The organism is Leucobacter komagatae (assembly GCF_006716085.1).
In the GTDB taxonomy this organism is placed as follows: domain Bacteria; phylum Actinomycetota; class Actinomycetes; order Actinomycetales; family Microbacteriaceae; genus Leucobacter; species Leucobacter komagatae.
Genome location: NZ_VFON01000001.1, coordinates 1,839,578 through 2,070,263, shown reverse-complemented (window position 1 = coordinate 2,070,263; position 230,686 = coordinate 1,839,578). Strand labels below are relative to the sequence as shown.

Sequence of the window (230,686 nt, the reverse complement as noted above, 5' to 3'; positions counted from 1 at the left end):
TGAATCCGGCCCCGTGTTCGTTGCGGCGCACCGAGGTCACGGTCACGCCAGTGCGAATGGGGGCGCAAAACGTCGCGGCGTAGGTTTCGAGGTAGTCTGCCACGCTGTCTTTGGGGGCGAACTCATCAGCCTCTACGCCGTCGAACGCCATGCTTGGGAACCGGTCGTGCCAGGCCGGGCCATTCGCAACGAGCGAGTCCCATCGAGCGGTGCGCCAGTTCTCGGCGACACGGTTCCGCTCAACAACGATGTGAGCGATTCCGCGCTGGGTGAGGTGCTCGCTCATGGCCACGCCGGCTTGGCCGCCGCCGACAACGAGGACCTCGGTGACCTCGGGTTCAGGGCTTGACATAGTTTCTCTCCGCTCGGGTAGATGTGTGGGGTGCGGAGCGCCCGGATCGGGGCGTAATCCCGTTCGGCTGCTCTCTGCCGGGTCGCGCGGACGGCGACCTTCGACGCACCTAGCAAATCGCAGGGATCCCGAGCGAAGCCAATACACATTCACGGAGCATTGAATCAAGAAAACAGATTCAACTACGTCCCATCATCGAAAAAACGCATGATTGGGCCGCTGTTTGGCAACATCACTGGATGGTTGCGCCCGCATCTTCGGCGAGCAAATCTGTGAGCGCTTGCTTCACGGCCTTTGCTCGCGCGGTCTGTTCGATCTGTGCGAGCGTCGCGATCGTGACGTCGAGGCCGCGCACGTCGCCACTGAGCTCGACGGTAGCAATGCGGTTGCCAGCGTAGGTCGCGTCAGTGCGAGGGCGCTGGTTGAGGATTGAGAACCCGAGCCCCATAGCGACGAACGACCGCACAGCCTCGTAGTTCTTCGTGCGGTAGCGGATCTCGGGGGCGACGCCCGCCGCTGCAAGCAGGCTGAGGAAATACTCGTTGCTGTCGGGCAGGTCGAGCAGCACAAACGGCTCGGCGCTGAGTTCTGCGAGTGAAACGGATGCGCGGCCGGCAAGCGGGTGCTCCGTGTGCAGAACCGCGTGCGGGGCCGCGTGCCCGACAACCTCCTGCGCCACGCCGTCGGCGCTGCTCAGCGCGTAGGTGATGGCAACCTCTGCCCGGCCACCTCGAAGGTCCGCGAGGTTTTGCTCGTAGTCACCCTCTCTGACGGAGACCGCGAGGCTCGGGTGGCGCTCCCTCAGGCGGTGTAGGAGGGGTGGGATCAGGAACGGGGTGAGCGTGTGGAAGCTCGCGATGGTGATTTCACCCGTGATGTCGTCACGATCTGCCTGGATCGTGTCGATCGTCTCCGACAGCATCCCGAAGAGACGTTGGGTATCGCGCAAGAGTGACTCCCCCGCAGGTGTGAGAATCAACCCTTTCGAGTGCTGCCGGATGAAGAGTGTTGCGCCCAGCGAGCGTTCGAGCTGGGCAACGGCCGTGGAGACGGCGGATTGGGCCACGTGGAGCTCCTGGCTCGCTGCCGTCATGTTCAGAGACTTCGCGCACGCCGCGAAATAGCTGAGCTGAGTGAGGGTGAGGGGAAAACGCTGCGCCATTGCGGGTCTCCTTGCTGCGTCGACGGGCTCGATCTGTTTTGCAGATACCCTATCTTTGTTTTGAGTATTTTACAGATACTCGGATTCTCTCGACAATTGGCTGGAGAACGAAGCACACCCCTACTCAACGAGGAGATCCTGTGACGGAACCCACGCACAAGCGCCTGCGGATGTTTAACACCAAAGAGACCTATCCGGAGCAGAATCTCGACAACGACCTCTGCCAAGCTGTGGTCGCAAACGGTGTGGTGTACCTCAGGGGGCAGATCGGGCAGGATCTCGAGACTCGAGAGTCCGTCGGCGTTGGCGACGTCGTCGCCCAGACTGAGCAGGCCATGTCGAACATAGACATGCTGCTTCGCGAGGCGGGCAGCAGTCTCGCTGACATCGTCAAGGTGACCGTCTACATCATCGACCCGCGCTACCGCGAAGACGTGTACCGCACCATGGGGAAGTGGCTCAAGGGCGTCTACCCGGTCTCGACAGGCATCGTCGTGCAGGCCCTCGCGCGCCCCGAGTGGCTCGTCGAGATCGACGCGACCGCCGTACTCTCTGAGGCGGACGCGGCGTGACGCTCTCACTGATCCTTCGCGACGCTGAGACTGGTGAGTTCGGCTCAGTCATCGCTTCGTCGTCTCCCGCGGTCGCAGCGCGCTGCGTCAACCTCGCCGACGGCGTGGGCGGCGCCCACTCGCAGAACGTGACCGACCCACGTCTCGGCCCGGCGCTGCTCGCTGAACTCCGCGCTGGCGCCAGTTCGCAGCAGGCACTCGACGCCGTCGTCTCGGCAGCAGACCCAGCAACCATCGACTTCCGGCAACTGCTCGTGCTCGACAGCGCGGGCCGGCCCGCAGTCTTTTCAGGGGGAAGGGCACTCGGTATTTTCGGCGCCGCCACCCGTGACAACGCGGTCGCCGGTGGCAACATGCTTGCCTCGCTGGAGGTGCTCGACGCGCTCGTCGACACTGCAGTGACGGCACAGGGACGGATCGAGGAGCGCCTGTTCGCCGCGCTTCAAGCCGCGCTCGCGGCTGGCGGCGAGGCGGGCCCGATTCATTCGGCAGGTCTCTCGGTCGTGAGTGATGCTGGATGGCGGGTGACCGACCTGCGCGTCGACTGGGACGACGCCCCGGTTGAGACGCTCGGCCGCATCTTGGCCGAGTGGCTGCCGCAGCGCGATGACTACACTCACCGCGGGCTCAACCCGGCCGTTGCGCCTTCGTACGGGGTGCCCGGTGATGAGTAACGCGCTGAAGGCAAAGATCGCCGCGGCTGTCGGAACCGTTGATAGAGAACTCATCGCGCTATCGAACCAGTTGCACGATGATCCCGAGCTCGGCTGGCAGGAGCACCGCTCGGCTGCAGCCGTCTCTGGCGTTCTCGAGGCCCACGGGTTTGAACTTGATCGTCGGTACCTTGGCCTTGAGACCGCGTTTCGTGCCGTGCGATTGCCGGAAAGCTCGGTGCGCTTTACCGTGGGCTTTCTCGCCGAGTACGACGCCCTTCCCGGGCTCGGGCACGCCTGTGGTCACAACCTCATCTCGGCGATGTCGGTTGGCGGGGCTATCGCGCTCGCCGCAGTGGCCGACGAACTCGGCATTGCGGTTGAGGTGATCGGCACTCCCGCGGAAGAGGGTGGGGGCGGCAAGATTGAGTTGCTGGAGCGCGGTGCATTCACCAACCTCAACCTTGCTCTGATGGCGCACCCAGCTCCGGTGGATGTTGCCGAGGCCGAGCCGTTCGCCGTGACACACTGGCACGTGCAGTACGACGGTCAGGCTGCACACGCGGCGGCCTACCCAGAGCGCGGCACGAACGCGAACGACGCCTTTCTTGTCGCGCAGCTCGCGATCGCATTGCTCAGACAGCAGCTCCCATCGAGCGTCCGGGTACACGGTGTGCAGACGTGTGGAGGGGAGGCCCCGAACGCGATCCCCGAGCGCACGGAGGGGCGGTGGTACGTACGTGCGGACACCACGGCCGAGCTCATCGCGCTTGAGGATCGCGTGCTGAAATGTTTTGAGGCTGGAGCGCTCGCGACAGGCGCGAAGCTCACCGTGACGCCCGAGAGCAAGCGTTACGCCGAGATGCGCACCGACGCCGAGGCGCTCGACTGGTACAGGAGAAATGCGCTCGCGCTCGGAAGAAGCTTTGACGCGAACCCCGCCGACGTCACCATGAATCGAGCATCGACCGACATGGGCAACGTCTCCCAAGTGGTGAATGCGATCCATCCATACATCGGGGTCGGCGGCACCGCGAGCAACCACCAGGCGGCCTTCGCCGACGCCTGCGTCGGCCAGGCAGCGGAGCGCACACTTCGGGATGGGGCGACAGCTCTTGCGTGGACCGCACTCGACGCGGCGCTATCCCGCACCCACACCAACTGACACCTTACGAAGAACAGGGAACCACTCATGACTCGCAGCTTTGCGGACTGGAAGACAGCCGCCGCGGCACTCACGTTCGACGGCCGCCCCTTCATCGACGGGACCCGCGTCGACGCACAATCGGGAGAAACGATCGTGAAACGTAACCCGGCGACGGGCGAGGTACTCTCACACGTGCACGCCTCTAACACGGACGATGTTGACCGTGCAGTCGCTTCTGCCCGCGCATCGTACGAAGCAGGGGTGTGGTCGCGCGCAGGCGCCGGGTTCAGGCGCGAACGCCTGCTCGAACTCGCACGCCTCATGGAGGAACGAGCGGACGACTTCGCGCTCTTCGACTCGCTAGAGATGGGGAAGCCGGTGCGAGAAGCCCGTGCCATCGATGCCCCCGGCTCAGCTGCGCTGTATCGCTTCTACGGGGAAGCGATCGAGAAGCTTGAGGATCTCGTGCCTGTCACCCCGCCCGGCTCAACGGCGCTCGTGACGCGAGAAGCACTCGGAGTCGTAGCGGTCATTGTGGCCTGGAACTACCCCCTCGAGATCGCAACGTGGAAGCTCGCACCCGCGCTCGCCGCAGGGAACTCGGTCGTCGTGAAGCCACCGGTCGAGGCCTCACACTCGACGCTGTTGCTCGCCGAGCTCGCGATCGAAGCAGGTATCCCCGCAGGCGTGCTCAACGTCGTTCCTGGCAGGGGATCGGTTGTCGGCACTGCCCTCGCGCTGCACGGCGACGTCGACATGCTCGCATTCACTGGGTCGACCGAGGTAGCCAAGCAGCTTCAGCAGTATGCCGGTCAGTCGAACATGAAACGCCTCGCGCTTGAAGCCGGTGGTAAGAGCTCGAACCTCGTGTTCGCTGACTGCGACGACCTCGAGCTCGCAGCTGAGAAGGCAGCGTTCGGCAGCTTCTATAACCAGGGTGAGGTGTGCTCCGCAAACTCACGCATCTTCGTCGAGCGGTCGGTCTACGACGCTTTCCTGGCGCTCTACGTCAAGGCGGCGAAGGCCTACGCGCCGGGCGACCCACTTGATCCAGAGTGCGGCACCGGGGCGCTGGTCTCAGAGTCCCATGCAGACAGCGTCTGGGCGACGATCGAGAACGCACGCCGCGATGGCAACATCGCCGCGGGCGGAGAACGCCCTGAGATCAACGGGTCCCGGGCGTTCATTACGCCGACAATTGTCACCGACGTCCCGGCTGACCACGAGGTGCATACCCGAGAGATCTTCGGCCCGGTCGCGGTTGTCACGCCGTTTGACTCCGAGGAAGAAGCAATCGCGCTCGCGAATGACACAGAGTACGGCCTTGCCGCCTCGCTCTGGACGGGCAGCCTGGCTCGGGCTCATCGGGTGTCGCAGCGTCTGGTTGCGGGGACAGTGTCGGTGAACACCGTCGACGCGCTCGGATTCACAACACCGTTCGGCGGTTTCAAGCAGTCGGGCTTCGGCCGCGACCTGTCGGTCCACGCCCTTGAGAACTACACAGACTACAAGACCACCTGGATGCAGTGGGGCTGAGGCGCCCCGTGATTCACACGCACCTTCCACCCTTCAAGGAGACACCCCATGAGTGACAAAACCCCAGAGTTGCGGTTTGTCGAGTTCATTCCCCACAAGGAACGACACGGCCATCCGGCAAGCCAGTTCCCGCTGTGGTTCAGCGTGAACATGATGCTGCTCACGACGCTCACCGGAGGCATCGGCGTGCTTGCCGGCCTCAACATGTTCTGGAGCGTCGTTGCTATCGTGATCGGCAACCTCGTCGGCGCGATGTTCGTGGCGGCGCACGCTGTGCAGGGCCCACGGCTTGGGATTCCGCAGATGATCCAGAGTCGCGCGCAGTTTGGCGTCTACGGTGCTGTGCTGCCGCTGATCGCCGTGTTCATCATGTACATCGGTTATTTCGCGAGCAACTCGGTGATCGCCGGTGACGCGATCGCGGCCGGTACACCGATCAACAAGACCTGGGGCATCGTCATCTCTGGCCTCATCATCCTCGTGATCACGTTCTACGGGCATGACCTCATCCACAAGATTGAGCGGTGGTTCGCGATTCTCCTCGCGATTGGCTTCATCGCCCTGACGATCGTGACGATGCAGCTCGGCTTGCCCGAGGGCGTGTGGAACGTTGGTGACTTCAACGGCAATGCGTTCCTGCTGCTCATCGGTGCGACCGCGACGTGGCAGCTGACGTTCGCCCCGTATGTTGCCGACTACTCGAGGTACCTGCCTGCGAACACGAAGGCGCGCCCGGTGTTTCTCTTCACCTACGGCGGGCTCGCCGTCAGCACGATTTGGCTCATGACCCTCGGCGCAGCGCTGACCACCATTTTCCCGACCTACGGTGATGCCCCGAGCGAGACGATTGCGAGCCTTTTCCCTGACGGGATGGCGCCGCTCATCTACCTCTTCATTGTGCTCGGCGTGATTGCGACGAACGTGTTCAACCTCTACGGGGCCTTTATGTCGCTCACGACGATTGTCGACACGTTCTCACGGGTCAAGGCGAAGCTCTCGGTTCGCGCGATCCTGCTGCTCGCGGTGTTTGTTATTGCGACAATCGTCGCGGTCGCAGCAAGCGACGACTTCATGACCTACTTCTCCAACCTGCTGCTCGTACTCGCCTACCTGCTCTTCCCGTGGACGACGATCAACCTTGTCGACTTCTACTTCGTGCGCAAGGGGCGCTACGTGGTGAAGGACATCTTCAACCCCGATGGGCAGTACGGGCGGTTCAACGCCCCAGCAATCGTGTCGTACGTCATCGCCATCATTGTGCAGGTCCCGTTCATGAGCACGGCGTTCTTCACGGGGCCGCTGTTCGAGGCACTCGGCGGAGTCGACATTGCGTGGATCATCGCGCTCACGCTCCCCGGAGTGATCTACTTCTTCCTGATGCGGCAGACTCGCCTCCGGGCCCACGAACTCGAGACCGACACGATCGACATCGAGGAAGCCATGGCAGCGCGTGAGTAACGTGCGTGCCATCTCAACAATTCATCGCAAACTAGCAACAAGAGAGAAATAGGTGCATCATGCAGGGCCTGAATGAAAAGGTTTACATCGTTACCGGCGGCGGGTCGGGGCTCGGCCGCGCTGCGTGCATTCGACTTGCCGCTGAGGGGTCGAAGCTTGGCGTGCTCGACCTCCGCCTGTCTGCAGCTGAAGCGGTCGCAGAAGAGATCAACGCGCAGTACCCCGGCGCTGCGCTGGCCATCGAGGGCGACGTCACGAATGCCGCTGCCGTCGAAGCTGCGGTTGCGTCGGCCGTCTCGCAATTCGGCGCACTGCACGGCATCGTGAACTGCGCTGGCATCGCGCTCGGCGAGGGCGGCGTTGTCGAGTGCAGCGAAGGCGCATGGGACAAGATGATGGATGTCAACGTGAAGAGCATCTTCCTCACCGGCAAGTACGGAATTCCCGAGATCCTGAAGGCTGGCGGTGGCTCGATCGTGAACATCGCTTCGGTGTTCGGCTTCGTCGTCAACAAGGACGAGTGCGCGTACGCTGCGTCGAAGGGTGCGGTCGTCAACCTCACCCGCCAGATGGCGTTGCAGCACGCAACCGACGGAATTCGCGTGAATGCGATCTGCCCCGCGGACGCTGACACCCCGCTCATCAGCGCGCTGCTCGGCAAGGAGGGCGACGAGCTCGTCGCCGCGAAGGCTGAGCTGGCCGAGCCGATTCCGATGGGCCACCTGACTCGCCCGGAGGACGTGGCGTCTGCGATCGCCTACCTGCTGTCGAGCGACTCGTCGTTCATCACCGGAGTCTCGCTTCCGGTCGACGGCGGTTTCCTCGTTCGTTAGAGCACGAAGCGAAGGCCGGGTCGTTGCCGTTGAGCGCCGACCCGGCCTTCGTGCGTTCACTCCGCTGCCGCAGCTCCTAAGCCCCGAACGACTCGCTCCACGCTCGCACCCTGGCGGCGCTCTCCTCGTCTGACAGGTCTTCGACCCGGGTCATGACCGACCAGCGAACCCCGAACGGGTCGCGGATACTCGCGAAGCGATCGCCCGACACGAAGTTCGTGAGCGGCTCGCGAAGCGTGGCCCCGGCGGCGAGGGCTCGCTCGACCACGGCGTCCGCGTCGCTGACGTACAGGCCAAGCGAGTAGCAGTCGTCATCGCCGGTTGGTGGGGCGACGAGCCGGTACTCGGGGGAGGGCTCGCCGAGCTGCAGGCGCCCGGCCTCGAAAGCGAGTTCGGCGTGCACGATGGCGCCGCCCATCTCGGTGACGTCGATCACCCGCGCGCCGAAGACGTCACGGTAGAACTCAATTGCCTCGCGGGCCCCCGGGATCGCGATGAACGGGGTCAGGCTGGTTGCGCCGTTGGGGCGGCCGTCAGTGGTGTGCTCGCCGTTCGCGGCGGGGAACTCGTTGGTGCTCATGCAGCAAGCGTAGGATCGCCGAGCCCTCGCCGGCTTGTACATTTGTGACAGGTGCCGTGCGAAAGGGGAGGGGCTGGTGGACATCGAGAACCGTAGGGGAGTGCTCTACCCCGAACGTCTCCCCGAGTTCCATCGGGTGCCAGCACCAGTCGAGGTGAGCGAGTGGGTCACCTGGTTCTGGGTTCCCGAGTGGCGGCTGCCAGACGGGGTAACCATCGCCCAGGAGATCCTGCCCTTTCCCGCATGCAACGTCGTCGTAGAGCCTGCCGCGGTGAGTCTCGTCGGGCCGCCGACGCGGCGTTCGAGCAGGGTGCTCGAAGGGGCTGGGTGGGCGGTGGGGGCGCTGCTCAGGCCGGCTGCGGTACCGGCGCTCGCGCCCGATCCTGCTCGGCTGCGTGACAGCGCGCTCGATCTCGCCGAGCCGGCACTGCTGAATGCCGTGACGGCCGCCATGACGGCGCCTGAGCAGCCGGGCGACGCGCGCCGGGGCGCGGCGGTCGCGGCGATGACGGAATGGCTTCGCGACACACTCCCGGAACCCGACGCCGACGGGCTGCTCGCGAACCGGCTCGCCGAGCTCCTCGCGAACCCCGCGATCACGCGCGTCGACGAGCTCGCGGCTGAGCTTCACACGTCGACGCGCACGCTGCAGCGGATTGCCGCGCGGTCGTTCGGGCTCTCATTGCACTCGATGATTCAGCGACGGCGACTCCAAGAAGCGGCAGAACAGCTGCGTGCGCACACGATAACCGAGACGGCTGAGGGCGTGGCCGCGGCGAACATCGCTGAGATCGCCGCGGCAACCGGCTACGCCGATCACGCGCACTTCACGCGCGACTTCAAAGCCGTGTTGGGGATGACCCCTCGGGAGTACCGATCCCGTGCGCGGGGAGCCTGAACTCCGCGGGCGGGAGCGCGGCCCCGGTCGCTGAGTCAGCGAGGATCCGGCCGACCGCGGGAGCGAACTTGTAGCCGTGGCCCGAAAAGCCGGCGGCGACGGTGAGCGGACCAACCGTGTCGAGCACGAATCGGCCTGACGCGGTCGAGGTGTAGGTGCAGCTCATCTCAACCCCGGTGTCGGGGTCGAGCCCCGGGAACCACTCGGAGACGTGCTCGCGCACCGCCGCCCGCACCTCGGGAGTGGGGGCGAAGGTGCGCTGGTCGGGGTCGACGACGTGGCCCACAGCGTGCAGGCCGACCTTGACGCCCTCGCCCGGGCTCGGCATGCCGTACACATTGCCGCCGCGCTCATCGAGCTGATCGGGCGTGAACATGTGGTTGAACGACGGCCAGACGTGCGCCGGGTCGCGCGGCGCAAAGTGCGCGGGGTGCTCCTCTGTGACGGTGAGCTCTGGCAGGTCGATGACGCCTTCGAGCAGCGGCTTCGACCAGGCGCCGGCGGCGACGATCGCGCTGCCCGCCTCGACGGTGCGCAGGGCGCCGTCGGCCCCCTCAACCTCGACGCGCACCCGCTCTGCCGACGCGTCGATGCCGCGCACGCGCGCCCGCCGCTCAATCGTCGCACCCGCGCTCACCGCGGCGGCCTCGAGCGCGTCGAGCGCGCGAGCGGCGTACCCGATGCCGGCCTGCCTGCCGAGCAGCACGGGGCCCGCGAACCGCATGCCTGCCCAGCGCGCCGTGGCCTCCGCCGGTGTGAGCAGCGCGACGTCGGCGCCGCGGGCGACAAGCGCCTCGTGCGCCGCGAGCACGACGGCCTCGTCGCCCTGGGTCACGAGCCCGTGCAGGCCGAGGAGCGGCTCGGGAGCCCCAGCTTCAAGCTCGCGCCAGAGCGCGAAGGCCTCGTCGAAGAGGTCGAGATAGAACCCCTCGTGGTACGCATTGTTGATGTTGCGCGTCGAGCCGTGCGAGGCGCCGCGCGAGTGGTGCGGGTCGAACTGCTCGATGAGATGGACGCGCTCGCCGCGCTTGGCGAGCTGCCAGGCCGCGGAGAGCCCCATGATGCCGCCGCCGACGATGATGTGGTCAGTCTGTGTGCCCATGCTCCGAGCGTATCTCGCCTTCGGGCTGGCCGTCTGACAGCTGCTCGGCTGACGCCAGCCCGTCTGAGGGCGAGTGCACGTGCACGCGCTCGCCCGCCGCGTTAAAGATGCTGATGACCTCGGCCGGGCCGGGCCCCGCCGCGCGCATGCGGTGCGGCACGATCGTGTCGAACTCCGCCGCCTCGCCGGGTAGTAGCGTGAGCTGCTGCTCGCCGAGCTCGAGGCTGAGTCGCCCCGAGAGCACGTAGAGCCACTCGTGGCCGTCGTGCACCTGTGGTTCGCGCACCGGGGCATCGGGCCTGTACGTGATCTTGAATGCGCGAACGGCTGACTCGGTCTTCGTGAGCGGGGCGATCGTCATGCCGCCCCTGGTGACCGGGGTACGGTGCACGCGCGGGTCTCGGTGTCGAGGGGCGAGGAGGTCGTCGACCCTGATCCCGAGCTGCCTCGTGAGCGGCAGCAGCAGTTCGAGGCTCGCCTGGCGCTTCCCCGACTCCAGGCGTGACAGCGTCGACACCGACATACCCGCCCGGCCCGCGAGGTCTTCCAGGGTCCAGTCGCGTGCCTGACGCGCGGCGCGAAGACGCGGGCCGAGTTGTTCGAGTTCTTCCACGGTTACCTCCCCGTCGTGAGGTGAAGCGGCTTGCTAATTTTGCAAGTCTGATTGCCATTATCGCACGTGATGCTGAACCATGGACGCATGGAAACCACACACTTCGACGCAATCGTCATCGGCGGAGGCGCCGCAGGCCTGAGCGCCGCACAGGCCCTCGGGCGCTCGCTCCGCCGCACCCTCGTCATCGACGCGGGTGAGCCGCGCAACCGCTTCGCGGGGCACATGCACAACGTCCTCGGCCTCGACGGCACGCCCCCGCTCGAATTGCTCGAGCGGGGGCGTGAGGAGGCACGCGCCTACGGCGTCGAGTTTCTGAGCGCGAGCGTCCGCGCCGTGCGCGAAAGCGGGAACGGGCTTGCGGTCGAGGCGACGCCTCATGGCGCCGGCGGCCCAACCACCCGCACCACCCTCACCGCCCGCGCCCTCATCGTGGCGACGGGCGTGACAGACCGACTGCCTGAGATCGCCGGCGTTGCCGAGCGCTGGGGCAGCTCGATCCTGCACTGCCCCTACTGCCACGGGTGGGAGGTGCGTGGCGGCCGACTCGGCGTGCTCGCGACCTCGCCAGCCTCGCTGCACCAGGTGAAGCTCATCAGGCAGTGGAGCGACGACGTCACCGTATTCTCGGCAGGGCTCGGGGAGCTCGACCCCGAGACCGAACGTGCACTCGTGGCCCGCGGCATGCGCGTCGAACGCGACCCGGTTGCCGCCGTAGGCACCGCCGCCACGGGCGAAATGCTCGTCACGACCGAGGGCGGCGCGTCACACAGCATCGACGCGATCTTCACCGCGAGCAGCCTGCAACCGCACGACGGCTTTCTGTCTGAGCTGGGCCTCGCGCGCACCGACTCGCCCGTCGGGAGCTTCATTGCCGTCGACATGATGGGCCGCACGAGCCACCCGCGCGTCTGGGCGGCAGGCAATGTCGTTGCGCCAATGGCTACCGTGCCGATGGCGATGGGCGCGGGGGCCGGGGCGGGCGGAGCCGCGAACTGGGCCCTCGTCGAAGAAGATTTCGCGCTCGCTATCGAAGCTTCGGAATCGGGGAACGCATGAGCGGGCACGAGCAGGATCCCGTCACCTTTTGGGAGGAACGCTACGGCGGGGAAGACCGCGTCTGGTCGGGGAAGGTCAACGCCTCGCTCGCCGCGGTCGTAGCCGAGCACGTCGGAGCGGCAACATCAGGATCGGCGGGGCCGGGACGTTCCCTCGACCTCGGCTGCGGCGAGGGCGGTGACGTGCTCTGGCTTGCCGAGCGCGGATGGGACGCGGCGGGAATCGACATCTCTTCGACGGCCGTTGCGCGCGCCCAGGAGGAGGCACAGGCCCGTGGGCTTCAAGCCCGGTTCGCCGCCGAAGATCTCGCCGAGTGGGCCGTGCGCGTGCTGGCTGCCGGTGGCGGCGCCGCTGCTGACCAGTTCGACCTCGTCACCGCGAGCTTTCTCCAGTCTCCCGTGCATCTGCCTCGCACCAACGTGCTGCGCGCCGCCGCGCTGAGCGTCGCGCCCGGCGGCCACCTCGTCGTGATCTCGCACGGGGCGCCGCCCGTTCGAGATGGGCAGGGGCCCGTCGTGCAACACGGACCGGGGCCTGACCACGAGGGGCACGCCCCGCACTCGTTCCCGACTCCAGAGAGCGAGCTCGATGATCTCGGCCTTGGTGCACCCAGCTGGGAAGTCGTGGTTGCGGAGACCCGAATCCGTGATGCGCTGACCGGCCGAGGCGAACGTGTGCTGAACAGCGACACGGTTATTGTCGCGAGACGTCTGACCTGAGCGATCCAAGGCTGACCCTATTGGAATTCAATTGATTGACGTAGCATGTGCCCAATCCATCATGGGGATGGCTGATTGATTGATACAAGGGAGTATTGCTCATGGTTGCTGTACACAATGAAGATTCTGTCCAATCACGACGCGGCTGGACGAAAGCACGCGCACTGCTCGCAGGCGGCCTTGTGCTCGGGGTCGGCGCGGCTGTCACGCTCGCCGCGTGGACCGACAACGAGTGGGTACGTGGCGTCTTTGGCACCGGAACGTTTGGCATCGAAGGCTCGACGGACGGGTCGGCGTTCAGCGACAACCCGACCTCTGGTGACCCCGCACAGCTGAGCTTTGCGGTCGGGGCAGACAACCTCGCGCCGGGGTCGGAGGTGTACGCCGGCTACGCGGTACGCCTCTCTCCGGGCTCGACCTACCAGGCTGACGTGACCGTCGCGCAGGACGTGAGCGACGCGATACCCGGCACCACCGCGAGCTACGTGTACACGACGAGCACGACCTGCGACGCTAGCGTCTTCGGGGCGGGCACCAACGCAAACGGGGCCACGTTCGAGCTCACGTCGCTCGCCGCACCGGCGTTCCTGTGCTTCCGGGTGGTCGCGGACGACACGCTTGCGCAGGGCGCAGACGGCTCGATCACCTGGACGTTCAGCGCTGAGTCTGGCGCGACACTCTAGCGATCATGGCTCTGCGAGACGGCCGGCGGTCGCATCGGAGAGGTCGAGACACGACCGGCACATTCACCAAGGTGCGTGCGCTCCTTGCGGGCGCCCTCGTCCTGGGGGTGGGTGGGAGCATGACGCTCGCGGCCTGGACCGACACCGAGACCGCCCAGGGCACCTTTGCCGCAAGCAAATTCGGGATCCAGGGGTCTACGGATGCGGCTGCGTTCGCCGACCATCCGGCATCCGCCCCCGCGGCGCTTTCCTTCGCGATGTCGCCGACTGCGATGTCGCCGGGCACGACAACGTACGCCCGGTTCGTCGTGCGAACGACCGCCGACACGACCGTGCCCGGCAGCGTCGCCCTCAGCGGCGCGACGGTCACCGGAACCGGGCTCGGTGCGTACCTAAAGTACGGGGTGCGCACCGTTCCCGCCGGGAGCCAGTGCACGTCGGCCACGTACGCAGCCGGGACGGTCGTCGTGGCAGCTGACAGCGCGCTCTCGACAGCAGCTGGCAACGCGCAGGCGCTCGCGGCGGCCGCGGGCGCACCAGTGACCTACTGCTTCGCGGTGACCCTGCCCGACGGCACCCCCAACGCGGCCCAGGGATTGACCGCGACCGCAACCTGGACATTCACGGGAACCTCGTCGAGCTAGCCGACGAGGCGGGTCGCGGAGTGCGAGCGCCGGCAGGCGGAAAGGAGGGCACACGGCATGACGAGAAACGGGCGACGCGTTCGTGGCGTCGCAGCGAACGCGCTGCTGAACATTGCGGCGCTCGGCGGGGCGCTCTGCATTATGCTCGTGCTCCTCGGGGCGCTCATGAACGTCTCTATCATCATGTTCAAGACCGGGTCGATGTCGCCCACGATCCCGGCCGGCTCCGCCGCGCTCGTCCGTGAGATCCCGGCGAGCGATGTTCGCGTGGGCGACGTGCTCACCGTCGACCGTCCGGGCCAGCTCCCGGTGACGCACCGCGTGACCAGCATCGAGGGGGCTGGCGAGACCCGGACGATCACCATGCGAGGCGACGCGAATGCGGCGGATGATCCGGCGCCGTACACGATCCACTCCGCGCGCCTCGTCGTGTTCTCGGTCCCGCACCTCGCGCGGCTGATCGTCTGGTTCTCGAACCCCGCGGTCCTCGGAGCCCTGACTGTCACAACCGCGACACTCGTCACGTGGGCCTTCTGGCCGAAGCCGCGGGCTGGGCGAAGGAGTGGCGCCCCGCCCGTCGGGCCCGATGCCGAGCGGTCGCGCCCGAGGCACGCAGCCCCCATGGCGAGTGTCGCCATCGTCACTGCAGCGCTTGCCCTCGGAGGTGCGGCTGGGCCACTCGGCGCTGATCCTGCCCTCGCCGTGGGCCTCGAACCTGACCCCGGCGAGAGCACGGTCCGGGCCGTTTCGGCGGGGAAAAACATTACGCTGACGTCGATTGGCGACCCCGTCGCAATGCGAACGATGCGGCCGGCGGTGCCGGTGCTGTGGCAGGTGGGGGTGCGGGTGCACTCGCCAGATCCCGGTGAGGTGTCGGTCACTCTCGAAGCTGCCGGGGCTGCCTCGCTCGGGCTCAGTCTCGACGTCCGCGAGTGCGACGCCGAGTGGGTGGCGGGCGCGTGCCCGGGAACAGAGACGGAGGTGTCGGGGGACGGCTTGATCGACCCCGTTGTCACCCCGCGCCTCGTGACTGTGCTCCCGAACGACAGCGAGCGCTGGTTCCTTATCGCGGCGACGGTTCCGCGCGTCGCCGCGGGGACAGTCACGCTCACCCTTCGGGCGGCGGGCGGTAGCGAGGTCGTGACCGCGGAACCCGGGCCGATGACGGCGCTGCCGGAGACCGGCGGGAGACCGCCCGCCTGGCTGCTTTCGGGCGGTGCGGTCGCGCTCGGCCTCGCCGCCGCTGCGACAGCCTCAGGCGTGACAGGGATTCGGCGACGGAGGGCCGCATTATGAGCTCGCGGCCCCGGTCGGTTCTGCGCCGAGCGCTTGCCGCGACTCTGCCACTCGCGCTGCTGCTTGGGCTGGCCCCGGGCGCGGACGAAACCGAGGCCGCGTGGGCGGATGCTGAGGCGGCACAGGGTTCATTCACCGCGCTGAAGGTGCCCACGCCGGTCAGCACGGCGGCGTGCGTCACGACCCCCGGACCTCTGGGGCTCTCGCCCACGGTCACCGTGAACTGGCGGGCGCCGGCAACCGCGACCGGGTATACGCTCACCCAGGCCGAGTTCGGCTACTCGACAGGCGGGCTCCTCTTGCCGCTCACCGCCGCGCTGCTCGGCAATGTGTCGACCTCAGGGACCCCGGCCGCCTACTCGACGGTCGCGAGCGGCGGACTCCTTGGGGGTCTGCTCGGCGGCACCTCCACTGTCGCCGTCCGCTTCATCGGTCCGGGCGGATGGCGATCCTCGTGGCTCGTCGCCACCGCGACGATGGGCCTCGCCGGCTTAAACCCGACCTGCACACTGAGTGAGGCCCCCAGCGCCTAGCGCATGGGGGCCTCACTCAGGTGTTGTTCCGTGTTCCTTGCTACGGGAGCAGGCGGTTCGGGCCGCGGAACAGGTACGTCGTCTCGCGGATCGAGGGCTGCTCAAGCATGAGCATGAGCACGCGGTTCAGGCCCATGCCGAACCCACCGTGCGACGGCATGCCGTAGCGGAAGAAGTCGAGGTAGAAGCCGAGCTCTGCCGGGTCCATCCCCTTGTCGCGGGCCTGCGCCTCAAGCACCTCAATGCGGTGCTCGCGCTGCGCGCCCGTCGAGATCTCGGTGCCGCGGTAGATGAGGTCGTAGCTCTTGGTGAGCTCGGGGTTCTCTTCGCTGCGCATGTGGTAGAACGGGCGGATCGAGACGTCGTAGTCCGTGATGAACACGAAGTCCGTGCCGAACGCTTCCTTGACGTGGGCAGCGATCTGGCGCTCGCCCTCAGGGTCCATGTCTGCGTCGGCGCGGGGAATCTCGTAGCCGCGCGCCTTCACGATCTCCTTCGCCTCAGCGAGGGGGATGCGCGGGAACGGGCGGGAGGGAACCTGCAGGTCGACGTTGAAGAGCTTCTGAATCTCTTCGCCGTGCTTCTCCTTCACCGCGGTGAGGCCCGCGACGATGAGCTCTTCGTGGATCTCCATGACGTCCTCGTGGGAGTCGATCCAGCTGAGCTCGGTGTCGATCGAGGTGAACTCGGTCGCGTGGCGCGAGGTGAACGAGTGGTCGGCGCGGAACGCTGGGCCGACCTCGAAGATGCCGCCGAAGCCGGCAGCCTGCGCCATCTGCTTGAAGAACTGGGGGCTCTGCGCGAGGAACGCCTTGCCCTCGAAGTACTCGACCTCGAAGAGCTCTGCGCGGGACTCCGACGCCGACGCCATGAGCTTCGGGGTCTGAATCTCGATGAAGCCGCGGTCGACCCAGACGTTACGCAGCGCGTGCAGGAAGGTCGTCTGCACCCGGAACACGAGGTTCTGCTCGGGGCGGCGGAGGTCAAGGAAGCGCCAGTCGAGACGAACATCGATGTTCGAGTCGTCGGCGACCGGGTTGTCGGGCAGCGCCTTCGTGACAACCTCGATGGTCTCGATCTGAATCTCGACGCCGCCGAGCTTCACGCGCTCGTTGTGCTGCAGCTCACCTTCAACGGTCACGAAGGTGCCGTGGGTGAGCTCGGAGATCGTGGTCGTGCGGGGCACGAGGATGTCGGAGCGCGGGTTCTCGGGGTCGGGCTCGCGAAGCACGCCGCCGTTGACGAGCTGCACTGCGCCCGACTCGTCGCGGAGCACGACAAACTGCACGTACCGCTGGTCGCGTACCTTCTCAACCCAGCCGGATACGCGTACGGGGCCGTCAACGCGTGCGGCCAGGTCCTTAATCAATACACGCTCAGTCACCCGGACAGTCTACTCCGTCGCGCCGGCGCCTCGGAGCGGCGTGCAACGGGCCGTTTCTGGCGGGCCGGCCGCGCCTCACCCGCCTCGCCCACTTCGAGCCGCCGTGCAGCGACCGATTCACCCGGGTTGCACCGATTCACCCGGGTTGCAGGCCGAAAAAGCGGGTGAAACGGTCACAAGCGGGTGCATCGGCCGCTGGAGGGCCGCGGCGGGGCAGGGCGGGCTAGGGGCAGAGTGGGCTGGGCCGGACCAGGGGGCGGCAGAGGGGGCGGCAGAGGGGGCGGCGGAGCGGGCGCCGCGGTGGGCCTAGAGGAGGTGGCCGCCGCCCGAGACCTTCATGCGCTCAACGAGCTTTTTCACGTCTTGCGCCCGATCCTTCGTCGTGACGAGCAGCACGTCGGCGGTGTCGACAACCACGACGTCCTCCATACCGACGAGCGCGACGAGGCGGTCGCTCTCGGAGACGACGATGCCGCTCGACGCGTCCGACAGCACCTGGGCGCCGTCGCCGAGCACGGCGAGGTCAGACGGGCGGCCCCGGGTGAGCAGGTTCGCGACGGAGGCGAAGTCTCCGACGTCGTCCCACTCGAAGTGTGCCGCGACGCACACCATCTTGCCGGCCGCGGCAGCGGGCTCTGCGACGGAGTAGTCGATCGCAATCTTCGGCAGCGTTGGCCACAGCCGCTCACGCACCTCAGCGCCCCGCTTCTTACCCCAGGAAGCCGCGATCTCGCGCAGCGCGTCGACGAGCTCGGGCTCAGACAGCGCCATCTGCTCAAGCAGCACCGAGGCCTTGGCGATGAACATGCCGGCGTTCCAGAGGTAGCCGCCCGCCTTGAGGTAGCCCTCGGCGGTCGCCGCGTCGGGCTTCTCGACGAACTCGGTGACGTCGTAGAGGTCGAACGGCGCGAGGTCGGTGCGGGCCTCGCCACACGAAATGTATCCGAAGCCGGTGGCGGCATGGGTCGGGTGGATCCCGATCGTCGCGATGTATCCCTGGTCGGCCGCGCGCACCGCCGTTGCGACCGCGCGACGGAACAGCACGTCACCGCGGATCACGTGGTCGGCGGCGAACGACCCAAGGATCGCGTCGGGGTCGCGCAGCTCAAGGATCGCGGCGGCGAGGCCGATCGCAGCCGACGAGTCCTTGGGCTCGCTCTCGGTCACGAGATTCTCCGGGAGGATGTCGGGAAGCTGCGCGAGCACGGACTCCCGGTGCGCATTTCCGGTGACGACCATCATCCGCTCGGGCGGAGCGAGCGGGGTGAGCCGCGTCCACGTCGCGGACAGCAGCGAATCGCCCGCGCCCGTGAGGTCGAGGAGAAACTTCGGCGCGTTCGCGCGGGAGAGCGGCCAGAGGCGCGACCCGACGCCGCCCGCGGGGATAACGCAGGTGAGGCGGTCGAGTGCGGGATTCGGAGAGGTCATGATGCCACCCTAATGAACGCAGATGGGCGGATGTGTAATGCCGACGCGCGACTATGTGTTCGAGACACCCCGAGAGAGTGCCATAATGGAAGTCGCAGAGAATTCTCAGCAATGTGGCGTGCCCGCATATCGGGTGCCTCCTCACAAGAATGTTGACTTTGCAGCGTGACGACCAAGGAGGAAGCTCGTGTCAGCCCTACCAGCTGAAGCCGCTCCAGCGGCGAAGAAGAAAGTCCAACGCGGCGGTACGCTTTACCGCGGCAACGAGGGCATGTGGTCCTGGGTGCTGCACCGCATCACCGGTGTTGCCATCTTCTTCTTCTTGCTTGTGCATGTGCTCGATACGGCGCTGATCCGTGTCAGCCCCGAGGCATACAACGCCGTCATGAGCGCCTACAAGACGCCGATCATGGGTCTCGGTGAGTCCGTGCTCGTTGCGGCGATCGTGTTCCACGCGTTCAACGGCCTGCGCATTATCCTCGTCGACTACTGGAGCAAGGGCGCCAAGTATCACAAGGTGATGTTCTGGGTCGTTATCGCCATGTGGGCTGTGACGATGGCGGGCTTCCTGCCGCGTCACCTGATGAACGTGTTCAGCCACTAAGCGAGGGCGGAGAATAATCATGGCTATGACAATTGACGCGCCCCGCGCGAAGAGCCCGGCGAAGAAGAACACCAACTGGGAGAAGTGGGGCTGGATCTACATGCGCGTGTCGGGCGTTCTGCTCGTCGTGCTCGTGTTCGGACACCTCTTCTCGAACCTGATGCTCGGCGACGGCATCAGCGCGATCGACTTCGGCTTTGTCGGCGGCAAGCTTGCGAACCCGTTCTGGAAGGTCTGGGACCTGCTGCTCCTGTGGCTGGCCCTCATTCACGGCGCCAACGGCATGCGGACGATTGTGAACGACTACGTCGTGCGCCCCGGCCTGAACAAGGTTCTGCGCACTCTCGTGTGGCTCTCCGCCGCACTCCTCATCCTCCTCGGAACGCTCGTGATCTTTACGTTTGATCCGTGCCCGGCCGGAGCCGACCCCGCGCTCGTAGCCTCCTTCTGCACGGTCAAGTAACTGCCGAGCACCACGAGACGTAAAGCATTCGGAAAGTAAGGAATCCAGTGACCACGAACACTCATGAGGGCGAAGACGTCACCGTGAAGGATGGCGTGACCTATCACCAGTTCGACGTTGTAATCGTCGGTGCTGGCGGTGCGGGCATGCGCGCGGCAATCGAGGCTGGCCCCAAGGCCAAGACCGCGGTTATCTCGAAGCTATACCCGACCCGTTCGCACACCGGTGCTGCCCAGGGTGGCATGGCGGCAGCACTCGCCAACGTTGAGGAAGACAACTGGGAGTGGCACACCTTTGACACTGTCAAGGGCGGCGACTACCTCGTTGACCAGGACGCGGCTGAGATTCTCGCGAAGGAAGCCATCGACGCGGTCATCGACCTCGAGAACATGGGCCTTCCGTTCAACCGTACGGCTGACGGTAAGATCGACCAGCGCCGCTTCGGTGGCCACACCCGCGACCACGGTAAGGCAGCGGTTCGCCGTGCCTGCTACGCCGCTGACCGCACGGGGCACATGATCCTTCAGACGCTGTTCCAGAACTGCGTGAAGCTCGGCATCAACTTCCACAACGAGTTCTACGTGCTCGACCTCGTGATGACGGGCGAGGGCAAGGATCGCAAGCCCGCGGGCGTCGTCGCCTACGAGCTCTCGACCGGCCAGCTCCACGTCTTCCAGGCGAAGTCGGTCGTGTTCGCGACCGGTGGCTTCGGCAAGATCTTCAAGACCACCTCGAACGCGCACACGCTCACGGGTGACGGCGTCGGCATCATCTGGCGCAAGGGCCTGCCGCTCGAGGACATGGAGTTCTACCAGTTCCACCCGACGGGACTTGCCGGCCTCGGCATCCTCCTCACCGAGGGTGCCCGCGGTGAGGGCGCGATTCTGCGTAACGCGAGCGGCGAGCGCTTCATGGAGCGCTACGCGCCCACGATTAAGGATCTCGCGCCCCGCGACATCGTCGCCCGATCGATGGTGCAGGAAGTGCTTGACGGCCGCGGCGCCGGCCCGAACAAGGACTACGTCTACCTCGATTGCACCCACCTGGGTGCCGAGGTGCTCGAGACGAAGCTCCCGGACATCACCGAGTTCGCGCGCACCTACCTCGGCGTCGACCCCGTCGTCGAGCCGGTTCCGGTCTTCCCGACGGCGCACTACGCGATGGGCGGCATCCCGACCAACGTTGACGCAGAGGTGCTCATGGACAACGACACCGTCGTTCCCGGGCTCTACGCCGCTGGCGAGTGCGCGTGCGTCTCGGTGCACGGCTCGAACCGTCTCGGCACGAACTCGCTGCTCGACATCAACGTGTTCGGCAAGCGCTCGGGTAACGCGGCGGCCGACTACGCGCAGACCGCGTCGTTTGTCGACCTCCCCGCTGACCCCGCGAAGGAGATTCGCGAGCTCGTTGAGGGCTTCCGCACCGGCACCGGCACCGAGCGCGTATCGGACATCCGCCGGGAGCTGCAGGAGGCCATGGACCGTGGCGCCCAGGTGTTCCGCACCGAAGAGTCGCTCACCGAGGTGCTCGGCGTGATCCACGACCTGCGCCTGCGCTACAAGAACGTCGGCGTGCAGGATCGCGGAATGCGGTACAACACCGACCTGCTTGAGGCGATTGAGCTCGGCTTCCTCCTCGACCTTGCGGAGGTGCTCACCTACACGGCGCGCAACCGCAAGGAGAGCCGTGGTGGCCACATGCGTGACGACTACCCGGATCGCGATGACGAGAACTACATGAAGCACACGATGGCCTACCTCACGGGCGACCCGCACTCGGCGAACCCTGAGGACCACATCCGCCTGGATTGGAAGCCGGTCACCGTGCTGAAGGACGAGCAGGGCGAGTTGCGCTACCCGCCACTGGAGAGGAAGTACTAACTATGAGTGCTGTCACCACTGAGGCACCCGGCTCGAACGCCGTTGAAGAGATCAAGCCGTTCAATGTCACCCTGCTGATTCGCCGCTTCGACCCCGAGTCGGGCCGCGACGCGTACTGGGAAGACTTTGACGTCGAGATGTACCCGACCGACCGCATCCTCGATGCGCTGCACAAGATCAAGTGGGACATGGACGGCACGCTGTCGTTCCGCCGCTCGTGCGCGCACGGCATCTGTGGTTCTGACGCGATGCGTATCAACGGCCGCAACCGCCTGGCCTGCAAGACGCTCGTGAAGGACCTCGACGTCACGAAGCCGATCTACGTTGAGGCGATCAAGGGCCTGCCCCTCGAGAAGGACCTCATCGTCGACATGGAGCCGTTCTTCGCATCGTTCCGCGAGGTGCAGCCGTTCCTCGTCGCGAACACTCCGGCCGAGCCCGGCAAGGAGCGCATCCAGGACATCGCTTCGCGCGAGCGCTTCGACGACACCACGAAGTGCATCCTCTGCGCCGCGTGCACCACGTCGTGCCCCGTCTTCTGGACCGACGGCCAGTACTTCGGCCCCGCGGCGATCGTGAACGCGCACCGCTTCATCTTCGACTCGCGTGACGACAACGCGCAGGTTCGCCTCGACATCCTGAACGACAAGGAAGGCGTGTGGCGCTGCCGCACCACCTTCAACTGCTCGGAGGCATGCCCCCGCGGCATCCAGGTCACCAAGGCTATTGCCGAGGTCAAGGCCGCGATCCGCACCGGCGTCACCGCCTAGCCAGACGCTGCAACGAAGAAGCCCCGCTGAGCACTGCTCAGCGGGGCTTTTCCTGTGACGGCAGCTGCTAAAGCACGGCAGCCGCTAGAGCGCTAGGCGCACGCCGCGCCCGCCGGGACCTCCCGCCACGGTGAGAAGTCGCCTGAGGGCACGACGAGCCGAATTTCCAAGAAGACATCTTCCAGGGTGAGACCGTGGAGGTCCTTCTCCCAAGCCGGAAGCTGAGTTGGGTCCGGCCCCTTCCACCAGTTTCCGAGGTGAGCAGACTCAGTGCGGGCGTAATACCCCTCTTTCGGGGCGCCGGCTGCCGGCGCAAGGGCTGGCTCCTCGGACGGCGTACCGTCCAGCGGCACCTCGGCTACGAGGAGCACGGGCTCACCGCCCGCCGCCGTAGCCCGTAGCTGCACAAACCCCTCACGGTTTGCCCACCCGCGCATCTTCGAGCTGAAGCACGCTTCGAGGGGCGTCACGGTGATTGACGGGTCTTCCTTGCCCAGCGGGGGCTTGACCGGGGGAGTGACTGGCGGTTTCACCGGTGGTGTCACAGGCGGAGTCACCGGTGGTGTGACAGGCGGCACCGCCTCGGTCGTCGCTGGCTCTTCGGGCAGCGGCGCGGGAGGCTGGGGTGTCGGCGCAACACTGTCGTCCAGGCCCGCACCATCTTCGACGCTGTCGTCATCGTTCTGGTTGGCCTGCCCGCGCTGCGCGGGTGGCGCCGGCGGCGACCCCTCATTCTCTCCTGCGGCCACTGACTGCTCAGAGGGAATGGGCTGATCGGAGACCGGGGGCGCCGCAGGCCCTCCAAGGGTGAGGGCGAGGGCTGTTGCGCCCGCGGCCGCTACGGCGAGCACGCTCGTGCCACCGATGACCAGCGCTGGGGCGCCTACGCTGGCGATGCCGCCGCCGACCCCGGCGCCAGCCCCGGCTCCACCGGTGCTCGCAATGCTGGCGCTCGCGCCGAGCGCACCTGCCCCGCCCGCGAGCCCGAGCTGCGAGACGAGCGCGCCCGCGCCAACACCGCCCAAGCTCACCCAAGCCAGCACGAGGCCGAGCTGGCGGTTGAGCGTCGTGTGTTCGGCCGCCGCAAGGGCGCACGATTCGCAGTCGTCGAGGTGCGCCTCGACCTCCCGGGTGAGCCGCGCGGTGAGCTTGCCACGCTGGTAGCGCTGCAGGTGCTCAAGCGTGAACCGGTGAGCCCCGTCGGCGAGCTCGCGGTTCACGTGCGCCTCGACCCACGCCGACTTCAGCGCGTCCTTCGCCCGCACGGCGAGCGCGGAGGTGCTGTTTGCCGAGAGCCCGAGGTGCTTCGCCGCCTCGCGCGGTGGGAGCCCCTCGACCTCCGTGTACCAAAGCACCGCCTGCCACCTCGGGGTCAGCGTCGCAAAGGCCTCGGTGACGGCGTTCAGATCGAACGCGTTGTCTTCCCACGGAGCCGTCTCGTGCAGGTCTGGGATGTCGGGGAGCTCGACGCCGCTCAGCTCGCCCGCGCGGAACCTGTCGGCTGCCGCTGACCGAACGACCTGGTACAGGTACGGGCGGAATGCCCCCTGCGGGCCGCGCCCGTCAAGCACGAGCTCAAAGACTCGCAGGTAGGCGTCTGAGACGACGTCTTCTGGGTCGAGCGAGGGCGCGATGTTGCGCGCCGCGGTGAGCCCGGCCTTCCGATGCCGTTCCCAGAGCGCGGCGAACGCCTCGGTGTCGCCTGCTCTGCTCACACCGAGTAGATCCTCGTCCGACATCGTGTCGTGCTGCCGGAATGCTTTTCTGCGCAAGAATTCCCCCTTAGACGCACCCAGTGCGCGCGTCGGCACATGAGTGCTGGCGCACACGATTCCCCAGAATCGGGCGCGCCCGTTAATCCCCCGCCAAACAGTATTCATGAACTTCCTGTGAATCTGCGAATCTCGTTACCCAAAAAAGATTTCTCAAACCGAGCGTCACGATTTGGCGCTTTGCCCGTGTTACTAGATGCCCGGCTCCTGTCAGGAATCCCCCCAAGGAGCATCCGAGTGCCAGGAGCCGGGTCATATCGCGTGCGGGGGCACGCGATCGCAAAGGGGAGAATCGCATGATTTTGGGGAAGATTGGTGTGCGCCGTGCCGGGAAACAGGCGCGGCGCACGCTGGGGAAACTGGTCGCTGGCGGGCTGGCCGCCGTGCTGCTTGGCACGGCGGCTGTCGCGAGTAGCGGAGTCGTTCCGGCGATGGCAAGCGAGGGTGCTTCCATCATGCTCGCGAAGAAGATCAAGCAGGGCGACGGCGAGTACGCCGATGCCGTGCGCGACCTGCGGCCGGGAGACTCCGTGACCTACTGGGTCGAGTTCCGTGTGAACGACGCCGACGCCGACGCTCCGGTGCGTGTCACGGACGAACTACCCGCCGAGTTCGCTGGCTGGCAGATCAGCGGGCTCACCGCGGTCGTTGGCGGCAGCGCGACGGGCGTCACGCTGTCACTCCCCGGCATCACCGAGGGCCAGTCGCCGGAGGGGCCAGTCGGGGGGACCGTTGGTGAGACCGCGGCGGATCGCACGATCACCGTCGGCGTTGAGCGCCCCGTGCAGGCGGGCGCTTCGAACCCCGCGGGTCTCGGCATGTCCACGCGCGACACCGGTGTGCTCGAGTACACGCTCACGGTGCCCGAGGGCCTCGCCGCTGACGACCCGATGCTCAGGCGCGACCTGAAGAACACCGCGACCTTTACGGCGCGCGCGGGGGATCAGGAGCTTGGGGCAATGGACAGCGCGGTCATCGCGATCGACAACCCCATCAAGATCGACGTGGCGCCCGCGAAGACCTGGGCGCCCGAGGCGCAGGGATACCAGCCGGGCGCGCAGTCGACGCTGCGCATCAGCGGCACCCAGGCATCGAACGTGAACGCGAGCGAGCTCCGGCTGCAGGACCCCGCGAGCGCCGAGCTGGCGCCGGAGGGCGCAACCGAACTCCCCGCAGGGAACCCCTTCAACAGCGTTGACTTTAACGGCTTCACCGCCCCGACTGACCCGACGACAAACCTCCCGGCCGGCGTCACCTCGGCGACCGCTGAGGTCTACCGGTTTGCTGACGGAGCGTGGAACTGGGTGGCGTGGGACGCGTCGATCCCGAACAGCGACATCGCGGGCGTGCGCCTCGCCTACGCGGGTGATATCCCGCCCGGCACCGTCGCCGGTCAGTCATTCGCTGTGACGCAGCGCGCGACGCATCGCGCAAGCGGAGCGGAGCTTTCGGGTGGCTACAAGGTCACGAACGACGTGCGCGCGACCGTGGTCGCCCCGGGACAGGATCCTGTGTCGAAGGACGCCGAGGCGCCCTTCACCGTCTCTCCCCAGGTCATCGGTGTCGACGCGCAGAAGCGCTTCCACTCTCTACCCGACGGGGCGGAGACCGGGCAGCTGACCGGCGTGACGGCGGGCGACAGCGTTGGTGTCGTGCTTCGCGCGATCAACCGCGACCTGCCCGCGAGCACGGTGCTCGACTCGCTCACGATCGCCGAGCCCGCAGCCGGCTCCGACGATGTGTTCTTCGGCGAGGACCTGCGCTTTGATGGCTTCACCGCCGCCGATTCGGCCGCCGTGTGGCCCGCGGGCGCAACCGGTGCGACACTCACCTGGACCTACGCCGACGGCACGACCCAGCAGGTAACTTTGGGCGCCGGCGAGCAGCTACCAGCCCCGGCCTCGGGGAAGACCGTAGCGGGCTTCGAACTCACATTCACGGGCGCGATCGCGCCGGGCGCCTCAAGCGAAGTGCGGTACCAGCTCGGCTCGAGCTCGGCCGAGACCTTCGTGGCACCAGGCAAGCAGACGGCGAACCTGAAGAACGTCATCGAGGTTACGGGGGAGCGCGAGTCGCTCGAACCGCAGACGGCGACCTCGAGCGCGACCGTTGGCTACGTCGCGCCGCGCATCGACACGAAGATCACGAAGCGCGTCGGCCCGGGCGTCGTCGCGGTTGGCCAGGACGTTGTCGTGCAGCTCGACACCGAGGTGAAGACTGAGGGCGGGCGCACCAAGCCGACGGAGATCGTTGTCGAAGACTCGCTCACGGGCGACGGCACGTTCTGGGATGCGTTCGACGCGAAGCAGGTGCTCCCTCCGATCACGCGCCCCGCGAACAGCGGGGACCCGATCACGCAGGCAGACCTCACAATCCGCTACCAAGACGCTGACGGCGCATGGAAGACCCTCGCGAAGAACCCCGACGAGGCGACCCCGATCGACATCCCGGCTGGGGCGACCGGGATCCGGTTCGTGTACACGAACGCCGAGGGCTTCTCGCAGACGACCCTCGTGAAGCCGAACGTCTCTTTCACGGCGCGGCAGACACTGCGCAGCGATGAGAAGACGCCGACTGCGACCGACTTCGAGCACGCGGTGAAGTACGAGAACGTCGCGACCGTCACCGCGGAGGGGAAGCTCGACGACCGCGTCGTGACCGGAACAGATTCGAGCAAGGTGAACGTCAGCGTGCGACCGCGCCCCGGAACGGGGCCAGGCGTCGACGGCGCCCTGTGGGCGAACAAGGCGTGGGGCCACGGCTCGCTCACCTCGCAGTCAGGCGCGAAGACGTTCACGACCCAGTCGTGGGCGCTCACCGAGGGCAGCTACCCGACCGTGCTGCTGCAGGACCCAGCGGCTCCGACAGCGTCGGGCGCCGGCACGGTCTTCGAAGCGTTTGACCTGACCCGCATCCGGCCGATTCACTTCGCCGGGAACGACGGCGGCGCCGCACACGACCCCATGCTGCGCTGGGACACGGTCACCGCGGTCGAGCTCTGGAACGGGAGCGAGTGGGTTCCCGTCACCGCTCCCGACGGCGGCTGGATGAACGCGAAGGGCTTCGTCGGCTACACGCTCACCGCCGACGAGCGGGCGACGACGCTCGGCGTCCGCCTCGCGCTCGGAGAGAACCGCGAGGCGCGCGAGGCCGCGCACGCGGCCGAGGATCCTGATCTCACGGCGCCCGCGCCCGGAACCGGCGTAAGCATCTCTGGTGAGATCCGCGAATACGTGCTTGATTGGCAGCTGCGCGACCGCGCACGCACCGCCGACGGCTCCGTGAAGTGGGTGAAGGAGGCAGGCACCGCGTTCAACTGCGAGGGCGGTGGCGACGGGTGCGTCGACAACGTCTTCAGCGTCACGGCCGTCCCCGAGACCGGTCAGCCGGTGTCGGAGCGCGCGAATGACACGATCCAGATCCTTGACGGAGCGACGAACGTGACACTCACGAAGCGTGTGCAGCTGCTGCCCGAGGGCGACGCGTCGAAGAACGTCAAGATGGTGGCGCCGAACCCCGGCGAGGTCGCCCAGGCTGACTACCCGCGCGCGCGGTTCACGCTCACCGCGCGGAACTCGTCGACGGCTCCCGCCGAATCGCACGGCGGTATGCGGCTCGGGAAGATTCGCGTCACCGACACGGCGAACCCCGTGAGCGCCGACGACCTCGACATCGACGCGAGCCCGTTTGCGGGCCGCGACTTTGACGCGGAGGTCGCATCACAGGCGGGTAACCACTTCAACGAGTTCACGCTCACCGGAGTGAGCTTCGGAAAGCTTCCCGCTGCGATTAATACCGCCGAGAGCACGGTCGAACTGTGGAGCTACGACGGCACGCCAGCAGGAAAGACATCAGTGTGGACGCTGCAGCAGGTGCTTGACGCCGACGCCGCGTTCCTCGCCGAGCTCCCGAACGCGATCGGGATCGCGGCGACCTATTCGGGCACCGACCCCGCCAAAAACGGCAACCGCATCGAGGTCGGAGACGACCTGGTGATGCGCCTCGATGTGCAGCTCAGGGAGACCGAGCGGCTCTCGGGCAAGGCGGTGCGCGGTGGCGAGCTCGGCAGCGTCGTTGACGTGCCGAACGAGGCCGTCGTGCGCGGCTGGGACGCGGTCGTGGCCCCCGAAGCGCAGCCGACTAAGCGCGACGACGCGAACGTTGCGCTCGTGCAGGCGGCGGTTGCCGTCGGCCTGAAGAAGTCGGTCTCGGTCGTACACCCCGACCAGACGAACGACACCGTGTACGAGAGCGACCCCGGCGCCACCGTGCGGGTGGAGCTCACGGCCGACCCGCGCGGGTCGACGGCGCCCATCAACACGCTGAACATCCAGGATGCGACGCCCGCGTTCTGGGAGCGCTTCCAGCTCGTCTCGTTCGACACCCCTGCCCTGCCGACCGGCGCTGACCGCGTGCGGCTGCAGGTGCGGGTAGGCGACAAGTGGCTCAACTACGCCGACTTCTCGGGTGACGTGAGTGAGGTGCGTGGCGCCGCCGTCGTGTTCGACCGTGCCGACGGCACTGTCTTCCCGGCCGGCTCGCAGTCGTGGAACGCCTCGTGGGGCAGCACCAAGCTGTCGTTCTCAGTGAAGCTGCGGCCCGGGGCCGAGGTGAACTGGAAGTCAGACACTGTGAAGAACCGCGCAACCGTGACCGCGACGAACAACACGTACGGCGAAGCCGACGCGAACGACATCGACGATGTCAAGTTCTCGCCCGGTGAGAACGGCCTGCGCGTCGAGAAGCGCGCGCCGAACGACACGTCGACCCACCAGGTCGAGGCTCTCGCGAGCGCCCCGTGGAAGCTCGTGTTCACGAACATCGGCTCGAGCCTCCTGCCCATCACGCAGGTGACCGATGCGCTGCCCGAATCGCTCACGTGGGATGGCACCCAGCCGACCGTGACGAGCACTCCGGGCGCGAACGGTGCGAGCGGCCTGAGCGCTGCACCCACCGTGACCCTCTCTGATGACGGGCGCAACCTCGTCTTCGACTGGGGGAAGAACGCGCGCATGCAGCCTGGCGAAAAGGTCGAGATTTCCCTCGGCCTCATCATGGAGCCGCTCGCCGTTGGCGACCGCGCCGTGAACCGGGTGACCGTCGAGACGGGCGTTCCGCTCGCGGTGTGCGAGCAGCCGACTCAGCACGGCCAGGCGCCGACCGCGAGCGACGCACCAAACACCTGCTCGAACACGAACTACGTGCAGCCGCGCGTGGGAACCGTTGTCGGTGCGCGGAAGACGGTTAGCGGAGAGTCCGTTCCGACGCTCGGTGAGCAGCTCGTGACGGGCGCCCTCGACACGTCGACGGGCGAGGCGTGCGCGCCGGGGAACTACCTGCCCGTTGGGTCGGACTACACGCGCAGCCCCTGCGCGTCGTACACCGCGGTCGGCGCGACCGATTCGTGGAAGCTCGAGAACATCAACTCGGGAACGAGCCCGCTGTCGCGCATGACGATTGTCGATATGCTCCCGGCCCCGGGAGACGCGATGCTCGCAGGCGGCGGAACGCGCGGGAGCACGTTCGCGCCCGCACTCGCTGACCTCCAAGGCGTCAGGGTGACCGGGCTGCCGAAGGGCGCAAGCTACACGGCAGAGGTCACCACGAACGCTGCGGCCTGCGTCGGCAGCACACCCGGCAAGTCACTGTGGGGCGCCGACCCCGAGTGCGCCGACGCGACCGCGAACCCCGCGAACGTGTGGTCGCCGCTCGAGAGTTTCTCGGGTGACGCCGCCGACGTCACGGGCCTGCGGTTCAGGGTCGACATGACCGCGACGCCGCTGCAGCCAGGAGAGAAGGTGCTCGTCGAGTTCGAGACCGTGAACCGGGTGGTGGGCGGCTCCGCAGGCGCGCTGCGCCCGACGCTTGAGCAGTTCACCGACCCGCAGTTCGCGTGGAACCAGCACGGCGTCGTCGGCTGGGGAACGAACGGTGTGCGGGTGAACCTCCCAGCCGCCCCGCAGCGCGCGGGAGTGACCGTGAAGACCGGATCGCTCGAGGTCTCAAAGGTTGTGACGGGACTCGGCGCTGATCGCGCGCCCGAGAGCTTCACGATCGACCTCTCCTGCACCGTTCCGAGCGGTGCGGCGGGTGGGCCCGAGCGCGTGGCCCTCGACCTTGGCGAGCAGGCGAAGCTCACGGTGCCGCGCGACGGCTCGGTCACCGTATCCGGAATCCCGGTTGGCGCGAACTGCTCGGTGAGCGAGGCAGGCACGCTCGGCAGCTTCGGCGAGAACGTTCGCGCGATCGACCTCGGCGAAGGGGTCTTCCCGACCGCCGACGGCTTGAGCGCGGAGGTGCTCGTGCGCGAGCGCGCCGAGGCCGCGCCCGCGCAGGTGCGCTTCGTGAACGGCTACAAGCCGGTGAAGCCGGAGCCGCCCGTGAAGCCGAAGCCCCCGGTCGACCCGAAGACCCCCGTGAACCCGACGCCGCTTCCCGAGACCGGCGGAGCCGGCCTCGGCCTCTTCGGCATCGCGGCGGCGCTCGCGCTCGTGATCGGTGCGGGAGTTGCGGTCGCGGGCACCGTGCGCGGGAGGCGCCAGGCCGCCGGCGGATCCCGCTAGTTCCGTGGGCGCGCGGGCGGGGAAACGAATGCGTTCCCCGCCCGCGCTACACTCGCACACATGAACGCAACCCCGCAGCCCGGTGTCATCGCCCGCGGGATGAACCTCTGGCAGCGCATCCAGCGCACGCGGCCGTACCGGACTTTCTCGCACTTCACCGACGTCGGCGGCAGCGTGCTCTCCGGTGGCATGAGCTACCAGGCGCTCTTTGCGGTGTTCGCAGGCCTGGTCGTCGGGTTCAGCGTGTTCAGCATCGTGCTTCGGAACCAGCCGGAGCTGCTGACGACGATCATCGAGCAGATCAACGTCTTCGTGCCCGGGCTGCTTGGCGAGAGCAGTAAGGACGCGGCGGTGCCGGTCCAGTCACTCCTGGAAACCCGCGCGCTCGACTGGACAACGCTCGTCGCGGGCCTCTCGCTCGTGTGGGTCGCGATCAACTGGTTCACGGGTACCAGGCGCTCGATACGCATTATCTTCGGCCTCGAGGTCAAGGAATACCGCAACGCGGTGCTGCTCAAGGTGCGCGACTTCGCCCTCGCCGTCGGCTTCTTCCTCGCGATCATCATCTCGGCCGCGCTCGTCGTCGTGAGCTCGAACCTCACCGACATGCTGCTCGCCTGGCTCGGCGTGAGCGCCGACAACTGGTTCTTTGGCGGCCTCGGCACGGTCGTGCGCTACGGCGCGATGTACGTGTTCGACGTGTTCGTACTCATCGCGATCCACCGCTACCTCGCCGAAGTGCGCATCGGCTGGTGGAACCTCGTCACCGGCAGCATGGTCGGAGCCGCGGCCCTGTTCGTGCTCAAGCTGCTCGGCACGGCGCTGCTCGGCGGGGCGACGAGTAACCCCCTCCTCGCGCCGTTCGCGATCTTTGTCGGCCTGCTCCTGTGGTTCAACTTCATCTGCCGCGCGCTGCTGCTCACCTCGGCGTGGATCGCGACGGGGCTCGACCCGAAGCTCGGCACCCCGGAGGCGGGCCAACCGAGTGATGCCTTCCGGCTCCTCGAATAGGGGTGGCTCCGCGCCCAGCGATGATGCGGCAGAATAGAGGGGTGAGCGAGAACCAGGAACCTGCTGCGAAAACCTCTGTGCGCGTCGGCGTGATCGGGGGCGGCCAGCTCGCCCGAATGATGGTGCCGCCGGCGATCCACCTCGGGCTTGAGATTTCGGTTCTCGCGGAGACCGAGGGGATGAGCGCCGAGCGTGCCGCCGACATGGTCGGCGACTACCGCGACCCCGAGACCGTGTACGCGTTCGCGGAGACCGTCGACGTGGTGACCTTCGACCACGAGCACGTGCCCCACGACATCCTGAACGAGCTCGAGCGCCGTGGCAAAGCGGTTCACCCGCGGCCGCACGCGCTGCAGTACGCGCAAGACAAGATCCTGATGCGCGAGAAGCTCGCCGAGCTTGGCGTGCCGATCCCGGCCTGGGCCGCCGTCGCCGATGAGGCCGCGCTGCAAGCCTTCATCGATGAGAACGGCGGCCGCGCGGTCGTGAAGACCGCGCGCGGTGGCTACGACGGCAAGGGCGTGCGCGTCGTGTCGCAGGCCGACGAGGTGCGTGACTGGTTCGCCGCGCTCGCCGAGGACGCCCGCGGCGGCTTCCTGCTCGTCGAAGAGCTCGTCGACTTCACGCGCGAGCTCGCCCAGCTCATCGCGCGCCGCCCCTCGGGGGAGACCCGCGCATGGCCGCTCGTCGAGACGATTCAGCGTGACGGCGTGTGCGACGTCGTGCTCGCCCCCGCCCCGGTCTCTGACCCCGCGACGGCCGCCGAGGCCGCGCGGATCGGCGCTATCGTCGCCGAGGGCGTCGACGCGACGGGCGTGCTCGCCGTCGAGATGTTCGAGACGCGCGACGGCCGCGTGCTCGTGAACGAGCTCGCGATGCGCCCGCACAACTCGGGCCACTTCTCGATCGAGGGGTCGATCACGAGCCAGTTCGAGCAGCACCTGCGGGCCGTGACCGACCTGCCGCTCGGCGACCCCTCGATGGCCGCCCCGTTTGCCGTGATGGTGAACGTGCTCGGGGGGCCCGCGGAGGGCCCGATGCCCGTGCGCTACCCGACCGTGCTTGCGGCGCACCCGGCAGCGAAGATCCATAGCTACGGCAAGCTGCCGCGACCGGGCCGGAAGGTCGGCCACGTCACCGTCGTCGGCGACTCGCTTGAGGTCGCACGCGCCGAGGCGCGGGCCGCTGCCGACGGCTTCGCCTAGGAGGGGCTCGCTGGGCGGGGCTCCGGTCGCCTAGGCGTGGTTCGCCGCCCGGTACGATGGAAGCATGAGCGAATCTTCACCCCTCGTCGGCGTCATCATGGGATCCGATTCCGACTTCAACGTGATGGAAGACGCGGTGCTCATGCTCCGCGAGTTCGGCATCTCGCACGAGGTCGAGGTCGTGAGCGCGCACCGCACGCCAGACAAAATGGTGAGTTACGCCCGAGAAGCAGCAGACCGCGGCATCCGCGTCATCATCGCGGGCGCCGGGGGAGCCGCACACCTTCCGGGCATGGTTGCCTCGATGACCTCGCTCCCGGTCATTGGCGTGCCCGTACCGCTCGCCCGCCTCGACGGGATGGACTCGCTGCTGTCGATCGTGCAGATGCCCGGCGGCATCCCGGTTGCGACCGTCTCGATCGGCGGGGCGAAGAACGCGGGCATTCTCGCTGCTCGCATCCTCGCGACGAGTGACGACGCCCTCCGCGCCAAGCTCGACGAGTACGCCCAGGGCCTGACCGACATGGTGGCGGAGAAGAACGCGGCGCTGAAAGCCAGGGTCGCGGGGGAGTAGCCAGGGCGACGGCGTGGCCGGGGGCACGCGGCCTAGATGAGGGCGTGCGTCTCCCAGAGCTGCCAGGCGACCTGGTTCCACGAGTACGAGCGGCCACGGTCGGCCGCGTGAACGGTGAGGCGCTCGAGCTCGCTCGAACCGTCACCCGAGCTCGGGATGAAGAGGCGCGAGAGCGTCGTGATGAACCCGGCCGACTCGGCCTCAGAGAGCCCTGCGTCGAGTACGTGCTCGGCGTACGCCGCCTGGTCAGCGTGCAGCACGGGAACCCCCGCCATCAGAGCGGCGACAACCGTGTACCCTGTCGTCGCGAACGACTGCGGCTGCGCGAGGAGCGCCGCGCCAGACAGGATCGCTCCGACGTCGGCGAGGTCCTCAGCCGGAACAACCGTCACTCGGTCGCGAACCGCTGCCGAGAGGTTGCCGACGATGTCCGCCGCCTGCGGGTTGCCCTTCACGTGCTGCACGGGGTCGAGCCCGGAGATCACGACGAGGTGGGGCAGCGACGGGTCGGACTCGTAGGCGTCGAGCACCCACTGCAGCCGACCGAAGTCGTCAAGGTTCGCGGTCGTGGCAACGTAGCGCTCGGGCAGACCGAGCCGCTCGCGGCGCGCCTGCGCATCAGGGCCCGCGAGGAACGCTGACGGCGCGACCGGCGGAACAACCTGAACCGGAAGATCGTGCCCGTAGTGCTCCTGCAGCAGCGACGCGGTCGCGTGCGACGTCGTGATGAGGATGTCGGCGTGGCGAGCGGCGCGCTTCACAAACGAGCGGGTGAGCCGACCCTGTGCGGTCGTCAACAGATCGGGGTGCTCCCACGCGAGGCCGTTCGGAACCGAGACCGTCGTCTGCGTGCCGTCGTCCTCTGCGCGCGAGCGGAGCGGGATCATCGGGGTGATGGAGTGCGTCATCTCGCCGTCGAGCGGGCGCGCGGTCGTGCTTGACTGCCAGAGGATCGGCAGAGCGTTCGCGCCCATCGGAAGGTGCTCCGCGCTAATGCGCGGGGAGGCGAACACCGGGGGCGTTGAGCCGCGGGCAGACAGGAACCGGGCGCTGCAGCTGCGCGGCGCGGTCTCGGCTAGCGCGTTCGCGAGATCTTCAGCCGCGGCGAAGTGCACGCGGGCTTCCCAATCGGGAAAGGGCTCGGCGATGAGGCTGAGTGTTGCCATGCCGCCTCCGAACCGTTTGTGCCAATAACTCTGGACCCATAGCCATTCTAGGGGGCTGTGAATGTGCATTCTGCACGGCGCGCCCTGTGAGTTCTCGGAGTGCCTGATGGTTCTCCAAAGAGAGGTGAAGTAGCCTCTTTGCTATGCGTGTTCTGCTCACCGGCGGCGCCGGCTACATCGGCTCCCACACTGCCCTCGTGCTCCTTGAGCGCGGCCACGACGTCGTCGTGCTCGATGACTTTTCGAACAGCAGCCGCGAGGCGGTGCGCCGCGTCGAAGAACTCACGGGCCGCTCGATCCCGGTGATCGAAGCCGACCTGGCTGATCGAGCAGCGGCCGAGGCAGCGTTCGACGGGCTCGAGGTCGACGCGGTCGTGCACTTCGCAGGCCTCAAGGCCGTCGGGGAGTCGGTCGCGCAGCCGACTCGCTACTACCGCGTGAACATCGACTCGACGCTCAACCTGCTCGACCTCATGCGCGAGCGCGGCATCACCCGCCTCGTCTTCAGCTCGAGCGCGACGGTGTACGGCGACCCGCAGTACGTGCCGCAGGATGAGGAGCACCCGGCGGGCGTCGGACTCACGAACCCCTACGGCTGGTCGAAGGCCATGATCGAGCAGATCATCCGCGACACGCAGGTGTCGTGGCCAGAGCTTGAGGGCGTGCTGCTCCGTTACTTCAACCCAGTCGGCGCGCACCCCTCGGGGCGGATCGGCGAGGACCCCTCAGGGATCCCGAACAATCTCATGCCGTTCATCGCGCAGGTCGCGGTCGGCAAGCGCGAGCAGCTCAGCGTCTTCGGCGACAGTTACCCCACGCCCGACGGCACCGGGGTGCGCGACTACATCCACGTGATGGACCTCGCCGAGGGGCACGCGGCGGCGCTCGAGCGGATGAGCCCCGGCGTGACGACCTACAACCTCGGCTCCGGCAACGGTTCGAGCGTGCTCGACGTTGTGCGGGCGTTCGGAGAGGCCGCCGGCCGCGAGATCCCGTACGTTGTCGTCCCCGCGCGCGACGGCGACGTTGCTGAGACGGTTGCGAACCCGGCGAAGGCGAACCGCGAACTCGAGTGGCAGACGAGCCGCTCGCTCGCTGACGCCTGCAAGGACTCGTGGGCCTGGCAGTCTGCGAATCCCGACGGGTACGGTGCATGAGCGGAAGCCTCGATTACGACCTAGAACGGCCGATACGCACCCCTGACCTGTCGTCGCCGCCGCTCATGACGAAGCGTGCGAGGTGGCTCGTGGTGCTTGGCTTTCTGCTGCCGGGCAGCGCGCAGCTGCTCGCCGGCAACCGGAAACTCGGCAGGTTCGGGATCGGGGTGACGATCGGCGCGATCGTGCTCGCGGTCATCGCCCTCCTGGGGCTCACGTTCGCGCGCGCGGCGACGCTGTCCGTGCTCACGAACGGGCTGTTCCTGTTCGTGCTCCAGTGGCTCGTCGTCGGCGTTGGAATCATGTGGCTCGTGCTCGGCATCGACACGCTCAGGCTCACGAAGCTCGTGAAGGTCAAGCCGAAGTGGCGCGTGCCGGTCGCGATCCTCTCCGTGCTGCTCACGGTGCTCCCGGTCGCGGGCGCGGCCTGGGCCGCGACGCTCATCAACTCGGGTCGCGGTGCAATCGGCAGCATCTTCATCGGCGCACCGGCGGTCGCCCCGATCGACGGGCGCTACAACATCCTGCTGCTCGGAACCGACGCCGGCTCAGACCGTGAGGGGATGCGGCCCGACTCGATCTCGCTCGTGAGCGTCGACGCGAAGACGGGGCAGTCGGTGATCATCGGCCTGCCGCGCGAGCTCATCAACATGCCCTTCCCGGAAGAATCGCCGATGAGCTCGATCCACCCGAACGGCTTCGGCGTCGCGCCGAACTCGTTCGGCGACTGGGGCGGCTGCTACACGACCTGCTACCTCAACGCCGTGTACACCGAGGTCGAGGATTTCCCCGACATGTACGAGGGGCTCTACCCTGACGCAGCATCGAAGGGCTCCGAGCCCGGCATTGAGGCGACGAAGGACGCGGTGCAGGGTGCGACAGGCCTCGACCCCCAGTTCTACGTGCTGCTGAACATGGACGCGTTCTCGAACATCATCGACGCGCTCGGCGGGGTCACCGTCAACGTGCCAGAGCCGCTGCCGATCGGCGGCGGGATCGACGAGTACACGGGTGAGCTCGTGAACGTCGATGAGTGGATCGACCCGGGCGAGCAGCACCTCAACGGCTACTACGCCCAGTGGTTCGCTCGCTCGCGCTACGGCTCGGCGAACGGCGACTACGACCGGATGCAGCGCCAGCGCGACCTGCAGGCGGCCATCCTTGCCCAGATGAACCCGACGAACGTGTTGCTGCGCTTCCAAGAGATCGCCGCGGCCGGAACGCAGCTCGTGAAGACCGACATCCCAGACTCGATGCTCGGCCGCTTCGTAGACCTCGCGGGGAAGGCGCGCGGGCACGAGATCGTGAACGTCGAACTCGTGCCGCCCACAGTCGACCCTGAAGACCCCAACTACTCGGTGATTCGCGACCTCGTCGCGCAGGGCGTGGCTGCCGCCAGCCCGCAGCCCGAGGGCGACGCTCAGTGAGCGATCCCCTAGACTAGGTCGGGTTTCACGTGCAACGAAAGGGTGGTCATGCGGGTCACGGCAGTACTGGTCGCCTTCAACCGACGCGAATTGCTGGGTGAGGCGCTCGACGCGCTCGCCGCGCAGTCGCGCCCGGTCGACCGACTCGTCGTCGTTGACAACGCGTCGACAGACGGCTCCGCTGAGGTCGCCGAAGAGCGGCTCGCCGCGTGGGGCGAATGCGCGAGACTCATCAAGCTCGACAAGAACACCGGGGGCGCAGGAGGCTTCGCCGTCGGGATCGCCGCGGCCGTCGTTGACGAAGAGACCGACTGGGTCTGGGTCATGGACGACGACACCGTTCCGGGCCCCGACGCGCTCGCTGGCGCGCTCGAAACCCACGAGCGCTACCGCGCTTCCGGCCCCGACGACCTCGCGGTGATGGGGTCGCGCGTCGTCTGGACCGACGGCGAAGACCACCCCATGAACACGCCGAAGGCGAAGATCAAGGCTGACCGGGCTGAGCGCGACCGCGCGGCGGCGGCGGGCGGCATGGAGATCCGCTCCATCTCGTTCGTGTCAGCGTTTCTGCGGGCCGCGCGCGTACGCGAACTCGGGCTTCCGCTCGCCGACTACTTCCTGTGGAACGACGACTTCGAGTACTCGGCGCGGCTGCTCCGCGGTGCCCGCGGCATCTACACGCCGGCCTCCGTCGTCACGCACAAGACCGCGAAACGCGGCTCGAGCGACCAAGACCCCGGCCCCCGCTTCTTCTTCGAGGTGCGCAACAAGCTTTGGGTCTTCCGCAGATCTGATGCGCTCTACGGCTGGGAGAAGTTCCTGTACTTCGGCGCGAGCGTCAGGCGCTGGCTTCGCACGTTCAAGGCCTCGAGCGACCGCGCCCAGCTGCGAGACTGCCTGAAGCGCGGCTGGCGCGAGGGCACCCGCACGAACCCGCGGTCGACGCGCGATGTGCTGCGCGACACGGGCGTGCCCGTTGACGTGATGATCGAGATCGAGCGCCTCGAAAAGGTCGAGCGCCGCGCGTAGGGTGCGGCGGCTAGCGCCGCTGTTCGCGTGTCAAGAAGCCCCACATCCACTCAGCGGCGACCTCCGGTGACGGGAGGGGATCCTGCGCTAACCACGCCTCGATCACGCCGAGGAGCGCGCCGGAGGTGCCCGCGGCCTCGATATCGACCGGGAGGTCGGTGAGGCGGCGATTCTCGGGCGAGAGGAGGATCCCGGCGCGCACGAGCGCGAGGATCCGGGCGCGCACGCGCGCAACGACGAGCGCAGACCCGCTGGGCCCGAAGACGCCACGGTAGAGGTCTGCGTGCTCGGCGAAGTGGTGCATGAAGCGCACGAGCTCCGACGGCGGGCGAGTCAGGTCGGTGATGACGACGGGCTCGTCGGCGCGCGCCATGTCAGTCTCGAGCTGCTCGAGCGCGGAAGCAAGTAGCTCCTCGCGGCTCTCGTAGTGCTGGTAGAAGCTTGAACGGTTCACGCCCGCGCGCTCGATGATGTCTTTCACCGTGATGTCGGTGATGGGGCGGGCGGCGGCGAGGCTAACGATCGCTGCGCGGAGGAGCTCCTGGGTGTGTGCTGCGCGGGGATCCATGTCTTCGATTGTCGCAGGAATTACGCCCGGGATTGCGCTCGGGGTTCGCCGGGAACGAAACCCCTAGGTCTCCGACACGTGTTGGAGTAGTCTGAGGGTGCTCGTCCTTGCGCAGGGCAGGGACACCCAGCGAGGGAGGCCCCATGTCTACACTCACCGCACATAGCAGCATCGGCGACTGGCTCGATCACCCCGAGGGTGGCGCCGCGATCCGCGCCATGCTCGCCCAGTCAGGCGGCGGCGCCGACTCACTCACGCCCGTGCGCGCGCTGCCGCTGCAGCAGCTCGTCGCGCTCAGCCAGGGCCAGATGCCCCAGTCGGTCGTCGACGACCTCGTGCGCTCCGTGAACGGCGGCGAGATCCCGGAAGACGCCGAGGGTGGCGCGTGGCGCGAGAGGGTCACTGGCGGCCGCTTCGACGGCAAGACAGTCATCGTCACGGGCGCCGCGAGCGGCATCGGCCGCGCAACCGCGTCGCGCATCGTGCGCGAGGGCGGCCGAGTCGTCGCCGTCGATATCTCCGCCGAGAAGCTCGCGGAACTCGCCTCGGAGCTTGCCTCGGTTGCGCCGGAGGGGAGCGTCGTGCCGGTCGCGGGCGACGTGACCAAGCAGAGCGACATCGACAGGATTGTCGCGGCGGCGGGGGAGCGCATCGACGGGCTCGCGAACATCGCCGGCGTGAACGACGATTCCTCGCCGATTCACGAGACGAGCGACGAGATCTGGGATCGCGTCATCGGTATCAACCTCACCGGCGTCTTCAAGCTCACCCGCGCGGTCGTGCCGATGATGCGCGCGGCCGGGGCGGGATCGATCGTGAACATCTCGTCTGAGGCGGGCATCCGTGGCAACGCGTCGGGCAACGCCTACACCGCTTCGAAGCACGGCGTCATCGGGCTCACGAAGAGCGCGGCATTTATGTACGCGACAGAGGGGCTGCGCGTGAACGCCGTCGCGCCGGGCGGCGTGGCCACAGGGATCCCGTTCCCTGCGAACGTCTCAGCGTTCGGCAGCGGGCGGCTGAAGCCCTTCCAAGACGCGATCCCGTCGGTCGCGACGGCGGAGCAGCTCGCGGCGTCGATCACGTTCCTCTTGAGCGACGACGGCGTGAACATCAACGGCGCCATCCTCACCTCTGACGGCGGCTGGTCGGTGCAGTAGGGCGGCGCTGGGCGCGCGGTCGCTGACCTCTGCCGGGGCTGTGCCCCTAGCCCTCGTCGTCGGCCTGGAAGTGGAGGCCCTCGTCGAGGGTAAAGACCGCGCGCCCGTTCGTGAACTCCATGACGCGGGGCTCGAACTCGTCGAGGTTGCCAACGGGGCCGCTCTGCATGAAGCCCCACGGGCCCGTCGGGCCGCCGCTGCGCACGTAGGCCGCGAGGAAGTTGCCCCCGCTCAGGCCATACGTGACCGGGTCGACGCGGCCGCGTGGGATGTGGCTCGTGATGAGGCCGCGCTCGAACTCTTGGAAGACCCCGCGGACGCGGTCGCCGGTCTCGCGCTGGGGGCCGATGGGGGCACCGAACTTCTCGGGGTCGGCCGAGTAGAAGTCGTAAATCGACCCGGTCACCGGGAAGACCGTCTCGACGAGGTCTGGGTTCGACTGCAGCCGCACGAGGGCCTCGTTGATCGGGCCGTCGAACACCGTGCGCCCGCGCTCGAGCACGATGCCGCGAGAGCAGAGCTTGCGAACCTGGTTCGCGCTGTGGCTGACGATGAACATCGTCTTGCCCTGCTCTTGCAGCTCGAGCATGCGCCGCTCGCACTTCTTTCGGAACTCGGCGTCGCCGACGGAGAGCACCTCGTCGACGAGGAGCGTGTCGAGCTCGGTGTGCACAGCGACCGAGAAGCCGAGGCGCGCGTACATGCCCGACGAGTACCGCTTCACCTCGGTGTCAATGAAGTCACCGATCTCGGAGAACGCGAGGATGTCGTCGAATCGCTCGTCAGTCTCCTCGCGGCTCATCCCGAGGATCGCGGCGTTGAGGTAGACGTTCTCGCGCCCCGTCAGGTCGGGGTGGAAGCCGGCGCCAACCTCGAGCAGGCCGGCGACGCGGCCGCGAACGCGAACCCAGCCGCTGTCGGGGTCCATGACGCCAGACAGCAGCTTCAGCGTCGTCGACTTGCCCGAGCCGTTTCGGCCCATGAGCGCGACGGACTGGCCCTCGGGCACCTCGAAGCTCAAACCGTCGACCGCGTTGAAATGCGTCGAGAGTTCTTTGCGCTGGATCGCGGAGATGAAGGCCTGCTTGAACGAGTGCGCGTGCTTGATCTTGAAGCTCTTGCTCACGTTCTCGAAGGCGATGACCGGCCGGTTGTCTGGCTCAGAGGTTCTGGGCAAAGGACCCCTCCAACTTCCTAAAGGTGAACTGCCCGATGATGAGCGTGCCGAGCGCGATGACCGCGGCGATAGCGGTGTGGAGCAGAATGTCTGTGGGGCGGGCATCCGTGGGGGCGATGGGCACCCAGAATGCGGTGTGGAAGAGCTCGACGGCCGCCGTGACCGGATTCACCATGTAGAGGTTGTAGAGCCAGGCCGGGGCGTGCTTGTAGACGAGCTCCCAGGAGTACAGCACCGGCGATGCCCAGGTCGCGAACATCAGGATCAGGTCGACGAAGTTCTTCGCGTCGCGATACGCGACGTTGATCGCGCCGAAGAAGAACCCGAGGCCAAGGCCGAAGGTCAGGATGAGCAGGATGCCCGCGAGGAACGCTCCAACGGCGAGCCAGCCGAACGTCCAGCCGAAGATCAGCGTGACGACGAGCAGCAGAATCGCCTGCGGGAGGAAGTGGACGAGACCGACCCCCACCGCGGCGAGCGGGAAGAGCGCGCGCGGCAGGTAGATCTTCTTCACGAGCGACTTGTTATCGGTGATGGCACTCGTCGTATTGCGGAGCACCTCGCTGAACAGGTTGACCGCGACGATGCCTGAGAACAGGTAGATCGGGAAGAGCGTGATGTCTTTCCGGCCACCGAGCAGCACGCCAAGCACGAGGTAGTACATGAGGAACTGCGCGGCCGGCCGGATGTACGACCAGACCCAGCCGAGGGCGGAGCCGTGGTACCTCGTCGAGATGCCCTTCTTGAGCAGTAGCGAGAGGAGGTGGCGGTGCCGGAGCACCCCGAGTAGCCCCCGGTCGGCCCCCGGCTTGCGGAAGTCGGGATCGTTCAGAATCGCGTTTGCGCTCACACGGGAAGTCTACTGGCCCGGGCTGTGGCTTACCGAGATGTGGCGTGGAGCCTGCCAGGGGCGACGGCCCCGGTGAGAGGACGGGTCGGCGCTCTTGGAAGAGTTCATCGCGAGTAGGCTTGGAACCCTATGGAAACCGTGCCGGAGTTCTCGCTGCTGTTGCCCGTCTACGCGGGCGACGATCCCTCGTTTCTGCGCCTCGCGTTCTCAAGCAGCGTCAACGATCAGACCCTCCGCCCGAGCGAGGTCGTCATCGTGCAAGACGGCCCGGTTCCTGCGCCGCTCGCCGAGGAACTCGCCCGCATCGAGGCAGAGAGCCCGGTGCCGGTCCGTGTCGTGCGCCTCGCTGCGAACGGGGGGCTGACCGTTGCGTTGAACGCCGGGCTTGAAGCTGTTTCGTACCCGGTTGTGGCCAGGATGGACGCTGACGACGTCTCCGCGCCTGAGCGGTTCTCGAAGCAGTGGGCCCTGCTGAGCCGCGGGTATGACCTGGTCGGGACGGGCATGGTCGAGTTCGAGTCCGATCCTGATTCGCCGAGCGCGCAGCGCATTCCGCCCGTCGGCGCGGAGCGGATTCGGGAGCACGCGCGAACCCACAACCCCTTCAACCACCCGACGATGATGTACCGCGTCGCGGCCCTCGACAAGGTCGGGCGGTACCAGCCGTTCGGCAAGATGGAGGACTACTGGCTCGGGATCAGGCTCATCGATGCCGGCGCCCGGGTCGAGAACATCGCGGAGCCGCTCGTGAAGTACCGAGTGGGTGCCGGTGCTTTCGCCCGCCGCGGGGGCTGGCAGGAGGCAAAGACCGAGTGGGCCCTTCAGCGCGAGATGCTGCGGATGGGGTTCGTGACCCAGGGGCAGTACCTGCGCAACGTCGTCATCAAGGGCGTCTACCGGCTCATGCCGGCTTCGCTCAAGCGGGTGCTGTTCCGGCGGTTTGTCGGCTCGGGGTTGCCTGGGGACCAGCAGTAGGGGCCGCTTACTCCCAGGACATCGCCCGATGGGCGGCCTCGAGCAAGCGCGGCTCAAGCGCGGGCGCCATCGTCGCCGCGTAGGTACTCGTCAGGTGGTTGTCGTCAAGGTACACGAACACGTTGCCGATGATGGCTGGGCAGCTGTCAGCATTGCACAGCAGATCCGTCATATCAACCGTGGCGATGCCTGGTTGTGCCAGCACATCGGCTGGATTCTCTTGCGCAAGAGCCTTGCCGCGCGATACACCGCAGTCTTGGTTCGCGCCGACTGTCGTAGCAATCGTACGGTCGCCGTCGGCGAGGGCGTCAGCGCATTCGTATGCATTGAATGAGAAACGCGGGTTATCTCTGATGAGGACTACCGGGGTGCCGTTCTGTTGCATGGTCTCAAGTGCGGTCTCCATCCCGTCTGGCACATGCTCGGTTTCGCCGTAGTCTGTTGCTTCGCCCTCGTTTGCGACTGGGGACCGCGTGCCGACCGAAATGATGAGGTCTGGTTCGAGGGTTTCGATTTCGGAGAGAACATCGCTCAGCCATGCATTGCAGGACGCCGAGTGCCCGGGGTCACTCGACGACTCGGCGTCGATGAGCGCCAGCGCGCAGCCCCCTCGCAAGAACGAATAGGTCAGCCAGTTGTGAGCCAACGCGATCTCCTCGATTGGGGCGAGCCACTGCTCTGCGTGAGAGTCGCCGATCACAGCAACGGTCAGGTTCGGTTCTTCCACCGGAAGGTACGAACATGCGGTGCCGTGTTCCTCAAAAGACATCGCGAATTGGTCTTCACAGCGCTCGGGGAGAGCACCCCACTCCCCATCGAGTTCTCCCGCGAAGGGGATGGGAGGGACCCGGTCGGGAACGATTGCATTGGCTTCGGCGTCGAGAGCAGCGGCCCCTGGATGGGTGGCGGCAGGGTCCATCGAAGCTAGCTCCGCCCTCAGTGACCGCTCGTGTTGCTGCAGTGACCAATGCAGTGTCGCGGTTGGGCCTGCGACAAGCAACAGTGAAGCGGTGATGACCACTACGCCGCGCCAGATGTTCTTGTTCGTCCATGCTGCATAACGCAAGCGATCATCCACCAGCCAAGTGAGGCCCCGTGCAAGGAGCATGGAGAGCAGAATCACCGCGAGCCCTTCGAACACGGTGAGCGCCACACCGCGCTTCAACTGAAGCGAGAAGATGAGAATGGGCCAGTGCACGAGATAGAGGGCATACGCGTCTCGCCCGATCGAGATCACTGGCTTCGTAGCGAGTGCCCTGGTGACAAACGGTGGCTTCTCTCCGCCGGTGCCTGCCACGATGATCGCAGCGACGCTCAGAACAGGCCAGAGCGCAAGATACCCGGGAAAGCCGCCCTGGACATCGAGGAGCATGCCACAGGTCACCAGGGCGGTGATGCCGACCCAGCCCAGGGCCCCGCGTGCCCAACGCGGCACGCGGATCATTGGGATTGCCACGGCGAGCAGCGCCCCCGCTGCAAACTCCCACAAGCGTGCCCCTGTATCGAAGTACGCGAACTCTTGACGAGTCTGTGTCGTGATGACTGAGTAAGCGAACGAAGCAAGGAACACAGTGCCAAAAGCCGCTGTTGCCGAGCCGCGGATGCTCATCCGTGTGCGACTTGAGACGAAGCCAATAAGGAGAAACAGCAAAGGCCAGAGCAAGAACACTTGCCCTTGAACGGAGAGCGACCAGAAATGCTGGACGGGGCTCGCCGAGGCCTTGTCAGCGTAGTAGTCGGTCGAGTTGAACGCCAACAACCAGTTTTCTGAATAGAACAGCGAAGCGCCAATTTCTTTGAACAGGTCGGGAAGTCTGCTGCCAGGGAACAGGAAGAAACCCGTGATGAGTGTTGCAAGCAAGACAACCGCAGCAGGGGGCAGCAGGCGTTTGAACGTTCGCACCCATTGCCGCGCGATACCGAGTGGTTTGCCACGCTCGAGTCGGCGGACGAAGGATCCGGTGAGGAAAAACGCCGAAATCATTAAGAAAGCATCGACCCCACCGGACACCCGACCGACCCAGACATGGTAGGTAACGACCAGGAGAATGGCGACAGCGCGTAACCCGTCGATGTCGTGGCGGTACGGCTCTGCCGGAGCGGGCGGCGCGGGGAACTGCTGAATCTTCTTGACTGCAAACATAGACCCGGCAAGTCTAGTTGCACGAGATCAATGAGCCGTCGCGAAGAAGCGTGCTGACAAAGAGTTGGGAAGGGAGCGGCTTTGCCGCCCCAACGCCCTACTTCACTCGGTCAATCTGAGGGTTGAACCGGATACCCTCCCACAGCTTCCCGCGCATCTGTCGGCGAAGCTTCTTGTCAACGCCCCCACGTCGCATCCCGAGCACGACCTGTGCAGCAAACATCAAGAAGTGTGGCTTTGAGCGGTGATGCCACTGGTAGGAAGCCTGATTTCGGGCACCGTACCCGAACTTCCATGCGTTCTTCTCGTCGACCATGCCCCAGTTGACGCCCCTGTTCTCGCCCATGTCGTGCACGGTGATGCTGTCGAGGACCTGGATGCCTGGGGTGTCGCGAGAGATACGGATGGTGTACTCGGCGTCATCAAACCAGATGAAGTACTCCTTGTACGGCAGGCCGTGCTCTTCGAGTACCCATCGCGGGACGAGCACCGAGACAAACGAGCACTGGCTTACCATGACCGACTGTTGCCCCTTGACGAGGAGACGTCCCCAGTCCCACGTTGGGACGGGATTGTTCATCTCGCAGATGTTGCCGTCGGTGAAAACAACGACAGAGCACGCAAACGGGACCTTGGGCCCGAGCTCGCCTACGGCGTCGTCCAACCCGCTGACAAGCTTTTCGAGTGCCGACGCCTCGGGGTAGCCGTCGTCGTCCATGATCCAGACGAAGTCGTCTCCGAGCTCGTACCCCCGGCGCATACCGGAAGAGAATCCGCCTGCTCCGCCCGTGTTGGTATCGAGAGACACGATTTCGAGGGGCAGAGTCGACGTGAGCTGCGCGAGGAACTCGCCTGTTCCGTCTGTCGAGGCATTGTCCACGATCACGAGGTGGGACGGCGCCAACGACTGCGACTCGACCGCAGCAATGACCTTCTTGAGTTTCTCGAGACGGTTGAACGTCACGATAACTGCGGCTACACCTGCCATGATTTGAAGAGCTCCTTCATCCAGTGATGCGCTGACGGGAGCGCTGAGAATTCCTTGACGCGTGCGAGCTGCGAATTCCAGGCGGCTTCGCGTGCCGCGTCCGAAGCATCATATTGCGCAATGAGCTCGGTCGCTTGCTTGATAAACGGTCTTGCCTGGCGAGGCAACAGCTCGCGCCCGGCCACGATCGTTCGCTGTGACCCGACATCCGTCGAGATTACGGGAATCCCTGCGGCGATTGCCTCGAACGTTGTCAGTGTGATGCCCTCGTTGATCGAGGTGACGACAAGCACGTCGCTCTCCGCCAGCGTTGTTGCTACGGGAGTATCCTCAAAGCGCTGTTCAATCACACCGGAAAGCCCGAACTGTGAGATAAGGCCATCGACAATGCTCCGCATCTCGCCGTCACCGTGCAGAATCGCACGGAACGGAGTGCCGTTCTTACGCAGTTTGCGCACGAGCCCGAGAAACACGTCGGGTCGTTTTTGCCGAGACAGACGGCCGACGAACGCGATAGTGATGGGTTTCGATCGGTCCCGTGGGGCGAAGGTCCCCGTGGAATCGACAGTCAACGCAGTGAGCGGAGCGAGGGCAATCTTGCTCTCGTCGACTCCCTGAACCACGCTGAGCCACTCGACGAGCTGCGGGGAGATTACATGGTGGGTATCGATGTACTTGTCGAAATGCACTGATATACCGGGATAGCCGCCCGCAAGGTACTCAACGATGTGTAGTGAATCCATCACTCGAATGTCGGGCCTGTGCTGAGTAATCCAGGGCAGCATCTGGTAAAGATACTGCGAGTGGTGCAGTACGATGCCCTGGACGTTGAAGTTCTCGAGAAGTGCGTGAGCGAACGCCACGTCTATCTGGTGCTCGTGGTGGTTGAAGCTCAAGGTGATAACGACGCAGCCGTCAAGCTCCGGCCGATCAAGCCAGGGGTGAACCGAGTTCTGATCGGTGATGACGATCGGCAAGAAGCCAGCGTCTTTCGCGATCTGTACGGACTCAACCGCCCAGCGCTCAGCACCACCGGTCTGCAGCCAGTGCATTCCGATAAGTACTGCGGGGGCCGCGTCAGACGGCGACGCGGCCGGGTTCTTACCCCAGTCCTCGAACGCGCGAGTGAGAACTGACTGTTCCGGGTCACTCGAGTAGCGCACGATCGGCTCTGCCGATCGATGCTCGCGGCGCTTCATAAGGAACTCGCGGACATCGTCAAGCAGTACGGGGCCGCGTTTCTCGAGCTCGCGATACACGCGGCGTGGAATTGAGAACTGCTCGGGTGGGCGAGTGGTGGCCGGAGATGCATCTGGGTGCGCCAGTCGAACGGTGCGCACGACTTCTTCCGTACCGGCTGGGCTGCCAGTTGCCGTGCTCAACACTGACAGCTCCGCGAGCACTGCCGTTCCCTTGGCGTTACCTCCAGGGAGCGTCGATGCATCAGTCAGAGCCGGGATCTGCGTAATCTCGCCGACCGTGACGCTGACACGGAGACGTGCCCCGGGGTGCAGCAGGGCGTGGTAGCTCAGCGCCGCGTCGAGCTGGCGCCGCTGAGCGGTGTTGAGACCAGCGACTAGCGACTGAAATTCAGCTGGGCTTTGCGGTTCAAACGGCAACTGTGGAGCTGCGGTCATGCTATGCCTCGTTCCAGCTGGGTGACGCCGGGTTGCGGTTCTCGCGCTCCCGCCACTGTGTGATCTCGTCAGCCAGCGCAGCTGGCATCCCCGAAAGATCGAGGGTCTCTAGCAGAAGGTCTCCCGAAGCATACGCTGACACGATGGCGTCGATGACCATGGCTTCAGTGCCCCTTCGCTCAAGCCCGATTGTGTTCACGCCATGGATCCTGAGCGGGGAGCCGTAGGCCTTGACGTGCGGGGGGAGATCTCGAGAAACGGGTGTTCCCATCCCCACCATGCAACCTGAACCGATAAACACACGCTGGTGCACGGAAGCATTCATGCCGATGTTGGCTCGTGACCCGATCACACAGTGGCCCCCGATCGACACACCGGCAGACACAGTTGCGCCCTCCCCGATGAGCACGTCGTGTGCAAGGTAGGCCCTGTTGAGTATCCAGGCCCCCGCGCCGACGGACGTCTCGCGGTAACTTCCCTGGTGAATCACGGCGCCTTCGCGGATCACCGCGCCCGAACCTATACGCACGCCGGCATGAGCGATATCACCTGCCCAAGCCGCATTCTGTTCCTGGTCCGTCATCTCGGGCGGCGCGCCAATCTGAGCACCGGCGCCGATCCAGGCATTGTCTTCAACCACACAGGGGCCAAGGATCACGGCGCCTGGGCCAATAGTGACGTCTGCGCCAAGTTCAACACCGGGGCCAACGAAGGCGAGCGGGCTGATGCGTTCATCCACGGGCTAGGCCTTGGTTGAGACGAGAACGGTGGTCTCCGTCGAAGCAGCTTCAAGGGCCGCCTCGCAGACGCGCAACACTTGCAGTCCCTCTCGCAGCGTCACCGCTTCGGAGGGCTTACCAAGGATGCGGTCGCGGAACGCCTCGTGCTCGACCTTCAGCGGTTCGCGCTTCTCGAGCTGGAATCTGGTGACAGTGCCCTCGCTCACACCGCGGAACGATGTGACTGCCTCCCACTCCGTGGCCACAGTACCGTTCTCATAGAACGTGAGGTCACCAGTCAGAGTGTCTGCAACGAACGCGCCACGCTCACCTGTCACGATGGTGAGTCGCTCTTTGAATGGGGTAAGCCAATTCACCAGGTGGTTCGTCATCACGCCGTTGCTCAGCTTTGCCGAGATGCTGACCATGTCTTCATGCTCGCGCCCACTGCGGAACGTCGTCTGCGCAGATACGTGCTTGAAATCTGCGCGGGCAAGCCACGCTGTCAGGTCGACGTCGTGGCTGCCGAGATCCTTCATCACCCCAACGTCGGCGATACGGGCGGGGAAGGGCCCCTGGCGTCGGGTGTGGACCTGGTAGACCTCGCCGAGGTCACCACTGTCAAGCCGCTTGCGCAGGCTCATGAGCGCAGGGTTGAAGCGCTCGATGTGTCCGACGGCGCCGGTGAGCCCGCGTGACTCGAACGCTTCGACGAGACGCTCGCCAGCCTCGAGGGAGTGCGCAACTGGCTTCTCAATCAGCGCGTGAATCCCTGCTGCGGCCAGCTGTCCGCCGACCTCTTCGTGAAGATGCGTCGGAACGGCAACAACCGCCGCATCGATACCGTGCGCGATGAGATCCGCTACCGAAGAATAGAGCGGGAGTGGGCCCGCGACGCCGTGCGGGTCCCCGAGAGCGTCAGCAACCGCTACGAGTTCGAATCCCCGGACCTCCCGAGCGACGCGTGCGTGGTGGCGCCCCATCATCCCGAGGCCGATGACTCCGATCCTGATGCTCATGGATCTCCTTCGCAGGTGCGTTAGTGCGGAATGTACGGATCAATCGTATCTTGCGCCAACCGGGAGTTTGGTAGACTCGTCCGCCGTACCCATGTGCGCCGTAGGTTTGCTGCGCACTATTGACTGCGGAGAGGACTCAATGTCGCTCGTGAACCCGGATCTGCAGGGACTGGATCTCTCGGACTACGCCGTGCCAGGGCGCGGGAAGGGGCTTCTTGAAGTCTTCCGATGGCGGTATCTTTTGCGCCTGCTCGTGCGCAAAGAGACAGCGACTCGCTACCGCAACTCAGCGCTAGGTTGGCTGTGGTCGTACGTCCGCCCCGCGGCTCAGTTCGCTATCTTTTACGTCGTGCTTGGCATGTTCCTGCAGATGAACAAGGGCATCGATAACTTTGCCCTGTACCTATTCTCGGGCATTATCGTCGTCAATTTCTTTAGCGAAGGGTTTGCAAACGGGACCCGCACGCTAGTCGATAATGCGCACCTTGTGCGCAAGATCTTCCTGCCTCGGGAATTGTTCCCCGTCGCTGCGGTCATCGTTTCGTTTGTGCACTTCCTGCCGCAGATGGGCGTCCTACTTGTAGTGTGCGCATTCTTCGGGTGGGTGCCAAGCGTAATGTCGCTCCTAGCAATTCTGCTCGGCCTGCTTACGTTGCTCGTTTTCACCCTCGGCCTGGGGATGCTGTTCGGCTCGGTCAATGTTCCCTTCCGGGATGCCCAGAACTTTGTCGAACTCATCTTGCTTTTCGCGACCTGGGCTTCCCCGGTGCTCTACTCCTGGAAGATGGTTGCGCGTGTCGCACCCGAGTGGCTCCTGAACATCTACATGGTCAACCCGCTCACGAGCGTCGTGCAGTTGTTTCACTATGGCTTCTGGGCGCCCGTGACTGACGGTGCGTTTGAGTCAGAATTCCCAGCGGGCCTGTGGAGCTACGCAGGTATTGCGCTGCTTATCTCGGTCGTCGTCTTGGTTGTCGGGCAGAGCGTGTTCCGCGCTCTCGAGCCGAAGTTTGCGCAGGCCCTCTAAGTGAGTACGGATATGAAGAGCATTGATCACCGGCCTGCCGTAATCGTTGACGCGGTCACAAAGCGGTTCAGCTTGAAGCACACCCACTCGATGAAGGAAACGTTCATTGCGTGGACCAAGCGGAAGCAGCTGACCTCAGACTTTACGGCGCTCTCCGACATGAGCTTCGTCGTCCCTGAGGGTGAGTCCGTTGCCATCATGGGGTACAACGGCTCCGGCAAGTCGACGCTGCTTAAGCTGATGTCTGGCGTGCTCCGCCCCGACACAGGCAAAGTGCTCACGCGTGGGCACGTGGCTGGCCTTATCGAAGTGGGAGCGGGCTTCCACCCCGACCTGACCGGGCGTGAGAACGTGTACCTCAACGCCGCAATCCTCGGTATGCAGAAGGCTGAGATCGACGCAATCTTTGAGCAGATCGTTGACTTTGCCGAGATCCGTGAGTTTCTTGACCAAGAGGTCAAACACTATTCGTCGGGTATGTTCATGAGGCTCGCCTTCTCCGTGGCGATTCACGTGCGTCTCGATATCTTGCTGGTCGACGAGATTCTGTCAGTTGGCGACGCACCGTTCCGCGAGAAGTGCAAGCTCAAGTTCGAAGAGATGATCGCAGAACGCAAGACAATGGTTGTTGTGAGTCACGACATGGAGATGGTGCGTCAGCTGTGCTCGCGCGGCATAGTCATCAAGCGCGGCAAACTCCGGTTTGATGGGCCGATCGAAGAGGCCGTCGCCTATCTGGAGTCAGAGGCGTACCAGCTCGACGACTAGACGCTGCTGCAACTGAGGCCTGCCGCCCAGATTCCCTCCGGGCTGCAGACCTTTCTTCTAGTCGCAGTCGACGCGGTAGAGAGCTGCGTCTCCTTCGCGATCAATCTCCGTGACCACGGGTGACTGCGCGATATCGCTGAGGCCAGAGTACTTCTTATAGAGCTCGTCTTCACCGATGCTGTATCGCTCATCGCCGAAGTCCAGCATGTAACTTACTCCGAGCTCCCGAACGAGCGGGCACGCAGCCTCACCAAGCATCGAGAACTCCGCCGCCAACTCACCCGAGGAGATACTGTAGTTCCCGTTCAGATGAGCAAACAGCACTTCGCGCTGGGCGATCGCGAGCGCGAGGCCAGTCCCAGTCCAAGGATCCCCAGCAATGAGGGCGTCCGCTGGCACTTCGTCCGGCAGCCGTTCAAGAAGTGTGCGTTCATCCTCTGAAAGAAGCATCCCAGCCGGGTTATGGAGATCTTGTATCCAGCGCGTTTGAAGAGCCAAGCCTTGTCCACGAGCCCCGGTGAGGATCAGTGCAAATACTACTACGGCCCCGACAGCGGGGAGGTATTTGCGAGCTCGCTCCGAGACCCTCTCTGGATCGACGTTCTTCAGCCCAGCTGTGACGTAGTCAAGCAACTTCGCGCACGCGACCGCTGCAAGCGGAATCGCTCCGATGGGCAGCAGTGCGGCGAGCCTGTGCGCGTCGTTGTACCAGGCGCCTGTAATGGCGTCTCGAACGGAGCCGCTTAGGCCGCTAGCGACGACAAAAAGCCCAAGGGCAACGCCGTAGGAAAGAATCAACCACCGGTGTCGACGTGTGACTAGCAGTACTGCGACCCCACCTGCGACGAGCACTGTTAAGAACCAGGCGCGCGTATCGAGCATCTGAGCGTTCGAGATGCCGTTCACGAACGCTTGACCGACACTGTTGCCGAACTCTCGCTTGTTGTCCCCGGTCCGTACCCGCGACCAGATGATCACGTACAAGGTAATGACGGCGATAATTGTTCCGAGCCGAAGACTCTTTTGTAAGCGGCTCAGGCTGAGCTTCCGTACATCGTTTGCGGTCACAAGCAGCATTGGTACGGTGAACGCAGCGATACCAAAGAGTGCATTTGGATGAGCCAGCGTGGCAGCGCCAACCGCGCCAACCGCTGCGATCCAAAGGGAGACGAGCGGGGCTTGCGAGTGCGTTTGGCGGTGCCGCAAAGCGGGATAGATGAATCCAAGCGCAAACGGGATGAGCGCAGTAGACAGGAGATTCGGGTAGAGAACTCCCCACGCAAGGAGGAGGTAAGGAAACGCGGTGAAGTTCGCTGCCAGCACGGCTCCAAGAATGAGGTGGGCCGGCCGTTTGACAAAGAAGGGGCGACTGAAAAAGAGAATACCAACGGGCCAGATCCAGGAAGACGTAACGAGCGCGACGGCGTTTGTTGCAACAGGCACGCTCGCACCAACGATCTGCGCAACAAGCGCCACCGCGGAATGCCACAACGTGGGGTAGAAGGCTCCGTTTGTCCCCGGGGAGGAGAGATCCATGTGGAAGGGTGAGGGGTCGCCCGTAAGGAGAATCTCGGCTACCGCGTTGACATGGAAGACTCCGTCATACGTCTGAGAGATGTTCTCGGGCGAGCCGATAGCCTGAACGATTTCCACCCCGATGAGCAGCCCCGCAAGGATCACTGCCACGGCGACCCAGAGCGATGAGCGCAGGGTAAGCAGAGTGGAGGGAGGCTTCACGTGGCTGGTAATGAAGTAAAACGGAAGGCCAGCCAGTGCCAAGGCCACGGCTACGGCAGCAATAGGCAGAATCCCCCATGAAACCCCAAGCGCCGGGGCTCCTATCGAAGCAAGAGCGATGCTGGCGATCGAAGCTGCTACGGATCCGGCGACGAGTGTTAGACCGCGAAGCCGGAGTAGCCATGCGACCGGAAGGCCCGGAAGCGTCACCAGCGCGAGTGCGGCTACAACCGCTGGAAAAGCCTGAAACCAGTCAGACACTAGCCGTCCTTCGAATCGTCACGTTCGGTGAGGCGTGCTTCCATAAGGGCGACGGCACGCGCCAAATCTGTGACACGGGCATCGCTCCGAGCCTTCGCCCGGACAGTCATCACTGCAAAGACGAGCGCGGCAACGACCGAAAGGTACAGCAGAAGGTCTGCGCCCCGACCGATGCCAAAAAAATTCGCAATCATCGAGAGGAGTTGCGGGAAGAGAATTGCAGCGACAGCGGCAACAACGAAGAGAATGGCGACAATGCGTTTGATAGCAAGTGACTTCTCGCCCGGGAGCGAGCGCACCGCAAACGCAACGCTCGTAACGACGAGTGCGATGAGGAGAATCTGAAAGAGCATGCGCACCTACCTGATGATGAGGTCGACGAGAATGTTGACGGAGTTCAACAGTGACTGACCCTTCGCCTTCGAATAGTCTGTGTACAGGACTTCAACGGGCTGTTCTGCAAACGGGAGTTTTGTCTTACCGAGCTGAACGACGATCTCGGTCCCGTGTGCCATCCTGTCCTGACGAAGTTTGACTTGTCTGAGAGCGTCATCACGAATGACACGAAGCCCGTTGTGTGCGTCAGTGAGTTTTGTTCGGGTAGTGATGTTTGTCACCCAGACGGCGGTCTTCAGCACAATCTTCTTGAGCAATCCAGGCTTAGTGCGATCATCGAGGAATCGTGATCCGAACACGATAGCGAGATTGTCTGCTCGGGCGCGATCCACCATAGCGAGAGCATCTTCCACTCGGTGCTGGCCGTCGGCGTCGAAGGTGACGACGTAACGAGCCCCTTGTTCGAGTGCAAATTCAAATCCCGTCTGGAGGGCGGCGCCCTGGCCTAAGTTGATCGGGTGCCTGAGCAATCGTGCACCAGCGTAGCTCGCAATGCTGCCGGATCCGTCAGTTGAGCCGTCATCAATGCATACAACATGGGGAAACTCGGTCAACAGGCCCCGAATCACGCCTCCGATGACCTCCGCCTCGTTGTAGAGCGGGATGACGACCCATACGTCAGAGTTCCGATGCGCGCTTGGCGCGCTGTTTGCGGGGCCAGCGTTCATAGAGTCCATTGTGGCAGACGTAGCGTGGATACGCCCGCAGCTGAGGATCACTCTAACCTGTCACTCGTGCAATATGGAAGTTATGCTTGAGAGTTAGAGTCTGTCCGAGGGGAGCCCAATGAGAGCCGCGCGCATGAACCTGTTGCTTTGCGCTATTGCAACGATGGCCGCCTTTGGCGTCCTGCTCGGCGTAGTGAGCCCTATACCAGCCGCAGCAGCTGGCCCGTCAGACGGATTCGACGCGTCCAACATCATCGATGATGAGTTGTTCTATGACGGCAACGCGATGACGGCTTCTGAAGTTCAGACGTTTCTAAACCAGCGACTGCCGCAGTGCTGGCTTGGGCGGCCCGGATATGAAGTCGGCAAAGCGGTTACTTGGGGTGGAGTTCGCACGACCCTGGCTTCGAAGTGCACCAAAGATCTTGTTTCCCCAACTCAGAGCCGAGCCTCAAATGCGTATTGCTCGGCCTATATAGGGGGCGGTAACGAGACGGCGGCGCAGATCATTCAAAAGGTTGGGAAAGCCTGCGGCATCAGTCAGCGGGTCCTCTTGATCACGCTTGAAAAAGAGCAGAGTTTGATTAGCGACCCCTGGCCAAACAATGAGCAGTACTTTCGCGCCATGGGGTACGCGTGCCCTGACAGCGGGCCAGGCGGCACGGCAAATTGTGATCCAAAGCTCGGCGGTTTCTTCCAACAGGTGTATCGAGCTGCCTGGCAGCTCAAGGTATACCGAGCGTTCCCAAACAGTTACAGCTACAAGCCGTTTCAAAATAACTACATTCAGTGGCACCCTAACGCCAGTTGCGGTGGTTCAACTGTCAATATTCAGAACTGGGCCACGGCAGCCCTATACATCTACACGCCATACCGCCCCAACCAGGCTGCCCTGAATGCTGGCTGGGGAACAGGCGACGCCTGTTCAAGTTACGGAAATCGGAACTTCTACAACTTCTACACGTCGTGGTTTGGTTCCACGCGAGGATTCCGTGTGTCTGGCGATATCGCTACGTACTGGCGGGCGAATGGTGAGTCAAGTGGTGTTTACGGTGGTCCAACTGGACATTCCACTTACTACACGACGCGCTATCCGGCGGGGGTTTGGCTGCAGTACTTCTCAGGCGGCATCATCTCAACCGAGTTGAACACGGGCAAAACAGTCGGCATCCCATTTGGCCACGTCTTTAACTACTACAATTCTGAAGCCGGTGGCATTAGAGGTGAGCTCGGAGCTCCTGTATCGGAAGCGACTGCGTACGCGCCAAACGGTGGTGCCACGTTGCAGTTTTTTCAAGGCGGTCTTGTTATTGTCGCCAAGCGCGAAGACACCGTCAGTAGTGTGAACTACGGACCAGTTTACGATCTTTATAACAACTCAGCGGGCGGAATCTATGGGGAGCTTGGGTACCCGCTGGGAGCCTTGAAAAGCTACAGGGGCGGCAAACTGCAGCAATTCCAGGGTGGCGTCATCACCCAGGTTTCAGGCGCACCGTCACCGGTCTTCGTTGCCGGACCGTTCTATTCGCACTACAACTCCAAATCGGGCGGAATTTACGGGCGACTGGGGTTTCCCGTAGGCAGTGAGCGTACGCTTGGCGATGGTTCCTTTATCCAGGAATTCGAACGGGGATATCTCTACCGCAAGGGGTCAGGTGCAGTCGTGGAGGTTAGCGGAGAAGCATGGATCGCAGAGACGGTCGCCAATACGCAGGGGACGCCTCTGGGAAAGCCCACAGGTGCATCGGTCGTGCTTGTGGCGGACGGTGGAGCTACGCTAACGCAGTTTGAGCGTGGTGTCATCGTCGCCGAGCATCGGACCTCGAAAACTTCGTCTGTCTCGGGCGGCATATACGCGTATTACAACTCACAGGCCGCAGGTGGAGTCTACGGCGGGTACGGATACCCGGTCGCGAACCCGATTGTCTATTCCGCGAACGGCGGGGGGACTCTGCAGGTCTTCCGCAACGGCATTCTCTTTTCTGGGGCGAGTGCCGACACCGCGACAGGTATGCGGACGAATGGCGTAATCTTCCAACGTTATAACTCGAACGAAGGCGGAATCTATGGTTGGCTCGGGTGGCCAATTGGAGATGAGGTCGTCGGCGCTGGGGGTACCCGTTCTCAGAGCTTTCAGAACGGCAGGATTACAGCCGACGCCCGGGGAGTAACTCTAGCGCTCCCATACGCCACGAGCGACAACTACAGGGAGAACGCTACCAGCCTCGGCGCGCCGGCGGGCGGGACCCGAAAGTATGAAGTTGCTGGCGGCGCTTGGCTCAGCTTCTTCGACAAGGGCATCATCGTGGAGTCCCAGAAAGACGGCACCGCCGGAGCCATGCTGTACTCGAGCTCGTTGTACCAGCACTACAACGGCAAGGCAGGTGGAATTTACGGTTCGCTCGGACTCCCAACTGCTGATGAAACGACCGACAGCAGCGGCGCAAAGATCCAAGCTTTCCAGGAGGGCACGCTTCGCTCGTACAAGGGCGGTCCGGTTCGAGACTTCTCGCAGCCAGCCCTCAACAGGTATCTCGCCGCGGGGGCTGAGACAAGCGTGCTCGGAGCGCCCGCTGGAGACCAGAAGGCATACACCGCTAACGGCGGCGGAACTCTGCAGTTCTTCGCGAGGGGCCTCATCACCACGGAGAGTAAAACCAACACGACGGTGATGCTCCCGGAGGGACCGATCTACACCTACTACAACCAGGTTGCAGGAGGCATCTACGGCACGCTCGGATACCCGACTTCCGAGCAGACGACGGCCGGTGGCGTTACGACCCAGAAGTTCCAGAACGGAACACTGACGTACGCCAACGGAACCGTTACTCGGAGCTAGCCTCAGGCAAGAACTTTTTTGCCCCGCCCTCTACAACAACAGCTGGGACTCCTCGGAGCAGGCTGTAGGGCGGGGCGATTGTTCCTTCTTTGACGACTGCGCCAGCCGCGATCGCCGAGTGGTCACCGATCTCGGCGCCCATGAGCACGACAGCCTGAGCGCCAATATAGACGTTGCGGCCAATCACAACCGATCGTCGCTCGATGGGGGCTTCACCCTCCGACACGCATCGCGCCACCGTCGAATGGGTGTAGATGTGTGCGCCGGCGCTAATGTTGCAGTCCTGGCCGATGGTGAGTCCGCCGCTGCCATCGATTACGGTGAATGCGCCAATCCAGCACCCCGGAGCGATCTCGGGCTCGCCGAGAATCCAAGCGTGCGGATGGTAGGGGTTCGCAGGCAATCCGCCGTGCGCCTCAGTCTCGTTCACAGTGCTCCTCTGAACTCGCCGGTGGTAGGGTGGGTCGAGTTCGCGCGGCAGATCTAGATGCTCCCGCGGATGGATCGTAGTCCAGCTGAGAGGAAGCTTACATGTCGATTCGGTCACGCTCTGTGCTCGTTACTGGCGGTGCCGGGTTTATTGGAAGTCACCTGGTTGACCAGTTGATCAATGAGGGGGCCAGCAAGGTCGTTGTCGTCGACAACTTCTTCCTGGGCAACGAACATAACCTCGATGATGCCAAGAAGACCAGCGCAGATCTTGAGGTCGTTCGCCTTGACGCTTCGAACCTCTCGGCCATGCAGGACGTCGTCGACCAGCACGGTATTGAGACCGTCTTCGATCTCGCGACGATTCCGCTCCCGACCTCGCTCGCCTACCCCCACTTCACGATGCAGACCAACATCGGCATCACCAGCGCTTTCTGCGAGATCGCTCGTCGCGGCTCGATCGAGCGTCTCGTGCACTTCTCCAGCTCGGAAGCGTACGGTTCGGGTCGTTACGTTCCCATGGACGAAGACCACCCGCATGACGCGCTCACCCCTTACGCGGCGGCAAAGTCGGCGGAAGACCACATCATCCGTTCGTTCGTGAGCACTTTTGGCATTGACGCCACAATCGTGCGCCCGTTCAATAACTACGGCCCCCGACAGAACCCCGGTTCATACGCAGGCATCATCCCGATCGTCGTGCAGCGTGTGCTCGACGGTGAGCCGATCCTGATCCACGGTGATGGTGAGCAGTCGCGCGACTTCACCTTCGTCCGCGACACGGCACGTTTCGCGGTCCAGATTCACGATAACCCTGAGTGCCGCGGCAAGGAACTCAACGTCGCGACCGGTGTCGGCACCTCGATCAACACGCTCGTCACCAAGATGCTTGAGATCATGGGCAAGTCGAACCACCCGGTCGAGCACATTGCAGAGCGTCCGGGCGACGTTCGCCGTCACATGGCTGACGTGACGAAGCTCAAAGGCTTCTTCAACGATCAGCCTGAGGTTCTTAACCAGGACGCGCTCGCCGAGACGATCGCCTTCTACGAGAAGGTGCTCGGATGAGGCTCAACGTTCCGGATCTTGGCAGCGAAGAACTCGCTTCCATTGCGGAGGTGCTCGAGTCGGGTTACCTGACTCAGGGGCCGAAGGTCGCCGAGTTTGAGCGCCTCGTTGCTGAGCACGTGGGCGTTGAGCACGCGTTCGCGACGAGCTCCGCTACCACCGGTATTCACCTCGCGCTTCGTGCCGCGGGCGTTGAGCCCGGCGACGAAGTGATCGTGCCTGACTTCAGCTTCCCCGCGACCGCAAATGCGGTAATTCAGCAGGGCGCTATTCCGGTCTTCGTGGACATTAACCTTGCGACTTTCAACATGAACCCCGCGCTGATCGAGAGCAAGATCACCGAGAAGACTGCGGCGATCATGCCCGTGCACGCCTTTGGTCTGCCCGCGGACATGGATGCGATCAACGAGATCGCCGCGCGCCACAACCTGCCGGTTATCGAGGATGCGGCGTGCGCTCTTGGCGGCACCTTCAAGGGTCGCGAAGCAGGCTCGCTTGGTACCGCTGGCGTGTTCTCGTTCCACCCGCGCAAGATCATCACCACGGGTGAGGGCGGTCTGGTCTCCACGCAGAACGCCGAAATGGCCGAGCGTATTGCGGTGCTGCGCACCCACGGCGCAGTTCGCGGCTCGCACTTCATGTCGTTCGTCGAGGCGGGGTACAACTACCGCCTGAGCGATGTGCTCGGTGCCATCGGTGTAGTGCAGATGGGCAAGCTGCGCGACCTCGTCGCAAAGCGACAGGAATTGGCTGGCGTTTACAACCGTCTCCTGGCTGGCGTTCAGGGCGTGCAGACGCCGACCGTGCCCGCCGAGACCACGCACACCTACCAGTCTTACGTCGTGCTGCTCGACGCGAAGTACGACCGCAACGCAGTCATCGACGCGATGCGTGAGCGCGGTATTGAAACTACGCTTGGTACCTACTCGATGCACCTCCAGCCCTACTTTAGTGAGCGTTTCGGTATCGCTGATGAAGAGCTGCCGCAGGCGACGCGCGCCCACAGCTCGGCGCTCACGCTGCCGCTTTACCCCCAGCTCACCGAAGCCGAGATCGCATCGGTGTGCGAGACGCTCGGCGAGGTACTGGCAAGCCAGGGCTAATCACGCTGTGTTGAACAAGGTTCGGCGACGGCTCGACGGATTCAGCCAAAGATTCGTGGCGAAAGCTGCGTTTCGGGCTGCGACTCGTCGGGCCTCCGCCGGTCCGACGGGAAAGTGGGTCGTCGGCCCCGCCGAGATCGCAAACATGGTGCACTCGATCGCCAGTGGCGTTCCAGGAGTCTCATCGGCGATGAACGCGCCGCACCCGTTCTACGCAAATGCCTACGACTACGACCTCGTTGGACTCACCCAGGGGAGCCTGTTCCCGTCACTGAAGCGAGCCAAGCTTTTCGGCGAGCTCGTCGCGAATCACGCGGGAATCATCTACCTCGGGCAGAATGCTTTTCTCGGGGCGCAGGATGACTTCCGCGAATTCGAGTTTCGTTTCATCACGGAGCGAGGGCGTCACCTCGTAGTCATGTTTACGGGAAGCGATATTCGCTCACCAGAGGTCATGCGTGAAATCGAAGAGCGCACCGGCCGCCCGAACATTGCAACCTATCTCAGCGCCACCGCAGGATCAGCGGGTGGCCGTGAACACGAACGCGTGCTCAAAGTTACCGCCGATCGAGCGGTGCAATATGCCGATGCGATCGTCACCGCCTCTGTCGACCAAGCCGGTTATTTGCCACAGGGAACGGAACCGTTCCGGTACTTCTTCCCCGACGAAGACGTTGGCTCAGATCTGAGCAAGTTCGACTCGGGCAGCCCCCGCGTGGTGCTGCACGCGCCCTCATCACCGATTCTGAAGGGCACCCCGCTGGTTCGCGCTGCGGTCGATTCGCTCCGTGCTGAGGGGCTCGAGTTCGAATACGTTGAGCTCACCGGCGCGTCTCATGAGCAGGTTCAGGCAGAGCTTGAGCGGGCTCACATCGTGCTGAACCAGTTCTACGCGTACGTTCCCGGTGTGTTCGGAGTCGAAGCAATGGCCGCGGGAGCAGTCATGCTCACGAGTGCTGACGAAAACATCGAACCCGATTTGCCTCGAGGCTCGAATGAGGCCTGGGTGGTCACGCAGCACTTTGAAGTCGAGCGAAAGCTTCGCGAGTTGTTACTCGCAGACGCTGCTGATCTCAGTGCTCAGGCAGCTCGGGGGCAGAAATGGGTACGAGAGCACGCGGTGGCTTCTGTCTCGTCTCAGGCCATGCGTGAACTGCTGGATCGCATAGAAAATCGGTGATCGACTGAGGGTGTAGCGGCCTAGTCCGAGAGGGGATAGCAGAGAACCGCGCTATCCTCGTAACATCTTGACTATTACTGGAAGAGGCCAGAGTTCATGACTACTGAGTTCATCCCTGCTGCAAAACCCATTATTGGCGACGAAGAGCGCGCTGCTGTCGACCGCGTGCTGCGCTCCGGCATGATCGCTCAAGGCCCAGAGGTTGCGGCATTCGAGCGCGAGTTCGGCGATCACTTCGTCGCAGGCCGCACGGCCGTCGCCGTGAACTCGGGCACCAGTGGTCAGCACCTCGGTCTGCTTGCGGCAGGCGTGAAGCCGGACGACGAGGTCATCGTTCCCTCGTTCACCTTCGCGGCGACCGGTAACTCCGTTGCGCTCGCCGGTGCAACGCCGGTGTTCGTGGACATCGAGCCCACCTACTTCACGCTCGACCCTGAAGCCGTGCGTGCGGCTATCACCCCGCGCACCAAGGGCATCATGCCCGTGCACCTTTACGGTCACCCCTTCCTCGTCGACCAGATCGAGGCAATTGCCAAGGAGCACGGCCTCGCAATCTACGAGGATGCTGCGCAGGCGCACGGAGCGAGCTGGAACGGACGCAACGTCGGTACCATCGGCGACTTCGCCATGTTCAGCCTGTACCCGACCAAGAACATGACCTCGGGCGAGGGCGGCATGGTCACCTGCGCCACCGACGAGATCGCTCGCAACGTTCGCGTGCTTCGCAACCAGGGAATGGAAAAGCAGTACGAGAATGAGGTCATCGGCTTCAACGCGCGCATGACTGACATCCACGCTGCGATCGGCCGCGTCCAGCTCACGAAGGTGAACGCATGGACTGAGATCCGCAAGGCGAACGCTGCAGTCCTGACCGCGGGCCTCGAGGGACTCGACGGTGTTGTCGTCCCGACAGTGGCCCCCGGCGCAGTTCACGTCTACCACCAGTACACGATTCGCGTTGATGCCGCTGAGCGTGCGCGTATCCAGACCGCGCTGAAGGAAGAGCACGGCGTAGGTTCGGGTGTGTACTACCCCATTCCCAACCACCGACTTCCTTCACTGCAGCACTTCGCCCCAGGCCTTGAGCTGCCCGCGACCGAGAAGGCTGCCTCCGAGGTACTTTCCCTTCCGGTGCACCCGTCGCTGACCGCGGGTGACCTTGAACGCATCGTGAACGCGGTTGCTGCAGCAGTGACCGCAGGCGCCTAGCGCCTGCTGAGGTAGCGCGTGCGCTTCGCGATCCTCACTCGAATCTTCGAACCGGAGCCGAGTGCCGCCTCCTTCCGTCTCGCCGCGCTCGCTGAAACTATTTCAGCGAGCCGGCACGACGTCGAAGTGCTGACCGTAAAGCCAGTCGCTGGCCAGCACAGCAACGACGAAGCTCGGCCGTACAGGGTGCGGCGCCTCCCGGTGCTACGTGACTCAGCGGGGTACGTTCGCGGCTATGTCCAGTACATGAGCTTCGATATCCCGCTGTTCTTTCGTATCCTGTTTGGGCGAAAGCGGGACATGCTGGTTGTGGAGCCGCCTCCCACAACCGGCGTATTTGCCCGACTCGGGGCTGCGCTTCGCCGTACCCCGTACGCCTACTATGGAGCCGACATCTGGTCAGATGCCTCCGCTTCGACAGGGGCTCCCGGTTTCGTAGTGAAGACCGTGCGAGCGATGGAACGATTCGCGTTCACGGGTGCTCACGTGGTGCTCGCTGTGAACGATGGTGTCGCTGACAGGATTCGTGAAATCGCTCCGAAGGCCCACGTGGTAACGATCGGAAACGGCGTAAACACCAGGGTCTTCGCGCCCGGCGGAACTGAGCTCGGCGAAGGCACGTTCGCGGTTTACACCGGCACTGCTTCGGAGTGGCAAGGCGCCGACGTGTTTATCCGCGCCTTCGCTGAGGGCGACTTCGGTGATGCGAAGCTCGTGTTCCTCGGTCAGGGCAGCGCATGGAGCTCACTGAAGCAACTCGCTGATGAGCTCGGCGCTCCGGTCCGGTTCGTGGATTCAGTGCCGCCAGAACAAGCCGCGGCATGGCTGCGCGGGGCCGCAGTGAGCCTCGCGAGTATTGCCCCCGGTAGCGGATATGACTTTGCGTTCCCGACCAAGATGTTTGCATCTTGGGGATCCGGTACCCCGGTCATCTACGCCGGTCCCGGCCCCGCGCGCGCGGTGCTCAGCGAGAACCCGGTGCTCGGCATTGGAGTTGAACACGAGGTTGACGCCGTTCGTGCTGCGCTCGTGCAGCAGTTCGCTGTCACCCAGAGCCACACGGATGAGATTTCGTTGTGGGCTCAGCAGAACGTGTCGTTGTCCAGCGTCGCAGAGCGTGCGCTCGGCGCGATTATTGATACTCCGACTAAACTGAGGACTCGATAGTGAAGAGCATTTGGATCACCCTTAAGGAGCTCTTCAATGTACTCCCGAAGGGTGCTAAGCCCTTCTACATCTGGTACTCCATCGTGACGAGCTTGCTCGCGTTGCTCGATACTGCGGCCCTTGGTCTCATCATGCTGGTGATCACACCGCTCGTATCGGGCAAGCCTGTAACGATCCCGCTGCTGGGAGAGCTGCCGGAATCGGCAACGGTCTGGGTGGTTGTTGTGATCTGCGCGCTGTTCATCTTGAAGGGCGTCTTTGCGGTTTCGCTGCATTGGATTGCAACCCGTCGCTTCGCGAAGTACGAGTTGCAGGTGGGCAATACGCTCTTCCGGTCGTACATGCGCTCCGATTGGGAGAAGCGATCGCAGATGAGCACGGCCGAGGTTACTCGTATCGTGGATTCATCCATGGCGAATACGAACCTCGGCTTTATCCTGCCGATTTCGCAGGTTCCGGGCAACGCGCTGACATTCGTTTCGGTCTTGCTCGTACTGGTGATCGCGCAGCCGTTGACCGCGCTGATCGCGCTCGTGTACCTGTCATTTATTTCGATCATGATGCTGCTCGTCGTCGCTCGAAAGTCGAAGCTCGCGGGCACGCACAACCGTGTGTACGGCTATCGCGTCGCAACGATCATGACCGAGATGATTGATGCTCTCAAGGAAGTCACCCTTCGCGACAAGCTCGGAGAGATCGGCGAGGTTATCTCGGACACGCGTGTTGTGGCAACGCGGGCGCGAGCGAACATGTCGTTCCTCAACATCGTGCCCAAGTATGCGTTTGAGGCTTCGCTCATCGGCGGCTTCATCCTGATCGGTGGTGCGGCATACCTCATGGGTGGTGGCTCGGCAGCGATCGTTGCGGTTTCGCTTTTCGCGGCCTCTGGCTTCCGTATGATTCCGGCGATGAACGCGCTTCAGGGCGCTGTAACGTCCTCCGCAGCGAACGAGGTCTACGCCAAGGATGTGATTCGCGAGCTTCGCTTTGCAGAGTCTCAGGGCGAGGAAGTCGTTGTTGAAGACAAGGCTGCCCTGCCTGGTGAGCTTGAGTGTCTGGAGCTTCGCGATGTCACCTTCCGCTACCCGGGTGCCGACCGCAACGTGCTCGATGGCATTTCTATCGAGCTGCCGTTTGGGTCGACGCTCGCCATTGTTGGGCCTTCTGGCGCCGGGAAGTCGACGTTGATCGATCTGCTGCTCGGCCTGAGCACGCCCACCAGTGGAAGCATTAAGCTCGACGGCGCTCCTCTTGACGATGTCTTGAAGCAGTGGCGCAGCCGAGTGGGGTACGTGCCGCAGCGCGTAGCGCTGTTCGACGCGACCATTGCCCAAAACGTCGCTCTTACCTGGGGCTCTGACTACGAGCCGCAGCGCGTCATTGAGTCTCTGAACCGCGCACACCTGGGCGAGCTCGTCAGAAGGGACGGCGGAATCGAAGCCAAGATCGGTGAGCGAGGCTCGTCCATCTCAGGCGGCCAGCAGCAACGCATGGGTATCGCACGCGCCCTCTACTCAGACCCCTTGATTATGGTCATGGACGAGGCGACGAGTGCCCTCGATACCGAAACCGAGGCCCGTGTCACCGAGTCAATGCGCAGCCTTCAGGGCGAGGTGACGTTCATTACTGTCGCCCACCGTCTCTCAACGATTCGTGATTACGACCAGGTGTGTTACCTGGATGGCGGCAAGATTTTGGGATGCGGCAGCTTCTACGAAGTTGTCGAGCAGGTCCCTGCATTCAAAGTCCAAGCCGAACTTGCGGGGTTGCTATGACATCAAAGCCCAGTCTGCTCATCGTTTCGTTCTCGGACATCGCTAATGATGCCCGAGTGAAGAAGCAGATCAACCTCTTCGCTGAGCATTTTAACGTGACCACTTGCGGTCGCGGGCCGGCCACTCGTGAGGATGTGGAACACATCCAGCTCGATGCCGTGGAGACCAAGGCAAAGGCGATTGCTCAGGCGATCCTGCTGCGCGCCCACATGTGGCCCGCAGCGTTTGCCTGTGAAGCCGAGGTGCGCCTTGCACGAAAGCTGCTCAAGGGTCAAAAGTTTGACGTCGCCATTGCCAACGACATCGAGAGCGTTGTCGTTGCGGCTGAGTGTGCGGGGTACGAGCACACGCTTTCAGATCTGCACGAATACTGGCCGGGACTGCACGACCAGAATCTTGCGTGGGTGAAGCTGCGCCGACCGTACTACCAGTGGATGATCCGTCGTTTCGCTGCGCAGGCTGGAGCCGCGATGACGGTTTCGCAGACCATCGCGCAGCGCTACCAAGACGAATTTGGCGTCACCTGCAGCGTCGTTCACAACGCAACTCCGAAGCACGAGCTCGAACCGCAGCCTGTTTCAGAACCGATTAGGGTTGTGCACTCTGGCGGAGCCCAGCCGAATCGTCGCCCTGAGGTGATGATGCGTGCCGTCGCGCGAAGCGCCGCTCCTATCACGATGGACATGTACCTGACCGGGCAGGGAACGGACTACGCTCAGTCGCTTCATGCCCTTGCAGATGAGCTCGGTGACCGCGTTCGTATTCTGCCGCCGAAGCCCTATGACGAGCTGATTGCTGCGTTGAACCAGTACGACGTGGGTATTCATATCCTGCCTGCCACGAACACGAACAACACGCTGGCGCTGCCGAACAAGCTATTCGACTACGTGCAGGCCAGGCTCGCGCTGGTTGTAGGCCCGACCCCAGACATGCAGATGCGCGTGGAAGAACACAGGGTCGGCGTCGTATCTGAAGGCTTTGACGAAGATGCAGTCGTGCGTGCGCTCGATTCGCTCACCCCCGAGGCCGTGCGAGGGTGGAAGGCAAACGCGCATCAGGCAGCAGAGGTCATGAACTCCGAGTACGAGATGCCGGTGCTTGAGCGTGCCGTCGAGCAGCTGCTTGGTGCCGCGCGTGGCTGAATGGCCGTTCGATGTTGATGTCGTAACGGCGGTTCACACCCCAACGCGGCCCGTCGAGCGAGCTGTGAGATCGGTTCTCGACCACACGAACGCTCGGTTTCGCGTGACCGTTGTCGCGCACAACACCGACCCAGCAGGGATCGCGGCTCGACTCGGCAATCTGCTTGAGGATCCACGAGTTCGTCTACTGACTCATGAAGACGAGTACCGCACTCCAGCAGGGCCGAAGAACGTTGGTCTTGCGGAAGCAACAGCGGAGTACGTTGCGATGCTCGATTCCGACGACACCCTTGAGCCGGGGGCACTCGACGCCTGGCTCGACGCAGCTCGCGGTATCAAGGGCGGAGCCGACGCGGTCATCGCGCCGACGACCACCGCGGCCGGCGCGATTCACCCGTCGCCGCCGGTGCGCTGGCACCGAATCAAGCCAGAGGCACCGAAGCAGCTCGACGCTCTCCGTGACAGGCTCGCGTACCGCGCGTCGCCGCTGGGGCTTATTGGGCGCGCGCGATTCTCGCATCTTCGATTTGCTGAGGGCATTCCGACCGGCGAAGATCAGCCGGTGACGGCAGAACTCTGGTTCACGCAGGGATCACGCGTGGTGTTTCCCGCGTATGCGCCCCGGTACCTCGAGCACCATGACCAGGAAGATCGTGTTACCGGAGTGACGCGCAGCGTCGCAGACGAATTTCTGTCTCTTGACCGCACTCTCGCGGAAGGCGCTCCCTGGGGCAGCGACGCCCGGGTCCGCACAGCTGTCGCGACGAAACTCATCCGGGTGCACCTCTTCGATGCGCTGCGTTCGAGGATCGCCTCGGGGTGGACCCCCGACAATGCGCGGGAGCTCGCGAGCGTGGCTGAGCGAATTGTCGCTTGGGGGCCGGGCTGCGTCGGGCTACTCGCAAAGACAGACGCGAAACTGCTCAACCTCGTGCGTGAGGCATCCGTTGAGACCGACGTGTTGCGATCGCAGCTCTCCAAGCGCCAACAGCTCCGAAGCTTGGACGCTGTGCTCGCGAGCAAGCTGCGGTTCACGCTGCACCCGCAGGCGCCGCTGCGGTACCACCTCGCGTCGCTGCTGATCGCCCGCCGCGTGCGTCGGCGATCAGCAGCGACCGCCTAGTCGCGGTCGAAGAGCTTCGCGTCGGGCGTCCACGTGTCATCGAGGAATCGCTGCGCGTAGATGCCCATCGGTTGCCCGCCACGAAGAATGAACTTGCGAACCTCTTCGGGGGTGGTTGCGCCGACGAACTCTTGGAAGCCCATGGGATGCTGAGCGTAGGCGCGTGCGGTGATGCGGCGCTCGATCGGGGTGAGCAGGCCGACGGCCCGCAGAACCGTCTTGATGCGGTCACGATTGCCCTGACTGACATTCGCGGCGGCAAAAGCTTCGAATGTGTTGATGCTTTCGCCAGTCGCGCGCGCGTACCTCGTGTTGACGTAAGCGCGATACCAATCGCGATCTTGCGCGACGCTGCGGTCGAAAGTTGCCCAGACGTCCAGCACTTCCCGGTCAAGCATCGGTAGCGCCCAGTCGTTCCCAAAGTGTTCGTACCCGCGCATCGAATTGTTGATGTACTTGGTCTGGCGCTCGATGATGTTCCAGTACTCCAAAACGTCCAAGCGGGCATCGGGAGAGCCGTCGTAGTTCATGCTGTCGAGGAACTCATTGAGCTTCGCCATGAATGGCTGTGATTTGAGGAGCGCGCGGGCATTCGGCTTGAGCGTGGCGTGGTGCCGCAGCAGAGTGTCAATGAGCTCGTGACGGCTGAGGGGCGCAGGGTTGGCAAGAATCTGCTCGTCGTGCATGTTTCCCACGACGGTGTGCCCTGGCAAGAACACGGCGTCGTCTGAGATGAGGCCGCGAGCCTGGAGCTGCTGAACCGGGTACCAGTCCTGAACATGGGGGAGTGAGGCACCCGCGTAGGCGTCACGAACGAATGCGCCGGCTGCGGGAGAAGCCCAGGCCTCACGTATCTCGGCATTGGTGTACTCGATGAACTCCCAACGCTGACCGAGCTTCGTCGCGACTTCTTCGCTGATGCCCACCTCGCGCGTGCGGCCGGCACCATAGGTGAAGTTCACGACGTTCCTGTGGCCGCGGTCGTGCATCGCTACGGCGAGGAGACGCGAGTCGAGACCGCCGCTGAGGGGGATTACGATCTGGCGGTCGCCAATTTCGGCAAACATGCGATCAAAGGCGCGGTCGAGCGCTTCCGTGAACACGCGGTCGAGTTCGGCTGCGTCGGTCCGCCCCGGCGCGCTGTGGGGCGCAAGACGGCGCACGCCCCAGCGGGTGGAGCCGTCAGCGGGCGCTACCATCCAGCCGCCGGGCTGAATCTGCTCGATACCAGCGAACAGAGTGTCCCGCCCGGTGACGTAGCCAAGGTTTGCGAACTCGGCAGCGAAATCGCGATCAACCGCAGGATCGCCAGCATGCTCCCGCGCGTAGTCGATGCTGTCGGTGATCACGCGGGCGCCGTCAGGGGAACTGGCGACGAACAGTGGCCAACTGCGGATCGGATCCTGCGCCGCAATGAAACCGGCCGGGGTCTCAAGCACCGCGCACCAGTGGCCTGCAATCTCGTCGAGCTGCGGGGCACTGTGCGTGGGTACCGCCGTCGCGAGCGCTGCTCCGAGCGCCTCGAGCGAATCCGGGTAGCCGCGCCAATGAAGCGTGCCCTCTGCGTGTTCGGTAGTGTGCCAAGCAGCGTGGGTGAGGTGCGCGTTCGTGTGCATGCTTCCATTCTGCCCTGTGCGCCAGGGAACAGCAGTCCACACAGGGTACGATTGGGACGTCTATTGCGCTGCTAGGCCGCGCGATGATCGCCAGATGCTCTGGTAACTGCGGTGGATGAGTCACGAGAAGGAATCCTCACATGCACGTTCTGATGTTGCCATCTTGGTACCCGACAGGCGCAGAGGTTTTTCACGGGAGTTTTTTCCGCGAGCAAGCAACAGCGCTCGCCGCAGCCGGGCACAAAGTTGGAGTCGTTGCGCTCGAAGCGATTTCCATCACCGCCCCCGGAGCCCTTGCGGCACTCAGGCTTCGCGTCTCACGTGCAACCGAGGGGCTCCCAGGAGAGCAGCTTGGGGTCTTTCGCTCGGTAGGCCTTCGGCCCATCCCGATGGCGCATCGCTTTAACGTTCGCGCGCTAGCGCGCCGCTGGGAACGCTTGTTTCTCGCGTACGTGCGCGAATGCGGCATGCCGGATGTTCTGCACGCTCATGCGATGAATCCCGGAGGGATTGCCGCTGCTCGTATCGCGAAAAAGTACGACATTCCGTTCGTGGTGACTGAGCATCGCCCGGACTCTGCGATCGCAGAGTTGGGATCGCAGTCGCTCGCCAAAGTGCTGTTTGCGGCGGCCATTCACGCGAAGCGTCGCATTGCGGTCTCGCCTGCCTTCGCCGAATCGCTTTCGGTAGCTTACGACGGTCAGAAATGGGATGTGATCCCGAACATGTTGCCACGGCAGTTCGAATCTTACGAGCCTGCGAAGCCGGCAGCAGAGCCGTTCGTCTTCGGGCACGTGTCTAACCTGCACCCGTACAAACGAGTGGGGCTACTGCTTGACGCCTTCGCCGCTGCCTTCGGTGATGCTCGGGACGTTCGTCTTCGGATCGCGGGGGATTCAGAGTACCTGGCAGAGCATCGCGAACACGCTGAGCGCCTCGGGCTCGGAAACGTTGAATTTGTCGGTGCAGTTTCGCGTGCAGACATCGCGGCCGAGTTTTCGAACTACCACGCGTTTGTCATGCCGAGCGCAGCAGAATCATTTGGCGTGGTGTTCTGGGAGGCGCTCGCGTGTGGTGTCCCGCTAATTGCGACAGCGACCGACGGGGGCCGTTATGCTGTGCGGCCAGACACCGGCCTGCTGGTGGGCATCGACGACCAAACGGAACTGCAGAATGCGCTTCTGCGGATGCGCAACGAGGGGGATCAGTATGATCGTGGGCAGCTTCGCGCAGTGAGCATGAATGAGTGCGGTCAAAGCGAGTTCGTGCGAATGTACACCGAGGTGTACAACGCGGCTATGACAGAGGAACAGTAAATGCCGAAGATGATCTTCCACGTGCCGTACCCCCTGAACCCGGCGGCTACCTCAGCGAGCGGCATTCGCCCGGTGCAGATGCGTCGCGCGTTCGAAACCGAGGGATACGAGGTGGTAGAAGTCTCTGGCGACGCGAAAGCGCGGCGGGCTCAGATTCGTGACCTCAAGAAGCGCATTGCTGCCGGTGAAGACTTCGAATTCGTGTATTCGGAGGCCTCCACAAAGCCGACCGCAATGGCTGAGTCACACAGCCTTCCGCTGCACCCGTTCATGGACATCAGCTTCCTGAGCTACTGCAAGAAACACGAAGTTCCGGTTGGAGTGTTCTACCGAGATATCTACTGGGACAGCCCCAAATATCTTGAGACCGTTCCACGGCCGGTTGCCGCTGTGACTCGTGCGCTCTACCGGCACGACCTGAAGCGCTACAGGACTGCCGTGAGTAAGATCTTCGTGCCGTCCATGCGGATGGCTGCAGTTATGCCGCATACCGAGGTTGCGCAGTGCGTCGCGCTTCCTCCGGGATCCCCCGCAACAGAATCTGCGACACCGGATGCGGGGATGTCGCTGCTCTACGTTGGTGGCACCGGAAGCTACTACCGCATGGAGCAGTCGATTACGGGCGTCGAGGCTGCCGCTGGCGCACGATTGACTATCTGCACTCGCGAGAACGAGTGGGCGGCTGCGAGGGAGAGCTACAGTGCCGTGCTGGGCAGTTCGACCTCGGTGGTGCATGTTTCTGGGGCTGACCTCGAACCGCTGTACGAGGATGCGCACCTGGGCATGTTGTTCATGGAGCCGATTGGTTACCGTGAGTTTGCCGCGCCGATGAAGCTCTACGAATACCTGGGCCACGGTAAGCCGATCATCGCAACTGAAGGATCACTCGCGGGGAACTTTGTTGTGGAGCACGGTGTCGGATGGGCTCTGCCCTATACCGCCGAGGCTCTTACCGAGCTCCTCCTCGAACTGCAGGAGAACCCGGAGAAGTATGAAGCAGTGCGGGCAAATGCGCTGCGGGTTCGCGAGTCCCACACCTGGGAGGCGCGGGCGCGCCAGGCAGCGGCAGCACTGGTGGCCTAGGCCCCGGGCGCTCTGTCACCGCGGCGACCTGAGAAATACAGAGGGCGCTTCACCTACTGGTGAAGCGCCCTCTGCATTGCGGTCGCGGGCGTTATGCGCCGATGCTCTCCACGATGGCAGCTACAGCTGCTGCTGCTGCGTGGCCCTCGCCATACGGGGTGGCGTCGGTGGGCGCCGGAGCCGGGCGAGTGATCGCTGCGGCGATCTCCTCAGGAGTGTTTGCGAGAACGTTCCAGCCGAGTTCGACGGTCTCAACCCACTCGGTTTCGTGGCGCACGGTCGTGCAAGGCACGCGGAGGAGGAATGCCTCCTTCTGGAGTCCGCCCGAATCGGTTATGACGCCGGCGCTCGAGAGCACTGCGGCGATGAGTTCGGGGTAAGCGAGCGGGTCGCGGGTGGTGAGCGAACCGGCCTCGAGCGAAATTCCGTGCTCCTCCGCCTTGGCGCGAACACGGGGGTGCGCGAGCAGTACGACGGGCTTGTCTGCCTGTGAGAGGGCGCTTACGACCTCGCGGAGGCGCTCGGGCTCGTTGGTGTTCTCTGCGCGGTGGATAGTCGCGACGTAGAACTCGCCCTTGGCGAACTCGTCGGTGACAGCGTTCGGCTTCTGCTCGGCGAGTACCGCATCGCGCACCTGGTAGAGCACGTCGGTCATGACGTCGCCTACGAGCACGGCGCGGTCGGTGATGCCCTCGTTCGCGAGGTGCTGCATTGCAACATCGGTGGGGGCAAGGCACAGATCCGCAGCGTGGTCGGTGAGCACGCGGTTGTGCTCCTCCGGCATCGCGCGGTTGAACGAGCGCAGGCCTGCCTCGAGGTGGGCGACAGGGAAGTGCAGCTTCACTGCGCTGACTGCGGCTGCGAGCGTTGAGTTGGTGTCGCCGTAGACGAGTACGCAATCGGGCTGGAAACGTTCGAGAACCTCGTCCATCTGGGCGAGCATGCTGCCGGTCTGCACGCCGTGCGAGCCAGATCCAACGCCAAGATGCGCGTCAGGCTCGGGAATGCCGAGATCGCGGAAGAACACGTCAGAGAGCATGGGGTCATAGTGCTGACCGGTATGCACAATCACGTGTTCGTGCCCCGCTGCCGTGATCGCATGAGCGATCGGCGCGAGCTTTACAAACTGGGGGCGTGCGCCCACGACACTCATGATCTTCACCCCACCAGTCTAAGGCGAAGCAATGCGAGGCTACTATTGATGAATGCGGGTTCTAGCTGTCACGCCTTGGTTTCCCACTCCATCGCACCCTGTATCGGGGGTCTTTACGCTGCGGGATGCCGAGCTGCTTGCGACGGATCACGAGGTCACCGTGCTGCACCTCTGCCGACCCGACTGGCTGGAACCAGCACCCGACCAGATCTCGGGAGTTCGAGTCGAGCGCATCCCGTTCGCAATTACAAAGCCCGGCACCTTCCTCGCGGCGCGACGCCGGATGCGAGAGCTCTTGAAAGAACACGACCTGCTTCATACAATGGCGTTTCCTGCGCTTTTGCTTGCGGCAGTTTCAGGGATTCGGGCGCCCTGGGTTCATACGGAGCACTTCTCGACCCTCGTGACGCCGCCAGCAAATGCGGTTGCTGCGTTCGGGAGGCGAATGCTGATGCGAGCGTTCAAGCGGCCGGGGACGGTTGTCGCGGTGAGTAGCTCGCTCGCCGACGCGATTGCTCCGTTCCGTGAAGTGCCGGCTCCCGTCATTGGCAATAGGGTTGAGTTTCCTCAGGCTGGCGTGCTCCACCGAGGCGGTGGCAGTGATGAACTGGCGCTTGTCGCAGTTGGCGGCCTCGTCTCCCGTAAGGGGCCACTGATCGCCGTTGAAGCACTCAAAGAACTCAGGGACTCGGGAACTGCTGCAACGCTCACCTGGATCGGTGACGGAGAAGAGCGAGACGCGGTCGTCGCTCGGGTCTGTGAACTGGGGCTCGTGGATGCCGTAACGCTGACTGGTGCGCTTGCTCCGGAACTCGTATCTGAATACCTCACCGCATCGGACGTATTTGTGCTTCCCGTTGAAACTGAGACATTTGGTGTTGCGATCGCAGAAGCGCTCGCGCACGGTGTTCCTGTTGTCGCAACGGGCACCGGTGGCCACGAGGAGTTCTTGCCGGCCCGAGCCTCGCGTTTGGTGGCCCAGCGTGAGTCGGGGGCGGTCGCGCGGGCCGTCGCCGAACTGATGTCGGATCCTGAGCGCTGGGATGCCACCGAGGTTCAGGCGTATGCGGCACAACGCTTCTCGGAAGCGAGCCGAAAGGAAGCCTACGAGGCGACCTACCGAGAAGCCGTTCAGCGCAAGAGGTGACCAGCGGCGTAGACTGTTGACGTGAAGATTGCAGTAGTCGCTACCGGAAAGATCGGGCTCCCGCTCGCAACGCAGTTCGCGTCGATGGGCCATGAAGTCGTCGGCGTTGACGTGAATCAGGCTCTCGTCGACGTTATTAACACCGGCGTTGAGCCCTTCCCCGGCGAAGCTGGCATGGCTGAGAAGCTCGCTGAGCAGGTGCCGAGCGGCAAGCTCCGCGCGACGACCAACTATGCTGACGCCATCCCCGGCGCTGACGCAGTCGTGATTGTTGTGCCGCTGCTCGTGGACGAAGAGACCTGGCAGCCTGACTTCAAGTGGATGGACGCCGCGACTTCGTCGCTGGCTGAGCACCTCACGCCTGGCACGCTGATCTCCTACGAGACGACGCTGCCCGTGGGAACCACGCGCACCCGGTGGAAGCCGCTCATCGAGCAGGTCTCCGGCCTCACCGAAGGCGAAGACTTCCACCTCGTGTTCTCGCCTGAACGAGTGCTCACGGGTCGTGTCTACGCGGACCTCAAGAAGTACCCGAAGCTCGTTGGCGGTCTCAGTGAGGCCGGCACCAAGCGGGCTATCGAGTTCTACGAGTCGGTGCTCACGTTCGATGAGCGCACCGATCTGCCCCGCCCGAACGGCGTCTGGGACATGGGTACCGCTGAGGCTGCCGAAATGGCAAAGCTTGCAGAGACCACCTACCGTGATGTCAACATCGGCCTCGCGAACCAGTTCGCGCGCTTTGCTGACACCGCCGGAATCGACGTGTACAAGGTTATTGAGGCGTGCAACTCGCAGCCCTTCAGCCACATTCACCGCCCCGGCATTGCTGTCGGCGGACACTGCATCCCCGTCTACCCGCGTCTCTACCTTTCGACCGACCCCGACGCAGACATCGTGCGTACCGCGCGTAACTACAACGCAACGATGCCTGAGTACGTGGTGACCCGGGTCGAGCAGACCATCGGTGACCTCGCAGGCCAGCGAGTCGTTGTGCTTGGTGCAGCGTACCGAGGCGGCGTGAAGGAGACTGCCGTTTCGGGTGTGTTCCCGACCGTCGAGGCGCTTATCGCTCGAGGCGCAGTGGTGACGGTTCACGATCCGGTGTTCTCCGATGAGGAGCTCGCTGGTTACGGATTTACCGTGCACAAGCTTGGTGACGCAGTTGACGTTGCAATCCTGCAGGCTGATCACGCGGAGTACCGTGAGCTTGGCCCCGCCGACTTCCCGGAGATCAAGCTCTTCGCAGACGGCCGTAACTTCACCGATCCGGCTGCCTGGAAGGGCGTTCCCCGCGTAGTCATTGGGGCCTAATATCCAAGCTTCGGACAGTACGGATAACCGCAAGGCCCGAGGTGTGAACCCAGACTCTCTTTTGCGAAGAGTCTGGTCAAACGGGGTATTCCGATACCTCTTTGTTGGCGGAGCGTGCTTCCTGGCAGACCTCGGTCTGCTGTGGATCATGCACGCCCTACTCGGGGTGCCGCTGGTCATTGCGACCCCGGTCGCGTTCCTGCTTTCGTTTGCGATTACGTATTTCTCGCAGCGCTATTTCGCGTTCCAATCTGAATCGACGCTTGCTCCAAGCGTCGCCCGATACACGGCTCTCGTGGCTTTCAACACGGTAGCGACGACTGGTATCGTTTGGGCCGCAGATGAGCTGGGCTGGAGCTGGATCGTAGGCAAAGTCATTAGTGTTGGTGTGACAACGGTGTGGAACTTCTTTGCCTACAGGTACTGGGTGTTCGCCGCGAAAAACGACGGAGAAGTGCATGTATAAGGGCGCATCAATCGCGGCAGTAGTGCCTGCGTATAAAGAAGAGAAGATGATCGCTACGGTCATTGAGACGATGCCTGAGTTCGTCGACCACATCGTTATCGTCGATGACTGCAGTCCCGACGCAACGAGTGACGTTGTCCGTTCGATCGACGACCCCCGAGTCACCTTGATTCGTCATGAAGAGAACCAGGGCGTTGGCGGTGCGATCATCACGGCGCACAAGGCCGCAATGGAGCTTGGTGCCGACGTCAACGTCGTCATGGCTGGTGACGCGCAGATGGACCCGGACTACCTGCCCCAGCTCCTTGACCCGGTCACTGACGGCGGCTTCGGTTTCTCTAAGGCGAACCGCTTCTTCGCGCCGGAGTCATTCGAAGGAATGCCTGGATACCGTGTATTCGGGAATATCGTGCTGTCCTTCTTTACGAAGGTCTCTTCTGGGTATTACCACCTCTTCGACCCCCAGAACGGCTACACGGCCGTGCGTACCGAGGTGCTGAAGCGCTTGCCGCTCGACCGCATTGCGAAGCGCTACAGCTTTGAAAACGATCTCCTGATTCACCTGAATATTGCGCAGGTGCCTGCCGTGGACGTGCCGATTCCGGCTGTATACGGCGACGAGGTTTCGAGTATTCGACTGAGCAAGGTCGTGCCAGAGCTCCTGCACCGTTTGACGGTCGGGTACTGGAGCCGAATTTGGTACCGGTACGTGCTGTGGTCGTTCTCTCCGATCGCGTTCATGCTCTTCCTGGGGCTGCTGCTGTTCGTTGTTGGCCTTGGAATCAGCGTCTGGGTGATGTTCCAGATCGCGGGCTCAGTTGTCGCCACCGCCGCAACAGTGATGCTGGCTGCGCTACCGCTGATGATCGGTACGCAGCTGCTCATCAGCGCGATGCAACTTGATATTCAAGCGACCCCAGACCAGCCCAATTTGGCGAAGTTCGAGCGTGAAGGCGAAGGTGCGTGACCGTGGGAATGCAGGGCGTTGATAGCAGGGAAGATTTCCTCACCCGATTTACCGCGCGTCGCGCGGATCTGCTGACGTGGGCCGTGGTGCTCGGCAGCTTTGTCGTGGGCTATGCAGGGTACGTCTACCGCTCGGTGTTCTTCTACCCGGATTCGCGGTACTACCTGGCAATGGCGTACCTGTTCGGTGGAGAGTCTCCCGAGGACGCTCGCCTGCTCACCGAGCAGGCGCTTGTCGGCTACGACATCCCAGTTCCGGACACCGATCTGCTGTTCGGCTGGGGCCTCGTGCAGCCCCGAGTGATTCTGCCGCTGCTCGCAGCGATCCCTGTGCGACTGTTCGGCCCCTACGGACTTGTCGGCGTCGTGCTCGTGATCAACATCGTGATGACAATCGTGTTTACGATGATTCTGAAGCGTCGCTTCGGCAACGGTGCGGCCATCGCGGTCACGCTGCTCATCAACACGAGCCACTACCTGCAGGCGTTCAAGGGCGGGGCACTCACAGAGTCGCTGTCTGCGCTGTGGACCGCGCTGAGCTTGATCCTCGCCTGGAAGTGGATTCAGAGCCGCAACAAGTGGGCACTTACCGGCCTTGCGGCCACGGTGATCGGTTCGGCGTTTACCAGGCAGGCAACTTTCATCGTTGCCGGCGCCTTCGTCGTTGCGTGGATCTTGGGTTCCATCAAGGAACGTAAGAACAGCGCATGGATGTGGCCTGCGATCGTGACCGCAGTGACGGCACTCGCGGCTCAGGTGTTCCAAACGATCGTGTTCCCAACGTTCTCTCAAGCCGGGCAGTACATGCGCATGACTGAGACCGACAATATGCTCGATGCGATTCTCGCTACACCCACGATGGTCGCGGGGATTCTCGTTGATGAGACTGCGACATTCCTGCGCCAGGATGTCTCGTTGCTGGTCTTTATCTTGCTCGCCATCGCTGCGATGGTGATCTTCTGGCGTCGCGAAGAATCGCACCTGCTCTTGGGTGCGGTACTTGGAGTCGCGCTGTACAACATCACCAATGGCAACGCCACCCAGTTCAGGTACGCCGTTCCGGGCCTCGTGTTCTACGCACTCGCCGTTGGCCTGCTTGTTGCGTACGCTGCCGGTACGATCAGCGCTAAGAAGGCAGAGTTTCCAGCCGTTAAGGCAGCCTCGAAAGACGAGACGGCAGCACAAGAAGCGGTACCTGCGAACTAGAGCTTTGCCGCGAGCTGCGTCATAAGATCACGTGAGGCGTCTTCCTGATAGTGAATCGGGTGGGCGCCCCACTTGTGATTGAGGGTCGAAAACAGCAGCTCGGGCTTTGGCTCGATCATGTTGAAACCAAGCCCGCTGAGGTGCTCGTAGTAGGGGGCGTAGCGGGCATTCCACTCCTCGGAGCTTGCGCCGTAGTCTCCCTGGACGCTCCCGCCCTCGACCGCTTCTGAGGCGTAGATCGCCTTGACGAGGTGGGTTTTCTCCCATGCCTCTGCTGTTACGAGCTCGGCCTTCACCGCGGCTGCCGCCGCCTTGAATCGCTCAAAGTGCGCGGGGTCGCCGAGGTGGAGCCTGCGGCGTCGGAGAATGCTGTCGCCGGTGAGCCAGCCCGAAGCGGAGAGCTCGGCACTGAGCGTTGCATAGCGCTTCGGCCAATACTCGATGACGCCGAGGCGGTCATCGACGATATCCAGTAGCACAACGTCGGCGCTCGGTGCTTGCTCTTTGATCTGGGACAGCAGCGACGAGTGAAAATCTTCGCGGAGCATTCGGCGCTGGAACGGGGAGCTCAACCTGTCCACGGGTGGCGCCCATGCTGCTGGGGAGTTCGCGCTCACCCAGGCCTGACGCGCGGTGTAGTGCGCGGGAGTGAATACCTCAGGTACGAGCCCGACGGCATCGCGCGATACGCAAGAACCAAAAATTGCAACATTGAGCGCCATAATGCGTGAGTCTAGCGGCTAAACAGGACGGCCTTATCTTCCCTGAGGCTGGGGCCGTGAGCCTCCCATAGACTAGAGGCATGGATCTTCTCGTAGTTGGCTCCGGTTTCTTCGGCCTCACTATTGCCGAACGCGCCGCGAGCGCAGGCAAGAAGGTGGTCGTCATCGACCGCCGCGACCACATCGGAGGGAACGCCTACTCCGAGGCTGAACCAGAGACCGGCATTGAGGTGCACCGCTACGGGGCGCACCTTTTCCACACCTCCAATGAGACCGTGTGGGAGTACGTGAATCGCTTTACCGAGTTCACGAGCTACGTGCACAAGGTGTACTCGAACTTTAGGGGCGAGGTTTACCCGCTGCCGATCAACCTTGGCACGATCAACCAGTTCTTCCGTGCCGCCTACAGCCCCGACGAAGCCCGGGAGCTGATCGCTGAGCAGGCCGGTGAGTTCGACACGAAAAGCGCACAGAACCTCGAGGAGAAAGGGATCTCGCTCATCGGGCGCCCGCTCTACGAGGCCTTCATCCGCGACTACACCTCGAAGCAGTGGCAGACCCCCACGACGGAGCTTCCCGCCGAGGTCATCAGTCGCCTTCCCGTGCGCTACAACTACGACAACCGCTACTTCAGCGACACCCACGAGGGTCTGCCCGTCAAGGGGTACACCGCGTGGCTCGAAAACATGGCGGACCACCCGAACATTGAGGTTCGCCTGAACACCGATTTCTTCGATGAGTCGCAGCCGCTGAACAAGGCGGCCGTTGTCGGCAAGGTGCCCGTCGTCTACACGGGCCCGGTCGACCGCTACTTCGACTACGCGGAGGGCGAGCTCGGGTGGCGCACTCTCGATTTCGAGCAGCAGGTGCTTCCCGTCGGTGACTTCCAAGGTACGAGCGTCATGAACTACGCGGGGTCGGATGTGCCGTACACCCGCATCCACGAGTTCCGTCACTTCCACCCTGAGCGGGAGTACCCGACGGATAAGACCGTCATTATGCATGAGTACTCGCGCTTCGCGACCCGCGACGATGAGCCCTACTACCCCGTGAACACCCCTGAAGATCGCGAGCGCCTACTCAAGTACCGTGAGCTCACCGAGCAGGAGCCGCAGGTCTTCTTCGGCGGTCGCCTCGGCACCTACCAGTACCTAGACATGCACATGGCGATCGGCTCGGCCCTCTCCATGTGGAACAACAAGCTCGACGGCAACATCTAACCTCGCGCCTAGGCAAAGAGCTGGGCCCATCCCTGTGGGGGTGGGCCGCAGCTCTTTCTTGTGGTGGCTACTCCTCGAGCGGCACCTGCACGGTGCGCGTCGCGGGTCGCTGCGGTTCACGTCCGCCAGCACGATCGAGCTCGGCCTCGCGTGTGCGCCAAGATTGGTATCCGGGCTCATCACGAAGGGCTCGCTCGATTTCTTCGGGCGTTGCCCGGAGCTTTGGGTCGAACTTCAGGTACGCGCGGGTCTCCCGGGCGACGAGGCCCGACAAGATGAGTAGGCCGATGAGGTTCGGGATGGCCATGAGCCCGTTCATCATGTCCGAGAACGACCACGCGATGTCGAGCTGGGTGGTTGCACCAACGAACACGATGAGCGAGAAGACCACGCGGAACGGGATCGCGATCTTTCGGCCGAAGATGCGCACGATGTTTCGCTCGCCGTAGTAGGCCCAGCCGAGGATCGTCGAGAAGGCGAACATCACGAGCCCGATTGTTACGACCCAGTGGCCCCACTCGCCCGGGAGGCCGTGCGAGAACGCCTGACCGGTCATGAGGGCAGGGGAGAGCTGCTCGTTCGTCGCAGGGTCAACCTGCGAGTACGTGCCCGTCGTGACGATGACAAGGCCGGTCATGGTGACCACGATGATGGTGTCGATGAACGTCTGCGTCATTGAGACGAGACCCTGGCGAACCGGGTGGCTCGTTTGCGCTGCCGCTGCTGCGATGGCGGCTGAGCCCATGCCCGACTCGTTGGAGAAGATGCCGCGTGCGAATCCGTACTGCACCGCGATGATGAACACGGAGCCGGCGAACCCGCCAGCGGCCGCCGTACCGGTGAACGCGTCATGGAAGATGGTCGCGAGGGCCGCGGGCACCTCGCCGATGTTCGCGCCGAGGATGTAGAGTGCCGCGACGACGTAGAACACGATCATGATTGGCACGAAGCCGGCGGTGACCTTGCCGATCGACTTGATGCCGCCGACGAGCACGACGAGCGCGAACGCGGTGAGGACGAGGCCCGTCACCCAGACGGGAACGCTGAACGAATGCTCGACGTTCGCGGCGATTGAGTTCGACTGGGTGAGGTTGCCGATCCCGAAGCAGGCGAAGACCGCGAACACCGTGAACGACCAGCCGAGAATCTTACCGAGCGGCCCGCGGATGCCCTTCTCAAGGTAGTACTGGGGCCCACCGTTGCGCTCACCCTTCGCGTCCGCCTGCCGGTATCGTACCCCGAGGAATGCCTCGGTGTACTTCGAAGCCATGCCAAGCAAGCCCGTAATCCACATCCAGAAGAGCGCGCCTGGCCCCCCGATCCCGATCGCGGTCGCGACGCCCACGATGTTGCCCGTGCCGACCGTGGCAGCGAGCGCTGTCGTGAGCGCCTGGAACTGCGAGATGTCACCCTGGGCGCCGGGATCCTTGCGTCGGAGAAGGCCGAGGTTCAGCGCGGCCCCGAGCCTGAGGAACTGGATGCCGCCGAGCCTGATGGTCAGGTACAAGCCGGTGAGGAACAGGAGTGGGATGAGGACGAATGGCCCCCAGATCACTCCGCCGATCGTGTCGAGTATCTCTTGCAGTGTGTTCGTCATAGAGGACCGTCATCTTTCGCGTCGTTGCGTAGTAGTCGGACAGAGAATTGGAATTCAACAGGATCCAACATAGCAACCCGCCTCAGTGTGCAGGAGCAGCGTTGAGGATGCGAACAATTGACCTGGCGAGCTGACCGCCGAGGAAAGGCTATTCAGAGACCGGCATCGGTGCCCTAAAGCCGGTGTTGAGCACAACGCCAAGCTTCTCGCCGAGGGCGGGCGCGAGCGAGCGCGAGTAGCTGCCCGAGAGGTGGTCCATGTCGTAGTAGACAGGAAGGCCCCCGATGATGCCGGAACAGGTCCCATCAACGCAGAAGTACTCCGTGAGGTCGACGCTGTGTAGGCGCGGCGTGTCGAGCAGTTCGACCGCGGCGACCTGAGGGTCCGCCGGGAGAACCTCGGACTGCGGGGCGGTGCAGGCGAGTGCCTTGTCACCGTTCTGCGCGGCACAGCTTGCCCCAAGCCGGGTTCCAGCTGAGGGCACGTCCCGAATGACAACAACTTCGGAACCCGCGTCAGCCCACGCCTGCAGCGTTGTGGACATGCCGTCGGCGAGCTGTTCGGGTTGTGAACGACCCGAGCCGTCGTCGACGCCCTCGGTCGACGCAAAGTTTGAGACGATCACAAGATCGGGTTGATCTGCGAGAATCCGCTCAGAGACCTCGCTGACCCATGAGGCGCAAGACTCCTGCTTCGCCGGGTCGGTCGGCTCACCGAAGGCGGTTACGAGTGGCGTAGGAACCGTCGGGCATCCGCCCTGCATCGTCGCCCGCACGTCCCAACCGTTCCCTCGTGCGATATCGAAGACCGCCGCCTTCCAATGCTCTGCGTGCGAATCTCCCACGAGCCACACCGTGTAGGGCCGGCTGCCCGGGGAAGCGGCGGCATCAGGGAACGAGCACTCAACGTAAGAGGGCTTGCCCTGCGCCAGAATCTGACGGTCTTCGGAGACCGTGGCACACTCTGGAGCGACGGTCTTCCAGGGGGCGTCCGACTCCGCACCAGCCGGGAACAACGCAGGCCCAAACGGTTCTTCACAGTTGTTGCCTGGTGAGAGTGCCTCGGCGGCGAAGCACCCCGACCCCACGGCCGCGTCGATGCGTGCTGCTTCGCGTGCCTCGATGGCCGAAGCGGCGTAGGTGACACCCCCGGCCATGAGCGCAACACTCGCCACCGACGCGAGAGTTGCTACGAGGGTTCGGCGAGGTCGCGCGCCAGCGAAGAGCTTAGTTCTGCCCGGGTCCTCAACAAAACGCTTGGTGAGCATTGCGAGCACGAGGCTGAGTGCAAGCATGACGAGTTTGTCGAGCGTCCCGACATCTCGCGCGAGAGCGAACGGCATGATGACGATAACGGGCCAGTGCCACAGATACAGCGAGTAGGAGATATCGCCGAGGTACCTTACCGGGCGCCAGTCCGCCACTCGCGCGGGGCTCCATCGGGGTATCTCTGGCCCCAGCGCGATTACCAGTGCGGTACCGACGACTGGGACGAGCGCCCAGGGCCCCGGGAACGCAGTTGCCTCTGAGAACGTCGCGGCAGAGAAGAGGATCATCGAGTACCCGACGAGTTGCAGCACACCGCGCAGCGCCAGTGTCCGGGAACGAACGAACCACTCGCTGAGTGCTGGCATGAGGGTGGCGATGAGCGCACCGACCATGAACTCCCAAGCACGGCCAAACGTGTTGAAGTACGAAGCCGAGGGGTTGGTGCTCGTCTGCCAGAGCGAGAAAGCGAGTGAGGCCGCCGCGAGTACCAGAATAGCGAGAGCGAGGTAGGCCCGTCGCCCCGCGATCCGGCCAGAAAACTTGCGGGCAAGTAGCCACCCTAGAAGTAGGAGTGTGAGCGGCCACAGCAGGTAGAACTGTTCCTCGACGGACAATGACCAGTAGTGCTGCGCGGGCGTTGCCACTTGTCCGCGATCCGAGTAGTTCACGGCAGACGCCGTGAGCATCCAGTTCTCAAAGTAGGCCGCGGACGCGAAGACCTCGCGCGCGATCCGAGCCCATCGCTCGGCCGGAATCCACACGAGCGTCGCAGCGAGCGTCACCACGCCGACAAGCAGCGCAGCCGGCAGGAGCCTACGCGCCCGCCGAGCGTAGAACTTGGGGAGCGAGACCGTGCCTGAGTGGCGAATCTCGCCGAGAAGGTGGGCAGTGATGAGGAACCCTGAAATTACAAAGAAGACGTCGACTCCGACAAAGCCACCGGTGAGGCGGGTAGGCCACAAGTGATTTGCGACGACAAGGGCGACGGCCCCGGCGCGCAGCGCTTGAATGTCGCCCCGCACCTTCGACCGGGATGGCGCCAAGGGCTCCTTGGCCGGTGCTGAAGTCGTGCTCACCGAATCAATCTATCAGCGCGCGAAAAGCAGTTCCTTAGAACGAGACAGTGCTCAGAGGGGCGCCGCCCACCTACTCCACGTCGAGCTTGCCCGCCGCCCGCCATACCGCGATAGCGAGCTCGGGCACCGAGTCTGCGATCTCGCGGAGCAGCTCGAATTCGACGCGATCAGCGTTGGCGCGGTGAGTGTCAGCGTCGGGGCCTGAAGTTTGGGCAGCGAGCCTGGCGAGCCCGTACTCCGCGAGCTGTCCGCGGTCTTCCAGCAGCTCATCGCGCAGCGCGGCGACGACGAAGTCGTCGAGCTCGGGGACCTCCTCGTACGCAACGGCAGGATCCTGGCCGCCGCGCACCCGATACTCGAGAATGGTCTCGCGTTCGAGGCGGGCGTCGGCCCGCAGCTTGTGCAGGCGCTCAGAGCTGAGGTTCACGGGGCCAATTCTACCAAGCCCCGCAAAGGCCCAACCCGCCGGAAGGCCCAACCCGCCGGAAAGCCCAAGCGGCCCAACCGGCGCCACTACCGCCCGGTGACGGCCGGCGCGTGGTCGCGCGGAATCGGCACCTGCCGCCACGGCACGCGCTGCGGCTCGGCGTCGAGCGACGGCAGTTCGAAGTCGAACCGCGACTTCACCGCGAGCAAGATGAGCAGCAGCCAGCCGCTCTCAATAAGCATCCGGCTCTCCGCGAACGACTGCACGACGAGCGCGACCATCAGCAGGAAGGGCCAGAGCGCGCTCGTTGCGTAGGGGAGCGGGGGGCCGAAGCCGCGCCGCGGCTGGTCAACGGCGCGGAACCAGACGCGCCAGAGCGTGAGCGCGACGAGCGGCACGAAGATCAGCAGGCCGATGAGGCCGAGCTGCAGCCAGACGTCGAGCCACGCGTTGTGCGCGCTCATGACGGGGATGCCGCCCTGCACGTCGAGCGACTTGTAGGGCTCAACCCAGGGCGCCCAGTAGCTGATCCAGCCCCAGCCGAACCACGGCCGCTGCTGCGCGAGGCTGATCACGCCATCCCAGGTGTCGACGCGGCCCGTGAGGTCGCTGCTCTTGCCGAGCAGCGAGAAGATCCACGAGCGCGCGAACACCGCCAGCCCGGCGAGCAGCGCGAGCACGGCGGCGCCGGTGATGTAGACCGGAACGCGCCCCACCGGCCCCGAACGGCGGGCCCACAGCGCGAACGCGAGCGCGATAACGACGGCCACGAGCGCGACCGTGACGGTCGCGGAGCGGGTGAGCGCGAGCGTCGCGAGCGACATCGCGACCCAGAACCAGCCGGCGAAGCGCGTGACGAGCTTCGCGCGCAGCTGGATGGTGAAAATGATGAGGCCGATGAGGCCGATGAACCCGAGGAGGGTCGAACTCCCGACGAGGCCCTGGATGGGCCCGCCCTCGAACAGGAGGTCGCGGCTCCAGTACAGGAGTTTCGGGGGTTTCTCCTGCTGCTCTGGGGTGAGCTCGATCCACCACGGCAGCAGCGGCTTCCGCAGGAACAGTGACACCCACATCTCGAACACGAACGAGAGCCCGATGACGTACCGAAGCGCGGTGCCGAGGGTGCGCAGCACCTCGTGCCAGGTGAGGATGAACGCGAGCGCGACCGCGACAAGCGTGGTGAGTAGCTGCGCGACGACGCCGAGCACGCTCTCGAGCCGGTACTGCGACCACAGGATCGACAGCGTCGCGAGCGCGAGGAAGAGATAGATCGGCGCGGGGAGCCGGTACCAGCGGAACCGCTCTGGTCGCATCCGCAGAAACATGATTCCACCGACCGCCGCGATGACGACCGCGAGGGCGATGAAGGCCGGCCATCCGACGAGGTTGCGTACGCCGTTGCTGGCGAGTGTGAAGACAAACACGACGATCGCGTACGCGCTCACCCCGAGTCTTGTCTTGCTGTTGGCCATACCCGGTATGGTAGAGCATCCAGGTACTACAGGGAGCATGGTGCTGATCTTCATCGAGAACACCCCGCGTGCGTACGCGTGGGGCTCAACGGACGCACTGCCCGCGATGCTGGGTCACGAGCCGACGGGCGAGCCGCAGGCGGAGCTGTGGCTCGGCGATCACCCGGGTAGCCCGGCGAGCGTCGCGAAGGCGACGCCGGTGCCGCACACGCTGATCGAGCTGATCGAGCAGGATCCGGAGCGTTACGGCGTGAACGGCGGCCCGCTGCCGTTTCTCCTCAAGGTGCTCGCGATCGGGGCTCCGCTGTCGCTGCAGGTGCACCCGAACGAGGCGCAGGCCGCGGAGGGCTTCGCGGCGGAGAACGCCGCCGGCGTGCCCGTTGACGCGCCGAACCGGAACTACCGCGACCCGAACCACAAGCCCGAGCTGCTCGTCGCGCTGAGCGAGGTGACCGCGCTCAGCGGGTTCCGCTCGCTCGCTGACACCGTGATGGATCTGCGGGCGCTCGCCGCGGCCGCGCCGCTCGGCGGCGGGATCCTTTGGGAGGCCGCTGACCGCCTGGTCGGCGCGGAACCGGAGGCGGCCCGCGAGGCGTTCATGCGGTGGGCGTTCTCGGGCGGAGCCGATGTTGAGGAGGCGCAGCGCGCGGTCGTCGACGCGATCGGCGTAGGATCGCAGCCCGCCGTCCACCCCGACCGACTCGAGTGCCTGCGGGGGCTCGCCCAGCACTACCCCGGTGACCCCGGGGTGCTCGTGTCGCTGCTGCTGCATCACGTACGGCTCGCACCGGGCGAGGCCGTCTACCTCGGCGCCCGCCAGCTCCACGCGTACCTCGGTGGGATCGCCGTTGAGGTGATGGCTGCGTCTGACAACGTGCTCCGCGCTGGTCTCACGCAGAAGCACATCGATATCCCCGAGATGCTGCGGATCCTGCACTTCAGCGAGCTCGGAGAGCCGCGCATGCGCGGGGAGCGCGTCGCGGCGGGGCTCTGCGCCTGGCGGCCCGGGGTGCCAGACTTCACGCTCTTCAGGGCGCGGGTGGAGAACGAAGACGACCTGGGGGCTGGCGGCGCGTTCAGCGACGCCGAGCTGCTGGGCGGGGAGCGCCTCGAGGGCGCTGCCGCCGAGGTCGTCGTTGAAGCCCCCGCACCGGTCGTGCTCATCGTGACGGCGGGCCGCGTGCTCGTGTCGCGACCCGAGTCAGAGCTCGCGGAGATGGCAAACGTCGCCCGCGGGCAGTCGCTGTACGTGTCGGCCGGTGAGCCGATCCACCTCACCGGCAGCGGAGAGGTGTTCCTCGCCACCATTGGCGAGTAGCGGCGGCCCAGCCGTCGAAACTGCCCCGATAAACGCGGTCGGCCCGGGCAATGCCCGGGCCGACCGTCGTGCTCGTGGTGCAGTGCGCCGCTTGACGCTTACTCCGAGAGCAGCGCCTGGATGCGGCGAACGCCCTCGACAATGGCCTCGTCGCCCAGTGCGTAGCTGAAGCGGAGGTACCCCGACGGGCCGAACGCCTCGCCGGGCACCGCGGCAACCTCGGCCTCGGAGAGGATGAGGTCGGCGAGCTCGAGCGAGGTCGTCGGCGTCACGCCGCGGATCTCGCGGCCGAGCGCCGCGGTCACGTCGACGTAGGCGTAGAACGCGCCCTCGGGCATCGGGCAGTGGAAGCCCGGAACCTTGTTGAGCTCGGCGACGATGAGGCCGCGGCGGCGCTCGAACGCCTGGCGCATCTCCTCGATCGGCTCCTGCGGGCCGTCGAGCGCGGCGGCCGCAGCGATCTGCGCGATGTTGTTGATGTTCGAGGTCATGTGCGACTGGAGGTTCGCGGCGCCCTTCACGAGGTCTGCCGGGCCGATGAACCAACCAATGCGCCAGCCGGTCATCGCGTAGGTCTTCGCGACGCCGTTCACGAGGATCGTGTTGTCGGCGAGCGCGGGGACGGCCTCGACGATCGAGATCGCGCGGACCCCGTCGTAGGTGAGGTTCTGGTAGATCTCGTCAGAGACGACGATGAGGTTGTTCGCGAGGGCCCACTCGCCGATCGCCTTCGTCTCCTCGGGCGTGTAAACGGCGCCCGTCGGGTTCGAGGGCGAGCAGAAGAGCAGCGCCTTGGTGCGGTCGGTGCGGGCGGCCTCGAGCTGCTCGACGGTGACCTTGTAGCCCTGGTCGGCGCCGGCGAAGACCTCGACGGCTGTGCCGTCAGCGAGCTTGATCTCTTCGGAGTAGCTCGTCCAGTACGGCGCGGGGAGGATGACCTCGTCGCCCGGATCAAGGATCGTCTGGAAAGCCGAGTAGACGGCGTGCTTGCCACCGTTGGTGACGATCACCTGTGCGGGGGTGATGTCGAGGCCCGAGTCACGCTTCGTCTTGCGGACAATGGCCTCGCGCAGCGCGGGGAGGCCGACGGCCGGCGTGTACCGGAAGTTCTTGGGGTCGTCGAGCGCCTTGCGTGCGGCCTCGACGATGTGCTCTGGGGTGGCGAAATCAGGCTCGCCTGCGGCAAAGCTGATGACGGGGCGGCCTTCGGCTTGGAGAGCCTTTGCCTTCGAGTCAACCTTGAGCGTGGCTGACTCTGCGATAGCGGCGATCTTCTTTGACAAACGGTTGGTTTCGGTCACGCGATAAGCCTACTCCTGCGCGCATGCCGGCGCGCGTTCGCGGGGAGGAAACGGTGCCGCGCCACACCCGACACGCAGGCTGCACCAAACTCAGTTCGACAAGGGCCACGGGATCGCGTACAGTAATAGCTAGGCATTGACTTCTGCCATTATCGGTTGTGCCCAAAAGCACAGTTTGTAAGGCGGGGTCTCACCTTTTAGGGTGGTGGCGCAATTGGTAGCGCAACGGTCTCCAAAACCGTAGGTTGCAGGTTCGAGTCCTGTCCGCCCTGCCACGCCTGGTCGTTAGGCCAGGGCACTGAAAGGACAACCGATGAGTAGCACTGAGCTCGCTGAGAACGGCGGCAACGTCGAGCCAGCGAAGAAGGATGACCGCAAGCGCGGCTTCTTCGGTCGAATCATCCTGTTCATTCAGCAAGTCTTTTCAGAGCTGAAGAAGGTCGTTACCCCGACTCGCAAAGAGCTCGTTCGGTTCACCCTCGTCGTACTGGCCTTCGTGGTCGTCATGATGGCGCTGGTGTGGGTACTCGACAAGCTCTTCGGCTTCGTCACCCTCTTCGTCTTCGGCACGCCACTTCGCTAAGCCCAGACGATCCATACCCGCAACGAACGAGAAGGCACGACTGAGATGACGTCCGAGAACAGCACCACACCCGAGTCAGAGCTCGACGCGGCGCTTGACGCGCTGGCGAACGTTGCCGACCCCGAGGTCGACGCGGCAGTCGAAGACGCACTCGACATCGATTCGGTCGATGAGGCCGAGGCCGCAGCGAACGCAATCGTCGACGAAGAGTCGACTGAAGAGGGCGAGGCGGCAGAGTCCGCTGAAGACCCCTACAAGGCTTTCAAGAAGGACCTGCGCCGCCGCCCGGGCAAGTGGTTTGTTATCCACACCTACGCCGGCTACGAGCGCAAGGTGAAGTCGAACCTCTGGAACCGTCGCGAGGTCATGGGCGCCGTAGATGACATCTACGAGATCCAGGTCCCGATGGAAGAGGTCATGGAGGTCAAGAACGGCCAGCGCAAGATGGTGACCCGCGTGCGGATCCCCGGCTACGTGCTCGTCCGCATGAACCTCACCGAGAGCACCTGGTCTGTCGTGCGTCACACGCCCGGCGTGACCGGCTTCGTCGGTAACGCTCACAACCCCGTGCCGCTGCGCATCAACGAGGCCTTCGAGATGCTGAAGAGCACCGTCGAGCTCGAGCCCGCAGCGACCGCAAAGGGCAAGGCCCCCGCGACTGCCGTGGCGATGGGCCAGGTCGAGATCGACTTCGAGATCGGCGAGACCATCACCATTAAGTCGGGCTCGTTCGAGGGCCTTCCCGGCACGATCAGCGAGATCAACCCGGCCGCCGGCAAGCTCACCGTTCTGGTGTCGCTGTTCGAGCGTGAGACTCCGGTCGAGCTTGGCTTCGACCAGGTCACGAAGATGGTCTAGCCCTGGCTACTCAAGCATCACCCGCTAAAACGCGCGTCGCCCTCTGGGACAACGCGCGTTTTGCGCTTATTGTGCTCGTCGTGATCGGCCACCTGATCTCGACGGTGCGCACCGACACCGAGCTCGGTTTCGGGTTGTACGCGTACATCTACCTGTTTCACATGCCCGCGATGATTGCGCTCTCCGGGCTGTTTTCGAAGCCGGAGGTGACTCCGAAGGCGATAGCCTCGACCGTGCAGTTGCTCGTCGTCTGGGGCGCCTGGGAAGGCATTTGGGCGCTGCTGCACGGCGTCGTCGAGGGCAAGAAACTCAGTCAGAGCTTCCTGGTGAGCCCTGCCTGGACGCTGTGGTTCCTGGTGACGCTTGCGACGATGCGGATCCTGCTTCCCTACATCGCGAGATTTAGGCACCCGCTCGCGCTCGCGACGGGGCTCGCGCTCATCGCCCCGCTGCTCCCCGCCATTGGCGTGAACTTCTCGGCTGCCCGTACGCTCGCGTTCCTGCCCTTCTTTGTCGGCGCGTGGCTCGCGCGCGAGCGGGGCTGGCTCTCGGGGGCCTGGTTTGAGCGGCCGTCGCGCGGGCTTCGCGTTAGCGCCTGGGCGCTCCTCGCGGGCGTCGCCGCGGCGATCGCTGCCGTAGCGCTGCTTCCGGGCGGGTTCCGCGGGTTCTGGCGCATCGATCGGTGGCTCACGCACCGCGACAGCTACGCTTGGATGTTCGCGAAGGCGCCGATCGGCGGCTGGAATGCGAACGACGCCGGCGGCTGGTTTGGGCTCGCCGCGAGCGGGATCCTGGTCGGCGCGATCCTCATCGCTCTCGCAGCGGCGATGACGTTCGCCCTGCTCGTGGTGATCTCGAGGAAGCACTCGATCGCGACAGTGTGGGGCGCACGCACCCTCTACGTCTACCTGCTGCACGGGGTCGTCGTGTGGGCGCTGCGCGAGTCGGGCGTCGTCGATTCGATCGGGGCCCTCGGCTGGCTCGGCATCGTGCTGCTTACGGCGATCGCCGCAGGTATCGCAGTGCTGCTCTCTACCAAGCCGGTCTCGGTGGTCTTCCGGCCGATCGTCGAACCGAAGCTCGACTGGATGTTTGGGCGAAGCGAAGCCCCGACCCGCTAGCGCGCGGGGAACCCGTCGAGCCCGACCCGCATGCCGAGCTGAAACCTGCGGCTCACGCCCAGGCGGCGCTGGAGCGCCTGCGCGCGCCGCTGCACGGTGCGGACGCTGACACCGAGCGCGCGGGCGATGCTCGAGTCCGTGAGGCCGAGCAGCAGTTGGTCGAGCAGTTCAAGCTCCTCGTGCGAAAACCCGTCGCCGAGCCTGCCCGGGAGCGCGTGCGCCTGCGGCAGCGCGTGGGCCCACGCGCTCTCGAACACCACCATGAGGTAGTCGACGAGCGCGGGGTGCGTCGCATGGATCGCGAGGACAGCGTCGCTCTCCGCGTTCTCCGCGCTCGTCGGAACGGCGAGGAGGGCCTCGGCACCGTCGCGCACGACGAGGTGCATCGAGGCGAGCTCCGAGAAGCGCAGCGCGTCCTCTGAGGGAGTGCCGTCTTCGGTCGGCGAGAGCACCCGCCTGACACGTACCGGGCTCGCCGCGCGCAGCGGTGGCAGCGCATCCCAGTGCGCGAATGCCGCTGCCGGTGCGGCGCCCAGCACGTCGAGCGTCTGCTTCGCCTGCGCGCCGAGCGCGACAAACAGCGTGCGGAGCTCCGCGGACGAGCGAACCTCGCTGCCGAGCGTCAGCGGATTCTCATCCCGCGGCCCGGGTGCCTCGCTGGCCTCCCGAAGCAGCGCCTCAAGGCGACTGGTGAGTTGTGCAACGTTCACGGTGCGCTGTCCTTCCGGGGCCCCGAGCGCTGCGTCGCGCCACCACGGGTGCGCCCCTGCCTCCATTCTAGGCAGTTGCGGCCGCAACTCGCCCGTGGCGCACCCCCGCCAAGAGGTGACGTGTTTCCGACCTTGGCGGGTCTTCTGACCCTGTGCCACACTGACCGCAGGGTAAGTCTTCGCAGCCTCGGCGTACGGCCGGGGCGATGCTTTGGCGCGCCCGAATCGAGGCAGGGAGGCCGCGGCGCTGCCGCGCGCAATCGTGCGCAGTACGACAGGAAAGAAGGACATAATGACAGAACGAACGATGCGGCGGGGAGCGACGATGCTCCTCGGCATCGCGGTCTGCGCGGGGCTCGCCTTTACGGCGCCGGCCGCCGCGCTCGGTACGACGGGCGAGACAGAGGCGCCCGCCGACGAGACGGCACCGGCGTATATCTCGGGGCTGCTCAACCCGAACGGTGACGGCGAAGACTCAGCGCTCCCGCCGCTCTCGGCGAACCCCGAGACGCTGCGCGTCGAGGCGACCGACGAGCTGGAGGCGCCCAACCGCCCCTCGATGCAGGCGGGCTCCGAGAAACAGCGGGCTCAGGGCGCGCGTGCGGCGAAGGCCGAGTGCACGAAGGCCGACTTCGCCGCTGCGTCTGGCAAGGCGCTCACAGACCTCATCGCCGCGAGCAGCACCGACTGCATCAACACGCTGTTCTCGGTGACGGGGAGCCAGGCCGCCCAGGTCTTCTCCGAAGCCAAGATGGTGAGCGCCGCGAACGCGCTGCGCACGATCTCGGAGACCTACCCGGGCAACAACTCGACCTCTGCGGCGCAGTTCGTGCTGTTCCTGCGCGCGGGCTACTACGTGCAGTACTACAACTCGGCGAGCGTACCGGCGTACGGGAACGCGCTCCGCACCGCAATGACCGGTGCACTCGACACCTTCTTTGCGAACCCGCACTCGAAGGACGTCTCTGACGCGAACGGCGAGACGCTCTCCGAGGCCGTCACGCTGATCGACAGCGCAGAGCTGAACGACCGGTACCTGTTCGTGGTGAAGCACCTGCTCACCGATTACAAGGCGAGCTACGACTCGTCGTGGTGGATGCTGAACGCCGTGAACGCGAGCTACACCGTGCTCTTCCGCGGGCACCAGGTTCCCGCGTTCGTGACCGCGGTCGCGGCCGACCCGTCGATCCTGCAGACGCTCCGCAACTTCACCGTCACGAACGCTGGCCTCCTGCAGACGCCGCGCGCGTACCTCGTGACGAACGCTGGCCGCGAGCTCGGCCGGTTCCTCGGCGATCCGCAGGTGAAGGCCGCAGCGAAGCCACACGTCAAGGCGATCCTCGACGGCAACTCGCTCGACGGCCCAGGGTCGGCGCTTTGGGTCGCCGTCGCCACGATGGCCGACTGGTACGACCGCGACAACTGCAGCTACTACGGCATCTGCAACCTGCAAGAGCAGATCGAGGCATTCGTGCTTCCCGTCTCGCACGTTTGCAGCCCGAGCATCACCATCCGGGCGCAGGAGATGACGCAGGGCCAGCTCACCGAGAGCTGTAACAGCCTGCTCGCGCAGGACGCGTATTTCCACGCCGTCGCGAAGGATCCGGGCCCCGTCCCAGGCGACATCAACACGAACATCGAGGTCGTCGTCTTCGACTCGAGCGACGACTATCAGTCGTACGCCGGCACCCTGTTCGACATCGACACCAACAACGGCGGCATGTACCTCGAGGGCGACCCGTCGCAGGCGAACAACCAGGCGCGATTCATTGCGTACGAAGCCGAGTGGCTGCGCCCCGCGTTCGCGATCTGGAACCTGAACCACGAGTACACCCACTACCTCGACGGCCGCTTCAACATGCACGGCGACTTCGGTGAGAACATGCTCACCCCGACCATCTGGTGGGTTGAGGGCTTCGCCGAGTACATCTCGTACCATTACCGCGGCCTCGCGTACACCGAGGCGCAGAACCTCGCCGCGGCTGGCACGTACAAGCTCAGCGAGCTGTTCGATACGACGTACGACCACGGCACCGACCGCATCTACAGGTGGGGCTACCTCGCGGTGAGCTTCATGCTCAACAAGCACCCAGCAGAGATGCAGACCGTGCTCGGTCACTACCGCTCGGGCGACTGGAACGCGGCCCGCGCCTACCTGAAGAACAGCATCGGCACGTCGTACGACGCCGAGTTCGCCGGGTACCTCGCCGAGTGCGCCGCAGGCAACTGCGGGGTCGAGCTCGGCGGCGAGCAGCCCGAGACCAACACGCCCCCGACCGCGGCGTTCACCGCGGCTATCGAAGGCCTGAAGGTCACGCTGACCGACGGGTCGACGGACGCCGACGGCTCGATCGCGAGTTGGGCGTGGGATCTCGGCAACGGCGAGACCTCGACCGAGCAGAGCCCGGTCGTGACCTATGCCGCCGCTGGTGAGTTCACGGTGAAGCTCACCGTGACCGACAACAATGGTGCGACGGCTTCGGCGACCCGCAAGGTGACCGTCGTTGGCGATGAAGAGACCGGGCCGGGAACCGGCGGGGAGAACACCTGGGAGATCCCCGTCTGCGATGACCCCGATACCCGGTCGCTCGGCCAGGTGTGCGGTCGGATGGAGCGCTCGGGTGGCGAGGGCGACTCCGACTACCTCATGGTCTGGGTTCCCGAGGGCACGCCCCGCCTCACGATCACCGCGGGCGGCGGCACCGGCAACGCTGACCTCTACGTCGGCAGCGGCGGCTGGGCCAGCCAGAACAACCACCAGGGTCGCTCGACGAACGCTGGCAACAACGAGCAGGTCGTGCTCGACTGGCCGGCTTCGGGGTGGAACTACGTCACCCTCTACGGTGCCGAGGCGTTCGACAATGTCAGCGTTGTCGCTCATTACTGAGCGCCGGTAACCGCGGCTCAGGGCCGCTAACCGCGGCCTCGCCGCAGCAAACAGGTCGCGGTGCGCGTGCCCCTACGGGGTCACGGGCACCGCGATCTGCTGCGTTTGATGGCTATCGTGGCCGGCGAGGTACTCACCGATGCAGACGCCGAGGTGGAACCGGCCCTTCGCGCCGAGCGCGTGCTGGATCGCCTGCACCTGCCGCTGCACCGTACGCTCGCTCACACCGAGGGAGCGGGCGATGCTCGCATCCGTCCTGCCGAGCACGAGGTACTGCAGCAGCTGCACCTGCTCGGGGGAGAGAACCGCCTGCGCGTCGAGCCTCGGCGCTGAGACGGGAAGGGCGCGGGCCCACACCGCGTCGAACAGCCCGCAGAGGTACTCGACCGTCGCCGGGTGCGTCGTGTGAAAGCCGAGGGGGCTGACGTTTGGGTAGCCCTTCGCGATGACGAGCGCCTCGCAGCGGTCGCGAATGACGAGGCGCGAGGGCACAAGGTCGGAGACACGGGCCTCTTCGCCCTGCGCGATGGCGTCGAGCGTCGCCTCGAGGTGCGCGTCGTGCTCGAAGATGCTTGTCGAGTACACGACGCGGTACCTGATCCCCTCCGAGAGTGCGATCGCCTGCGACGCGCTCTGCCCGGTCGTGTCACCGCAGTAGTCCCCGTTGTCGAGGGCGCTCACCGACTCGCGCGCGTTGAGCTGCAGCGAGGAGAAGAGCGCGGTCCCCTCATCCCGCGAGGTGACGGGACGCCCGATCTCGCCGCACGCGGTCGTGCCGCCGTCGCCGCGGGCAAGCGTGATGAGGTCTCTGATCCGCGCGGTGAGCTCTGCAGCGTCCATCTGGTCGTCCTGTACGTCCTCGTCTGGGCAGTCTCAGACGATTATCCCCGATATGTGGGCGTGGTACGTGACATGACACCCGGCGGGTGGGGATCCGGCGAGGTCGTTACTCCGCGTGTTCCTCCGCGTCCCGCGGCACGAGCAGCTGATGCTGCGCGAGTTCGCGGTAGAGCGGCACGGTGGCGACGAGCTCGGCGTGCGTGCCCTCACCGATGACGCGGCCGCCGTCGACGACGATGATCTTGTCTGAATCGACGACGGTCGACAGCCGGTGCGCGATGACGATGAGCGTGCGCCCCGTCGCGACGGAGTCGAGCGCCTCACGCATGAGCCGCTCATTCACCCCGTCGAGCGACGCCGTCGATTCGTCAAGCAGCAGGATCGGCGGCGCCGTCAACAGCGCCCGCGCGATCGCGAGCCGCTGCTTCTCGCCGCCCGAGAGCATGAGGCCGTTCTCGCCGACCTGCGCGTCGAGCCCACTTTTGAGCCCACCCGTCTCGGCTGAGCGGTCGAGGAGACCGCCGAGGTTCACGGCGCGAAGCACCCGCTCGCACGCCGCGTCGGTCGCCGCCGGCGAAGCGAGCAGCAGGTTGTCGCGAAGCGTGCCCGCGAGCACGGGGGCATCCTGCTCGACGTAGCCGAACTGCGCGCGCAGTTCGTTGCGATCGAGCGAGCGGAGGTCGGCGCCGAACAGCTCGACGACGCCGGAATCAGGATCGTAGAAGCGCTCGATCAACCCGAGCACCGTCGACTTGCCCGCGCCAGACGGGCCGACGAGAGCCGCGCGAGTACCGCGCTCGACGTCGAACGACACCCCGTGCAGTACGGGAGTTTCGACGACCTCCGCAGGGATCGCTGCTGCGTCTCGGCGTGACCTGCCGCCGACGAACGCGCGCGCGTCGACCCTATCGGGCGCGGCCGAGCGATACGTGAAGCGGACGTCATCGAAGCGGATCGCGGGGGCTTCAGGCGCCCTGGCCTCAGCGAGCGGCACGATGGCCCCCGTCGGGGAGAGCTCTGCGTCGTGCTCGGTCTCCGTCGGGAGCGTGTCGATCTCCTGGATCCGGCCGAGCGCGCCGAGCGCCTGGTTCACCGCCGAGAAGGCCCCGAAGGCCTGCCCGAGGGGCGCGACCATCATGAAGAGGAAGATCACGAACGTCACGAGCTGGCTGACTTCGATGGCGCCCGAGGCGACGCGGTAGCCGCCGAAGCCGAGCACCGACAGCAGCGACACCTGCAGGGCGATGAACGAGATCGGCACGATGAGCGCCGAGATCCGGGCGATCTTCAGCCCAAAGCCGTAGGCCTCCTCAGCCTGCTGCTCGATGGCCGCCTGCTCGCGGTCGGCGGCGCCGGCGGCGCGGATCGTGCGCATCGACCCGATCGCGCGGTCGACAGCCGCGGCGAGGTCACCAACCTTCTCCTGGGCGCGGGCGACCGCTGGCCGGATTCGGCTGGCGAGCAGCACGACAACGACGAGTGAGACCCCGATGATGCCGAAGGTGATGAGGAACAGGACGGGGTCGATGATGAGCATCCCGACGAGCGCGCCGACGAAAAGCAGGGCCCCGCCGACAGCTTCGACCAGCCCCTGCGTGAGCACCGCGCGCAGCAGCGTGGTGTCTGACCCGACGCGCGAGACGAGGTCTCCAGTACGGCGGCGATCGAACTCAGAGATCGGCAGGTGCAAGATCTTCGCGATGAGGCGCCGCCGCGAGCGCAGCACGACCCCCTCGCCCATGCGCTGCAGGAGGTAGTGCTGGTAGCCGTCGAACAGGGCGCCCGCGATGACAACAACCACGAGCACGGCGACGAGCGCGCCAAGCGGCTGCGAGTTTTGCACGCGGTCGATGACCTGGCCGACGAGCAGCGGCTGCGACAGCGAGACGAGCGCGCCAACGACGCTCAGCCCGAGGATGAAAGCGAGAAGCCCCCGCTGCTCGAAGAGGTACGGGAGTAGCTGCTTGAACGAGGCCCGTGGTCCGGTGGGCTTGGAGCCGCGAACGCCTCGGCCTCCGCGGCCGCCGCGGTCCTCGCGGCCTCCACGCCTCGCCGTGGTGCCTGCTGTGCCCGCCGCACCCTCCAAGGGTTGCTGTTCCCCGGGGCCCTGCGTCCCTTCGAACACTGATTTCGGGGACTGCTGTGGCTGCTGCGCAACGGGTTCTGGCACCCGCTCACTCTATCCCCGGAGCGTGCGCGATCGCTGGGAGAAAACTCTCCCGACCGACCCCGCAAACACCCGAATTTCTCGAGCGCACGTCAATTTCTGGGGCAACTTGAGGTGTTCTCGAGAAATTGGGGTGTTGGGGAGGGCAAAGCCGGGCAGGAACCACGCCCGCCGCCGCAGAGCCCCTTGCGCGCAAGACCCCCACTTAATGACTGTCAGAAAGTGGGGGTCTTGCAGGGAAGCGCCGGTCTGGCGACGCGCGGGTGGCTAGCGGCCCGACGCGGTCGGCTCGGGCGACGCGCGGGGCTAGGAAGCCGCGCGGGTGACTAGGAAGAGGCGCCCGCCTCGCGGATTGCGCGCTGCGTCACCGCGAGGTGCAGCGCGGCCTCGGCCGCCTCGACGCCCTTCGACTCGACCGAGCCGGGCAGGCCCGAGCGGTCGAGCGCCTGCTGCTCGTTGTCGGTTGTGAGCACGCCGAAGCCGACGGGCCGACCAGCGTCGAGCTGCACGCGAGTGAGGCCGTCGGTGACCGCACTCGAGACGTACTCGAAGTGCGGGGTGCCGCCGCGGATGATCACGCCGAGGCACACTGCGGCGTCAAACCCGCCACCGCCCTCAGTAGCCGGGGTCAGGGCGACCTGAGCCGCTGCAGGCAGCTCGAACGCTCCCGCGACGCGGAACAGCGTGTGCTCCGCCCCGGCGGCCGCGACCGACTGCTCGGCGCCGGCGACGAGGCCCGACATGACCTCGGTGTGCCAGCTGCCAGCGATGATTGCGACGCGCATTCCGGTCGCGTCTACTGCAAGGGTGGGGGCTCCTGCGCCGCTCATATCTGGTGTCCTTACTTCGTGTGATTCGTGGGAGTTGGAAGCGGCCTAGAGCTCGCCGTCGGGGAGCTGGTGCCCCATGCGGTCGCGCTTGGCCTGCAGGTATCCGCGGTTCTGGTCAGTGACCCCGACGAAGAGCGGCACCCTGTCGGCAACGGTCAGCCCGTGGGCCTCGAGCTGGGCGACCTTGTCTGGGTTGTTGGTCAGCAGGCGAACGTCGCTCACCCCGAGGTCGGCGAGGATGTCTGCCGCAGCCGTGTAGTCGCGGGCGTCAGCGGGCAGCCCGAGCTGCAGGTTCGCGTCGAGCGTGTCGATGCCCTGCTCCTGCAGCTGGTAGGCGCGGAGCTTGTTCGCGAGCCCGATGCCGCGCCCCTCCTGGCCGCGCAGGTAGACCACGACGCCCCCGCGCTCATTGATGAGGTCGAGCGCGGCGTCGAGCTGCGGGCCGCACTCGCACTTGAGCGAGCCGAATGCCTCACCGGTGATGCACTCGGAGTGCACGCGCACGAGGGCGCCCTTGCCCGGCATGGTGCCGTCGGGCCCCGCCGCGACGAGGGCGACGTGGTCGACACCCGCGCGGCGGTCGCGGTACGCGAGCGCCCGGAAGTCGCCGTGCTCGGTCGGGAGCAGGGTGTCGGCCCGCAGGCTGACTCGGCGCGAGTGCCCCTGCTCGGCCGGGGTGCCGGCCGGGTCGTGCTCGTTCAGGTAGGCGATCAGCTGCTCGATCGTGATGACGGGAACGCCCTCGCCCCCGCCGAGCTCGATGAGGCCGGGCAGGCGCATCATTTCGCCGTCTTCCGCGACGATCTCGGCGATGATCGCGACCTCGCGCAGCCCCGCGAGGCGCATGAGCTCGACGGCGGCTTCGGTGTGGCCATCGCGTGCGCGTACCCCGCCGTCGACGGCGCGCAGGGGCAGGATGTGCCCCGGCCGGTTGACGTCGGTCGGAACCGCGTCGGGGTTCGCGAGCGCGCGGGCGGTTGTCGCGCGGTCGCTCGCGCTGATGCCGGTGGTGACGCCGTGCGCCGCGTCGACGGTCACGGTGTAGGCGGTGCCACGCACATCTTCGTTGCGCTCAACCATCATCGGGAGGTCGAGCTGGTCGGCGATCGCGTTCGTCATGGGCGCGCAGAGCAGGCCAGACGAGCGGTGCACGGTCCAGGCGATCCACTCGGCCGAGGCGAGCTCTGCCGAGATGATGACGTCGCCTTCGTTCTCGCGATCTTCGTTGTCAGCAACGATAACCGGGCGACCAGCCTTGATTGCTGCGATGGCCTCTTCGATCGAGGCGATGCCCTCGGTGCGTACGGTAGTCATTCGATGTCCTTTGGGGTGTGTGTGAATCGTGGAGGCCGCGACTAGGCGTTCGTCTTGAAGCTGAGCATACGCTCGACGTGGCGGGCGATGAGGTCAGTCTCGACGTTGACGCGGTCACCGGGGCGCAGCGCCCCGAGTGTTGTCGCCTCGAGCGTCTCGGGGATGAGGGAGACCTCGAACCACTGCTCGGCCTCATTGGCTGGCGAGATGGCTGACACCGTGAGCGACGTCCCTGACAGCGTCACCGAGCCCTTGTCGACGAGCAGCGGCGCGAGCTCGCTCGAGATCGCGAAGCGGAGCGTGCGCCAGGCGTCGCCGTCCGCGAGCGTGAGCAGGGTAGCCGTGCCGTCGACGTGGCCCTGCACGATGTGGCCGCCCAAGCGGGTGTCGAGGCGGGCGGCGCGCTCGAGGTTCACGGCGCTCCCGACCGCGAGGTCGCCGAGCGTCGACATCTTGATCGACTGCGCCATGACGTCGGCGCTGAACGTGCCGCGCCCGCGCGAGTCGGTGCCCTGCTCGACGACGGTGAGGCAGACGCCCGACACCGCGATCGAGGCGCCGTGTGTCGCGTCGCTCGTGACGAGCGGCCCAGCAACGGTGAGGCGGAGGGAGTCGCCGAGCGGCTCAATGGCGATGATCTCGCCGATTTCTTCGATGAGTCCGGTGAACACTAGCGGGTCTCCTTCTGGTCGGGCGCGGTGCGTACGGGGGTTGCGGTGATGAGAATGTCTGGGCCGAGATGCTCGGTGCGGGTGAACGACAGCCGCTCGATGCACGCCATCGACTCGATGCCGAGGTCGCCGACCGCGAGGCGCGGGCCGCCGAGCAGCGCGGGCGCGACGTACACAAGCAGCTCGTCGACGAGACCGAGCCGCAGGAGCGAACTCACAATGTGGGGGCCGCCCTCGACGAACACGCTCCGGATCCCGAGGGCGCCGAGCTCCTCCATATCCGCCGCGAGGTCGGCGCCAGAGCAGCGGATCGGGTGCGGGAACCGCGCTCCGAGCGCGGGGTGATGAAGCACCTTGGCGCCCGCCGGGATCGCGCGCGCGCCGATGATGACGGGCACGGGTTGCGCGCTCGCCGGGACGAGCAGTGCGCCCTCAGGATCCCGAGCCGTGAGCGACGGATCGTCTGCGATGAGCGTCCCCGTTCCCACGAGGATCGCGTCAGCCGCCGCGCGGCGCCGGTGCACGTCGGCGCGCGCGTCAGGGCCCGTGATCCACTGGCTCGAGCCGTCGGCGGCCGCGGCGCGCCCGTCAAGCGTCTGCGCCCACTTCACCGTGATTTTGGGTCTAGTCGTCACGTGTTGCCTCCGCCTGCCTCGTGAGCCAGGGCGCGAGGAACTCGCGGACCTCGGCGGCGAGAACGCCGCCGGTGACCGTGATTCCCGCCGCGCGGAGGGTCTCGCCGCCGCCGCTCGACGCTGCCCCCGGGTCAGATAGCCCGAATGCGACCGCCCCGATGCCGCGGGCGATGAGCGCCTGCGCGCAGGGGCCTGTTCGGCCGGTGTGGTTGCACGGCTCGAGGGTGACGACGGCGGTGAGCCGTGACGCGTCGGTGTCGCGGGGGAGGGCAGCGATCGCCATGACCTCGGCGTGAGGGGTACCGGCGCCCTCGTGCCAGCCCTCTGCGACGGCCGCGCCGGTCTCGTCGAGGATGACGCAGCCGACCTGGGGGTTCGCGTTCAGCGCTGGCCCGCGCTCGGCAAGCTGCAGGCCACGGCGCATAGCTGACTCGATCACCTCTGGTGAGAGTGCGTGCGCGGCAGGCATTCGATCCCTTTCGGGTGCCCGGGTGTGGGGTGCACGAGGCGTCGCCTCTTACACCCGCGTTCCTCCTATCCGGACTTGTGCGCGGGCAACCGCCCCACACATCACCGTCGGTATCGGAATTTCACCGATTCAGCCCCGCGAATGCGGAGGTCGCGGACTTTCACCGCCGGTTCGGAATCCCACCGACCCCGGAACACCCCATCAGCATAGCGCGCCGGAGCAGCGCGTGGGGAGGTGAATGCTACGGGCGAACGCCCGCCGCCCGCCGTCAGGCGGCCGAACTCTCGGGGACGACGGGAACCGCCTGCGTCGGCGGCGCGAGGGGCAGCCTCAGCTCGAAGGTGGTGCCCTCGCCCTCGACGCTTGACACCGATATGCTGCCGCCGTGCGCGACGGCGATTGCCTGGGTGATGTTCAGGCCAAGGCCCACGCCAGGGATCGCATTCTGCGTCGCCGTTGACGCTCGGAAAAACCTGCTGAACAGGTCGGCCTGCTCAGCGGCGGGGATGCCGATGCCGGTGTCGCTGACGCTCAGCACAACGCTGCCGTCGGTGAGGCGGCCAGACACCGTGACGCGGCCCCCTGGCGGGGTGAACTTCACCGCGTTCGAGATGAGGTTGTCGAGGGCCTGGCCGATCCTGCCCCCGTCGGCAAGGATGATGAGCGGTTCCTCGGGGACCGCGAGCTCGAGTGCGACGCTCTCGCGCTCCGCTCCGGGCCGCGCGGACTCGGCGGCGAGGCGCAGGCTCGTGTAGATGTCGAGGTGGTGGGGCGTGATGGGGAAGCGCCCGGACTCGACCTGCGCGGTGAAGAGCAGGTCGCCGACGAGCGCGAGTAGGCGCTGCGCGTTGCGCTCGATGATGTCGACGAAGTCGACCTGCTGCTCGGTGAGGGGCTGCTCGGGGTCGTTGCGCAGCAGGTCGAGAAAGCCGATGATCGCGCTGAGCGGGGTCCGTAGCTCGTGCGAGATCATCCCGACGAACTGATCTTTCATCCGCGCTACCTCCGCCTGCCTGGTCTCGTCGGTGACGACGAGCAGGTAGCCCTGCTGATTACCCGCGCCGTCGTTGCGGCGAGTGACCGTAATGCGCGCGGGCAGGCGGGCGCCCGTCGCGGTGCGAATCTCGAGCTCTTCGTCGAGCGTTTCGCCGGAGTTCGCGAGTTCGAACAGCGCCCGGGTCCCGCTGGCCGTGACGCTCGCGGGCGTTCCCGCGAGGGCCGATAGGGCGGCGGGCGGAAGGAAACGCTCAATCGTCACGTGGTTGACCGCGTCGGCCTCGGAGACGCCGAGCATCCGTTCTGCGCCGGGGTTCCAGGCGCTCACGACGCCGTCGCAGTCGGTCGCGATGACGGCCTGCGCGGTGATCGCGGCCCACAGGCTCTCGTGCGATTCGAGCAGGGTTCGGTATCGCGCCTCGCTTTCCCTGAGCTGCGCGAGCATCGCCTCGTTCTCCCTGAGCGCGACGGTGCGTTCGGCGGCGAGCCGCTCGGCCTGTTCGATGCGTGCGCGCTGCTGGCGCGACAGCTCGTTGATGACCGCGGCGACCGCGGCGTAGATGAGCGGGACGATGACGCCGCGCAGCAGGTCGGCGCTGGTCTCGGGCGGGTTTCGCAGGTACGGGATGAAGACCATCGCGGCGCTCATGACGAACACCGCGGCGACCTGCCTGACGCCGGGGGCCGTAGCGAGCCAGGCGATCGGGATGAGAACGAGCGTCGCGAAGAGCGACTGGCCGGCGCCCGTCGCGGCGCGGAAGAACGCGAACGCGACAAAGTCGACTATCGGGATGAGGAGGACGAGGGACCCCTGCAGGTGGCCGCGCACCGTGAGCACGGCGGCGAACACGGTCGCGACTGCGATGAGCGCGCCCGCGACCAGCATGGGAAGGGTGTCGATCGGGGGGAGCCCCGGCACGAGAAACATGACCGCCAGGGCGAGCGCGAACGCGACGACCGCCGGCGCCTGTTTGAGCAGGGGACTCGGCTGGTCAAAGTTGCGGTACCAGCGCACCTCGCGGCTATCCATCAGGCGGCGAGCCCCTCGAGCAGCTCGTGGAGCACGGCGCTCGTGAACGGTTTCGGCAGCGAGGCGTCGGCGTGTGGGTACTCCTCCTCGTCAAGCACTGAGCTCACGACGATCCTGCAGTCGGGAAACCTCTCGCGCACGAGGCTGACACACTCAACGCCAGTGAGGCCGGGAAGCCTAAGGTCAATGACAGCGAGCGCGGGGGAGATAGCGGCGAACGCGGCGACGGCGCTTTCAGTATCGGCCGCGGAGAACACGTCGTAACCTTCGCGCTCAAGCATGAGGCGGAGCAGTGCAGACTGCTCTTCGTTGTCCTCAACGGTGAGTGCGAGTGGGCGGGCGGTCATCGGAGCAGCAGCTCTCGCACGATCACCACGGCGGCGACAACAACGAGCGCAATGAGCGCCTGCGGAATGAGCCACAGCTCGCGCCGCGCGTCGCGGCGAATCTCATCCTCTGCGGAGTGCTTGCTCATGAAACGACCCTTCCTACCTTCTCGGTCTTCACCCAAGAAGCGTCTGCCTGGCGCCATTCCTTGATGTAGGAATCAACAGTAATCGCACACAGCAGCGATCCATAGCCGCAGACGTAAATCAGGAGACCGGCGACAAACCGGCCGCCGCGGAACCGCTCAACCCAGCGGGCGAGCCACGCCCCCAGCATGGAGATCGGGCCCCACAGATACAGAATGCTCGAGTACACAAATCGGTCCCCTGCAGTGAGCCTGCCGAACCACTCGGTGAGCGCGGCGTCGGTGACGCCGGGAAAGAGCGCGACGGCCATCACGATCATGGCACCGAGCCCGGGAAACAGCAGCGCCTCACGCCACGAGCGCGCCGCCGTTCGGGGGTCAAGCTGCACGGTGAAGAGGATCGAGTATATGTAGGTGCAGGCCGCGATAATCCACATGAATTTGAACACTGACTCGGCGACTTCGCTGTGCAGTAAGAGGAGCGCGAAGAGCGCCGCCGAGGAGAGCAGCAAGAACGCGGGGAGCAGCAGAATGCTGAACCACGCGACGCCGAACGGCACGCTTCCGAGCTTGTGGGCTCGGCTCGGGCGGAACCACAGCTTGCGGTAGATCGAGGTGAGTTGCACGTTGCCGCGTGCCCAGCGCAGGCGCTGCTTCCAGAGCGCGTCGACGCTCCGCGGCTCTTCCGCGAGCACGACTGCGTGTGGCTCAAACACCATCTTGCGGCCCGCGAGCTGGCTCTCAAACGTTGTCATCGTGTCTTCTGCGAGCGTGCCCGTCGGGATCCGCCCGCCGATCGCCAGGAGATTCTCGCGCGAGTGCAGCTGCGCGCCGCCCGCGAGACAGGCGATCGCGCCGAGCACGTTCTGCGCGCGCCTCGCGGCGAGCTGCGCGATGACGTACTCGATCCCGATGAACCGGGTGAGGTAGTTCCGGTCAGCGGAGCCCTCCGCAATATAGGCGGTGACCGCCCCGACGCGCTCGTCGGCGAGGTGTCGTGTGAGCTTTCGGAGCGAGTCGTGCGCGAAGATAACGTCGGCGTCCATGATGAGCACGGCCTCGGCCCACGTGTCGGCGAGCACCTGTGAGATGCCGTGGTTCAGGGTGTGGGCCTTGCCCTCGCCGCCGACCTCGCGTCGCAGGTGCACGACCCGGCGGGGGTGCGCCGCCGCCCGGGCGAGCACGACATCGGGGGTATTGTCGGTAGACGCGTCGTCGACGACGAAGACTCTGAGCTTGTCGGCGGGGTAGTCGAGGCTGAGGAGTCTGTCGATCGAGGCGCCGATGACGAGGCCCTCGTTCCAGGCGGGCACGATTACGGCCACGTTCGGCGTGAAGTGCGCGGCGCGACGGTAGTGGTTCTTCACCGCGTGGAACGGCAGCACGAGGAACTGGAAGGCCGTGTTGAAGACCGGCAGCGTGCCAACCAGCACGCAGACGAGCAGGAAGACGGCGAGGGCGACCTGGAACCCGTTCACTTGGCGCCCGGCTTCCCGGCGTGCTCCGCAACCGCTGCGGCGGAGAGCAGGTCGCGGACCCGCGCGTAGCGGCCGACATCTGCGGCATCGTGGCTGTCTGTCGACGCCACGATGGTCGCGCCCGCGGCTTTCAGCGCGACGAGTGAGCGCTGATCGGGGCAGCCCCACTTTTCGTTGACCTCCACCTGGGTGTCGCTCGCGGCGGCAGCTGCGGCCCACGCGCCGAGGTGCTCGTCGGTGAGGTCTGCCTCGCTCAGCCCGACCTTCGGGAGGATGGAGAAGCAGTGCGCGAGCTGGTTGCCCGGGTGCGTCTCCATCGCCGCGATCGTCGCGCCGATGAGCGTGTCGAGCACGTCCGCCGCCCCCCAGCCCGCGGCGATGCGCTCGCGCACGGCAGTCGGCCCGAGCGGGCCGTCGGCCGTCGGGAACTGGTGGTCGGCCATCAGGATCCTGTCGATGCCGGCGGGAAGCGGCGGAACGTCGAGCGCGCCCGAGGCGTCGAGAATCTTCGCCTCGACGCCGGTGAGCACCGTGAGGCCCGCGGGAACCTCGAGCGCGCGCACCGCAGCGAGGTACTCCGGCACCCAGGGCGTGCTCGCGCGCACGTGGTCGACGAGCCGCACCGCCTGGAGGCCCGCGGCGTGCGCGGCCGCGACGTTCTCGGTGAGCGTCGAGCGCGCGTCATCTGAAAACGTCGAGTGGACGTGAAAGTCGCCGCGCAGGATCGGGTGGCCGAGCGGCGTGGCCATCACGATTCGTCCTGGTGGCCGGCGTGAGCTGACTCGAGGACCTCGTGCACCTCGACGACGATGTCTTCGAGGAACCTGACGGCCGCGACCTCACGGAACTCGACGCGGGCGGGCAGCTCGCGGCCGAGGAAGAGGTCGACGACGAGCGACGGGATGTCGACGCCGGCGGAAATCGTGAGGGGAAGCGCGCCGGGAAAGCGCGGGTTGACCTCGAGCAGCATGGCGCGGCCTGAGCGGTCGCGACGCAGCTGCACGTTCGCGACGCCGGTGAGCCCGATCGCGCGGGCGACAGCGGCTGCGGTCTCCTCGAGTTCAGGGTCGTGCACGGTGCGCCCGGCGATCGCGACGCCCGAGTCGACGCGGGCGCGCGTACGCGGCACGGCGGCGACGACGTTCCCTGACGCGTCGGCGATGACGTCGACGGAGTACTCGTCGCCCGGCAGGAGATCCTGCACGATGAGCCCCTCGTCGGTGGGCAGCGCTTCGAGGGCCGCGCGGTCTGGCACGAGGCGGATCCCGCGACTCCCGGCGCCCTGGCGCGGCTTCGCGAACGCGGGGAACTCCCACTCGATCGCGAGCGCCTCTGGGCCCGCGAGAACCGTGCGTGGCGCCCTGCCGGTGTCTGCGCAGCGCTCGGCGAGCGCGAGCTTGTCGAGGCACACCCGAAGCGTGTCGGAGCTCGGCGCGGCGAGCACGGCTGGCGCGAGCTCCCCGCGGCGGTCGGCGACGGCCTCGAGTTCAACATCAACCGTGGAGATCACAAGGTCAAGCCCGTCAGCCGCGACCAGCTCGGCGAGGGCGGGAACGAACCCGGCGTCGCGCCCGGGCGGCACGAGGCGGCGCTGGGACGCGGGCACGAGGTAGAGTCCGCTCGCCCAGCCGTCCATGTCTGCGGCGTAGACCTCAAGGTCTGGGCGACGCAGCAGCGACCTGATGACGGCGACGCCCGCGGGCCCACCCGCCCCGGTGACAAGTACGCGTGTGGGCATTAGCTCTCCTGGCTGAGGCGCTCGTAGCTTCGCGCGAGCTCCGTGCTCTCGCGAACAATCTCGAGGGGCTCGACAGCCCTGCCGCCCCCGAACCTCGTCCAGTACCGCGCGGTCGCGGTGACGAAATCTTGGGCGAGGTAGTCGCGGCTCGCCGTCTGCGAATCGAAGCACGCGAGCAGCTCGAACTTTCGCTCGAGGAAGTCGTCGATGCGCACGAACCGGGTCGGGCGGAAGTCGATCGTCGCCGACGGGCTCTGATAGCAGGCGACCGTTGGAACCGAGCGCGTCGCGACGACGGTCGCCTCGTTCACCGCGCGGTGATCTTGGTGCCGGTCGTGTGCGGAGTGCGTGTACACGATTGACGGCTGCACCTCGCGCACGACCTCTTCGACGAGGCGCACGGTCTGCCCGCCGCTTGAAATCTCGGTGTCGACGAGGTCTTTCAAGAACAGGCGGGCGCCGAGCAGCTCGGCGGCGGCAATCGACTCGTACTGGCGGCTGTCGGCGTCACCGCCGCGCGCGCCGCGCGACAGCGTGAGGATGGTGATCCGGTCACCGGCCGCGGCGTGGGCCGCGAGGATACCGCCCGCGCCGATCTCGACATCGTCGGGGTGCGCCCCGACGGCGAGCACGGTCTCGGCCGGCCGCTCGGGCTTCCTCGAGTGCGCCTCAGCCGCGAGCCGCGTGACCGACTCGATGAGCTGTGCGCTGTCGAGCGGTTTCGTGAGGAACTCGTCGGCCTGTGCGCGCAGCGCCGAGACGGCGTAGTCGACGGACACGTGCGCGGTCATGACCAGCACCGGGACGCCCGGCAGCTTGGCCCGGAGGTCGGTGAGGAGGTCGATGCCGCTCGCGCCGGGCATTTCGATGTCGGTGACGACGACGTCGGGCCGCGACGCAAGCGCCCGTTCGAGCGCCTGCGTCGCGTTGTGGGCGACCGTAACCGTCGCGCCTGCGCGCCGCTCGAGCAGTGTCTTGACGAGGAGAGCGACGTCTGGGTCGTCGTCGACGACAAGAACCTGCAGTGCTGACATCGCGACTCTCCCCCCGAGCGAATTAGCTCGACTTTAGCGCATGAGGCCAACCCGTTCATAGACCAGATCGAGGGTCTTATTTGCGATCTCGTTCGCGCGCTCCGCGCCGCGCGCGAGGAGCCGATCGAGCTCTGCCGGATCGGCCATGAGCTCGGTAGTGCGCTCGCGCACGGGAGCGAGCGACTCCTCGACAACCTCGGCGACGGCCTTCTTCAGATGACCGTATCCGAGCCCCTGGAACTCCGCTTCGATCGACTCGATCGAGCGGTCGCCCAGCACCGAGAAGATGGTGAGCAGGTTCGAGACTCCGGGCTTCGCCTCGCGGTCGAAGCGGATCTCGTTATCGTCGTCGGTCACCGCGCGCATGATCTTCTTGCTCGTGACGTTCGCCGGGTCAAGCACCTTGATGAGGCCCGCCTCGGTCTCGGCGGACTTCGACATCTTCGCCGACGGGTTCTGGAGGTCGTAGATCTTCGCGACGGTCTTCGGGATCTGCGCCTCGGGAAGTACGAACGTGTCGCCAAAGCGCGAGTTGAAGCGGTTCGCGAGGTCGCGCGTCAGTTCAACGTGCTGGCGCTGGTCTTCGCCGACGGGCACCGACTCCGCCTGGTAGAGCAGGATGTCGGCGGCCATCAGGATCGGGTACGTGAACAGGCCGACCGACGCCGCGTCGGCGCCGTGGCGCTGCGACTTGTCCTTGAACTGGGTCATGCGACCCGCCTCGCCGAAGCCGGTGAGCGTGTTGAGTACCCAGGCGAGCTCGGCGTGCGCGGGCACGTGCGACTGGATGAACAGGGTCGACTGCTCGGGGTCGATGCCGGCGGCGATGTACTGCGCGGCGGTGCGGCGCGTGCGCTCGACGAGCTCCTTCGGATCCTGTGGCACGGTGATCGCGTGCAGGTTCACGACGCAGAAAATCGCGTCGTAGTCTTCCTGCATCTTGGTCCACTGGCTCAGGGCGCCAATGTAGTTGCCGAGCTGGAGCGAATCGCTCGACGGCTGCATTCCCGAGAAGATGACTGGCTTGGTGTTGCTCATGTGAGTATTTGCGCGTTTCTGTGTGAAGTTTGGGTCGCTCTGACGCGGTTGCGCGGTCAGATGCGGTAATCGACGACGACGGGAGCGTGGTCGGACCATCGCTCGTCGTAGGCCGCTGCGCGGTCAATCGTGTAGTCGAGCACGCGCTCGCCGAGCTGCGGGGTGACGACGTGGTAGTCGATGCGCCAGCCCGTGTCGTTGTCGAACGCCTGACCGCGGTTCGACCACCACGAGTACGGGCCATCGACCTCGCCGGCGAAGGTGCGCCCGACATCGACCCAGCCGTATCCCTCGCCCTCGGAGCCGTCAACGCCCGTGACGAGCTCGCCGCGGGGCCCAAAGAACCTGTCGAAGTAGGCGCGCTCGCGCGGCAGGAAGCCGCTCTTTTTGACGTTGCCCTTCCAGTTCTTAATGTCGAGCTCGCGGTGGCCGACGTTGAAGTCGCCGACGATCGCCGCGAACTCGCGCGAGCTTGCGAGCTCGGTCATGCGGGCGCCCATCGCGTCGAGGAACGCCCACTTGGCCTCCTGGCGAGGGGTGTCGACCTCGCCCGAGTGGGTGTAGTTGCTCACAACGGTGAGTTGCGAGTCGCCGAACTGGAAGTCTGCCTCGAGCCAGCGGCCCGACGACTGCACGCGATCCTGCTCGTCAGCTCCGCCGAGACCGACCCGGTGGGCGAGCGACGGCACCCGGCTCGCGATTGCGACGCCGGCGCGCCCCTTAATCTCGCAGGGGTCGTGCAGCCAGTGCCAGCCCGCGGTGCCGAGGAACTCTTCAAGGTGCTCGTCTTGCGCGCGCACCTCCTGCAGGGCGAGCACGTCGACCCCGCGATCCGCGAGCCACTCGCCCATGCCCTTGCGGTAGGCAGCCCTGATGCCGTTGACGTTGACCGACGCGACGCGAAGTGAATCTGACATGGAATCCAGTGTAGAGGTGCGACACGCGCCGCTCCACTGACCCTCAATGACAACTTGAGGGTTTAAACTCCTCGGCTTGACACAGAGCGAATGACAAGGGTGTAATTATTTAGGTAACGCGGCGTGTCAGCGTTCGCGGAATGGGAAATCTTGAGAAAGGAGCGCACCCGTGGAAGGCAATTCAGCGACGAGCGTTCCCGGCGACTGGTTCGTCGACCCGGTATTTCTCGGTACCCCCGGTATTCGTCGACAGGTTGAAGACGAAGCGCTCGCCTGGCAGTCGGACGCGCTGTGCGCGCAGACTGACCCCGAGTCGTTCTTTCCGGAAAAGGGCGGGTCGACCCGCGAGGCGAAGCGCATTTGCGAGAGCTGCGAGGTGCGCTCAGAGTGCCTCGACTACGCGCTCGAGAATGACGAGCGCTTCGGCATCTGGGGCGGTTTGTCTGAGCGAGAGCGGCGGAAGCTGCGCCGCGAGGCGAGCTGACCTTTGCGGTTTGCGGCATGGCACCAGTTTGATTTCATGCCACCTCTTCTAGACTGACGGCGTTATGCGCAGCACAGTTACGGCAGTCATTGTCGCTTCCCAGGGTGGAGAGTGGCTCGATGAGACGATCGCAGGGATCGCCTCGCAAACGAGGCGCCCGAACGCAATCGTCGCGGTGAACAACGGCGGCACCGAGCGGGTGGGAGCCCAGCTCGTGAATGCGAACCTCGGCGGCGCCGAGGCGTCGCGAGTGATCGGGATCCCGTCGCGGGTGTCGTTCGGCCGCGCGGTCGCAGCGGCGCTCACGGCGGTGCTTCCCGGGTCACAGCCCTCCGAAGAGTGGATCTGGCTGCTGAGCGAGGACTCGTGCCCCGAGCCCGAGGCGCTCGAACGGATCCTCTCGAGCGTGCAGCGCGCGCAGTCCGTGGCGGTCGCCGGCCCGAAACTCGTGGACTGGGACCACCCTGAGCGCATCATCGAGCTCGGTCAGAGCCTCACGACTACCGGATCGCGGTGGCTCCTGCGGCGCCAGGAGCTCGATCAGCAGCAGTATGACCACCTCGAAGACGTGCTCGGTGTCGGCCCAGTCGGCATGCTCGTGCGGCGCGACGTGTGGGACGAGCTTGGCGGCTTCGACCCCGCCTTTACGACCTACGACGACGCCCTCGACTTCTGTGTGCGCACTCGCCTCGCCGGTTACCGGGTTGAGGTCTCGCCCGAGTCGCGCGTGCGCTTCGCCCGAAGCGGCGTTGCCGGGCCCCGCATCGACCGCTCGCGCGGCGTGCTGCGAACCGCGCACCGGCAGGCCCGAACCGCTCACCTGCACCGCCGCATCGCGTACGCGCCTGCAGTCGCGGCGTTCTTCATGTGGCTCGGGCTTCCGCTCCTCGGCATTGCCCGGGTGTTCTGGGCCCTCATTCGCGAACAGCCCGGCAACATGCTCGGCGAGCTCTTCGCAGCGCTCACGGTATTCTTCCGCCCGAAGGCGATCCTCGCGTCCCGGAAACGGGTGAACCGCGCGTCGAGGGTTGGCTGGTCGGCGGTGAGGCCGCTGCGCACCGACAGGAAGACTGTCCGCACGGCGCGCATGATCGACCGTGAGGCGATTCTCGCAGCGCAGGGTCGCGTGCCGCGCGAGCTCGGGTTCGTCTCCACGGGCGGCCTCGCCGTGCTCGTCGTCACCTCGGTCATCGCGATCGCGCTCACCTGGTGGGCCGTCGCGCAGACAAGTCTGTTCGGCGGTGGCATGGCGCCGCTGAGCCCGATTGGCGAGCTCTGGCACCACACCCGCACGCTCGACGGCGTTCCCGCCGATCCCTTCGCGTGGGTGCTCGCCGTGCTCGGCTCCGTGACGTTCTGGAATCCGTCGCACGCGCTCGTGCTGCTCTTGATCATCGCGATCCCGCTCTCAGCGCTCGGCGCGTGGATCTGGGCGGCCCAGATCACCGAGTCGGCCGCGGCGCGGGTCGTCGTCTCGGTCGGGTTCGCGCTCAGCCCCGTGCTGCTGGGCTCGATCGCCTCGGGCCGAATCACCACCCTCATCCTCGCGGTCGTGATGCCGTGGCTGCTGCTCGCGGCGACCCGCTGCCGCGAGTCGTGGAGTTGGGCGGGCACTGCATCGCTCCTTGCGGCGGTCGCGCTTGCGAGCGCGCCGGTGCTGATTCCCGTCGCCCTTCTCTTCCTCGTGATCGGCGTCTTCTCGAGCCTGCGGGGCGCGCTCCGTGTGCTCTCGATCGGGATCGCGCCGCTCGTGCTCTTCGCCCCCAAGATCATCGCGACGGTGTTCGGCGGCCGACCCCTCGACCTGCTCGCAGACCCGGGCATCGCGCTCCCATACACGCCGGGAACGACCTGGCACCTGCTGCTCGGGTTCCCCGAATTCGGCCTCGACGGCTGGGCGCGCATCTTCGAATCGATCGGCCTCGGCGGGGCGCCTGCGACGCTGCTCGTTGGCGTGCTCATGCTGCCGCTCGCGCTCCTCGCACTGCTCGGCCTGTACACGGGCAAGGTCTCCGTCACGGTGCTCCACGCGCTCTTCGGCGCGCTCGGCATCGTCACCGCTGTCGGTTCCACCCAGCTCATGCTCACGACGGCGGGGGAAACCCCGATCGCCGTGTGGACCGGGTCGGGGCTCGTGCTGTACTGGCTCGCTATCCTCGGGCTCGCCGCGGTCGGGGCTGAGACAGCCCGCCGGGCCGCGCCAGCCGTCGTCGCCGTGGCGCTTGTCGCGGCCGTTGTTGCGGCAGGCCCTATCGCCGTCCGCCTCGTCACGGGCGACGTGCCGATGGGCCCGGGCAGCGACCGCATGCCGGCGCTCGTGCAAGCCGCAGGCGAACAGCACCCGAACACCCGCACCCTCGTGGTGAGCGCAGACGGGGCCCAGGCCCTGCGCGCGCAGATTGTGACAGGTGAGGGCCTCGAGCTTGACGACATCCGCACCTCCACGGTGCTCGCCGAGCCGACGGACGCTGACCGCTCGCTCGCGGAGCTCGTTGGGGCTCTCGCGAGCATCGGCGGCGGCAGCGTCAGCGAGGCACTCAACTCCGAGCGCGTGAGCTACGTGCTGCTGCGCTCGGGCAACGAGCCAACGGCCGAGACCGAGCTGCAGCGCACGCTCGACCAGCACCCCGAGCTCGCAAGCATTGGCACGACCGACCAGGGGCTGCTGTGGCGGGTCTCTGACGCGGCGACGGGCCGCGAGCCTGTTGGCGACGAGTCCGCCGCGCTCGTTGGCACCTCGTTCGGCGGGCAGACCGTGTGGGTCACGCAGCTCGTGTTGCTCTTCGCGATCTTGCTGCTCGCGCTTCCTACGGGCGAGGTCGTCGAACGGCCAGAGCGGCGCAAGCGCCCGAAGCGCGCGCGCAAGCGCAAGGGCCACAAGGACAAGCAGCGCGCCGCCGCGTCGGTGACGGCGGGGGCCGCGCCGGTCGCGCTCGACGAAGTCGCTGAGCCTGAGGTGCCGGCCGAGCCTGAGGTGCCGGCTGAGCCTGCTGAATCTGCTGAATCTGCTGAGCCTGAGGTGCCGGCCGAGTCTGAGGCGCCCGCCGAGCCTGGTGAATCTGCGGAGCCTGCCGAGCCTGTGGAGACGGATCGGTCTGAGGCGCCGGCAACCACGGAGGCTCCCGAAACCCCGGAGGCGCCAGAAGACACTGATAAGCCCGACGGCACCGAAGACCCAGCTGAGGAGGCGAAGTAGATGAGCAAGAGCGAGAAGTTCGTGCGCGGCGGGGCCCGCGCCCTGACCGGCCTGGCCATCACCGGCGCCGCCGCGGTCGGCGTGCTGCTGCTCGGCACCGTCACGCTGCCCACCGTCGAGCGCGCGCCGCACGCGGTGTCGGTGAGCACGACGCAGGCCGGCGAACGCAACATCGTCTGCGCTGGCGCGTTTGCAGAGCTCGGGTCTGACCCCTCGCGCCCCGACGTTGCCGTTCCCGTCGGCGAGGCCGGCGTGCTGGTGAGCGGAGACGGCGAGCTGCGCACCCTTGCTGGAGGAGGCGAGGGTGGCGCGAACGCGAGCGGCGCGCGCGTGCTCACGGGCGAAGCGGAAGCCTCAATCGCCGCCGTGCAAAGCCAGAAGCTGTCGTCGCCGTCGCTCTCCGGCACCGTTGCGAGTACCTGCGTCGAGCCGGTGAACGAGCAGTGGCTCGTCGGCGGTGGCAGCACGCTCGGGCTGTCGACGACGCTCAGCCTCGGCAACGCGAGCGAGGTACCCGCGACCGTGCAGATCACCGTGTTCGACGAGGCCGGGGAGATCGACGCCGTGCAGACCTCCGGCGTCATCGTTGCGCCGAACGCCGAGCAGATCGTCTCGTTGAATGGCTACGCGCCGAATCGCGAGCGCCTCGCGGTGCGCGTCACGAGCACCGGCGCGCCCGTCGCGGCGAGCCTCGGGGTCGCGCGCGTTGACGGAATCGTCCCTGTCGGGGCCTCCGTCGTCACGCGGCAGCTGCAGCCCGCGACCACCCAGGTGATCCCTGGCGTCACTAACGAGGACGCGCATGATCACGAGGCGATCCCGACCGATACTGGCCCCGCCGACCGCTTCCCGGTGCTCGTGAACGCGATCGCGCCGGGCGAGACCGCGGGCAAAGCGAGCGTCTTCGCGATCGACGCGAAGGGCACCCGCACCGCCCTCGGAGAGCTCGAGCTTGAGCCGCGCGTCGTCGGCAGCCTCGCCGTCGAGGCGTGGCCGCACGACGCGACGGCAGTCGTTGTTGAGTCCGAGGTGCCGGTGTTCGCGGCCGCCGAGGGCGCAGCGAACTCGGGCGAGACGCACGACTTCCAGTGGTTCGCGCCCGCACCGGAGATCGCTGACGGCGTGGCGACCGCGGCCCCCATCGCGCAGGGCGGCACGCTGATCGTTGCGAACACGGGCGCCGAAGCCGCCGAGGTCACCGTCGAGGGCGGCACCGCGCAAACCGTTTCGGTGCCGGCTGGCGCGGCCGTCGCTATCCCGGGCGACGGGAAGCGCACGATCACGAGCACGAAGCCGGTGCACGCCGGCGTGCGCATGCTCGGCAGCGGCTCGCTCGCGGGCTACCCGGTCATGCCGCGCGCGGAGCACACTGGCGAGCTGACGGTCTACACGCGCTAGCCCTGACCGTAGACTTGAAGGCATGAACGCACGCAGTCCCCGCGCGCCGGGAACGCCGACCCGGCACGGGCGGCGGCCGATCCGCTCGTCGCTCACCGGGCCCGCCCTCGCAAACCCGGCGAGCCGCGTCGCGCGCTTTGAGGCCGACGCGCGCGCCGTCGTCGAGTTTCTGCAGCGCACGTTCCCCGACGAGCTGCGCGGCGTGCAGATCGGGTTCCAAACAGTACCGACGGGCCGCGGTGAGAGCGAGATGCCGATGCTGTACTCGGTGGATCGCGCGGCGCGGAGCATCATGCTCTACCGGATGCCGATTCAGCGCAGCAAGGGTCTCCACGTGAACGACGACGAGCACCGGCGCTACTTTGTCGAGCACTGCGTGTACCGCGCCGTGTGCGAGTACCTTGGTCGCGAACCGTGGGAGTTGCTGCCCGGAAGGTTCGATCACTTCTAGCCGCCCCACCCCTTCAGGGGGTCTCGGTTGCACGATTACCAGTCCGACCGGTCATAATAGGCACATGAGCGCACGAATCCTCGTAGTGGATGATGACAGAGCACTCGCTGAGATGCTGAGCATGGTGCTGCAGGGAGAAGGATTCCTTGTCGAGCATGCGTATGACGGCTTCGAGGCCGTCGAGCAGTTCCGCGCGACGCGCCCTGACCTCGTTCTCCTCGACGTCATGCTTCCCGGGCTCGACGGTATCGGCGTCTGCGAGCAGATCCGAGCCGAGTCTGGCGTGCCCATCATCATGCTCACCGCACGCACCGATACCCGTGACGTCGTGCGCGGGCTCGAGGTCGGTGCTGACGACTACGTCGTGAAGCCGTTCAACCCGGCCGAGCTCATCGCTCGGATCCGTGCACGCCTGCGCGAACCGCAGGAGGACACGAACGAGACCCTCATGATCGGTGACCTGCAGATTGATGTCGCAGGCCACGAGGTGAAGCGCGGCGACGAGGCCATCGCGCTCACCCCGCTCGAGTTCGACCTTCTCGCGATCCTCGCTCGGAAACCGCAGCAGGTGTTCACGCGCGAGGTGCTGCTCGAGAAGGTTTGGGGCTACCAGTACAAGGCCGATACGCGCCTCGTGAACGTCCACGTGCAGCGGCTCCGCGCGAAGATCGAGATCGACCCCGATCGCCCGGCGATCGTCACGACCGTGCGCGGCGTCGGCTACCGCGCTGGTGCGCGCGCAGAATAGCCTTTTCTTATGACAGAGCCACGGTCGCGCGGGCGGGTGCAGCGGGCCTGGCGTCGCCTGAGGTTGCGTTGGATCAGGCTGACCCAGCCCGTACTCGGCCCGTTCCGGCAGCGCTGGGCGAGGTCGCTCATGCTGCGCACGATGACGATCACGGGCCTCGTCACGGGCGCGATGATCGCGATCGCGGGCGTGTTCCTGCTCACGAGCGTGAGCAACGACCTGTACCAGTCGCGCCTTGAGCAGTCGCTGCAGGACTCGGCGCGCGCGACTGTACAGGCGCAGCGCATGATCGACTCGTTCGACCCAGCCGATAGGGGAGGGCTGCAGTCGCTGCAGACCTCGGTGCTGCGCACGGTGCAAGACACGTCGTCGAGCCAGATGATCTACATCAGGCGGCAGCAAAACCAGGCCCCGTTCCCCGAGCTATCTGACGTCGCGAGCACGCCCTCGTCGCTCGGCCAGGCCGTGAGCGAAGAGCTCGCCACTGCGGTGCTCGTGGCTGACGAACCGCAGTACTGGCAGGCGGTGACGTTCCGCGAGGGCGATGCGAAGGTTGCGCCCGGCATCGTCGTCGGATCCTCACTCAAATTCCCGGCGGGCGCCGGCGTCTTCGACCTGTTCGTCGGCTATGACCTGTCGGACACCGCGGAAACGCTGTCGTTCGTGCAGCGGACGCTGTTCATCACCGCCGTGGGCATGATGCTGTTCATCGGCCTGCTCGTGTGGGTGATCTCGCGAATCGTGTTCCGCCCGATCCGCGTCGCCGCAGACACCAGCCGGCGGCTCGCCGCAGGCGAGGCGGAGGCGCGCATGCCGCTCCAGCACGACGAGCACTTCGACGTGCTGTCCGAAGGTTTCAACGACATGGCTGACACGCTGCAGGCGCGCATCCAAGAGCTTGATGACCTCTCGGAGATGCAGCAGCGTTTCGTGTCTGACGTGTCGCACGAGCTGCGCACCCCGCTCACCACGATCCGGCTCGCGAGCGAGGTGCTGAGCGGCCAGCAGGATTCGCTCGGGCCGGGCCAGCAGCGCGCCGTCGAGGTGCTCAGCGCGCAGGTCGGCCGGTTCGAGTCGCTGCTCACCGATCTGCTCGAGATCTCGCGCTACGACGCCGGCCGCGTCACGCTCGAGACAGAACCGACGAACCTCGTGCACCTCGTCGACGAGGTCGTGACGGCGCTCAGACCGCTGTCGGCAAGCCTCATCGAGGTGCGCCCGCTCGGCGGCTACACGCCCGTCGACGTCGACGCGCGCCGCATCAGGCGGATCGTATCGAACCTTGTCGGGAACGCGATCGAGCACGGTGAGGATCGGCCGATCGTGGTCACCGTTGACTCGAACGCGCACGCCATCGCGATCGGGGTGCGCGACTGGGGCGTCGGCATGAGCCCGGAAGACGTCGAGCACGTGTTCGACCGCTTCTGGCGCGCCGACCCGTCGCGCAAGCGCACGCTGGGCGGCACCGGTCTCGGGCTCGCAATCGCGCGCGAAGACGCCGCCGTGCACGGCGGCTACCTCGAGGTGTGGTCGTCAAAGGGGAAGGGCACGAACTTCCGCCTCACGCTGCCGCGCGGCGACGAGGTCACGAACTTCGTCTCGCCGATCGCCCTCATCCCCGAGGACGCCGCGGAGGGAACGAACGTGCGTGACACGACGGGCGGCTGGCTGAAGCGGCCGTTCCGCAGGAGCATCAAGACACCGAAGGAGGGGCGTGCATGATCCGGATCGAGAAGCGGCGCTGGCGCACCTCGGCGGCCGGCGTTGCCGTCGCGGCGATCGCCCTCACCGGGTGCGCCGCGATTCCCGGTTCGGGCGCGGTACAGCCGGGCCTCTCAGACATTAACCAGGCCGAGCAGGCGCTGCAGTTCAGCGCGTTCGGGCCGTCGGCGGGCGCGACGCAGGAGGAACTCGTGCGCGGGTTCATCACGGCCGCGCGGTCACCGGTCGACGACTACTCCGTCGCGCGCGAGTACCTCTCGCCCGAGTACGCGGACCAGTGGGACCCCTACTTCGGCGTGCTCGTTTGGGAGGGGTCGCGCCCCTTCCGGCCCGACGGCGACGAGGCCGGCATGCTGCTGCTCTCCGTCGTCGCGGAGGTCGACCCCGACGGGCGGCTGCTCCCGACCGAGGCGGGGGAGAGCACTGAGCTGCGCTTCGAGTTCACGAAGCGTGGCGACGAATGGCGGATCTCGTCGGCGCCAGCGGGCGTCATCGTCGACCGGGCGACGTTCGACGCGATCTGGTCGCAGCACCACGTGAACTTCATCGGGCCTGGCGGCCGGCTCGTGCCTGACACCCGCTGGTTCCTGTCACGGCCCGCGCTCTCCACCGAGATCGTGAACGCGCTCCTGGCCGGCCCGAGCGAGCGCTTCGAACTCGTCGCGCGATCGGGGTTCCCGCAGGGCACGACTCTAACGAAGAACGCGGTGACCGTCGAAAACGGGCTCGCGCGGGTCGACGTCAAGGGTGAGGGGCTCAACAACCCAGGCGCGCAAGACGAGATGCAGCTCCAGCTGCAGACAAGCCTGCAGAGCGTGACCGGCGTGAACCGCGTGGAACTACTCATCGACGGGACGCCGGTGCGCAGCAAGCCGCACACCGTCACCCCTGTGGCCCCCGTGCAGGTTGGCGCGAAGCTTGCCGGCGAGCTCGAGGGCAAATTCGGTGTGATCACGGCGTCGAACGTCGAACCGGTGATCGGCGTGAGCGCGAGGGTCGAAGAGCTCGACGCCTTGGCCGTCAATCTGTCGCGCTCAAAGACCGTCGCGGCTGTGCTCGCCCCCGACGGCGTGCACATCGTCGCGGAGGGCTACTCAGCGCTCGTCGACAGCAGAAAGGGGCTGCTCGCCCCGAGCGTCGACGACGACCTCTGGACCTGGTCGGTCTCTGCCACTGACCCCTCCGCCGTGCGCGTCGCGAGCGTCGACGGGGTGCAGCACGAGCTCGACGCGCCGTGGCTTGAAAGCCTCAACGTGCACGCTGTCGGGATCGCGCCCGGCGGCAGCATGCTCGCGGCGCTCGTCGACGGTGGCGGTGGCAAGAGCTACGTGCTCGTTGGCGGGATCATCCGCGACAACGAGGGCGAGCCGACGGGGCTCACGCCCAAGGCAGACATTGAGATGTGGGCGGGCGGCGAAGCGATCGACTTCGATTGGATCGACCAAAACCGGTTCGTCGCAATCACTAGGCAGGGCACCGCCGGCAAGGTGAGCGTTGGCGGGCCCGGCACGTTCGTGAGCGAGCAGGGCTCGGTGCCCGACGCCGTCGAGGTGTTCGGGGGCGGAAACCGCACCCAGATCAGGGTGCTCACCGCGAGCGGTGAGCTGTTCGCCCCGCAGGGCGCGAGCGGCTGGCAGCGCGTCGCGGCCGACGTCGACCTGATGGCGAAGCGGGGCTAGCTTCGCCCTCAGGCTCGCGGGCCTTCAGGTTCGGGGCGTCGTGTGCACAGGGGGATGTTGTGTGTGCGCGGGTGGCGTGGGGAGCGCGCAGACTGGTTCACATGAGAGCTGATGAGCGTGGTGCTGGTGCCCGGCTTGGTGCTGCGCGTGCGCCGGCTCGTGGTGGTTGGGTCGCCGCGCGCGAGGTCGGGCTCGACCTGCTCAGCCTGCTCTGGCCGTCCGCCTGCGTCGGCTGCGGTGAGGTTGACCGAGAGCTTTGCGCTGCGTGCGTACGTGCGCTTCGCCTCGGCTCTGAGGAGCCCCCACTGCGCTTGCCCGGGCTAGGCGTCCCCGGGTACGCAGCCGGGCGTTACGAGGGCGTGCTGCGCTCGGTGCTGCTCGCGTACAAGAACCGCGGCGCGTACCGGTATGAACGCCACCTGGGGCGCCGCTTGGCCGGGCCGCTTCTGAATGTGCTTGAAGCTGAGTATCGGCTCGATGCGCGGCGGCACCGCGTCGCACTTGTGCCCCTGCCCTCGCGGAGGCGGAGCGAGCGCGAACGAGGGTTCCGCCACGTGGAGGTGATTGCTCGTCGCGCCCTACGCACGCTCGGAGTGCCGGGCTCAGTGGTGCCGGCACTCAGAGCTACGCGTGGTCGCACGGGGCAGGTCGGTCTCGGTCCCCTCGAACGTGAGCGCAACGCGAGGCGAGTTCGAGTGCGCCGTGGGGCGATCGCCTATCTGACGCGGGTACCGGTGGTACTTGTGGATGACGTGTCGACGACCGGCGCCACGCTGCGCGTCGCAACCGAGGTCCTGGAGGCCAGCGGAGTGCGTGTCATGGGCGCGGTGACGCTGTGCCTCGCTGAGCGGCGCGACGCGCCACAAAAACTAGAGTGGAACCTCACAGGCGAAAGGGGGTAATGTTCGAGAAAGGCGTAGTGGTGCGCCACACCGGCCCACCCGCCTGAGTCACCTGGGAGGTCGTCATGGACGTCAGCATCCACGGACGAAATGTCGAGATTACTGATCGCTTCGAGCAGTATGTCGAGTCAAAAACCGAGAAGGTAGCAGGGTTGCTCCCGAAGGCACAGGCCTTCGAGGTGCGCGTTTCCCGCCTCAGTGACAAGAGCCCGAAGCACGGCGACCGCGTTGAGATTACGCTCATCGGCCCGGGTCCCGTTATTCGCGCGGAGTCGGTTGGCCCCGACAAGTACTCAGCCTACGACATCGCCTACGGCCGCGTGCTTGAGCGCATCCGCCGCTCCAAGGACAAGGCTCATGACCGCCGCGGTCGCGGTCGTACCTCGCTCGGCGACGCTGCGGCAAACGACTTCGCGGTTGTCGACCTGCAGCCGGCCTCGGCCGAGGTGATTGACGCTGTTTCGACGGGTAACATCCCTGTCGTAGCCGAGACCGACGAGGCCTACAGCCCCGTCGTGATCCGCTCAAAGGAGTTCCCTGCCGAGCGCCTGCCCGTCGAGGACGCGGTCGACCAGATGGAGCTCGTGGGCCACGACTTCTTCCTGTTTATCGACGCAGAGACCGACAAGCCAAGCGTCGTGTACCGCCGCAAGGGGTGGAACTACGGCGTGCTCTCACTCTCCGAGAGCTAGACCATACACAGCGGCGGCCGTCCCCACTCCGGGGGCGGCCGTCGCCGTTTCTGTCTGGTTCCACTCCTGCTGCGGCATGCCCACACTTCGTATGGGATCTACCCCTGCAATGCCCGACACGCCTGGGGTGAGGCATACACGCTGCAGATTGCATAGCGTGTGGGTGTCAGTGTGGGTGTCAGTGTGGGTGCGCGGCCGGGAAACTTGCAGAGTCAGCACGCAGGGCAGCCTCACCGAGTTCGACCGCAAGGTCTAAGAACGGTGCGGGGCCCGCGCGGTGCCGCGGCCGAACCTGAGCCCAATGCCCCAGCGAAGCACGTTGCTAAAGGCCTCCCACATGATCGACAGCGACATCTTTGACCTGCCAGTGGTGCGCTCAACGAAAGTGATCGGAACCTCAGCGACGGGGCATCCGAGGCGCTCGAGCCGCCACGCGGTTTCCACTTGGAAGGCATAGCCCTCAGACACGATCGTCGAGAGATCGAGCTGTTCCACGCACCTGCGTGAGAGCACGCGGTAGCCGCTCGTAAGATCCCGAAGGTCCGAGCGAAGCGCGAGCCTCGCGAACCCGGTTCCCCCGCGCGAGATCAGCCGGCGGTGACGCGGCCAGTTCACGATTGCGCCCCCGGGCATCCACCGGGTTCCAATTGCCAGCCCGGCCCCAGCGCGGGCGGCCGCGAGCAAGTCGGGCAGCTCTTCGGGCAGGTGCGAACCGTCCGAGTCCATCTCGACAGCGAAGGCATAGCCGCGATCGAGGGCGAGGCGAAAGCCGGCGATATAGGCGGTGCCGAGCCCGAGCTTGCCGGCGCGGTGCAGCACGGTCACCCGGGGCTCACGGCTCGCAAGCTCGTCTGCGATGTCGCCAGTGCCATCGGGGCTCGCGTCGTCGATGATGAGCACGTCGATGTCGTGAGCGGCCTGGAGCACCCCAGCGACAATGCGGCCGAGCGACTCGCGCTCGTTGTACGTCGGAAGCACCACGAGCGCTCGCGAGCTGACCTGCCTGTCGAACGCCTCGGGTTGCTGCACGCGCCAATCCTTTCAGAAGCTCCCGTGAATACAGAAGGGGCCGGATACCAGCGGGGATGCTGGTACCCGGCCCCTCACCTGTGGTTAGGCCTGTGCCTAGGCCGCGTAGTTCGCGCGCAGGAGTGCGCCGAGCTCTGCGTCAACGTTCGTCCAGTACTGGAAGAACGCCTCGCGGATGCGGTCGACGGTGATTGCCTGTGCCTGGCCGCCGAGCACCTCGTGGAAGCGTGCCTTCTCCTCTGCCGAGAAGACGTCGCGGTAGAGCGTGCCTGCCTGGCCGAAGTCGTCGTCGTCGGCGCGCAGCGTGTGGGCCGAGCGAACGAGCGTGCCGTCAGCCTCCCAGCTCGCTTCGACGCCCTTGATCGGGTCGGCAACCGGGCCGCCCGCCTGGCCGTACGAGTTCGGCGAGTAGGTGCGGTGCTCTGCGCTGTTGAAGTGGTAGCGCATGTTGCCCTCGTGCTGGTAGTTGTTCACCTCACCAGCGTGCGGCTGGTTAACCGGCAGCTGGTTGAAGTTTGCACCAATGCGGTGGCGGTGCGCGTCAGCGTACGAGAACACGCGAGCCATGAGCATCTTGTCGGGCGAGATGCCGGTGCCGGGCACCTGGTTTCCGGGCGTGAACGCCGCCTGCTCGATCTGCGCGAAGAAGTTCTCCGGGTTGCGGTTCAGCGTGAACGTTCCGACCTTGATACGCGGGTAGTCAGCCTTCGGCCAGGTCTTCGTGAGGTCGAACGGGTTGAAGCGGTAGGTCTTCGCCTCCTCGTACGGCATGATCTGCACGTACATATCCCACGACGGGAACTCGCCACGCTCGATCGACTCGAAGAGGTCGCGACGGTAGTAGTCGGCGTCCGAGCCGGCGAGCTTCTCTGCCTCTTCGGGAGAGAGGCGCTCGACGCCCTGCTGCGAGATGAAGTGGTACTTCACCCAGAAACGCTCGCCCTCAGCGTTGATCCACTGGTAGGTGTGCGAACCGTAGCCGTTCAGGTGGCGCCAGCTCTTCGAGAGGCCGCGGTCACCCATGAGGTAGGTCACCTGGTGAGCCGATTCGGGCGACAGGGTCCAGAAGTCCCACTGCATGTCTGCGTCGCGCAGGCCGGAAGCGCCGAGGCGCTTCTGCGAGTGGATGAAGTCGGGGAATTTGATGCCGTCGCGGATGAAGAACGTCGGCGTGTTGTTGCCCACGATGTCGAGGTTGCCCTCGGGGGTGTAGAAGCGCAGCGAGAAGCCGCGCACGTCGCGCCAGGTGTCGGGCGAGCCCTGCTCGCCGGCGACCGACGAGAAACGGATGAGGGTCTCTGCCTTGGCGCCGGGCTGGAAGACGGCCGCGCGGGTGTACTTCGAGACATCCTCGGTCACCACGAACTCGCCGAATGCGCCGCCGCCCTTCGCGTGCGGGTTACGCTCGGGCACGCGCTCGCGGTTGAAGGACGCAAGCTTCTCGAGCAGGTAGTGATCGTGCAGCACCGTGGGGCCGTCGGGCCCAACGGTGAGCGAGTGCTCGTTGTCGGCGACGGGGGTGCCCGTCTGCGTGGTCAGGATCTTGTTCTCAGCCATGATGCCTCATTTCGTGGGGGTTGAGTCGGATGGGAGTCTTGATGGAATGGAAGTCTCGGGCTATCGGGTAGCCGCACAGCTACTGCACAGGCCGTGGAACGTGACTTCGGCGGCCTCAATCTCAAAGCCGTGGTCATCCGACGGCGTGAGGCAGGGGGCCGCGCCAACGGCGCACGGCACGTCTTCAAGGCGACCGCACGACCGGCAGAGCAGGTGGTGGTGGTTGTCGCCAACGCGGGCCTCGTACTTCGCTGACCCCCCGGCGGGGGTCACCCTGCGCACGAGGTTCGCCTCCACAAGCGCCGTGAGTACGCCGTAAATCGCCTGGAGGGACGTGCCGGGGAGATCGCCGCGAAGGCGCTCGTAGAGCTCGCTCGCGTCGAGGTGCCCACCCGGCTGCAGTGCGTCAAGAACGGCGCGGCGCGGCGCGGTTGAGCGCAGGCCAGCGGCATTCAGTCGGGCCGCCGATTCGGTGGCGTGGTGCGTGGTGGGCATGGTTCCATTGTATCCCTTATTTTGAATCATTCAAATAAAGGAAGGAATTCCCAGCGCAACGTACACAGCCGTTGCTAAGCTGAGGAGTTGTCACAATTAGGCAACGACGATGCCTCTGCCCCGCAGTTCATCGCGCACTACCGTACAGGAGACACAACGTGGCGACAGTCCTCGAGAAGATCCTTCGCGTCGGCGAAGGACGCACGCTCAAGAAGCTCGAGCGGTTGGCCAAGACGGTCAATGACCTTGAGCCCACTTTTGAGGCCCTCAGTGACGAGGAGCTGCGCGAGGAGACGACCGAGTTTCGCAAGCGGCTTGAAGCGGGCGAGACGCTCGACGACCTGCTTCCCGAAGCGTTCGCGGCTGTCCGCGAGGCCTCGAAGCGCACCATCGGCCTGCGCCCGTTCGACGTGCAGGTCATGGGTGGCGCGAACCTCCACCTCGGTAACATCTCCGAGATGAAGACCGGTGAGGGCAAGACCCTCGTCGCGACCATGCCGTCGTACCTCAACGCGCTCGCAGGCAAGGGCGTGCACGTCGTGACGGTCAACGACTACCTCGCGAGCTACCAGTCCGAGCTCATGGGCCGCGTGTTTCGCGCGCTCGGCATGACCACCGGCTGCATCATCTCCGGTCAGGACCCGGTTGAGCGCCGCAAGCAGTACGACGCAGACATCACGTACGGCACGAACAACGAGTTCGGCTTCGACTACCTCCGTGACAACATGGCGAGCACTGCGGCCGAGCGCGTCCAGCGCGGTCACTTCTTCGCGATCATCGATGAGGTCGACTCGATCCTGATCGATGAGGCCCGTACCCCGCTCATCATCTCGGGCCCGTCCTCGGGTGAGGGCAACCGCTGGTTCGGTGAGTTCGCGCGCATCGCGAAGACCCTCGAAGCCGGCGTCGACTACGAGGTTGACGAGAAGAAGCGCACCGTTGGAGTGCTTGAGCCCGGCATCGAAAAGGTTGAGGATCACCTCGGCATCACGAACCTCTACGAGTCGGTGAATACGCCGCTCATCTCGTTCCTCAACAACTCGATCAAGGCGAAGGCCCTGTTCACCCGCGACAAGGACTATGTCGTGCTCAACGGCGAGGTGCTCATCGTCGACGAGCACACCGGCCGTATCCTCGCCGGGCGTCGCTACAACGAGGGCATGCACCAGGCCATCGAGGCGAAGGAAGGGGTGCAGGTCAAGGCCGAGAACCAGATGCTCGCCACCGTCACCCTGCAGAACTTCTTCCGCCTCTACGACAAGCTCTCGGGCATGACCGGTACCGCCGAGACCGAGGCTGGCGAGTTCATGTCGACCTACAAGCTCGGCGTCGTGCCGATCCCGACGAACAAGAAGATGCAGCGCATCGACCAGCCCGACCTCGTCTACAAGAACGAGGAAGCGAAGTTCGCCGCTGTCGTCGAAGACATCGCTGAGCGCCACGAGAAGGGCCAGCCCGTTCTGGTCGGCACCACGAGCGTCGAGAAGAGCGAATACCTGTCGCGCCAGCTCGCGAAGAAGGGCGTTCGCCACGAGGTTTTGAACGCGAAGAACCACGCGCGCGAGGCCGCGATCATCGCGCAGGCGGGCCGCTTCGGCGCCGTCACCGTCGCCACCAACATGGCCGGCCGCGGTACCGACATCATGCTCGGAGGCAACGCCGAATTCCTCGCTGTGCAGGAAATGACGGCGCGCGGATTCTCCACAGAAGAGGATCCTGAAGCGTACGAGGCAGCGTGGGACGAGGTATTCGACGCCGTGAAGGAAGCCGTCTCGGGCGAAGCCGAGAAGGTGCTCACTGCTGGCGGCCTCTACGTTCTTGGCACGGAGCGCCACGAGTCGCGTCGCATCGACAACCAGCTCCGCGGCCGTTCCGGCCGGCAGGGAGATCCCGGCGAGAGCCGCTTCTACCTGTCACTCGCCGACGACCTTATGCGCCTCTTCAACTCGGGCGCGGCCGCCGCGCTCATGAACCGCGACGGGTTCCCCGATGACCTCGCGATCGAATCGAAGATGGTGACCCGCTCGATCCAGAGCGCGCAGAGCCAGGTCGAGGCCCGCAATGCCGAGATCCGTAAGAACGTCTTGAAATATGACGACGTCTTGAACCGTCAGCGTCAGGCGATCTACAGCGACCGCGCCCAGATCCTCGACGGCGAAGCCATCGAAGAGCGCGTGATCGCGTTCCGCGAGCAGACGATCGACGCGATCCTCGATTCGCACGGTGCCGATGAAAATTGGGACTTCGATGCGCTCTGGTCCGACCTTAAGCAGCTCTACCCGGTCGCCCTGACGGTCGATGAGGTCGTTGCCGAGGCTCCGAATGGGCGCGTCGACAAGGCGTTCCTGCGCCGCGAGATCCTCTCCGACGCTGAGGTCGCCTACACGGCGCGCGAAGAGTCGCTCGGGGAAGAAGCGATGCGTGAGCTCGAGCGCCGCGTCGTGCTGACGACGATCGACCGCCGCTGGCGCGATCACCTCTACGAGATGGACTACCTCAAGGAGGGCATCGGCCTCCGCGCGATGGCGCAGCGTGACCCGCTCGTCGAGTACCAGCGCGAGGGCTTCACGATGTTCGAGGGCATGATGGGCCAGATCAAGGAGGAGTCCGTCGGGCTGCTCTACAACCTCGAGGTGCAGGTGCGCTCGAACGAGCCCGGCCATGAGGGGCACGTGCACCTTGAGGGCGGCGGACTCGACGAGACGACCAAGCCCGATGAAGCGCAGCTCAGTTACAGCGCCCCGGACGAGGACGGTACGCCCGAGGTGAGCGGTGCGGGCGCGAAGCAGGCGCAGGCGAAGCAGGCGACCACGCGCGGCGCATTCGGACAGCAGGTGCCCGCCGATGAGGCTGGGGCCAGCAACCGCGCCCAGCGCCGAGCCAAGAAGAAGTAGCGAGCGCGCCGACGCGCAGCACCCAACCCCGCATCGAACCCCGATGACTCTCTGGAGGAGACCTACCCATGTCGAATGACACCACGTCGCGACTGTCGAAGAATGAGCGTCGCGCTCAGGCACGTGAACAGGCGCGAGTCGCTCGCGAGGCGGAGAAGAAGCGCGAAAAGCGCCGTCGCCTGTACATCCAGGGCGGCGTCGTGCTCGGCGTCGTCGCGATCCTCGCGATCGTCGGCCTCGTGCTCACGCAGTCGCTGAAGCCAGCGGGCCCCGGCCCGAAGAACATGGTCTCGGGCGCAGCGGTGTTCACGAAGGACCTGAAGGTTGTCCCGTCGGCGGCGCTGCAGGACCCGAAGGCTGACCGCGTCGCTCCTGAGACGAACCGCGAAGAGCTGCCGCTCGATGTCACCGTCTACGTCGACTACATGTGCCCCGCGTGCGGCAACTTCGAGGCCCAGAACGGCGTCATGCTCGAGAACTACGTCGGCTCGGGTGACGCAAACCTCGCGGTCTACCCGATCAACTTCCTTGATTCGACCTCGCTCGGCACGAAGTACTCGACACGCGCGGCGAACGCATTCGGCTGCCTCGTTGAGCAGCAGCCCGACGTTGCGTTCGAATTCCACAAGCGCCTCCTCAGCCCCGAGATTCAGCCCCAGGAGCGTACGCCTGGTCTCGACGACAAGGAGCTGCTGAAGCAGGCCGAGGCAGCTGGTGCGAAGGCTACGCCTGAGCTCAAGAGCTGCATCCAGGATCGCCCGTTCAGCACGTTCTTTACCGAGAACTATACGAAGGCTGGCGAGGGAATCTCGGGTCTTGCTGAGGGCCAGCGCCTGCTCATGCCGCAGAGCGCGACCGAGCTGCAGCCCGAGGGCAAGCCGCAGCGCCTCGTCTCCACGCCGCTCGTTCTCGTGAACGGCCAGCAGTGGAACGAGGGCCGCGACGGCTCGCTCGAGACCTTCATGCTGAAGATCAAGGGTGAGATCGAACAGGCCGGCGCCGCTGAGGCGGCAACGGACTGACTCATTTCCGACTAAGATCGGAGGGGCGGCTTCGGCCGCCCCAGTGCCTCCTTAGCTCATCTGGTAGAGCAGCAGCCTTGTAAACTGCAGGTGATCGGTTCGAGTCCGATAGGGGGCTCCACTGAATGGCCCCGCTTCGGCGGGGCCATTTGCGTTTGGTGCTGGTGCTGGTGGCTCGCAAGCCGGCTGGTGCTGGTGCTGGTGCTGGTGCTGGTGCTGGTGCTGGTGCTGGTGCTTCAGGGCTGCCTGCGCGGTGGGCTCTCACCCAGTCCCCGCCCCCGCACACCTAATTCACCAGAACACATCAATTTCCCGGAGAATTTGATGTGTTCTGGCGAAGTTCACGTGTTGGGGTCGAGACCTCGGCCGGGGGGCGGGGCAGCGGCAAAGGCCGTTGTCCACAGCGCCAGCAAGGCCGCCCCTCGGTGTGCCCTTCCAACGTCGGTAGGCGCGAGTACAATGGGGAAAATGGCTCGTTCCAAGTATCAGCTCATTGCAGCTCTCGTCGGTTCTGGCCTTGCGGGCATGCTCGTCGCCCTCCAATCGCGCATCAACGGCGGTTTCGCCCAGGAGATCGGCAGCGGCTATCTTGCCGCGGCGATCTCCTTCGGCGGCGGGCTCGTGCTGATCTGCCTCGTGCTACTCGTCTCACGCCGAGGTCGCCTCGGCATTGTGAAGATGCGAGACGAGGTAGCTTCCGGCCGCCTGCCCATCTGGGCGCTCTTTGGTGGCGTCGGGGGAGCGGCCTTCGTGCTCACACAGGGCCTCATCGCTCCGCTCACGGGCGTCGCCTTGTTCACGGTCGGCATCGTCGCGGGCCAGGTCTCCGGAGGCCTGCTGATGGACCGCCTCGGGCTTGGCCCTGGCGGGCGCATTAATGCGACTCCGACGCGTCTCGTTGGCACGGGTCTCGCGATCCTCTCCGTCATCGTGACTGTGGCCGCGAGCCTTGACGGCGGCCTCGTGCTGCTCGTGCTTGTGCCCGTGATTGTCGGCGCTGGCATGGCCGCGCAGTCGATGGTGAACGGGCTCGTGCGAGCAGCCGCCGAGAGCGCGGTGACCGCGACCTTCATGAACTTCGTCGTCGGCACCGCGATACTCGGTGCGGTCGCGCTCGTTTCCGTGCTCATCAACGGTTGGCCCAAGAGCTGGCCGACCGAGTTCTGGATGTACTGCGGTGGCGTGGTCGGTGTGATCTTCATCGCCGTGGCCGCGATGCTCGTGCGTCAGGCAGGCGTGCTGCTGCTCAGCATGTCGAACGTCGCGGGTCAGCTCATCGCCGCAATGCTCTTCGAGATCGGCTTCCCGCTCGCGGGCGGCCTGACCCCGGCCCTCGTCGTTGGCACGGCGATCGCTTTTGTAGCGGTCATCGTCGCGGCATTGCCGAGTAAGCCGCTCGGCCGGAGTTAGGCGGACGGCCCCTCAAAGCCGAGGGCGAGCGAGTTCATGCAGAACCGGTTGCCGGTTGGCGTGCCGAAGCCGTCTGGAAAGACGTGGCCGAGGTGAGAACCGCAGTTTGCGCAGCGCACCTCGGTTCGCACCTGCCCGAGAGTCGTGTCTTCGAGCAGCTCGACGGCATCGGGGTTGATGCTCTCGTAGAAGCTTGGCCAGCCGCAGTGCGACTCGAACTTCGTGCCACTCTGGAAGAGCTCGGCGCCGCAGCCGCGGCACGAGTACAGCCCATCGCCCCACTGACCAAGAAGCTCGCCGGTGCCGGCGCGCTCGGTCGCGGCTTCGCGGAGGATCGCGTACTCGTCTGGAGTGAGGCGCTCGCGCCACTCACTCTCGCTGAGCTGGAACGGGTAGTTGCCCTCGCCGATGGCAGACATGGTGACCTCCGAAGATCGTTGCGTGTTTCAAGCATACGCAACGAGTTCTGTGCGCGATCCCCACGAAAACTCATGCAGGTCTGACCTGCAGCTTGCATCATCTGACGATATTCGTCAGACTAATAGATGGTCGGCAGACTTAGGTTTGCCTCAGTTCGGTCCGATGTAGGGTGCCTCCGCGAAATGAGCGCCTGAACTCTCTTACTTTTCAAGGAGAACTCGTCGTGAGTACACTCACCGAGAGAACCGGGCGCTTCGGCGCCGGGGCGCTCGCAATCGTCACGTCAATGCTCGTCGTTCTGAGCGGCTTCCTCGTGGTACCCGCGGCGCAGGCGGCGGAAGGGCCGACGATCACGGTGTCTCCGGCGGAGAACCTAGATCCTGCGGTTGAACAGACGCTGACGGTGGCTGGCACAGGATTCGTTGGTGACGCCGCGACGACAAAGAACGGTGTCTATGTGCTCTTTGGTGAGAAGAGTGTGTGGTCGGGCGGTGGCCCGCTCGTCTCGAACGGTTGGATCACGCAGGGCTGGGTGCAGGCGAGGAACATCGTCGACGGCGCTTTCACGACGACCGTCAAGGTCCCGGCGAACACGCTTGACCCCGCCAAGGAATATCACGTCGCGACTTCTGCTGCGCATGAACTCTCGGGCACTGTGCGCGCCCTTGACGCTTTCGCGTCCGTGACCGTGCAGCAGCCGGTGCCCGCTGCCGTCCCGACCGCCACCTCGCTTGTGGCTTCGGCGACGGCGGTGACTGCAGGCGACGAAGTGACGTTTACCGCAACTGTCGCACCCGCGGCCGACGGAACAGTTGTCTTCTCTGACGCGGGGACGCCGATCGGAGATGCCCAGCCTGTCGTCGCCGGGGTCGCGACGTTCGCCACCGCAGGCCTCGCCGTCGGTTCACACGCCGTGACCGCGACGTTCGTGCCGGCTGACCCGGCTGCGTTCGTCGGCTCGGTCTCGGCCGAAACCGCAGTCTCGGTCGCTGAGAAGACTGCCCCTGAACCTGTTAAGGCGTCGATTGAGGCGTCTGTGGTTGGGGCGACCGAGGCTGGGTTGCAGGTGTCGGCGACGGTGAAGAACATTGTGCTTCGTGATGCGGCTGATGTTCCTGACACGGGCAAGGCTGATGCTGGCGTGTACGTCGGGATCATTGAGAAGGATCGTGTTGCCGAGTACGGCAAGGATGCTGCTGCGGGTGCTGCGCAGGATTTCGCGTACAAGATGTTCATTAAGGACGGCGCTGTCACGCGGGATATTCCGGTGCCTGCGGCGAAGCTGGATCGTACGAAGCAGTATGTTGCGGTGACGTGGCTTGCGCATGGGATGTTGAACGATAGCCGGTACTTGGGTCAGGTTGATCTCGCGGTGTCTGACGCCCAGTGGGACAGCGTCTTTGGCGCGCCGAAGGCGTCGATTGAGGCGTCTGTGGTTGGGGCGACCGAGGCTGGGTTGCAGGTGTCGGCGACGGTGAAGAACATTGTGCTTCGTGATGCGGCTGATGTTCCTGACACGGGCAAGGCTGATGCTGGCGTGTACGTCGGGATCATTGAGAAGGATCGTGTTGCCGAGTACGGCAAGGATGCTGCTGCGGGTGCTGCGCAGGATTTCGCGTACAAGATGTTCATTAAGGACGGCGCTGTCACGCGGGATATTCCGGTGCCTGCGGCGAAGCTGGATCGTACGAAGCAGTATGTTGCGGTGACGTGGCTTGCGCATGGGATGTTGAACGATAGCCGGTACTTGGGTCAGGTTGATCTCGCGGTGTCTGACGCCCAGTGGGACAGCGTCTTCCCGAATGCGTTCACTCCTGACGTCCGGCTGTTCAAAGCAGATGGAGTCACTCCACTCGACCCGGCGCAAGAGGTAAACCCTGGCGACGAGATCGTCGTGCGCGGGACAGGCTTCGATCCGAGTTCGAACGTCAACTTCGGACGCCCGCCGGTGACCTCCGGCGACCCCGCGGGAAACTACGTGGTGTTCGGTGCCTTCGCACAGGATTGGAGCCCTGCGGGCGGTGTCGCCGGCACCCAGCGCGTCGTCGCTGATCAGCGTTGGGCGATGACAGACGAGACCTTCGTCAACATCGCTCCCATGTACAAGCCGATGGTCGCTGGGCAGCGTGTTCAGCTCACCGCGGCGGGCACCTTTGAAGCTCGACTGCAGGCCAAGGACATTCCTGAGGGCAAGACGGTGCCCGCCGGCGGCTCATACGGTGTGTTCGTTTACGCTGCCGGAACCACCTCAAACGCATCGCAGGAGTTTGGCCTGCGCCTGAACTACAAGGAAGAGCGCCCGACGAAGCCCGTGTACAATCCCGCGCTCAGCGTGTTCCTCGCAGACGGCACTACGAAGTACACGAATCAGGAACTCAAGGCCGGCGACAAACTCGTCGTGCGCGGCACGGGGTTCGACCCGTACGCCAACAAGCCCGCAAATAGCTCGGGCGGGGTCCCGATCCCCAACTCCCTTCCGCAGGGAACGTTCGTCGTGTTCGGCAGCTTCGCCGAGACCTGGCAGCCGTCAAAGGGTGCGTCCGCCGCAACACGGACGATGAACAAAGATTCACGCAAGTGGGCCCTCGCGAAAGACACGCTCGACGCGATCCCTGAGGCCTTCCGCGAGACGATTCGCAAGGAGTGGGTGCAGATCAACCCTGCCACCGGATCATTCGAGACGGAGATCACGCTCAACGCCCCCGACGAGGCGCTCGCGAAGGGAACGTACGGGATTTACACCTACGCCGGTGGTGCGGGCCAGGCCGTGAACGCTTCCCAGGAGCTCAGTGTCCCGGTGAACTTCAAGACGGCTGGCACAGTGGACCCCGAGCCTTCGATCACCGAGGGTGACCTGACCTGGGCTTTCAACACTGGCTGGAACGCCTACGTTCGGGGTATTGCGAACGGAACCATCACGGCCAGCGCTGGTGCGAAGGCCGACGCGGCTGGGAACACGACGTACACGCAGGTCAAGGGCGGCACCTACAACGCAAAGACCGGTACCGGGTCGATCCACTTCGCGGGAACTGTGCGGTACGTCAGCGAAGCGCACGGGTTCGATATCGCGCTGCGGAACCCGCAGATCACCTTCACTTCGAAGTCTGCGGCGACGCTCAGCATCGAGGTGTCGCAGGACGACGCTGCGGGTGTGTCTGCCATGAAGCGAATCAAGATCGCCACGATCACTCCCGGTGAGCTCGTCAAGAGCGAAGACGGGCGTCTGAACTGGGCTGGTGCGAAGGGTGTGTTCGCGAGCAACCTGCAGATCGATGCGTGGGAGCAGTACGCCAACAAAGCGACCGCACCGCTCTCATTCAGTTACGGTGCCGAGGCAGAAGTCCCGGTCGGCCCGACCGAGCCGACCAAGCCCGTGAAGCCCAATCCCACTCCGAAGCCGGTTCCGAAGCCGCGCCCCGTCGATACGGCGCAGCAGGCGGGGTCGCTGAGCTGGGGAATCTCGTCTGGTTTCCGTGACTACACCACGGGCCGGATCGCCAAGGGATCCATCAGCACGAGCGGCGTTGGTGCGAGCGGTGGCGCGTACCTCTTCCCGCAGGCAAACGGTGGCTCATGGGACAAGCAGGCCCAGACAGGCAGCGTCCAGTACTCGGGCGTGGTGACGTTCAGTGGACATAAGGGCCTCATGACTGAGACCTTCTCGAACCCGGTGATCACGGTCACAAGCGCCACTTCGGGAACGATCTCGGCGGGTGGGCGAAGCTTCGCCCTCGACCTTGGCTCGGCAAGTAAGAGCGTCGGCGCCAACGGCGCCGTCACTTGGAGCGGTGTGCCGGTCAGCGGCGCAATCTCCGGTGGGGGCAGCGCGGGCGGTGGCACGGGCGGGGGATCCTTCGCAGTGGATCCGCTCACCTTTACCGTTGGATCCGCCAGCCGCGTGAGCTACGGCGCGACGACCCAGACCGACCAGAAGGCCGCTCGCCAGGCCGCGGCGACTGCCCCGACAACCGAGGGCATTCGCGTCATCACGCCGGCCGACGAGATCGTGCCCGGCGGCGAGATCGAGTTCGTCGCAGCGGGCTTCGAAGCGGACGAGCGCGACATCCTTGTTGTCCTCTACTCCGACCCGATCGTTCTTGACGAGAAGGCCGGCGCCAGCTCGGTCGGTGAGGTTCGATGGATCGGCACGCTCCCCGATGACATCACGCCTGGCGAGCACACCATCACGCTTCAGGGCAGCAAGGACGCCGGTGCGGTGATCAAGGTTGTCAAGGAGAAGCCGAAGAAGAAGGCTCCGGTGGTGACCCAAGAGGAAGCTGCCGGGGACGTGACGACGCAGCGCATCGACGCTGCTGCGCCCGTGCCCGCGGATGGACCCGTGTGGATGTGGTGGGTCGGCGCTGGTGCACTTGTTGCTCTCGCCGTAGCGATGGGCGTGATCGTTGCGAATCAGCGACGTGCCGCCGCGGCTGCTACCGTCGGTAGTGGCACCACGCCAAGCGCATGAACCACGAGGAGAAACACGTGAGCAATCGACGCCAGCGACGAGCAGTCTCGGCGGGGGCTACCGCTGCCCTAATGGTCGCGGCTGGCCTCATCATTGGCCCGGCTGGTGCAGCAAACGCCCAGACCGCACCGGCGGAGTCCTGCGTGGTTACGGGGGCTGAACTGCGGTGGGGTGTGAAAGAGAGCTTCCGCAACTACATCAGTGGCAGCATTGCGAATGGCGAATGGACGACTGAGAACGGGGCGAGCTACGAGACCCCTGCCTTTAGCTGGCCAAACGGGGAGGGCACGGTAGCACCCGAGCTCGAGTCAGGTTCAGTGAAGTTCACCGGGGACGTGCACTTCACGGGCCACGGCGGCCTGATGAAACTCGATATCCGTGACCCTGAGCTTGTCTTCACCGGATCGGATTCGGCTCAGCTCGTATTGGGCATGGGCTCGACGGATACCGAGGAAGCCGAGCTGACCTACGAGCGAGTTGTCGCGGGCAAGGTCGACCTCTCCGGGTACGACGCAGGCGATGGATCGACGCTGTCGATTCCCAGCGCGCAGGTCCGGCTCACGGCCGAGGGTGCGGCTGCACTCAACGGCGACTACGGGGACTACGTTGCGGGTGCCGAGGTTGATCCGCTCTCTCTCACAATGTCAGTGAGCGGGTGCAGCCTCGCATCCTCTACGGGGGCCCAACCTCCGGCCGAGGAAGCTGAGACTCCTGCTCCAGAGACGCCTGAGGTGATCGCTCCGGCGCCTGAACAGCAGATCCCGTGGATCCCGATCATTATCGGTGGAGTGGCTCTCATTGCGATCGGTGTGACCTCGGGGATGCTCATCGCTGACAGGCGCAAGAACTCGGGCGCTGAATCGAGTGCGGAGGCACCGGAAGACTCAGCCGAGTAACCCCTGGACTGCCGGAGGGCCCTGGCGCACACAGTGCGCTGGGGCCCTTCTGCGTGCCAGCCGGGCGCGCGCCCCTCACTGCCTGCCGTCCGCGACCGCGGACGTACACGCTTGGCACCGATGCACCCGCTTGAGACGCCCGAAATCCGGGTACAACGGTGCCAAGCGGGTACATTGGCGCGCCCGGGCTGCGAGCCGGATGGGGCAGCGGGCCGGTTACCGGGCCAGACGCCGGGCGCGGGCGCCTGGGTGGGAGCTGCGCGCTGGAGCCGCGCGCCAGCCCCCTGGGCCGCGCCAGCCCCGGGGAACAGCACAGGGGCCGAGCCGCACCCGAAGGTACGACCCGGCCCCTGTGGCAAGTGGCTAGCGGGACTTAGAAGTCCATGCCTGCACCCGGGTCAGCTGCCATGGGAGCAGCGGGCTCGGGCTTGTCAGCGACAACTGCCTCGGTGGTGAGGAAGAGGCCTGCGATCGACGCTGCGTTCTGCAGAGCCGAGCGGGTGACCTTCACCGGGTCGTTGATGCCAGCAGCGAGCATGTCGACGTACTCGCCGGTCGCTGCGTTGAGGCCCTGGCCCACGGGGAGCTCCGAAACCTTGTGCGCGACGACGCCGGGCTCGAGGCCAGCGTTGAGGGCGATCTGCTTCAGCGGTGCCTCGATAGCGACCTGCACGATTGCCGCGCCGGTTGCCTCTTCGCCGGTGAGCTCGAGGTTAGCGAACGCCTTCGCGCCGGCCTGGATGAGTGCGACGCCGCCGCCGGGGACGATGCCCTCCTCAACAGCTGCCTTCGCGTTACGGACTGCGTCCTCAATGCGGTGCTTGCGCTCCTTGAGCTCGACCTCGGTCGCGGCTCCTGCCTTGATGACTGCGACGCCACCAGCGAGCTTCGCGAGGCGCTCCTGGAGCTTCTCGCGGTCGTAGTCGCTGTCGGTGTTGTCGATCTCGCGACGGATCTGCTGCACGCGGCCCTCGACCGCTTCCTTCTCGCCGCCACCCTGAACGATGGTGGTCTCATCCTTGGTGATGATGACCTTGCGAGCGGTACCGAGCATGTCGAGCGTTGCGTTCTCGAGCTTCAGGCCGACCTCTTCCGAGATGACCTGGCCGCCGGTGAGGATAGCGATGTCCTGCAGCATTGCCTTACGGCGATCGCCGAAGCCCGGAGCCTTGACGGCTGCCGACTTGAAGATGCCGCGGATCTTGTTGAGCACGAGCGTAGCGAGCGCCTCGCCCTCGACGTCCTCAGCGATGATGAGGAGCTGCTTGCCCGACTGGATAACCGGATCGACGACGGGGAGCAGGTCCTTGATGTTCGAGACCTTGCTGTTGACGACGAGGATGTAGGGGTCCTCGAAGACGACTTCCTGGCGGTCAGCGTCGGTGACGAAGTACGCCGAGAGGTAGCCCTTGTCGAAGCGCATGCCCTCGGTGAGCTCGAGCTCGGTGCCGAAGGTGTTCGACTCCTCGACGGTGACGACGCCCTCCTTGCCGACCTTGTCGATAGCCTCGGCGATCAGTGCGCCGATCTGCTCGTCAGCTGCGGAGATCGAAGCGGTTGCTGCGATCTCGGCGGTGGTCTCGATCTCCTTCGAGTTTGCGTGCAGCTCAGTGATGACCGCTGCCACAGCCTTCTCGATGCCCTTCTTCAGAGCGATGGGGTCGCTGCCAGCAGCAACGTTGCGGAGGCCCTCGCGCACGAGCGCCTGAGCGAGCACGGTTGCGGTGGTGGTTCCGTCACCTGCGACGTCGTCGGTCTTCTTCGCGACCTCCTTGACGAGCTCAGCGCCGATCTTCTCGTACGGATCGTCGAGCTCGATCTCCTTGGCGATCGAAACGCCATCGTTGGTGATCGTCGGGGCGCCCCACTTCTTCTCAAGGACGACGTTGCGGCCGCGCGGGCCCAGCGTCACCTTGACAGTGTCAGCGAGGATGTTGAGACCCCGCTCAAGGCCGCGACGTGCCTCTTCGTCAAACGCAATCATCTTTGCCATGTAATTCGCCCCTCCCGGACGTCTAGGGAAAGCGGCAGACACCACAGGTGTACTGCGCCAGGTTTAGCACTCAGTCGATCCGACTGCTAACTCCAATTTTGGCACTCAGGTGCTGAGAGTGCAAGGAGAGGCGCTCGCCCGCAGCGAACGGCAGAGCGAAGCGGAGAGGGATCCGCTTGGGCTACTTGCCGGGGCCGGCGTAGTCTGCGCCGATGAGCACGACGAGGTCTGCCTTGCCCTCGGCGGTTTCGGCGTACTCGGCGTTCAGGTAGGTCGAGACGCCGCCGAGTTTCTCCGCGAGGCCGAGTGCGGCGGCTTCGTTCTCGGCATCTGTGTAGAACACCGCTGAGATCGTTACATCGGTGGTTGCCGCGGGGACCGCGAGGATGATGGAGCCCCACTTCTCGTCGGTGATGACTGTCGCGAGGTTCTGCGCCATCGTGCCCTCCGCCGGCGTGCCGTCGAGCACCGCAACGGTTGCCGCGGGGTCGAGCTGCGGCTTCACCTTCGCCTCCGCCGTCGACGCTCCCCGCGTGGAGGGGAGGGGGAGCGTGCCCGCGGAGCCCGCGATGGTGACGCCAACGATGCCGATCGTCGTGAGGAGTGCGGCGCCGATCAGGCCGCCGAGCACGAAGTGCCAGGTGATGCGGGGCTGGGCGGTTACGCGGTGTGCGCCGACCCGGCCGTTCGACGTCGCATCGTCGAAACGGTCGGCGGGGTACTCGGAAGCGGCAGCGCGTCGCGAACGTACGCCATGCGCAGCTTCGTGTTCCTTCGTCACCCGTGATCCCCGTACTTCAGTAGCAAACGCCTCGAGTGGGCGCGTTAGGTTACCCGACCAAGAATACAGCGCGGGCGCGCGCTCCATCCTGAAAGGGCTCGGAATAGCTTACAAGGCCCCGAGCCAGGTGGGCTGGTTAGAGCGAATCCGGCGCGTAGATCGCGCGGGCGAGCGCGTCGATAACGTCGGGGGTGCGACCTGCGCTCGCGAAGAGCATGGAGTCGTTGATGTCAATGATCCTGCGCTTCTTGCCCGCGGTAGTGAGCGCGATGCTCGGCTGCGCCTCGATGAGCCCGTCGATGCCCTCCGTGCTCGTGAGGCCCTTCGACATGACGAGAATAATGTCGGGGTCCATCTTGACGAGCGCCTCGTCGGTCATGGGGCGCTCACCCTTCCAGCCCGCCTCCTCGGCCACGTCGATCACTCCGATCGACTTGAGCAGGGTATCGACGCCGCTGCCCTCGCCGAAGAGGTAGTAGATGCCCGCTCCGCCGCGCACGTACAGGAACGCGACGCGCGGCCGCTTGGCCTCGTCGGTCGGGATCAGGCGCGCGACCTCCTTCTCCTTCGCGGTGATGGCGTCGGCGACCTTCTGATTGAGTTCGGTCGCGGCGTCGGGGACCCCGAGGCCCGCGGCGAGCTGCTCGGTCGCCTCAGCGGAAGACGCAGGATCAACGGACCGCTTCACGACGATCACGGGCACGCCGGCGTTACGCATGACGTTCACGAAGTCGATGCCGCCGACGCTGAGGTCGGTGAAGATGACGCTCGGCTCGAGGCCGAGCACGGACTCCGCCTCGATGTCGTGGCCGCCGGTGACGACGAGGGGGAGTTTCTCGGAGCCGGGGAACACCGTCGTCGCGTCGCGGCCGATGAGCTGATCGCCGAGGCCGAGGTTGTAGACGATGTCGGCGAGCGTGCCCGTCAGCGAGATCGCGAGCACGCGCGACGTGTCGGTGACCTCGACGGGAACGTCTCCGCTGCGGTCGTGCGACTGGACTGTCACAGGAAGCTTCGCCTGCGGCTTCTCGGCGAGCGGCGTCACCGATGGGGCGCCGACAATGGCCGTCGTTGGCCCCTCGTAGTCCAGGGGGTTCTCGAGCGGGGTGAGCGAGTCGAGCGGCGGGAGCTCGACGGTCTCAACACTGCCAGTCGTGTCGCCGGGCCCGGCGGTCTGGCAGCCCGTCAGGGCAATGGCCAGGCCGAGCGCGAGGGCAACGGCAGTCCGGGTGCGAGAAGTGCGAGCCTTGAGCATCGATCCCCTTTTCATATGTATGACCTGAGCAAGCTTAACCTCACGAAGATATGATGAAGTGTGAGTTCTTTCAGAAGGCTCGCACGTACACGGCGCCCCGCGCGCCCAGATCTCCTAGAAAGCGTCTCGCGCGAGCATGAATAGCACAGGCCGCACATCGCCTACACGACGGAGCAGTCGCGCACCCATCCTCTTCGCAGTCCTTGCTGTGCTGCTCGTTCTCAGCGTGCTCGTGTCTGCTGGCACCGGCCAGCTCGCGATCCCGCCGCAGGAGGTGCTCGGCTCGATCCTGCACCGCGTTGGCATCGACTGGCTGCCGTTGCCGACGGTGCCCGCTGGCGATGAGGCGCTCTGGGCGATCCGCTTCCCGCGCGTCGCGATGGCCGTGCTCATCGGTATCGGGCTCTCGGTTTCCGGCCTCATCATGCAGGCGATCTTCGGGAACCCGCTCGCCGAGCCCGGCGTCATCGGCATCTCGTCGGGCGCCGCGGTTGGAGCGGGCATCTCGATTGTGTTCGGCCTCACGGTCTTCGGCCAGTGGACGACGGCGATCCTCGCGTTCATCACGGGCCTCATCGCGACGCTCATCGTCTACTCGATGAGCCGGGCCGACGGTCGCACCGAGGTCGTCACGCTCGTGCTCACCGGTATCGCCGTCAACGCGATCGGCGGCGCCGCGATCGCGGCGCTCACCTTCATGGGCGACACGCAGTCGCGCGAGGCGATTGTCTTCTGGCAGCTCGGCAGCCTGAAGGGGATGAGCTGGTCGCAGGTGCTCGTCGTCACGCCGATCATCGCTATCGGCCTCATCGCCGCCTACGTGTCGTCGCGGAAGCTGGATCTCCTCGCCCTCGGAGAGCGCAACGCGCGCCACCTTGGAGTGAACGTTGAGCTGTTGCGGATCGGCATGATCCTCGTCGTCTCGCTGCTCGTCGGTGCGGCGGTCGCGTTCGCGGGCATCATCTCGTTCGTCGGCCTCGTGATCCCGCACCTCATGCGCATGATTCTCGGCCCCGCCCACCTGCCGCTCGTGACCGCGACTGCGCTTGCGGGCGCGCTGCTCATGACGCTCGCCGACCTTGCCGCGCGCACGCTCGTGCCGATGGCCGAGCTGCCGATCGGCATTCTCACCGCGCTCGTTGGCGGCCCGTTCTTCTTCTGGCTGCTCAGGCGAACTCGCAAGCGCTCGGGAGGGTGGGGATAATGAACGCACGACACATCGCACTCCCGACAGTCGCCGAGCGCGGCACCGTCGTCTGCGCCGCCGACGCCGTCACCATTGAGCGCGGGCGCAAGAAGCTGCTCGATAGCGTCTCGCTCGATGTTCGCGCCGGCGAGGTGCTCTCGCTGCTCGGGCCGAACGGCGCCGGGAAGTCAACGCTCTTGAGCCTCCTCTCGGGCGACGTTGAACCCGACGCCGGCGGCGTGCAGTTCGGGGGCAAGTCGCTCGACGACTGGTCGCTCGTTGACCTCTCGCGCCGCCGCTCCGTGCTGCTGCAAGAGAACCAGCTGCTGTTCCCGTTCACCGTGCACCAGGTCGTAGAGATGGGGCGAGCGCCGTGGCGCCGCACGCCGCTCGAGGACGACGACAACGAGGCGATCGGTGAGGCCATCGCGGCTACCGACATCGGCCACCTCGGGCACCGCAGGGTCCCGTCGCTGTCTGGCGGAGAGCGTGCCCGCACCGCCTTCGCCCGGGTGATCGCCGGCCGCACCGGCGTGCTCATGCTCGACGAGCCGACCGCCGCGCTCGACCTCGGGCACCAGGAGGCCGTGCTGACGCTCGCCCGCGAGCGCGCCGCCGCCGGCGACGCGGTGCTCATCGTGCTGCACGACCTGAACCTTGCGAGCGCCTACTCCGACCGGATCGCGCTGTTGCGGCAGGGCAAGATTGTCGCGAACGGCGCACCCGACGAGGTGCTTGAGGCCGATGTGCTCACCGATGTGTACCGCACGCCGGTCGAGGTGATCCGCCATCCGGTGACGGGGCAGCGGATCGTGCTGCCGAACCGGGCCGCGTAACCGGTCGGCTGCTCTGCTTTTCGGCCTCTCGGCGTCGGCGACAGTTTTCCGCGCGCCGAATTTTACGCGCGCGGTCCGGCGCTGATAAAGTGGTTCGCTGTACGGGCGTGAAGCTCGCACGGGTCCTTAGCTCAGTTGGTAGAGCGCGTCGTTCGCAATGACGAGGTCAGGGGTTCAATTCCCCTAGGATCCACCATTTCTTCGCTTCGACCGTGAGTGCGCTCGCCGGGGCTGTGCATGCGCCGCGGTTGTACTGCCTGGCCACGCTCTTCTCCGAGCGGTCTCGCCGAACATGCAGTTCCCCTCCGAAGCGTCGCTTACCGACTGTTGGGAAGGGGGTGCGCCGCGGGGAAGGGGCGAAGTGGCGGGCGCCGCCGGGCGGGGCGGCTGCCGGGCGGGGCGGCCCACCCATCTACGCCCCCGCGAGCTCCAACCGCAGCAGCGTTACGCGAGTTGCGGCCTCGCGCAGCCGATCCTCCGAGAGCGCGCCCGACGCGACCGCGGCCGTCACCCCGTCGACGAGCGCTGTCACGCCCGCGGCGTCCATGCCGATGACGGTGAGCGCGAGGTCTGCGCCCGCGGAGAGCGCGGTGACGGTTGTGGCGACGGGATCCTGATACTCGGGGACGCCGCTCGAGCGGAGCATGCCGAGGTCATCGGTGACGGTGACGCCCTCGAAGCCGAGCTCGTCGCGCGCGATCGCGTACCACTCGGGCGAGAGCGAGGCAGGCGAGGGGGAGACGGCCGTGTAAGCGAGGTGGCCGAACATGAGCAGCTCGGCTCCGGCCTCGATGCCCGCCGAGAACGGTGCAGCCGTGTCGGAGCGCCAGTCGGTGAGCGACAGCTCCGCCTGCGGGATCGCGGTGTGCGAGTCAGCCGCGGTGACTCCGTGCCCGGGGAAGTGCTTGAGCGTTGTCGCGATGCGCCCCCGCTCGCCCTCGACGGCGGCTGCGACGCGCGGCGCGGCCTCGGGGCCCGTGTTTCCGAGTGAGCGCGCGAAGATGAAGCTGAACTCGTCGCCGGTCACGTCGGCGACGACCCCGAAATTGACGTTGATGCCGGCAGCGCTCAGCAGGTCGGCGCGGCCGCGGAACGCGTCGGCGGTCGTCTGGGCGGGTTCGCCCCGCAGCGTGTCGGCGCCCGGGAGCGTGTCCCACGGTAGGCGGGTCACGAGCCCACCCTCCTCGTCGATGGCGACGAGCGGCGGGAGTGCCTCGTCTGTCGTGAGCTGCGCGGTGAGGGCGCCAAGCTCTTCGGGGGTGCCCGGCACGTTCGCGCCCATGATGATGAACCCGCCGATGCCGGAGTCGAGCATGAGCTGGTGCAGTTGCACCGGGTCGGTCGTCGGAATCGAGGCCATGATCACGCTGCCGGCCAACTCTCGGGTCGATGCTGCCGCCACCCAGTCGCGGGCCGCGGCGGCGCGCAGCTCCTCCGGCGGGGGTGGCGGCGGTGTGGTTGGCGCGGTCGACGTCGGCGCGGGCGGTGCCGTCGCTGGCTCGGCCGCGCACCCCATCAGTCCCGCGGCCAGAGCGGCGCTGGCGGCGAGGAGCGTGGCTGCGCGGCGCGGCAGGGCGCGGGAGAGGGATCGCATACCCAGATTCTAGGGCCGTCAGAGGTAGATCGGAGCCTTCCCACAGGCCAGGCGGGCCCACGAGCCGGTGCGGCAAGTGGTCCATTGCGACACGCTCAAAGTGGGCCTTGAAGGAAACCAAAACGCTCGAGAGGGTGGTGAACATGAACGATCAGACACAGCCCACATCCGCCTACCAGCCGCACAACGCCGCGCACGCCGCGCTCACCGACCGCTTCCGCGGCGGCGTCATCATGGACGTCGTGACCGCCGAGCAGGCGCGAGTCGCCGAGCAGTCGGGCGCGGTCGCCGTGATGGCGCTGGAGCGCGTGCCCGCCGACATTCGCGCGCAGGGCGGCGTCGCACGCATGAGCGACCCCGACCTCATCGACGGGATTCGGGCGGCGGTGTCGATCCCAGTCATGGCGAAGGCCCGCATCGGCCACTTCGTCGAAGCACAGGTGCTTGCGGCCCTCGGCGTCGACTACGTCGATGAGAGCGAGGTGCTCTCGCCAGCGGACTACGTGCACCACATTAACAAGCGCGAGTTCGACGTACCGTTCGTGTGCGGCGCGACGAATCTGGGCGAGGCGCTGCGGCGGGTCGCAGAGGGTGCCGCGATGATCCGGTCGAAGGGAGAAGCTGGAACGGGCGACGTCTCGGAGGCGACGCGGCACATCCGCACGATCAAGGCCGAGATAGCAAGGCTCAGCGCGCTGAGCTCGGACGAGCTGTTCGTCGCGGCGAAGGAGCTCCAGGCGCCGCTCGACCTCGTCACCCAGGTCGCCCGCGACGGCCGCCTGCCCGTGCCGCTCTTCACGGCCGGCGGTATCGCGACGCCCGCAGACGCCGCGATGATGATGCAGCTCGGAGCCGACGGCGTGTTCGTTGGCTCGGGCATCTTCAAGTCGCACGACCCCGAGCGCCGGGCGGTCGCGGTCGTGCGGGCGACGCAGAACTTCAGGGACGCTGGCGTGATCGCCGAGGTCTCACGCGGGCTCGGAGAGGCGATGGTTGGCATCAACGTCGCAGACCTGCCCGCGCCGCACAGGCTCGCCGAGCGCGGCTGGTAAGCGGGGGTACGGCCCCGACCAGAACTACACTGGTCGGGTGTCGTTTTCCCTCTGGCTCTCGCTGCTGACCGCGTGCATCGTGATTAGCTTCACTCCCGGAGCCGGCGCAATCAACACGATGTCGAACGCCCTCGCGAGCGGCTGGCGGCGATCGATCTGGGGCATCGTCGGGCAGGTCGTCGCCCTCATCGTGCACATCGTGATCGTCGCCGCAGGCGTCGGGGTGTTCGTCGCGAAGTCGCCAGCTCTCTTCGCGGGCATCCGGTACGCTGGCGCGGCGTACCTCATCTACCTCGGTGTGCGGATGGCCCTCACGAAGCCCGCACCTGCGACCGCCGGTGACGTTGTTGTCGTGCCGCACGTGACGAACCGGGCGATGCTGCTGCGTGGCCTGTGGGTCAACCTACTGAACCCAAAGGCGATCGTGTTCTTCCTCGCCTTTATCCCGCAGTTCGTACGCCTCGATCAGCCGCAGCTCCCGCAGTACGTCATTCTCGGGGCGACGGCGGTCGTTGTTGACGTGCTCGTGATGTGGTTCTTCTACGCCGCCGCGGCGAAGCCGTTCGGCCGCTTCGCGTCGACCGTGCGGGGGCAACGGGTGCTGAACACGGTTTTTGGCGCGCTCTTCGTGCTTGTCGCAGCGGTCTTGTTGGTCATCCACTGAGATCGTCTACCCCCGAATATTCTCCTGTCACGGAACGGCAGAACTCGGGTAAACATTCGGTTTGGCTTGTAATCTACAAGCATGCACCTAGGGGATCCACAGGGGGGTGGGGCGGGAGCGAGCACGATGGTGCCGACCATGCCCTCCCGGAGCGCGGCCGAAGCGCGGGCGTTCGGCGCGCTCAGCGCGGGCTCGGCACTCGCGGTCCGCGCCGACCGCGGGTTCGGTCGTTCCACCCTGCTTTGGCGGCTGGGCGCGGCCTCGGCGCCACGGGCGGAAACGTCCCTCACCATGCTCGGCAGCCGAGCCCTCAGTGATATCGCGTTCTCGCACCTCGCGTCGCTCGCGACCCGGGTACCCGAGTTCGCGCTTTACTCGAGCGACCCGCTGGCAGCCTCGCGGGCGCTCGCGGAGCGGTTCGCCGGAGACCCGCTTCGCGTGTTCATCGACGATGCCGAGCACGTCGACGCCGCGACCGCCGCGATCGTGACGCAGCTCGCGGCGGTCGGGATCCTGCAACCCGTGCTCGCCGTTCGAAATACCGAGGAGCTTCCTGAGGAGTTTCGGCGCCTTGCCGCCCGAGCCGACACGGTGAACGTCACGCTCGGCGAGATCGACACGACCGATGCCAAGGTAATGCTCGAAGCGCAACTGCAGCAGCCCGTCAATGCCAGCTCCGTGACCCACATGCTCATCGCGGCCGGGGGTGTCCCAGCCGAGCTCGCGCTTGCGGCGCGGCGTGCCGAGTGCGAGGGGCGCTTCGTGAGCGCACGCGGGTACCTGGTGCTTGCGCGAGAGCAGACGACTGAGTCGTCTGAAGCGGCGCAGCAGGCCGCCGAGGAGTGGTTTGCGCACTGCGCGACTGGCGTACCGGCGACGGGGCAGGATCAGATCCTCTCGCTCCTCGCTCCGCTCATCGCCGAGGGTGACGAAGAGGCTCGCCTGCTCGCGGGCAGAATAGAGTCTGGCTCCGGTGACCACGGCCACGCCATGCGGCTCCTCACCCCGCAGCCCGGCGACAGCGAGTACTTCCGGGCGAGCAGCGCACTCTGGCTCTCGCACGTCGGCGAAGAGTTTGACGTTGGTCAGTTCGAGGACTGGGCGGCGAACGAACAGTTCTCACCCACGTTGCGCCTCAGCCTTGTTGCGGTCGCGATGGCGCACGAGGCCTACGCCGGCCGCCCGATTGCGGCGATCGAACGCGGCTTCGGGCTGATCGAGAGCGAACTCTGGGCCAGGGTCTCGGGCCCTGACAGCGGGGCGCTGCTCTACTCGCTTCACCTCGCGATCATCTCCGAGGGGGCTCACGAGTTCACCCACGCGCTGCGCGTGAGCGCCATTAACTGGGACAGGCTCGGAGTCGACCACGGGCTCTTTATTGCCTCGCGGGCGCACGCCGCGATTGAGTACGGGCGCGCTCAGGAGGCGCTCGACCTCACCCACCAGGTGCTTGCCCTGACAGAGCTCGGTGATCCGCTCGGCATCGCTGGTTTCGCCGCGGCGCTCGGCGCTGGGGCAGCGGCGATGCTCGAAAACGTCGAGCAGGCGCGCGAGCTGCTCGGTGTGTACCGCGAGGGGCCACCGTGGAGCGGACAGATGCTGCGGCCCGAGGCAGAGCGGTTCGCGCTCTCTGCGATCCTGCTCGTTGATGGACCCGACGAGGCGCGGCGAGAGACAGCTGCGCTGATCGCGCGTGCGAAGGCGGCGGGGCTGAAACTCCAGGTGATGCGCCTTGAACACGAGGCCTGGCGGCTCGGCCTCACACCCTCCCTCGACGCGCTCTCCGCTTCCGCTGTCGGAGTGGAAGGACAGCGAGCCGCGGCGCTCAGGCTGGCCTCCGACCCCGAGCGGGTCGAAGACGCTGCGAGCTCGATGCACGCCGACGGGCACACGCTGTTCGCTGCGGAACTGCTCTCGGCAGCCTCGCGCGCTGAGCGCGAGGCGGGAAATAAGCTCCGCTCCCAGGCGCTTCTCACTCAAGCGGCGGAGCTCGCCGACCAGCTGCCCGGCGTGAACACCCCGCGCCTTGCTCGGGTTCGGGTCGACCCCGCGCTGCTCACCGCCCGCGAGATCGAGGTGTGCGCGCGGGCGGCGTCGGGCCTCTCGAACGTCGAGATCGCTGATGAACTGTTCCTCTCACAGCGCACGGTCGAGGGGCACCTGCAGCGCGCCTACGCGAAACTCGGTGTGAGTGACCGGCGCCAGCTGCTCCCGCCGGCTGGCGGCGGTACCCTACGCGATTAGTGCCAGAAGCCTACGCAGTTCGGTGTGTCAGGTGGCGATCTCGTTCATAGTGGTGGAGCGCGCCAGTTCGGCGAGCGCGAAACCCCCGAGAAAGCCAGACCCCGTGACCGACCACACCGCTCTCCCCGACAGCCCCCCACGTTCGGGGTACGCGCCGGCGGACGGAACGGACAACGGGTACTTCGGCCCCGACAGCGTGAGTTGGCGAGTCTTCTCCGACCCGGCGGCGCGTCTCGGCATCGCCGCGGGGATACTGCTGCAGGCGCTCAATCCGCTCATGATGCGGCTGCTCGCGGAGACCGCGGGTGGGGGTTCGGGCTTAGGTGCGTCGCGTCCTGGGCAGTACCTCGACACCATCATCTTTGGGGATCGTGTGCACGCCGAAGCGGCAGCTGAAGCAGTCAACGCGCTTCGCGCCGACAGCGCCTGGACCGACCCGCGCACGGGCATGCGGCTGCGCGGTGACAATGAGGAGTGGCGGGCGTGGAGCCACAACGCGCTCGTGTACGGCCTGCTTCGGGCCGCCGAAGCGTTTGGGCCGGAACTCTCGCGCGGCGAGCAGGATCGCTTCATCGTCGAACAGCACACCACCGCGTGCCTGCTGGAAATCGAGGACGAGGCCTTTCTCCCCGCGACGCGGGCGGAGCTCGAGGCGTACCTCGAGCGCAACAGCACGTGGATGGCCCTCACGATCCCCGCCGCGGAGCTTGCCCGCGACCTGAGGCGCCCGGCCGCTGCGGTGGGGCCTGGGGAAGTGGATCCGGTCGCGACGTGGCTCTCCGCGAACCTGCAAGACGCGATTCTGTCGCTGCTGCCAGACTGGGCGCTGCTCCTCTACGGTACTGACGGGCACTCCATGCGGGTGAGCGGGGCGGCGAAGTCCACGCGCACGATCGTCGAATCCGCTAGGCAGAACGCGTCCGTGGCCGACACGGTCGCGGGCGTCACCTCCCGCGTCGAGACCCACAGGTACTGCCCCGCTCGCGGCTTGTGAGGGCGGGGCTGCGACCGGGCAGCAGGGGAGCTGCGGACTGCAGGCGCGTAAGAGCGGGGTGATCTTGGCGTCACCGAATCCGGTAAGCTACTGGAGTTGGCCCCTATAGCTCAGCGGTAGAGCTACGGACTTTTAATCCATAGTCCCGACAGCTCCCGTGGGTTCTCTGCTTCTGAATTTGCAGCAGCCAGCCGTTCAGGTGAAATCATTTTTGTTGATTTCTCGCGAAGCCAGTCGTCACGCAACGAATTCGTCTCGTTGTAACCGTGTCAATGCGCGTCGTCGCCTCTAAGGCGACCATCACGGCATGATCTCTATGAGGTCCAGGGGGAATATCCCCCTGGACCTTTTTGTATTTCAGGAGGAAAAGTGAAGCACCCAAGTCTGGGCTGGTCCGCGACCTTGGACCAGTTCGACAATTACCAGCGAGCGGCCGGACTGAGCCAGAGAACAATCTCTGAGCGAAGGATGATGCTGGCTCGATTTTCGGAATTCGTGAGGACGCCACCAACGTTGGTCGAGCTACGACACTGCGTGGACTTTCTCAACAGACCGCATGCACGAACCGGAGGAGAACTCTCACCAAGTACCAAACAGGTGGAACGCTCCTACCTGCAGGTCTGGGGTGACTGGATGGTTCTTGAGGGATTACTCGCCGTCAGCCCAGCGGCGCGTCTACCGAAGGTCCGAGTTCCTCGAAGGCGAGCGAGGCCGGTACACGTCGAGCACATTCAGCGCCTTCTGCAAGAGCCCTTGTGGCAGCAAACACTGGATCTGATCGTAGTACTCGCCACTACCGGACTACGGATTGGAGAAGCCGTACAGATACGTGGTGAGGACTTCGACCCCGTTACTGGATTCTTGCGAACAGTGCGGAAGGGGGGACTGATTCACTATCTCCCGTTGAACGAATCTGCTCGAGAAGTCGCTGACAGAATGCCGAGCGCCGGCTGGTGGTTTCCGTCTCCATGTAGAAACGCGAAGTTCCCGAATGGTGGAGGGCATATCTTGATGAAGTCTGCATCCACAAAGATCACCTCCGCGTTCCGCAGAATCGGCGTCACTGACCCGATGATCACTGGCCATTCGATCAGGCATTTCTTCGCTAGTTACATGATTGCGAAAGGGGTCCAAGTCCAGGTCGTACAGCAGCTGTTGGGGCATGCATCTCTTGCGACCACCCAGATTTATGTTGAAGTTCGGGACGAAGCACTTGTCGCCGGAGTGCAAGTCCTTCCAGCCTTCGCAGCTACTCACCCCCGCGCTCTAGAGGTCCAGGCGAAGCGAACGAACGGCCCGGTCCTGGACGAACAGATGCGGCTGGCGAGCTAAGGGCCGTCCCGGGAACTCAAACGTAGCGGGGGGTGCGAAAGTGTGCTGGGCGCTAGAAGCATGACGTGTGGGTGTGATTGATAAGTGCACGCCCACACGGCGTGGAAGGTGCTGGAGTCACCGAACAATGGTGCTCGGGCAGAAAGAGGAAGGCCGGCCAGCTGCCGGAGGCCGGCAGTATGCGCGGGGGTGAGCGTCTATGAGCCGACAGCCCCAAGGGCCTGTCGCCCGTCCATAAGGAGATCGATACCGATGCTTGAATTCATTCGCCTACAAATGCCCTGGCTTGCGGTCGCTGCGATAGTGATTGCTGGAGTTCTCGCAATCGGTGGAGGTTGGGGCCGCCTTGCCCTCGCGCTCGTATTGGTGAGCTTAGTGGTCGGGGCTTACTGGATGTTCGTAACCGCTTTTTAGGGCATATCGTGGTTAGTAACGTTTAGTTGGGCGGAAATCTTGCTCCTATTACTTGAATTTGTGGCCCTGCTTTGGGGAATGTCGGCAGCCAGATCTACCATGGTGTTCGAGCATATGTTCGAGCTTGGGGGTTGTTGCGCAGGTAGTCGAAGTGCGTGAGCTGCGTACGGACACGCCGCTCGTCACAGTCGCGCTTGCGAACGTCGACGCCGAATGCGGCTTCCCTTCCCCTTCGCAGGATTACCAAACCAGCGAGATCGACCTCAACGAGCATCTAATGCCGAATCGCCTCTCGACGTTCCTGATCCGCGCTCGTGGGCACAGCATGATCCGTGTCGGCATCTCCGACGGCGACGAACTCATTGTCGACCGGTCGATCTGTGCTGAGGACGGGCACGTCGTGATCGCCGTGGTCGACGGCGAAATGACAGTGAAGCGCCTCTAAACTGACTCACCCTCAACGATGTCCTGTGCACGACGCGTCGTCGCCTCAGCACCACTGCTCCCGCGAGGGAAAGCCCAGACCAGGCGGGGATGTGACTTCGTAGGGCCCTGAGACAAAAGTGCCTCGTCACTGTTGTGTCCGTCCGGCCCGGTTCGGTCGTCCCACACATCGAAGTGACGGAGACACCACCATCATGACCACCAGCCCTGTCACGCGTCAACCAGAAGTGATCATCGGCGTTGATGCGCACAAATACACTCACCATGCGGTAATTCTTACCAGCACTGGGCAGCGAATCGCAGACCACGAATTCCCGGCAACAACCCGTGGCTATGCCGACTTGTTGTCCTGGGCTCACGCCCATGGAAATATTCAGGCGTGTGGGGTGGAATCCACCGGCTCTTACGCTGCCGGACTCGCAAGGTTCCTGATCGATCATCACATCGAGGTCCGAGAAGTGAACACCCCGCACCCGCACACGAAAGCTCGTGTGGGAAAAGATGACGTTATCGACGCTGAGGCTGCCGCCAGGAAAGTGCTTGCTGGCGTCGCGAGCGCTATACCGAAACGAACCGATAGCGTCATAGAGTCGATACGGTTCCTCGCGCTCGCACGTGATTCTGCAGTCAAAGCGCGCACCGCGGCGATATTGCAGCTCCAAGACATGCTGGTCACTGCACCAGCACGTGTCCGAGAGAGCGCTCCAGCTGGCGGGCTGGCCGCGGCACACCATTGCCAAAGTTCCGTGCCGACCATGCACGCCTGAACGATCCTGAGCAAGCTGTCAAGCTTGCGCTGCGTACCCTCGCAGCGCGTATCGGGAACCTCGACGAAGAGATCAAGGGTGTCGAACGTTCCCTCACCGTCCTGGTCCACGAGACCTATCCGACTCTGCTGTCTCGGCTTGGCATCGGGACCATTCACGCGGCTCAGCTTCTGGTTACCGCGGGCGAGAACGTTGAACGCCTGCACACCGAAGCAGCATTCGCGCGGCTATGCGGAGTCGCCCCGGTGCCAGTCTCATCTGGCAAGAGTCATCGGATGCGACTCCACCGAGGCGGGGACCGAAAAACGAACCGTGCGTTGCATATGATCGCGGTGGTCAGGCTCAGATACGACGCCCGAACGGTCGACTATATGCAACGCAGACTCGCTGAAGGACTCTCCAAGAAAGACGTGTTGAGGTGTTTGAAACGGTTCATCGCACGTGAAGTGTTTAATGATCTCAGGAACCACCTCATCGCTGTTTGACGTCTATAGGACCGTCATGCACCAGACCCTTCTTGCATTTTCGGGAGAGGCCGTCACCCGCACTGGCTGGAGACGTACCGTGACCGGGACTCATATCCCATCTAGCCGCCGCATCGCCCCTCCCAGATTGGTACCCTGAAGGTATGAACCTCACTTCGGAGCGCCGATCCAAACGGTCGGCTAGCTTCCGGCCCGAACAAGAGCCGCGCTCCGCGGGGGCCGCGGGCGCCGCAGCGACCAACAGCACCGATACCGACGCTGCCGCAGAGAGCCGCAAGGCCCTCGCCGACCAAATCAGACGCGACCACCAGCGCGGCTTCGGCAAAAGGGGCCTCGGCGTGAAAGTACTCGTTGTGATGGCAGTCGTCGCCGCCTGCGCCGCACTCCTCTGGCTCCAATTCCGCGCTTCCGAACACGCTGCTGACGATGTCGCGGTGCCGAAGCATGCGACCGATAGCTACGGCTTCATCCTTACCGCAGCAGCTCCAGAAGCCGACAGCGAGGCGACTGAGACGGGACACAACGAGGGATTCGTCCCCGTCGTGCTCTACGAGGACTTCCTCTGCGCATCGTGCGGCGTCTTCCACGAACAAGCCAACGCGCTGCTCTCCTCAGAGTTAGCTGACGGCACGATCAGCATCGAGTACCGTCCGTTCGCCTTTCTCGTGAGTGCGTCCTCTGACGAGTACTCGCAGCGCGCCGCAAACGCCGCGGTGTGCGTGGCTGACCTCGCGGGGGTACCGGCCTTCGTGACGATGCGCGACCTCCTGTTTGACCATCAGCCGGCGCCGGGCGCTACCGGCCCGAATGACGCTGAGCTCACCGCGTTCGCAGAGACCGCCGGGGCCGCGGACGCTGCGAGCTGCATCACCGAACGCACGTTCGACGGCTGGGTCGCGCAGGCGCTCAACGCGGCAGTCGACGCGGGCGTTTCGTCCACACCGACTGTCTGGGTCGACGGCGTACCGATCGTGAAGAGCACAGACGGCCGGGAGTCGATGCCGGGCCCCGAAGAGCTACAGTTCATGATCGATAAGGCGACCGAATGAGTCCGCACGACCGTTCCCCAGACTCCCGCGTCTCATGGGAGACCGAGCGAGAGGGGATACCTGAGCGCCCAGGATTCGCCTGGGGTCTGCCCGTCGAGGAACGCATCGCACGCCCGCGCAGGCTCGTCGTTGCCCTGGTGCTTGCGTGCGTCGCCGTTCTGCTCGTCGCCGCAGCGGTGTTGGTCGGCGCGCTGCAGTTCGAGACGCTCGGTAACGCACTTATCGATGCGCTCCCCGAGGACCTCTCGGTGGAGTATTCAGCCGCGGATATCGACAGGGCCGTGCTGGTGCTGTTCGGGGCGCTCGCTGGGCTCTCCCTGGTGCTCGCGTTGCTGCAGGCGCTGAGCATGCGAACGCTGGTGACACACCGCCGACCGGGGGTGCGGGTGACGTGCCTGGTCTTCGTCGCGCTCACTGTCGCTGTGCTTGCCATCGGGATACTCGTACGCGAAGCCGACGCCCTCGACCTCGCGCTCGCAGGAGGGGCGGCACTCAGCATGCTAGTCGCCACAACCCTATCTTTCACCCCGGGAGCCTCGCGGTGGCTGCACCAGCCCGACGAGCGCCGCTCACTCCCGATCGCTGCCCCCTAGCAAGACTCAGGCAGCCCGCCGCAAGGCTCAGGCAGCCGCGAGGCGACTGTGGCCCATCAGGGCGAGGATGAGGCGCTCGCAGCTCTGTTCTGCGACGGCGCAGGCCCTCGCTGTCTCGCGATCGAGCAGTGGGTTGTCGAGCAGTTCGCGCCAGCGCAGGAGGTGCTTCGTTGCCTCGTCGAGCAGCTGTTCGGTGCTCGGGCGGCCACCGCCGAGCACACCGTACCTGCCTGACGCGCCTGACTTCCCGTGCACCCGATCGTCTATGAGTCCAAGCCGCACGGCAGGATCACTCCCCCGGCCACCGAGGAGCCGTTCCAGTTCCGCCGCACGTTCGTCAGACAGCGACAGGCGACCGCTCGCGATGCGCCCGACGAGCTGCATCTCCGTGCAGGTGTGGGAGGCGGCCATGCGCTGATCCACATCGAGGAGCAAGTCTTCTGAGCCGGCAACAGCGCGCTGACGTAGCAGCTGGTGCAGCGCCAGCATGACCGAGTGCGCCTTGAGCTCCGCCGTCCGTTGCGTGAAGTGCACATCGATCACTCGCCGCAGCTCTTCGAGGCCGCTGCGGCGCAGCAGTTCCGCCGAGAGGTCTGGGGCGTCATTGATGCCGCCGCGCAGCAGTGCGATGGCGAGACGGATCCCGTACATCCCAAAGCGGTCGACGAGGTCGATGCGCACGCGCTCCGCAGGGAGCCCCTGGTCGCGGGAGGTGATGAAACGCTCGGCGCTGATGAAGAGCCGTTCGGTCTCGGTGGAGGGCACGGCGGCGAGCGTAGCGAAGGCGGCGAAGTCAGCCTGACGCAGCATCATGGCACCCATTCCGAGGAGGCCGGCGACGGGCACGACAGTCTCGCACACGCCTTCGAGCTCCGGCGAGTTCCGCAGTCGTTGTGCGCTCTCGTTGATCGACACCATCGCAGTGAGTCTCCCCGACGCGAGCTCGTCCGCGCGCGACAGCACCGCAATCGACCCGATCGTCGCGTTGCCGTGTCGGGTACGTTCCGTGAGCGCCCGCATGTACTGCACATCAGACTCGTGCAGCGAGCGCAGCAGGTAGATGACCGCGTCCGCACCCGCCGCACCCTCGTCCGGCAGGAGAAACCTGTCGGTCTCGTGAGACACGTCGTGTGATGCCGATGCAATACCCGGGGTGTCGATAAGCGTAATGCGCCCGATGCCCGGCACCGGCCAGGTCACGTCAATGCGGTCGACATCATCAGAGCTCAGCCCCGCGAGGTCGAGCTCGAGGCGTTCGCGCTGCCGTTTCGCGGGCAGCGCCGCGCTCTCCCCGTTAGTGAGGTGCGCGCGCACGCGCGGCGTCGGGCCGTGGTGGTACCAGGTGACGATGCGTGTGCACTCGCGAGAATCTGTCGGCGCGATCCGCTCACCGAGCAGTCCGTTCAGCAGCGTCGACTTGCCCGCCTTCACCGAGCCGACAAGGGCCACCCGCAGGGGCTCGTCGAGGCGGCGCTCGAGCACCTCAATCTGCTCGTACACATCGGCGTGGAGGTGGTAGAGCTGCTTGGCTGCGGCAAGCAGCTCCTGCGCAGTCGCTCGCTGCTGTGTCATCGTGCACTCCGTACTGATTCGGGGATTGGTGCGGCTAGCGCAGGTTCTGGGGACGCTGGCGTTGAAGCTGCGGTGGCGGGGACTGCGGTCACGGGGCCGCGGACGCGGCCGCTCTGGTGGGTGCGGGTGCACCGACCTCCATCGCCCGGTCGCCGAGCGCGCGCAGGGCTCGCAGTTCGGACGCGACCGCTGCCGCGCGCACGCTGCGTTCGCTTGGGGGCAAGGCCCCGCTGCGCTTCGCAGAGCGGATCGACTCGGCGAGCGACTGCTTGAGGTGCTCAGCGACGGAGACGAAGTGATCACGCAGCACCCGCTTGACCGTGTTCAGGCGGTCACGCGATTCCTTGCTCACCTGGAAGATCGCCTCATCGATGAGTTTGCGCACCGCGACCTTCGCCTCGGCTCGGCGCTGGTCCAGACGCTGCTTTGCGTCCTGCTTGTACGCGAACCCTCCCATGATGAGGCCGGCCACGACAGAGATCGGGTTCACGAGGGCCATGCCCGCGAGGGTGGTCATGAGCCCAAACATGAGCACGCCGCCGTACGAGCCCTTGAGTCCGATCATGAGTTTTTGACCGGCGGAGAGCGAGCCAGAGCGGACGTAATCGAGGTCTCCGATCGCCCGCAGCGCACGGTCTGTGCTCGGGAGCGAGAGATCCGGCACTGAAGAGCGGCCGTCGAGCACGAAGTGCTTGGAGACGACGTCGGCGAGGTGCATGCTGCGCGTGTGCGCCCACACGAAGTTGTCAGAAACTGCCTGCGTGACGGATTCGGCGAGCCACGTGCCCGTGTCCTCCCATGAACGACCGGGATCGCTCGAGTCAATGAGCTGCTCGGCCTCGCGACCGACCTGGCGAAGCCGGTCACGAAGATCGAACTCAATGTCGTCGATGAGCTCGCTCGTACCGTCGGCGAGGGTCTGCTGCCAACGTGCCGAACGCAAGGTGAGGCGTTCAGCCGTCTCCTCGGCCTGCCTGAGGTCCTGAATGATCTCCTCGCCATTTTCGGGGTTACCGATCACCTCAAGTTCCGTGCTGAACACCATCGCGAGCAGTTCGCCGACGGTGTGGATCTCGGAGGCGATGGCGCGGTGCCGTTCAGCGAGCACATCGGCGTGCACGCGGTGCAGGTGTTTCGCAAGCGTGTGGATCCCGGCCTCCTCAATGAGCTCGTTGCCGCGCTGTTGCACAGCGAGTTCGTGGATGAGGGACGAGGTGACGAGGAGTGGGACGTCGATGCCCACGGCGGCGAGGTGTTCGGTATCGGCCGCGACGATATTGCGCCAGTTGTGTTGCAGGTCGCTCTTGCTGACGACGAAGGTGAGGCGCGAGCAGAGCTCGGATGCCTGCCCGAGGAAGACGAGCTCGGGCTCGGTGAGCTCCTGCGTTGCATCGCTCACCATCACGAGGGCATCGGCCTGCGGGAGGAGAGCGAGGTTCGAGGAGGCGCGGACCTGCGCCCTGCCGAAGCCGGGTGTGTCGATGAGTGTCAGGCCACCGGCGAGCAGGCGCCGCGGCAACGCGACGTCGGCGTGCAGGGTACCGAAGATCCCGGAGTCCCCCGCGAGCTCGGTGACGTGCGCGCGGAGCTCCCCCGGGTCGATGGCGGTGCGGATCGACTGCTGTTCACCGGAGAGCTCCGTCACGAGCGTGGCAGTGGTCTGCTCCCCCCAGCGAACCACCGTGGGTACGGAGGTAGCGATGACATCATCAACCGGGCAGACGGGGGCCGAGACGAGGGCGTTCACGAGGGCGCTCTTGCCCTGTTTGAATTGGCCGACGACAACGACACGCACTCCGACATTGCCGAGATCCTGTCTCGCCTGCTCGAGCCGCTCAGCGAGATCGGGCCGGCTCGCGCGCTGGGCGACGTCGATCATCTGCCGGGCGATCATCTCGAGCTGCCGGGCTACGGGCTCGGGGTGGGGAGATGCCATGCGGTCCTCATTTCTCGGGGCTGTGCGGGAAGATACGCGGTGCCGGAAGCGCAGTGCTGGATGTGCGGGGAGGGCACATCCAGCACTGCGCTTCGGTGGCCGCGCGGGCTACATCACAGTGATGTCGGCCGCCACATCGGTGCCACCCGTCTCCGCGGGGACGTCAGCGGCACCGTAGGAGTCACCATAGCTGTACGAGTGGTCGTCGTACGTGTAGCTGTAGCCGGAGATCTCCTCTGCCGGCTCCTCGGTCACGGTGTCCTCGACGGCCGGTGCCTGCGGCACCGAGACATCGCCCACGACCGAAGAGTGGTCGTCGATGACGTCACCGGAGTTCACAGAATGATCGTCGTAACTCGTAGCATCGCCAACGATCGATGAGTGATCGTCGATAACATCACCCGAGTTCACAGAATGATCGTCAATGACGTCACCGGAGGTCACAGAATGATCGTCGGTTACGTCCCCCGAAGTCACTGAATGATCATCAACGGTTGAGTTGTGTGAGTTGTTTGACAGGTCTACCGCGACGGAGCCAACGTTGATCGACTGGTCGTTGGTCTCGGTGAGCGTGACGGTGTTGCCGGAGTCAACAGTGTTGCCCGAGTGGCGGTTGTCAGTCACTTCGTTACCGATGCCACCGACGTTTGAACCGTCTTCCCAGTAGTCGCCGCCCACTGAGTGGTCTTCCGAGAAGTCGACCGAGTTGTCGTTCCCGGTGTTCTCGGCACTGTTCTGGTTCCCACCCACGGTCGTCGAGCTGTCGGAGCTCTCCGAGTTGTCGGAGTGATCAGAGTTATCGGAGTGGTCCGAATTGTCGGAGTTGTCAGAGTTATCGGAATGATCGGAGTTATCCGAGTGATCCGAATTGTCGTTCCCCGTGTTCTCAGCATTGTTCTGGTTGCCCCCGACAGTGGTCGAGTGATCGTCGGAGTTGTCCGAGTGATCCGAGTTGTCCGAGTGATCCGAGTTGTCAGAATGATCCGAATTGTCGTTGCCGGTGTTCTCAGCGTTGTTCTGGTTGCCCCCGACAGTGGTCGAGTGGTCATCCGAGTTGTCAGAATGATCCGAATTGTCATTCCCGGTGTTCTCGGCACTGTTCTGGTTACCCCCGACAGTGGTCGAGTGGTCATCCGAGTTGTCGTTCCCGGTGTTCTCAGCGTTGTGCTGATTTCCACCAACGGTCGTCGAATTGTCCGAGTGATCAGAATTGTCAGAGTTGTCCGAGAGATCGACAGACACATCGCCGACGGTGATCGACTGATCGTGGGTGGTGGTGTTGCCGGTGTTCTCGGCGTTGTTCTGATTCCCGCCGACATGAACAGAGTTATCGTTGCCGGTGTTCTCAGCCTTGTTGTTGTTGCCGCCGACCTTGTCGCCCTGGGCAATCGCGTCGCCGCCGGCGATGACGCCGTCGTCCTGCGCGATGGTCTGGGGGCCACCGAGCGCGAGGTTACCGTCACCCTGGTTCTGGATCGTGTCGCGGCCCGAAGCCTGCGCGGTGTCGGTTGCGACGATGTTCCCGTCACCGGTGATAATAGGGTCGTCAGTCACCAGGTCGCCACCGAGTGCAAGGCCACCCTTGCCAGCGAAGGCCTGCTGCACATCGCCGTCGCTCCAGATGTTCTGAATAACGCCACTGTTGTCGAAGTTCGAGACAGCCACGTTCTTCACGATGTGCTGCACCATTTCGGCTGGGGTCGCGCCACCACCAGCAATGGCGACCGCTCCGCCCGCTGCGTTCGCGATAACGGGGGTGATGGCGTCGACGTCTGCGCAAGAGACGCCGCCGAGGCCAGCGGATGCCATCACTGCGGAGGGATCCGCCATGAAGTCTTCGGCCTTCGTCGGATCGCCGAGCAGACTCAGAATGAAACGGAGAAGCTCCGTCGAGGTTACAGCCATGAATAGCTCCTAGAGACACAGCCCACCGAGGGTCGACGAGCGTTACATTCACCGTAAGTTCCAAGCCCACCCCCATGCGACGGGGCGGATCCCCCTGATGCGTGCCCTAGTTGCCGTTTTCAGAGGTGCCCTTCGGCCGGGGGTGATTAGGGGATGGATTAGGGGATTTGGCGTCGGGTATCGGCGATCTCCCCTATGAGCCCCGGAGTAGGGTGGGGAAGGAAATTCCCGTGGTTGCGGTGTGACCACGGTACGGAAGACAGCGGGGAAGCAATGACCATCAGTGCGGGAGCGACCGGTGCCGGCATCATCGGCATCGAAGCCGGCGCGACTGGGCTCGAGTTCAGCTCCGGGGAACGCGTCGACTTCGATCCCGCCGGAGCCCCAGCGGATTTGCTGCAGCGCATCGCCGACGGGGTGCCGTATGTACGCGTGGTCGACGGCACAAGCGAGGTCATCGAATCAGTCGGGCTGTACGCGTCGATGGTCGCAGAGGCAATTCGAGGTCGCGGGGTCGCCGAACCGGTCGCACTCGCGGTGCCTGGGTGGTGGCCACCGCAGGTCGTGGCTGAGCTCGCGAACGCCCTCGCTGGGCTCGGCGTCTACGCGGACCTCGTAAACGATGCCGAGGCCGCGGTCGCTGGCTATCAGGCGAGCATCGAACCCCTTCCCGACACCGTGGCCGTCGTGAGCCTGCGCAGCCGGCTCACGAGCCTGGTCGTCGTGCGCGATTGCGCGACACGTCCGCGCGCCGTGCCAAGCCCGCGGCTGGTGAGTAGTGAGGGTGGTGAGCACCTCGATGCGGCCGTGCTGCAACACCTCGTGCGGGGGCTCACTGATCTCGGGGATGAGATCGACGTGACGAGTTCCGAGACGCTTCGGGCCGCCCGCGAGGCGCTCGAGCAGTGCCGCAACTTGCGCGAGACGCTCTCTCGCAGCGCCATGGCCTCGGTTCAGCCCAGGTTGCCGGGGGCGGAGCGGAAGCTCCTGCTCGTGCGCAGCGAACTCGACGAACTCGCCGATCCGTGGCTCGAGGCAATACTGCGGATGCTGCGCACCGCGATCGAGCAGTCCGATGAGGAGATCGGTGCGGTTCTCCTCACCGGTGGGCTCGCCGTCATGCCAGTGATCAGTCAACGGCTCTCAGCCGACCTCGGGCTCGCGGTCCACGTCCCAGATGATCTGCGCCTCACCGCAGCAAGGGGTGCAATCTCGCTGCACCCCGGCCCTCGACGGCGACCCTCGGGGCTGCGGAGCTGGTGGCACAAACTGCGGCCGCCGCACAGCGCTCACGGCGCGGAAGCGCCTCCTGGCTCCGGGATTCCGACAAGGGCCAGTGCGCTGGTGCAGCGATGAGCGCGGGGGGCACGGACACGACCGCGGTGGATCGCGAACGCGAGTTCCGCACGCTGCTCCTGCACATCGCGGTGAGCTGCCCGTACGACGCGGGCGAACTCTCAACGCGCATCTCACGGCCGCAGCAGGCGATCCACGAGGACCTGACCGCGCTCATGCAGGAGGGCTCGGTGCACCTGCACGACGGCGTGCTGCGCACCTCGGCGGCGACCCGCCTGGTCGCCGAGTCTGCGGGCACGGAGCTGCGCGAAGTGCAGGAGCAGGTGCTTGCGGAGCTCAGGACCGGTGTGGCCGCTCGCTCGACGACGCTCATCGCCCTCGCTGAGTCCGGGTGCGCAGCGGAGGCGCTCATTGACCTGCTCATCCGCGCGACCAGCAGGCACCCCGACGAGGCCGGCCTCGCCGCAGCACTCGGGATGGTCGCGCGTGCTCGTGGCGAGAGCGACGACACGCTCATGCTGCGCCGCGCAACTGATGCGGCCGCTCGGAGCCGGCCAGACGAGGTGCTCGCACTCACTGAGAAACTCCTCGACTCTCCGTCTTCGGATACCGCGACCCAAACCAGCGCAGCTCTCCTCGCTGCCGCCGCCCATATTCAGAGCAACCGCCTCGAGCGCGCGCTCGCGCTGTATCGCCACGTCGGCGAGGAGCGGATCGGAGTCGACGCAGCCTGGGCCGTAGTCGCCGCCATCGGCCGCGGCGACCTTCCCGCGGCCCGACAGTGGCGTGAGGCGATGGCGCAGAACGGCCTCACGAACAGGGCTGCGGGACTCACCGATTTCGCTGATGGCCTGATTGCGAGCACTGAGGGCTTTGGGGACCGCGCACTGGAGCTCCTCGCCGGGTCAGTGTCAACGCTTGCGTCCCTCGGCGACGAGGTGCTGCTGCCGGAGACCCCGGCCGCGATCGCGGCCCTCGTCGCGTTCGGTCGCGGGGAGCCCGCCGCCGCCGAGATCGTGCTCGAGCGCGCCCTGCGCCTTGAGCTCGGCGGTGAGCCGGGTCGCCGCAGGCACCTGCTGCTCATCGCCTGGGGGCTGATGATGCGCGGCGGGCTCGATGCGGCAGAACGCAGGATCGCCGAGCTCCAAGATCCCCGCGAGCTGTGCGACCGTGACCTCCTGCTCTACTGGTGCCTGCGCGGCGGGCTTGCGCGACGGCACAGCGATCTGCCGGCGATGCGGGAGGCCTGGCGAGAGATTCGCAGACACAGTTTCGGGCTGCAGATCACCCTGTACGACCTGCTCCCGTTCGGGGAAATGCTGGTACTCGCCGCAAGGCTCAGGGATTCCGCGCACATCTCCCGCATGCTGCAGGCGGCGACCGAACTGCTCGCGACGATGGGCGAGCCGGTCGTGTGGTCGACGCCGCTGCACTGGCACGGCGTGCAGGCAGCGTTTCAGGCTGAGGACCCCGCCGCACTCATCCCCTACGCGAACGCGCTCGTACGTGCGGGCGAAGCCAGCCGCTACGCGGCGACACTTGCGGTGGCTGGGGGAACCTGGCTCGACGTGCTTAGGGGTGAGGTCGATTTCGACTCCGTGGCAGCGAGTGCCCGCGCCCTCGCTGGCAGCGGGCACACCTGGGAGGCGTCGCGGCTCGCGGGGCAGGCCGCGCTGCAGCACCCCGAGCGCGAGAGCGCGCTCTCGATGATGCAGCTCGCCCGCGAGATCATCAAGGAGCAGGGTGGCAGCGAGGGGCGACCCGCTACGTCGCCCTCGGTGCTCACTGCGCGCGAGGTTGAGGTCGCGAGTCTCGTGCTCGAGGGGCAGGGCTACCGTGCGATCGGCGAGCAGCTATTCATCTCGCCGAAGACTGTCGAACACCACATCGCACGCATCCGCACGCGGATCGGCGCGTCAAGCCGGGCGGATCTCCTCGAGAAGCTGCACGATCTGCTGAGCGACCGCGGCTGAGCGCGGCTAGGTCTGCGGATCCGCCGCCTCTCGCATAAGCCTGAGGACCTCGCCGCGGGAGGAGAGCCTGAGCTTGCGCAGCACGTTTGACACGTGCGACCGCACCGTCGCGACCGACACGACGAACGACTCGGCGATCTGATTGTTCGAGCGCCCCTTCACGAGCTGCGCGACGATCTGCCGCTCGCGTTCGGTGAGGCTCCCGAGCAGGGCCGCGCCTGATCCACCGTGTGCTTCGGCAGTCTGCTGGAGCAGTGTGCGTGCACGAGGGAGGTATCCGTCGGCTCCGATCCGCTCAAATTCGCGCACGGCCTCGTCGAGCCGCTCGGCGGCCTCGGTGCGCCGCCCCGCCAGCAGCAGGAGGTTTCCGTAGTCCGTGAGTGCGAGGCCGAGCGCGAGCGGGAACGCCCGGTTACGCACCGCGGCCTCGTAGTGCCACATCGCTACCTGAGTGTCGCCCTGGGCCTCAGCGAGCCGGGCCTGCAGCCAGTCGAGCGTGCCCCAGTATTCGAGCCAGCGCGTGCCTCGCCACTCGGCGAGCTGGTCGACGAGTTCTTTCGCCTCGTCGAGCTTGCCCGTGTGGATCAGTGCCTCGGCGCGATAGGTGAGGAACCCGTGTCGGGTGTTGCGGACCTGATCCGCCCACCGCCCCGAACTCGCCGCGAGCACGCCCTCGTCGTCGCCGCGAGCCCGCGAGGCCTCGCAGTCGGCAATGAGTGTGAGGTCGGGCTCGTAGCCCTCCCAGTTCATCTCACGCTGGCGTCGCGCCTGCCCAACGTGCGCGCTCGCATCATTCTCGTTGGTGATCGCGGATACCCACACGCGCAGTGCGGACATGCTCAGCCGAGCCTCGACATCCATCGTGATGTATGCGAGCTCCTCGGTGAGATCCATGAACTCGATGGCAGCGTCATAGTCGCCCTGCAGCATCATGCAGTTAAGGAGAATGATGCGAGCCGTACCCGCGGCCCAGGGCAGACTGACGTGTTCGAGCATGTCGACGGACCGCTGCGCGCGATCACGCGCGGTGTCGAGCGCACCGATCGAGACTTCGGCCCCAGCGATGGCGACGAACGCATCGACCTTTGAGGCGCTGTCCGCGAGCCCCTCGGCCCGCTCGATGAGACCGGGCAGTGCCTTCCGCACCGCGGCGGAGTCGGCGTGTGCCTGGTTGTGCACCATCTGATAGCAATCGAGGAGCAGCAGTTGGCCGGTCTTGTCAAGCATCCAGCCGATACGCGGGTTCGAGAGCTCGGCAGGGTCGTCTGGCATGCGCGCGACCAGCATCTGTGCTAGCGCAATGAATTGCGGCAGCTCGTCATGTTCTGAGGTGCGCATCGTCAGAATCACAACCATGAATGCGAAGTAGGCAAGCGCTACCCGCTCGTCGGCCGTGCTCGGTTCCATCGCGAGTAGCTGCTGAACCCGTGCAGCGGGGAGTTCTCGCCCGACCTCGTGCGCAGCGAGCACGATACCGAGCACTTCGTGCAAAATGCTCAGCGGGAGCCCCTCAACCTCGGCGAGCAGGTCGAGGGCGAAGTAGCTCGTCTTCGCCTGCATGTGCACGAGAAGCAGGTCTTCGATGAGCCGGGTGCGTGCGTCCGAGGTGGTGGCGAGCGCGAGGGCCTCGCGCAGGATTTCAGCAGCGTTCGCGAGGCGGCCCTGATCGACTGCGGCGTCAACATAGGCGTCCACTGCCGCGTGCAGCGCGGCGTCCCAGCGGTCCGCTCCGCGGATGAGGTGGAGCAGCGAACGGTGCCCGCTCGTCACCGCGGCGAGCGCCAGGTGCATCGGTTTCGCCCGCGCGGTCGTCACCGTGTCAGCGATCGCCTCCGCGAGCAGAGCGTGGCGGGGCATAATCGTGTCCCCGTACCCCGATTCGACGAGCACTTGGGCGGTGAGGGCCTCTTCGAGTGACAACTCCGATCCGAGCATCTCGGAAGCTTTGCGCAGGCTCGCCCGCGGCAGCTCGTGCCCCGCGAGGCAGACGAGCTCACTGGTGACCTGCGCTTCGGGGCTTAGCTGCGCGAACCGGTGGAGCAGCGGGCTGTCGCTCGCCATGGTGACGTGAATCGTCGTATCCCAGGTGAGGTGCTGGCGCGCGATCTCGCGTTCCGAGATCGATGAGAGCACGCTGTCGACACCAAGAAATGTGCCGCCGGTGGCTTCGAGGATGCGTCTGGCGGACCGGTCGGAAATGCCGACACCGTGAAGTTCCAGCGTGAGCGCGGAGATCTCGGGGGCTGTGAGCGGGTCAAGGTGGTGCGACACGTCGAGAGGGCTGTCGATCGCGAGGCCCGTAAGAAACTCCCCGAAGGAGCCAGGAAGGTTCGGGCTCCGCACGCCGAACACGAGCAGCGTGCCTCTGCGAATGAGGCGGGGGATCATGTAGCGCAGAACCCTCTCGGACTCCGCATCGACCCACTGAGCGTCATCAATCACGAGCACACGACCGCCGCTGTTCCCATCGCCCTCGGCGAGGAGGCGCTGCACACACTCACGGGCGAGTTCGACAGGGTTGGTGTGGGAATCTGGCATAAAATGCCAGTCGGATACCGGCCCGCTTGCAATAAAGCGCTCCATGAAGCTGTATGGCTCGTTGCGCTCAATCTCGTCGGTTCTTGCGAAGGTCGCCTGCCAGCCGCCGTCCGCCACCGCAGCGCTCACGATCTCCCGGAGCAATACGGTCTTGCCCATGCCCGCGTCGCCATCGACAACGAGCAGCATACCATTCTGCTGTTTCGCCCGCTCCAGCGTGTTTCCGACGAATGCTCGTCGCTTCACACGAGGAGACGTGCGCCTGGCACGATGCACGTTCTTCTCTGTCTCCATGCGCGCTTCCGTCCTCCTGCGTAGCGGCGGACCGACTCGGCAGCAGCACAGAGTGGCCCGACCCAAAAGTCCTCACGAAACACAGTACCGCTGTCGCGCGGCCCGTGGCTCCGAACCGGGTGTGAAACTCTCACACACACGCTCCCTTAGCCGTGCATCCGGCGTTTGTGGGTGCGAGCCGCCTCCGCGGCACGCGGGGAGATCGCGCCGAGCTCTCCGAAGGCGGTGATCCATGCACCGCCGCTACCCCCCCCGCAGCTAATCGGAGATCGCGAGCACATGCTCGGCCGGCGCCAACTCTCGGTCACCCTCTCCGCAAGCGAGGCGTACCAGCGCTCGTCAGGCCGATCAAGCCTCGCGACCGTCGTCGAGCCTTTACCCAAGTACTGCGCATAGATGCGCTTGAGCGGCACCTTCGGGGCATAACGGAGTTCGTCAATGCCAACGGCCTGTCATACCGTTCATAGAAGGGATCTCCACCAGAATCTAGCAGCCATGCTGCGTCCGAGCGCGTGGTCATGATGGGCCGCCAATCCTCGGGGATTTCGCTGAAATCGATTATTCTCTACGCTAGCTGAACAATCCATGGCGACCGTTCTCAAGTACCGGAGGAACGTCATGAAATGACTGATCCCGTCCGGCAAGGCCCTGGCGTCCTTCCGCCATGCGCGCGGCACTTGCAGCGGCCCCCCGCTCGGAAGTCACGATAGATCGCCGCAACTCGAGAGGCTGTATTTTGAGGTAATTCAAGAAAGACGGAATGACGTCTCCGTAATCCCAAACTTCAGCTGCAGTTCTCGCGACTAGCTCCCCACCCTCGACGAACCACTGTTCTGTGATGGTAATAGTTCCGTAGACGTTGTCTGAAGCTAGTACTCCATCGGCGGCTTTGTGCCATGTTGGGGTCCACATATAGAGGCCATCAGTGTGGCTCTGCTCCACGCGAGGGGTACACCCCCCGCGCACCTCTCTTACCGCTTCGCGGGAAGCACTCGCTTCACTCCTGCCAGGAGGACACGCGCTCCGCGCGCGGCTCAAACAGGCCCCGCCTGCAATCTATGTGCCGGGAAGCAAGCGACAGGATAGCGCCGCTGCGCCTCCACACCAGGCGGCCGGCCAGCCGGTTGCGCTTTGCTCCACCGATCGTCCGGGCGTCACCGTCTCGCCCGTCTTCCGCTTCGCTGCAGCCGTGCGGGCCGGCTCCTCCACTTGGCGCTTCGGCTTCGCGTCGCTGTCGGCGATTCTCGCCTCCCCGGCAAAAAGAAATCAGAGGGAGGTGAAACACACTGCGCGCCACACAGCATCACTGAGCAAGAGACACACGGAGGCACCCATTGAACGAGAACACCGACAACCAGGTCACCGTCTACTCCAAGCCTTCATGCGTGCAGTGCACCGCAACCTACCGTGCGCTCGACTCCAAAGGCATCGACTACAAGATTGTCGACCTTAGCGAAGACGACGATGCGGTCGACGCCGTAAAAGCACTCGGCTACCTCCAAGCCCCCGTAGTAGTCACCGGCAGTGACCACTGGTCCGGCTTCCGGCCCGACAAGATCGCACAGATCCGGTAACCGCCATGCACACCACAGAGAAGCTCGACACCATCCTGTTCGACCGAAACGGCAACACCACTGTCGCGTCGACCGTCAGCCGTTATGCGGCCGCAGTGAAACGGTCGAGCTCCCGACTCGGCGCAGCTGTCCGCAACGAGATGCACCTCGTGCTCCACAACCGTCAGTGGATCGTGGTCTCCCGTTCTGGCTCGCCAGAGTCACCCGTCTACATCCAGGACCGCACCGTCCCAGACGCCGGCACCGGAAAATCCTTCATCCACCAAACACTCTCCACCTACGAACAGGACCCCGCATGAAACCTCCCACCCCTCACCAAATAGATGCTTTCATCACCACCGCGCGATCCCTGCTCGACGCAATCGAAGCAGAGAAAGCCAAGCCCCTCACCATCGGCGTGCCGGCCTACCGAGGCAGCTGCCGCGACCACCCAGACACAGAGTTCCCGCTCCGCGCGACACGATCCGGCGCCCAAGAAGACCTCTCGAGCCACATGAACGGGGTACTCCCCGGCGGCCACAGCGTCGACAGCACGGAGATCCCTGACTGGCACATCGGCCTCACCAACGACCAGATCGACCAACTCACCGCCCGCCCCACCACAGAAAGCTAAGACAACCCATGAACCAGACCCCCTCGCCCTACGACCACGGCACCAGGCTTGAACCTAAGCCCTGGGTGAAAGACGGCATCACCGGAAACGATGAACCCCGGCCAGCATCGGCAGACGACTACGGCCGCGTCGACTTCGACAACGACGCCGGCATAACCGAGTGCACCGTCTGGGCAATCCCCACAGAAGACGGCATCATGATCCGCGTCAACTCCATGAGCGAGGCACCAATCACGATGGAGACCGAAGCAGACCGCCTCGCCCGCGAAGCACAAGTCGCCAAGCTCTACGACCAGCTCGAAGCAGTCAGCATCGAAGCGCCCGACTCCATCACTTGGAACGGCGAGGGAGAACCCGTAATCTTCGCTCCGGGCCACTACATCCTTACCTCAATCGACCCAGAAGGTGACGAGTTCTGCGTCAACCTCACCTACACCGGCACCAACCCATACGACGACGAAAACGCAGTCCCTACCGGCCTCACCTGGCACACCCTCTACCGCGAATACGACGGCCACGGCTCCTACCAGCCACTCAGCTCGCCCCGCTACGCGGTGCCGATCAGTGAGGCTGAGACCGTGGTGACCGCGGCGAAGCAATGGGCAGCAAAGATTTCAGCGAAGCACACCGCGTACGTCCACACGGCGGCACCTCAACAGCTTGTCGAGGTGCGCGTATCTGGCCCCAGCTTAAGCTGAGCGATGATGAAAGCACTTCGCAATAGCGGCACCCGGATCGCGGTTGCGCTTGCAGGCGCCGGCGTTTTGTTCCTCGGCGCCTACCTGCTCGCGCTCCCAGACACTCCGGACGCGAGAACCGGTGACGGCTCCCCACGCTTGGTCGCAGGCGAGACCGCGACCATTCAGCGCGTCGTCGACGGCGACACGATCATTGTCCACCGCAACGGCGCCACCGGAACAGACCGTGTCAGGCTCATCGGAATTGACACCCCTGAGCTCGGCCACAGGAACGGCCCCGATGAGTGCTACGGAACCGAAGCTACAGCTCTTCTTTCATCCCTGCTTCCTGAAGACACCGAGGTTGAACTCCGGCCGGATCCCACCCAGCTGCAGGTCGACAAATACGGGAGACTTCTCCGGCACATTCAGATCCCGGAGACCAACACGAACGTCGTTCTCGAACTTCTCGGTGCTGGAGCAGGCCCCGAGTACACCTACGACAAACCGTACCAAGGCCAAGCCGGCTACCGGGCTGCTGAGGCGGCCGCGAGGTCGCAGGCGGCCGGCTACTGGGGTGCCTGCAGGTAGCCCAACCTAGGCGCCCCGGTAACACAGAATCCCCGCTACTGGAATTTCCAGTAGCGGGGATTCTGTGTTCTGAGCCTGAGCCCTAGTAGGGGTTCTCGTTGGTTTCCCCTACCTCGATCTGCCCGGGGTCCGCGAGGATCTCCACGATCATTGCACCGTTGTCGCGGTTGTCGATCCACCACCTTGCGGCTGCGACCCGGCGAGCCGGCACCAGCACATCGCTTTCGAAGCTGTCCTCATCGAGGGCGCCTTCTTCAACGAGCGAAGTGTAAGCGTCGCGGAGGAGCTCGTAGCGGACGCGCAAAGCCCATGAGGTCTGCTTCGCCGATCCCGCCAGAATGGGGAGCTCAGATCGTTCCTGGTCTTCGAGAGCTTGCTCCTCGAGTGCAGCTCGTTCCGTCTGCACTTCCTTTGACACCTTCCGATCCTGGCGTTTCTTCCAGCAGTCAGTGCAGGGTTGCTGAGCGAGCCAGGCGGTGAAGCCAGCCCGCTCGCCAGCGGCCTTGTCTGCGAGATTGTGTTCTTGCGTATGTCCGCACTTGTGCTGGACGTCGAAGAGGGTCGGGATAGCCATGTGTGTTCCTTTGAGTTGTACTGGGTGGGTGGACGCCCCGCGGGGTTTACCCGTCGACCGTGTCCCACGCGCACACCGCGATGCGGGACAGCGCGCTGGACAGGACATGTGGGTGGTGGCCTGGTACAGCGGACAAGGGCTGATGTTGGCTGATGGACGCCTTGGCACTTGTCGTCCGTCTGGTTGCGGTGTTGGTCAGAGAGATGTCCTTGCGTCCATCTGCTGCTGTCCAGCGCCGCGTAGCAGGGGGAGGGGGTAGGGGTGTCTCGTGTCCAAGTCGCCCCTATGCGGGTGTCTCGGGTCAGGGACACTGTCCGCGGTCAGGCCGAGGGGACAGCAAGTGTTACTTCGAGTGTCCCGAGCTTGAACCGTGTGGACATGAGTGGTGTTGCGACACCGGCATCGAGGACACGTTCGGTGTTGTCCTCGGTGAAGACAGACACTCCGTTGACAGAGCCAAGGTCTTCCAGACACCAGTGTGTCCCGTCGTACCAGATACGTGCGTGTGTCCTGGACAGCGACTTTGTCGCGTCGGGGAGCGCGAGTGTCTGGACATGCGGGGACGCCTCCGGGCGGCGTCCAACGATCGCGTCCGTGGACAGCGGGTACTCGCTGCCGTCGGGAAGGACCAGGACACAGTTCGTCGCAGAGCTGCTGGACACCATCACCGTGTTGTCGATGTCCTCCGGCTCGTTCCGTACCGCGATCGTCATTGCTGCTACGTCCACCTCGGGCTCGGTGGACACCGGGGCTGCCGGAGGCGGTGCTATCGGGGCCACCTGGGCCGGCGCAAGCGGAGCCAGGGACACGACTGCCGGCGCGGGAGCAACCAGTCCAACCGTCCCCGGCACGGGTTCGAGATGTCCTGTGCCGCTCGCCGGTGTCTCTGCCTCTTCAAGTAGCTGCTCGAGCATGGACGGCGTGGACTCTTCAGCAGGAGCCCCAATAGACAGGGCGTGCCGTGTGGGTTCGTGTCCAAGCTGCGCGAGCAGCACTCCAACGTCGAGCGGCCGCAGATGCGCAGGGACACTCAGATCCAGTCCGCAGTTCGAGCACATAGGAGCGATTTCACCGCCAACGTACTCGTTCAAGGTGCTGCAGAACCGACACCGCGCGAGCATGTTCGCGGCTGCGGGGGGAGCAAGCTGGGGCTCCGGGGCGAGGGAAGCGGAAGTATCTGTCATACCGAGTCGACTGGACCGGCCGCGCACGAGGCGAGGAAGCTCTGCGCCGGGGCGGCGGAGCCGCTACTTTCCGACACGCTTGTTCTACGCCCAGCTGTGCTGCCCCAATTCTCTCGTCTCTCATTTCTTCGTTCCAATTGCTTCGCGCGCTCCTCCTTCGCTTCGCTCATCCGTCACTTCCCGAACCCTCCTCCTTCGTCGGAGTTTCTCCTTACACGACTGGCATTCGAGGGGGAACGCGTCCCGCGTTCCGTGACATGCGGCTGCGCGGCACCGCACGTCGTTGGGTTGCAGGCGGCGCTCGGCCGTCTCCCAACAAAGGAGAAACGATGAATTTCTTGTCCGCAAGTTCCAACCCCGCAGGCACCGTCCTCACCGTGCGGGGATACCGGATGCAGAGAATCAATGGCAAGGTCCAACGAGTCGAGGAACGCGTCGCGTATGTCATAGCAGGCGATGTGCGTGAGATTGCGATGTCTCTCAACCAGCGAGCGCGGACGGGCCTTCGGGTGCTTTTCGGGATGCGGTTTAGCGCGACAGATCTCCCCAAAGAAATTCGCGCCATCGATATTGATCTCTTCGATGCAGAGATCGCCGCCGAATCCATCACCTCGGATGAACGGGACTACTTCTTCAGTTCAGGGTTCAGTCAGCACGAGATCTTCGATCGTCTCGTCGAACGAAACAGAGAGGAGCGGATGAAGTTCAGGGCCGATCGGGCTGACAGGATCCGCGCAGACCTCGACAAGCTCGGTACGCGACAGTACCCCGAGTCTGCTTCGGGTTCGGAGGGAGGCGAACGTGCGTAGAGAAAACTCACTTCAGCCGGCTGACGTAGCAAGAGTGAATACCCGCGAGAAAGCCCACTTTTCTGCACAACCAGCGATCAGCAGAAAGCAGCGCGTTCACGCCTGGTGGGCAGGCAACAACGACGAGATACTCTCGTCCCTCAAACACGCAGGCATGATCGGATTCACCTTCATCTGCCTCATTGTGATCGGCTTTGTCTCGGCTAGCGCATGGTCTGCAGCAGACGGCGACCCGAAAGTCGAGAGCGCACTGATTTGGGCCGGGTTCTTGATCACCGCCTTGGCGCTATTGATCGCGCAGATTATGGTCAAACCAAAGATGAGTGTGCCGATGAGCGTGCCGATGGCGCGTTTTCAACCGCTTTCTGCCGCATCGGGAGACTTGCATCGTGAAGCGCGTCACGCGGCCCTGCACATCGTGATCGGTTGGAAACTCGGATTCGTCATCACCTCGTCGGACATCCGAAATGCTTCCTGCTTGTACAGCTGGTCATTCAACGCCACAGAGGTCTCAAACGCAGACGCTCGCTTCGCAAGTATGGCCCTCCATCTTGCGGGTTTGCTCGAAGGCGAACCCATCACGCTCGTGCAAAGCCGGGACTCGAACCATGCGCTCTCTCTCGCGACTGAGATCGTCGCTTCCAACGAAAGACCCACCGATTTCGCAGGAGATCTCAACGTTAGCGCCTTGATCGCTGCAGCAGCTTCTACCGCCCGAGCGATCCAGACAGAGTATGTAGAGCTGGTCTCTCAGCTTGCGAGCATCCACGCACACACGCACGTTCTTGACGAACGGCTCATCGCTGAACTCCTGACGCCGTTTCTCGCTGACTCCACCCTCACCCGATGAAGACCCCTGCTCAGAGACGCTACGAAGCCTCACTCCGGCGCAACGCAATCACACACCCTGCTGAACCCCACGACAACGGAGGGTGGTCCACCCCCTGCGCTCGGACAAGTTGCAGCCAGACGTTCGCAAGCCCCTCGCGGCAGCGCCGCTATTGCAGCGACCGGTGCCGGCGGCTCGTGGAGGCCGCCAGACAAAAGCGAATGACCTACGTGGAAGGGATGCTCCTTCTGAGCTGTGAGGCCGCCCGCTGCACCAACGTGTTCATTCCAATCTCGCCGGAGCACCGGTACTGCTCAACAAAGTGCCGCAAGCGCGCGCACCGTGCGTGCTCAAACCTCAGAGCAACCAGGTGTACATGGTGTGCAGTCCTGCTCCCTGAATCATCAACTCGCCGTCGACTGTACTGCGGCGCTAGATGCCGGAAGCGCGCTGAACGCGCGGATTCCCAACCTGCCGCGAAACCCCAGATTTAGTTCAACTCAAGGAACCAAATGACTCACAACAATGAACAGCGAACGACCACCGTACCGCTTGAGATCAGTCAAGACCAGGCCATCGACTGGCTCATCCGCTGCCACCTGCCAAATGCTTTGGAAGCAGCCGGCTACACCGAGGACGCCCAACCATTCCGGGAACTTGATGCGTATTCCGGTGTGACAGAGCGCGGACATATTGCCGCCTGGCCAGGGCTCGTCGGGCGCCTCAATGAGCTGCGACGTCGAACGTGGGACACGTTCAGCGAAGAGAATGACCCGTACTTTGAGAGAGGCAGTCAAGACCCGAAAGCAGTGTGGTTTCGTGAGAATATTCTCCATTACTTCAGTGCAGACCTCGACCTGGATCAGCGAGAACTTCGAAAGATTGGAGACTTCGCTGCACAGAACCTCCTACCTTCCAAAGCCGGGGCGAAAGCGCAGGACATCGTCCAATACTGCAGGTGGACGATAGCTGCACGCCACCTTTCCGAAGGACACTTCGAGCTTCCCGATTCCTTGAACGATTTGTGCGTACACTCTTCCGACGCGCTACGCCGGATATGCGCCCCTCCAGCGGAGGCGAAGGTTTCGATTCCGCGCGAGGTCATCGAGCAGGTCTGGAACATCAATGAGCTCCTTTATGATCGGTTGATTGGTGCAATGCCCCGGGCGCTACAGGAACTGCTGAACATTGTGGGACAGGAAGACCGGCGCCCCATCCTGTTGGACTTCCCCGCCCCAGAACCAGGCAAACAGACGGAACCAACCCAATGCTTCACACCCGAAGAAGAACGAGAGTATGAGGAAGAAAACGAACGAATACTTGAAGAGATGCTGGCGTGGGAAGAGTCAGAGGAAGGGAAAGCTGCTCACCGCCAGGCTGAAACAGTGGACACGATTCGGGCCCAGCGAAAAGCAGAGCACGAGGAGCAGTTCGAGCGGTGGGCGGCCGCATATGCGGAGAACTACCAGAACGCGCTCAGCGCGCGAAGGAAGGGCCGACAACGGCAGATCCGCGAAGAAGCCGAGCTCATCGATGGCGGTGCAAAACCTGCGACTGCGGAGGAACGGCGAATGCTCGGCCTTGTGTGCGGACGCGACCCACATGTGAGCCTCGCCTTCCTCCGGGAAGACTCGAACCACTCGCGGGCCACGCGGTCAGCTCTCAGACACGCGATCAAGGCGGGGCGTGCTGATGACAGAGAAAAGGCTGAGGAAATGATCGGTCTCGCTCTCTCGACAACACATCCATCATGCTGACGATGACCGTCATTGGGGCTGACCGGAATGCCTGGGGCTACCTCATGGGCACCGTCTCGACCGAGCACACCCTCGACCGTGCCGACAGTCGAGCGGCCTACTACATGGCGAACGGTACCCCTCCTGGTGCATGGGCAGGCGCGGGAGCTGCCGTGCTCGGCCTCACCGCCACTGCGGGCGACGTCCGGAAGGAAGACCTCGAAGCGCTCTTCGGCGAAGGGAACCATCCACTCACGGGTGCAGCCCTCGGAAAGCGGTTCATCACGAAGAAGGACGCCGACGAGAGCCCCAAGAAGCGGCAGTCGGTCGCGGGATTCGAGTTCGTGTTCTCACCACCAAAATCAGTGAGCTCCTGGTGGGCGCTCGCGGATCCCGAATTGAAGGACAACATCCGTGCCTGCCACCAGGCCGCGATCGACGCGACAATCGAGAAACTTGAAACCGACATTGTCCGTACCCGCAGCGGCGTCGATGGCGTCGCGCAGCAGCACGTAAAAGGGATCACGGCCGCACTGTTTGACCACTGGGATTCACGCGACGGGGACCCGCAGCTCCACACGCACATGTTGGTTTCGAACCGTGTGCAGGGAGAAGACGGGAAGTGGCGCACGATCGACTCCAGGTGGTCGCTATTTCCCGCGGTCGCGACTGCCGGCGCCTACTACGACACCGTTCTCATGGACGAGCTCTCGATGCGGTTCGGGATCGATTGGACTACGCAGGCGTGTCTGGAATACCCAGCCAGTTACCAACGGTGGCTGTCCGACACTGGCAGGCCCGACACCGTCTCGACGCGGCACCAGTACGCGCTCGAGCGTGGCGAGGCCCCGGGCTCGGTGGCGTGGCAGATCCTTGATGTTCCGCAGGATCTCAACCGCGAATACTCGACCCGATCCCGGGACATCGCTGCAGCGAAAGACCAGCAGATCGCCGAGTACGTCCGACAGCATGGCCGTCAGCCGACACCGAAGCAGATCATCAGAATGCGGCAGCAGGCGACGCTCGCGACGCGCAAAGCGAAGCAGAACCGGTCACTCAAAGCCCTCACTACGTCGTGGCGGGAACGCGCGACCCGCCACGTCGGCGAGTCGTTCCTATTCGCAGACAGAGTCCGCGACGCCGGCAAGGCCCGCTTGAACGACCTCCCCTTGTGGTCTTTCCGGCACGACGACGTCGACAATGAAGCCGTCCAGGATGCGGCCGCCTGCGCGCTCACTGCGTTGTCGATCGGGAAGTCCACGTGGGGGAGACGCAACGCTGAAACGGAAGCCTTGCGTGCGATCGCGGGGTGGCGGTTCCGGTCGCCGGCAGACCGCGACCAAGCCGTTGCCCGCGTTGTCGACCACGTACTCGAGGAAGCGATCGCGCTGACCCCGAGAAACACGCTTCGGGCGCCGACGCGGTTCCGTACCGAGTCTGGCGAGTCGATGTTCCACCCCGCAGCCCGGGACCTCTTCACGACCCAAGAAGTATGGGACGCGGAAGAGCGCATGCTCGAGGCAGGCCGCACACAGAACGCGGCCGCCGTCGACCAAGAACTCGTCGACGAGCTCGTCCATACTCAGGTCGCCGGCGGCGACCTGGTGCTCGGTACGGACCAGGCGGCCGCGGTTGAGAGCATCGCTTGCTCAGGCAGGCTCGTCGACGTCCTTGTTGGCCCGGCGGGATCCGGGAAGACGACGTCGCTTGAGAAACTCCGCGAGATCTGGGAGACCCAACACGGGCCGGGAAGTGTTCGAGGTCTCGCGCCGACCGCGCGCGCGGCGGAAGTGCTCGCCGAGTCGCTCGGCATCGAGACCGAGAACACCGCGAAATGGCTCCATGAGACAGCTCGCGGGACCCTCGAAGCCGACGGGTTCTCTTACGAGCTCCACGAGGGAGACCTCATCATCATCGACGAAGCTTCGATCTCGGGAACGATCGCACTCGACACCCTCCGCGCTCAGGCAGAGAACGCAGGGGCGAAGCTCCTACTCGTGGGTGACTGGGCACAGCTCTCCGCTGTCGACGCAGGCGGCACGTTTGGGCTTCTCGCGGCCGACCGTGAAGATGTTGCCGAACTGACGGAGCTCCACCGATTCAAGACCGACTGGGAGGCCGACGCGTCAAAGCTTCTTCGCCTCGGGAAAGCCGCAGGCCTTGCCGAATACATCACGCACGGGCGTATCTCGCACGGCCTGGACGAAACGATTGTCCAGGACGCCGTCGACGCCTGGAAGACAGACGAAGGGACACTAGGTGAGGACGGGACACTCGTGTCCCTCCTCATCGCGCCAACGAACGACATGGTCGAACGACTCAACCAGATCGCACGCGATTGGCGCATCGAGACCGGACGCGTCGACGCGACACACGAGACACGTGTCCAGTCCGGCGTCGCGTCCCCCGGGGACAGGATCGTCACCAGACAGAACGACAGGACACTCAGGACAAACCACGACCGATGGGTGAAGAACAACGACGAATGGACTCTCCAGGACATCGACCCGGACACGGGGGACATCACCGCCGTGTCCGGGGACGAAACCGTTGTCCTCCCCGGCGAGTACTGCCGTGACCATGTCCAGCTCGCGTACGCGACAACCGCGCACCGGTCACAAGGACGCACGGTGGACACCGCACACGCGATCATCGACACGTCCGCATCGAGGGAGACGTTCTATGTTGCGATGACGCGCGGCAAGTACTCCAACCGTGCCTACGTTGTTGATGACGAGGACAATGTCCTCGGCGACAACGCAGCCCTCGGGATGGAACGCGATTGGAAGGATACCCTCGAAGCTGTCCTCCGGAAACAGTCCGCGCCTTCCGCGCACCAGGCCGCCGCCGACGAACTCGAACGCGTATCCTCGATCCGGCAACTCACCGCCGAGTACCAGACCCTGATCGCATCTCAGCTCGAGGACGAGTACCTGCCCCTTCTCGCTGACCTGGGGGTACTTGAGGAGGAATCCCACGAATCGCCATACCTCGGCCCGGTACTAGCGAACGTTCGACGTATCGAACAGCTCGGTTATGACCCGCGCGATACCATCGAAGAAGTCCTCGCGAGCCGCGAACTGGGGTCCGCACGAGCGACGATCGCCATACTCCACTATCGGCTAGGGAAGCTCGTCGATGACCACACCGAGCTGAACTACTTCGCAGACGAGTACGCACCGATGCTGCACAATTTCGGCATCGATCTCACCCGAGAAGACCCAACCCAATACCGCAGCAGTCTGAAACTAGCACGGACCCTCGCAGCGCTCGACGACCAGGGAACCGTTCCTGTAGAGGGGGCTGTGCGCGAAGCTTTGGAATCGATCGACAGGCAAGAGACACAGAACCTGACTGCGCACCTATCCAGGCTCCTTCAGACACGTCACGAGCTCAATGTCGACCTGGTGGCGACAGCCGCGAGACACCGCGGGACGGGCCGGCTTGTGGCCGGCCTCATCGAGCGAGCACCGGCGCACCCTGATCCTGACTTCCAGGCCGCGCTTGCAGATCGTGAGCAAGCGATCCTGCTGCGCGCCGAACATCTGGTCGACCAGGCGATCGCCAACGAAGAGCCATGGCTCTCAGAACTCGGGGACCCAACGCCTGGGGCGCCGGAAGGCTGGCGGCGCCGGGCAGCGACTGTGGCCTGCTTTCGTGAACTGTACGGCATCGACAGTGTGGAGGCACTCGGGCCTGAGGTTCTTGTCGCTCAGAATCGTGAGCGAGATCGGGCAGTGGCTGGTGAAGCATTGCGGCCTGCCGGGCGTTCTCTACACGAATCGGATCACCTGGTGCTCTCACCTGACACCGTGCGCCCAATAGTAGGGCTCTCACCTTCCGTTTAATACGGGGCGGTTCATTCGCCCTGGTCAAATGGTGCAAGTACTGGTCCGAGGCGACCTGGTGACAAAAGGTGTGAGGTCACATAGTGTGGGAAGTGCGAGATCTTGTTCCGGATTATGAGCTAAGCGAGGAACACTCGTCCCGTCCCAGTCGTGTTGAGCGTCTGGATCGTGGTGGGTTCACTCGGCTCTATATGGATGAGTGTCCCGCACGATCAATTCGAATCATCTGGGTATTTCCAACCTAGGTGTACCGGTAGAGCTGCCGGTAAACACTGGAGGGATGAAATGAAGATCAAAACAACTCTTTCAACCGTGGCGGTTGTTGGTGCTTTGGTGGCTGTTGGGGCCCCTGCTTCTGCGGCGGAATTATCCCCGCCGCTAGAGTCTTTGCCGATCGGCACTGAAATGAGTGCCGAAGGCATCGAGCCGACAGGCGACAAAGTTGTCATCGATGGGGAAGTCACCGACATAGCGGTTATGCCAGGCTTCGACCCGGCCGCGCCTGCAGTTGTACTCGATGAAAATGGCCAACCGGTAACCGTCGGTGAGATCTCCTTTATCAGCGAAGAAGGAGAGACGCACCAGCTTGCGGCCGTCCCGAGCACGAATAGAGCAGCACTTGCAAGTTGCTGGAAAGGGTGGGTGGCACCAGGCACGGGCACTTGGTACACCTCAGTGCCTGGCTGCTCGGTGATCGGAATTTCCGCTGATACGACAGTCGGGTACGACTGGACTGTCGACTTCAACTCCCTGGGCACAGGCTGCCTACAGGGGAAAGGGTACAAAGCCCGTCACCTACCTGGCGGTGGGAACGTGTGGGATGAGTACTATGGTTCGCTCGGCTGCGGCGGCGGAGGCAGCAGCGGTGGTGGCGTCATCAAATGGGGCAACGTCGCATCGACCAAACAGGTCCAGATGATGTCCGCCTCCACGCCCGTAGGGGCGGCAGGCATGTTCCAGTAGTTAGCAGGGGACTATTGTGAGCGGAGAGGAGGTTCCTCCTCTCCGCTCACTTCGTTTGGGTCTGGTGCACTTGGGGGCGAGTTCCGGAATGGTTCACCGATCTCCACGCTCTGTGCGGCTACGTGACCTGGTGCCGGCGTTTGGGTTCGGCCTTGATAGATCTGGTTTAGGTCTTGAAACGCATCGAGGGAAGTCCGTTTTCCACGTGAACGAGTAAGTACACGAACTACCAAACCGACTGCCACGACCGCCCAAAAAGCGATCGTGAACCACGGTGTCCAAGGTGCTTTGATCGCGAGCGATATGACCCATCCGATAAAGGCAACCCCGAGGATAGTCCAAGTGGTTACCCGAACGATTCGTTGACGCATCAGTGCTGACTTCATGTTTTGCACGATATCATCGCACTCTGATTCGGCAACCAGGTGCCGGCGCGGGGCCACGGGCGCACCAATCGTTCCGAGGGCAGTCATTATTTCTGCCTCATAAATGCTGGGAGCCTCAATGAAACACCGATGAAGGGGCAATCTCACACTCGAATGAGGCGTTGAGGAAGCCCAACGCCCACATGGATCCTGGGACCTACATTTGAACTGAGGGAGGTTCCCCAGTAGTGATAATCCCTTGTTTAACCCCGTATATGGCTGAGGCCTGGTCAGCGACCTTTCCAGCTTCTCGCTCTAACTGCCCGAGGATCTCGGCCAGTTGTGATTGCGCTGCTACAAACGCACCTCGCTTCGGCCACTCCTCCTGCTCCAGGCATCGCAACTCTGTGATTTCCTCGGCCGCGACCGCCACCATCGCTTCGTGCTCTTCGATCACCCGGGGGAGGTCTCGGGCCTGCAGTTCGAAGGACTGTGCGAGGCCTGATTCGTCGCCGTCTTGGATCCGCGACCATGCCACGCGGAGTTGCATCGCCTTGTGTGTGCGGCCCGCTGAAAACTCGACAATCGGGTCTGACTGCTTGTATGCGTTCCACCGCAGCTGAGTCTCCCATTCAAGGCCCGCGACCGACACCTGAATGTTCAGCGGCCTCGGGTAGGCGGCATTGTTCGCTGTGAACCCGTAGGCGCCAAGCTGTTCACGTGCCCGCTCGACCGCGACCTTGAGAGCTTGCCCGAACTGTTTGCGTTCACGATAGTTCGGTGCCTCGGCCCAGCTCGACGGCTTCACCCGGCCAGTGAAGTTATCGCCACGAGTATCAACGACTTGTGGTGCGAGCTTCTGCATGACCTGCAGGTCATGCTTCGTAACCTCCATGCCCTGCTGGAGTGCGAGCCTACGAGCCTGGACCGATGAGATCTTCCTCGAGTGCGCGCGCTCCTGACGGGATAGCTTTTGCACCTCGTTCTCTAGGTTCGCGGCTTCCAGGATGCGCATGTCGCCGGCTGCAATTGCTTGCATCTCGGAGAACTGCAGCGCCATCTCGGTCGAGTTCTCGACCTCTCTCACGTCGAGACGGCCGGTGAGGACCTGGTCGATGAACGTGGCCTTCCTTGCGAGGGTGCCCCACATGTACGAGTCGAACGACCCCTCGGTTGCGTAGCGCAGGATACGGAGCTCGTCGTTCTGGTTGCCCTGCCGGATCGCGCGGCCCTCACGCTGAGTGACGTCCGCCGGGCGCCAGGGCGCGTCAATGTGGTGCAGGGCGACAGCGCGCGCTTGCACATTCGTGCCGACGCCCATCTTGCCGGTCGAGCCGAACAACACCTGCACGCGGCCGTCGCGCGCCTGCTGGAACAATTCGGCCTTTGCCTTGTCGTTGCCGGCTTCGTGGATGAACCGGATCTGCGACGCCGGGATCCCCTTCGCGATCAGCTGCTCACGGATCTCCGTGTACGCGTCCCAGCGGCCGTCCGTCGACGGGGTACCGAGGTCCGCGAATACGATCTGGAGCGCGCCCCGGGCCTCCGAGGTCTCCCCCCACTCGTCGAGGTACTCGCGGTCCTTGTTCTCGGCCCAAATCTCGTAGACGTTGTCCGCGACGACGTCGACCTTCGTGGTCTCCCACTCTGCCGGCGGTCCGCCGTCGTAGAGCCTCGCGTCGAGCGCGAGTGCTCGCCCGTTCGACGTGATCTTCAGCATGTTGTCCTCTTCAGGTCTCACCATGCCGCGCCTCACGGCGTCGCCGCGGTCGACGAGGTCACCCATGCCGGCAGATTGCTCTTCCGTGGCTGGGACGATCACCATCTCGGGTGCTCGTTCTCCGTCGACGTCGGCACGGATGCGGGGGACGGGGAGCGCGAGGTCTGCCTGGGTTTTCACGTCGCCGGGAACGTGCCACATGCGCAGGAGCTCGGGCACGTTCCTGAACTTCGTCGTGCGGGTCTTCACCTGGAAGCCGCCGCCATCAGGTTTCGCTTCCACGGCAGTGACCTGTCCAGTGAACTGCTGCGCCCAGTCGTCTGCCGAATACACTTGCGCGTCCTTCAACAGGTCCGGCCGCATGTACCGCATCATGACGTACATCTCGATGATTGAGTTCGGTAGCGGCGTCGCGGTCGCGAGCGTCGCCACGCGGGACTGGCCGAGGTGCTCGCGGTGATACCAGAGCTTCATATCGAGATCTGTCGTCATATCGTTGCCCTTCTTCGCCAGGTCAGAGACGGAAGAAACTACGGCCATATTCTTGTACAGGTGGGCTTCGTCAATGCAGAGGTAGTCAATCCCGGTCTCATCCCACGTCACCCCTTCATCGTGATTCAAATCGAGGAGCTTCTTGAGTCGTTCTTCTTGATCGGAGAGCTTCTTCTCGAGTTCCTTGACGGACTTCTCCGACAGTTCGGAGTTGAGCTTTTGCTCGAGGACGTCTCGGAGCTCGTCGAGGCGCTGTTGGGAGTAGTCGGCCTGCGCGGCGCCGAGGCCGATCTTCCCGAACGCACCGTGGGTCATGATGACCGCATCCCAGTCCCCGCTGCGGGCGCGCGCGACGAACAGCTTTCGGCCGTCCTTGCCGCCCGAACGGGCAATGTCGTCACTGCCGGCAGAGAGCACCCGTGCGCGGGGGTAGATCTGTTTGAACTCGCGCGTGAACTGTTCCAGCATCTGGTTCGGGACGACGATCGCAGGCTTGTCCGCCATACCGAGCCGTTTGAGTTCCATCACGCCGAGCACCATCTCGGCCGTCTTCCCCGCGCCGACTTCGTGGAACAACCCGACGGCCGGCTCCGCGAGCATGCGCGCGACGGCGGCGTGTTGATGCGGACGCGGGGTGAAGGATTTCGCCTTGCCAGGGAACACGAGCTCGACGCCGTCGTAGGACCTGAGCGCGATCCCGTTGTACATGTCGTTGTAGCGCTCCTGCAGCCGGACCACGCGTTCCCCGTCGCGCCACAACCAGTCCTGGAATGTGTCGTGCAGTTCGCCCGCACGCTCCTGCAGCGACTCGGTGGCGACCTGGTCGAGCACATACGGGCCGTCCGCATCTGGCCGGTACCGTAGCTCGAGCTTCTCCCCGTTCATGACCTTCTTCATGACCTGGGCTGCGCCGACCTTCACGTGGTCGCCAGAGACACCCCACTTCGCTTCCACGGTCTCCGGGGTCTTGCCCGCGATCTGGAACTTCCACTCGCCGTCGATGCGTTCGATCGTTTTCACGCCGCGCTTGAGCTCGTGCTCAAGGAACGCCGACACATCACTCACGGGCACCCAGCCGGCGCCAAACCGGACGTCGATCTCTGCCGGCCCGACTTCCTCCGGGATGACCTCGGTGAGGGCGTTGACGTGGCGCTCGTAGACCGCGTCAACGACGGCGAGCTCACGCACCTCCTTCAGCTTTCTGCGCACGTTCCCGGAGAGGTACTCCGCTGCCGGCATATACCGGTTGTTGTGTTCGGGGTCGAGGAACACGAGGTCAGCGACCTGGTCGACCGCGTCCGCCTCGTCGACGTCGAGGAGCGACGCGACAAGTGCCATGTCGACGTAGCCGGTGCGTTCCAGCGAGACACGGATCGCGTCCTCGGGGGTGTCCACGTGGTCGACCAGCGTGACTGCTCCCACGACGCGCTCGGTGAAGATTGTCGCTTTCCTCGATGTCTCGGTGTCGTCGTTGTAGTGCTCAAGTGCCGCGACGGTGGCGTAGTGCGGGTCGACACGGAGCGCCCGGACCGCGGCCGGGAACCGCCGCGTCACTACCGGATCCTGCCCTGCACGTTCTCGGACCGTCGTGGTCGACCGGCTAATCGGCCCATAGGTCTCCAGGTACGAGTCGTAGATCCGGTTGAGGTCTTGACGCAAGACTGCAATGTTCTCGGTGTCTTCTGCAGACGATGCTTCTGCCTCGAGAAGAAGAACAGCGGCGGACCTGAGGGACACCAGATGTGTGAGCTCACGGACAGCGTTCTTCGGGACATTCACCGGTTCAAGCTCGGTCACACCCTGCTGCATGAGGACACCGTCCTGGACGCTGATATGTCCGATGGACAGGCTCGGATCCTGGACGATCCCGGCGACGGGACGGTCGGACACGACCTGGCCAGTCGCTGCCCACGTCCGCCCAGTGTCGCGCGCGTCCTGGACAATGTCCCGGAGCTTCTCCGCGAGAAGCGGCGCGACAGCTGTGGGGGAGACCTCGACGGCGGACACGGACACCTCTGGCCCGAACTGTCCAACCCGTGTCCCCAGTGTCCCCAGCACGTGCCCGTGCCGCTCAGCGAAGTAACTGTTCACGCGAGCTGTCCCGGCGTCCCCGTCAATGTCCACCGTCTTGAGCCATGCCGGTTCGCCCTCAGGTGTGTCCCCGAGGTGCCTGCGGAGGACAAGGACGTCGACGATGGCGTCTGTCCCCGCTGTCTCTCCGTGAGCGCCCGCCGGCATCCTCACCGCGCCCAGAAGCTCGCCATAGCTGGAGATCTCTCGGCGGGCCTGTTCGGCCTTCGCGTCCATCGTCCACCTGGACGACATCACCAGGACGATGCCGCCGGGCTTTGTCTGCCGCAGCGCCTTCACGATGAAGTGGTTGTGGAGCGACAGGTTCGCTCGGTTGTAGGCCGGATCGTAGAGCCGAGTCTGCCCGAACGGGACGTTTCCGATCACGGCGTCATAGCCGTCATGCGTGAGGAACGTGTCACCGAACGACTCGGCGCGGATGATCGCGGCCGGGTTGAGCACCTGCGCGATCGCGGCCGACGTCGGATCGAGCTCGACACCCGTCACCAGGTGTGTGCCGGCTCCCTTGATGAAGTTGCCCGTCCCGCATCCCGGCTCGAGTATGTGCCCGGTCTCGGGGACGCCGAGGTCGCCGAGCGTCTGCCACATCGCGTCGACGTAGGCGTCGTTCGTGTAGTGCGCGTTCAGGACGGTGCGGCGCGCGGCCGCCCACTCCTCATCACCCCACAACTCTGTGAGCGCTTCCCGCTCTGCCTGATACTTCGCGTTCTTCGGGTCGAACAGTTCAGGGGTTGCGCCCCAGCCCGGAAACTTCTCGAGCTCCGCGGCTTCTACGGCTGTGGGGAGCCGGCCTGCTGATAGAACTCGCTGGAGAGTGCGGACTGCAGACACTCCGCCTGCCACTCGGGAGACGTGTTCAAGTCCTGCTCCAGCGCCTCCACCACGAGCATCAAGATCGTCGCCTGCGTAAGCGTCATCAACGGCGTGGGGGAGCCGTGACGTGCCGCTGTCTCCTTCGCCCACGCGGTGAGCTTCTTCTGCAGCTCCGGCAACGCCCACAACATCGCGTCCTCCGCCTCCAACAGCTCCACTGGCGGGTACGCTTCCAACAGTTCCGGCGTTGAAACGTCGTCCCTCTCGTACCGTGCTTCCCTGTCCACTTGTAGTTCCTGGAACGCCGGCACCGTCCGCCTGGACGCCACCATGATCTGCCGCTCGTACAGGAACCTCAGAACCCGCATCGCCGTCGGTGTCTTCGCGAAGTCGTCCTCGCTGTAAGCCAGGATCTCCAGCCACGACGGAATGTGCTCGTCCGCGGCCTGAATGTCCCTGAGTACCATCAGGTCGTTGTTCAACTGGCCGAGCTTCGTCAGATAGTCGGTCGTTTCCGGCCACGTCGCCTGCAGCTTCGCGAGCATCTCCTGGTCGTACATGAACTTCCTCCTGGTCTACGCTGTCGAATTCGCCCCAGAGGTCGAACGCTAACTGGGTATCAGCAACACGCTGCTTTCTGGCCATTCTGGGGCAAACCTCCGACACATCCGAAATCACTATCGGAGGACGACGCCGGTGGCCGCGCACCTCAAAACGAGTGTGGGGGTTTGAGCTCTCAGCGCGGCATGGTCTTCCTGGACTCTCTGGACCGCATCCATGTACGACAGATCTAAGGACCGCGGGGCCGGCGCCGCTTCTGTAACGCGTGACTCAGCTCGGGCCTTGTACTCCTGAAGTAGCTCGAATGATCGCCGGTCGTTTTCCCCGAACTGCAATTGACTTCTCCACGCGTCTGGTCTCGTTGGATCAAACTGTTCGGGCCTAGCTGCATCGTGATAGATGGCAGCGGTGTAGCGGGTGATCGCAAAATCCTGTGCGCTCGTTCCTGTGGGCTGGAGATCCTCCAACCGGTCGGAGAACTCCTCAAACGGGACATGCCCGTAGACGAGCTCATCATGCCGTTGGATCATCTTCTGCCGAACTTCCTCGTCAGGAATATGACCGAGCATTGTCCTGCTCTGTTCTGCGTAGTGCAGGTACTCGAACTCCTGCTCGAACTGTGAAAATCGTGCCATCGTGCCCTCTTCTCTGTTGCCGCACAGGACTGAACTGCCCTGCTCAGCTCTCGACGGCACTGGACGCGCACTGAGACTGCTAGAGGAAGTCGCGCAGCGCTGCCGCGCCGCGAGGGATCTTGGTGATGAGCTTCCCCTCGCGTTCGTCACGAACGAACTCCAGCGCAAGATTGTTGGCCTGGATCCGGGGGAGTTTGCGCCACGTCCTCGTCGACGCGAGTAAGTCATGGATGAGCGTGTGGCAGCCCCTACATAGCGGCCACAGATCCTCGTGTTCCTCGGCACCGAGCCGGTCATAGGTGACGTGGTGAAGGTCGTCCCGGCCGAGACTCCACGGCTTCCTGCAGCCGAGGCACACGATTGAGCCGCCGGCGGGAAGGAGGCCGGCTTCTTCCTCGGCCCACTGGTACCGTCTGCGGTACCACGCCGGCGATCGCATGTAGCCGGCGTAGCGTTGGCGGTGCGCTTCCCTTCCGTTGGAGCGCACCGCCCAGGGGCTCATTTCACGCACGATACCCGGCTTGCATCTTCGCGATCGCCGCCCCATACTCGGACGTTTCCCGCAGATGCTGCTCCAAGTTCTTCGAGTCCTGCAGACACTCTTTGAAGCTGGGGTGCTCGTTGAATGGGCGGGTCTTCGGGAGTAGCGGGGGGAGGTTCCGGTAGAACACGAACGCCATGCCCTTTTCCAGTGTCCGGATCTCGTTGCCCTCGAAGATCGCTCGCTTCTCCTCGGACAGCTGCATGTGGGCAGGCCCATTGAGATCCATCGAATGGGTTTCGCGTTCCACCCAGGTCTCGCCGATGAGCTTCGACATGTCTTCGAGCGCGCGCGGGTCGCCACCGCCAGGCAACACGACCTTCACGGTCGCCGCGTCCCAGAGCGTATCCGCGCCTTCTTGGCCGCCGTACTGCTGCAGCTGGGATTTGGACTGGAAGAACGCGACGCCAATGCGCCCGACGCCACCACCGGCGGTGATGAGTTCGTACATGCCCTGATATTCGAAGTTGCCGGCCTCGTCGAGCAGATACGTGAGCGGCGGGTCGAGGCGGCCGCCGGGGGAGCCCGCCGCGATTGCCTTCGAAACGTAGTCGACTTCTGCGAGGAACCCGTCGAGGATCCGGAGGTAGCTCGCTGAGGTCTTCTTGTCTCCGATGAGGTAGACGGTGCCCTTCTGGAGAATGAAATCGGCGAAGTCGAACTGGCCATCCTCGGCCCCGACTTTCATCCAGTCGCGGGCGCTGCGAGAACCAAGGAACGCGAGCACGGTCGGCAACACACCCCACTGGGAGGCACGCTGCTCCGCCGGCATGTTGATAACCGTTTCGAGCCTGGTCGCGTGCTCCGTGAGCCCCTGTGGATGCTCACGGATGAGACGCACGGCTTCTTCTGCCGCGCGCGGGGAGGCTACCCACGTCCAGATATCGTCGACGGTGCGGCCGCCACAGGCAGCGGCGTGAAAGAGCGCGGTGGCGAGCTGCTTACCGAGAGTGTCCCAGTGGCCGCCGTTCGTCGTCGACCCGGAGAACGCGTCTGCAGGGATAAGCCCATTGATACGCCTGATGAGCGTCTCTTCATTGATGCAGCCGTCGACAGGATCCCACTTGAGGACGTGCCCGAAATCGCGTCCACTCGGAATGCCCGGCGCAAAGATCCCCACCTTTGACCCGGCACGTTCGCGCGCGTGCATCGTCATTTGCGCGTTGTCGAGCTTTGACGACGTCGTCACCACGGCGCCAGGCGCGTCCATGATCCAGGGGAGCACAATGTTCCAGCCCTTGCCTGCACGGGACGGTCCAATCACGATCATCGGGTCCTCGACACGGAAGTAGCATTCAATGCCGCGATAGAGGCCAACGCGGTATCCGACGTCCACAGACCGCAACTGAGACGCCGGCAACGCTGGCCGCAGGACCGGGGCACGCTCGGTCAGAAGCTGTTCCTCACCGAGCTCCGCGCGGACTTGCTCAGGGGTTGCGAGCCCTGGCCGGCGCTGTGGGTCTTTCCTGCGCTTGGATCGTGCCCGGGTAAACAGTGACACTACTGTCGTGATCGCGGTGACGAAGAACACGATGAGAGCCCAATGCAGCACGCCAGCACCGTTCACCCCGTACCTTGCGGCTGGGTCAGCTGCACCCCAGAGCCCGAGGTACTGGAAGAGCGGAAGTGGGGTGAACGACTTGGTGCCTGTGATGAGTGTCACGAGCATCTGGACGAAGAACTGCAATCCCAATAGGGCTGCGGCGGGGAGGCCGAGCACGAGCGCAAGCTGTTCTGCGAACCCGAAGGTTCGAAGCCGTTTCTGGAAGCCGGTCGCGGGGGCTACACGATCCTGGTAGTCAGACATTTGGGTTCCGTTCTAATCGTTGGCGATCGCCATCGGGGGGACGGCCCGCAGAAGGCAGTCGGCGAATACGGCGCCGGCACGGACCGCGAGGTCGAGGACGTCGACCACTGGACGGGACTGGCGGCCCTCAGCCCGGATGAGGTATTCCCCGAACGATGAGGCGATCGACGGAACCTCTCGCAGGAACGCGACAAGCTCCGCACTGTCGCTCGTGTCAGCGATGTAACGGCCAGCAGCGCGTAGCGGCCTCGCCGCGAGCCGAGGAACTCTCAACGGGGAACCTTCGATCACGTTTTCCACGCGCTCGAGGTGCGCGACGTAGAGACGTACTTCCGCGGCCGCCGACAGCAACGGGCCATGCGTGGCTTCTAAGAACCGGGATCCTGCTTCGTTGGTGACCGACACACACAGCTCCCACACTTCACTGAGAAGTGGGTCGTCGCTAGTAGGGGAGAGCTCACCAAGCGCTTTTCGTGCTTCGCTCGTGAGCATCGTCACGCTGTCTTTCGTCATTCGGTTGCCCCCTGCATGTGTGTATCGTCTTCCTGCCCACCGGACTGGTCTGGGCTACTCTCGGTGTCTCGGCCGAGGCTTCTCATTGCCGCGTCTGTATCAAAGAGCTGGCGTTCCCACTCGGTTGAGGTTGGGTTCCCGTCGATGACGTAGCTGCGTTCCCCGGCACGGAAAATGAACTCGCCACGTCCGAAGCGTTTGATGAGGTTCGCCTCGCCCTGGCGGAGCGTGCCAGCCTGCACAGCTCGTTGGAGTGTCGATTCGTTCTGGTAGAACGTGATCGTGTTCGCATAGCCGCGCAGCAACTTCTGGGCGAGGTTCCGCTCTTCTTCACCGCCAGTATCGAAGTCCCCGTCTTCGTGGACGATCATCATCATCGTGATGCCGTATTCGCCAGACAGCTTCAATTGCAGCTCGTGCGCCTCGAGCGCGGCTTTGGTCTTCATGTCACGCCACCCCTCCTCACGAATGATGAGGTGGCGCCTGCCTGACGCTTTGTTGGACACCATGTTCTGTACCCACGAGTTCGTGATGGTCTGCGTGATCGCGAGCGCGAGATCTCCACGTTTCTCCATCGCGTACGTGTCAAAAACCGTGTACGGGGAAGTCGGATCTAACTGGATGGTGCCTTCGTCTTCGAACATGCCCGACAGGTTTCCCTGGAGGAGGAGATCGAACATGAGTACCAGGTCGCGGGCCATTCTCTTTTCGAACATGCCTCCCCGAGCTGTTTCCAACTCAGGAGAATCGATCTTCTCGATCACCTTCCGGATCGTCGGGTGGTCGTTCGTTTCACGAATCACCTCGCTGAGCGCCCAGTTCAGGATCGCGATTTCTGCCGGAAACAGGCTCCTTGAGCCAGGTGAAAGGAGCGCGCCGATGAGCTGGAGCACCCGCTGCCGGGATGCGAGCATGCGCTGCGTATGCTCTGCTTCTGACTCTCCGAAGTGACGTTCGCCCGCTTGGAGAGGGTTCACGCGGATATCGGTGCCGAACGACCCGACCTTGAACACCTGCCCGCCGAGCGCTTCCGCGACGACACCGTGCTCGCCCTTCACGTCACTCGTGTTGATCGAGTACACGTTAAACAGCGCGAGGAGTGTGACGAGACGCTTCACGATGAACGACTTGCCGCGGCGAAGGCTTCCCTTCACAAGAATGTTTGGGGAAGACACTATGCCGAGCAAGTACATGTGCCAGGGGTGAAGAATGAAACCACGGCCTCCGGAGAGCCGTTCAACTCCGACAACGGGGCCCTGGACTTGGGGGAGGTCTGCGGCGGCGAACGGGTTCGCGGCCGCGAAATCCCACCCTGTCCCCACGTGCGGGGGAGGCCTGAGGCGTGTGATCGAGCGGAAGCGATCATCCATCCCAAGTAATGGGAGTTCCTCAATTTCTGGGGCAGATATCGGCTCACCACGGGTGTGCTCGTCCCGAACTTGACGAAGGATTTTGCGCTCTTTCCGGGTGAGAGTTCCCGGATCAAACATGACCTGACTGCGGCCCATTACTTCATCCCCATCCCGACCGGATACGCCACAGCAATGAGGCCGGCCTGTTGTTCGTAACTCATGACAAGAAGTTCCACGCCTGCGTTCGCGGCCGAGATCTCCATCGCAGCGCATGCCTCCTCGAGCTCGTCACGAGTGACCGCCGTGACAACGAGATAGCCGGTGAACTCGAGTTGTCCTTGCCCGTCGACGAGGTCCTGCTCACGTGCGTCAAGGTTCAACCAGTCCGCGTTGTCTGCAATCGTGGTGCCGGCACGGTCCTGTTTGAATTGGGCGTTCTGTTTCCACGTCTTCCGGTCTTTCGCGATCCGTTTCAGGGCGTCCTTCATCGGGACGGGGTTCCCGACGAGCGAGAACGTGTGCCTCACTGCGTATCCGTGGTGAGACTCAGCGAACGCGACATTTCCCATGAACCCCGGAAGTGTCTGGATTCTTGGCCATTCCGCGACCCAGTAGGTGCGATGGAACGCGGAATCGGTTTCTGCGTAGTCTTTGTCCTCATCGAGTGACATGGGGCCGGCGAGCTCTGGGGCGACACCTTCAAACGCGGACCCGATGCGTGCGTCGATCGCGGTCTCCCCAACGGGGTCGACGGTGCCACGGCCGGTAGCCGCCCATTCGCGAGGCGTACACCACGCGACCCGAGTAAACCCGGCCTGCATGAGCGCCTCAGTGGTCGACCCCATCTCCTGCTCACACACCGCAAGAACGCCGGCCTTGCCGCCTCCGTGACTCTTCACGAGAGAACGACCAGCACCGGATCCGGTGTCGATTGTGAGCGTGATCGTCGACGGGCGCCACACGACCTCATCAGCAAGCAGATTCAGCGCCTCCTGATACGACTCGGCCAGAGGGCCGGTCTTCTTCAGGGCATCGAACTGCTGCTGCTCGACGACCACGGACCCGGGCCGCGTGCGTTCCTGTACGGTCACTCTGGCGATCTGCTGTCGCCTGGTCCACGCGCCACACACTGTCATCCATCCCGCGATCAGGCCTTCTCGTTCTTCAGGGGTCGACACGGAGACGCTGTGCTGCGCCATCCCCGGGGAGGCGACCACGCAGGTGATGGACGCCATCTGTGAGCGTTTGTCCCAGATCACCACGGAGCCCTTTTCGGTCTCCCAGATCTCGAACCTGTTGGGGTGCCCCGGTAATTCGAGGCGGCCCTTCACAATCGGACCCGTTTTCCTGCGGTACTTCGTCATTCCAGCGGCCTTCCTACGTGTGAACTGCAGCACCTTGAGGACGTGCATCGTCAAAGGGATCCCTGCTTCGGTTTTGAACAACCCGCCTGCCGCAAGTGGTGCCATGATCGCGGCCGCGACGAGTGCCCCGAGGAGGTTTCTTGCGACGAGGAACACGAGCACGGGAAAGATCGCGATCCCGATCGACCACACCCCGTACTTATCGATCCCAAGGATCACGCCCTGGGTGGGGCGGCGTGCGTACTGAACCTTCGCGAGCTCGCGCGTTTCTACTGCGCTCATCGCACACCCCTTGTCGGTTTCGGAGCTGCAGGTTTCGTCTTTGGCTTCGGAGTCTCAGGAGACCGGTTTCCGCCTCCCTGCGGCGCACCGCCACCGCGCCGCTGCGAACCAGGAGAGCCGTTACTCCCAGGCTTCCCACTTCCGCCGTTCGCCCCGGTCTTGCCGGGCTTGCCGGCACCCTGGCCACCAGTCGCACCAGGCTTTCCGTTGCCTCCGCCGGGTGAACCTGGAGCCTGATTGCTGCCAGCAGTACCGCCACCGCCACCGCCGCGCGCGGCAGCGCCGCCGCCGCGCGCGCCTGCAGCACCTGATTTTCCGGCGGATACCGTCCGAACCACATTCCGTGACCCTTGGCTGGCGCTTCGGCCCAGCTGTGAGCCTGCCTGGTCGGCAGACACAGCATCGGCGCCGAGGAAGTCAAAGAACTTCACCACCATGAGCGGCATGAACGCCGTCATGAACATCCCGATCGCAAGTGTCAGACTTCCGCCGTCAAACAGGGTCGCCCCTTTCGTCGCCCGGAGGATCATCGCGAGGAGCCCGAACATAAGTGGCTCCGCGATCAGGAGCGCGAGTCCAACGCTGAACCATTTCTTAGCGAGCCCCCACCCGCCCTTCGTAGTGACGCCCATGAATGCGAGCGGGGCGAACGCGATGAGGATCATGATTGCGAAGTTTCTGAACGCGAGCGCGAAATTGAGCATGATCATGCCGAGGATGAGGACAAGCATCAAGATCATCATCGGGAGGAACCCGACCCCAGCAACCTGCAGCAAGGCGCCGCCGGTGTCTGAGCCAGTGCCGACTTGCATAGTCGTTCGAATCGCGGCCGCGAACCCTTCACCTCCGCCGAGCCGATCGAGGAGGTCTTTGCTGATCAACTCGGATATTTCGAGAAGCGCTCCACCGAGGGTGAGCGCGAAGTAAGTTGATGGGATGCCTGCAAGGACTCCGATGATTGGCCACTTCATGTCTGCCTGGAAGACACCCCGCACGATTCCCACGGAAAGGATCCCAAGGGACACGATGATCGCAATTCCGAACCAGTACCCCGATTCACCGATAGCGCTGTCCCACAGCTTCGATCCGGGAGCTATCGAGTGGTTTCCTATGGTGATGTCCGCGACCCAGGCAAGGAACTCGCTCATCCCCTTCGTCTGGGTCTCAAAGACATGGCAGGCCAAATCGATCGGCGTGCAATCGAAGTCGATCTCCAGGGTGTCTTCCATGTGACGCATACTGGACTCCCGCTAAAACAGCGGAATACCTCCTACGTACGTCATCAACGCGGTTGCAGAACCAAGGAGCATCGTGCCAACGAGGGCGCAAGCAAGAACGATCCAGGCGATGTTCTGATTGCGCTGGCTCAGCTTTCCGACTGCGAGCAGAATAACTGAGAGGACTACGCCGAGAAGACAAGCGATGGTGGCGATTGCAGCAGCAGAGTTCACCACATGCAATGAAGGTTTCACGAACGGGGCGTTGAAATCAGGTTCGAGATCCGGCACCTCAAATGCCGGAAGGACGCTTACGACGTCGACGAGCGTGTGGATGAAATCCATTTGGTTCTCCGTTTCCGTATCGCCACACGGTGTGGCGCTACGAAAACGACGGGGCTGCCGGCGCACTATGCGCTGACAGCCCCGAAGCCCGGTGCTTGCTGTTTACAAGTTGATACCTCGAGCGGCCATGACTGGCCGAGGGTCAGTCGGAACACCGTTCACGAGCGTCTCGAAATGCAGGTGTGGGCCGGTGGAATTTCCGGTACTGCCCACGTAGCCGATGTGTTGGCCGGCCTTCACTTTCTGCCCGACCTGCAACGTCGTTGGTCGCACCATGTGCCCGTACAGAGTTGAGAGCCCGCCGGCGTGTGAGATCACGATGTGCCAGCCGTAACTATCTTGCCCAGCCCAATGCGTGGCAGTGACCGTGCCAGAAGAAGCCGCATAGATCGGTGTCTCCTGCGGGGCAGCAAGATCCATGCCGGTGTGCCCGTAGTAGCCCCACCACTCGGTCGTGATGACGTATGACGCGACAGGAGACGCCCAGTCACCCACTACTGGAACCTCGCCGATCACCCCGGGGGGAACAACCTCTTCGGTCCCTGTGTCGGCCTGCGCGACTGCGCCAGCGACAGTGGCACCGATGAGGATGAACGGCAGCATGATGATCGTGAGAACCACAGCCAGCACGCCAAGGATGATGTTTCGGCCGGTCTTACTTTGCGCGGCATGAACCGCGACTTTGACCGCTACTGCTGGCGCTGCCATTGCTTCGGATAGCTCTTCGTCAACGCTGCAACTCCACAAATTCCGCCGTCCTCAGGGGCATCACAGTAGATCAGCAGCGACGTCGCGTTCCGCACCAGGTGCACGCCAGCGCCGGACTCCCCGCCGGAGTTGACCGCGCTTTCAACACGTACCCAATACTTCGAATAGGTGCCTGGGAGCGAGTCCGCCTCCCAAGTCTCTTCGATGGTTGTGTTCACGTCGTAGCCTTCAGCGACTGCTTGTGCATCGTTGAACGCTTGTATGGGGTGAGAGGTGTAGGTGATGCCGTGTCCCGTGAGTGCGTTGTAGCGCTTATCGTTGCCGAGCTCCCACCACCAACCGCCATCAGGGTTCCAACCTTCGCTACCTGCTGCGTCAATACCGGCCTGCACGATATCTCCTGCGACCCATTCGGTGTGGCCAAGATTCGACTTCGACCGGTCAATGGTCGAACGGATCACGCCTTCGGGGCCTACATAATCTGGTGACGGCCTCATCACTCTTGTGAGTGATTCCCGAATGAAGTCTTCGTGAAATGGCTGCTTACCGGCGTCGGCAGACCACAGTACGCGAGCGGCAGACAGTGCCGCCTCTTCCGGGTTAGTTGTAACGGCCATTTCCACCATTCCCGAATCATCAAACGGGGCGGGGTCCCACAACGACTCGGAAACCTTCTCCTCTGGCGCCTCCGGTTTCGGAACCTCGGAGCCGGCGCTCGCGCCAGGCGCAGGCGTTGACTCAGAAGCCGGCTGGGTCTTGCCTCCAGACAGGAGCAGGAAGGTCGTGATGCCGATCGCGGTGAGGATCACCACGACACCACAAGCGATGCCAATGATCGTTTTCCGGTTCCATTGCTTCTTCACAATCACTCCTTCTTCTCTGTATCGCCAGCGCGGACGCTGTTGACGTGGTCCTCGAATTCAACGGCCCAGGTACTGGCTCGGACGCTACCCGGAGCCACCCACACTGAGAGAGGCGTCTCATGATGCTCGGCCGAGTTGCAGCCAGTTGCCGACGTCCAATTCGAGAGCCTGCGGATGGCGAGATCGAACTGATAGTGGAAATCGAGCATCGCGGACGGAGGCGCAGTCTCTTGTACCTGTTGCTGGTTGCGGTACTGAAACAACGCAAGGAGCTCCTGCACGAGCGACCCATGCCGGTACCAGCACGGAGGCACTACCGCGTCGCGTAGCCCGTACCTGCGGACGAGCTCGGGCACCCACTCGCCGAGTACTTCGAGAGTTTCTGCGCGTTCCTCATCGTCGAGCTTCCACCAGTTGATCGGCGACGGCAGTGGTTGCCGTACCTGGGTAGGCGGTGGGGGAGGGGACGTAACGTTCGGGCGGCTACCTCGAGTGCGGCCGGTTGTCACCGGCGCCTCCACCGCCTCGCCGTCGGCTTCATGCGTCTTCGTCACCAGGGATCCTTTCATCGAGTCTCCCTGTTCGACGAAACCTACTGCGCAGGCTTGCAGGGCAAGCGGCTGGGCTTCGCCCCAGAGTTTTCATTGCTTGGAAGCGAGCGACAGGGTAGGGACGTTCCACTCCGGCCTGCACCGCCCGCCCAAAGCGTTCCGCCCCGGGCTTACCAGGGGCCGCTCGCGTGTCTGCGCCACGCAGGCGACCCCTTCCGGCACATGCCTCCGCTTCGCGTCACTGTCGGCGATTCCGCCTCCCCAGCAAAAGAAATGGTGGGAGGGAGAAACGAGGAGAGAATCATGAGCCAGGCAACATTCGACATCGACGCCCTCATACTTGAGGCAGACCGCGAGGCCGCACCTGTTTGGGATGGTGCGCCGCTGCACTACCACGAGGATCCGTACCGACCGGAAGAGCTTGATGCGGCCTTTGCTCGGTGGAAATTCGAGAACGGCAAGTTCGGGTGCATCCCCGACAGCCACATGTGGAACCGCAGCATGTTCAACCACGTTCCATCAGACCGAGCTCAGCTCCGAGGCTGAGAGGGAAGCCGGTACCGGCGTCTACCTTTCTCGCGCTGGGCGACGGCTCTAATCTCAATCCGTAATTCTGGATTTTCCAAGTGGCGCCGGGTTCTTTGGGCTTTAGCTTTCCTTCACCTATCTTTCGCGAGATCCATTGGTGTGCGACTGCTGACGCTCAAGAAGAGCAACGAAGATATGAGAACTGTGGAAGAAGCCGCAACCAAGTGACTTGAAAGAAGCCCCAAGCCCTGTAGCACGCCCCAAGGGAGAACGTAAAGCGCTGAAATTGAGCCAGAGAGCAGATACACTCCTGATACAACTACTGATTCCAGCATGAGTATTCGCTGAAGGGAAAACCGGCCTGTACCACTTAGGCGATAGGCAGCGAGCTCACTGCTTCGTAGCTGCGCCATTAGGGCTAGGAGCAGGCCTAGTACCACTCCAGCAGCCAACGGGAGTCCAGCCGTGAGGCGGGTCAAGAAGGCGCCGTGTGGGCTGGCTAGATCCGAAAGCACAGTGGTTGCAGCAATCGGGTGCTTTCGCACTTCAAGCTGTGAAACCAAGTCTGGAATTGATCGATTGGGGTCCTGCTTTTGGTTGAGGACGACCAAGCAATGATCAGCATACTTCTCGGCAGGCGAGAGGCCAACCAGCACCGCTGAGTTCACAGGCAGACCCGCTGGCTGTAAGTCCATCGTGAGTGCGGTTAGCGTATGGCCATTAGTGGCGAGTAAAAACGGCGCCCCCTGGGAGGAGCCGCCAACGGTAGCCCCAAGTAGCATGTCAGCTTGTCCAAGCTGAGGGAAGAGCGTAATGCTTGTTTCAAATAGAGGCAGATTCCCAACAAGTTGGGGCACCGAAATCCGTTCACCTTCCACCAGCACGCCAGCCCGTTCGACTCCAGCACTTCCGGCGAGCGCTTCGCAAGATCGCACATTTATTTCAGGCTCGTGCTCTACGTCAATCCCCTGTATGAGGATGAGGTTTCTCCCTTTTGATTGGAGAGTTGCCACTTGGTGGTTGAGCTGAACAAGTTCGATGTACCTGAATGCGCTGAGAACGATCCCAAGAACGACAGCGACCAGGATGGCTCCAAATAGCCTCGACCTGGAAGCGAAGCAATTGCTAAGTGCTTCGCCTAATAAGTCTGTTCCTGTCCACTTGTCAGCCAATTCTTTGCGAAGCCTTACCTCGTTGGGCCAACGGTTCTGCTCCAGCACCAGATTTGGCCCATGCTTTTGTGCTTACAACGCGCTCGGAAGCTCTCATGAGTTCGGGGTCATGTGTCGCAACAACCAGAGTGCGCTCGCATCTTAAGGAGTGCAAGAGGGCGATGATCCCGCCGGCCGTCTCAGAGTCAAGGTTCGCGGTTGGCTCATCTGCTAACAAGAGCGGCTTCCGTGATGCCAAAGCGCGCGCAATCGCCAAACGCTGGAGCTCTCCGCCTGAGAGTTCGGAAGCAGTAGATTCCTCTCTCCCGCCCAGCCCCACGCGTTCCAGCTGATGAGTTGCGAGCTCCCGTGCGCTAGCTCGTACCACGCCCTCGCTCAACGGGGCGATCATCACGTTCTCTGTAAGTGTCCTTCGACCAAGTGCATTTACCCCTTGTGGTATCCAAGCGACAAGAGAAGGGTCTGGAGGCATTCCGTTAACGAGAATGCTCCCTGAGCTAGGAGAGAGATAGCCAGCAAGAAGATTCAGCAACGTGGTCTTTCCAGTTCCTGACGGCCCGATAAGAACGGTCATTACTCCATCCTCAAATTCTGCCGAGACGCCTTGCAAGATCTTTCGTCCCCCCACCTCAGCGACAACATCCTCAACCGTTACCGACAAGTCACGCCTTTCGGTGTAGCACTCCTGGCATCACGTAGTACCTGCGTACCTGCTAAAGACGGATCAATCCCAACGACTCCCAACTCGCCAGCGATTTGTTGAACTGTGACAGGCACTGCCTCCGGTCCCGAGCCCTCATCATTTTGAATCACACACGTTTCCCCGCCCAAACCTGCCATGATGGCGGTGGAAGGAACTGAGGCAACATCAAAGGGAACTGCGAGTGAAATCTGCAATCCCTCAAAAATTTGTGAATCGTCATCCATTCCCACTTCAATTAGTTCCTCAGCTGCCCATGACCTCAGTTTCTTAGTGACTTCGACGGCCTCATCTCCAGATATTGACAAGGACGAAATGAGTAGCTCTTCTGGCCCTGCGGAGAGCCGCAACTCGCCCGGGACAGGGAACCCCTTCGGAGGCTTTTCGCCAGCAGAGTCAACAATCCTTAGCGCGGAAACCTGTCCTGATCCTGTCGCGAAGACCCCGTCAGCTGGTACCGGGTCACCAGGTGAGACTTGAACTGAGACCACCTCACCGAAGTCACGAGGAATGTAAATGAACTCTTCCTTTCGAAGCACCCCATCAGGTGTTAGGTTCACTTCACTCTGAAAAGTTGACAACGCGACACTCGCCGCCTGGGAGAATAGCGAGCCAGGCTCCTCACCGGAGAGAAACCCGAGGTCGCGCAGAAACTCGGTAAGGGTCAGTACGTCTTTACCAACGTCACCAACGTGCAGATCCCGGAAGAATGGAGTTTCCCCGGAATAAGCCATTCGAGGAACACCATCCACTTCCATAGCCTTTGTTCCAGGTTCAACTGGAGTTCCAACGACTAGGTCAAAGCGAGTGATGGTTCCTTGTCCTTCAAGACGAAGATTCATTTCTGACTTAAACGTAGCGACCCCTCGGACACCAAGCCTGGCATCAATCGTTCTGGATCCTGCCACCACTGTTTCCGGTTGGACCGGGAGGTTGGCCTTCCGCTGAATTAGAACATCGGCAACAATCGCAGTACCCCACACAGCTACAGGTACCAGCCAAATCAGCAAGATGACGAGTACGGGCCGGGGGTTCCGGTGCTGCTTCTTTCGGGGCTTCACGGCTAGCGTCCTCCTTTGGAAGCGTAAACAACTACTTGACTCCGCGCGCATTAGCTGGGAGGTACGCGGAAGCCCGAGAATCTAGTGGCATGAAGCCGGATCGATGTTGTTTTCGAGGATCTGTTCCCACCTTTCCAAGTGGGTTTCCGCTGGCTCAATCTCATACTTGATTAGGCACGCCTTCACCATCCTTGAGCTCTCGGACTGCTCTAGAATCTCGGGCTTTGTTTGCCAAGCTCGGTCAACGAACTCAAATTCGTGAACATAACACTCAGTTCCGCCCGCATCGTCAGAAACCACTGGAACGGAGTACTGAATTACCCCATCGACGGTTTCACCTCCCCCGATAGGGAATCCAATCCCTTCCATACAAGCCTGAAAGCGCTGAAACGACTGTTCATACTCTTCTTGAGTAACCTCACCGTCTTCCAGCGCTGCCTTCTGCTCTGCAGAGATGCTATTTGGTGGTTCAGGCTGAGGCGCGTCCGATCCGGCGCCAAGAACACCCCCAGAGCCTCCCGCACAACCTACCAGGGGCACAGCAAGGAGTAGGGCTATAGCGGAAGCGAAGCCCGCCTTAGACAGCCGTTGTGAATGCACTTGAAGTCGCGGACTTGTGCCAGCCAGTACAAGTCTTAGATTGAAGCTGCGCAACATGGCCATACCCATAGGTCCACGCGGACCTCAAACCACATTTTGTGCCATAAGTTGCCGATACCTGCAACTGTCCGCACTCCTTATTGTAGCCACTGTAAGTATCGACAGAGCCATACGCCGATTCACCATGAACAACCCGATTAGAAGAACCACAAAAAGCAGCTTGATAGCCAGCTTGCGCGGAAGTAACGAAGCCCGCAGGGACTCCTACAAGACCAATCACGATTCCTAAGCCAACTGTAGCCAGTAGCGGTTTACCCTTACCCATGAGGTACCTCCTTGTACCAGACAGAACAAATGGTGTTGTACCGGGGACCTACTTCTAAGAACGAAAACTGCAGGATTCTTAATGATGAGATCTCCTGCTTGTCACCGTAGGCCAAGCCACTGCGGAATTCAAGTAATCTCATAACGAGTGGGTTGAGAATGACGTCTGGAGTCGACTTGTGCTCGCCCTGCTGGAGACTTGCGGCTTACCATGCGGAACATGAAATCTCACTTTCCAGCTCCAATGATCGGGTTGAGCTTGTGCTTCCTCATCGGGTGCAGCACGTCAACAATGCCCATCGAACATTCCCCCGTAGAAGAATCTCGGTCGCAAACCCCCAAGAATTACTGCGAACAGCTCTTGTCAGTTGAAACAGTCCAATCGGTTGAGCCCCGTTACGAGTTCATCGGTGACCAACTCGCCGAAACAGACAATTATCAGGGGTTCATCTCATTGCTCGATACAGGGAGCTTCGAAGCGTTCTTATGGGGCCAATCACCCCGCTTTTGCGTCTGGGGTGTTCCTAACAGTGACAACATGACGTACCTATTCACAGCTCAGCTGCCGCCGCAGGAGATGAGTGAACTCATCGACTTCCTTGGCTCCGGGAAGTACCAGGAGTCCTCGGATGGGAATACACGCGTCTTCAAGAAACAACAGCTTGCCGAAGCCAGCACGCTCACCTTCTTTTTCGAGCACCGTCTTACTAAGGACGTTTGGGTCCTTGCGGTTGGACAATCCACCCTGCTGGCGGACCAGGTGGATCTCTCAAAGGGGTCCGCAGAATAGAAAACTGGACAGATCAGTTGTGGTTGTAGGTCGACTCAGCCAGTTGACCTTTCGCGTGAGGCCTGCCTATGGTAGCCCGCAAGGAATTGAACTTAAACCACACATTCTCCTAGCTGAACAAGAGATCAGTTTCGAGAATCGTACGAAGGAGTATGACGATGATCAAGTTTAAGAAGAGCGCTCTAGCCCTGGCTGCAGTTGGTGGGCTGGCCCTTAGCCTCATTACAAGCAGTCCTGCGCTGGCAAATTCAAACTCGAAGCCCTGCACTCCTGCGACCGCTAGCGTGCATGGTTTCTCTGCTTATTCTGAAGTCAGCACCTACTCCTCATTTGCGGCATGCGGTCAGATGCAGGTATCGGCAACTTATGGCACAAAATGTGGTTTGAGGTCTGCATGGACGTACGGTACCGGCATAGTCACGCAAGCCCAGACGAAGACTTGTACCGGGTGGCACAAGGCGGCAACCTCAGTCACGTTCAATACTTACGTGTAGAGATTCCTCCTCGAAGGAGCCTGTGCTTGTAGCCCGCAGTGCGCCCCTGTTGCGCCAGCAGCCCCCTCGTCCGTGATGCGCTGGATCTACTGAGTACAGTCGGTTGTGTAGCTGGTGGTCGGCACTGCTTAGCCAGCCCACCGAGTAACGCCGTGGCGAGCTGCAAGCTGGTCTTCGTACGCTGCGAAACTCATCGAGCTTCCCCAGCGTGAATGCGGAGGTAGAGGATTCCCGCCCTGCACTCAAAGTGCCCATATCCGGGCTTCTGTGATGGGCACGTTCCAGTGGTCATTTCAACACCTGACGTGATCAGGAGGCGCAATGACCACTGGAACCTACCATTAGCGGCTAAGGCACCACATCCCTCAATGGAGGAGGGATACTTGGGAGAGTTCGAGGTTAGTTCGTAGCGATCACCTCCTCTGCGCCTGCAGCGCGGCCGCGCCGCTTTGCCGCGAGTACTGCAGCTGCGCCCAGCAGGAGCACACCGCCGCCGAGGCCGGCGAGGAGAGCGACGTTACCGCCGGTCGACGCGAGCGGGCCCGGGACCACGGGCTTCTTGCGTACCTCGAGGTTCTCTGACGGTTCGCCGCACTTGCCGACAGCTACCTCGATCTCGGTGCCCTTCTCGACTCGGATCAGGGTCTCCTGGTAGCCGCCGAGACCGATGTGCTTCTCGGTCGTCTTCACCTTGCTCGACTCGTACTTGCCAGGCTCGGAAACGAGGACACCGGTCTTGTCTTCGAAGTCCTTGATCTCGTTCTCCGGGGAGCAGACCATGTCTTTTCCGTCCTCACGCGTGTACGCCTTGAACGTGATCTTGTACTCGACATCCTTGAGCTCCGAAAGGTCGCCGTGTTCGCTCGTGAACGCGGTGTCCCAGATCTCGTCGCCGACGGTGACGGTCTTGCCCTCGGTACGGACCTTGGGCTCCTCGATCAATGTGGTCTCGTTCGGGATGCCGCATCGGCCGCGCGAGTACTCGAACTCTTCACCGTTCTTCGGGTCGTTCGGAGTGATGATCGTCGACTCAACCCAGTAGCTCGTGCCAGCAGAGTGCGTGAACACGTCAGGGGACTTCACCTCGCCGAGCTCGGTGACCTCGACGCGGTCGGTCTTTGCGACGGGCTGCGCCTCGCACACGGCGGCGGGGTCTGCGACCTCGTCCTCAGTCCACAGGACGACCTCACCGTTCTCGTCGACGATCGCTTCCCAGTTCTCGTCGTACTTGGGCTGGCCGGCCTCGGGCTTCAGGAACAGTTCGAACTCGATCTCAGTCTTGGACGCGTTCGGGAGCGTCCCGGTGACCTCAGCGACGTCGTGGATGGTGCCCGCGACTTCGCCCTTCTCGATGGCCTGTGTCTCGACCTCGGGGCCCTCGATCACAGTGGTCTCGTTCGGGATCCCGCAGCGGCCACGCGAGTACTCGAACTCTCCGCCGTCCTTCGGATCCTTCGGAGTGATGATCGTCGACTCAACCCAGTAGCTCGTGCCAGCAGAGTGCGTGAACACGTCAGGGGACTTCACCTCGCCAAGCTTGGTGACCTCGACGCGGTCGGTCTTTGCGACGGGCTGCGCCTCGCACACGGCGGCGGGGTCTGCGACCTCGTCCTCAGTCCACAAGTCGGTCTCGCCGTTCTCGTCAAGGATCGGCTTCCAGTTCTTGTCGTACTTGGGCTGGCCTGCTTCTGGCTTCAGGAACAGTTCGAACTCGATCTCGGTCTTCGCGTTCTCGGGGAGTCCACCGGTGACAGTTGCGACGTCGTGGATGGTGCCCGCGACGGAGCCCTTCTCGATGGCCTGAGTTTCGACCTCGGGGCCGACGATCTTGAACGTCTCAGAGGGTACGCCGTAGTCGTCGCACCACTCTTCAGCCTTGCCCTTGGCGTCGTCAGTCTGGTCTTCGTCTACCAGGCACCACTGGACGGTGGCGTACTTCGCCTTCGTGTTCAGCGGAACCTTAATGTCCTTCGACGTGAACTTCGCGACGCTGTCAACGGTCTGCTTCATCGTGGTGAGTACCTGCGCGCCTTCAGGCGCGACAGGCTGCTGCACGGGCTTCTTATCGGCAAGGTAGACCGTGCCACGGAGTGTGAACGGAGTGCGGTTGCCCTCAGCGTTCTGGAGCCAGCCGCCGTTCTGCAACGTCACGTCCACATCGTCGGTGACCCTCCCACCGATCGAGACCTGCTTCTTTGCGACCTTCGTCGACCAGCGCAGCTCAGTCGGAGTCAGCTGACCCTCCGAAGCCTGACCGAAACCATCCGTGAAGAAGTAATCCTTTGGCAGCGACCCTTCGAGGCCGCTCTTGGGTGAGACAACTGAGGCAAGTTGGTCGCTACCCTGGATCTTCCACACCCAGGAGTAGTACCCGGCCTCCTCAGACTTCCCGACCTTCTCGACGGTGTAGGTGCCGGGGCCCTTCTTCGAATCAGTAGCGACCGATGCAGTCGCCGCCACTGGCGCACCCTTCGGCGGCGTAGCAGACGGGTTGAGAGCCGGATCCTGCAGGAACGGGCCATAGAGAGTGCCCTCAGCCTTGATCGGTGCGAATTGGGTGGATCCGTCGGCACGAATGGCCTGGCGCCATGGGTTTGATCCATCAGCGATACCAAAAGTGATGGTGTCGCTGAACGATTCTCCTCGCTTGACGAACTTGGACGGGGTCTCGGTCGTCAAGACGGGCGACCAGAGCGTGTCAGGGTCGACGTAGACAGCTTTGTAGTTGCCAGTGACGGGCTTGCTCGCTGTACCGGAGGCGATGCCCTGCCCGTATCCTCCGGGGTGTCCGAAGGACACTTCTGCGGGGCTGGACTGGTACTGGTACTTCCCGTTGATGGTGACCCGGTAGTAGCGGCCCCAATCCTCGTCATTATAAGGCGCCTTGCCTGTCCAAGCGACAGTCTGCACAGTCTTTGTTCCACCGGGGAATGTGATCTTGTTTGAGCCTGTCGCGTCAAAGATACCGTTGGTGACCGTCAGCTCAGTGGTTCCCGGGTCAACGACAACATGTCCCTTATATGCGCCCGTGCCGAAGATACGGGGATCTCCTGGCGCGTTCTCGGCCGCGTCGCTTGCTTGGGCTTCCTTGATCATCGCCATCGCGTTAGACACGATCGAAGGATCAACGGCGCCCTTCATCGCGGAGAGCATGCTCTGATACGAGGCGTTCGCTCCTGCGGCACGGATCTCCCAGATCGCGATCTGGACCGCAGCGGCCTGGTTCGCGTTCGCGGTCTGCCCGTACTTCGACATGACCTTGTTCATCGTCTTCAGCCCGTTCCCGGAAAGCGCCGGTGCCTGGATGTTGGTCCAGTTCCCAACGCCGGAGTGGAACTCGGTCGCCGTGTAGGCCGGCAACGTTGCTGTTGCGCCGAGTGCTGGGTTGATGCCCATCTGCGGGGGCATGCCCATCTCGACGCAGAACACGATCTGGCCGTTGGAGTGCTGGAAGCCTCCGACGAATCCGCCCATCGTGTTGACGCCGGCGCCTTCGGAGATCGCGTGCGCTGCGGTCGGCTGCTGGAACACGTCGAACGTTCCGACGCTGCTCGCGAGCACGAGACCCGCAAGGAGTACCGCGACGGGCTTCCCCAATCTGCGGCGCTGACGCCGGTTAAGTGCTAGTTGTGGTTGCAATGCTTTGCCTGTTCTTTCTCTAGAGTGACGTGGCCCCCCGCCTCAGGTATCGCGTTACCTGAGCCACATCACTCGATGAAAAACCCCGCGCAGTCACAAAAAGTGGCCCCCACAAGTCGTGGGGGCCGCTTTCAAAATTGCTACCAGCCTTCGGTATCTCCTCCTCCAGGTGGCAAGTAAATCGGGCAACCGTTACCGGTAGACCCTCCCCACCACCACCCGGCAGGTGGTGCAGGGCACTCATGAGGTGGAGGCGTGTATCCGCCTCCATTGCCGCCGCCTCCACCGCCGGTGTTTCCGCCGCCGCCTCCACCGGTGTTCCCGCCGCCGGTAGACCCGCTTCCGCCGCCAGTGTTTGCGCTTCCTCCACCGGTGCTTCCGCCGCCGGTCCAGCCGCCACCGGTGGTTCCGGGGTCGGCCCAGCCGCCGCCGCCGCCCCAGCCCTGCTCTACTGGCACGTACGCGCCGGTACCGGGGTCTGTGTATCCGGCAGCGCCCTCTGCTGCTGCCGCTGCGGCGGCAGCTTCGGCAGCTTCCTTGGCTTCCTTGTCAGCGTGCGCTTTCTGCACAGCCTTCGCCTGGGCAATATATACGTCGACTGCGTTCTTGAGAGCGAACCCCGAAAGCTCAGGATTCGCGGCCGCGGCTGCAGCTTCCGTGAGCTTCTTCGTGTCGCCGGCCTTGCTCGCCGCCTCAGCCACCTTCGTCGCCTGACCTGGCGCGTGCTGGGCTGCGCCCTCGAGCGAGGAAAGTGCAGCGTCGACCTTGGCAGCAAGAGTGTCAAGATCTGCGGTCTTCTTGGCGAGCTGCTTCTTCACCGTGTCGGCGTTCTTCGTGACTTCTTCAAGGAACGATTGAGCGTTCGTCACAGTCTCAGAGGTCACTGAGGCGTCCGCTACGAGTCCGACTGTCGGTGTCTTGTCTGTGGGGAACGCGAGCGCTGCAGCGTCGTCGACGGAAGTCTCGTGCCAGGTCGCGGGGGCAGAAGGCGCGGGCGGGTCTTTCTTCTCGGCTTCGGCTTGCTTGACAGCCTCAGCATCACTCTCACGCGCTTCCTTCACGGCTTCCTCGAGCGCTATCGCGTTCTCGCTGAGCTCCTCACCCACTTCAATGCCCGTTACGGCTTCTTGCAGCTTGGTTGCCGCGTCGGTGACAGCGGCGGCGTCTGCCTTGAGGATGATCGGTACACTGGTCTTCCCGGTTTCGGCAAGCGCTGTCGCGAGCATGCCGGCTTCTCTGGTTGACAGTTCGAAGAGGCCTTCCGCTGCGTCCTGTCGTGCAGTGTTTTCGCTGATCTTTTCCAGTAGCGCAGTCGTCTCGGCCTGGAGCTCGTGATACGTGTCGACACGGTGATCGTGGACGAGTTTCGGGATTACGAATGCGGCAGCACCGCCGAGCACGAGGACCGCTGCGGCACTCGCTCCGATGATGATGTTCCGGCGGCTGTTCTTCGCAGGCGCTGCGTCTTCTGCCACGGTGACAGGTAGTTCCACCTGGGTGGGTTCTTCGTTCGTATGCATGTCAGTCATTTCTTTACACCAGTAACAAATTTTCCCCCTACAAGTCACTGTAGGGCTGAGGTCAGACATTCGGGAATTAGGCGACGCTCTTTACGTCGGTTGAGTCGGTGAGCCCTTCTGGCTCGGTGTCGGTGTCAATGTCGTCCCAGGCGAGAGCTGGAGCCCATCCGTGAGCCTTCGCATGGCCTCGGGCGCGGGTGATCGCGCCGCGGTCTGCCCGAGTCGCACTGGGAGGGGCGACGTTCCAGAGCTCGTCAAACAAGGCTGACACCTTGCGCATCGTGCGGGCCTCCACCTGGCTACGGCGCAGCATTGCCGACACGTTCTGCACCTCCCACCCCATCTTCTGAGCAAGCTTCGACATCGACCAGCCGTGTGCGACAAGCGCTTGAATCCTTCGGTGAGTTCCCAACGATGGAACGAGTTGTGCGTCGGCAAGTAGCTCTGGGGCCGGCCAGACGGCCATGATGCGCTCGGCGGTTTCCCGCTTCACACGATTCAGCCATTCCCGATTTCTCGGGCCTGACGCGCTCCGGCCATAGAGCAGGTTCCGGACGGCAGTCTGCCCGACTCCAGCGAGTTCAGCGATCCGTGCGTAGCCAAGGCCGGAATCTCTCAGCATGTGCAGGTGATACCGGACAGGGACGGCATCGACCAGGCCAGAATCAAACCGGCCATACGCCTGGAGCTTGATGCGGCGGCTCGTGCGCTCCTTGTGCGCGACCAGGCACATGAGACAACCACACCGGTGCGTGATGAAGCAGGTACTGCTCGCCTCATGACGGTGCCCGGAGGGGCAAATAGACCTGTTCAATTTGATCCCTCCTCAATACTCACCCGTGCTTCATAGAAACCCTCCCCCGGGGCGGTGCACCCGGATGCAACGACCACGTAGGGACGCTCTCGCGTACCCTCACCTGAACACCGCGGCAGAGACGTGCCGGGAATGAGGCCAATCAAAGTGACGGCAACTAACACACTCATGAGTACCGAGGACATGACAGCGGCACGGGTTTGACCCTTGAGGCCATTTTCGGGCCGCTGAAGCATTACTGCCGGGACCGAATGGAGCTCGAGTCGAATCAGCGAAGCCGTCATGCTAGGGCCCCCGAGATACTAGTGGGCGCGGCTGCCGCGTTCAGCTCGCCTGATTCCTCGAGTTTCTGGAGAAAGCGTTGACCGGTCTTGTAGCTCTTGCCCAGCCAGTCGCCAACGATCGCACCCGTGGGCTTTTCGCCGTGCTCTGCGATGTGGGCGAGGACTTTGTTGCGTACCTCGGCCTGATCGGCTGCGGCCGGCTTGTTCTGCTCTACGAGCCGCAACGGGGCCGCAGGTGCGGAGACCGCAGCGACCACGGCCGCCGGAGCAACCGGCGAGGCTGGAACGGAGGCCGCCTGCTGCGTCGACTGGCGGTGAGGGGCCTCAGCCTCGGCCTGCTTCTCGCGGACAGCCTGTAGCTTCGCGCGCTCTTTCTCGTCCGGGATGAGCATCATCACCAGGTGCGTGATCGCAAGGAGCGCCGCCGGCGGTGTTGCCGCGAGGACCGCTGCCGCCCACGGCGTCGTTACCGTCATGTCTGCTGCACGCCACGCATGCGACGCGTTCGCGACGATCGACACCGCGGACAGGGCGATGAACGCGACGTAGGCGAGCCAACGCCCGTCGATACCGCGGAGCCTGAATTGTGCGGCCGCGATCATCGTCGCTACCGTTCCGACGTCGATGAGGACAGGGAAGAGCTCCGGGAGCGGGAGCCCGTTCACGCGGGCGACGTCGATGAGTGTCGCGTAGGAGATCGCCATTGCGGAAGCTCCGACGATGGTGAGTGGGATCCCGAGCGTGAGGACGAGGTGCCAATTGCGGGTGGGCTTGTTCTTCATCGTGCTGGCCAATCTGTGAGCATGCGCGAGCCGCCATCGCCCGCACGCATCTGCTTCTTGAAATATGTGAGCGCCCGAGCGTGCGTGGGGGATTCTGAAGGGCGGAAGAAATCATCGAGCAAGTACTGCCCAAACAGGCTCGTGTCCGCCTGGCGGGGCCTGCCACCCCACGCGATATTCATCACGGCCGTGACCTGCATGATTGAGAACGCTGGCGCGAACCGGTGCGCCGCAACCTTGTCGCCGGTCTCGTAGGAGAGCCGCTGCGGCGGGTTCGCAGCGAGCCACCGCAACAGCTCCAAAAGCTCCGGGTGCAGCCGCTCAGGAGTATGGGGCGAGAGCGTCTCGAACGTGAGCCTCACGACCTCTTCAAGGGGTGTCAGACCGTCCTCCGGCTTGCCTCCCGTGGGAACGACGTCTTCGAGAGCCTCGAGGGAGCTTCCCCGGTGTCCCCACTGCTGGCGCGCCCAGCCCTTGAGACACGTGTAGAAATACCCCCAGGGCTCTCCGTCGGCGGATGCGATGTATCGGGAGATGCGTCCGTCCTGTTCGGTGAGGAGGAGGATTGCCCCGTTGACGACGTCGTCGGGTTCGAGGACGAAGTCCATTTCGCGTGCTTCCCATACGATCATGTTCGCGCTGCGGTGTCGGATTTGCTCGATGAGTGCTGCGCCCTCGGCGGTGTTCAGGAAGTCTGGGCTGTCTGCGAGGGCTGTGAATGCCATGCGTTGTCGCCACACGTCAAAGTAGTCGATCTGGGTTCCCATGTCATGCCTCCAGCCCGAGCTGCTTCATTGTGAGCATATTGAGGAGGTCTACGACCTCCTGGCCTATGGGACGTAGCGCTGCAGCTGGGTTCTCCGACGTCCGGCACTCCACGGTGATTGCGCCTGCGAGGGCGTGTGTGAGCGCGATCCGGATCGCGCGTACGCTCTCACCGCCTGCAGGGACGACGCCGGCTGCTTCCACGAGATCGCTACCGAGATCCCCGCTGTACTTCTCCGCGAGGAGGGTGGACTCGGTGACCTGCTTATCGAGAGTCTTCTCCAGAGCTTCCGCGCGACGTTCCGTTGGGGCCTGGCCCTTCTTGTTGAAGGCTTCCTGGAGCTTCAGGAGCTCCTTGTGGACCGGGTCGACCTTCGCTCCGGGCTTCGAGAGCTTCTCGATACCGCGCTCAGCTGCAGCCTTCAGCTCGACCGGCGCTGTGGTCGATTCAGCGAGTGCACGCACGTCAGTGACCTTGTTCAACCAGTCGATATCCCGGCCAACGGTCTCTTTTGCAACCTTGACCAAGGACTGGCCCTCCCTATTACCGGTATTACCGGTAATAGGGAGAACCGATGATGCATTCGGGAGGTTCATTTGGTTCGCCTTGGCTTTGACTCTTGCCGCAGGCTCGTAGTGTTCCTTCCAGATGCGTTCGAGCTCGACCGGGCTGAAGTCTTTGCGGACGATGTTCGCTTCGGCTTCGAGAATGGGGCGGTCTTCCTCGGTGACGCCGGTCCAGATGAGCGCGGAGATGAACTCCCACCCCTCGCGGGACGCGGCTTCGAGGCGGTGTGCGCCGTCGATGAGGATCATCCGCTCATCGAGCACGATGGGCTGCAATTGAAGCTGGCCACCGAGTTCTCGGAAGGAGCGGCGGATGCGGTTGATATGGTCCTCGTCGTAGTCGCGGAGCCGCTCCTTGACGATCACGTCCTCAACGCGAACGAGCTTCCAGTCCTGCTGGATCGGGGTTTGGATGATGCCGTCGTTCATGACATGACCTTCCTGAATTCTTCTACCTGCTGAGGGGTGTCGCGTGCCGTCCAGACGAGGCCGGCGGACTCGGAGTTGTGGGAAGTGCAGAGGCCCGCCCTGGTTGGGTGCGTCCGGCAGGTGCAGTCCCAGACTCGCTCGATATGTTCCGGACAGTACGTCCGGAGCTGGGAATGGAGCACCATTCCCCAACCGAGCGAAATCAGGCGCTCGAGTTCTTCGAGCTGGTCGTGCCAGGTGCCGGTCGCGGGATACCCAAGGTGTGTGCGGACGGTCTGACCACAGCTGCGAAGTTCGCACGTGAATCCGACGATTTCACGTTTGATGATCCTGCCCATCAGTTGCTCCCCTCGAACGTGCGTGCCTCGAGCTCCGCATACGCTGGCTCGACTGTGCGGCGGGCCGTGTTGCAGCGGGGACGGACGCAGTAGCCGCGGTCGGTCTCGGCAAGCCACGCATCGCCCCAGTCGTGCTCACCGAGAGCACACGAGGCCGTCTCGGTGCGTTCGCGTGCTCGAAGCTCGTCAAGCTGCGAAGTTCGTGGCCCATCGAGGTCCCCAGGTTCAAACCCTGGAAGCTGCGGCCTCCACGCATCAGGTGTCCGGTCGATCGCCGCAGCAACAAACGCGGCCGGCGCTCCGACTGAGCGGGTCGCACGTCCGAGGATCACACGTGCCGCGTTGAGCAGGTCAACGTCTTCGACCTTTGCGACCTTGAGCCGTGCAGTGACTGCCGCGACAGTGAGTGACGGATGAATCTCACGCAGTTCCCGATCAATCTCGGAGCCTTCGCGAGCAGGACTAGGGTCCTCGGCGGACTCCAGATCCACAGGCCTGGACTCCAGATCATTTTGAATTTGAAGCGGCGCCACCTCAGGATCCGCAGGATCCTCGATGATAAGAGATTTATCTCTTATCTCATGAGGGGTCCTTGTGTAGCGGTCACAGTTGACCGCTAATGCAGGGCCAGCAGAACCATTACCGGTCAAATTGACCTCTACTGCGCTGACCTGGGGTTTCTCCACGGTGTCACCATTACCGGTCAGTTTGACCGCTAATGCAGCCGCAGCTGAAATTTGACCTTCAACGTCAAGGAAATACCGGTCAGTGAGGCGCTGCCCGAACTGGACATATCGGCGTTCCTTGCGGATCAGGCGAGCAGCCTCTAGATCTTCAAGCTTGCGGCGCACGGTCTTCTCGCTCGCTTCGACTTTTGCCACGATGTGTTCAATCGAAGGGAAGCATGAGTGGTTCTCGTCTGCGAGGTCTGCAAGGACGTGGAGGATGAGCTTCGTGACGGGTGACCCAGTCCCCTGTTTCCAGGCCCAGTGAATTGCTTCGTTACTCACTGTGATCGCCTTAAGCCTGAACCTGGCGCGGCCCGTGGTTGATCATGCGGCGTAGAGCCCTGGTCATCAGGACGGCAAGCACGGTGAGTGCGATAGCCGCGCCAAAAGTGGTAACGGCTTCCACGAGAGGGAGGGGTGGTGTTTCGGGGTTCGAGCCAATCGCGGTGGCTGAGGCCCATGCGAGGCTAAGGAATGCGATTGTCGCAACCCAGCCGAAGGTGAACGCTGCAGCGACCACGGCTGCGATCCAAACCAGGCCGGCGCCATACATGAGGCTGTAAGCCTTAATGAGAAACCCACGCGGTTCACGGGGTTCAGTGAGAGAATTAACATCCTCGCAACCGGAGAGTTCTCTGGGAGGCTCACTATCTGGGCGCGGGGATGTGTCATAGTAGAAGGACACTTCGATATTCCTTTCTGGGATGTCACCGAGCCTCCGGAGTTGCCGCTCCGGAGGCTCAACTTTTTGCTGGGTCAATTGGTCCGGAGTGCTGACTCAATCAACTCGCGATCGCCTGGACTTAGCGGGGTAATTCCGCGAAGGCGACGGCGAACCCACTGATAGTTCTTGCCGAGCCGCCGGGCGATCCATGCAGCATCGCGGTCAGCGCGACCCACAGACTCGTTTAGCGCAGCCAGCTCGGCCACTTGTGTTTTCGTCATGGACACAACGTAACACGCGTTTCAAGAAATTGCGAACGGATTACATAATCACCATTGATTCGAATGTTCGTGAAATGAACCAATTTTTGATGTACAGTTTCGGTATGGGTATTGAGAAGCTAGAAGATGAACGCATGAGTTCAGCCGAGGTCGTTAGTCAGCGCGTCAACTACTTGCTGTTCTTGAACCGTCCGCTGCAGCATCGAGAGCTCGCGTTGATGCTGGGCATGTCGTCGTCTAAGTTCAGCCAAAAGCTCAATGGGCTCACCAAATGGAGCCTCGATGACGTCAATCTGATTGCCGACACGTTCGATGTGTCCACAGACTGGCTTGTTGGGCGTGTAGCATTGGAAGCTGACGCCCCTATAGCTCAGCGGCAGAGCTACGGACTTTTAATCCGCAGGTCGTAGGTTCGATCCCTACTGGGGGCACAACGCAACCGGGGCCGGCCTGGTCGAGAGAGCTCTCTCGACCAGGCCGGCCCCGTGTTTCGTGGGCTAATCCTTACGGCGTCCGGTGAGCAGGCCCCAAAGGAGCAGCACCACGAGGGCGCCTCCGATCGCGAGCGCCCAGGTCTGCAGTGACCAGAAGTTCTGGAGTGGCGCGTTGAAGAGCAGCGACCCGAGCCAGCCCCCGACGACGGCTCCGACGACCCCGAGTATCAGCGTCGTGAACCAGCCCCCGCCGCTCTCACCCGGCATGATCGCCTTCGCGATGGCTCCGGCAATCAGCCCGAGCACGATGAAAGCTAAGAATCCCATGAGTTTCTCCTTTCGCTTGGGCGACCAATTATTCTCCGTTTGCCATGACAGTCAAGGGTGTGTGCGACTTTCACAGGCGCCGTTTACCTCGCGAGATTGCGCCGAAAGCGCACTCCACTGCCGTCCACAGGCGCCCGCCCTTACAGTGGAGGGAGCAGCGCGTGACTTCACTACAGGCGCGCGGCCGAAGGGACACGACATGACTTGGGAACTCATCCCAGAGGGATCGCAGCCGGGGCGTCAGCCGTCACGGAACTTTCCGTGGGGCATCCCGCTCGCCGTCGGTATCATCACGCTCCTGCTCGGTCTGAGCCTGCTCGTGTGGCCCTTCTTCGCCGCAAGCAGGATCCTCGCCTTCCTCATCGGTGCCGCCCTCATCGGTAACGGCATCGCCACGCTCGTCGGTTCCAGGGCCCGCGGCCTCGGCACACCAGCGGCGATCCTGTTCATCGTGCTTGGCGTTGTCGCGCTTGCCTTCCCCGAACTCACGGTGAGCCTGCTCGTCGGCTTCGTTGCGGCAATGATGCTCTTCGTTGGGACGGTCTGGTTGGCCATCGCGGTCCGTATGCGTCAGGGGCTGCACTGGATCTTCATTGCGCTCCCTGCGCTGCTCATCGCCCTCGGCGTTGCCGCACTCATCTGGCCCTCACTCGCGCTGATCCTTGCGGCGTTCGCGGCCGGGCTCGTCACGACGCTCATCGGCGGATCGCTGATCTGGGCCGCGGTCGCGCTTCGGCGCGGAAACGCGTAACCTGGCTCCCCGTATGACACGAGAACATCAGCGCCCAGTCCTTCAACCATCAGCAGCGTTCGACGGCATCATCGGGTCAGACGACCCAGAGGCCGCGCACAGACTCGCGCAAGAAACCTCCTGGGCCCTCCTGCACCGGGTGCGCCAGGTCGCAGACCCCGAGATCGTGCAGCGCGTCGTCGAAGTTGCCGCGGGCGATGGGATCAACGACATCACCGAGCTCTGGGCCCGGGAAAGCCCGCACTCGCTCGCCGGCGTGCTGTGGCGACTCTACCTGCTGCGCCGCATCGCCATCGCTGACCCCGAGGGAACCGCCGATCTCTTCGCGCGCGGATCACGCAGGATCGGAACCATCGACCCCATCGTCGTCGGGGCGGCGGAGCCCGCCACGCCCGAATCGATTGCTGAGCTGTGCGACAGGATCCTTCGCGGCGCGTTCGTGGGGGATCTCGGCGCGACGCTCGACCGTGCCGCGGCCTACGCGCGCGTCATGGCGGCGGGCGCTGCCGAACTGGCTGATGACCGGGATGTTCACGACGAGGCACACGGAACCGAGCTCACGACGCGGGCGTTCCGCTACGCGACGATCGCTCGCGAGCTCGACGGGGCCGCCAGGCGCTGGCGCGACGGCACGCTCGGCTAGCCCTTGGCTCCCGGCCAACTCCGGTTACAATTGGTGTTGCCGGGCCGCAGTTCCCCGGGCTCCAAAATTCGCCGCTTCGAGCGGCCTTCCGCCGAGAGGCGTTCTGCGGCCTGGTCTTTTTATGCCCGCATCCCTCGACCTGTGGTGCACGTCGGCGCACGTCGGCGCACTTCGGCGGTGCACTTCCGCGCACCGTATGCAATCGACGTTTTGTATGCCCCAGGGGCGCAATGCGGCGATATCTTGTGCCTTTTACAGGCGGTGGTGCCGGTGGTGCCGGTGGTGCCGGTGGTGCCGGTGGTGCCGGTGGTACCGGTGGGACTGGTGACCCGCGCCCTCGCCAACGCAAAAGCGCCCGCCCGCAGAACGCGGACGGGCGCCAAAGCCAAAGCCCCAAACTCCTACCCGAAGCGACCCGAAACGTAGTCCTCGGTAGCCTGGACCGTCGGCGAACCGAAGATCGTCGCCGTGTCGTTGTACTCGATGAGCTTGCCGGGCTTGCCCGTGCCAGCGATGTTGAAGAACGCGGTGCGGTCGGAGACGCGCGAGGCCTGCTGCATGTTGTGGGTCACGATGACGATCGTGTACTCCTGCTTAAGCTCTGCGATGAGGTCCTCGATTGCGAGGGTCGAGATCGGGTCGAGGGCCGAGCAGGGCTCGTCCATCAGCAGCACCTCGGGGGAGACGGCGATCGCGCGGGCGATGCAGAGGCGCTGCTGCTGGCCGCCCGAGAGGCCTGCGCCGGGCTTCTCCAGGCGATCCTTCACCTCGTTCCAGAGGTTCGCGCCACGCAGGCTCTTCTCGACGAGATCGTCGGCGTCGCCCTTCGAGATGCGCTTGTTGTTGAGTTTCACACCCGCGAGCACATTGTCTCGGATCGACATTGTCGGGAACGGGTTCGGCCGCTGGAAGACCATGCCGACCTGGCGGCGGACGAGCACGGGGTCGATGCCGGGCGCGTAGAGGTCTTCGCTGTCGAGCAGCACCTCGCCCTCGACGCGCGCGCCGGGGATGGTCTCGTGCATCCGGTTGAGGGTGCGGAGGAAGGTGGACTTGCCGCAACCCGACGGGCCAATGAACGCGGTGACCGAGCGGGGCTCGATGGTGAGCGAGACATCCTCAACTGCAAGGAACTTCGAGTAGTAGACGTTGAGGTCCCGGACTTCGATGCGCTTCGACATGAGCTGCTTTCTATGGGTGTGGTCTGTGATCAGCGGGCGACGGCTGAGAACCGGCGCGCGATGAGGCGGGCAACGAGGTTGAGCGCCATAACGATGAGGATGAGAAGGAGGGCGGCTGCCCAGGCGCGCTCGATGAACGCCGACGCCGGGTTGCCCTGGTTCGCGAACTGCGTGTAGACGTACACGGGGAGTGACTGCATGCGGTCGCTGAAAAGGTTGTAGTTCATGCTTGCGGTGAAGCCCGCCGTGATGAGCAGTGGCGCGGTCTCGCCGATGACGCGAGCGATCGCGAGCATCACGCCCGTCATGATGCCGGCCATCGAGGTCGGAAGCACCACCTTCAGGATGGTGCGCCACTTCGGCACGCCGAGCGCGTATGACGCCTCGCGCAGCTCGCCGGGCACGAGCCTGAGCATTTCCTCGCTTGAGCGAACCACGACGGGGATCATGAGCACCGAGAGCGCCACGGCCCCGATGATGCCCATGCGCACGCCGGGCCCGAAGATCATCACGAACGCCGCGTAGGCGAACAGGCCGGCGACGATTGACGGGATGCCCGTCATGACGTCGACGAGGAAGGTGATCGTCTTCGCGAGGCGGCCGCGGCCGTATTCGACGAGGTAGATCGAGGTCATGAGGCCGAGCGGAACCGAGATGACGGTTGCCGCGAGCGTGATGAGGAGCGTGCCGATCATCGCGTGCAGGGCGCCGCCGCCCTCGCCGGTGACGTTGCGCATCGAGGAAGAGAAGAACTCGATGTCGAAGCGGGCGATGCCGTTTGATACGACGGTGATCGCGAGCGAGATGAGCGGGATGAGCGCGATAAGGAACGCCGCCATGACGAGCACGGTGACGAAGCGGTCGGTGAGCTTGCGGCGCTTGGTTGCCGCTGTCGATGCTGCAGAGAGAGACATGATTACGCTCCGATCCGTGCGGTCTGGCGGCTCACGATCCACCGCGCGAGCGCGTTCACAAGGAAGGTGACGATGAAGAGGATGAGGCCCGTCGCGATGAGCACGTTCACGTTCTCGCCGTACGCCTCAGGGAAGGTGAGCGCGATGTTCGCGGCGATCGTCGAGGGGTTGTCTGCCGTGAGCAGCTTGAACGACACGATGCCACTCGCCGAGAGCACCATCGCGACGGCCATGGTCTCGCCGAGCGCACGGCCGAGGCCGAGCATCGCGCCCGAGATGATGCCGGGCTTCGCGAACGGCAGCACCGAGAGGCGGATCATCTCCCAGCGGGTCGCGCCGAGCGCGAGCGCCGCCTCCTCGTTGAGTTTCGGGGCCTGGAGGAAGACCTCGCGAGAGATCGCGGTCATCACGGGGAGGATCATCACCGCGAGCACAATGGCCGCGGTCAGGATCGTGCGCCCGGTGCCGCTGGCGGTGCCGCCGAAGAGCGGGATCCAACTCGCGTGATCGTTGAGCCAGACGTAGAAGGGGCGAACTGCCGGTGCGAGCACGAGAATGCCCCACAGCCCGTACACGACGCTCGGCACGGCCGACAGGAGGTCGATGAGGTAGCCGAGAACGTTCGAGAGCTTGCGGGGCGCGTAGTGCGAGATGAAGAGCGCGATGCCGATCGAGAGCGGGAGCGCGATGATGAGTGCGAGCACCGCCGCCCAGACGGTGCCGAACACGAGGGGACCGACGTAGTCCCAGAAGTTTGTAGTGAGCACCGACGCCGACTCGCCTGTGGCGACGAAGGCGGGGAGGCTCTGCACGATGAGGAAGATCGCGACGGCGGCGAGGATGACCAGAATCATGCTGCCGGATGCGATGGCCGTGCGCGAGAACACTCGGTCGCCGCGGCTGAGGACTTGACGCGGCGAAGCCGTGGATGCAGTCACTTGGAGAGTGCCTTCCGGTGGAAGAGGTGAAGACTCGGAGGGTGCCTGGTGGATCCGGCGCGTGTGAGCGGAAGCCGGATCCACCAGAAGGGGGTTAGCTGATCGAAGCGACCGCTGCGCTTGCCTTCTCGCGGAGCGTGTCCGAGATCGGTGCCGAACCGGCGGCCTCGGCCGCGACGTCCTGGCCCTCAGCGCTCACGATGTACTCGAAGTACGACTTCACGAGCTCGGCGTTTGCCGGATCCTCGTACTTCTCGCAGCCAACGAGGTAGCTCACGAGGACGAGTGGGTAGACGCCGGCCTCGGTGCTGGTGCGGTCGAGGGCGATTGCGAGGTCGTGGTCGGTGCGGCCCTCCTCGAGCGGCGACGCGTCGACGATAGCTGCAGCGGCCTCGGGGGTGAACGCAACGTACTCGTCGCCGACCTTCACCGAGACGGTGCCGAGGTCGCCGGCCTTCGACGCGTCGGCGTAGCCGATGGTGCCCACGCCGCCCTTGACTGCCTCAACGACGCCCGAGGTGCCCTGGGCTGCCTCGCCACCGGTGATCTCAGCGGGCCACTCCTCGACCGAACCAGCGGTCCACGCGGACGGCGCGGCTGCCGCGAGGTAGTCGGTAAAGTTGCCGGTGGTGCCCGACTTGTCAGAGCGGTGCACGGGCACGATTGCCTGGTCCGGCAGCGTAGCGTCAGCGTTGGCCGCAGCGATAGCCGGGTCGTTCCACTTCGTGATCTCGCCGGTGAAGATCTTCGCGATGGTGTCTGCGTCGAGGTTCAGGTTGTCGATACCGTCGACGTTGAACACGAGAGCGATCGGGGAGATGTACGCGGGGATCTCGACGATGTCGCTCGTCGTGCAAGCGTCGAACGGACCAGCGGTGATCTCGTCAGCCTTGAACGCGCGGTCCGAGCCAGCGAACGCGACTGCGCCCTTCTGGAACGACTCGCGGCCAGCGCCCGAACCCGAGGGATCGTAGTTGATGGTGACATCGGCGTTGGCGGTCTGGAAGCCAGCGATCCAGCCCTGCTGCTGCGCCGCATCCTGCGAGGAAGCGCCAGCGCCCGAGAGCGTGCCGGAGAGCGACGAAGGGGTGGTCCCTTCGCCGGTATCGGGTGCAGCTTCATTTGCAGCGCAACCGGTGAGGATAAGCAGGGCGGCGCCGCCGACAGCGGCTGCCTTCATCGTGGATGAGAACTTCACGAGTGTCGTGTCCATTCTGATGTGGTGTGATCCTGAATGCCGGGCGAGTGCCTGACGCTGTCAACGCTAAGGAGCGGGTGTGACCGGCGACCGACAGGAAGGTAAACATGAGGTGAACTTGAGGTGAGTGCCGGGCGAAGTTCGCTGACGGCCCTGAATCGCCGGGCGCGCGGGAGGCGCGGCACGTGGAATCTGGCTTCGGCATAGACTCGGGTCATGGCCTCTTCGGGAAGCGGCGCTGCGATGTCGCGCGCCGGTCGCAGCCTCACCGCAGCACTGCTCGCCGCGCTGTGCGCGCTCGGGGCCGCGGGGCTCGCCGGGTGCGCGCCGGAACCGGGGGACGTAGCAGCAGAGGGCACGGCGCCGAAAACCCCCGCGCCGACGCCAACGCCCGATCCGGATCCTGATCCCGAGCCACCGCCCGCGCCGCGCCCCGGCGCCGGGCCACCCTGCCCCACCGATCACTGCGTGAGCGTTGCGTTCGCGGGCGACTTCCTCTTCCACCCGGGCCTCTGGCGCCCGTTTGAGGTTCCGCTTACGGAGGCGGGCGAGCGCTTCGATTTTGCGCCGCTGTTCGCCGGTGCACGCGCGTACCTCGACCGCGCCGACCTCGCGATCTACCAGCAGGAGACACCGCTCGCCGAAGCCGATGGGAAGTACAGCGGGTACCCACTGTTTAACACGCCCCGGGAGGTCGCCGGTGCCGCGAAGGGCGTCGGGTTTGACGTGGCGACGACAGCGTCCAATCACAGCGTTGACATGGGATCCGAGGGGCTAGTGCGCACGCTCGACGCCCTTGACGAGGCGGGCCTCGCTCACACCGGCACATACCGGGCTGAGGGAGAGCGCGACGTCCCACTCATCGTCGAGGCAAACGACGCGAAGGTCGCGATCATCACCTCGACCTACGGGCTCAATGGAAACTTCAATGAGTTCGACTGGCAAGTGGACTTCAGCGGCACCGACTTCGACCTTGATATCGACAGGGCCATCGCGAAGGCGCGGAAGGCGCGCGAGCTCGGGGCCGACCTGGTAATCGGCGTTCAGCACAACGGGGTCGAGTACTGGTCAGAGCCGTCGGATTCGCAGGTCGCTGACGCGCACGCGCTCATGGACTCTGGCGAGTTTGACTTCATGTACTCGCACCACTCGCACTCGATCCAACCGTTTGAGTTCTACGACGGCCACTGGATCAACTACGGCACTGGCAACTTCATCAGCGAGTCGGCCCCGAAAGAGCGCCGCGTGAACAACGAGTTCTTGCTATCTCGCGTGCAGTTTGCCGAGCAGCCTGACGGAAGTTGGGACGCGACCGACCTCGCGTGGGCGGCGGCCACGAACACGCAGGCGGGCGAGTACAGGTGGTGCTCGGTTGCGAGCGACGGGCCGCAGGGCGAGTGCCAGTGGGCGGAGTTCGATGCTGACGTGCGCGAGCGCACGCGAACAACGGTCGAATCGATGGGGGCTGCCGAGCACGGGCTCCACGAGTGGTTGCTCTCGGAGGAATAGGCCGCCCGCCCGCCCCGCGCTGCCCGCGCCCGCGCGTGCCCGCCGCCCCACCCCGAGTACCCCTCAAATAATCGTGTCGCCCTCAATTACCCCCGGCATTTGAGGGTGGAAGGAAAACTTGGGGTGCAATGGTGGGAAGGTGCCGCCGCGCCCCGCGCCCCGCGCCCCGCGCCCCGCGGAGGCACCGGCCCTACGCGAGGAAGCGCAGCGCGCCCGGCGCGACCCGAACCTCGAAGGGGCCCGTGCCGACCAGCTCACCGTCGGAGTACGCGATCTCGTCACCGGCCTCGACGCGCACCCGCTCCACCCTGGTGATCGTCACCTCGGGGAGGTCTTCGTGCTGCGCCCGCGCGAGCAGCCCGAGCACGCTCAAAAGCCGAAGCTTTGTCCCGTCCGTCACCTCCACGAGGTCGAGCATGCCGTCGTGCACCGAGGCGCGCGGCGCGAGCGGGATCCCGCCGCCGATCGCGCGGGCGTTCATAACGGTCGAGAGGATGCCGGTGAAGGAGCGCTCCGACGACCCCACCCGCACCCGGAAGCGACGCTGCTTGAGGGTGAGGATCTCGGCGACAAGCGCGATGTGGTAGCGGAACGGCCCGAGCGGCAGCCGCAGCGCGTTCGCGCGGCGGTTGATCGCCGCGTCGAGCCCGATCGACAGCCCGCCGGCGAACCAGTGCTCGGCGGCGCCTGGCCGCTCGACCACGCCAAGGTCGACGGAGAGCGGGGCGTGCTCAGCGGCGAGGATCCGGGAAACGGCGGCAGCGGGGGCGTGCTCGAGCGCGAACTGGCGGGCGAAGTCGTTGCCGCTTCCGGCCGGCACGAGCCCGATCGGAAGCTCCCGAGCCTCGGCGACCTGCAGCACCAGCCCGAGCAGGCCGTCGCCACCGACGAGCACGAGGCCTCGCAGCCCCTCCCGGCTGGCGGCGCGCACTCGCGCCTGGCAGTCAGCAGCGTCTGAGCCCGAGATCTCGATGGCGTGCACCCCGGCCGCCTCAAACGCGGCGAGCACGCGCGTCGCGACTCGGGCGCCGCGGCCGAGCGCAGAGCTCGGGTTGACCACGACACCGAAAGGCGCTTCATCGCGCATTGGGCACTCCTGGCTAGTGTTTCAGCGGATACGTTTCGACCCCGAGAATCCCGGCGCCTGGCCGGGAACGCGAGAAATGAAAGACGGAAAACCCAGCGGGCGGGAGCCGCGCAGCGTCTTCGACGTACTCACCCGGCAGGCTACCACTCGCCAGCATGAGCTCGCGCGCGAGGTCGGGCAGCACCGGCAGGTGACTGCAGACGACGGCCGAGCGGCCCCGCGTCACGATCTTGCCGATCAGCCTGCGGGTCTGCGTGAGGTCGCCCTCATCCCAGAAATCCTGGCTCAGGCTCTCGCGCTCGCGCACGTCTTTCTTGATGAGTTCGGCGAGCGGCGCAACGGTCGCGAGGCAGCGCGTCGCCGTCGACGAGTAAATCCGCTTTGGCGCGAACGAGCGAAGGATCGGGGCGAGCGTGTGCGCCTGCCGTTCACCGCCCTGCGTGAGGGGTCGCATGTGGTCGACCGGAAACTCGTCGCCGCGGGCCTGAGCCTTCGCGTGGCGCAGCAGCGTGATGGAGAACGTGTCGAGCAGCCCGGGGTCTGCAAACCGCATGAACACGTCGAAGAGCTCGCGGTCTGCCTCGTAGCTCAGCAGGTCGCGCGCGGCGCTCGCCGGCACCCACTCGAGCGCCTGCACCTCGGAGTTTGGTTTGAACGTCGAGGCGAGGGCGGTTTTCGCGGTGACTTCGGCTGCCCAGTACTGCACGATCTTCGTGCCGCCGCCCGGTAGCTCGTAGTGGATGGTGCCAAGGGTCGCGCCGAGGGAAATGCGCAGGCCCGTCTCCTCGCGCGTCTCGCGCACGGCGGCCTGCGGCATGCTCTCACCCGGGTCGAGCTTGCCCTTCGGGAATGACACGTCGCGCTGCTTGCGGCGGTGGATGAGGAGCACCATGAGCGTTTCCTTCCCCGACGAGGTGCGCACACGCCGCCACGGGATCGTGCCCGCCGCGAAGACCTGTTTCGCCACGACGCTACCGCGCTCTCCTCGCCTGGGTTCGGTCTATCATCACGAGATCTTGCAGATCAGGGAGGGGCTCGCCCTCCTCGCTGATGACGCGCCGTTGCCAGGCGCCATCGGGCAGCATGCGCCACGACGAGACGTCGTCGCTGAACGCGAACCCGAAGAACCGGTCAATGCGTGCGAGGTGGTCGCGCTCGACGATGCTCACGAGCACTTCGATGCGGCGGTCGAGGTTGCGGTGCATGAGGTCGGCGCTGCCGATGAAGACGTCGCGCTCGCCGCCGTTCTCGAACCAGTAAATGCGCGAGTGTTCGAGGTAGCGCCCGAGCACGGAGCGCACGCGAATGTTCTCGGAGAGACCGGGTACGCCGGCGCGGATCGAGCAGATGCCGCGCACCCACACGTCGACCGGAACGCCGGCCTGGCTCGCGCGGTACAGGGCGTCGATGATGGCCTCGTCAACCATCGAGTTCGCCTTGAGCCTGATACCGCTCGGGCGCCCGGCGCGCGCGTGCTCGGCCTCGCGCTCGATGCGCTCGAGGAGGCCGGAGCGCAGCTGCAGCGGGGCGACGAGCAGCCGGTCGTAGTCGGTCTCGATCGCGTAGCCCGAGAGCACGTTGAAGAGCTTGGTTGCGTCGCGGCCGATCTCGGGCGACGTCGTGAAGAGCCCGAAGTCTTCGTAGATGCGGCTCGTCTTCGGGTTGTAGTTTCCCGTGCCGATGTGGCAGTAGTGGGTGAGCTTGCCGCCCTCTTCGCGGATGACCTGCACGAGCTTGCAGTGCGTTTTGAGCCCCACGATGCCGTAGACGACGTGCACGCCAGCCTGCTCAAGCTTGCGGGCCCACGTGATGTTCGCCTCCTCATCGAAGCGCGCCTTCACCTCGACGAGCGCGAGCACCTGCTTGCCCGCCTCGGCGGCCTTGATGAGCGCCGCGACGATGGGGCTGTCGCCCGAGGTGCGGTAGAGCGTCTGCTTGATCGCGAGCACGTCGGGGTCGGTCGCGGCCTGCTCGATGAACGCCTGCACGCTCGTCGCGAACGACTCGTACGGGTGGTGCACGAGCACTTCCCGGCGCGCAATCGCCGCGAACAAGTCGGGCTTATCGCTCGGAGAGCTCGTGCGGAACGCCGGGTGCGTGACGGGGATGTGCGGCTGGAACTTCAGGTCGGGCCTGCGCAGCCCCGAGAGCGCGAACAGCCCGGAGAGGTCGAGCGGCGCGGGCAGTGTGTAGACCTGCTCTTCGTCGATGTCGAACTCGCGCACGAGCAGCTCAAGCGTCGCCTCATCGAGGTCGTCGGAGATTTCGAGGCGGATGGGCGGGCCGAAGCGCCGCCGCAGCAGCTCTTTCTCGAGCGCCTGGATGAGGTTCTCGGTCTCATCCTCCTCAATCTCCACATCCTCATTGCGCGTGACGCGGAAGACGTGGTCGTCGATGACCTTCATGCCGGGGAAGAGGCCGTCGAGCTGGTTCGCGATGAGCTCTTCGAGCGCGATGAAGCGCACGTTGTCGTCGCTCTCGCGGCGGTCGACACGCACGTACCGCGGGATCATCTGCGGCACCTTCAAACGCGCGAACTCGACCTTGTCGGTGTTCGGGTTGTGCACGCGAATCGACAGGTTCAGCGCCCTGCCAGAGATGTAGGGGAACGGGTGCGCGGGATCCACCGCGAGCGGCATGAGCACCGGGTAGATGCGCTGCTCGTAGTACTCGGTGAGAATCTCGCGGTCAGCGTCGTCGAGGGTCTCCCACTCGACGATGTGCACTCCCGCCTCGGCGAGCTGCGGCTTCACCTGCTCGGCGAAGCAGCGGGCATGCCGCCGCTGCAATTCATACGCGATCCGGTTAATCTCGGCGAGCACGTCGGTCGGGGCCGTGCCCACGTTCGTCGGCACGGCGAGGCCCGTGAGAATGCGGCGCTTCAACCCCGCGACGCGAACCATGAAGAACTCGTCGAGGTTCGTCGCGAAGATCGCGAGGAAGTTTGCGCGCTCAAGCAGCGGTACCGTCTCGTCTTCCGCGAGCTCAAGCACGCGCTGGTTGAACGCGAGCCAACTCAGCTCGCGGTCGATGTAGCGATCGGCGGGCAGCGCCCCGTCATCGATGAGGGGGATCTCGCGGGTCTCTTCGCTCATGCGTCTATTCTGACACCTGCGGGCCGCGCCACTGGGTGCTTCGTGAATCAATGGTGAACCCCGCAGCCTCGTACATGCGAACGGCGCGCGCGTTGTCACCATCCACATACAGCGTCACTCGGCCAGGTCGGTGCTGCGCCATGCGGGCCAGGGTGACCGTGAGGAGCGCCCTGCCGAGCCCGGCGCCCGCGAAGTCGGGGTCGACGCCGATGACGTAGAGCTCGGTCTCGGGCGCGGCGCCGTCCCGGAGGGTCTTCACCCAGGTGAACCCGGCGGTGCGCCCCGTGTCGGCCGCCCTGAGGAGGAAGAGGTCGGCGGGGTCGAACCACGGCTCGGCGCGCATGAGCGCGAAGTCTTCGAGGGTCACGCGCCCCTGCTCAGGGTGCGACGCGAACGCGCGTGCGTTTACCCGCACCCAGGCGCGCGCGTCGTCGTCGGGCGCGGCCGCGTCGAAGGTGCGCAGCTCGAAGCCCGCGGGGAGCGGCGTGTCGAACGGGTCGGCGGGCAGCGCGGGGAGCAGCGCGGGGTCGAGCGCCATCCTGTAAAGCGAGCGCACGGCCTCGAAGCCCGCGCCGCGCAAGAGCGCCTCCGCTGTGGGGTTGTCGCCGTGCGCCCAGGCGAGCGGGCCGGTTGACCCCCCGGGCGCGGGCTCGCGGGCGGCCGGCGTATCGAGCAGGATCCGGAGCGCCGCGGTGCCTATGCCCTTGCCGCGCGACGCCGGGTCAACGACGAGGTCGAGCTCACCTTGGCCCACGATCCCGACGGCGACCGGGGCCGCCCCCTCCGCCTCCGTGAATACGAGGAGCGCACGCTGTCCCTGGCCCGCGGCGAGCAGCGCCTGGTCCGAGACCGGCGAGTTGCCGTCGGCCTGCTCGGCACGGTCGAGGATCGGGCGGGCGACGCCGGCGGTCCCCTCACTCACAGAAAGATTCTCTGCCTGCATCCGATGCTCCTTCTACCCTTGGCGCCCTCGCGCGAAACCATACCCGACACCCCGGACAGTGCTGATCAGCCACTCGTGCGCGCCGAGCTTGGCGCGGAGCCGTCGGACATGCACGTCGACGGTGCGGGCGCCGCCGAAGTAGTCGATGCCCCAGACCTCCGAGAGCAGCTGCTCGCGCGTGAAGACGCGCGCAGGGTGCAGCGCGAGGAAGTGCAGCAGCTCGAACTCTTTGTAGGTGAGGTCGAGCTTGCGGCCGTGCACGGTCGCGACGAAGTTCGACTCGTCGATCACCACGCCCGAGGCCTCGACGGCCGTTCCCGCACCGTGATCCGGATCCTCCGCGGAGGCGGCCGCGAGCAGCCGCAGCCTGGCCTCGATCTCGGCCGGGCTCGCCTCGGGGGTGAGGAAATCGGCGACGTCCCACTCAGCGGAGAGCGCGGCGAGAGCGGCATCGCGCATGATCGCGAGGCGCGGAAGGCGCGTGCGCCCCGCGAGCGAGAGCGCCGCGGCTCTGGCCGCGCGCGGATCCGTCGTCCCGTCGAGCAGGATCGCGCCGACGCGGTGGGGCGCGTTCTCGTACCCGAGCGCGGCCTGCAGCGGCGCCGCGATGCTCGCGATGGCGACGGTGTGGGGGAGTAGCTCGAGCGCCGGCAGCGGCGCCTGGTCGTGGTTTTCGACCGTGGTGAGCAGGAGCAGTTCCATGACTGACCTCCCACGTTTCGGTTCGTGAATAATCCTAGCCCGACCTTTCGGGCACCAGTGTGGGAAGATGTGGGAATGAGCACGAGCGAAACGGAACAGGCGCAGCCGGTGTCGTGGCACGTGCCGCGCCTCATCATCGCGTGGGCGGTCGCCGCGGTGTTCGGCATCCTCGTCACGGTCTTCGTTGATGGCAACCGGTTTCAGTGGCTCGCGCTCGCCGTCGGGGTCTCGACGCTCGTGACCTTCGCCCTCCAGCTCGGCACCGCGCAGCGCGAGGGGTTCATCAGCCGCCTCGCGTTCAGCATCGCCGGCTCGGTCGTGGTGATCGCCGTGATCGACGTCGTCACGCTGCTGATCGAGTAGAGCGCGCCGCAACTTGCTAGACTGGTGTCATGCTTATGGCGCTTGAACTCTTCTTCCTCGGCCTTCTGGGCCTCGCAGGTGTCGCGATCGCTTGGGTCTCCGGCACGGTTATCTACAACCTCTTCAAGGGTCAGCGCTAGGCGCAACCCCTCATGACGAGCCCGTTCCTCTCACTTCCGGGGGCGGTCGGCTCGCCGGTCGCGCAGCACTATGGCGCCCCGGTGGCCGAACAGCGCGCGCTTGACGCGGGTGACGCTGCGGTTGATCTTTCGCACCGTGGCATCATTACTGTCGCGGGGCCTGACAGGCTGAGCTGGCTGAACTCGATGACGAGCCAGCAGTTGCTCGGCCTCGCCCCGGGCGTGAGTACCGAAACACTGCTCCTCGACCCAAACGGGCGCATCGAGCACGCGATCCGCGTCGTCGACGACGGCGAACGGGCGTGGCTGCTCGTGGATGAGGGCTCGGCCGAGCCCCTCGCCGCGTTCCTGAACCGCATGCGGTTCGCCCTGCGAGTCGAGGTGGCCGACGTCTCCGCCGACTTCGCGGCCGTTCTCGCATTTGCTGGCGGCACCGCGCTTGCGGCGCTCCGAGCGCTCGGCCCCGTCGTCGAGTGGGCTGACCCCTGGGCGGAGGTCACGCGCGGCGGTACCCAGTACGCCAACGGCGAGCACGCTGGCGCCGAGTGGAGCGCCGTGCAGCTGGTCTTCCCGACCGAGAGGCTTGGCGCGGTCGCTCGCGCGGTCGCCCCCGCGGGGCTCATGGCGCTCGACGCGCTCGAGATTCGCGCCTGGCGCCCCTCGCGGGTCGCCGACGTCGACGAACGCGCTATCCCGCACGAGTTCGACTGGCTGCGCAGCGCCGTTCACCTCACGAAGGGCTGCTACCGCGGTCAAGAGACCGTCGCGAAGGTCCACAACCTCGGTCACCCGCCGAGGCGCCTTGTCATGCTGCACCTCGACGGCTCGGAGGGTGAGTTGCCGGTCGCGGGCGCGCTCGTCTTCCGCGAGGGCGAAGCGAGCGACCCCGAGGCCAGGCCGGTCGGGCGCATCACTCGAGCCGCGCTGCACCACGAGTGGGGCGGTATCGCGTTCGCGCTACTCAAGCGCTCGGTTCCCGCGGACGTCACGCTCGCGGTGCGGGCCGGCGCCGAGGCGGCTGACCCGCAGGCGCCCGTCGAGGGGGTCATCGCAGCCGCCCAGGAGATGATCGTGCCGACGGACGCGGGAGCGACCCGCACGATCCCCAAGCTCAAGCGGCTGTAGCAAGCCGCTAAGCATCACGCGCTCGGGGCGAACCTCGCTAAGCTGGAAGTATGACCAACACGTTGATCCTGCTCCGTCACGGCCAGAGCGAATGGAACGAAAAGAACCTGTTCACCGGATGGGTCGATGTTCGACTCACTGAGCGCGGGCGCGGCGAGGCGGCCGCGGCCGGCAAGCTGCTCGCCGAGTCAGGGATGCTTCCTGACGTGCTCTTCACGTCGCTCCTGAGCCGCGCGATCCAGACCTCAAACCTCGCGCTTGAGGCCGCGGATCGCATGTGGATCCCGGTCGAGCGTTCGTGGCGCCTGAACGAGCGCCACTACGGCGCGCTGCAGGGCCTTGACAAGGCAGAGACGCTGCAGAAGTACGGCGAAGAGCAGTTCATGGAGTGGCGTCGCTCCTACAACACCCCGCCGCCCGTGCTCGACGACTCAAACGAGTGGTCGCAGGCGAACGACCCGCGCTACGCGGGCATCGACGGCGAAGCGCCCCGCACCGAGTGCCTTTCCGACGTGGTAGCTCGACTCGTGCCCTACTGGGAGGGCAGCATCCTTCCCGAGCTGAACTCGGGCAAGACCGTGCTCGTCACCGCCCACGGCAACTCGCTCCGCGCGCTCGTCAAGCACCTCGAAGGCATCTCAGACGACGACATCGCCGCGCTGAACATCCCGACGGGCATGCCGCTCGTCTACGAGATCAACGAAGACGGCACGCCGACGGGCGCTGGCCGCTACCTCGACCCCGAGGCTGCTGCAGCAGGCGCCGCGGCAGTCGCCGCCCAGGGCAAGTAGCCCCACGCGAAAGGTTCTGGCCGCCTCACTTCCGTGAGGCGGCCAGAACCAGCAAGCTGCGAGAGCCGGGTGAACGGCTACTTCTCGTCGTCGTCCGAATCTTCGTCGTCGACGTTGTACTTGTCGGCTAGATCCGCCCACCTATCCTCTTCGGAGAGGTGACCCGAAGCGAGCTCGCGCTCAAGCTCCGAGTAGTTGGTGGCCGGGCTGAAATACTTCAGCTCCCGAGCGACCTTAGTGTGTTTTGCCTTCTGACGGCCGCGCCCCATGCGTGACCCCCTTACACATTTCGGGCCTCGCGGGTGTTTCTCCCACGAGGCAGTACTCAATCAATCATGGACGTATGGGCATGATCTTAGCACGTTGGGAAGAGCGCTTTGCGGCGCTAACATGAGGGCATGACCTCGCCCGCACCGCGCCGTTCGGTAAAGCGCATCGTACTCATCTCAGTTCTCGCGCTGTTTCTCGTCATTCTTGGCGTCGTTGCGGCGATCCTTATCCCCATCCTGACTCATTCGAGCGCGGGCGGCTCGGGTCAGAAGATCCCGAGCGCGTTTGAATCTGAGTCGAGCGCGGAGGGCGCGGACGGACGCACCCGGGCGATTTCGGTCACCACGACAGACGGGAAGCCGGCAGATCTTTCGGCGCTCACCCCTGGCGAGGAGATCATCGTGACAGGCGAGGGGTTCGATGCCGGTCTCGGCATATACGTTGGCTTTTGCGCTGTTCCGCCCTCCGCCGACGTCAAGCCAGGCCCGTGCCTCGGCGGTATCCCAGAGGGTGCTGAGGAGGGCGCGGCCGCGGCCAAGGAGGCACTGTCGAGCGCCTGGATCACCGACGACTGGGCGTGGAAGGCGTTCGCCACCCAGGGCTACGACGACCCGAAGCGGGGCGCGTTCGAGGTTCGGCTTACCGTGCCCGCGCCAAGTGTCGAGGGACTCGACTGCACGGTCTCGCGTTGCGCGGTGTCAACGCGGAGCGATCACACGGCCGTGCGCGACCGGGTGCAAGATATGCTGCTGCCCTTCGCCTACAAGAAGTAGCGCTGGGCCGTGTCGGCCCGGGGCTAACGCCCCGCGAGCGGCGCGATGATGAGCTCTGCGATCGTGAAGATGCCGAAGCCCGCGAGCGAGCCGATGACGGTGCCGTTGATGCGAATGAACTGCAGGTCCTTGCCGACCTGCAGCTCGATCTTCTCGGCCGCCTCCTTTGCGTCCCACCGCTGCACGGTGTCGGCGACGACCTGAGCGAGGTCGTGGCGGTAGGTGCGCACGAGGTACTCGACGACCCTCATGACCCACACGTCGATCTTGTATTGCAGCGTCGAGTCTTGCTCGAGCTTTCGCCCAAAGTCGCAGATTGCGGCGGTGATGCGGCTGCGCAGCTCACTCTCGGGGTCTTCGAGCATGTCGACGATCGCGGCGCGCGCGGTCTGCCAGGTGCTCGCGGCGAGGTCGCGGATGCGCGGGCTGTCGAACACCTCGCGCTTGAAGGACTCGAGCTGCGCCTGCAGTGACTCCTGCTCCTGGAGGTCGCGCGAGAGGTCGTGCAGAAACTTCGTGATCGCGGCGCGCGCCGGGTGGTTCGCGTCGGCCGACACGTTCTGCAAGAACTTCACGGCCTCGGCGTGCAGCCGCTGGTCGACGAACTTGTCGACGATGCTCGGCACCCACTGGGGGAGCCGGGACGAGATGACCTTGTCGAACGCCTGCGGGTGCTGCACGAGCCACAGCTCGAGGCGGTTCGCGGCGAGGTCAACGAGCGATTCGTGGTGACCGCCCGTCACGAACGACTCGGTCGCGCGCCCGAGTAGCGGCCCCCACTCGGGGTCGACGATGTGGCGCCGCACGAGCGACTCGACCAGGTCTTGCACGTCGCGGTCGTCGAGCACGGTGAGGGCGCCGAGCCCGACGCTCGCCGCCATGTCGCTCACGCGCCTCGCGTTCCCAGTCTCGCGCAGCCAAGCGCCGGCCATCCGCGCCCCGCTGATCTGAGAGAGCTTGTCGTGGACCACCTCGTCGGCGAGGAAGTTCTCCTCGATGAAGGAGCCGAGACCCTCGCCGATCTCATCCTTCTTGTTCGCGATGAGGTTCGTGTGCGGGATGGGCACGCCAAGCGGGTGCCGGAACAGCGCGGTCACGGCGAACCAGTCGGCGAGCGCGCCGACCATGCCGCCCTCGCTCGCTGCCCGGACGTACCCGAGCCACGGGATCCGCTCCTGCAGCGCGAAGGCGAACACGAAGACGACGGCCATGAAGATGAGCAGCCCGACCGCGATTCCCTGCATGCGTCTGAGCGCGTGCAAACGGTCGAAATCAGCGGGGGTGACGGCTCCGAGCGTAGACCGGTTCAACAGTGGCACATGACCATTATGCGCTGCCTGCCGACCCCGTGCGCTATCAGTGAGCCATGGGATAATTCACCTCATGCAGTTTCTTACAGTGCTCAGCCTCAAAAACCGAGCACTCATTGCGCTCGTCACCATTGTTGCGGCCGTCTTCGGCTTCCTCGGGATGTCGTCGCTCAAGCAAGAGCTCATGCCCTCGGTCGAGTTCCCCGCGATCGCCGTCATCACGAGCTACCCGGGCGCTTCACCCGACGTCGTGAACAACGACGTCTCGGGCCCCATCGAGACGGCGCTGCGCGGCGTGCCGAAGCTCGAGAGCACGACGGCGACCTCGAGCACTGGCACCTCAGTTGTGCTCGCGCAGTTCACCTACGGCGTCGACATCGCGGCGACCGAACAGAAGGTCGAGCGCGCGGTCAGCCGCATCTCGAAGATGCTGCCAGACACCGTCGACACCCAGGTCGTCGCGGGAAGCGTTGACGACCTCCCCGTGATCCAGATCGCCGTGACGCCGCCGAGCGGCGACGACCCCGAGGAAACCGCGAAGCTCATCGAGCGCGTCGTGGTCCCTGAGATCGCCGACCTTGACGGCGTGCGCGAGGCCCAGCTCGCGGGCGCACGCGGCGACCGCGTCACGATCGTGCCGAACAGCGACAAGCTTGCCTCGGCCGGTATGAGTCAGCAGCGCATCACCGACGCGCTCCAGCAGAGCGGGGTGCTCATCGCTGGCGGCACCGTCGACGATGAGAAAAATACGCTCGCGGTGCAGCTCGGCTCTGAGCTCAACTCTGCGGAAGACATCGCGGCGATCCCTGTGCCCCGCAGCACCGACGACTTCATGGCCTACCAGCAGGCGCTGCAGGCCCAGCAACAGTCGGCCGCGCAGGCCGCGCAGGCACAGGCGCTTCCCGGTGGCACGCAGCTGTCGCAGACCGTCACGCCTGGCGCCGAGGCCCCGCAGGCGGCCGAGGCGCCGTCGCTGCCCGACGTCGTGACGATCGGCGACGTCGCAGACGTCACGCTCGAGCCGAACCCCGTGACGAGCATCTCGCGCATCAACGGCGATCCCGCGCTCACCATCGCGGTCACGAAGATGTCGCAGGCGAACACCGTCGAGGTCTCGCACGTCGTACAGGAGAAGCTCGACGAACTCGCGACGCAGCTCGGCGACGTGAAGCTCACAGTAGTGTTCGACCAGGCGCCGTACGTCGAGCAGTCGATCGAGTCGCTCACGACCGAGGGCCTCCTCGGCCTCGTGTTCGCGGTGCTCGTGATCCTTGTCTTCCTGATGTCGGTGCGCGCGACGCTCGTGACCGCGATCTCCATCCCCACATCGGTGCTGCTCGCGTTCGTCGGGCTGAACTTCGCCGACTACACGCTGAATATGCTGACGCTCGGCGCGCTCACGATCTCGATCGGTCGCGTCGTCGACGACTCGATCGTTGTGATTGAGAACATCAAGCGGCACCTGGTGGAGGGGGAGGACCGGGCGACCGCGATCCTGCGCGCCGTTCGCGAGGTCGCCGGAGCGATTACCGCCGCGACAATTACCACCGTCGCCGTGTTCCTGCCGATGGCGTTCGTGA

General features: G+C 64.6%; 194 protein-coding genes, 4 tRNA genes, 1 pseudogene and 1 riboswitch (2 of these 200 cut by a window edge). Of the genes and pseudogenes, 104 read left to right on the top strand and 95 right to left on the bottom strand.

Features of this window, described 5'->3' with window-relative positions; genetic code table 11:
• Both FB468_RS09385 and FB468_RS09380 read right to left on the bottom strand, forming a co-directional pair.
• A protein-coding gene (locus FB468_RS09385) for a flavin-containing monooxygenase (protein WP_141887115.1) crosses the window boundary here: on the bottom strand, positions 1–352 show its 5' end (the start). The gene continues 959 nt to the left of window position 1, outside the view; the window shows 352 of its 1,311 coding nt (coding positions 1–352); the start codon lies at positions 350–352; its stop codon lies off the left edge, out of view.
• Between the two features lie 232 nt (positions 353–584).
• Positions 585–1,514, bottom strand: coding sequence for a LysR substrate-binding domain-containing protein (locus tag FB468_RS09380; RefSeq protein ID WP_141887114.1), 930 nt, complete (start codon positions 1,512–1,514; stop codon positions 585–587).
• A 140-nt stretch (positions 1,515–1,654) separates the two neighbouring features.
• Between FB468_RS09380 and FB468_RS09375 the strand changes: the two genes are divergently transcribed.
• From FB468_RS09375 to FB468_RS09350, 6 genes are read left to right on the top strand one after another with little or no spacing between them, the layout of a single operon-like run.
• Complete coding sequence (locus FB468_RS09375; protein WP_246055829.1) at positions 1,655–2,086, top strand: RidA family protein; 432 nt, start codon at positions 1,655–1,657, stop codon at positions 2,084–2,086.
• Positions 2,083–2,760 carry a DUF1028 domain-containing protein gene (locus FB468_RS09370; protein WP_141887113.1) on the top strand — a complete coding sequence of 226 codons (678 nt, stop codon included), beginning with the start codon at positions 2,083–2,085 and terminating at the stop codon, positions 2,758–2,760. Before FB468_RS09375 ends, FB468_RS09370 begins: the two co-directional genes overlap by 4 nt.
• Positions 2,753–3,904, top strand: a complete 1,152-nt coding sequence (locus FB468_RS09365) for a M20 family metallopeptidase (RefSeq protein WP_141887112.1) — start codon at positions 2,753–2,755, stop codon at positions 3,902–3,904. The genes FB468_RS09370 and FB468_RS09365 overlap by 8 nt, the downstream gene beginning before the upstream one ends.
• Before the next feature lie 27 nt (positions 3,905–3,931).
• Entirely contained in the window at positions 3,932–5,422 is a 1,491-nt protein-coding gene (locus FB468_RS09360; protein WP_141887111.1) for an aldehyde dehydrogenase family protein, read from the top strand.
• A gap of 48 nt (positions 5,423–5,470) precedes the next feature.
• Positions 5,471–6,880, top strand: a complete 1,410-nt coding sequence (locus FB468_RS09355; protein ID WP_141887110.1) for a purine-cytosine permease family protein — start codon at positions 5,471–5,473, stop codon at positions 6,878–6,880.
• 59 nt (positions 6,881–6,939) lie between these two features.
• Positions 6,940–7,713: an SDR family NAD(P)-dependent oxidoreductase gene (locus FB468_RS09350; protein ID WP_141887109.1), complete on the top strand. Its 774-nt coding sequence runs from the start codon at positions 6,940–6,942 to the stop codon at positions 7,711–7,713.
• A gap of 76 nt (positions 7,714–7,789) precedes the next feature.
• On the opposite strand, the gene FB468_RS09345 is transcribed toward FB468_RS09350, so the two are convergent.
• Entirely contained in the window at positions 7,790–8,293 is a 504-nt protein-coding gene (locus FB468_RS09345) for a VOC family protein (RefSeq protein ID WP_141887108.1), read from the bottom strand.
• A 76-nt stretch (positions 8,294–8,369) separates the two neighbouring features.
• On the opposite strand from FB468_RS09345, the gene FB468_RS09340 reads away from it, so the two are divergent.
• A complete protein-coding gene (locus FB468_RS09340) occupies positions 8,370–9,191 on the top strand; it encodes a helix-turn-helix transcriptional regulator (RefSeq protein ID WP_246055828.1) in 822 nt (273 codons plus the stop codon).
• Here the strand turns inward: FB468_RS09340 and FB468_RS09335 are convergent.
• Positions 9,133–10,293 carry an FAD-dependent oxidoreductase gene (locus tag FB468_RS09335; RefSeq protein ID WP_141887107.1) on the bottom strand — a complete coding sequence of 387 codons (1,161 nt, stop codon included), beginning with the start codon at positions 10,291–10,293 and terminating at the stop codon, positions 9,133–9,135. The two genes, FB468_RS09340 and FB468_RS09335, sit on opposite strands and share 59 nt — an antisense overlap.
• Positions 10,277–10,906, bottom strand: a complete 630-nt coding sequence (locus FB468_RS09330; protein ID WP_141887106.1) for a helix-turn-helix domain-containing protein — start codon at positions 10,904–10,906, stop codon at positions 10,277–10,279. Before FB468_RS09330 ends, FB468_RS09335 begins: the two co-directional genes overlap by 17 nt.
• Positions 10,907–10,993: 87 nt before the next feature.
• Between FB468_RS09330 and FB468_RS09325 the strand changes: the two genes are divergently transcribed.
• The 6 genes from FB468_RS09325 to FB468_RS09300 all read left to right on the top strand — a co-directional run bounded on the left by FB468_RS09325 (position 10,994) and on the right by FB468_RS09300 (position 15,840).
• On the top strand, positions 10,994–11,965 hold the full coding sequence (locus tag FB468_RS09325; RefSeq protein ID WP_141887105.1) for an NAD(P)/FAD-dependent oxidoreductase: 972 nt from the start codon (positions 10,994–10,996) through the stop codon (positions 11,963–11,965).
• A complete protein-coding gene (locus FB468_RS09320; protein WP_141887104.1) occupies positions 11,962–12,684 on the top strand; it encodes a class I SAM-dependent methyltransferase in 723 nt (240 codons plus the stop codon). Before FB468_RS09325 ends, FB468_RS09320 begins: the two co-directional genes overlap by 4 nt.
• Positions 12,685–12,785: 101 nt before the next feature.
• Positions 12,786–13,367 carry a SipW-dependent-type signal peptide-containing protein gene (locus tag FB468_RS09315; protein WP_141887103.1) on the top strand — a complete coding sequence of 194 codons (582 nt, stop codon included), beginning with the start codon at positions 12,786–12,788 and terminating at the stop codon, positions 13,365–13,367.
• A gap of 5 nt (positions 13,368–13,372) precedes the next feature.
• Entirely contained in the window at positions 13,373–14,011 is a 639-nt protein-coding gene (locus FB468_RS09310) for a SipW-dependent-type signal peptide-containing protein (protein ID WP_141887102.1), read from the top strand.
• Between the two features lie 57 nt (positions 14,012–14,068).
• Positions 14,069–15,307, top strand: a complete 1,239-nt coding sequence (locus FB468_RS09305) for a signal peptidase I (protein WP_141887101.1) — start codon at positions 14,069–14,071, stop codon at positions 15,305–15,307.
• Positions 15,304–15,840, top strand: a complete 537-nt coding sequence (locus FB468_RS09300; RefSeq protein WP_141887100.1) for a hypothetical protein — start codon at positions 15,304–15,306, stop codon at positions 15,838–15,840. Before FB468_RS09305 ends, FB468_RS09300 begins: the two co-directional genes overlap by 4 nt.
• A 40-nt stretch (positions 15,841–15,880) precedes the next feature.
• Here the strand turns inward: FB468_RS09300 and aspS are convergent, their stop codons facing one another.
• Together aspS and FB468_RS09290 are read right to left on the bottom strand one after the other, a co-directional pair.
• Positions 15,881–17,224: an aspartate--tRNA(Asn) ligase gene (gene aspS / locus FB468_RS09295; protein WP_246055827.1), complete on the bottom strand. Its 1,344-nt coding sequence runs from the start codon at positions 17,222–17,224 to the stop codon at positions 15,881–15,883.
• Positions 17,225–17,530: 306 nt separating this feature from the next.
• Positions 17,531–18,652: a mannose-1-phosphate guanylyltransferase gene (locus FB468_RS09290; protein ID WP_141887099.1), complete on the bottom strand. Its 1,122-nt coding sequence runs from the start codon at positions 18,650–18,652 to the stop codon at positions 17,531–17,533.
• A 187-nt stretch (positions 18,653–18,839) separates the two neighbouring features.
• Here FB468_RS09290 and sdhC point away from each other — a divergent pair, with 187 nt between their 5' ends.
• Genes sdhC through FB468_RS09270 form a run of 4 tightly spaced genes read left to right on the top strand, consistent with a single transcriptional unit; the run spans position 18,840 to position 22,369 of the window.
• A complete protein-coding gene (sdhC, locus tag FB468_RS09285) occupies positions 18,840–19,256 on the top strand; it encodes a succinate dehydrogenase, cytochrome b556 subunit (protein ID WP_141887098.1) in 417 nt (138 codons plus the stop codon).
• Positions 19,257–19,275: 19 nt separating this feature from the next.
• A complete protein-coding gene (locus FB468_RS09280) occupies positions 19,276–19,719 on the top strand; it encodes a succinate dehydrogenase hydrophobic membrane anchor subunit (protein ID WP_141887097.1) in 444 nt (147 codons plus the stop codon).
• 47 nt (positions 19,720–19,766) lie between these two features.
• A complete protein-coding gene (sdhA, locus tag FB468_RS09275; protein ID WP_141887096.1) occupies positions 19,767–21,599 on the top strand; it encodes a succinate dehydrogenase flavoprotein subunit in 1,833 nt (610 codons plus the stop codon).
• Between the two features lie 2 nt (positions 21,600–21,601).
• Complete coding sequence (locus FB468_RS09270) at positions 21,602–22,369, top strand: succinate dehydrogenase iron-sulfur subunit (RefSeq protein ID WP_141887095.1); 768 nt, start codon at positions 21,602–21,604, stop codon at positions 22,367–22,369.
• Positions 22,370–22,461: 92 nt separating this feature from the next.
• On the opposite strand, the gene FB468_RS09265 is transcribed toward FB468_RS09270, so the two are convergent.
• Entirely contained in the window at positions 22,462–24,141 is a 1,680-nt protein-coding gene (locus tag FB468_RS09265; protein ID WP_170219693.1) for a sigma-70 family RNA polymerase sigma factor, read from the bottom strand.
• A 296-nt stretch (positions 24,142–24,437) separates the two neighbouring features.
• Between FB468_RS09265 and FB468_RS09260 the strand changes: the two genes are divergently transcribed.
• The 4 genes from FB468_RS09260 (at position 24,438) to purE (ending at position 33,494) form a co-directional block, all read left to right on the top strand.
• Positions 24,438–30,704, top strand: coding sequence for a DUF5979 domain-containing protein (locus FB468_RS09260; protein ID WP_141887093.1), 6,267 nt, complete (start codon positions 24,438–24,440; stop codon positions 30,702–30,704).
• A gap of 60 nt (positions 30,705–30,764) precedes the next feature.
• Positions 30,765–31,715 carry a YihY/virulence factor BrkB family protein gene (locus tag FB468_RS09255; protein WP_141887092.1) on the top strand — a complete coding sequence of 317 codons (951 nt, stop codon included), beginning with the start codon at positions 30,765–30,767 and terminating at the stop codon, positions 31,713–31,715.
• A 23-nt stretch (positions 31,716–31,738) separates the two neighbouring features.
• Positions 31,739–32,920, top strand: a complete 1,182-nt coding sequence (locus FB468_RS09250; protein WP_141888218.1) for a 5-(carboxyamino)imidazole ribonucleotide synthase — start codon at positions 31,739–31,741, stop codon at positions 32,918–32,920.
• A gap of 64 nt (positions 32,921–32,984) precedes the next feature.
• The gene (gene purE, locus FB468_RS09245; protein WP_141887091.1) at positions 32,985–33,494 is read left to right on the top strand and encodes a 5-(carboxyamino)imidazole ribonucleotide mutase; all 510 of its coding nucleotides are present in this window, start codon (positions 32,985–32,987) and stop codon (positions 33,492–33,494) included.
• A gap of 32 nt (positions 33,495–33,526) precedes the next feature.
• Here purE and FB468_RS09240 read toward each other — a convergent pair whose 3' ends face one another.
• Complete coding sequence (locus tag FB468_RS09240; RefSeq protein WP_141887090.1) at positions 33,527–34,660, bottom strand: glycosyltransferase family protein; 1,134 nt, start codon at positions 34,658–34,660, stop codon at positions 33,527–33,529.
• 143 nt (positions 34,661–34,803) lie between these two features.
• Between FB468_RS09240 and galE the strand changes: the two genes are divergently transcribed.
• From galE to FB468_RS09225, 3 genes are read left to right on the top strand one after another with little or no spacing between them, the layout of a single operon-like run.
• On the top strand, positions 34,804–35,817 hold the full coding sequence (gene galE, locus FB468_RS09235; RefSeq protein ID WP_141887089.1) for a UDP-glucose 4-epimerase GalE: 1,014 nt from the start codon (positions 34,804–34,806) through the stop codon (positions 35,815–35,817).
• A complete protein-coding gene (locus FB468_RS09230) occupies positions 35,814–37,244 on the top strand; it encodes an LCP family protein (protein ID WP_141887088.1) in 1,431 nt (476 codons plus the stop codon). Before galE ends, FB468_RS09230 begins: the two co-directional genes overlap by 4 nt.
• Before the next feature lie 48 nt (positions 37,245–37,292).
• Positions 37,293–38,273, top strand: coding sequence for a glycosyltransferase (locus FB468_RS09225; protein ID WP_141887087.1), 981 nt, complete (start codon positions 37,293–37,295; stop codon positions 38,271–38,273).
• A 10-nt stretch (positions 38,274–38,283) separates the two neighbouring features.
• On the opposite strand, the gene FB468_RS09220 is transcribed toward FB468_RS09225, so the two are convergent.
• Entirely contained in the window at positions 38,284–38,841 is a 558-nt protein-coding gene (locus tag FB468_RS09220; protein ID WP_141887086.1) for a TetR/AcrR family transcriptional regulator, read from the bottom strand.
• 143 nt (positions 38,842–38,984) lie between these two features.
• Here FB468_RS09220 and FB468_RS09215 point away from each other — a divergent pair, with 143 nt between their 5' ends.
• The gene (locus FB468_RS09215) at positions 38,985–40,001 is read left to right on the top strand and encodes an SDR family NAD(P)-dependent oxidoreductase (RefSeq protein WP_141887085.1); all 1,017 of its coding nucleotides are present in this window, start codon (positions 38,985–38,987) and stop codon (positions 39,999–40,001) included.
• 46 nt (positions 40,002–40,047) lie between these two features.
• Here FB468_RS09215 and FB468_RS17410 read toward each other — a convergent pair whose 3' ends face one another.
• Both FB468_RS17410 and FB468_RS17405 read right to left on the bottom strand, forming a co-directional pair.
• Entirely contained in the window at positions 40,048–41,178 is a 1,131-nt protein-coding gene (locus FB468_RS17410; protein WP_141887084.1) for an ATP-binding cassette domain-containing protein, read from the bottom strand.
• The gene (locus FB468_RS17405; RefSeq protein WP_141887083.1) at positions 41,162–42,028 is read right to left on the bottom strand and encodes an ABC transporter permease; all 867 of its coding nucleotides are present in this window, start codon (positions 42,026–42,028) and stop codon (positions 41,162–41,164) included. Before FB468_RS17405 ends, FB468_RS17410 begins: the two co-directional genes overlap by 17 nt.
• Positions 42,029–42,157: 129 nt before the next feature.
• Here FB468_RS17405 and FB468_RS09200 point away from each other — a divergent pair, with 129 nt between their 5' ends.
• A complete protein-coding gene (locus tag FB468_RS09200; RefSeq protein WP_141887082.1) occupies positions 42,158–43,003 on the top strand; it encodes a glycosyltransferase in 846 nt (281 codons plus the stop codon).
• A gap of 7 nt (positions 43,004–43,010) precedes the next feature.
• Here the strand turns inward: FB468_RS09200 and FB468_RS09195 are convergent, their stop codons facing one another.
• From FB468_RS09195 to FB468_RS09180, 4 genes are all read right to left on the bottom strand, one after another.
• Positions 43,011–45,146: an acyltransferase family protein gene (locus FB468_RS09195; protein WP_141887081.1), complete on the bottom strand. Its 2,136-nt coding sequence runs from the start codon at positions 45,144–45,146 to the stop codon at positions 43,011–43,013.
• 97 nt (positions 45,147–45,243) lie between these two features.
• Entirely contained in the window at positions 45,244–46,134 is an 891-nt protein-coding gene (locus FB468_RS09190; protein ID WP_141887080.1) for a glycosyltransferase family 2 protein, read from the bottom strand.
• Positions 46,122–47,771, bottom strand: a complete 1,650-nt coding sequence (locus FB468_RS09185; RefSeq protein ID WP_141887079.1) for a glycosyltransferase — start codon at positions 47,769–47,771, stop codon at positions 46,122–46,124. The genes FB468_RS09190 and FB468_RS09185 overlap by 13 nt, the downstream gene beginning before the upstream one ends.
• A 1-nt stretch (position 47,772) precedes the next feature.
• A complete protein-coding gene (locus FB468_RS09180; RefSeq protein WP_246055954.1) occupies positions 47,773–48,279 on the bottom strand; it encodes an LbetaH domain-containing protein in 507 nt (168 codons plus the stop codon).
• Positions 48,280–48,306: 27 nt separating this feature from the next.
• Between FB468_RS09180 and FB468_RS17610 the strand changes: the two genes are divergently transcribed.
• Positions 48,307–48,528, top strand: a complete 222-nt coding sequence (locus FB468_RS17610; protein ID WP_342777247.1) for a hypothetical protein — start codon at positions 48,307–48,309, stop codon at positions 48,526–48,528.
• On the opposite strand, the gene FB468_RS09175 is transcribed toward FB468_RS17610, so the two are convergent.
• Positions 48,514–49,509 (bottom strand): Gfo/Idh/MocA family protein, encoded by a 996-nt coding sequence (locus tag FB468_RS09175; protein ID WP_141887077.1) that lies wholly within the window; start codon positions 49,507–49,509, stop codon positions 48,514–48,516. The genes FB468_RS17610 and FB468_RS09175 overlap by 15 nt on opposite strands.
• A 139-nt stretch (positions 49,510–49,648) precedes the next feature.
• Between FB468_RS09175 and FB468_RS09170 the strand changes: the two genes are divergently transcribed.
• Positions 49,649–50,536, top strand: coding sequence for an ABC transporter permease (locus FB468_RS09170; protein WP_141887076.1), 888 nt, complete (start codon positions 49,649–49,651; stop codon positions 50,534–50,536).
• Between the two features lie 12 nt (positions 50,537–50,548).
• Entirely contained in the window at positions 50,549–51,304 is a 756-nt protein-coding gene (locus tag FB468_RS09165) for an ABC transporter ATP-binding protein (RefSeq protein WP_141887075.1), read from the top strand.
• Positions 51,305–51,361: 57 nt separating this feature from the next.
• Here the strand turns inward: FB468_RS09165 and FB468_RS09160 are convergent, their stop codons facing one another.
• From FB468_RS09160 to FB468_RS09150, 3 genes are read right to left on the bottom strand one after another with little or no spacing between them, the layout of a single operon-like run.
• Positions 51,362–53,302: a DUF6541 family protein gene (locus FB468_RS09160; RefSeq protein ID WP_141887074.1), complete on the bottom strand. Its 1,941-nt coding sequence runs from the start codon at positions 53,300–53,302 to the stop codon at positions 51,362–51,364.
• The gene (locus FB468_RS09155; RefSeq protein ID WP_141887073.1) at positions 53,302–53,655 is read right to left on the bottom strand and encodes a DUF2304 domain-containing protein; all 354 of its coding nucleotides are present in this window, start codon (positions 53,653–53,655) and stop codon (positions 53,302–53,304) included. Before FB468_RS09155 ends, FB468_RS09160 begins: the two co-directional genes overlap by 1 nt.
• A gap of 6 nt (positions 53,656–53,661) precedes the next feature.
• Positions 53,662–54,375, bottom strand: a complete 714-nt coding sequence (locus FB468_RS09150; protein ID WP_170219691.1) for a glycosyltransferase family 2 protein — start codon at positions 54,373–54,375, stop codon at positions 53,662–53,664.
• 124 nt (positions 54,376–54,499) lie between these two features.
• On the opposite strand from FB468_RS09150, the gene FB468_RS09145 reads away from it, so the two are divergent.
• Positions 54,500–57,205, top strand: coding sequence for an LGFP repeat-containing protein (locus FB468_RS09145; RefSeq protein ID WP_141887071.1), 2,706 nt, complete (start codon positions 54,500–54,502; stop codon positions 57,203–57,205).
• Here FB468_RS09145 and FB468_RS09140 read toward each other — a convergent pair.
• Positions 57,192–57,635, bottom strand: a complete 444-nt coding sequence (locus FB468_RS09140; RefSeq protein ID WP_141887070.1) for an acyltransferase — start codon at positions 57,633–57,635, stop codon at positions 57,192–57,194. The two genes, FB468_RS09145 and FB468_RS09140, sit on opposite strands and share 14 nt — an antisense overlap.
• 101 nt (positions 57,636–57,736) lie before the next feature.
• On the opposite strand from FB468_RS09140, the gene FB468_RS09135 reads away from it, so the two are divergent.
• The 8 genes from FB468_RS09135 to FB468_RS09100 all read left to right on the top strand — a co-directional run bounded on the left by FB468_RS09135 (position 57,737) and on the right by FB468_RS09100 (position 67,401).
• Positions 57,737–58,702: a dTDP-glucose 4,6-dehydratase gene (locus tag FB468_RS09135; RefSeq protein WP_141887069.1), complete on the top strand. Its 966-nt coding sequence runs from the start codon at positions 57,737–57,739 to the stop codon at positions 58,700–58,702.
• On the top strand, positions 58,699–59,805 hold the full coding sequence (locus tag FB468_RS09130; protein WP_141887068.1) for a DegT/DnrJ/EryC1/StrS family aminotransferase: 1,107 nt from the start codon (positions 58,699–58,701) through the stop codon (positions 59,803–59,805). Before FB468_RS09135 ends, FB468_RS09130 begins: the two co-directional genes overlap by 4 nt.
• Before the next feature lie 55 nt (positions 59,806–59,860).
• Positions 59,861–60,985: a glycosyltransferase gene (locus FB468_RS09125; RefSeq protein ID WP_141887067.1), complete on the top strand. Its 1,125-nt coding sequence runs from the start codon at positions 59,861–59,863 to the stop codon at positions 60,983–60,985.
• A 96-nt stretch (positions 60,986–61,081) separates the two neighbouring features.
• A complete protein-coding gene (locus FB468_RS09120; protein ID WP_141887066.1) occupies positions 61,082–62,194 on the top strand; it encodes a DegT/DnrJ/EryC1/StrS family aminotransferase in 1,113 nt (370 codons plus the stop codon).
• An 18-nt stretch (positions 62,195–62,212) separates the two neighbouring features.
• Positions 62,213–63,361: a glycosyltransferase gene (locus tag FB468_RS09115; protein WP_141887065.1), complete on the top strand. Its 1,149-nt coding sequence runs from the start codon at positions 62,213–62,215 to the stop codon at positions 63,359–63,361.
• Complete coding sequence (locus FB468_RS09110) at positions 63,361–65,136, top strand: ABC transporter ATP-binding protein (protein ID WP_141887064.1); 1,776 nt, start codon at positions 63,361–63,363, stop codon at positions 65,134–65,136. Before FB468_RS09115 ends, FB468_RS09110 begins: the two co-directional genes overlap by 1 nt.
• Before the next feature lie 56 nt (positions 65,137–65,192).
• Positions 65,193–66,278, top strand: coding sequence for a glycosyltransferase family protein (locus FB468_RS09105; protein ID WP_141887063.1), 1,086 nt, complete (start codon positions 65,193–65,195; stop codon positions 66,276–66,278).
• A complete protein-coding gene (locus tag FB468_RS09100; protein ID WP_342777259.1) occupies positions 66,241–67,401 on the top strand; it encodes a glycosyltransferase family A protein in 1,161 nt (386 codons plus the stop codon). Before FB468_RS09105 ends, FB468_RS09100 begins: the two co-directional genes overlap by 38 nt.
• On the opposite strand, the gene FB468_RS09095 is transcribed toward FB468_RS09100, so the two are convergent.
• Positions 67,398–69,017 carry an asparagine synthase-related protein gene (locus tag FB468_RS09095; RefSeq protein WP_141887061.1) on the bottom strand — a complete coding sequence of 540 codons (1,620 nt, stop codon included), beginning with the start codon at positions 69,015–69,017 and terminating at the stop codon, positions 67,398–67,400. The two genes, FB468_RS09100 and FB468_RS09095, sit on opposite strands and share 4 nt — an antisense overlap.
• A gap of 140 nt (positions 69,018–69,157) precedes the next feature.
• Between FB468_RS09095 and FB468_RS09090 the strand changes: the two genes are divergently transcribed.
• Together FB468_RS09090 and FB468_RS09085 are read left to right on the top strand one after the other, a co-directional pair.
• Positions 69,158–70,333, top strand: a complete 1,176-nt coding sequence (locus FB468_RS09090) for a glycosyltransferase (RefSeq protein ID WP_141887060.1) — start codon at positions 69,158–69,160, stop codon at positions 70,331–70,333.
• A complete protein-coding gene (locus FB468_RS09085) occupies positions 70,334–71,416 on the top strand; it encodes a glycosyltransferase family protein (protein ID WP_141887059.1) in 1,083 nt (360 codons plus the stop codon). It begins immediately after the preceding gene.
• A 91-nt stretch (positions 71,417–71,507) separates the two neighbouring features.
• Here the strand turns inward: FB468_RS09085 and wecB are convergent, their stop codons facing one another.
• On the bottom strand, positions 71,508–72,578 hold the full coding sequence (gene wecB / locus FB468_RS09080) for a non-hydrolyzing UDP-N-acetylglucosamine 2-epimerase (protein WP_141887058.1): 1,071 nt from the start codon (positions 72,576–72,578) through the stop codon (positions 71,508–71,510).
• A gap of 43 nt (positions 72,579–72,621) precedes the next feature.
• On the opposite strand from wecB, the gene FB468_RS09075 reads away from it, so the two are divergent.
• The 5 genes from FB468_RS09075 to FB468_RS09055 are packed head-to-tail and all read left to right on the top strand — an operon-like array spanning position 72,622 to position 77,665.
• Entirely contained in the window at positions 72,622–73,716 is a 1,095-nt protein-coding gene (locus FB468_RS09075) for a glycosyltransferase family 4 protein (protein ID WP_141887057.1), read from the top strand.
• A 21-nt stretch (positions 73,717–73,737) separates the two neighbouring features.
• Positions 73,738–75,027, top strand: coding sequence for a nucleotide sugar dehydrogenase (locus tag FB468_RS09070; protein ID WP_141887056.1), 1,290 nt, complete (start codon positions 73,738–73,740; stop codon positions 75,025–75,027).
• Positions 75,028–75,070: 43 nt separating this feature from the next.
• Positions 75,071–75,493 (top strand): GtrA family protein, encoded by a 423-nt coding sequence (locus FB468_RS09065; RefSeq protein ID WP_170219689.1) that lies wholly within the window; start codon positions 75,071–75,073, stop codon positions 75,491–75,493.
• Entirely contained in the window at positions 75,486–76,460 is a 975-nt protein-coding gene (locus tag FB468_RS09060; RefSeq protein WP_141887054.1) for a glycosyltransferase family 2 protein, read from the top strand. The genes FB468_RS09065 and FB468_RS09060 overlap by 8 nt, the downstream gene beginning before the upstream one ends.
• A complete protein-coding gene (locus tag FB468_RS09055; RefSeq protein ID WP_141887053.1) occupies positions 76,457–77,665 on the top strand; it encodes a hypothetical protein in 1,209 nt (402 codons plus the stop codon). Before FB468_RS09060 ends, FB468_RS09055 begins: the two co-directional genes overlap by 4 nt.
• Here the strand turns inward: FB468_RS09055 and FB468_RS09050 are convergent.
• Entirely contained in the window at positions 77,662–78,387 is a 726-nt protein-coding gene (locus FB468_RS09050) for a DUF6270 domain-containing protein (protein ID WP_141887052.1), read from the bottom strand. The genes FB468_RS09055 and FB468_RS09050 overlap by 4 nt on opposite strands.
• 80 nt (positions 78,388–78,467) lie before the next feature.
• Between FB468_RS09050 and glf the strand changes: the two genes are divergently transcribed.
• Positions 78,468–79,607 carry a UDP-galactopyranose mutase gene (glf, locus tag FB468_RS09045; RefSeq protein WP_141887051.1) on the top strand — a complete coding sequence of 380 codons (1,140 nt, stop codon included), beginning with the start codon at positions 78,468–78,470 and terminating at the stop codon, positions 79,605–79,607.
• 67 nt (positions 79,608–79,674) lie between these two features.
• On the opposite strand, the gene FB468_RS09040 is transcribed toward glf, so the two are convergent.
• The 4 genes from FB468_RS09040 to FB468_RS09025 form a co-directional block, all read right to left on the bottom strand.
• Positions 79,675–81,204, bottom strand: a complete 1,530-nt coding sequence (locus FB468_RS09040) for an alanine/glycine:cation symporter family protein (RefSeq protein ID WP_141887050.1) — start codon at positions 81,202–81,204, stop codon at positions 79,675–79,677.
• A gap of 148 nt (positions 81,205–81,352) precedes the next feature.
• Positions 81,353–83,548 carry an acyltransferase family protein gene (locus tag FB468_RS09035; protein WP_170219687.1) on the bottom strand — a complete coding sequence of 732 codons (2,196 nt, stop codon included), beginning with the start codon at positions 83,546–83,548 and terminating at the stop codon, positions 81,353–81,355.
• Between the two features lie 70 nt (positions 83,549–83,618).
• Complete coding sequence (locus FB468_RS09030; protein ID WP_141887048.1) at positions 83,619–83,975, bottom strand: hypothetical protein; 357 nt, start codon at positions 83,973–83,975, stop codon at positions 83,619–83,621.
• 86 nt (positions 83,976–84,061) lie between these two features.
• Positions 84,062–85,447, bottom strand: a complete 1,386-nt coding sequence (locus FB468_RS09025; RefSeq protein ID WP_141887047.1) for an O-antigen ligase family protein — start codon at positions 85,445–85,447, stop codon at positions 84,062–84,064.
• Between the two features lie 37 nt (positions 85,448–85,484).
• On the opposite strand from FB468_RS09025, the gene manA reads away from it, so the two are divergent.
• Positions 85,485–86,765, top strand: a complete 1,281-nt coding sequence (manA, locus tag FB468_RS09020; RefSeq protein ID WP_246055823.1) for a mannose-6-phosphate isomerase, class I — start codon at positions 85,485–85,487, stop codon at positions 86,763–86,765.
• A gap of 98 nt (positions 86,766–86,863) precedes the next feature.
• Here the strand turns inward: manA and FB468_RS09015 are convergent, their stop codons facing one another.
• A complete protein-coding gene (locus FB468_RS09015; RefSeq protein WP_141887046.1) occupies positions 86,864–88,066 on the bottom strand; it encodes a pyridoxal phosphate-dependent aminotransferase in 1,203 nt (400 codons plus the stop codon).
• Positions 88,067–88,265: 199 nt separating this feature from the next.
• On the opposite strand from FB468_RS09015, the gene FB468_RS09010 reads away from it, so the two are divergent.
• From FB468_RS09010 to FB468_RS08995, 4 genes are all read left to right on the top strand, one after another.
• Positions 88,266–88,341 (top strand) — tRNA-Trp (locus FB468_RS09010).
• A gap of 38 nt (positions 88,342–88,379) precedes the next feature.
• Entirely contained in the window at positions 88,380–88,649 is a 270-nt protein-coding gene (gene secE, locus FB468_RS09005) for a preprotein translocase subunit SecE (protein ID WP_141887045.1), read from the top strand.
• A 45-nt stretch (positions 88,650–88,694) separates the two neighbouring features.
• On the top strand, positions 88,695–89,507 hold the full coding sequence (gene nusG / locus FB468_RS09000) for a transcription termination/antitermination protein NusG (RefSeq protein ID WP_141887044.1): 813 nt from the start codon (positions 88,695–88,697) through the stop codon (positions 89,505–89,507).
• A 2-nt stretch (positions 89,508–89,509) separates the two neighbouring features.
• Positions 89,510–90,628: an acyltransferase family protein gene (locus FB468_RS08995; RefSeq protein WP_141887043.1), complete on the top strand. Its 1,119-nt coding sequence runs from the start codon at positions 89,510–89,512 to the stop codon at positions 90,626–90,628.
• Here FB468_RS08995 and FB468_RS08990 read toward each other — a convergent pair.
• The gene (locus tag FB468_RS08990; protein ID WP_170219686.1) at positions 90,625–91,338 is read right to left on the bottom strand and encodes a LuxR C-terminal-related transcriptional regulator; all 714 of its coding nucleotides are present in this window, start codon (positions 91,336–91,338) and stop codon (positions 90,625–90,627) included. The genes FB468_RS08995 and FB468_RS08990 overlap by 4 nt on opposite strands.
• 292 nt (positions 91,339–91,630) lie before the next feature.
• Here FB468_RS08990 and FB468_RS08985 point away from each other — a divergent pair, with 292 nt between their 5' ends.
• On the top strand, positions 91,631–94,225 hold the full coding sequence (locus FB468_RS08985; RefSeq protein WP_141887041.1) for a collagenase: 2,595 nt from the start codon (positions 91,631–91,633) through the stop codon (positions 94,223–94,225).
• Between the two features lie 72 nt (positions 94,226–94,297).
• On the opposite strand, the gene FB468_RS08980 is transcribed toward FB468_RS08985, so the two are convergent.
• The 16 genes from FB468_RS08980 to FB468_RS08915 all read right to left on the bottom strand — a co-directional run bounded on the left by FB468_RS08980 (position 94,298) and on the right by FB468_RS08915 (position 109,854).
• Entirely contained in the window at positions 94,298–95,065 is a 768-nt protein-coding gene (locus FB468_RS08980) for a helix-turn-helix transcriptional regulator (RefSeq protein ID WP_141887040.1), read from the bottom strand.
• Between the two features lie 106 nt (positions 95,066–95,171).
• The gene (locus FB468_RS08975) at positions 95,172–97,235 is read right to left on the bottom strand and encodes an ABC transporter ATP-binding protein (RefSeq protein WP_246055821.1); all 2,064 of its coding nucleotides are present in this window, start codon (positions 97,233–97,235) and stop codon (positions 95,172–95,174) included.
• A gap of 323 nt (positions 97,236–97,558) precedes the next feature.
• A complete protein-coding gene (gene ribH, locus FB468_RS08970) occupies positions 97,559–98,062 on the bottom strand; it encodes a 6,7-dimethyl-8-ribityllumazine synthase (RefSeq protein WP_141887039.1) in 504 nt (167 codons plus the stop codon).
• 45 nt (positions 98,063–98,107) lie between these two features.
• Positions 98,108–99,376 carry a GTP cyclohydrolase II gene (ribA, locus tag FB468_RS08965; protein WP_141887038.1) on the bottom strand — a complete coding sequence of 423 codons (1,269 nt, stop codon included), beginning with the start codon at positions 99,374–99,376 and terminating at the stop codon, positions 98,108–98,110.
• Positions 99,377–99,417: 41 nt separating this feature from the next.
• Positions 99,418–100,047 (bottom strand): riboflavin synthase, encoded by a 630-nt coding sequence (locus FB468_RS08960; RefSeq protein WP_141887037.1) that lies wholly within the window; start codon positions 100,045–100,047, stop codon positions 99,418–99,420.
• Positions 100,047–100,682, bottom strand: a complete 636-nt coding sequence (locus tag FB468_RS17680; RefSeq protein WP_425460809.1) for a RibD family protein — start codon at positions 100,680–100,682, stop codon at positions 100,047–100,049. The genes FB468_RS08960 and FB468_RS17680 overlap by 1 nt, the downstream gene beginning before the upstream one ends.
• Complete coding sequence (locus FB468_RS17675; RefSeq protein ID WP_425460808.1) at positions 100,672–101,151, bottom strand: bifunctional diaminohydroxyphosphoribosylaminopyrimidine deaminase/5-amino-6-(5-phosphoribosylamino)uracil reductase RibD; 480 nt, start codon at positions 101,149–101,151, stop codon at positions 100,672–100,674. The genes FB468_RS17680 and FB468_RS17675 overlap by 11 nt, the downstream gene beginning before the upstream one ends.
• A 53-nt stretch (positions 101,152–101,204) precedes the next feature.
• A riboswitch (FMN riboswitch) is annotated at positions 101,205–101,351 on the bottom strand.
• A gap of 68 nt (positions 101,352–101,419) precedes the next feature.
• On the bottom strand, positions 101,420–103,177 hold the full coding sequence (locus FB468_RS08950; protein WP_141887036.1) for a sensor histidine kinase: 1,758 nt from the start codon (positions 103,175–103,177) through the stop codon (positions 101,420–101,422).
• The gene (locus tag FB468_RS08945; RefSeq protein WP_141887035.1) at positions 103,177–103,524 is read right to left on the bottom strand and encodes a response regulator; all 348 of its coding nucleotides are present in this window, start codon (positions 103,522–103,524) and stop codon (positions 103,177–103,179) included. The genes FB468_RS08950 and FB468_RS08945 overlap by 1 nt, the downstream gene beginning before the upstream one ends.
• The gene (locus FB468_RS17565) at positions 103,521–103,652 is read right to left on the bottom strand and encodes a hypothetical protein (protein WP_281290275.1); all 132 of its coding nucleotides are present in this window, start codon (positions 103,650–103,652) and stop codon (positions 103,521–103,523) included. Before FB468_RS17565 ends, FB468_RS08945 begins: the two co-directional genes overlap by 4 nt.
• Positions 103,649–105,127 carry a glycosyltransferase family 2 protein gene (locus tag FB468_RS08940; RefSeq protein WP_141887034.1) on the bottom strand — a complete coding sequence of 493 codons (1,479 nt, stop codon included), beginning with the start codon at positions 105,125–105,127 and terminating at the stop codon, positions 103,649–103,651. Before FB468_RS08940 ends, FB468_RS17565 begins: the two co-directional genes overlap by 4 nt.
• On the bottom strand, positions 105,124–105,876 hold the full coding sequence (locus FB468_RS08935) for a PHP domain-containing protein (RefSeq protein WP_141888215.1): 753 nt from the start codon (positions 105,874–105,876) through the stop codon (positions 105,124–105,126). Before FB468_RS08935 ends, FB468_RS08940 begins: the two co-directional genes overlap by 4 nt.
• On the bottom strand, positions 105,876–106,865 hold the full coding sequence (locus FB468_RS08930) for an ATP-grasp domain-containing protein (protein ID WP_141887033.1): 990 nt from the start codon (positions 106,863–106,865) through the stop codon (positions 105,876–105,878). The genes FB468_RS08935 and FB468_RS08930 overlap by 1 nt, the downstream gene beginning before the upstream one ends.
• Complete coding sequence (locus FB468_RS08925; protein WP_141887032.1) at positions 106,865–107,899, bottom strand: response regulator; 1,035 nt, start codon at positions 107,897–107,899, stop codon at positions 106,865–106,867. The genes FB468_RS08930 and FB468_RS08925 overlap by 1 nt, the downstream gene beginning before the upstream one ends.
• 33 nt (positions 107,900–107,932) lie before the next feature.
• Complete coding sequence (trpS, locus tag FB468_RS08920; RefSeq protein WP_141887031.1) at positions 107,933–108,937, bottom strand: tryptophan--tRNA ligase; 1,005 nt, start codon at positions 108,935–108,937, stop codon at positions 107,933–107,935.
• Positions 108,938–108,993: 56 nt separating this feature from the next.
• Complete coding sequence (locus FB468_RS08915; protein WP_141887030.1) at positions 108,994–109,854, bottom strand: exodeoxyribonuclease III; 861 nt, start codon at positions 109,852–109,854, stop codon at positions 108,994–108,996.
• Between the two features lie 169 nt (positions 109,855–110,023).
• On the opposite strand from FB468_RS08915, the gene FB468_RS08910 reads away from it, so the two are divergent.
• From FB468_RS08910 to hpf, 9 genes are all read left to right on the top strand, one after another.
• A complete protein-coding gene (locus FB468_RS08910) occupies positions 110,024–110,338 on the top strand; it encodes a WhiB family transcriptional regulator (RefSeq protein ID WP_141887029.1) in 315 nt (104 codons plus the stop codon).
• A gap of 64 nt (positions 110,339–110,402) precedes the next feature.
• Positions 110,403–113,534: a glycosyltransferase gene (locus FB468_RS08905; RefSeq protein WP_141887028.1), complete on the top strand. Its 3,132-nt coding sequence runs from the start codon at positions 110,403–110,405 to the stop codon at positions 113,532–113,534.
• Entirely contained in the window at positions 113,535–114,932 is a 1,398-nt protein-coding gene (locus FB468_RS08900; protein ID WP_141887027.1) for a DUF5719 family protein, read from the top strand.
• Between the two features lie 22 nt (positions 114,933–114,954).
• A complete protein-coding gene (locus FB468_RS08895) occupies positions 114,955–115,383 on the top strand; it encodes a metallopeptidase family protein (RefSeq protein WP_246055820.1) in 429 nt (142 codons plus the stop codon).
• 64 nt (positions 115,384–115,447) lie between these two features.
• A complete protein-coding gene (gene mtrA, locus FB468_RS08890; RefSeq protein ID WP_141887026.1) occupies positions 115,448–116,131 on the top strand; it encodes an MtrAB system response regulator MtrA in 684 nt (227 codons plus the stop codon).
• Between the two features lie 9 nt (positions 116,132–116,140).
• The gene (mtrB, locus tag FB468_RS08885; protein WP_141887025.1) at positions 116,141–117,853 is read left to right on the top strand and encodes an MtrAB system histidine kinase MtrB; all 1,713 of its coding nucleotides are present in this window, start codon (positions 116,141–116,143) and stop codon (positions 117,851–117,853) included.
• The gene (locus FB468_RS08880) at positions 117,850–119,532 is read left to right on the top strand and encodes an LpqB family beta-propeller domain-containing protein (RefSeq protein ID WP_141887024.1); all 1,683 of its coding nucleotides are present in this window, start codon (positions 117,850–117,852) and stop codon (positions 119,530–119,532) included. The genes mtrB and FB468_RS08880 overlap by 4 nt, the downstream gene beginning before the upstream one ends.
• A gap of 101 nt (positions 119,533–119,633) precedes the next feature.
• Entirely contained in the window at positions 119,634–120,434 is an 801-nt protein-coding gene (locus FB468_RS08875; RefSeq protein ID WP_141887023.1) for a ComF family protein, read from the top strand.
• Positions 120,435–120,499: 65 nt separating this feature from the next.
• On the top strand, positions 120,500–121,126 hold the full coding sequence (gene hpf, locus FB468_RS08870) for a ribosome hibernation-promoting factor, HPF/YfiA family (RefSeq protein WP_141887022.1): 627 nt from the start codon (positions 120,500–120,502) through the stop codon (positions 121,124–121,126).
• A 252-nt stretch (positions 121,127–121,378) separates the two neighbouring features.
• Here hpf and FB468_RS08865 read toward each other — a convergent pair whose 3' ends face one another.
• The 3 genes from FB468_RS08865 to FB468_RS08855 form a co-directional block, all read right to left on the bottom strand.
• Positions 121,379–122,155, bottom strand: a complete 777-nt coding sequence (locus FB468_RS08865) for a polyprenol monophosphomannose synthase (RefSeq protein ID WP_141887021.1) — start codon at positions 122,153–122,155, stop codon at positions 121,379–121,381.
• Positions 122,156–122,251: 96 nt separating this feature from the next.
• Complete coding sequence (locus FB468_RS08860) at positions 122,252–123,712, bottom strand: catalase (RefSeq protein WP_141887020.1); 1,461 nt, start codon at positions 123,710–123,712, stop codon at positions 122,252–122,254.
• Between the two features lie 60 nt (positions 123,713–123,772).
• Positions 123,773–124,207, bottom strand: a complete 435-nt coding sequence (locus FB468_RS08855) for a Fur family transcriptional regulator (RefSeq protein ID WP_141887019.1) — start codon at positions 124,205–124,207, stop codon at positions 123,773–123,775.
• 158 nt (positions 124,208–124,365) lie between these two features.
• Here FB468_RS08855 and secA point away from each other — a divergent pair, with 158 nt between their 5' ends.
• From secA to FB468_RS08835, 4 genes are all read left to right on the top strand, one after another.
• Positions 124,366–127,101 carry a preprotein translocase subunit SecA gene (secA, locus tag FB468_RS08850; RefSeq protein ID WP_141887018.1) on the top strand — a complete coding sequence of 912 codons (2,736 nt, stop codon included), beginning with the start codon at positions 124,366–124,368 and terminating at the stop codon, positions 127,099–127,101.
• A gap of 68 nt (positions 127,102–127,169) precedes the next feature.
• Positions 127,170–128,123 carry a DsbA family protein gene (locus FB468_RS08845; protein WP_141887017.1) on the top strand — a complete coding sequence of 318 codons (954 nt, stop codon included), beginning with the start codon at positions 127,170–127,172 and terminating at the stop codon, positions 128,121–128,123.
• 45 nt (positions 128,124–128,168) lie between these two features.
• Positions 128,169–128,244, top strand: a tRNA-Thr gene (locus FB468_RS08840).
• 347 nt (positions 128,245–128,591) lie between these two features.
• Positions 128,592–129,533, top strand: a complete 942-nt coding sequence (locus FB468_RS08835; RefSeq protein ID WP_141887016.1) for a DMT family transporter — start codon at positions 128,592–128,594, stop codon at positions 129,531–129,533.
• On the opposite strand, the gene msrB is transcribed toward FB468_RS08835, so the two are convergent.
• Positions 129,530–129,952 (bottom strand): peptide-methionine (R)-S-oxide reductase MsrB, encoded by a 423-nt coding sequence (gene msrB, locus FB468_RS08830; protein ID WP_141887015.1) that lies wholly within the window; start codon positions 129,950–129,952, stop codon positions 129,530–129,532. The two genes, FB468_RS08835 and msrB, sit on opposite strands and share 4 nt — an antisense overlap.
• 224 nt (positions 129,953–130,176) lie before the next feature.
• On the opposite strand from msrB, the gene FB468_RS08825 reads away from it, so the two are divergent.
• Together FB468_RS08825 and FB468_RS08820 are read left to right on the top strand one after the other, a co-directional pair.
• A complete protein-coding gene (locus FB468_RS08825) occupies positions 130,177–134,421 on the top strand; it encodes an HtaA domain-containing protein (RefSeq protein WP_141887014.1) in 4,245 nt (1,414 codons plus the stop codon).
• 17 nt (positions 134,422–134,438) lie between these two features.
• Positions 134,439–135,317, top strand: coding sequence for an HtaA domain-containing protein (locus FB468_RS08820; RefSeq protein WP_170219685.1), 879 nt, complete (start codon positions 134,439–134,441; stop codon positions 135,315–135,317).
• A gap of 373 nt (positions 135,318–135,690) precedes the next feature.
• Here FB468_RS08820 and groL read toward each other — a convergent pair whose 3' ends face one another.
• From groL to FB468_RS08805, 3 genes are all read right to left on the bottom strand, one after another.
• Positions 135,691–137,310 (bottom strand): chaperonin GroEL, encoded by a 1,620-nt coding sequence (gene groL, locus FB468_RS08815; RefSeq protein WP_121078806.1) that lies wholly within the window; start codon positions 137,308–137,310, stop codon positions 135,691–135,693.
• Between the two features lie 181 nt (positions 137,311–137,491).
• Positions 137,492–138,091 (bottom strand): LytR C-terminal domain-containing protein, encoded by a 600-nt coding sequence (locus tag FB468_RS08810; protein ID WP_170219684.1) that lies wholly within the window; start codon positions 138,089–138,091, stop codon positions 137,492–137,494.
• Between the two features lie 136 nt (positions 138,092–138,227).
• Positions 138,228–139,346 carry a heme/hemin ABC transporter substrate-binding protein gene (locus FB468_RS08805; RefSeq protein ID WP_141887011.1) on the bottom strand — a complete coding sequence of 373 codons (1,119 nt, stop codon included), beginning with the start codon at positions 139,344–139,346 and terminating at the stop codon, positions 138,228–138,230.
• Between the two features lie 136 nt (positions 139,347–139,482).
• Here FB468_RS08805 and FB468_RS08800 point away from each other — a divergent pair, with 136 nt between their 5' ends.
• From FB468_RS08800 to FB468_RS08790, 3 genes are all read left to right on the top strand, one after another.
• Positions 139,483–140,550, top strand: coding sequence for a FecCD family ABC transporter permease (locus FB468_RS08800; protein WP_141887010.1), 1,068 nt, complete (start codon positions 139,483–139,485; stop codon positions 140,548–140,550).
• A complete protein-coding gene (locus FB468_RS08795; RefSeq protein WP_211359112.1) occupies positions 140,550–141,368 on the top strand; it encodes a heme ABC transporter ATP-binding protein in 819 nt (272 codons plus the stop codon). The genes FB468_RS08800 and FB468_RS08795 overlap by 1 nt, the downstream gene beginning before the upstream one ends.
• Before the next feature lie 120 nt (positions 141,369–141,488).
• A tRNA-Ala gene (locus tag FB468_RS08790) sits at positions 141,489–141,564 on the top strand.
• A gap of 216 nt (positions 141,565–141,780) precedes the next feature.
• Here the strand turns inward: FB468_RS08790 and FB468_RS08785 are convergent.
• Complete coding sequence (locus FB468_RS08785; protein ID WP_141887008.1) at positions 141,781–142,962, bottom strand: glycoside hydrolase family 3 N-terminal domain-containing protein; 1,182 nt, start codon at positions 142,960–142,962, stop codon at positions 141,781–141,783.
• Between the two features lie 143 nt (positions 142,963–143,105).
• On the opposite strand from FB468_RS08785, the gene pdxS reads away from it, so the two are divergent.
• The 10 genes from pdxS (at position 143,106) to FB468_RS08740 (ending at position 153,000) form a co-directional block, all read left to right on the top strand.
• Positions 143,106–144,014, top strand: a complete 909-nt coding sequence (gene pdxS / locus FB468_RS08780) for a pyridoxal 5'-phosphate synthase lyase subunit PdxS (RefSeq protein WP_141887007.1) — start codon at positions 143,106–143,108, stop codon at positions 144,012–144,014.
• A 37-nt stretch (positions 144,015–144,051) separates the two neighbouring features.
• A complete protein-coding gene (locus tag FB468_RS08775; RefSeq protein WP_141887006.1) occupies positions 144,052–144,678 on the top strand; it encodes a LysE family transporter in 627 nt (208 codons plus the stop codon).
• Positions 144,679–144,816: 138 nt separating this feature from the next.
• Positions 144,817–146,922 (top strand): response regulator transcription factor, encoded by a 2,106-nt coding sequence (locus FB468_RS08770; RefSeq protein ID WP_170219683.1) that lies wholly within the window; start codon positions 144,817–144,819, stop codon positions 146,920–146,922.
• 103 nt (positions 146,923–147,025) lie between these two features.
• Complete coding sequence (locus FB468_RS08765) at positions 147,026–147,916, top strand: oxygenase MpaB family protein (protein ID WP_170219682.1); 891 nt, start codon at positions 147,026–147,028, stop codon at positions 147,914–147,916.
• A gap of 468 nt (positions 147,917–148,384) precedes the next feature.
• Complete coding sequence (locus tag FB468_RS17670) at positions 148,385–149,248, top strand: tyrosine-type recombinase/integrase (protein WP_425324743.1); 864 nt, start codon at positions 148,385–148,387, stop codon at positions 149,246–149,248.
• Positions 149,249–149,813: 565 nt separating this feature from the next.
• On the top strand, positions 149,814–150,107 hold the full coding sequence (locus FB468_RS17255) for a S24 family peptidase (RefSeq protein ID WP_211359111.1): 294 nt from the start codon (positions 149,814–149,816) through the stop codon (positions 150,105–150,107).
• A gap of 193 nt (positions 150,108–150,300) precedes the next feature.
• Complete coding sequence (locus FB468_RS17395; RefSeq protein ID WP_246055819.1) at positions 150,301–150,873, top strand: IS110 family transposase; 573 nt, start codon at positions 150,301–150,303, stop codon at positions 150,871–150,873.
• Positions 150,840–151,358: a transposase gene (locus FB468_RS17390; protein ID WP_246055818.1), complete on the top strand. Its 519-nt coding sequence runs from the start codon at positions 150,840–150,842 to the stop codon at positions 151,356–151,358. The genes FB468_RS17395 and FB468_RS17390 overlap by 34 nt, the downstream gene beginning before the upstream one ends.
• 143 nt (positions 151,359–151,501) lie before the next feature.
• Positions 151,502–152,407 carry a DsbA family protein gene (locus FB468_RS08745; RefSeq protein ID WP_141887002.1) on the top strand — a complete coding sequence of 302 codons (906 nt, stop codon included), beginning with the start codon at positions 151,502–151,504 and terminating at the stop codon, positions 152,405–152,407.
• Positions 152,404–153,000, top strand: coding sequence for a hypothetical protein (locus tag FB468_RS08740; protein WP_141887001.1), 597 nt, complete (start codon positions 152,404–152,406; stop codon positions 152,998–153,000). The genes FB468_RS08745 and FB468_RS08740 overlap by 4 nt, the downstream gene beginning before the upstream one ends.
• A 27-nt stretch (positions 153,001–153,027) precedes the next feature.
• Here the strand turns inward: FB468_RS08740 and FB468_RS08735 are convergent, their stop codons facing one another.
• From FB468_RS08735 to FB468_RS08725, 3 genes are all read right to left on the bottom strand, one after another.
• Positions 153,028–154,572, bottom strand: a complete 1,545-nt coding sequence (locus FB468_RS08735; protein ID WP_141887000.1) for a dynamin family protein — start codon at positions 154,570–154,572, stop codon at positions 153,028–153,030.
• 88 nt (positions 154,573–154,660) lie between these two features.
• Positions 154,661–156,508, bottom strand: coding sequence for a dynamin family protein (locus tag FB468_RS08730; protein WP_141886999.1), 1,848 nt, complete (start codon positions 156,506–156,508; stop codon positions 154,661–154,663).
• Between the two features lie 108 nt (positions 156,509–156,616).
• Positions 156,617–158,413: an IniB N-terminal domain-containing protein gene (locus FB468_RS08725; RefSeq protein WP_141886998.1), complete on the bottom strand. Its 1,797-nt coding sequence runs from the start codon at positions 158,411–158,413 to the stop codon at positions 156,617–156,619.
• 273 nt (positions 158,414–158,686) lie between these two features.
• On the opposite strand from FB468_RS08725, the gene FB468_RS08720 reads away from it, so the two are divergent.
• Both FB468_RS08720 and FB468_RS08715 read left to right on the top strand, forming a co-directional pair.
• The gene (locus tag FB468_RS08720) at positions 158,687–159,769 is read left to right on the top strand and encodes an Hsp70 family protein (protein ID WP_170219681.1); all 1,083 of its coding nucleotides are present in this window, start codon (positions 158,687–158,689) and stop codon (positions 159,767–159,769) included.
• A gap of 26 nt (positions 159,770–159,795) precedes the next feature.
• Positions 159,796–161,682, top strand: a complete 1,887-nt coding sequence (locus FB468_RS08715; protein ID WP_170219680.1) for a LuxR C-terminal-related transcriptional regulator — start codon at positions 159,796–159,798, stop codon at positions 161,680–161,682.
• Positions 161,683–161,688: 6 nt separating this feature from the next.
• Here the strand turns inward: FB468_RS08715 and FB468_RS08710 are convergent, their stop codons facing one another.
• Positions 161,689–164,514 (bottom strand): helix-turn-helix transcriptional regulator, encoded by a 2,826-nt coding sequence (locus tag FB468_RS08710; RefSeq protein WP_141886995.1) that lies wholly within the window; start codon positions 164,512–164,514, stop codon positions 161,689–161,691.
• Between the two features lie 1,334 nt (positions 164,515–165,848).
• Here FB468_RS08710 and nrdH point away from each other — a divergent pair.
• From nrdH to FB468_RS08685, 5 genes are read left to right on the top strand one after another with little or no spacing between them, the layout of a single operon-like run.
• Positions 165,849–166,088: a glutaredoxin-like protein NrdH gene (nrdH, locus tag FB468_RS08705; protein ID WP_121078765.1), complete on the top strand. Its 240-nt coding sequence runs from the start codon at positions 165,849–165,851 to the stop codon at positions 166,086–166,088.
• Positions 166,089–166,093: 5 nt separating this feature from the next.
• Positions 166,094–166,387 (top strand): hypothetical protein, encoded by a 294-nt coding sequence (locus FB468_RS08700; RefSeq protein ID WP_141886994.1) that lies wholly within the window; start codon positions 166,094–166,096, stop codon positions 166,385–166,387.
• Entirely contained in the window at positions 166,384–166,701 is a 318-nt protein-coding gene (locus tag FB468_RS08695) for a hypothetical protein (RefSeq protein WP_141886993.1), read from the top strand. Before FB468_RS08700 ends, FB468_RS08695 begins: the two co-directional genes overlap by 4 nt.
• 8 nt (positions 166,702–166,709) lie before the next feature.
• Positions 166,710–167,399, top strand: a complete 690-nt coding sequence (locus FB468_RS08690) for a hypothetical protein (RefSeq protein WP_141886992.1) — start codon at positions 166,710–166,712, stop codon at positions 167,397–167,399.
• A gap of 3 nt (positions 167,400–167,402) precedes the next feature.
• Entirely contained in the window at positions 167,403–167,969 is a 567-nt protein-coding gene (locus tag FB468_RS08685) for a thermonuclease family protein (protein ID WP_141886991.1), read from the top strand.
• 82 nt (positions 167,970–168,051) lie between these two features.
• On the opposite strand, the gene FB468_RS08680 is transcribed toward FB468_RS08685, so the two are convergent.
• Both FB468_RS08680 and FB468_RS08675 read right to left on the bottom strand, forming a co-directional pair.
• On the bottom strand, positions 168,052–168,543 hold the full coding sequence (locus FB468_RS08680) for a hypothetical protein (RefSeq protein WP_141886990.1): 492 nt from the start codon (positions 168,541–168,543) through the stop codon (positions 168,052–168,054).
• A gap of 320 nt (positions 168,544–168,863) precedes the next feature.
• Entirely contained in the window at positions 168,864–169,457 is a 594-nt protein-coding gene (locus FB468_RS08675) for an FHA domain-containing protein (protein ID WP_170219679.1), read from the bottom strand.
• A 608-nt stretch (positions 169,458–170,065) separates the two neighbouring features.
• Here FB468_RS08675 and FB468_RS08670 point away from each other — a divergent pair.
• From FB468_RS08670 to FB468_RS08650, 5 genes are all read left to right on the top strand, one after another.
• Complete coding sequence (locus FB468_RS08670; RefSeq protein ID WP_141886988.1) at positions 170,066–170,536, top strand: hypothetical protein; 471 nt, start codon at positions 170,066–170,068, stop codon at positions 170,534–170,536.
• Positions 170,529–171,386 (top strand): hypothetical protein, encoded by an 858-nt coding sequence (locus FB468_RS08665; protein WP_141886987.1) that lies wholly within the window; start codon positions 170,529–170,531, stop codon positions 171,384–171,386. Before FB468_RS08670 ends, FB468_RS08665 begins: the two co-directional genes overlap by 8 nt.
• 491 nt (positions 171,387–171,877) lie before the next feature.
• Positions 171,878–173,122, top strand: a complete 1,245-nt coding sequence (locus FB468_RS08660; RefSeq protein ID WP_141886986.1) for a hypothetical protein — start codon at positions 171,878–171,880, stop codon at positions 173,120–173,122.
• Positions 173,116–176,949: a MobF family relaxase gene (gene mobF, locus FB468_RS08655; RefSeq protein WP_141886985.1), complete on the top strand. Its 3,834-nt coding sequence runs from the start codon at positions 173,116–173,118 to the stop codon at positions 176,947–176,949. The genes FB468_RS08660 and mobF overlap by 7 nt, the downstream gene beginning before the upstream one ends.
• 285 nt (positions 176,950–177,234) lie before the next feature.
• Positions 177,235–177,912 carry a hypothetical protein gene (locus FB468_RS08650; protein ID WP_141886984.1) on the top strand — a complete coding sequence of 226 codons (678 nt, stop codon included), beginning with the start codon at positions 177,235–177,237 and terminating at the stop codon, positions 177,910–177,912.
• A 582-nt stretch (positions 177,913–178,494) separates the two neighbouring features.
• Here FB468_RS08650 and FB468_RS08645 read toward each other — a convergent pair.
• From FB468_RS08645 to FB468_RS08590, 13 genes are all read right to left on the bottom strand, one after another.
• Entirely contained in the window at positions 178,495–183,411 is a 4,917-nt protein-coding gene (locus FB468_RS08645; protein WP_170219678.1) for an SNF2-related protein, read from the bottom strand.
• A complete protein-coding gene (locus FB468_RS17125) occupies positions 183,351–183,953 on the bottom strand; it encodes a hypothetical protein (RefSeq protein WP_170219677.1) in 603 nt (200 codons plus the stop codon). Before FB468_RS17125 ends, FB468_RS08645 begins: the two co-directional genes overlap by 61 nt.
• A gap of 117 nt (positions 183,954–184,070) precedes the next feature.
• Positions 184,071–184,589 carry a hypothetical protein gene (locus tag FB468_RS08640; protein WP_141886982.1) on the bottom strand — a complete coding sequence of 173 codons (519 nt, stop codon included), beginning with the start codon at positions 184,587–184,589 and terminating at the stop codon, positions 184,071–184,073.
• Between the two features lie 79 nt (positions 184,590–184,668).
• On the bottom strand, positions 184,669–185,091 hold the full coding sequence (locus FB468_RS08635; RefSeq protein ID WP_141886981.1) for a hypothetical protein: 423 nt from the start codon (positions 185,089–185,091) through the stop codon (positions 184,669–184,671).
• 1 nt (position 185,092) lies between these two features.
• Positions 185,093–186,937, bottom strand: coding sequence for a type IV secretory system conjugative DNA transfer family protein (locus tag FB468_RS08630; protein WP_141886980.1), 1,845 nt, complete (start codon positions 186,935–186,937; stop codon positions 185,093–185,095).
• A gap of 12 nt (positions 186,938–186,949) precedes the next feature.
• On the bottom strand, positions 186,950–187,450 hold the full coding sequence (locus tag FB468_RS08625) for a hypothetical protein (RefSeq protein ID WP_141886979.1): 501 nt from the start codon (positions 187,448–187,450) through the stop codon (positions 186,950–186,952).
• A complete protein-coding gene (locus FB468_RS08620) occupies positions 187,447–188,625 on the bottom strand; it encodes a hypothetical protein (protein WP_211359110.1) in 1,179 nt (392 codons plus the stop codon). The genes FB468_RS08625 and FB468_RS08620 overlap by 4 nt, the downstream gene beginning before the upstream one ends.
• Before the next feature lie 332 nt (positions 188,626–188,957).
• Positions 188,958–190,448 carry an SCO6880 family protein gene (locus FB468_RS08615; RefSeq protein WP_141886978.1) on the bottom strand — a complete coding sequence of 497 codons (1,491 nt, stop codon included), beginning with the start codon at positions 190,446–190,448 and terminating at the stop codon, positions 188,958–188,960.
• A complete protein-coding gene (locus FB468_RS08610) occupies positions 190,445–191,677 on the bottom strand; it encodes a hypothetical protein (RefSeq protein WP_141886977.1) in 1,233 nt (410 codons plus the stop codon). Before FB468_RS08610 ends, FB468_RS08615 begins: the two co-directional genes overlap by 4 nt.
• 21 nt (positions 191,678–191,698) lie before the next feature.
• Positions 191,699–192,010 (bottom strand): hypothetical protein, encoded by a 312-nt coding sequence (locus FB468_RS08605; RefSeq protein ID WP_141886976.1) that lies wholly within the window; start codon positions 192,008–192,010, stop codon positions 191,699–191,701.
• Between the two features lie 102 nt (positions 192,011–192,112).
• Complete coding sequence (locus FB468_RS17560; protein ID WP_141886975.1) at positions 192,113–192,718, bottom strand: M23 family metallopeptidase; 606 nt, start codon at positions 192,716–192,718, stop codon at positions 192,113–192,115.
• Positions 192,700–193,581 (bottom strand): hypothetical protein, encoded by an 882-nt coding sequence (locus tag FB468_RS08595; protein ID WP_141886974.1) that lies wholly within the window; start codon positions 193,579–193,581, stop codon positions 192,700–192,702. Before FB468_RS08595 ends, FB468_RS17560 begins: the two co-directional genes overlap by 19 nt.
• A gap of 2 nt (positions 193,582–193,583) precedes the next feature.
• A complete protein-coding gene (locus tag FB468_RS08590; RefSeq protein WP_141886973.1) occupies positions 193,584–194,135 on the bottom strand; it encodes a hypothetical protein in 552 nt (183 codons plus the stop codon).
• Positions 194,136–194,435: 300 nt separating this feature from the next.
• On the opposite strand from FB468_RS08590, the gene FB468_RS08585 reads away from it, so the two are divergent.
• A complete protein-coding gene (locus FB468_RS08585) occupies positions 194,436–194,678 on the top strand; it encodes a DUF6349 family protein (protein WP_141886972.1) in 243 nt (80 codons plus the stop codon).
• A gap of 113 nt (positions 194,679–194,791) precedes the next feature.
• On the opposite strand, the gene FB468_RS17120 is transcribed toward FB468_RS08585, so the two are convergent.
• The 3 genes from FB468_RS17120 to FB468_RS08575 are packed head-to-tail and all read right to left on the bottom strand — an operon-like array spanning position 194,792 to position 197,593.
• Positions 194,792–195,880: a hypothetical protein gene (locus tag FB468_RS17120; RefSeq protein ID WP_170219581.1), complete on the bottom strand. Its 1,089-nt coding sequence runs from the start codon at positions 195,878–195,880 to the stop codon at positions 194,792–194,794.
• A complete protein-coding gene (locus FB468_RS17665) occupies positions 195,825–196,460 on the bottom strand; it encodes an ABC transporter ATP-binding protein (RefSeq protein WP_425460823.1) in 636 nt (211 codons plus the stop codon). The genes FB468_RS17120 and FB468_RS17665 overlap by 56 nt, the downstream gene beginning before the upstream one ends.
• Positions 196,461–196,483: 23 nt before the next feature.
• The gene (locus FB468_RS08575) at positions 196,484–197,593 is read right to left on the bottom strand and encodes a peptidoglycan-binding domain-containing protein (RefSeq protein ID WP_141886970.1); all 1,110 of its coding nucleotides are present in this window, start codon (positions 197,591–197,593) and stop codon (positions 196,484–196,486) included.
• Positions 197,594–198,737: 1,144 nt separating this feature from the next.
• On the opposite strand from FB468_RS08575, the gene FB468_RS08570 reads away from it, so the two are divergent.
• Positions 198,738–199,307 carry a hypothetical protein gene (locus tag FB468_RS08570; RefSeq protein ID WP_141886969.1) on the top strand — a complete coding sequence of 190 codons (570 nt, stop codon included), beginning with the start codon at positions 198,738–198,740 and terminating at the stop codon, positions 199,305–199,307.
• Positions 199,308–200,200: 893 nt separating this feature from the next.
• Here the strand turns inward: FB468_RS08570 and FB468_RS08565 are convergent.
• From FB468_RS08565 to FB468_RS08535, 7 genes are all read right to left on the bottom strand, one after another.
• A complete protein-coding gene (locus FB468_RS08565; RefSeq protein ID WP_141886968.1) occupies positions 200,201–203,398 on the bottom strand; it encodes a hypothetical protein in 3,198 nt (1,065 codons plus the stop codon).
• Between the two features lie 182 nt (positions 203,399–203,580).
• On the bottom strand, positions 203,581–204,969 hold the full coding sequence (locus FB468_RS08560) for a hypothetical protein (protein ID WP_170219676.1): 1,389 nt from the start codon (positions 204,967–204,969) through the stop codon (positions 203,581–203,583).
• 67 nt (positions 204,970–205,036) lie between these two features.
• The gene (locus FB468_RS08555; RefSeq protein WP_141886966.1) at positions 205,037–205,453 is read right to left on the bottom strand and encodes a hypothetical protein; all 417 of its coding nucleotides are present in this window, start codon (positions 205,451–205,453) and stop codon (positions 205,037–205,039) included.
• Positions 205,454–206,054: 601 nt separating this feature from the next.
• Entirely contained in the window at positions 206,055–206,840 is a 786-nt protein-coding gene (locus tag FB468_RS08550) for a hypothetical protein (protein ID WP_141886965.1), read from the bottom strand.
• Positions 206,837–207,607 carry a hypothetical protein gene (locus tag FB468_RS08545; protein ID WP_141886964.1) on the bottom strand — a complete coding sequence of 257 codons (771 nt, stop codon included), beginning with the start codon at positions 207,605–207,607 and terminating at the stop codon, positions 206,837–206,839. Before FB468_RS08545 ends, FB468_RS08550 begins: the two co-directional genes overlap by 4 nt.
• Position 207,608: 1 nt before the next feature.
• Positions 207,609–208,601, bottom strand: coding sequence for a ParB N-terminal domain-containing protein (locus FB468_RS08540; RefSeq protein ID WP_141886963.1), 993 nt, complete (start codon positions 208,599–208,601; stop codon positions 207,609–207,611).
• A gap of 337 nt (positions 208,602–208,938) precedes the next feature.
• The gene (locus FB468_RS08535) at positions 208,939–209,949 is read right to left on the bottom strand and encodes a helix-turn-helix domain-containing protein (protein ID WP_170219675.1); all 1,011 of its coding nucleotides are present in this window, start codon (positions 209,947–209,949) and stop codon (positions 208,939–208,941) included.
• Positions 209,950–210,539: 590 nt separating this feature from the next.
• On the opposite strand from FB468_RS08535, the pseudogene FB468_RS17660 reads away from it, so the two are divergent.
• Positions 210,540–210,965, top strand: a pseudogene (locus tag FB468_RS17660) (helix-turn-helix domain-containing protein); the annotation flags it as partial.
• 6 nt (positions 210,966–210,971) lie between these two features.
• A tRNA-Lys gene (locus tag FB468_RS08525) sits at positions 210,972–211,043 on the top strand.
• A gap of 66 nt (positions 211,044–211,109) precedes the next feature.
• Here FB468_RS08525 and FB468_RS08520 read toward each other — a convergent pair.
• On the bottom strand, positions 211,110–211,373 hold the full coding sequence (locus FB468_RS08520; RefSeq protein ID WP_141886961.1) for a GlsB/YeaQ/YmgE family stress response membrane protein: 264 nt from the start codon (positions 211,371–211,373) through the stop codon (positions 211,110–211,112).
• Positions 211,374–211,572: 199 nt separating this feature from the next.
• On the opposite strand from FB468_RS08520, the gene FB468_RS08515 reads away from it, so the two are divergent.
• Both FB468_RS08515 and FB468_RS08510 read left to right on the top strand, forming a co-directional pair.
• Positions 211,573–212,124 (top strand): DUF308 domain-containing protein, encoded by a 552-nt coding sequence (locus FB468_RS08515; RefSeq protein WP_170219674.1) that lies wholly within the window; start codon positions 211,573–211,575, stop codon positions 212,122–212,124.
• 13 nt (positions 212,125–212,137) lie between these two features.
• Positions 212,138–212,767 carry a hypothetical protein gene (locus tag FB468_RS08510; RefSeq protein WP_141886959.1) on the top strand — a complete coding sequence of 210 codons (630 nt, stop codon included), beginning with the start codon at positions 212,138–212,140 and terminating at the stop codon, positions 212,765–212,767.
• 401 nt (positions 212,768–213,168) lie between these two features.
• Here the strand turns inward: FB468_RS08510 and pstB are convergent, their stop codons facing one another.
• The 4 genes from pstB to pstS all read right to left on the bottom strand — a co-directional run bounded on the left by pstB (position 213,169) and on the right by pstS (position 216,998).
• Positions 213,169–213,948: a phosphate ABC transporter ATP-binding protein PstB gene (pstB, locus tag FB468_RS08505; RefSeq protein ID WP_141886958.1), complete on the bottom strand. Its 780-nt coding sequence runs from the start codon at positions 213,946–213,948 to the stop codon at positions 213,169–213,171.
• 29 nt (positions 213,949–213,977) lie between these two features.
• Positions 213,978–214,862, bottom strand: coding sequence for a phosphate ABC transporter permease PstA (gene pstA, locus FB468_RS08500; RefSeq protein ID WP_141886957.1), 885 nt, complete (start codon positions 214,860–214,862; stop codon positions 213,978–213,980).
• Positions 214,863–214,864: 2 nt separating this feature from the next.
• Positions 214,865–215,800, bottom strand: coding sequence for a phosphate ABC transporter permease subunit PstC (pstC, locus tag FB468_RS08495; protein WP_141886956.1), 936 nt, complete (start codon positions 215,798–215,800; stop codon positions 214,865–214,867).
• 94 nt (positions 215,801–215,894) lie between these two features.
• Entirely contained in the window at positions 215,895–216,998 is a 1,104-nt protein-coding gene (gene pstS, locus FB468_RS08490; protein WP_425460822.1) for a phosphate ABC transporter substrate-binding protein PstS, read from the bottom strand.
• A 216-nt stretch (positions 216,999–217,214) separates the two neighbouring features.
• On the opposite strand from pstS, the gene FB468_RS08485 reads away from it, so the two are divergent.
• Positions 217,215–218,507, top strand: coding sequence for a CapA family protein (locus FB468_RS08485; protein WP_246055816.1), 1,293 nt, complete (start codon positions 217,215–217,217; stop codon positions 218,505–218,507).
• Positions 218,508–218,697: 190 nt separating this feature from the next.
• Here the strand turns inward: FB468_RS08485 and FB468_RS08480 are convergent, their stop codons facing one another.
• From FB468_RS08480 to FB468_RS08460, 5 genes are read right to left on the bottom strand one after another with little or no spacing between them, the layout of a single operon-like run.
• On the bottom strand, positions 218,698–219,594 hold the full coding sequence (locus tag FB468_RS08480) for a diacylglycerol/lipid kinase family protein (protein WP_141886955.1): 897 nt from the start codon (positions 219,592–219,594) through the stop codon (positions 218,698–218,700).
• 13 nt (positions 219,595–219,607) lie between these two features.
• Positions 219,608–220,561, bottom strand: coding sequence for an NUDIX hydrolase (locus FB468_RS08475; RefSeq protein WP_141886954.1), 954 nt, complete (start codon positions 220,559–220,561; stop codon positions 219,608–219,610).
• 4 nt (positions 220,562–220,565) lie between these two features.
• Positions 220,566–222,689, bottom strand: coding sequence for an RNA degradosome polyphosphate kinase (locus FB468_RS08470; protein WP_141886953.1), 2,124 nt, complete (start codon positions 222,687–222,689; stop codon positions 220,566–220,568).
• 4 nt (positions 222,690–222,693) lie between these two features.
• Complete coding sequence (gene mshD / locus FB468_RS08465) at positions 222,694–223,611, bottom strand: mycothiol synthase (protein ID WP_246055815.1); 918 nt, start codon at positions 223,609–223,611, stop codon at positions 222,694–222,696.
• A 33-nt stretch (positions 223,612–223,644) separates the two neighbouring features.
• Entirely contained in the window at positions 223,645–224,334 is a 690-nt protein-coding gene (locus tag FB468_RS08460) for a winged helix-turn-helix domain-containing protein (RefSeq protein ID WP_141886951.1), read from the bottom strand.
• A 75-nt stretch (positions 224,335–224,409) separates the two neighbouring features.
• On the opposite strand from FB468_RS08460, the gene FB468_RS08455 reads away from it, so the two are divergent.
• The 3 genes from FB468_RS08455 (at position 224,410) to FB468_RS08445 (ending at position 226,753) form a co-directional block, all read left to right on the top strand.
• Positions 224,410–224,697 carry a hypothetical protein gene (locus tag FB468_RS08455; protein ID WP_141886950.1) on the top strand — a complete coding sequence of 96 codons (288 nt, stop codon included), beginning with the start codon at positions 224,410–224,412 and terminating at the stop codon, positions 224,695–224,697.
• Between the two features lie 152 nt (positions 224,698–224,849).
• Positions 224,850–225,962, top strand: coding sequence for a CAF17-like 4Fe-4S cluster assembly/insertion protein YgfZ (gene ygfZ / locus FB468_RS08450; protein WP_141886949.1), 1,113 nt, complete (start codon positions 224,850–224,852; stop codon positions 225,960–225,962).
• Positions 225,963–226,012: 50 nt separating this feature from the next.
• Positions 226,013–226,753: a phosphoglyceromutase gene (locus FB468_RS08445; protein WP_141886948.1), complete on the top strand. Its 741-nt coding sequence runs from the start codon at positions 226,013–226,015 to the stop codon at positions 226,751–226,753.
• Between the two features lie 77 nt (positions 226,754–226,830).
• Here FB468_RS08445 and FB468_RS08440 read toward each other — a convergent pair whose 3' ends face one another.
• A complete protein-coding gene (locus FB468_RS08440) occupies positions 226,831–227,022 on the bottom strand; it encodes a DUF3073 domain-containing protein (protein WP_141886947.1) in 192 nt (63 codons plus the stop codon).
• 129 nt (positions 227,023–227,151) lie between these two features.
• Here FB468_RS08440 and FB468_RS08435 point away from each other — a divergent pair, with 129 nt between their 5' ends.
• The gene (locus FB468_RS08435; protein WP_141886946.1) at positions 227,152–227,796 is read left to right on the top strand and encodes a hypothetical protein; all 645 of its coding nucleotides are present in this window, start codon (positions 227,152–227,154) and stop codon (positions 227,794–227,796) included.
• A gap of 23 nt (positions 227,797–227,819) precedes the next feature.
• Here FB468_RS08435 and FB468_RS08430 read toward each other — a convergent pair whose 3' ends face one another.
• Positions 227,820–229,040 carry a DUF445 domain-containing protein gene (locus FB468_RS08430; protein ID WP_141888210.1) on the bottom strand — a complete coding sequence of 407 codons (1,221 nt, stop codon included), beginning with the start codon at positions 229,038–229,040 and terminating at the stop codon, positions 227,820–227,822.
• Positions 229,041–229,179: 139 nt separating this feature from the next.
• On the opposite strand from FB468_RS08430, the gene FB468_RS08425 reads away from it, so the two are divergent.
• On the top strand, positions 229,180–230,686 hold the 5' portion of the coding sequence (locus FB468_RS08425) for an efflux RND transporter permease subunit (protein WP_141886945.1). 2,000 nt of this gene lie beyond the right edge of the window; 1,507 of the gene's 3,507 nt are visible here — the first part of the coding sequence; its start codon is at positions 229,180–229,182; its stop codon lies off the right edge, out of view.

Bases quoted from the DNA above. Each gene is read 5' to 3' on its own strand.
- FB468_RS08430 (WP_141888210.1), bottom strand. From the start codon at position 229,040: ATGCAGGGAATCGCGGTCGGGCTGCTCATCTTCATGGCCGTCGTCTTC.
- FB468_RS08630 (WP_141886980.1), bottom strand. From the start codon at position 186,937: ATGTCTGACTACCAGGATCGTGTAGCCCCCGCGACCGGCTTCCAGAAA.
- FB468_RS08730 (WP_141886999.1), bottom strand. From the start codon at position 156,508: ATGGCATCTCCCCACCCCGAGCCCGTAGCCCGGCAGCTCGAGATGATC.
- hpf (WP_141887022.1), top strand. From the start codon at position 120,500: ATGGACGTCAGCATCCACGGACGAAATGTCGAGATTACTGATCGCTTC.
- FB468_RS08835 (WP_141887016.1), top strand. From the start codon at position 128,592: ATGGCTCGTTCCAAGTATCAGCTCATTGCAGCTCTCGTCGGTTCTGGC.
- FB468_RS08720 (WP_170219681.1), top strand. From the start codon at position 158,687: ATGACCATCAGTGCGGGAGCGACCGGTGCCGGCATCATCGGCATCGAA.
- FB468_RS09360 (WP_141887111.1), top strand. From the start codon at position 3,932: ATGACTCGCAGCTTTGCGGACTGGAAGACAGCCGCCGCGGCACTCACG.
- FB468_RS09075 (WP_141887057.1), top strand. From the start codon at position 72,622: ATGCGGGTTCTAGCTGTCACGCCTTGGTTTCCCACTCCATCGCACCCT.
- FB468_RS09095 (WP_141887061.1), bottom strand. From the start codon at position 69,017: ATGCACACGAACGCGCACCTCACCCACGCTGCTTGGCACACTACCGAA.
- ribH (WP_141887039.1), bottom strand. From the start codon at position 98,062: ATGAGCGGCGCAGGAGCCCCCACCCTTGCAGTAGACGCGACCGGAATG.
- FB468_RS09150 (WP_170219691.1), bottom strand. From the start codon at position 54,375: ATGGACTCTATGAACGCTGGCCCCGCAAACAGCGCGCCAAGCGCGCAT.
- FB468_RS08945 (WP_141887035.1), bottom strand. From the start codon at position 103,524: ATGACCGCCCGCCCACTCGCACTCACCGTTGAGGACAACGAAGAGCAG.
- galE (WP_141887089.1), top strand. From the start codon at position 34,804: ATGCGTGTTCTGCTCACCGGCGGCGCCGGCTACATCGGCTCCCACACT.
- FB468_RS08485 (WP_246055816.1), top strand. From the start codon at position 217,215: ATGGCCTCTTCGGGAAGCGGCGCTGCGATGTCGCGCGCCGGTCGCAGC.
- FB468_RS09040 (WP_141887050.1), bottom strand. From the start codon at position 81,204: ATGACGAACACACTGCAAGAGATACTCGACACGATCGGCGGAGTGATC.
- FB468_RS08800 (WP_141887010.1), top strand. From the start codon at position 139,483: ATGAATAGCACAGGCCGCACATCGCCTACACGACGGAGCAGTCGCGCA.
- FB468_RS09050 (WP_141887052.1), bottom strand. From the start codon at position 78,387: ATGGCGCTCAATGTTGCAATTTTTGGTTCTTGCGTATCGCGCGATGCC.
- FB468_RS09305 (WP_141887101.1), top strand. From the start codon at position 14,069: ATGACGAGAAACGGGCGACGCGTTCGTGGCGTCGCAGCGAACGCGCTG.
- FB468_RS09120 (WP_141887066.1), top strand. From the start codon at position 61,082: ATGACTACTGAGTTCATCCCTGCTGCAAAACCCATTATTGGCGACGAA.
- mobF (WP_141886985.1), top strand. From the start codon at position 173,116: ATGCTGACGATGACCGTCATTGGGGCTGACCGGAATGCCTGGGGCTAC.
- pstA (WP_141886957.1), bottom strand. From the start codon at position 214,862: ATGTCTCTCTCTGCAGCATCGACAGCGGCAACCAAGCGCCGCAAGCTC.
- FB468_RS08635 (WP_141886981.1), bottom strand. From the start codon at position 185,091: ATGAGCCCCTGGGCGGTGCGCTCCAACGGAAGGGAAGCGCACCGCCAA.
- FB468_RS09085 (WP_141887059.1), top strand. From the start codon at position 70,334: ATGCCGAAGATGATCTTCCACGTGCCGTACCCCCTGAACCCGGCGGCT.
- FB468_RS17565 (WP_281290275.1), bottom strand. From the start codon at position 103,652: ATGAGCAAGCACTCCGCAGAGGATGAGATTCGCCGCGACGCGCGGCGC.
- FB468_RS09230 (WP_141887088.1), top strand. From the start codon at position 35,814: ATGAGCGGAAGCCTCGATTACGACCTAGAACGGCCGATACGCACCCCT.
- FB468_RS08615 (WP_141886978.1), bottom strand. From the start codon at position 190,448: ATGAGCGCAGTAGAAACGCGCGAGCTCGCGAAGGTTCAGTACGCACGC.
- FB468_RS09310 (WP_141887102.1), top strand. From the start codon at position 13,373: ATGGCTCTGCGAGACGGCCGGCGGTCGCATCGGAGAGGTCGAGACACG.
- FB468_RS08895 (WP_246055820.1), top strand. From the start codon at position 114,955: ATGAACGCACGCAGTCCCCGCGCGCCGGGAACGCCGACCCGGCACGGG.
- msrB (WP_141887015.1), bottom strand. From the start codon at position 129,952: ATGTCTGCCATCGGCGAGGGCAACTACCCGTTCCAGCTCAGCGAGAGT.
- FB468_RS09380 (WP_141887114.1), bottom strand. From the start codon at position 1,514: ATGGCGCAGCGTTTTCCCCTCACCCTCACTCAGCTCAGCTATTTCGCG.
- pdxS (WP_141887007.1), top strand. From the start codon at position 143,106: ATGAACGATCAGACACAGCCCACATCCGCCTACCAGCCGCACAACGCC.
- FB468_RS17125 (WP_170219677.1), bottom strand. From the start codon at position 183,953: ATGTACGACCAGGAGATGCTCGCGAAGCTGCAGGCGACGTGGCCGGAA.
- FB468_RS08845 (WP_141887017.1), top strand. From the start codon at position 127,170: ATGTCGAATGACACCACGTCGCGACTGTCGAAGAATGAGCGTCGCGCT.
- FB468_RS09365 (WP_141887112.1), top strand. From the start codon at position 2,753: ATGAGTAACGCGCTGAAGGCAAAGATCGCCGCGGCTGTCGGAACCGTT.
- FB468_RS08510 (WP_141886959.1), top strand. From the start codon at position 212,138: ATGACACGAGAACATCAGCGCCCAGTCCTTCAACCATCAGCAGCGTTC.
- FB468_RS08795 (WP_211359112.1), top strand. From the start codon at position 140,550: ATGAACGCACGACACATCGCACTCCCGACAGTCGCCGAGCGCGGCACC.
- FB468_RS08770 (WP_170219683.1), top strand. From the start codon at position 144,817: ATGCCCTCCCGGAGCGCGGCCGAAGCGCGGGCGTTCGGCGCGCTCAGC.
- ygfZ (WP_141886949.1), top strand. From the start codon at position 224,850: ATGACGAGCCCGTTCCTCTCACTTCCGGGGGCGGTCGGCTCGCCGGTC.
- FB468_RS08690 (WP_141886992.1), top strand. From the start codon at position 166,710: ATGAACCAGACCCCCTCGCCCTACGACCACGGCACCAGGCTTGAACCT.
- FB468_RS08905 (WP_141887028.1), top strand. From the start codon at position 110,403: ATGCGCAGCACAGTTACGGCAGTCATTGTCGCTTCCCAGGGTGGAGAG.
- FB468_RS09355 (WP_141887110.1), top strand. From the start codon at position 5,471: ATGAGTGACAAAACCCCAGAGTTGCGGTTTGTCGAGTTCATTCCCCAC.
- FB468_RS08875 (WP_141887023.1), top strand. From the start codon at position 119,634: ATGAGAGCTGATGAGCGTGGTGCTGGTGCCCGGCTTGGTGCTGCGCGT.
- FB468_RS08915 (WP_141887030.1), bottom strand. From the start codon at position 109,854: ATGTCAGATTCACTTCGCGTCGCGTCGGTCAACGTCAACGGCATCAGG.
- FB468_RS09320 (WP_141887104.1), top strand. From the start codon at position 11,962: ATGAGCGGGCACGAGCAGGATCCCGTCACCTTTTGGGAGGAACGCTAC.
- FB468_RS08460 (WP_141886951.1), bottom strand. From the start codon at position 224,334: ATGGAACTGCTCCTGCTCACCACGGTCGAAAACCACGACCAGGCGCCG.
- FB468_RS09195 (WP_141887081.1), bottom strand. From the start codon at position 45,146: ATGTTTGCAGTCAAGAAGATTCAGCAGTTCCCCGCGCCGCCCGCTCCG.
- mtrB (WP_141887025.1), top strand. From the start codon at position 116,141: ATGACAGAGCCACGGTCGCGCGGGCGGGTGCAGCGGGCCTGGCGTCGC.
- FB468_RS08445 (WP_141886948.1), top strand. From the start codon at position 226,013: ATGACCAACACGTTGATCCTGCTCCGTCACGGCCAGAGCGAATGGAAC.
- FB468_RS08695 (WP_141886993.1), top strand. From the start codon at position 166,384: ATGAAACCTCCCACCCCTCACCAAATAGATGCTTTCATCACCACCGCG.
- FB468_RS08735 (WP_141887000.1), bottom strand. From the start codon at position 154,572: ATGACACAGCAGCGAGCGACTGCGCAGGAGCTGCTTGCCGCAGCCAAG.
- FB468_RS08745 (WP_141887002.1), top strand. From the start codon at position 151,502: ATGAACCTCACTTCGGAGCGCCGATCCAAACGGTCGGCTAGCTTCCGG.
- FB468_RS08440 (WP_141886947.1), bottom strand. From the start codon at position 227,022: ATGGGGCGCGGCCGTCAGAAGGCAAAACACACTAAGGTCGCTCGGGAG.
- FB468_RS09270 (WP_141887095.1), top strand. From the start codon at position 21,602: ATGAGTGCTGTCACCACTGAGGCACCCGGCTCGAACGCCGTTGAAGAG.
- FB468_RS09175 (WP_141887077.1), bottom strand. From the start codon at position 49,509: ATGAGCATCAGGATCGGAGTCATCGGCCTCGGGATGATGGGGCGCCAC.
- FB468_RS09255 (WP_141887092.1), top strand. From the start codon at position 30,765: ATGAACGCAACCCCGCAGCCCGGTGTCATCGCCCGCGGGATGAACCTC.
- FB468_RS08785 (WP_141887008.1), bottom strand. From the start codon at position 142,962: ATGCGATCCCTCTCCCGCGCCCTGCCGCGCCGCGCAGCCACGCTCCTC.
- FB468_RS09025 (WP_141887047.1), bottom strand. From the start codon at position 85,447: ATGGCCAACAGCAAGACAAGACTCGGGGTGAGCGCGTACGCGATCGTC.
- FB468_RS17675 (WP_425460808.1), bottom strand. From the start codon at position 101,151: ATGCCTGCCGCGCACGCACTCTCACCAGAGGTGATCGAGTCAGCTATG.
- FB468_RS09240 (WP_141887090.1), bottom strand. From the start codon at position 34,660: ATGGCAACACTCAGCCTCATCGCCGAGCCCTTTCCCGATTGGGAAGCC.
- FB468_RS08685 (WP_141886991.1), top strand. From the start codon at position 167,403: ATGATGAAAGCACTTCGCAATAGCGGCACCCGGATCGCGGTTGCGCTT.
- FB468_RS09260 (WP_141887093.1), top strand. From the start codon at position 24,438: ATGATTTTGGGGAAGATTGGTGTGCGCCGTGCCGGGAAACAGGCGCGG.
- FB468_RS08640 (WP_141886982.1), bottom strand. From the start codon at position 184,589: ATGGCACGATTTTCACAGTTCGAGCAGGAGTTCGAGTACCTGCACTAC.
- FB468_RS09060 (WP_141887054.1), top strand. From the start codon at position 75,486: ATGTATAAGGGCGCATCAATCGCGGCAGTAGTGCCTGCGTATAAAGAA.
- FB468_RS09135 (WP_141887069.1), top strand. From the start codon at position 57,737: ATGTCGATTCGGTCACGCTCTGTGCTCGTTACTGGCGGTGCCGGGTTT.
- FB468_RS08725 (WP_141886998.1), bottom strand. From the start codon at position 158,413: ATGGCTGTAACCTCGACGGAGCTTCTCCGTTTCATTCTGAGTCTGCTC.
- FB468_RS09300 (WP_141887100.1), top strand. From the start codon at position 15,304: ATGAGCTCGCGGCCCCGGTCGGTTCTGCGCCGAGCGCTTGCCGCGACT.
- FB468_RS09350 (WP_141887109.1), top strand. From the start codon at position 6,940: ATGCAGGGCCTGAATGAAAAGGTTTACATCGTTACCGGCGGCGGGTCG.
- FB468_RS08860 (WP_141887020.1), bottom strand. From the start codon at position 123,712: ATGGCTGAGAACAAGATCCTGACCACGCAGACGGGCACCCCCGTCGCC.
- purE (WP_141887091.1), top strand. From the start codon at position 32,985: ATGAGCGAATCTTCACCCCTCGTCGGCGTCATCATGGGATCCGATTCC.
- pstB (WP_141886958.1), bottom strand. From the start codon at position 213,948: ATGTCGAAGCGCATCGAAGTCCGGGACCTCAACGTCTACTACTCGAAG.
- FB468_RS09250 (WP_141888218.1), top strand. From the start codon at position 31,739: ATGCGGCAGAATAGAGGGGTGAGCGAGAACCAGGAACCTGCTGCGAAA.
- FB468_RS08520 (WP_141886961.1), bottom strand. From the start codon at position 211,373: ATGGGATTCTTAGCTTTCATCGTGCTCGGGCTGATTGCCGGAGCCATC.
- FB468_RS09335 (WP_141887107.1), bottom strand. From the start codon at position 10,293: ATGGGCACACAGACTGACCACATCATCGTCGGCGGCGGCATCATGGGG.
- FB468_RS08480 (WP_141886955.1), bottom strand. From the start codon at position 219,594: ATGCGCGATGAAGCGCCTTTCGGTGTCGTGGTCAACCCGAGCTCTGCG.
- FB468_RS08900 (WP_141887027.1), top strand. From the start codon at position 113,535: ATGAGCAAGAGCGAGAAGTTCGTGCGCGGCGGGGCCCGCGCCCTGACC.
- FB468_RS08675 (WP_170219679.1), bottom strand. From the start codon at position 169,457: ATGCTCGAGCAGCTACTTGAAGAGGCAGAGACACCGGCGAGCGGCACA.
- FB468_RS09325 (WP_141887105.1), top strand. From the start codon at position 10,994: ATGGAAACCACACACTTCGACGCAATCGTCATCGGCGGAGGCGCCGCA.
- secE (WP_141887045.1), top strand. From the start codon at position 88,380: ATGAGTAGCACTGAGCTCGCTGAGAACGGCGGCAACGTCGAGCCAGCG.
- FB468_RS08805 (WP_141887011.1), bottom strand. From the start codon at position 139,346: ATGCTCAAGGCTCGCACTTCTCGCACCCGGACTGCCGTTGCCCTCGCG.
- FB468_RS08560 (WP_170219676.1), bottom strand. From the start codon at position 204,969: ATGACTGACATGCATACGAACGAAGAACCCACCCAGGTGGAACTACCT.
- FB468_RS08585 (WP_141886972.1), top strand. From the start codon at position 194,436: ATGAGCCAGGCAACATTCGACATCGACGCCCTCATACTTGAGGCAGAC.
- FB468_RS08545 (WP_141886964.1), bottom strand. From the start codon at position 207,607: ATGGGAACCCAGATCGACTACTTTGACGTGTGGCGACAACGCATGGCA.
- FB468_RS08740 (WP_141887001.1), top strand. From the start codon at position 152,404: ATGAGTCCGCACGACCGTTCCCCAGACTCCCGCGTCTCATGGGAGACC.
- FB468_RS09290 (WP_141887099.1), bottom strand. From the start codon at position 18,652: ATGACCTCTCCGAATCCCGCACTCGACCGCCTCACCTGCGTTATCCCC.
- FB468_RS08930 (WP_141887033.1), bottom strand. From the start codon at position 106,865: ATGCCCACACGCGTACTTGTCACCGGGGCGGGTGGGCCCGCGGGCGTC.
- FB468_RS08855 (WP_141887019.1), bottom strand. From the start codon at position 124,207: ATGCCCACCACGCACCACGCCACCGAATCGGCGGCCCGACTGAATGCC.
- FB468_RS08985 (WP_141887041.1), top strand. From the start codon at position 91,631: ATGACAGAACGAACGATGCGGCGGGGAGCGACGATGCTCCTCGGCATC.
- FB468_RS08710 (WP_141886995.1), bottom strand. From the start codon at position 164,514: ATGGAGACAGAGAAGAACGTGCATCGTGCCAGGCGCACGTCTCCTCGT.
- FB468_RS09155 (WP_141887073.1), bottom strand. From the start codon at position 53,655: ATGCTCTTTCAGATTCTCCTCATCGCACTCGTCGTTACGAGCGTTGCG.
- FB468_RS08650 (WP_141886984.1), top strand. From the start codon at position 177,235: ATGAAGATCAAAACAACTCTTTCAACCGTGGCGGTTGTTGGTGCTTTG.
- groL (WP_121078806.1), bottom strand. From the start codon at position 137,310: ATGGCAAAGATGATTGCGTTTGACGAAGAGGCACGTCGCGGCCTTGAG.
- FB468_RS08700 (WP_141886994.1), top strand. From the start codon at position 166,094: ATGCACACCACAGAGAAGCTCGACACCATCCTGTTCGACCGAAACGGC.
- FB468_RS08980 (WP_141887040.1), bottom strand. From the start codon at position 95,065: ATGGACGCTGCAGAGCTCACCGCGCGGATCAGAGACCTCATCACGCTT.
- FB468_RS08880 (WP_141887024.1), top strand. From the start codon at position 117,850: ATGATCCGGATCGAGAAGCGGCGCTGGCGCACCTCGGCGGCCGGCGTT.
- FB468_RS08935 (WP_141888215.1), bottom strand. From the start codon at position 105,876: ATGGCCACGCCGCTCGGCCACCCGATCCTGCGCGGCGACTTTCACGTC.
- FB468_RS09315 (WP_141887103.1), top strand. From the start codon at position 12,786: ATGGTTGCTGTACACAATGAAGATTCTGTCCAATCACGACGCGGCTGG.
- manA (WP_246055823.1), top strand. From the start codon at position 85,485: ATGGTGCTGATCTTCATCGAGAACACCCCGCGTGCGTACGCGTGGGGC.
- FB468_RS09345 (WP_141887108.1), bottom strand. From the start codon at position 8,293: ATGAGCACCAACGAGTTCCCCGCCGCGAACGGCGAGCACACCACTGAC.
- FB468_RS09165 (WP_141887075.1), top strand. From the start codon at position 50,549: ATGAAGAGCATTGATCACCGGCCTGCCGTAATCGTTGACGCGGTCACA.
- FB468_RS09280 (WP_141887097.1), top strand. From the start codon at position 19,276: ATGGCTATGACAATTGACGCGCCCCGCGCGAAGAGCCCGGCGAAGAAG.
- FB468_RS08550 (WP_141886965.1), bottom strand. From the start codon at position 206,840: ATGAAGAACAAGCCCACCCGCAATTGGCACCTCGTCCTCACGCTCGGG.
- FB468_RS08925 (WP_141887032.1), bottom strand. From the start codon at position 107,899: ATGTCAGCACTGCAGGTTCTTGTCGTCGACGACGACCCAGACGTCGCT.
- FB468_RS09215 (WP_141887085.1), top strand. From the start codon at position 38,985: ATGTCTACACTCACCGCACATAGCAGCATCGGCGACTGGCTCGATCAC.
- glf (WP_141887051.1), top strand. From the start codon at position 78,468: ATGGATCTTCTCGTAGTTGGCTCCGGTTTCTTCGGCCTCACTATTGCC.
- FB468_RS09185 (WP_141887079.1), bottom strand. From the start codon at position 47,771: ATGACCGCAGCTCCACAGTTGCCGTTTGAACCGCAAAGCCCAGCTGAA.
- FB468_RS08540 (WP_141886963.1), bottom strand. From the start codon at position 208,601: ATGAACGACGGCATCATCCAAACCCCGATCCAGCAGGACTGGAAGCTC.
- trpS (WP_141887031.1), bottom strand. From the start codon at position 108,937: ATGAGCAACACCAAGCCAGTCATCTTCTCGGGAATGCAGCCGTCGAGC.
- FB468_RS08660 (WP_141886986.1), top strand. From the start codon at position 171,878: ATGACTCACAACAATGAACAGCGAACGACCACCGTACCGCTTGAGATC.
- mtrA (WP_141887026.1), top strand. From the start codon at position 115,448: ATGAGCGCACGAATCCTCGTAGTGGATGATGACAGAGCACTCGCTGAG.
- FB468_RS08515 (WP_170219674.1), top strand. From the start codon at position 211,573: ATGACTTGGGAACTCATCCCAGAGGGATCGCAGCCGGGGCGTCAGCCG.
- FB468_RS09145 (WP_141887071.1), top strand. From the start codon at position 54,500: ATGAACCTGTTGCTTTGCGCTATTGCAACGATGGCCGCCTTTGGCGTC.
- FB468_RS09090 (WP_141887060.1), top strand. From the start codon at position 69,158: ATGCACGTTCTGATGTTGCCATCTTGGTACCCGACAGGCGCAGAGGTT.
- FB468_RS09190 (WP_141887080.1), bottom strand. From the start codon at position 46,134: ATGGCAGGTGTAGCCGCAGTTATCGTGACGTTCAACCGTCTCGAGAAA.
- FB468_RS09200 (WP_141887082.1), top strand. From the start codon at position 42,158: ATGGAAACCGTGCCGGAGTTCTCGCTGCTGTTGCCCGTCTACGCGGGC.
- FB468_RS09225 (WP_141887087.1), top strand. From the start codon at position 37,293: ATGCGGGTCACGGCAGTACTGGTCGCCTTCAACCGACGCGAATTGCTG.
- FB468_RS08605 (WP_141886976.1), bottom strand. From the start codon at position 192,010: ATGGATTTCATCCACACGCTCGTCGACGTCGTAAGCGTCCTTCCGGCA.
- FB468_RS09130 (WP_141887068.1), top strand. From the start codon at position 58,699: ATGAGGCTCAACGTTCCGGATCTTGGCAGCGAAGAACTCGCTTCCATT.
- FB468_RS08680 (WP_141886990.1), bottom strand. From the start codon at position 168,543: ATGGCTATCCCGACCCTCTTCGACGTCCAGCACAAGTGCGGACATACG.
- FB468_RS09170 (WP_141887076.1), top strand. From the start codon at position 49,649: ATGTCGCTCGTGAACCCGGATCTGCAGGGACTGGATCTCTCGGACTAC.
- FB468_RS09220 (WP_141887086.1), bottom strand. From the start codon at position 38,841: ATGGATCCCCGCGCAGCACACACCCAGGAGCTCCTCCGCGCAGCGATC.
- nusG (WP_141887044.1), top strand. From the start codon at position 88,695: ATGACGTCCGAGAACAGCACCACACCCGAGTCAGAGCTCGACGCGGCG.
- FB468_RS08625 (WP_141886979.1), bottom strand. From the start codon at position 187,450: ATGACGAAAGACAGCGTGACGATGCTCACGAGCGAAGCACGAAAAGCG.
- FB468_RS08470 (WP_141886953.1), bottom strand. From the start codon at position 222,689: ATGAGCGAAGAGACCCGCGAGATCCCCCTCATCGATGACGGGGCGCTG.
- FB468_RS08455 (WP_141886950.1), top strand. From the start codon at position 224,410: ATGAGCACGAGCGAAACGGAACAGGCGCAGCCGGTGTCGTGGCACGTG.
- FB468_RS08570 (WP_141886969.1), top strand. From the start codon at position 198,738: ATGAAATCTCACTTTCCAGCTCCAATGATCGGGTTGAGCTTGTGCTTC.
- FB468_RS17395 (WP_246055819.1), top strand. From the start codon at position 150,301: ATGACCACCAGCCCTGTCACGCGTCAACCAGAAGTGATCATCGGCGTT.
- FB468_RS08610 (WP_141886977.1), bottom strand. From the start codon at position 191,677: ATGGAAGACACCCTGGAGATCGACTTCGATTGCACGCCGATCGATTTG.
- FB468_RS17610 (WP_342777247.1), top strand. From the start codon at position 48,307: ATGAGCGATATCACCTGCCCAAGCCGCATTCTGTTCCTGGTCCGTCAT.
- FB468_RS17670 (WP_425324743.1), top strand. From the start codon at position 148,385: ATGATGCTGGCTCGATTTTCGGAATTCGTGAGGACGCCACCAACGTTG.
- FB468_RS17560 (WP_141886975.1), bottom strand. From the start codon at position 192,718: ATGGCAGCGCCAGCAGTAGCGGTCAAAGTCGCGGTTCATGCCGCGCAA.
- FB468_RS08435 (WP_141886946.1), top strand. From the start codon at position 227,152: ATGACCTCGCCCGCACCGCGCCGTTCGGTAAAGCGCATCGTACTCATC.
- ribA (WP_141887038.1), bottom strand. From the start codon at position 99,376: ATGACTACCGTACGCACCGAGGGCATCGCCTCGATCGAAGAGGCCATC.
- FB468_RS08950 (WP_141887036.1), bottom strand. From the start codon at position 103,177: ATGGATAGCCGCGAGGTGCGCTGGTACCGCAACTTTGACCAGCCGAGT.